212 protein-coding genes and 3 pseudogenes (2 of these 215 running past the window's edge) are annotated in these 225,377 nt (G+C 72.6%); 101 read left to right on the top strand and 114 right to left on the bottom strand.

Annotated features, from left to right (window positions below; genetic code table 11):
• The 8 genes from ABH931_RS05760 to manA form a co-directional block, all read left to right on the top strand.
• Window positions 1-613 carry the 3' portion of an SDR family NAD(P)-dependent oxidoreductase gene (locus ABH931_RS05760; protein WP_370110520.1) on the top strand. The gene continues 176 nt to the left of window position 1, outside the view, so 613 of the gene's 789 nt are visible here — the last part of the coding sequence; its start codon lies off the left edge, out of view; its stop codon occupies window positions 611-613.
• A gap of 134 nt (window positions 614-747) precedes the next feature.
• On the top strand, window positions 748-1,755 hold the full coding sequence (locus ABH931_RS05755; RefSeq protein WP_370110518.1) for an aldo/keto reductase: 1,008 nt from the start codon (window positions 748-750) through the stop codon (window positions 1,753-1,755).
• Complete coding sequence (locus tag ABH931_RS05750) at window positions 1,755-2,495, top strand: (Fe-S)-binding protein (protein ID WP_370110517.1); 741 nt, start codon at window positions 1,755-1,757, stop codon at window positions 2,493-2,495. Before ABH931_RS05755 ends, ABH931_RS05750 begins: the two co-directional genes overlap by 1 nt.
• Window positions 2,492-3,967: a lactate utilization protein B gene (locus tag ABH931_RS05745; RefSeq protein WP_370110515.1), complete on the top strand. Its 1,476-nt coding sequence runs from the start codon at window positions 2,492-2,494 to the stop codon at window positions 3,965-3,967. The genes ABH931_RS05750 and ABH931_RS05745 overlap by 4 nt, the downstream gene beginning before the upstream one ends.
• Window positions 3,967-4,623: a lactate utilization protein C gene (locus ABH931_RS05740; RefSeq protein WP_370110513.1), complete on the top strand. Its 657-nt coding sequence runs from the start codon at window positions 3,967-3,969 to the stop codon at window positions 4,621-4,623. Before ABH931_RS05745 ends, ABH931_RS05740 begins: the two co-directional genes overlap by 1 nt.
• Complete coding sequence (locus ABH931_RS05735; RefSeq protein WP_370110512.1) at window positions 4,620-4,931, top strand: L-rhamnose mutarotase; 312 nt, start codon at window positions 4,620-4,622, stop codon at window positions 4,929-4,931. Before ABH931_RS05740 ends, ABH931_RS05735 begins: the two co-directional genes overlap by 4 nt.
• A complete protein-coding gene (locus ABH931_RS05730) occupies window positions 4,928-5,803 on the top strand; it encodes an amidohydrolase (protein WP_370110510.1) in 876 nt (291 codons plus the stop codon). The genes ABH931_RS05735 and ABH931_RS05730 overlap by 4 nt, the downstream gene beginning before the upstream one ends.
• Window positions 5,791-7,047, top strand: coding sequence for a mannose-6-phosphate isomerase, class I (gene manA / locus ABH931_RS05725; RefSeq protein ID WP_370110509.1), 1,257 nt, complete (start codon window positions 5,791-5,793; stop codon window positions 7,045-7,047). Before ABH931_RS05730 ends, manA begins: the two co-directional genes overlap by 13 nt.
• Here manA and ABH931_RS05720 read toward each other — a convergent pair.
• From ABH931_RS05720 to ABH931_RS05690, 7 genes and pseudogenes are all read right to left on the bottom strand, one after another.
• A pseudogene (locus ABH931_RS05720) lies at window positions 7,036-7,332 on the bottom strand (response regulator transcription factor); the annotation flags it as partial. The gene manA and the pseudogene ABH931_RS05720 sit on opposite strands and share 12 nt — an antisense overlap.
• A gap of 311 nt (window positions 7,333-7,643) precedes the next feature.
• Window positions 7,644-8,324 carry a response regulator gene (locus tag ABH931_RS05715; RefSeq protein ID WP_370110507.1) on the bottom strand — a complete coding sequence of 227 codons (681 nt, stop codon included), beginning with the start codon at window positions 8,322-8,324 and terminating at the stop codon, window positions 7,644-7,646.
• Window positions 8,321-9,643 (bottom strand): sensor histidine kinase, encoded by a 1,323-nt coding sequence (locus ABH931_RS05710; protein WP_370110505.1) that lies wholly within the window; start codon window positions 9,641-9,643, stop codon window positions 8,321-8,323. Before ABH931_RS05710 ends, ABH931_RS05715 begins: the two co-directional genes overlap by 4 nt.
• A gap of 110 nt (window positions 9,644-9,753) precedes the next feature.
• Window positions 9,754-10,581, bottom strand: a complete 828-nt coding sequence (locus ABH931_RS05705) for an ABC transporter permease (protein WP_370110503.1) — start codon at window positions 10,579-10,581, stop codon at window positions 9,754-9,756.
• Window positions 10,578-11,513, bottom strand: a complete 936-nt coding sequence (locus tag ABH931_RS05700; RefSeq protein ID WP_370110501.1) for an ABC transporter ATP-binding protein — start codon at window positions 11,511-11,513, stop codon at window positions 10,578-10,580. The genes ABH931_RS05705 and ABH931_RS05700 overlap by 4 nt, the downstream gene beginning before the upstream one ends.
• Window positions 11,514-11,759: 246 nt before the next feature.
• Entirely contained in the window at window positions 11,760-12,869 is a 1,110-nt protein-coding gene (locus ABH931_RS05695; RefSeq protein WP_370110499.1) for an MFS transporter, read from the bottom strand.
• Window positions 12,866-13,192 (bottom strand): hypothetical protein, encoded by a 327-nt coding sequence (locus tag ABH931_RS05690; protein ID WP_370110498.1) that lies wholly within the window; start codon window positions 13,190-13,192, stop codon window positions 12,866-12,868. The genes ABH931_RS05695 and ABH931_RS05690 overlap by 4 nt, the downstream gene beginning before the upstream one ends.
• A gap of 72 nt (window positions 13,193-13,264) precedes the next feature.
• Here ABH931_RS05690 and ABH931_RS05685 point away from each other — a divergent pair, with 72 nt between their 5' ends.
• Complete coding sequence (locus tag ABH931_RS05685; protein WP_370110496.1) at window positions 13,265-16,045, top strand: carbohydrate-binding protein; 2,781 nt, start codon at window positions 13,265-13,267, stop codon at window positions 16,043-16,045.
• Between the two features lie 64 nt (window positions 16,046-16,109).
• On the opposite strand, the gene ABH931_RS05680 is transcribed toward ABH931_RS05685, so the two are convergent.
• Window positions 16,110-16,829, bottom strand: a complete 720-nt coding sequence (locus ABH931_RS05680; RefSeq protein WP_370110494.1) for a TetR family transcriptional regulator — start codon at window positions 16,827-16,829, stop codon at window positions 16,110-16,112.
• 79 nt (window positions 16,830-16,908) lie between these two features.
• On the opposite strand from ABH931_RS05680, the gene ABH931_RS05675 reads away from it, so the two are divergent.
• A complete protein-coding gene (locus ABH931_RS05675) occupies window positions 16,909-17,373 on the top strand; it encodes an SRPBCC domain-containing protein (protein WP_370110492.1) in 465 nt (154 codons plus the stop codon).
• Here ABH931_RS05675 and ABH931_RS05670 read toward each other — a convergent pair.
• Window positions 17,362-18,351 (bottom strand): helix-turn-helix domain-containing protein, encoded by a 990-nt coding sequence (locus tag ABH931_RS05670; protein WP_370110490.1) that lies wholly within the window; start codon window positions 18,349-18,351, stop codon window positions 17,362-17,364. The genes ABH931_RS05675 and ABH931_RS05670 overlap by 12 nt on opposite strands.
• A gap of 177 nt (window positions 18,352-18,528) precedes the next feature.
• Between ABH931_RS05670 and ABH931_RS05665 the strand changes: the two genes are divergently transcribed.
• From ABH931_RS05665 to ABH931_RS05650, 4 genes are all read left to right on the top strand, one after another.
• Window positions 18,529-19,314 carry an SDR family NAD(P)-dependent oxidoreductase gene (locus ABH931_RS05665; RefSeq protein ID WP_370110488.1) on the top strand — a complete coding sequence of 262 codons (786 nt, stop codon included), beginning with the start codon at window positions 18,529-18,531 and terminating at the stop codon, window positions 19,312-19,314.
• A gap of 134 nt (window positions 19,315-19,448) precedes the next feature.
• On the top strand, window positions 19,449-19,907 hold the full coding sequence (locus ABH931_RS05660) for a cupin domain-containing protein (RefSeq protein ID WP_370110486.1): 459 nt from the start codon (window positions 19,449-19,451) through the stop codon (window positions 19,905-19,907).
• A gap of 101 nt (window positions 19,908-20,008) precedes the next feature.
• Window positions 20,009-20,851: an alpha/beta fold hydrolase gene (locus tag ABH931_RS05655; protein ID WP_370110484.1), complete on the top strand. Its 843-nt coding sequence runs from the start codon at window positions 20,009-20,011 to the stop codon at window positions 20,849-20,851.
• Between the two features lie 62 nt (window positions 20,852-20,913).
• The gene (locus ABH931_RS05650; RefSeq protein WP_370110482.1) at window positions 20,914-22,401 is read left to right on the top strand and encodes an MFS transporter; all 1,488 of its coding nucleotides are present in this window, start codon (window positions 20,914-20,916) and stop codon (window positions 22,399-22,401) included.
• A gap of 7 nt (window positions 22,402-22,408) precedes the next feature.
• Here ABH931_RS05650 and ABH931_RS05645 read toward each other — a convergent pair whose 3' ends face one another.
• Complete coding sequence (locus ABH931_RS05645; protein WP_370110480.1) at window positions 22,409-23,062, bottom strand: TetR/AcrR family transcriptional regulator; 654 nt, start codon at window positions 23,060-23,062, stop codon at window positions 22,409-22,411.
• A 106-nt stretch (window positions 23,063-23,168) separates the two neighbouring features.
• On the bottom strand, window positions 23,169-23,582 hold the full coding sequence (locus ABH931_RS05640) for an NADPH-dependent FMN reductase (protein WP_370110478.1): 414 nt from the start codon (window positions 23,580-23,582) through the stop codon (window positions 23,169-23,171).
• Here ABH931_RS05640 and ABH931_RS05635 point away from each other — a divergent pair.
• Window positions 23,581-23,796, top strand: coding sequence for a hypothetical protein (locus ABH931_RS05635; RefSeq protein ID WP_370110476.1), 216 nt, complete (start codon window positions 23,581-23,583; stop codon window positions 23,794-23,796). The two genes, ABH931_RS05640 and ABH931_RS05635, sit on opposite strands and share 2 nt — an antisense overlap.
• 77 nt (window positions 23,797-23,873) lie before the next feature.
• On the opposite strand, the gene ABH931_RS05630 is transcribed toward ABH931_RS05635, so the two are convergent.
• The 4 genes from ABH931_RS05630 to ABH931_RS05615 form a co-directional block, all read right to left on the bottom strand.
• Window positions 23,874-24,071 (bottom strand): helix-turn-helix domain-containing protein, encoded by a 198-nt coding sequence (locus ABH931_RS05630; protein WP_370110475.1) that lies wholly within the window; start codon window positions 24,069-24,071, stop codon window positions 23,874-23,876.
• Complete coding sequence (locus tag ABH931_RS05625; RefSeq protein WP_370110473.1) at window positions 24,068-24,643, bottom strand: Uma2 family endonuclease; 576 nt, start codon at window positions 24,641-24,643, stop codon at window positions 24,068-24,070. The genes ABH931_RS05630 and ABH931_RS05625 overlap by 4 nt, the downstream gene beginning before the upstream one ends.
• A gap of 182 nt (window positions 24,644-24,825) precedes the next feature.
• The gene (locus tag ABH931_RS05620) at window positions 24,826-25,896 is read right to left on the bottom strand and encodes an MBL fold metallo-hydrolase (RefSeq protein ID WP_370110472.1); all 1,071 of its coding nucleotides are present in this window, start codon (window positions 25,894-25,896) and stop codon (window positions 24,826-24,828) included.
• A gap of 366 nt (window positions 25,897-26,262) precedes the next feature.
• Window positions 26,263-27,126: a helix-turn-helix domain-containing protein gene (locus tag ABH931_RS05615; protein ID WP_370110470.1), complete on the bottom strand. Its 864-nt coding sequence runs from the start codon at window positions 27,124-27,126 to the stop codon at window positions 26,263-26,265.
• Window positions 27,127-27,328: 202 nt separating this feature from the next.
• Between ABH931_RS05615 and ABH931_RS05610 the strand changes: the two genes are divergently transcribed.
• Window positions 27,329-27,682, top strand: coding sequence for a nuclear transport factor 2 family protein (locus ABH931_RS05610; RefSeq protein ID WP_370110469.1), 354 nt, complete (start codon window positions 27,329-27,331; stop codon window positions 27,680-27,682).
• Between the two features lie 11 nt (window positions 27,683-27,693).
• Here the strand turns inward: ABH931_RS05610 and ABH931_RS05605 are convergent, their stop codons facing one another.
• Together ABH931_RS05605 and ABH931_RS05600 are read right to left on the bottom strand one after the other, a co-directional pair.
• Window positions 27,694-27,918, bottom strand: a complete 225-nt coding sequence (locus tag ABH931_RS05605) for a hypothetical protein (RefSeq protein WP_370110467.1) — start codon at window positions 27,916-27,918, stop codon at window positions 27,694-27,696.
• Between the two features lie 177 nt (window positions 27,919-28,095).
• Window positions 28,096-30,795, bottom strand: coding sequence for a LuxR C-terminal-related transcriptional regulator (locus ABH931_RS05600; RefSeq protein ID WP_370110465.1), 2,700 nt, complete (start codon window positions 30,793-30,795; stop codon window positions 28,096-28,098).
• Window positions 30,796-31,007: 212 nt separating this feature from the next.
• On the opposite strand from ABH931_RS05600, the gene ABH931_RS05595 reads away from it, so the two are divergent.
• The 3 genes from ABH931_RS05595 to ABH931_RS05585 are packed head-to-tail and all read left to right on the top strand — an operon-like array spanning window position 31,008 to window position 33,211.
• Window positions 31,008-31,688 carry an SDR family NAD(P)-dependent oxidoreductase gene (locus tag ABH931_RS05595; RefSeq protein WP_370110463.1) on the top strand — a complete coding sequence of 227 codons (681 nt, stop codon included), beginning with the start codon at window positions 31,008-31,010 and terminating at the stop codon, window positions 31,686-31,688.
• Window positions 31,689-31,717: 29 nt separating this feature from the next.
• Window positions 31,718-32,614, top strand: a complete 897-nt coding sequence (locus tag ABH931_RS05590; protein WP_370110461.1) for an oxidoreductase — start codon at window positions 31,718-31,720, stop codon at window positions 32,612-32,614.
• A gap of 45 nt (window positions 32,615-32,659) precedes the next feature.
• The gene (locus ABH931_RS05585; RefSeq protein WP_370110459.1) at window positions 32,660-33,211 is read left to right on the top strand and encodes a YceI family protein; all 552 of its coding nucleotides are present in this window, start codon (window positions 32,660-32,662) and stop codon (window positions 33,209-33,211) included.
• A 39-nt stretch (window positions 33,212-33,250) separates the two neighbouring features.
• Here ABH931_RS05585 and ABH931_RS05580 read toward each other — a convergent pair whose 3' ends face one another.
• Window positions 33,251-33,847, bottom strand: coding sequence for a TetR/AcrR family transcriptional regulator (locus tag ABH931_RS05580; RefSeq protein WP_370110457.1), 597 nt, complete (start codon window positions 33,845-33,847; stop codon window positions 33,251-33,253).
• Here ABH931_RS05580 and ABH931_RS05575 point away from each other — a divergent pair.
• Complete coding sequence (locus ABH931_RS05575) at window positions 33,758-34,621, top strand: SDR family NAD(P)-dependent oxidoreductase (RefSeq protein ID WP_370110583.1); 864 nt, start codon at window positions 33,758-33,760, stop codon at window positions 34,619-34,621. The two genes, ABH931_RS05580 and ABH931_RS05575, sit on opposite strands and share 90 nt — an antisense overlap.
• Before the next feature lie 371 nt (window positions 34,622-34,992).
• Here the strand turns inward: ABH931_RS05575 and ABH931_RS05570 are convergent, their stop codons facing one another.
• The gene (locus ABH931_RS05570) at window positions 34,993-35,625 is read right to left on the bottom strand and encodes a TetR/AcrR family transcriptional regulator (RefSeq protein ID WP_370110456.1); all 633 of its coding nucleotides are present in this window, start codon (window positions 35,623-35,625) and stop codon (window positions 34,993-34,995) included.
• A gap of 302 nt (window positions 35,626-35,927) precedes the next feature.
• On the opposite strand from ABH931_RS05570, the gene ABH931_RS05565 reads away from it, so the two are divergent.
• Entirely contained in the window at window positions 35,928-36,587 is a 660-nt protein-coding gene (locus ABH931_RS05565) for a nuclear transport factor 2 family protein (protein WP_370110454.1), read from the top strand.
• Between the two features lie 254 nt (window positions 36,588-36,841).
• On the top strand, window positions 36,842-37,465 hold the full coding sequence (locus tag ABH931_RS05560; RefSeq protein WP_370110452.1) for a peroxiredoxin-like family protein: 624 nt from the start codon (window positions 36,842-36,844) through the stop codon (window positions 37,463-37,465).
• 111 nt (window positions 37,466-37,576) lie between these two features.
• Here ABH931_RS05560 and ABH931_RS05555 read toward each other — a convergent pair whose 3' ends face one another.
• Together ABH931_RS05555 and ABH931_RS05550 are read right to left on the bottom strand one after the other, a co-directional pair.
• A complete protein-coding gene (locus tag ABH931_RS05555) occupies window positions 37,577-37,960 on the bottom strand; it encodes a limonene-1,2-epoxide hydrolase family protein (RefSeq protein WP_370110450.1) in 384 nt (127 codons plus the stop codon).
• Window positions 37,961-38,006: 46 nt separating this feature from the next.
• A complete protein-coding gene (locus tag ABH931_RS05550; protein WP_370110448.1) occupies window positions 38,007-38,486 on the bottom strand; it encodes a hypothetical protein in 480 nt (159 codons plus the stop codon).
• 87 nt (window positions 38,487-38,573) lie between these two features.
• On the opposite strand from ABH931_RS05550, the gene ABH931_RS05545 reads away from it, so the two are divergent.
• The gene (locus tag ABH931_RS05545) at window positions 38,574-39,107 is read left to right on the top strand and encodes a MarR family winged helix-turn-helix transcriptional regulator (RefSeq protein WP_370110446.1); all 534 of its coding nucleotides are present in this window, start codon (window positions 38,574-38,576) and stop codon (window positions 39,105-39,107) included.
• A gap of 433 nt (window positions 39,108-39,540) precedes the next feature.
• Entirely contained in the window at window positions 39,541-39,726 is a 186-nt protein-coding gene (locus tag ABH931_RS05540; RefSeq protein WP_370110444.1) for a hypothetical protein, read from the top strand.
• Between the two features lie 232 nt (window positions 39,727-39,958).
• On the opposite strand, the gene ABH931_RS05535 is transcribed toward ABH931_RS05540, so the two are convergent.
• Window positions 39,959-40,720 carry an SDR family NAD(P)-dependent oxidoreductase gene (locus ABH931_RS05535; protein WP_370110442.1) on the bottom strand — a complete coding sequence of 254 codons (762 nt, stop codon included), beginning with the start codon at window positions 40,718-40,720 and terminating at the stop codon, window positions 39,959-39,961.
• A gap of 131 nt (window positions 40,721-40,851) precedes the next feature.
• Between ABH931_RS05535 and ABH931_RS05530 the strand changes: the two genes are divergently transcribed.
• Window positions 40,852-41,457, top strand: coding sequence for a TetR/AcrR family transcriptional regulator (locus ABH931_RS05530; RefSeq protein WP_370110441.1), 606 nt, complete (start codon window positions 40,852-40,854; stop codon window positions 41,455-41,457).
• Window positions 41,458-41,982: 525 nt separating this feature from the next.
• On the opposite strand, the gene ABH931_RS05525 is transcribed toward ABH931_RS05530, so the two are convergent.
• Entirely contained in the window at window positions 41,983-42,408 is a 426-nt protein-coding gene (locus ABH931_RS05525) for a MarR family winged helix-turn-helix transcriptional regulator (RefSeq protein WP_370110439.1), read from the bottom strand.
• Window positions 42,409-42,481: 73 nt separating this feature from the next.
• Between ABH931_RS05525 and ABH931_RS05520 the strand changes: the two genes are divergently transcribed.
• Complete coding sequence (locus ABH931_RS05520) at window positions 42,482-43,918, top strand: FUSC family protein (protein ID WP_370110437.1); 1,437 nt, start codon at window positions 42,482-42,484, stop codon at window positions 43,916-43,918.
• A 96-nt stretch (window positions 43,919-44,014) separates the two neighbouring features.
• Here ABH931_RS05520 and ABH931_RS05515 read toward each other — a convergent pair whose 3' ends face one another.
• The 10 genes from ABH931_RS05515 to ABH931_RS05470 all read right to left on the bottom strand — a co-directional run bounded on the left by ABH931_RS05515 (window position 44,015) and on the right by ABH931_RS05470 (window position 58,005).
• Window positions 44,015-44,545, bottom strand: a complete 531-nt coding sequence (locus tag ABH931_RS05515) for a hypothetical protein (protein WP_370110435.1) — start codon at window positions 44,543-44,545, stop codon at window positions 44,015-44,017.
• A gap of 499 nt (window positions 44,546-45,044) precedes the next feature.
• Window positions 45,045-46,061: a TIGR03842 family LLM class F420-dependent oxidoreductase gene (locus ABH931_RS05510; protein ID WP_370110433.1), complete on the bottom strand. Its 1,017-nt coding sequence runs from the start codon at window positions 46,059-46,061 to the stop codon at window positions 45,045-45,047.
• Window positions 46,062-46,075: 14 nt separating this feature from the next.
• A complete protein-coding gene (gene hydA / locus ABH931_RS05505) occupies window positions 46,076-47,482 on the bottom strand; it encodes a dihydropyrimidinase (protein ID WP_370110431.1) in 1,407 nt (468 codons plus the stop codon).
• Window positions 47,479-48,801: an aspartate aminotransferase family protein gene (locus ABH931_RS05500; RefSeq protein WP_370110429.1), complete on the bottom strand. Its 1,323-nt coding sequence runs from the start codon at window positions 48,799-48,801 to the stop codon at window positions 47,479-47,481. The genes hydA and ABH931_RS05500 overlap by 4 nt, the downstream gene beginning before the upstream one ends.
• A gap of 6 nt (window positions 48,802-48,807) precedes the next feature.
• Window positions 48,808-49,650, bottom strand: coding sequence for a nitrilase-related carbon-nitrogen hydrolase (locus ABH931_RS05495; RefSeq protein ID WP_370110581.1), 843 nt, complete (start codon window positions 49,648-49,650; stop codon window positions 48,808-48,810).
• Window positions 49,651-49,929: 279 nt separating this feature from the next.
• On the bottom strand, window positions 49,930-51,201 hold the full coding sequence (locus ABH931_RS05490) for a phenylacetate--CoA ligase family protein (protein WP_370110427.1): 1,272 nt from the start codon (window positions 51,199-51,201) through the stop codon (window positions 49,930-49,932).
• A gap of 112 nt (window positions 51,202-51,313) precedes the next feature.
• A complete protein-coding gene (locus ABH931_RS05485) occupies window positions 51,314-53,872 on the bottom strand; it encodes an acyl-CoA reductase (protein WP_370110425.1) in 2,559 nt (852 codons plus the stop codon).
• A complete protein-coding gene (locus ABH931_RS05480; RefSeq protein ID WP_370110423.1) occupies window positions 53,869-55,041 on the bottom strand; it encodes an acyl-protein synthase in 1,173 nt (390 codons plus the stop codon). Before ABH931_RS05480 ends, ABH931_RS05485 begins: the two co-directional genes overlap by 4 nt.
• Window positions 55,038-56,183 (bottom strand): GNAT family N-acetyltransferase, encoded by a 1,146-nt coding sequence (locus tag ABH931_RS05475; protein WP_370110422.1) that lies wholly within the window; start codon window positions 56,181-56,183, stop codon window positions 55,038-55,040. Before ABH931_RS05475 ends, ABH931_RS05480 begins: the two co-directional genes overlap by 4 nt.
• A gap of 427 nt (window positions 56,184-56,610) precedes the next feature.
• On the bottom strand, window positions 56,611-58,005 hold the full coding sequence (locus ABH931_RS05470) for an NADP-dependent succinic semialdehyde dehydrogenase (protein WP_370110419.1): 1,395 nt from the start codon (window positions 58,003-58,005) through the stop codon (window positions 56,611-56,613).
• Between the two features lie 169 nt (window positions 58,006-58,174).
• On the opposite strand from ABH931_RS05470, the gene ABH931_RS05465 reads away from it, so the two are divergent.
• Window positions 58,175-59,407, top strand: coding sequence for a MalY/PatB family protein (locus tag ABH931_RS05465; RefSeq protein WP_370110417.1), 1,233 nt, complete (start codon window positions 58,175-58,177; stop codon window positions 59,405-59,407).
• 69 nt (window positions 59,408-59,476) lie between these two features.
• On the opposite strand, the gene ABH931_RS05460 is transcribed toward ABH931_RS05465, so the two are convergent.
• Window positions 59,477-60,643 carry a metallophosphoesterase gene (locus ABH931_RS05460; protein WP_370110415.1) on the bottom strand — a complete coding sequence of 389 codons (1,167 nt, stop codon included), beginning with the start codon at window positions 60,641-60,643 and terminating at the stop codon, window positions 59,477-59,479.
• A 480-nt stretch (window positions 60,644-61,123) separates the two neighbouring features.
• Between ABH931_RS05460 and ABH931_RS05455 the strand changes: the two genes are divergently transcribed.
• The 3 genes from ABH931_RS05455 (at window position 61,124) to ABH931_RS05445 (ending at window position 63,534) form a co-directional block, all read left to right on the top strand.
• The gene (locus tag ABH931_RS05455; RefSeq protein ID WP_370110413.1) at window positions 61,124-61,471 is read left to right on the top strand and encodes a hypothetical protein; all 348 of its coding nucleotides are present in this window, start codon (window positions 61,124-61,126) and stop codon (window positions 61,469-61,471) included.
• A 161-nt stretch (window positions 61,472-61,632) separates the two neighbouring features.
• Window positions 61,633-62,133: a VOC family protein gene (locus ABH931_RS05450; RefSeq protein ID WP_370110412.1), complete on the top strand. Its 501-nt coding sequence runs from the start codon at window positions 61,633-61,635 to the stop codon at window positions 62,131-62,133.
• A 153-nt stretch (window positions 62,134-62,286) separates the two neighbouring features.
• A complete protein-coding gene (locus tag ABH931_RS05445; protein WP_370110410.1) occupies window positions 62,287-63,534 on the top strand; it encodes an SGNH/GDSL hydrolase family protein in 1,248 nt (415 codons plus the stop codon).
• A gap of 204 nt (window positions 63,535-63,738) precedes the next feature.
• Here the strand turns inward: ABH931_RS05445 and ABH931_RS05440 are convergent, their stop codons facing one another.
• Window positions 63,739-64,320, bottom strand: a complete 582-nt coding sequence (locus tag ABH931_RS05440; protein ID WP_370110408.1) for a hypothetical protein — start codon at window positions 64,318-64,320, stop codon at window positions 63,739-63,741.
• A gap of 208 nt (window positions 64,321-64,528) precedes the next feature.
• Between ABH931_RS05440 and ABH931_RS05435 the strand changes: the two genes are divergently transcribed.
• Window positions 64,529-65,518: a serine hydrolase gene (locus ABH931_RS05435; protein WP_370110406.1), complete on the top strand. Its 990-nt coding sequence runs from the start codon at window positions 64,529-64,531 to the stop codon at window positions 65,516-65,518.
• Here the strand turns inward: ABH931_RS05435 and ABH931_RS05430 are convergent.
• The 4 genes from ABH931_RS05430 to ABH931_RS05415 all read right to left on the bottom strand — a co-directional run bounded on the left by ABH931_RS05430 (window position 65,515) and on the right by ABH931_RS05415 (window position 68,548).
• The gene (locus tag ABH931_RS05430; RefSeq protein ID WP_370110404.1) at window positions 65,515-66,498 is read right to left on the bottom strand and encodes a serine hydrolase; all 984 of its coding nucleotides are present in this window, start codon (window positions 66,496-66,498) and stop codon (window positions 65,515-65,517) included. The genes ABH931_RS05435 and ABH931_RS05430 overlap by 4 nt on opposite strands.
• The gene (locus tag ABH931_RS05425; protein ID WP_370110402.1) at window positions 66,495-67,178 is read right to left on the bottom strand and encodes a class F sortase; all 684 of its coding nucleotides are present in this window, start codon (window positions 67,176-67,178) and stop codon (window positions 66,495-66,497) included. The genes ABH931_RS05430 and ABH931_RS05425 overlap by 4 nt, the downstream gene beginning before the upstream one ends.
• On the bottom strand, window positions 67,171-67,425 hold the full coding sequence (locus ABH931_RS05420; RefSeq protein WP_370110400.1) for a hypothetical protein: 255 nt from the start codon (window positions 67,423-67,425) through the stop codon (window positions 67,171-67,173). The genes ABH931_RS05425 and ABH931_RS05420 overlap by 8 nt, the downstream gene beginning before the upstream one ends.
• Before the next feature lie 187 nt (window positions 67,426-67,612).
• Complete coding sequence (locus ABH931_RS05415) at window positions 67,613-68,548, bottom strand: carbohydrate kinase (RefSeq protein ID WP_370110399.1); 936 nt, start codon at window positions 68,546-68,548, stop codon at window positions 67,613-67,615.
• A gap of 115 nt (window positions 68,549-68,663) precedes the next feature.
• On the opposite strand from ABH931_RS05415, the gene ABH931_RS05410 reads away from it, so the two are divergent.
• From ABH931_RS05410 to ABH931_RS05390, 5 genes are all read left to right on the top strand, one after another.
• Window positions 68,664-69,035 (top strand): hypothetical protein, encoded by a 372-nt coding sequence (locus ABH931_RS05410; protein WP_370110397.1) that lies wholly within the window; start codon window positions 68,664-68,666, stop codon window positions 69,033-69,035.
• A complete protein-coding gene (locus tag ABH931_RS05405; RefSeq protein WP_370110396.1) occupies window positions 69,035-69,403 on the top strand; it encodes an ArsR/SmtB family transcription factor in 369 nt (122 codons plus the stop codon). Before ABH931_RS05410 ends, ABH931_RS05405 begins: the two co-directional genes overlap by 1 nt.
• Window positions 69,404-69,498: 95 nt before the next feature.
• Window positions 69,499-70,419, top strand: coding sequence for a phosphotransferase (locus ABH931_RS05400; protein ID WP_370110394.1), 921 nt, complete (start codon window positions 69,499-69,501; stop codon window positions 70,417-70,419).
• Window positions 70,420-70,429: 10 nt separating this feature from the next.
• On the top strand, window positions 70,430-70,828 hold the full coding sequence (locus tag ABH931_RS05395) for a PPOX class F420-dependent oxidoreductase (protein WP_370110392.1): 399 nt from the start codon (window positions 70,430-70,432) through the stop codon (window positions 70,826-70,828).
• 321 nt (window positions 70,829-71,149) lie between these two features.
• Entirely contained in the window at window positions 71,150-71,332 is a 183-nt protein-coding gene (locus ABH931_RS05390; RefSeq protein WP_370110390.1) for a hypothetical protein, read from the top strand.
• A gap of 2 nt (window positions 71,333-71,334) precedes the next feature.
• Here the strand turns inward: ABH931_RS05390 and ABH931_RS05385 are convergent, their stop codons facing one another.
• From ABH931_RS05385 to ABH931_RS05360, 6 genes are all read right to left on the bottom strand, one after another.
• On the bottom strand, window positions 71,335-71,742 hold the full coding sequence (locus ABH931_RS05385) for an STAS domain-containing protein (protein WP_370110389.1): 408 nt from the start codon (window positions 71,740-71,742) through the stop codon (window positions 71,335-71,337).
• A 19-nt stretch (window positions 71,743-71,761) separates the two neighbouring features.
• Entirely contained in the window at window positions 71,762-72,490 is a 729-nt protein-coding gene (locus tag ABH931_RS05380; protein WP_370110388.1) for a class F sortase, read from the bottom strand.
• Window positions 72,487-73,110: a hypothetical protein gene (locus tag ABH931_RS05375; protein ID WP_370110387.1), complete on the bottom strand. Its 624-nt coding sequence runs from the start codon at window positions 73,108-73,110 to the stop codon at window positions 72,487-72,489. The genes ABH931_RS05380 and ABH931_RS05375 overlap by 4 nt, the downstream gene beginning before the upstream one ends.
• Window positions 73,111-73,254: 144 nt before the next feature.
• A complete protein-coding gene (locus ABH931_RS05370) occupies window positions 73,255-73,911 on the bottom strand; it encodes a response regulator (RefSeq protein ID WP_370110385.1) in 657 nt (218 codons plus the stop codon).
• 5 nt (window positions 73,912-73,916) lie between these two features.
• Window positions 73,917-75,209 (bottom strand): sensor histidine kinase, encoded by a 1,293-nt coding sequence (locus ABH931_RS05365; protein ID WP_370110384.1) that lies wholly within the window; start codon window positions 75,207-75,209, stop codon window positions 73,917-73,919.
• 215 nt (window positions 75,210-75,424) lie between these two features.
• Entirely contained in the window at window positions 75,425-76,360 is a 936-nt protein-coding gene (locus tag ABH931_RS05360) for an NADP-dependent oxidoreductase (RefSeq protein ID WP_370110383.1), read from the bottom strand.
• A gap of 125 nt (window positions 76,361-76,485) precedes the next feature.
• On the opposite strand from ABH931_RS05360, the gene ABH931_RS05355 reads away from it, so the two are divergent.
• The 3 genes from ABH931_RS05355 to ABH931_RS05345 all read left to right on the top strand — a co-directional run bounded on the left by ABH931_RS05355 (window position 76,486) and on the right by ABH931_RS05345 (window position 81,304).
• Entirely contained in the window at window positions 76,486-77,097 is a 612-nt protein-coding gene (locus ABH931_RS05355; RefSeq protein WP_370110381.1) for a TetR/AcrR family transcriptional regulator, read from the top strand.
• A gap of 62 nt (window positions 77,098-77,159) precedes the next feature.
• Window positions 77,160-78,077, top strand: coding sequence for a hypothetical protein (locus ABH931_RS05350; RefSeq protein ID WP_370110379.1), 918 nt, complete (start codon window positions 77,160-77,162; stop codon window positions 78,075-78,077).
• 245 nt (window positions 78,078-78,322) lie between these two features.
• On the top strand, window positions 78,323-81,304 hold the full coding sequence (locus tag ABH931_RS05345) for a glycoside hydrolase family 48 protein (protein ID WP_370110377.1): 2,982 nt from the start codon (window positions 78,323-78,325) through the stop codon (window positions 81,302-81,304).
• Window positions 81,305-81,350: 46 nt separating this feature from the next.
• Here the strand turns inward: ABH931_RS05345 and ABH931_RS05340 are convergent, their stop codons facing one another.
• The gene (locus ABH931_RS05340; RefSeq protein ID WP_370110375.1) at window positions 81,351-82,337 is read right to left on the bottom strand and encodes a LacI family DNA-binding transcriptional regulator; all 987 of its coding nucleotides are present in this window, start codon (window positions 82,335-82,337) and stop codon (window positions 81,351-81,353) included.
• 220 nt (window positions 82,338-82,557) lie between these two features.
• Between ABH931_RS05340 and ABH931_RS05335 the strand changes: the two genes are divergently transcribed.
• Complete coding sequence (locus tag ABH931_RS05335; RefSeq protein WP_370110373.1) at window positions 82,558-83,238, top strand: lysophospholipid acyltransferase family protein; 681 nt, start codon at window positions 82,558-82,560, stop codon at window positions 83,236-83,238.
• Window positions 83,239-83,303: 65 nt separating this feature from the next.
• On the opposite strand, the gene ABH931_RS05330 is transcribed toward ABH931_RS05335, so the two are convergent.
• Window positions 83,304-85,316, bottom strand: coding sequence for a glycoside hydrolase family 6 protein (locus ABH931_RS05330; RefSeq protein ID WP_370110371.1), 2,013 nt, complete (start codon window positions 85,314-85,316; stop codon window positions 83,304-83,306).
• A 260-nt stretch (window positions 85,317-85,576) separates the two neighbouring features.
• Here ABH931_RS05330 and ABH931_RS05325 point away from each other — a divergent pair, with 260 nt between their 5' ends.
• Complete coding sequence (locus ABH931_RS05325) at window positions 85,577-87,124, top strand: cellulase family glycosylhydrolase (protein WP_370110369.1); 1,548 nt, start codon at window positions 85,577-85,579, stop codon at window positions 87,122-87,124.
• Window positions 87,125-87,138: 14 nt separating this feature from the next.
• Here ABH931_RS05325 and ABH931_RS05320 read toward each other — a convergent pair whose 3' ends face one another.
• Together ABH931_RS05320 and murG are read right to left on the bottom strand one after the other, a co-directional pair.
• The gene (locus ABH931_RS05320) at window positions 87,139-88,164 is read right to left on the bottom strand and encodes a GDP-mannose 4,6-dehydratase (RefSeq protein ID WP_370110367.1); all 1,026 of its coding nucleotides are present in this window, start codon (window positions 88,162-88,164) and stop codon (window positions 87,139-87,141) included.
• The gene (gene murG / locus ABH931_RS05315) at window positions 88,161-89,336 is read right to left on the bottom strand and encodes an undecaprenyldiphospho-muramoylpentapeptide beta-N-acetylglucosaminyltransferase (protein ID WP_370110366.1); all 1,176 of its coding nucleotides are present in this window, start codon (window positions 89,334-89,336) and stop codon (window positions 88,161-88,163) included. The genes ABH931_RS05320 and murG overlap by 4 nt, the downstream gene beginning before the upstream one ends.
• A gap of 97 nt (window positions 89,337-89,433) precedes the next feature.
• Between murG and ABH931_RS05310 the strand changes: the two genes are divergently transcribed.
• Both ABH931_RS05310 and ABH931_RS05305 read left to right on the top strand, forming a co-directional pair.
• The gene (locus ABH931_RS05310) at window positions 89,434-90,111 is read left to right on the top strand and encodes a response regulator transcription factor (RefSeq protein WP_370110364.1); all 678 of its coding nucleotides are present in this window, start codon (window positions 89,434-89,436) and stop codon (window positions 90,109-90,111) included.
• Window positions 90,112-90,251: 140 nt separating this feature from the next.
• The gene (locus ABH931_RS05305; protein WP_370110579.1) at window positions 90,252-91,670 is read left to right on the top strand and encodes a sensor histidine kinase; all 1,419 of its coding nucleotides are present in this window, start codon (window positions 90,252-90,254) and stop codon (window positions 91,668-91,670) included.
• Here ABH931_RS05305 and ABH931_RS05300 read toward each other — a convergent pair.
• Both ABH931_RS05300 and ABH931_RS05295 read right to left on the bottom strand, forming a co-directional pair.
• Complete coding sequence (locus ABH931_RS05300) at window positions 91,637-92,407, bottom strand: formate/nitrite transporter family protein (protein WP_370110363.1); 771 nt, start codon at window positions 92,405-92,407, stop codon at window positions 91,637-91,639. The two genes, ABH931_RS05305 and ABH931_RS05300, sit on opposite strands and share 34 nt — an antisense overlap.
• A gap of 85 nt (window positions 92,408-92,492) precedes the next feature.
• The gene (locus ABH931_RS05295; RefSeq protein ID WP_370110362.1) at window positions 92,493-93,419 is read right to left on the bottom strand and encodes a Dyp-type peroxidase; all 927 of its coding nucleotides are present in this window, start codon (window positions 93,417-93,419) and stop codon (window positions 92,493-92,495) included.
• 59 nt (window positions 93,420-93,478) lie between these two features.
• Between ABH931_RS05295 and ABH931_RS05290 the strand changes: the two genes are divergently transcribed.
• A complete protein-coding gene (locus ABH931_RS05290) occupies window positions 93,479-93,691 on the top strand; it encodes a hypothetical protein (RefSeq protein WP_370110360.1) in 213 nt (70 codons plus the stop codon).
• A gap of 21 nt (window positions 93,692-93,712) precedes the next feature.
• On the opposite strand, the gene ABH931_RS05285 is transcribed toward ABH931_RS05290, so the two are convergent.
• The gene (locus tag ABH931_RS05285) at window positions 93,713-93,910 is read right to left on the bottom strand and encodes a DUF1918 domain-containing protein (RefSeq protein WP_370110358.1); all 198 of its coding nucleotides are present in this window, start codon (window positions 93,908-93,910) and stop codon (window positions 93,713-93,715) included.
• 100 nt (window positions 93,911-94,010) lie between these two features.
• On the opposite strand from ABH931_RS05285, the gene ABH931_RS05280 reads away from it, so the two are divergent.
• The 4 genes from ABH931_RS05280 to ABH931_RS05265 all read left to right on the top strand — a co-directional run bounded on the left by ABH931_RS05280 (window position 94,011) and on the right by ABH931_RS05265 (window position 98,026).
• Window positions 94,011-94,280, top strand: a complete 270-nt coding sequence (locus ABH931_RS05280) for a hypothetical protein (RefSeq protein WP_370110356.1) — start codon at window positions 94,011-94,013, stop codon at window positions 94,278-94,280.
• A 172-nt stretch (window positions 94,281-94,452) separates the two neighbouring features.
• Window positions 94,453-94,920: a hypothetical protein gene (locus ABH931_RS05275; protein ID WP_370110354.1), complete on the top strand. Its 468-nt coding sequence runs from the start codon at window positions 94,453-94,455 to the stop codon at window positions 94,918-94,920.
• A 152-nt stretch (window positions 94,921-95,072) separates the two neighbouring features.
• Complete coding sequence (locus ABH931_RS05270; protein ID WP_370110352.1) at window positions 95,073-95,744, top strand: hypothetical protein; 672 nt, start codon at window positions 95,073-95,075, stop codon at window positions 95,742-95,744.
• 656 nt (window positions 95,745-96,400) lie between these two features.
• Entirely contained in the window at window positions 96,401-98,026 is a 1,626-nt protein-coding gene (locus ABH931_RS05265) for a helix-turn-helix domain-containing protein (protein ID WP_370110350.1), read from the top strand.
• A gap of 7 nt (window positions 98,027-98,033) precedes the next feature.
• Here the strand turns inward: ABH931_RS05265 and katG are convergent, their stop codons facing one another.
• A complete protein-coding gene (gene katG / locus ABH931_RS05260) occupies window positions 98,034-100,262 on the bottom strand; it encodes a catalase/peroxidase HPI (protein WP_370110348.1) in 2,229 nt (742 codons plus the stop codon).
• 209 nt (window positions 100,263-100,471) lie between these two features.
• Between katG and ABH931_RS05255 the strand changes: the two genes are divergently transcribed.
• The 3 genes from ABH931_RS05255 (at window position 100,472) to ABH931_RS05245 (ending at window position 102,904) form a co-directional block, all read left to right on the top strand.
• Window positions 100,472-101,566, top strand: coding sequence for an alcohol dehydrogenase catalytic domain-containing protein (locus tag ABH931_RS05255; RefSeq protein ID WP_370110346.1), 1,095 nt, complete (start codon window positions 100,472-100,474; stop codon window positions 101,564-101,566).
• A gap of 62 nt (window positions 101,567-101,628) precedes the next feature.
• On the top strand, window positions 101,629-102,264 hold the full coding sequence (locus ABH931_RS05250; RefSeq protein ID WP_370110344.1) for a VOC family protein: 636 nt from the start codon (window positions 101,629-101,631) through the stop codon (window positions 102,262-102,264).
• Between the two features lie 64 nt (window positions 102,265-102,328).
• Window positions 102,329-102,904, top strand: coding sequence for an NADPH-dependent FMN reductase (locus tag ABH931_RS05245; protein WP_370110342.1), 576 nt, complete (start codon window positions 102,329-102,331; stop codon window positions 102,902-102,904).
• Here the strand turns inward: ABH931_RS05245 and ABH931_RS05240 are convergent.
• Entirely contained in the window at window positions 102,873-103,286 is a 414-nt protein-coding gene (locus tag ABH931_RS05240) for a hypothetical protein (RefSeq protein WP_370110340.1), read from the bottom strand. The two genes, ABH931_RS05245 and ABH931_RS05240, sit on opposite strands and share 32 nt — an antisense overlap.
• A gap of 189 nt (window positions 103,287-103,475) precedes the next feature.
• Between ABH931_RS05240 and ABH931_RS05235 the strand changes: the two genes are divergently transcribed.
• Together ABH931_RS05235 and ABH931_RS05230 are read left to right on the top strand one after the other, a co-directional pair.
• The gene (locus ABH931_RS05235; RefSeq protein WP_370110339.1) at window positions 103,476-104,531 is read left to right on the top strand and encodes a phosphatidylinositol-specific phospholipase C domain-containing protein; all 1,056 of its coding nucleotides are present in this window, start codon (window positions 103,476-103,478) and stop codon (window positions 104,529-104,531) included.
• Between the two features lie 105 nt (window positions 104,532-104,636).
• Window positions 104,637-105,110 carry a carboxymuconolactone decarboxylase family protein gene (locus tag ABH931_RS05230; RefSeq protein ID WP_370110337.1) on the top strand — a complete coding sequence of 158 codons (474 nt, stop codon included), beginning with the start codon at window positions 104,637-104,639 and terminating at the stop codon, window positions 105,108-105,110.
• Between the two features lie 54 nt (window positions 105,111-105,164).
• Here ABH931_RS05230 and ABH931_RS05225 read toward each other — a convergent pair whose 3' ends face one another.
• The 3 genes from ABH931_RS05225 to ABH931_RS05215 are packed head-to-tail and all read right to left on the bottom strand — an operon-like array spanning window position 105,165 to window position 108,026.
• Window positions 105,165-106,163, bottom strand: a complete 999-nt coding sequence (locus tag ABH931_RS05225; RefSeq protein ID WP_370110335.1) for an ABC transporter substrate-binding protein — start codon at window positions 106,161-106,163, stop codon at window positions 105,165-105,167.
• 40 nt (window positions 106,164-106,203) lie between these two features.
• Window positions 106,204-107,232: an ABC transporter permease gene (locus ABH931_RS05220; RefSeq protein WP_370110333.1), complete on the bottom strand. Its 1,029-nt coding sequence runs from the start codon at window positions 107,230-107,232 to the stop codon at window positions 106,204-106,206.
• Window positions 107,229-108,026, bottom strand: a complete 798-nt coding sequence (locus tag ABH931_RS05215; protein WP_370110331.1) for an ATP-binding cassette domain-containing protein — start codon at window positions 108,024-108,026, stop codon at window positions 107,229-107,231. The genes ABH931_RS05220 and ABH931_RS05215 overlap by 4 nt, the downstream gene beginning before the upstream one ends.
• A gap of 177 nt (window positions 108,027-108,203) precedes the next feature.
• On the opposite strand from ABH931_RS05215, the gene ABH931_RS05210 reads away from it, so the two are divergent.
• Window positions 108,204-109,244, top strand: a complete 1,041-nt coding sequence (locus ABH931_RS05210) for a LacI family DNA-binding transcriptional regulator (protein ID WP_370110330.1) — start codon at window positions 108,204-108,206, stop codon at window positions 109,242-109,244.
• Here ABH931_RS05210 and ABH931_RS05205 read toward each other — a convergent pair.
• On the bottom strand, window positions 109,234-109,860 hold the full coding sequence (locus ABH931_RS05205; protein ID WP_370110328.1) for an RraA family protein: 627 nt from the start codon (window positions 109,858-109,860) through the stop codon (window positions 109,234-109,236). The genes ABH931_RS05210 and ABH931_RS05205 overlap by 11 nt on opposite strands.
• A 41-nt stretch (window positions 109,861-109,901) precedes the next feature.
• On the opposite strand from ABH931_RS05205, the gene ABH931_RS05200 reads away from it, so the two are divergent.
• The 3 genes from ABH931_RS05200 (at window position 109,902) to ABH931_RS05190 (ending at window position 112,486) form a co-directional block, all read left to right on the top strand.
• Window positions 109,902-110,771, top strand: coding sequence for a dioxygenase (locus ABH931_RS05200; RefSeq protein ID WP_370110326.1), 870 nt, complete (start codon window positions 109,902-109,904; stop codon window positions 110,769-110,771).
• Complete coding sequence (locus ABH931_RS05195) at window positions 110,768-111,835, top strand: maleylacetate reductase (protein WP_370110324.1); 1,068 nt, start codon at window positions 110,768-110,770, stop codon at window positions 111,833-111,835. The genes ABH931_RS05200 and ABH931_RS05195 overlap by 4 nt, the downstream gene beginning before the upstream one ends.
• Before the next feature lie 69 nt (window positions 111,836-111,904).
• Window positions 111,905-112,486, top strand: a complete 582-nt coding sequence (locus ABH931_RS05190; protein ID WP_370110322.1) for a GNAT family N-acetyltransferase — start codon at window positions 111,905-111,907, stop codon at window positions 112,484-112,486.
• A 49-nt stretch (window positions 112,487-112,535) separates the two neighbouring features.
• On the opposite strand, the gene ABH931_RS05185 is transcribed toward ABH931_RS05190, so the two are convergent.
• Window positions 112,536-113,024 (bottom strand): hypothetical protein, encoded by a 489-nt coding sequence (locus tag ABH931_RS05185; RefSeq protein WP_370110320.1) that lies wholly within the window; start codon window positions 113,022-113,024, stop codon window positions 112,536-112,538.
• Window positions 113,025-113,237: 213 nt separating this feature from the next.
• Between ABH931_RS05185 and ABH931_RS05180 the strand changes: the two genes are divergently transcribed.
• Together ABH931_RS05180 and ABH931_RS05175 are read left to right on the top strand one after the other, a co-directional pair.
• Window positions 113,238-113,501 (top strand): DUF2630 family protein, encoded by a 264-nt coding sequence (locus ABH931_RS05180; protein ID WP_370110319.1) that lies wholly within the window; start codon window positions 113,238-113,240, stop codon window positions 113,499-113,501.
• A 27-nt stretch (window positions 113,502-113,528) separates the two neighbouring features.
• Window positions 113,529-114,236, top strand: a complete 708-nt coding sequence (locus ABH931_RS05175; RefSeq protein WP_370110317.1) for an SDR family NAD(P)-dependent oxidoreductase — start codon at window positions 113,529-113,531, stop codon at window positions 114,234-114,236.
• Window positions 114,237-114,245: 9 nt separating this feature from the next.
• On the opposite strand, the gene ABH931_RS05170 is transcribed toward ABH931_RS05175, so the two are convergent.
• A complete protein-coding gene (locus ABH931_RS05170) occupies window positions 114,246-117,179 on the bottom strand; it encodes an aminotransferase (protein ID WP_370110315.1) in 2,934 nt (977 codons plus the stop codon).
• 275 nt (window positions 117,180-117,454) lie between these two features.
• Between ABH931_RS05170 and ABH931_RS05165 the strand changes: the two genes are divergently transcribed.
• Window positions 117,455-118,657 (top strand): NADH:flavin oxidoreductase, encoded by a 1,203-nt coding sequence (locus tag ABH931_RS05165; RefSeq protein WP_370110313.1) that lies wholly within the window; start codon window positions 117,455-117,457, stop codon window positions 118,655-118,657.
• On the opposite strand, the gene ABH931_RS05160 is transcribed toward ABH931_RS05165, so the two are convergent.
• Window positions 118,637-120,061, bottom strand: coding sequence for an amidase (locus ABH931_RS05160; RefSeq protein WP_370110311.1), 1,425 nt, complete (start codon window positions 120,059-120,061; stop codon window positions 118,637-118,639). The two genes, ABH931_RS05165 and ABH931_RS05160, sit on opposite strands and share 21 nt — an antisense overlap.
• Before the next feature lie 429 nt (window positions 120,062-120,490).
• Here ABH931_RS05160 and ABH931_RS05155 point away from each other — a divergent pair, with 429 nt between their 5' ends.
• Entirely contained in the window at window positions 120,491-121,363 is an 873-nt protein-coding gene (locus tag ABH931_RS05155; RefSeq protein ID WP_370110309.1) for a Gfo/Idh/MocA family protein, read from the top strand.
• A 244-nt stretch (window positions 121,364-121,607) separates the two neighbouring features.
• Here ABH931_RS05155 and ABH931_RS05150 read toward each other — a convergent pair whose 3' ends face one another.
• Both ABH931_RS05150 and ABH931_RS05145 read right to left on the bottom strand, forming a co-directional pair.
• Complete coding sequence (locus tag ABH931_RS05150; protein ID WP_370110307.1) at window positions 121,608-122,420, bottom strand: amidase domain-containing protein; 813 nt, start codon at window positions 122,418-122,420, stop codon at window positions 121,608-121,610.
• 859 nt (window positions 122,421-123,279) lie between these two features.
• Complete coding sequence (locus tag ABH931_RS05145) at window positions 123,280-124,824, bottom strand: glutamate synthase subunit beta (protein ID WP_370110305.1); 1,545 nt, start codon at window positions 124,822-124,824, stop codon at window positions 123,280-123,282.
• A 225-nt stretch (window positions 124,825-125,049) separates the two neighbouring features.
• Here ABH931_RS05145 and ABH931_RS05140 point away from each other — a divergent pair, with 225 nt between their 5' ends.
• The 3 genes from ABH931_RS05140 (at window position 125,050) to ABH931_RS05130 (ending at window position 129,797) form a co-directional block, all read left to right on the top strand.
• Window positions 125,050-127,389, top strand: coding sequence for a family 20 glycosylhydrolase (locus ABH931_RS05140; RefSeq protein WP_370110303.1), 2,340 nt, complete (start codon window positions 125,050-125,052; stop codon window positions 127,387-127,389).
• Between the two features lie 198 nt (window positions 127,390-127,587).
• Window positions 127,588-128,034, top strand: coding sequence for a MarR family winged helix-turn-helix transcriptional regulator (locus ABH931_RS05135; RefSeq protein WP_370110301.1), 447 nt, complete (start codon window positions 127,588-127,590; stop codon window positions 128,032-128,034).
• On the top strand, window positions 128,031-129,797 hold the full coding sequence (locus ABH931_RS05130; protein WP_370110299.1) for an MFS transporter: 1,767 nt from the start codon (window positions 128,031-128,033) through the stop codon (window positions 129,795-129,797). The genes ABH931_RS05135 and ABH931_RS05130 overlap by 4 nt, the downstream gene beginning before the upstream one ends.
• On the opposite strand, the gene ABH931_RS05125 is transcribed toward ABH931_RS05130, so the two are convergent.
• The 7 genes and pseudogenes from ABH931_RS05125 to ABH931_RS05095 all read right to left on the bottom strand — a co-directional run bounded on the left by ABH931_RS05125 (window position 129,761) and on the right by ABH931_RS05095 (window position 137,626).
• Window positions 129,761-130,339: a dihydrofolate reductase family protein gene (locus tag ABH931_RS05125; protein ID WP_370110298.1), complete on the bottom strand. Its 579-nt coding sequence runs from the start codon at window positions 130,337-130,339 to the stop codon at window positions 129,761-129,763. The genes ABH931_RS05130 and ABH931_RS05125 overlap by 37 nt on opposite strands.
• Window positions 130,340-130,455: 116 nt before the next feature.
• Window positions 130,456-132,762, bottom strand: coding sequence for a M9 family metallopeptidase (locus tag ABH931_RS05120; RefSeq protein ID WP_370110297.1), 2,307 nt, complete (start codon window positions 132,760-132,762; stop codon window positions 130,456-130,458).
• 145 nt (window positions 132,763-132,907) lie between these two features.
• Entirely contained in the window at window positions 132,908-133,849 is a 942-nt protein-coding gene (locus tag ABH931_RS05115; RefSeq protein WP_370110296.1) for a LysR substrate-binding domain-containing protein, read from the bottom strand.
• A gap of 142 nt (window positions 133,850-133,991) precedes the next feature.
• Window positions 133,992-134,837, bottom strand: a complete 846-nt coding sequence (locus ABH931_RS05110; RefSeq protein ID WP_370110295.1) for an SAM-dependent methyltransferase — start codon at window positions 134,835-134,837, stop codon at window positions 133,992-133,994.
• Window positions 134,807-134,986 (bottom strand): annotated as a pseudogene (locus ABH931_RS05105) (hypothetical protein); the annotation flags it as partial. The pseudogene ABH931_RS05105 and the gene ABH931_RS05110, both read right to left, overlap by 31 nt.
• Before the next feature lie 34 nt (window positions 134,987-135,020).
• A complete protein-coding gene (locus ABH931_RS05100) occupies window positions 135,021-135,473 on the bottom strand; it encodes a DUF3592 domain-containing protein (protein ID WP_370110294.1) in 453 nt (150 codons plus the stop codon).
• A gap of 104 nt (window positions 135,474-135,577) precedes the next feature.
• Entirely contained in the window at window positions 135,578-137,626 is a 2,049-nt protein-coding gene (locus ABH931_RS05095) for an alpha/beta hydrolase (RefSeq protein ID WP_370110293.1), read from the bottom strand.
• A gap of 256 nt (window positions 137,627-137,882) precedes the next feature.
• On the opposite strand from ABH931_RS05095, the gene ABH931_RS05090 reads away from it, so the two are divergent.
• The gene (locus ABH931_RS05090) at window positions 137,883-140,171 is read left to right on the top strand and encodes a glycoside hydrolase family 3 N-terminal domain-containing protein (protein WP_370110291.1); all 2,289 of its coding nucleotides are present in this window, start codon (window positions 137,883-137,885) and stop codon (window positions 140,169-140,171) included.
• 70 nt (window positions 140,172-140,241) lie between these two features.
• Here the strand turns inward: ABH931_RS05090 and ABH931_RS05085 are convergent, their stop codons facing one another.
• Window positions 140,242-140,808, bottom strand: coding sequence for a TetR/AcrR family transcriptional regulator (locus tag ABH931_RS05085; RefSeq protein ID WP_370110290.1), 567 nt, complete (start codon window positions 140,806-140,808; stop codon window positions 140,242-140,244).
• A gap of 52 nt (window positions 140,809-140,860) precedes the next feature.
• On the opposite strand from ABH931_RS05085, the gene ABH931_RS05080 reads away from it, so the two are divergent.
• The 3 genes from ABH931_RS05080 (at window position 140,861) to ABH931_RS05070 (ending at window position 142,816) form a co-directional block, all read left to right on the top strand.
• Entirely contained in the window at window positions 140,861-141,139 is a 279-nt protein-coding gene (locus ABH931_RS05080) for a DUF6296 family protein (RefSeq protein WP_370110288.1), read from the top strand.
• 40 nt (window positions 141,140-141,179) lie between these two features.
• Complete coding sequence (locus ABH931_RS05075) at window positions 141,180-141,785, top strand: DUF6000 family protein (RefSeq protein WP_370110287.1); 606 nt, start codon at window positions 141,180-141,182, stop codon at window positions 141,783-141,785.
• A 287-nt stretch (window positions 141,786-142,072) separates the two neighbouring features.
• A complete protein-coding gene (locus ABH931_RS05070) occupies window positions 142,073-142,816 on the top strand; it encodes a methyltransferase domain-containing protein (RefSeq protein WP_370110285.1) in 744 nt (247 codons plus the stop codon).
• Here the strand turns inward: ABH931_RS05070 and ABH931_RS05065 are convergent.
• Together ABH931_RS05065 and ABH931_RS05060 are read right to left on the bottom strand one after the other, a co-directional pair.
• Window positions 142,785-143,600, bottom strand: coding sequence for an alpha/beta fold hydrolase (locus ABH931_RS05065; RefSeq protein ID WP_370110283.1), 816 nt, complete (start codon window positions 143,598-143,600; stop codon window positions 142,785-142,787). The two genes, ABH931_RS05070 and ABH931_RS05065, sit on opposite strands and share 32 nt — an antisense overlap.
• Window positions 143,597-144,250 (bottom strand): dihydrofolate reductase family protein, encoded by a 654-nt coding sequence (locus ABH931_RS05060; RefSeq protein ID WP_370110282.1) that lies wholly within the window; start codon window positions 144,248-144,250, stop codon window positions 143,597-143,599. The genes ABH931_RS05065 and ABH931_RS05060 overlap by 4 nt, the downstream gene beginning before the upstream one ends.
• 153 nt (window positions 144,251-144,403) lie before the next feature.
• Here ABH931_RS05060 and ABH931_RS05055 point away from each other — a divergent pair, with 153 nt between their 5' ends.
• Window positions 144,404-144,802: a tautomerase family protein gene (locus ABH931_RS05055; RefSeq protein ID WP_370110280.1), complete on the top strand. Its 399-nt coding sequence runs from the start codon at window positions 144,404-144,406 to the stop codon at window positions 144,800-144,802.
• On the opposite strand, the gene ABH931_RS05050 is transcribed toward ABH931_RS05055, so the two are convergent.
• The 5 genes from ABH931_RS05050 to kdpF all read right to left on the bottom strand — a co-directional run bounded on the left by ABH931_RS05050 (window position 144,784) and on the right by kdpF (window position 150,092).
• Window positions 144,784-145,470: a response regulator gene (locus tag ABH931_RS05050; RefSeq protein WP_370110279.1), complete on the bottom strand. Its 687-nt coding sequence runs from the start codon at window positions 145,468-145,470 to the stop codon at window positions 144,784-144,786. The two genes, ABH931_RS05055 and ABH931_RS05050, sit on opposite strands and share 19 nt — an antisense overlap.
• Before the next feature lie 91 nt (window positions 145,471-145,561).
• Window positions 145,562-146,191 (bottom strand): potassium-transporting ATPase subunit KdpC, encoded by a 630-nt coding sequence (kdpC, locus tag ABH931_RS05045; protein WP_370110277.1) that lies wholly within the window; start codon window positions 146,189-146,191, stop codon window positions 145,562-145,564.
• A gap of 21 nt (window positions 146,192-146,212) precedes the next feature.
• Entirely contained in the window at window positions 146,213-148,339 is a 2,127-nt protein-coding gene (gene kdpB, locus ABH931_RS05040; RefSeq protein ID WP_370110275.1) for a potassium-transporting ATPase subunit KdpB, read from the bottom strand.
• Window positions 148,339-150,003 (bottom strand): potassium-transporting ATPase subunit KdpA, encoded by a 1,665-nt coding sequence (gene kdpA / locus ABH931_RS05035; RefSeq protein WP_370110273.1) that lies wholly within the window; start codon window positions 150,001-150,003, stop codon window positions 148,339-148,341. The genes kdpB and kdpA overlap by 1 nt, the downstream gene beginning before the upstream one ends.
• Entirely contained in the window at window positions 150,003-150,092 is a 90-nt protein-coding gene (gene kdpF, locus ABH931_RS05030) for a K(+)-transporting ATPase subunit F (RefSeq protein WP_042364094.1), read from the bottom strand. Before kdpF ends, kdpA begins: the two co-directional genes overlap by 1 nt.
• Before the next feature lie 407 nt (window positions 150,093-150,499).
• Here kdpF and ABH931_RS05025 point away from each other — a divergent pair, with 407 nt between their 5' ends.
• Genes ABH931_RS05025 through ABH931_RS05015 form a run of 3 tightly spaced genes read left to right on the top strand, consistent with a single transcriptional unit; the run spans window position 150,500 to window position 151,692 of the window.
• Window positions 150,500-150,841 carry a hypothetical protein gene (locus ABH931_RS05025; RefSeq protein WP_370110271.1) on the top strand — a complete coding sequence of 114 codons (342 nt, stop codon included), beginning with the start codon at window positions 150,500-150,502 and terminating at the stop codon, window positions 150,839-150,841.
• Window positions 150,842-150,900: 59 nt separating this feature from the next.
• Complete coding sequence (locus ABH931_RS05020; RefSeq protein WP_370110269.1) at window positions 150,901-151,152, top strand: hypothetical protein; 252 nt, start codon at window positions 150,901-150,903, stop codon at window positions 151,150-151,152.
• Window positions 151,153-151,185: 33 nt separating this feature from the next.
• Window positions 151,186-151,692, top strand: a complete 507-nt coding sequence (locus ABH931_RS05015; RefSeq protein ID WP_370110267.1) for a GNAT family N-acetyltransferase — start codon at window positions 151,186-151,188, stop codon at window positions 151,690-151,692.
• Here ABH931_RS05015 and ABH931_RS05010 read toward each other — a convergent pair.
• The 3 genes and pseudogenes from ABH931_RS05010 to ABH931_RS05000 all read right to left on the bottom strand — a co-directional run.
• Window positions 151,689-151,969, bottom strand: a pseudogene (locus ABH931_RS05010) (EamA family transporter); the annotation flags it as partial. The gene ABH931_RS05015 and the pseudogene ABH931_RS05010 overlap by 4 nt on opposite strands.
• Before the next feature lie 147 nt (window positions 151,970-152,116).
• Window positions 152,117-152,647: a GNAT family N-acetyltransferase gene (locus ABH931_RS05005; protein WP_370110266.1), complete on the bottom strand. Its 531-nt coding sequence runs from the start codon at window positions 152,645-152,647 to the stop codon at window positions 152,117-152,119.
• A 22-nt stretch (window positions 152,648-152,669) separates the two neighbouring features.
• Entirely contained in the window at window positions 152,670-153,374 is a 705-nt protein-coding gene (locus tag ABH931_RS05000) for a Clp protease N-terminal domain-containing protein (protein WP_370110265.1), read from the bottom strand.
• Window positions 153,375-153,585: 211 nt separating this feature from the next.
• On the opposite strand from ABH931_RS05000, the gene ABH931_RS04995 reads away from it, so the two are divergent.
• From ABH931_RS04995 to ABH931_RS04980, 4 genes are all read left to right on the top strand, one after another.
• Window positions 153,586-156,345 (top strand): PKD domain-containing protein, encoded by a 2,760-nt coding sequence (locus tag ABH931_RS04995; protein WP_370110262.1) that lies wholly within the window; start codon window positions 153,586-153,588, stop codon window positions 156,343-156,345.
• A 90-nt stretch (window positions 156,346-156,435) separates the two neighbouring features.
• Window positions 156,436-157,416, top strand: coding sequence for an ABC transporter ATP-binding protein (locus tag ABH931_RS04990; protein ID WP_370110260.1), 981 nt, complete (start codon window positions 156,436-156,438; stop codon window positions 157,414-157,416).
• Window positions 157,413-158,768, top strand: a complete 1,356-nt coding sequence (locus tag ABH931_RS04985; protein WP_370110258.1) for an ABC transporter permease — start codon at window positions 157,413-157,415, stop codon at window positions 158,766-158,768. Before ABH931_RS04990 ends, ABH931_RS04985 begins: the two co-directional genes overlap by 4 nt.
• 133 nt (window positions 158,769-158,901) lie before the next feature.
• On the top strand, window positions 158,902-160,965 hold the full coding sequence (locus ABH931_RS04980; RefSeq protein WP_370110256.1) for a carboxyl transferase domain-containing protein: 2,064 nt from the start codon (window positions 158,902-158,904) through the stop codon (window positions 160,963-160,965).
• Window positions 160,966-160,979: 14 nt separating this feature from the next.
• Here ABH931_RS04980 and ABH931_RS04975 read toward each other — a convergent pair whose 3' ends face one another.
• Entirely contained in the window at window positions 160,980-161,612 is a 633-nt protein-coding gene (locus tag ABH931_RS04975) for a LysE family transporter (RefSeq protein ID WP_370110254.1), read from the bottom strand.
• Window positions 161,613-162,002: 390 nt separating this feature from the next.
• On the opposite strand from ABH931_RS04975, the gene ABH931_RS04970 reads away from it, so the two are divergent.
• The 3 genes from ABH931_RS04970 to acs all read left to right on the top strand — a co-directional run bounded on the left by ABH931_RS04970 (window position 162,003) and on the right by acs (window position 165,274).
• Window positions 162,003-162,533: a histidine phosphatase family protein gene (locus tag ABH931_RS04970; RefSeq protein ID WP_370110253.1), complete on the top strand. Its 531-nt coding sequence runs from the start codon at window positions 162,003-162,005 to the stop codon at window positions 162,531-162,533.
• A gap of 81 nt (window positions 162,534-162,614) precedes the next feature.
• Entirely contained in the window at window positions 162,615-163,247 is a 633-nt protein-coding gene (locus tag ABH931_RS04965) for an acetate uptake transporter (protein ID WP_370110251.1), read from the top strand.
• 23 nt (window positions 163,248-163,270) lie between these two features.
• Window positions 163,271-165,274 carry an acetate--CoA ligase gene (gene acs / locus ABH931_RS04960; protein WP_370110250.1) on the top strand — a complete coding sequence of 668 codons (2,004 nt, stop codon included), beginning with the start codon at window positions 163,271-163,273 and terminating at the stop codon, window positions 165,272-165,274.
• Between the two features lie 10 nt (window positions 165,275-165,284).
• Here acs and ABH931_RS04955 read toward each other — a convergent pair whose 3' ends face one another.
• Entirely contained in the window at window positions 165,285-166,829 is a 1,545-nt protein-coding gene (locus ABH931_RS04955; RefSeq protein ID WP_370110249.1) for an FAD-dependent monooxygenase, read from the bottom strand.
• Between the two features lie 88 nt (window positions 166,830-166,917).
• Between ABH931_RS04955 and ABH931_RS04950 the strand changes: the two genes are divergently transcribed.
• The 3 genes from ABH931_RS04950 (at window position 166,918) to ABH931_RS04940 (ending at window position 168,724) form a co-directional block, all read left to right on the top strand.
• Window positions 166,918-167,559, top strand: a complete 642-nt coding sequence (locus ABH931_RS04950) for a TetR/AcrR family transcriptional regulator (RefSeq protein WP_370110248.1) — start codon at window positions 166,918-166,920, stop codon at window positions 167,557-167,559.
• A 173-nt stretch (window positions 167,560-167,732) separates the two neighbouring features.
• Entirely contained in the window at window positions 167,733-168,113 is a 381-nt protein-coding gene (locus ABH931_RS04945) for a hypothetical protein (protein ID WP_370110247.1), read from the top strand.
• 134 nt (window positions 168,114-168,247) lie between these two features.
• The gene (locus ABH931_RS04940; RefSeq protein ID WP_370110245.1) at window positions 168,248-168,724 is read left to right on the top strand and encodes a hypothetical protein; all 477 of its coding nucleotides are present in this window, start codon (window positions 168,248-168,250) and stop codon (window positions 168,722-168,724) included.
• Window positions 168,725-168,731: 7 nt separating this feature from the next.
• Here ABH931_RS04940 and ABH931_RS04935 read toward each other — a convergent pair whose 3' ends face one another.
• From ABH931_RS04935 to ABH931_RS04910, 6 genes are all read right to left on the bottom strand, one after another.
• A complete protein-coding gene (locus tag ABH931_RS04935) occupies window positions 168,732-169,208 on the bottom strand; it encodes a (2Fe-2S)-binding protein (protein ID WP_370110244.1) in 477 nt (158 codons plus the stop codon).
• Window positions 169,209-169,219: 11 nt separating this feature from the next.
• A complete protein-coding gene (locus ABH931_RS04930) occupies window positions 169,220-171,526 on the bottom strand; it encodes a molybdopterin cofactor-binding domain-containing protein (protein ID WP_370110242.1) in 2,307 nt (768 codons plus the stop codon).
• 83 nt (window positions 171,527-171,609) lie between these two features.
• Window positions 171,610-172,254 carry an HAD family hydrolase gene (locus ABH931_RS04925; RefSeq protein WP_370110240.1) on the bottom strand — a complete coding sequence of 215 codons (645 nt, stop codon included), beginning with the start codon at window positions 172,252-172,254 and terminating at the stop codon, window positions 171,610-171,612.
• Window positions 172,251-173,474 (bottom strand): acyl-CoA dehydrogenase family protein, encoded by a 1,224-nt coding sequence (locus ABH931_RS04920; RefSeq protein WP_370110239.1) that lies wholly within the window; start codon window positions 173,472-173,474, stop codon window positions 172,251-172,253. The genes ABH931_RS04925 and ABH931_RS04920 overlap by 4 nt, the downstream gene beginning before the upstream one ends.
• An 11-nt stretch (window positions 173,475-173,485) precedes the next feature.
• Window positions 173,486-174,133: a TetR/AcrR family transcriptional regulator gene (locus ABH931_RS04915; RefSeq protein ID WP_370110237.1), complete on the bottom strand. Its 648-nt coding sequence runs from the start codon at window positions 174,131-174,133 to the stop codon at window positions 173,486-173,488.
• Window positions 174,130-175,065 carry an alpha/beta fold hydrolase gene (locus tag ABH931_RS04910; protein WP_370110236.1) on the bottom strand — a complete coding sequence of 312 codons (936 nt, stop codon included), beginning with the start codon at window positions 175,063-175,065 and terminating at the stop codon, window positions 174,130-174,132. The genes ABH931_RS04915 and ABH931_RS04910 overlap by 4 nt, the downstream gene beginning before the upstream one ends.
• Window positions 175,066-175,174: 109 nt before the next feature.
• Here ABH931_RS04910 and ABH931_RS04905 point away from each other — a divergent pair, with 109 nt between their 5' ends.
• Window positions 175,175-175,825 carry a tetratricopeptide repeat protein gene (locus ABH931_RS04905; protein ID WP_370110234.1) on the top strand — a complete coding sequence of 217 codons (651 nt, stop codon included), beginning with the start codon at window positions 175,175-175,177 and terminating at the stop codon, window positions 175,823-175,825.
• Between the two features lie 159 nt (window positions 175,826-175,984).
• On the opposite strand, the gene ABH931_RS04900 is transcribed toward ABH931_RS04905, so the two are convergent.
• Together ABH931_RS04900 and ABH931_RS04895 are read right to left on the bottom strand one after the other, a co-directional pair.
• Window positions 175,985-177,205, bottom strand: coding sequence for a cytochrome P450 (locus tag ABH931_RS04900; protein ID WP_370110232.1), 1,221 nt, complete (start codon window positions 177,203-177,205; stop codon window positions 175,985-175,987).
• Entirely contained in the window at window positions 177,195-177,929 is a 735-nt protein-coding gene (locus ABH931_RS04895) for a tRNA-dependent cyclodipeptide synthase (protein WP_370110230.1), read from the bottom strand. The genes ABH931_RS04900 and ABH931_RS04895 overlap by 11 nt, the downstream gene beginning before the upstream one ends.
• Before the next feature lie 164 nt (window positions 177,930-178,093).
• Here ABH931_RS04895 and ABH931_RS04890 point away from each other — a divergent pair, with 164 nt between their 5' ends.
• Together ABH931_RS04890 and ABH931_RS04885 are read left to right on the top strand one after the other, a co-directional pair.
• Window positions 178,094-178,849 (top strand): GntR family transcriptional regulator, encoded by a 756-nt coding sequence (locus ABH931_RS04890; protein ID WP_370110228.1) that lies wholly within the window; start codon window positions 178,094-178,096, stop codon window positions 178,847-178,849.
• A 206-nt stretch (window positions 178,850-179,055) separates the two neighbouring features.
• Window positions 179,056-179,589 carry a hypothetical protein gene (locus ABH931_RS04885; RefSeq protein ID WP_370110227.1) on the top strand — a complete coding sequence of 178 codons (534 nt, stop codon included), beginning with the start codon at window positions 179,056-179,058 and terminating at the stop codon, window positions 179,587-179,589.
• Here the strand turns inward: ABH931_RS04885 and ABH931_RS04880 are convergent.
• Genes ABH931_RS04880 through ABH931_RS04870 form a run of 3 tightly spaced genes read right to left on the bottom strand, consistent with a single transcriptional unit; the run spans window position 179,571 to window position 181,573 of the window.
• Entirely contained in the window at window positions 179,571-179,930 is a 360-nt protein-coding gene (locus tag ABH931_RS04880; RefSeq protein WP_370110224.1) for a VOC family protein, read from the bottom strand. The genes ABH931_RS04885 and ABH931_RS04880 overlap by 19 nt on opposite strands.
• A 9-nt stretch (window positions 179,931-179,939) precedes the next feature.
• Window positions 179,940-180,503, bottom strand: coding sequence for a phosphonate degradation HD-domain oxygenase (locus ABH931_RS04875; protein WP_370110222.1), 564 nt, complete (start codon window positions 180,501-180,503; stop codon window positions 179,940-179,942).
• Window positions 180,497-181,573 (bottom strand): TauD/TfdA family dioxygenase, encoded by a 1,077-nt coding sequence (locus ABH931_RS04870; protein WP_370110220.1) that lies wholly within the window; start codon window positions 181,571-181,573, stop codon window positions 180,497-180,499. Before ABH931_RS04870 ends, ABH931_RS04875 begins: the two co-directional genes overlap by 7 nt.
• 296 nt (window positions 181,574-181,869) lie before the next feature.
• Between ABH931_RS04870 and helR the strand changes: the two genes are divergently transcribed.
• A complete protein-coding gene (gene helR, locus ABH931_RS04865; protein ID WP_370110218.1) occupies window positions 181,870-184,041 on the top strand; it encodes an RNA polymerase recycling motor ATPase HelR in 2,172 nt (723 codons plus the stop codon).
• Window positions 184,042-184,079: 38 nt separating this feature from the next.
• Window positions 184,080-184,487, top strand: coding sequence for a VOC family protein (locus ABH931_RS04860; RefSeq protein ID WP_370110216.1), 408 nt, complete (start codon window positions 184,080-184,082; stop codon window positions 184,485-184,487).
• 149 nt (window positions 184,488-184,636) lie between these two features.
• Here the strand turns inward: ABH931_RS04860 and ABH931_RS04855 are convergent, their stop codons facing one another.
• Window positions 184,637-185,098: a VOC family protein gene (locus ABH931_RS04855; protein WP_370110215.1), complete on the bottom strand. Its 462-nt coding sequence runs from the start codon at window positions 185,096-185,098 to the stop codon at window positions 184,637-184,639.
• Window positions 185,099-185,157: 59 nt separating this feature from the next.
• Between ABH931_RS04855 and ABH931_RS04850 the strand changes: the two genes are divergently transcribed.
• Entirely contained in the window at window positions 185,158-185,604 is a 447-nt protein-coding gene (locus ABH931_RS04850; RefSeq protein ID WP_370110213.1) for a MarR family winged helix-turn-helix transcriptional regulator, read from the top strand.
• Between the two features lie 100 nt (window positions 185,605-185,704).
• Here the strand turns inward: ABH931_RS04850 and ABH931_RS04845 are convergent, their stop codons facing one another.
• Window positions 185,705-188,638: a tetratricopeptide repeat protein gene (locus tag ABH931_RS04845; RefSeq protein WP_370110212.1), complete on the bottom strand. Its 2,934-nt coding sequence runs from the start codon at window positions 188,636-188,638 to the stop codon at window positions 185,705-185,707.
• Between the two features lie 48 nt (window positions 188,639-188,686).
• On the bottom strand, window positions 188,687-188,902 hold the full coding sequence (locus ABH931_RS04840; protein WP_370110210.1) for a hypothetical protein: 216 nt from the start codon (window positions 188,900-188,902) through the stop codon (window positions 188,687-188,689).
• Window positions 188,903-189,362: 460 nt separating this feature from the next.
• On the opposite strand from ABH931_RS04840, the gene ABH931_RS04835 reads away from it, so the two are divergent.
• Entirely contained in the window at window positions 189,363-190,133 is a 771-nt protein-coding gene (locus ABH931_RS04835; protein ID WP_370110208.1) for a thioesterase II family protein, read from the top strand.
• Between the two features lie 21 nt (window positions 190,134-190,154).
• Here the strand turns inward: ABH931_RS04835 and ABH931_RS04830 are convergent, their stop codons facing one another.
• Window positions 190,155-190,562 carry a hypothetical protein gene (locus ABH931_RS04830; protein ID WP_370110206.1) on the bottom strand — a complete coding sequence of 136 codons (408 nt, stop codon included), beginning with the start codon at window positions 190,560-190,562 and terminating at the stop codon, window positions 190,155-190,157.
• A gap of 114 nt (window positions 190,563-190,676) precedes the next feature.
• On the opposite strand from ABH931_RS04830, the gene ABH931_RS04825 reads away from it, so the two are divergent.
• Window positions 190,677-191,615, top strand: coding sequence for a CehA/McbA family metallohydrolase (locus ABH931_RS04825; protein ID WP_370110204.1), 939 nt, complete (start codon window positions 190,677-190,679; stop codon window positions 191,613-191,615).
• A gap of 84 nt (window positions 191,616-191,699) precedes the next feature.
• On the opposite strand, the gene ABH931_RS04820 is transcribed toward ABH931_RS04825, so the two are convergent.
• The 3 genes from ABH931_RS04820 to ABH931_RS04810 are packed head-to-tail and all read right to left on the bottom strand — an operon-like array spanning window position 191,700 to window position 195,313.
• Entirely contained in the window at window positions 191,700-193,271 is a 1,572-nt protein-coding gene (locus tag ABH931_RS04820) for a PTS transporter subunit EIIC (RefSeq protein WP_370110202.1), read from the bottom strand.
• Between the two features lie 47 nt (window positions 193,272-193,318).
• Window positions 193,319-194,269, bottom strand: a complete 951-nt coding sequence (murQ, locus tag ABH931_RS04815) for an N-acetylmuramic acid 6-phosphate etherase (RefSeq protein WP_370110201.1) — start codon at window positions 194,267-194,269, stop codon at window positions 193,319-193,321.
• Between the two features lie 6 nt (window positions 194,270-194,275).
• Window positions 194,276-195,313, bottom strand: a complete 1,038-nt coding sequence (locus ABH931_RS04810; RefSeq protein ID WP_370110199.1) for a MurR/RpiR family transcriptional regulator — start codon at window positions 195,311-195,313, stop codon at window positions 194,276-194,278.
• Window positions 195,314-195,516: 203 nt separating this feature from the next.
• On the opposite strand from ABH931_RS04810, the gene ABH931_RS04805 reads away from it, so the two are divergent.
• Window positions 195,517-197,253, top strand: coding sequence for an ABC transporter permease (locus ABH931_RS04805; RefSeq protein ID WP_370110197.1), 1,737 nt, complete (start codon window positions 195,517-195,519; stop codon window positions 197,251-197,253).
• Window positions 197,254-197,297: 44 nt separating this feature from the next.
• Window positions 197,298-198,638, top strand: a complete 1,341-nt coding sequence (locus ABH931_RS04800; RefSeq protein ID WP_370110195.1) for a nitrate/sulfonate/bicarbonate ABC transporter ATP-binding protein — start codon at window positions 197,298-197,300, stop codon at window positions 198,636-198,638.
• A 45-nt stretch (window positions 198,639-198,683) separates the two neighbouring features.
• Here ABH931_RS04800 and ABH931_RS04795 read toward each other — a convergent pair whose 3' ends face one another.
• The 3 genes from ABH931_RS04795 to ABH931_RS04785 all read right to left on the bottom strand — a co-directional run bounded on the left by ABH931_RS04795 (window position 198,684) and on the right by ABH931_RS04785 (window position 201,307).
• Complete coding sequence (locus ABH931_RS04795; RefSeq protein ID WP_370110193.1) at window positions 198,684-199,358, bottom strand: MBL fold metallo-hydrolase; 675 nt, start codon at window positions 199,356-199,358, stop codon at window positions 198,684-198,686.
• A 146-nt stretch (window positions 199,359-199,504) separates the two neighbouring features.
• Entirely contained in the window at window positions 199,505-200,278 is a 774-nt protein-coding gene (locus ABH931_RS04790) for a VOC family protein (protein WP_370110191.1), read from the bottom strand.
• 342 nt (window positions 200,279-200,620) lie between these two features.
• Window positions 200,621-201,307: a TetR/AcrR family transcriptional regulator gene (locus ABH931_RS04785; RefSeq protein ID WP_370110190.1), complete on the bottom strand. Its 687-nt coding sequence runs from the start codon at window positions 201,305-201,307 to the stop codon at window positions 200,621-200,623.
• A gap of 174 nt (window positions 201,308-201,481) precedes the next feature.
• Here ABH931_RS04785 and ABH931_RS04780 point away from each other — a divergent pair, with 174 nt between their 5' ends.
• On the top strand, window positions 201,482-202,963 hold the full coding sequence (locus ABH931_RS04780; RefSeq protein ID WP_370110188.1) for a cytosine permease: 1,482 nt from the start codon (window positions 201,482-201,484) through the stop codon (window positions 202,961-202,963).
• Entirely contained in the window at window positions 202,947-204,659 is a 1,713-nt protein-coding gene (locus tag ABH931_RS04775; protein ID WP_370110186.1) for an amidohydrolase, read from the top strand. The genes ABH931_RS04780 and ABH931_RS04775 overlap by 17 nt, the downstream gene beginning before the upstream one ends.
• A 34-nt stretch (window positions 204,660-204,693) precedes the next feature.
• Here ABH931_RS04775 and ABH931_RS04770 read toward each other — a convergent pair whose 3' ends face one another.
• Entirely contained in the window at window positions 204,694-205,137 is a 444-nt protein-coding gene (locus ABH931_RS04770; RefSeq protein WP_370110185.1) for an SRPBCC family protein, read from the bottom strand.
• Window positions 205,138-205,180: 43 nt separating this feature from the next.
• Window positions 205,181-206,101: a MerR family transcriptional regulator gene (locus tag ABH931_RS04765; protein WP_370110183.1), complete on the bottom strand. Its 921-nt coding sequence runs from the start codon at window positions 206,099-206,101 to the stop codon at window positions 205,181-205,183.
• A gap of 97 nt (window positions 206,102-206,198) precedes the next feature.
• Here ABH931_RS04765 and ABH931_RS04760 point away from each other — a divergent pair, with 97 nt between their 5' ends.
• The 6 genes from ABH931_RS04760 (at window position 206,199) to ABH931_RS04735 (ending at window position 211,545) form a co-directional block, all read left to right on the top strand.
• Window positions 206,199-206,750: an NIPSNAP family protein gene (locus tag ABH931_RS04760; RefSeq protein WP_370110181.1), complete on the top strand. Its 552-nt coding sequence runs from the start codon at window positions 206,199-206,201 to the stop codon at window positions 206,748-206,750.
• A gap of 170 nt (window positions 206,751-206,920) precedes the next feature.
• Window positions 206,921-208,462, top strand: coding sequence for an alpha/beta hydrolase (locus tag ABH931_RS04755; protein ID WP_370110179.1), 1,542 nt, complete (start codon window positions 206,921-206,923; stop codon window positions 208,460-208,462).
• Window positions 208,463-208,565: 103 nt separating this feature from the next.
• Window positions 208,566-208,949 carry a hypothetical protein gene (locus tag ABH931_RS04750; RefSeq protein WP_370110177.1) on the top strand — a complete coding sequence of 128 codons (384 nt, stop codon included), beginning with the start codon at window positions 208,566-208,568 and terminating at the stop codon, window positions 208,947-208,949.
• A gap of 150 nt (window positions 208,950-209,099) precedes the next feature.
• Window positions 209,100-210,044: a ribonuclease BN gene (locus ABH931_RS04745; RefSeq protein WP_370110175.1), complete on the top strand. Its 945-nt coding sequence runs from the start codon at window positions 209,100-209,102 to the stop codon at window positions 210,042-210,044.
• A 94-nt stretch (window positions 210,045-210,138) separates the two neighbouring features.
• A complete protein-coding gene (locus ABH931_RS04740) occupies window positions 210,139-210,546 on the top strand; it encodes an SHOCT domain-containing protein (RefSeq protein ID WP_370110173.1) in 408 nt (135 codons plus the stop codon).
• A gap of 81 nt (window positions 210,547-210,627) precedes the next feature.
• Window positions 210,628-211,545 (top strand): cation diffusion facilitator family transporter, encoded by a 918-nt coding sequence (locus ABH931_RS04735; RefSeq protein ID WP_370110172.1) that lies wholly within the window; start codon window positions 210,628-210,630, stop codon window positions 211,543-211,545.
• Window positions 211,546-211,744: 199 nt separating this feature from the next.
• On the opposite strand, the gene ABH931_RS04730 is transcribed toward ABH931_RS04735, so the two are convergent.
• Window positions 211,745-212,728, bottom strand: coding sequence for a LuxR C-terminal-related transcriptional regulator (locus ABH931_RS04730; RefSeq protein WP_370110171.1), 984 nt, complete (start codon window positions 212,726-212,728; stop codon window positions 211,745-211,747).
• A gap of 360 nt (window positions 212,729-213,088) precedes the next feature.
• Between ABH931_RS04730 and ABH931_RS04725 the strand changes: the two genes are divergently transcribed.
• Window positions 213,089-217,111, top strand: coding sequence for a hypothetical protein (locus ABH931_RS04725; RefSeq protein WP_370110170.1), 4,023 nt, complete (start codon window positions 213,089-213,091; stop codon window positions 217,109-217,111).
• Window positions 217,112-217,201: 90 nt separating this feature from the next.
• On the opposite strand, the gene ABH931_RS04720 is transcribed toward ABH931_RS04725, so the two are convergent.
• The 7 genes from ABH931_RS04720 to ABH931_RS04690 form a co-directional block, all read right to left on the bottom strand.
• Window positions 217,202-217,804, bottom strand: coding sequence for a hypothetical protein (locus ABH931_RS04720; RefSeq protein ID WP_370110169.1), 603 nt, complete (start codon window positions 217,802-217,804; stop codon window positions 217,202-217,204).
• Window positions 217,805-217,857: 53 nt separating this feature from the next.
• Entirely contained in the window at window positions 217,858-218,412 is a 555-nt protein-coding gene (locus ABH931_RS04715) for a phosphatase PAP2 family protein (protein ID WP_370110168.1), read from the bottom strand.
• Window positions 218,409-220,019 carry a diacylglycerol kinase family protein gene (locus ABH931_RS04710; RefSeq protein WP_370110166.1) on the bottom strand — a complete coding sequence of 537 codons (1,611 nt, stop codon included), beginning with the start codon at window positions 220,017-220,019 and terminating at the stop codon, window positions 218,409-218,411. The genes ABH931_RS04715 and ABH931_RS04710 overlap by 4 nt, the downstream gene beginning before the upstream one ends.
• Window positions 220,020-220,029: 10 nt before the next feature.
• Window positions 220,030-220,701: a GAP family protein gene (locus ABH931_RS04705; protein WP_370110165.1), complete on the bottom strand. Its 672-nt coding sequence runs from the start codon at window positions 220,699-220,701 to the stop codon at window positions 220,030-220,032.
• 505 nt (window positions 220,702-221,206) lie between these two features.
• Window positions 221,207-223,015 (bottom strand): SulP family inorganic anion transporter, encoded by a 1,809-nt coding sequence (locus ABH931_RS04700; protein WP_370110164.1) that lies wholly within the window; start codon window positions 223,013-223,015, stop codon window positions 221,207-221,209.
• A gap of 69 nt (window positions 223,016-223,084) precedes the next feature.
• Window positions 223,085-224,467, bottom strand: coding sequence for a DUF2252 domain-containing protein (locus ABH931_RS04695; RefSeq protein WP_370110163.1), 1,383 nt, complete (start codon window positions 224,465-224,467; stop codon window positions 223,085-223,087).
• Window positions 224,468-224,703: 236 nt separating this feature from the next.
• Window positions 224,704-225,377, bottom strand: partial view of a hypothetical protein gene (locus tag ABH931_RS04690; protein WP_370110161.1) — the 3' portion only. The gene runs 640 nt beyond the window's last position; only the last 674 of its 1,314 coding nucleotides appear in the window; its start codon lies beyond the right edge, outside the window — the gene reads right to left on this strand; its stop codon occupies window positions 224,704-224,706.

Here is a 225,377-nt window from a genome sequence, read left to right as displayed (position 1 = left end):
CGGCTTCACCGCGGACGTGAGCGACGACGTCTCCGTCCGTGCGGCTGTCGACGCGGCCGTGGACGCGCTCGGCGGCCTGGACATCCTGGTCAACAACGCCGGCATCGGCGCGGCGGGCACGGTCGAGGACAACGACGACGCGCAGTGGCACCGGGTGCTCGACGTCAACGTGCTCGGCATCGTCCGCACCACCCGCGCCGCCCTCCCCCACCTGCGCGCCTCCGGGCGCGCGGCGATCGTCAACACCTGCTCGATCGCGGCGACCGCCGGGCTGCCGCAGCGGGCGCTCTACTCGGCCAGCAAGGGCGCGGTCCTCTCGCTGACCCTGGCCATGGCCGCCGACCACATCGGTGAGGGCATCCGGGTGAACTGCGTCAACCCCGGCACCGTCGACACCCCGTGGGTGGGCCGCCTTCTCGGCGCAGCCGCCGACCCGGCGGCCGAGCGTGCCGCGCTGCAAGCCCGGCAGCCCCACGGGAGACTTGTCTCGGCGGATGAGGTGGCTGCCGCGGTCGCCTACCTGGCCAGCCCACTGGCCGGTTCCACGACCGGCACCGCCCTGGCCGTCGACGGCGGCATGGCCGGCCTGCGGCTGCGCCCCGGTGCGCGGTAACTGCGGTAACTGCGGTAACCCTCCGGCCGGACAAGCCGGCCCGTCAGGCCGGAACCCCGGCCGGACCGCAGTCGATGTGAGGGTGCCACGCGGTACCGTCCGACCGACCGTCAGCTTCGAAAGGCAACCCGATCATGCGCACCACCCCACTCGGGCGCAGCGCCACCCGCGTCACCGAACTCTCCCTCGGTGCGGCCCCGCTGGGCAACCTGTTCACCGCGCTGAGCGACGAGCAGGCCCGCGGCACCGTCGACGCGGCCTGGGACTGCGGCGTCCGCTCCTTCGACACCGCCCCGCACTACGGGCTCGGCCTGTCCGAGCGCCGCCTCGGCTCGGCCCTGCGCGAGCGCCCGCGCGACCAGTACGTCGTCTCGACCAAGGTCGGTCGCCTGCTGCGCCCGACGGCGCAGCCGCCCGTCGACGACCTCGCCCAGGGCTTCGCCGTCCGGTCGGACGTCGAGCGGGTGTGGGACTTCAGCGCCGACGGAGTTCGCCGCAGCATCGAGGACAGCCTGACCCGGCTCGGCCTCGACCGGATCGACATCGTGTACCTGCACGATCCCGACGACCACGAGGAGCAGGCGTTCGGGTCCGCCTATCCGGAACTGGAACGCCTGCGCGCCGAGGGTCTGGTCGGCGCGATCGGCGCGGGGATGAACCAGACCCGCATGCTGGACCGCTTCGTCCGGGAGACCGACGTCGACGTCGTGCTGCTGGCGGGCCGCTACTCCCTGCTCGATCAGACCGCCTTGGACCGGTTGCTCCCGGACGCCGTCCGGCGCGGTGTCTCGGTGCTCGTGGGCGGCGTCTTCAACTCCGGCCTCCTCGCTGATCCGAAGCCCGGCGCCACCTTCGACTACGCGCCTGCCTCGCCGGAGTTGCTGAACCGCGCGCTGCGTCTGAAGGCCCTCTGCCGGGAGTTCGACGTGCCGCTGCGCGCCGCGGCGCTCCAGTTCCCGCTGGGCCACCCGGCTGTCGACGGCATCCTGGTCGGCGCGCGCAGCGCGGCGGAGGTGCGCGACGCGGCAGCGATGGCCTCGGTGGAGATCCCGGCGCAGCTGTGGGGTGCGCTGCGGGTCGAGGAACTGCTGCCGGTGGATGCTCCGCTGCCGGCCGGCGCAGGGAAGCGGAGAATGAGCTGATGCGTATTGCCCTGTTCGTCACATGCTTCAACGACACGATGTTCCCGGAGACCGGGAAGGCCGTCGTCACGGTGCTGGAGCGGCTCGGGCACTCGGTCGAGTTCCCGCTCGCGCAGACCTGCTGCGGCCAGATGCACTTCAACACCGGCTACCGGCCCGAGGCCGTGCCGCTGGTGCGCGGGTTCGCGCAGGCGTTCGCCGGCTACGACGCGGTGGTGACGCCCTCGGCGTCCTGCGCGGGCATGGTCCGCGAGTACCACGGCGTGCTCGCGCGGCAGTCCGGCGACCCGGGCCTGGAGCGGCAGGTGGCCGAAGTGGCGCCGCGCGTGTACGAGTTCGCCGAGTTCCTCGTCGACGTCCTCGGCGTCACCGACGTCGGCGCCTTCTTCCCGCACCGCGTCACCTACCACCCGACCTGCCACTCGCTGCGCGGGCTGCGGCTGGGCGACAAGCCGTTCGCGCTGCTGCGCGCGGTCCGCGGCATCGACCTGGTCGAACTGCCGGGCGCCGACTCCTGTTGCGGCTTCGGCGGCACCTTCGCCCTGAAGAATGCGGAGACCTCGACCGCGATGCTCGGCGACAAGATGCGCAGCGTCGTCACCACCGGCGCCGACGTGCTGTGCGCGGCCGACAACTCCTGCCTGATGCACATCGGCGGCGGGCTCTCCCGCTTGCGGACCGGCATCGGGACCCTTCACCTGGCCGAAATCCTCGCCTCGACGGAAGGAGCGACCCGTTGAGCCCCGACAACGTGGTCTGGCTCGGCAGCCCCGGTTTTCCCGAGGCCGCACGGACCGCTCTCGGCGACGCCCAACTGCGCCGCAACCTGCGCAAGGCCACCACGACGATCCGCGACAAACGCCTCGCGGTGACGGGTGAGTTGGACGACTGGGAGGCCTTGCGCGAGGCCGGCGCCGCGATCAAGCGCCGCACGCTGCGCCATCTGGACCGGCACCTGCTGCAGTTGGAGGAGTCGGTCACCAAGGCCGGGGGCGTCGTGCACTGGGCCGCCGACGCGGCGGAGGCCAACCGGATCGTCACCGAACTCGTCCGCGCCACCGGCGCGGCGGAGGTCGTGAAGGTCAAGTCGATGGCCACGCAGGAGATCGGCCTCAACGAAGCCCTGGAGGAGGCCGGGATCCGTGCCTACGAGACCGACCTGGCCGAGCTGATCGTCCAGCTCGGCGACGACCGTCCCTCCCACATCCTGGTGCCCGCGATCCACCGCAACCGCGCCGAGATCCGCGAGATCTTCCTGCGGAGCATGGCCGCATGGGGGCGCCCGGCCCCCGACGATCTGACCGACGACCCGCGCGCGTTGGCCGAGGCGGCCCGGCTGCATCTGCGCGAGAAGTTCCTGCGCGCCAAGGTCGCCGTCTCCGGCGCCAACTTCGCGATCGCGGAGACCGGGACGATCGGCGTGGTCGAATCCGAGGGCAACGGGCGCATGTGCCTGACCCTGCCCGAGACTCTGATCACCGTCATGGGCATCGAGAAGGTGCTGCCGCAGTGGGAGGACCTGGAGGTCTTCCTGCAACTGCTGCCGCGCTCCTCCACCGGTGAGCGGATGAACCCCTACACCTCCACCTGGCGCGGCGTCACGCCCGGCGACGGCCCGCAGACGTTCCACCTGGTCCTGCTCGACAACGGCCGCACCGCCACGCTGGCCGACACCGTCGGACGGCAGGCACTCGGCTGCATCCGCTGCTCCGCCTGCCTGAACGTCTGCCCCGTCTACGAACGCACCGGCGGCCACGCCTACGGCTCCGTCTACCCGGGCCCCATCGGCGCGATCCTCACCCCCCAGCTCGTCGGCGTCGACGGCGACACGAAAAGCAGTGCGGCGACGCTCCCGTTCGCGTCCACGCTCTGCGGCGCGTGCTACGACGCCTGCCCTGTGAAGATCAACATCCCGGAGGTGCTCACCCACCTGCGGGCGCGGGTGGTCGAAGCCGAGCGCGCCGAGCGCCGCATCCCGAGCGCGGAGGCCCTCGCCATGAAGGCCGCCACCGCCGTCCTCGCCTCGCCCGGCCGCCTCCGCGCCGCCCAGAAGGCCGCCGCCCTGGGCGGACGCGTGCTCGCCCGCAGGGGCGTCATCGGCCCACTGCCCGGCCCCCTGCACGCATGGACCGACGCCCGCGACACGCCCGCGCCGCCCCAGGAGTCCTTCCGCGCCTGGTGGCAGCGGACCCACCCGTCAGGAGACCAGTGATGACGGCCCGTGACACCGTCCTCGGGCGCATCCGCGCCGCCCTCGCCGACGTGCCGGCCGAGGAGACCCCGCAGGACCTGCCCGCGCCCCGCGACTACCGCCGCAGCCACGCAGACGACGCCGACAGCGCCGCTGTGGTCGCGCTCTTCGCCGAGCGCGTCGCCGACTACCGCGCCCACGTCACCGAGACCGGCCCCGACGAGGCGGCCCGGGAGGCGATCGCCGCACGGCTGACCGCGCGCGGCGTCACCTCCCTCGTCGTCCCGGACGGCTTCCCCGACCAGCTGCTGCCCGACGGCCCGTGGACGGTGCTGCGCGAACCGCTCGGCATCCCAGCGCTGGAGGCGGCCGACGCCGTCCTCACCACCGCGGCCGTCGGGATCGCGGTCACCGGCACCGTCGTCCTCGACGCAGGCCCCGGCCAGGGCCGACGCGTGCTCACCCTGCTGCCGGACTACCACCTCTGCGTGGTGCGGTCCGAGCAGGTCGCGGGCGACGTGCCGGACGCCCTCGCCGCCCTCGACCCGGCCCGGCCGCTGACGTTCGTCTCCGGGCCGTCCGCGACGAGCGACATCGAACTCGACCGCGTCGAGGGCGTGCACGGGCCCCGCACCCTCGACGTCCTGATCGTCCACCCTTCCGAGGAGCAGCGATGAGAGTCGCCCTGCACACCCGCGTGCGCGCGGACCAGGTCGCCGCCTACGAGCAGGCTCACCAGGAGGTCCCCGAGGAGCTCGTCGCCGCCATCCGCGCCGCCGGGGCGACCGAGTGGACCATCTGGCGCAGCGGCACCGAGCTCTTCCACGTCCTGGAGGTCGACGACTACGCGAGGCTGATCGCCGCGCTGGGCGAACTGCCCGTCAACGTCGCCTGGCAGAGCCGGATGGCAAAGCTTCTCGACGTCGCCCACGACTACTCGGCCGGCGGCGCCGACGCCCCGCTCCCCGTGGTGTGGCAGCTGTGACCGCCACGGCCCCGCGCGTCATCGACGCGCACCACCACGTCTGGGACCTCACGGTCCGCGACCAGGACTGGATCACCGGGCCCGCGCTGGCCCCCCTACGGCGCACCTTCGACCTGGACGAACTGCGCCCGCAGGCGAAGGCCGCCGGGGTCGACGCCACGATCCTCGTCCAGACGGTCTGCCTGCCCGGCGAGACACCGGAGTTCCTGGCTCTCGCGGCCGACGATCCGCTGGTGGCGGGCGTCGTCGGCTGGACCGACCTCACGGCCCCCGACGTCGCCGACGCCCTCGCCTCGCTCCAGGCAGGCCCGGGCGGACGGCACCTCGTCGGCATCCGCCACCAGGTGCAGAGCGAGCCCGACCCCGAATGGCTGCTCCGCCCGGACGTACAACGTGGACTGCGAGCCGTCAGCGCGGCGGGCCTCGCCTACGACCTGGTCATCACGGCCGACCAGCTGCCCGTCGCCACCGCGGCGGCGATCTCCCTGCCGGGTACCGGGTTCGTCCTCGACCACCTCGGCAAGCCACCCGTCGCGGCGGGCGCACTCGCCCCATGGGCCGGACACCTGCGGGCCTTCGCGGCGCTCCCGAACACGGTGGCGAAGGTGTCCGGGCTGCTGACGGAGGCGGACTGGCGGCACTGGCAGCCGGCGGACCTGCGCCCGTTCGTCGACACCGCGCTGGACGCGTTCGGCCCGGGCCGACTGCTGTTCGGCTCGGACTGGCCCGTCTCCACCCTCTCGACCGACTACTCCCGCGTGGTCGCCACCACACGGGACCTGCTCCTCCAGCTCACCCCCGACGAGCTGCGGGACGTGCTCGGTGGCAACGCCGAACGTGTCTATCGCTTGGCGGATCCATGGATCGCCTGATGACCACCATCCGCCCCTACGCCTGGGGGTCGCGCACGGCGATTCCGGCGATGCTCGGTGTCGAGCCGAGCGGTGAGCCGCAGGCGGAGCTGTGGATGGGGGCGCACCCCGGAGCCCCGTCAGGTGTGGACCGTGGCGCGGGCGTCCGTTCCCTCGACCACGTGATCGCGGCCGACCCGACGGGTGAGCTGGGTGCGCGGACGGTCGCGCGTTTCGGGCCGGCGCTGCCGTTCCTGTTCAAGGTGCTGGCGGCACAGGAGCCCCTTTCGATCCAGGTGCACCCGGACCTGGTCCAGGCACGCGCCGGGTTCGCCGCCGAGGAGGCGGCCGGGGTGCCGTTGGACGCCCGCGAGCGCAACTACAAGGACGCGAACCACAAGCCCGAGATGCTGTGCGCGCTGGAGGAGTTCACCGGGGTGTGCGGCTTCCGCTCCCCCGAGGCGACAGCGCGGCTGCTGGAGCGGCTCGGGGTGCCGACCCTGCGTCCACTCGTCGACGTCCTGCGGGCCCGGCCGGAGCAGACGGCGCTGCGCCAGGCCATGACCTGGGCACTCACCCGTGACAACGGCATCGTGGTGAAGCTGGTCGCTGCCACCCGTGGCGCCCTTCTGCGCCTGGCCGACGTGAGCCCGACCGCACCGGAGGCGGCCATGCTGAGGGACTACGCAGCTCTGGCCGACCACCACCCCGCCGACCCGGGCCTGCTGTCGGCACTCCTGCTCAACCACGTGGCTCTCGTCCCCGGCGACGCCCTCTTCCTGGGCCCGGGAGTGCCCCACGCGTACTTCCGCGGCCTGGGCGTGGAACTGATGGCCAACTCGGACAACGTGCTGCGAGCCGGGCTGACGCCCAAGCACATCGATGTTCCCGAGCTGCTGCGGGTGGTCGATTTCCGGGCGAGCGATCCGGTCGTCATTCGGCCGCAGCCAGCGGTGGAAGACACCGGCGAGGAGCTCTACCCGGTATCGATCGACGAGTTCCGGCTCTCCCGCTACCGGCTCGGTCCCGAGAACGTCATATCGCTGCCGACCGACACCCCGCAGATCCTGCTCTGCACCCAGGGGCGCGCCTTGCTGACGGACGCGTCCGGCGCGTGCCTGACGCTGACATCCGGTCAGTCCTGCTTCGTCGCCGCCGACGGTACCGTCGTTCACGCGACGAGCCTCGACGGCTCTGGAATGCTCTTCCGGGCGACGGTCAACCTGCCGACCCGTACGGCCCGTCCCCGGTCGTCATCGCGGTGAGCCCCTGCCATCCCACGTCACGGACCCAGCCTCCGGGCCGGCGCTGTGACTGGGCTGGACCAGTCCCTTCTCGTAGGCGATCACGACCAGCTGGGCCCGGTCGTGGGCATGGAGCTTCGCCATGGCCCGCTTCGTGTGGGTCTTGACGGTGTGTGGGCTGACCTGGAGGTCGTCGGCGATGTCGTCGTTGGACAGGCCCGTGGCCACCAGACGGACGATCTGGCGCTCCCGCTCGGCACTGACGCGGAAGCCGCCCTCGGCACGCGGGCCGGCGTCCAGCGTGCCGCCGACGATCTGCATGCGCTCCCGCATGCCGCGCAGGCCGTGGCCGCGCTCGTCGCCGGGAGGTGCGTGCTGGGCCACGAGGCGCGGGCCTTCGTTCTCGACGGTGATCCGCAGCCGTCGGGGCTCGTAGGCGAGGCGGACGCTGGTCACCCTGCCCAAGTCCGCGATGAGCGGTCTCGGCGTCGGCCGGACCGCCCGGGGCAGCGGCGGAGCCGGCAGTCCGCTGGGCGGCATGTTCGGCGGTGGCGCCTCGGCACAGGCGATGGTGTGGGGCTCATTCAAGGCCGAGTCACTCAAGAAGGCCGAGTCACTCATGACTGGGCGGGCCCGGGCCGGTCGGGCCGGACCAGACCCGCCTCGTAGGCGATGATCACCGCGTGGACCCGGTCGCGGGCGCCGATCTTGCCCATGATCCGGCTGACGTGCGTCTTGATCGTCGACTCCGACAGCGTCAGCCGCTCGGCGATCTCGCCGTTGGTCAGTCCTTGTGCCACAGCCTCCAGCACCTCGTGCTCGCGCCCGGTCAGCACCTCCAGACGCGGGTCCGCGCCCGCCTCCGCGCCGGGCGGGGGCTGCTGGACGAATCCGTCCAGCAGCCGCCGGGTCAGCGCGGGAGCGGCCACCGCGTCCCCGGCCGCCACGGCGCGGATGCCGGCCAGGAGCTCCTGCGGCCGGGCGTCCTTGAGCAGGAACCCGCTCGCTCCGGCCCGCAGCGCGTTGTAGGCGTAGGCGTCGCCGTCGAAGGTCGTCAGCACCAGCACCCGGGAGCGGCCTCCCGAGGCGACGATGCGGCGGGTGGCCTCGATGCCGTCCATCCCGGGCATCCGGATGTCCATCAGGACCACGTCGGGGTGGAGTTCGGCGGTCTGCCGGACGGCTTCGGAGCCGCTGGAGGCCTCCCCGACGACGCTGGTGTCGGGGTTGTTCTCCAGCAGCATCCTGAAGCCGAACCGCTGCAGCGGCTGGTCGTCGACGATGAGCACGGTGGTCACGGCTGCTCTTCCTCCCTGGTGTGCGGTGCGGACAGGGGCACGACGGCGTGGACGAGCCATCCCCCGTCACCGGTCGGTCCGGCGGACGCGGTCCCACCGGCCAGGGCGGCGCGCTCGTGGATGCCCACCAGGCCCTGCCCATCGTGTTCGGCGACGGGGACCGCGGGGGCGGCGTCGGGTCGACCGGTGTCCCGGACCCGGACGTCCACCTGGCCCTCGGCGGCACGCAGCGCGACCTGGACGGTGGTGGCCGGGCCGGCGTGTTTCAGACTGTTCGTCAGGGCTTCCTGGACGATGCGGTAGAGCGCGAGCTGCACCCCGGGGGCGAGGGAGGCGAGGTCGCCGGAGGTGCGCAGGGAGATCTGCGGTCCGGCCGCCCCGATGCCCTCCAGCAGCGTGTTCAGGTCGGACAGGCCGGGCTGGGGCGTCAGTTCGAGGTCCGCGGCGGCGGCACCGTCGGGGGTCTGGTTCAGGGCGCCGAGAGTGCGGCGCAGCTCGCTCAGGGCCTGTCGTCCCGTGCTCGCGATCACCGGGAGGACCTCGGCGCCGCGCGCGGGGTCGTTCGAGGCCGCGAAGGCCGCCCCGTCGGCGAGACCGATCATCACCGCGAGGTTGTGGCCGATGATGTCGTGCATCTCGCGCGAGACCCGGGAGCGTTCGGCCAGCGTCGCCAGCTGCACCCGCTGCTCGCGTTCCACCTCCAGTCGGGCGGCCCGGTCGGCCAGCGCGTTCAGCTGCGCCTGCCGCACCCGCACCACCAGGCCCAGGGCGGACGCGGCGACGGCGGTCGCGTAGAGGAAGAACAGACTGTAGAGGGCGTGCTCCCGGAAAGGATCGACACGGAAGGCGGGGACGAGCAGGGCGAGGGCCAGCGCCGGGACGGACCAGGCGAGCAGCCGCAACCGCTCATAGCGGGCGACCGAGTAGATCACGATCAGCACGGCCACGACGCTGCGCTGCGGCGCGTTCACCCACCACTGCACGGTGCTCGCCAACAGGACCACCAGCAGGACCGGCAGCGGCGCCCGGCGCCGCCACACCAGCGGCAGCGCCTGCCCCAGCACGGTCAGCACGAGCAGTGCGGTCGAGGCGGCGGCAGAGTTGTGACCGCCGCGCGCCTCACTGGGAGCGGCCACGCTCGACAGTCCGGCCGCCAGGGTGAGCAGGGTGAGCACGACGTCGAGGGCCAGCGGATGGCCGACGGCGCTCGCGCGCAGCCGTCGGGCCGCGTGCACGAACCGCCGCGCGAGCGGACTGTTCCACAGCTCCTCGAACTCGGGCGGGAACAGCTGCTCGGGCGGGGTACTGCCTTGCCTCACGATCGTGGTCCCTGCTCTTCGGGGCTGGGCCGCTCAGCTGCGCAAACGTCCCCACGGCCACTGTAGGGCGGCCGTGGGGAGCAGGCGTCAAAGGAGCGGCGCCGGCCGGTTCACGTGTCGGCGCGCTTGAGGCGCCAGGCGGCGCCGGCCAGGGCCAGGGCGACCCAGCCGGCGAAGACCGCGAGTCCGGCGCCGGGGCTGAGGGTGTTGCTCGCCTGGTGCAGGGCGAAGATCGAACCGCCCGCGTTGCCGGGGAGGTAGGGGCTGATGTCGTTGCCGAGGCCGGAGGGCAGCAGGCCGGTCAGCACGGGCAGCAACATCAGCGTCGCCACCAGCAGTCCGATGCCGCCCGCGATCGAGCGCACCAGGGTGCCGAGCGCCACGGCGAAGACGCCGACCAGCCCGAGGTAGAGCCCGGCGCCCAGCAGGCTGCGCAGGACACCGCCGGAGGAGAGGCTCAGCGAGATCGCGTCACCGCTCAGGAAGTGCGCGCCGCCCAGGAAGGCGGCGAACGCGCCGACCGTGGCGACGGCCGTCGCGACGAGCCCGAAGGCGGCGACCTTGGACCACAGCACCGGCAGTCGGCTCGGGACAGCGGCGAGCGTGGACCGGATCATGCCGGTCGAGTACTCGCCGGCCGCGATCAGCACGCCCAGCACGCCGATGGCCAGCTGCGCGAAGTCGATGCCGCTCAGCGCGAGCCCGACCGCGTCCTTGGCGCCGGCGCCGGGTCCGCGCACGGCGGCGCCGCTCGGGGAGTAGTTGGAGGCGGCGAGGACACCAGCCAGGAGCAGCAGCCCCAACGCGACGCCCAGGGTGATCCAGGTGGAGCGCAGGGACCACATCTTGGCCCACTCCGCCCTCAGGGCCCGGGGGCCGGTCACCTTGCACTTCAGGCGGTCGAAGGCGGTCGCGGGTCGCACGGTCAGAGTGCTCATGCGGCGCTCCTCAGCAGGTCGGTCGTGGTGGTTCCGTGGTACTCGACCGAGTCCTCGGTCATGGTCATGAAGGCCTCCTCCAGGGAGACAGGCTGCGAGGCGAGTTCGTAGACCGGCACCCCGTAGGCGAAGGCCGTCGCGCCGATCTCACGTGCCGTCAGGCCGGAGACGACGAGCTCCTCGGAACCCGGGGTGCCGAAGATCTCCACGCCGGGCCCGGCCAGCAGGTCGCGCAGCCGGGACGCCTCGTCCGTGGCCACCCTGACCCGGTCGCCCCCGGCATCGCGGACGAACTGCTCGACCGTCGTGTCGGCGAGCAGCCTGCCCCGGCCCACGACGATCAGGTTGGTCGCCGTCTGCGCCATCTCGCTCATCAGGTGCGAGGAGATGAAGACGGTGCGGCCCTCGGCAGCGAGTCCGGTGAGCAGCTTGCGCACCCACAGGACGCCCTCGGGGTCGAGCCCGTTGACGGGCTCGTCCAGCATGATCGTCTGGGGGTCGCCCAGCAGCGCGGCGGCGATGCCGAGGCGCTGGCCCATGCCGAGCGAGAACGCGCCCGCGCGCTTCTTGGCGACCTTGGTCAGGCCGGTGATCTCGATGACCTCGTCCACCCGGCGGCGCGGGATGCCGTGGGTCAGGGCGAGGGCGTTGAGGTGGTTGAAGGCGGAGCGGCCCGGGTGGATGGACCGGGCCTCCAGCAGCGCGCCCACCTCCAGCAGCGGCGCGGCGTGCTCGGCGTAGTGCGTGCCGTTGACGGTCACGCTGCCACTGGTGGGCGCGTCGAGCCCGAGGATCATGCGCATCGTGGTGGACTTCCCGGCGCCGTTGGGACCGAGGAAGCCGGTGACCACGCCCGGCTTGACGGTGAAGTCGAGGCCGTCGACGGCGGTCTTGTCGCCGTAGCGCTTCACCAGCTGGTGGATTTCGATCATGGGATGCGTCCTCGGGTTCCGGAGCGAGCACGGCGTCGGAGGGTCCCGAGCGTGCTGCCAACGGTGCGTCCGTCGGCGATGAATCCACCGTAGGTTCGCCGCGCCGCTGGGCCCCGGTACCGCCGAGGGAACTCCCGCTCCGGGGCGGTACCGGGGTGCCGTACCCGTTCATCCCCAGGTCAGCGTCCCGTTCAGCGCCAGATCAGGGCCGGGGCAGGGCCGAGTCAGGGCCGGGACCTCGTCCGGTCAGCTGACGGCCGAGGCGGTCCGGCGGCGGCCCAGGGTCAGCCCCGGCAGTGCCACCATGAACGCGACGGCGCAGAGACCGGCAGCCCCGAGCAGGCCGTCGCGTGCGGCGGCGGCGTAGTCCTGGTGCGCGGAGACGAGCCCGCCGAAGTAGAGGGAGGCGGCCAGGGCCGTGCCCAGCGAGGTGCCGAGCTTCATCCCGGTCTGGTAGACGCCTGCGGCCGTGCTGCCGTCGTGGCGGGGCACCGGGTGCAGGGCGAGCGTCTGGTTGGCGGCGATGACGCAGCCCGCGCCGCAGCCGACCACGAGCAGGGGCAGGGACAGGCGCAGCACCATGTTGTTGCCGGGGGTGGCTCCGCCGACCGCCAGCGCCGCGATCAGCAGTCCGGCGGCGGTGAGCGCGGTGCCGCCGATCACCAGGGCCCGGCCGGCCCGGTGCACGACGCGGCCGCTGAGGATGCCGCACACCGCCGAGCCCAGGGTGAACATCACCATGGTCTGGGACGCCTTGAGCGCGGTGTCGTGCATGCCCTGCTGGAGGAACTGCATCAGAGGCACGAAGATGCCGGTGAACCCGCCGTAGATGGCACCCGCAACGGCGGTGCCGACCCAGAACGTGCGCGCCCGGAACAGGACGGGGTCGATCAGCGGTTGCCGGGCGCGGCGGGCCGCGGCGCGTTCCCACAACACGAAGAGGACCAGCAGCAGGTGGCCCGTCCAGGCGAGCCACCAGGTGCGGCCTCCCCAGCTCCCGCCTTGCAGCAGCGGCAGTTCCACGCCGATGACGGCCAGCGTGAGCAGCAGGATGCCCACCAGGTCGAGGCCGCCGACGCGTTCGCGCGGTCCGCTCTCCGGGAGGACACGCGCGGCGACCCACAGCACCGCCAGGTCCAGCGGGAGGAAGAGGTAGAAGATCCAGCGCCAGCCGTCGGTGGTGCCGAAGCCCTGGATGATGACGCCCCCAGGATCGGGCCGATGGCGGTGGAGAGGCTGACGGTCGCTCCGTAGAGGCCGAAGACGCGGCCGCGTTCGCGGGGCGGGTACATCTGCTGGAGCAGGCCCAGGACCTGAGGGGCGATCATCCCGGCCGAGACTCCTCGCAGGGTTCACGCCACCAGCAGCCAGGTGGCGTCGGGCGCGACCCCGGCCAGCACGCCGGTGAGGGTGAACAGCGCCATCCCGATGAGCAGGATCTTCTTGCGGCCGTAGTCGTCGCCCAGGCGTCCACTGGGGATCAGCGCGAGGCCGAAGTCAGCGCGTAGCCGGCGATCGACCAGGTCGCCTGCGCGGACGACAGGGGCAGGTGGAGCTCCATCGACGGGAGCGCCACGGTCATGACGGTCTGAGCCGACGCCGATGCGGCCACCTTTGCCCGTCGCAGAATTTTGCGGGTAAATCCCTTCTTTGCAGATTTGTGTTCTGTTATTGCTCACAGTCGTTCGCCACGCTACGTTGCTCTCGGCTTGCGACTCCCCCACCTGTGCATGCCAAAGAAGGGGTTCCCGATGAGACGCACCTCCCGTCCCGCTCCCCACCGCCGGCTCGGCGCAGCCGTAGCGGCGTTACTCGCCGCCTCCGCTCTCGCGGCGTTCCACGCCGCGCCGACGGCCACGGCAGCCACCGCCGCCGGCGTCGGCGCGACGCTGCCGTTCACGAGCTTCGAGGGCGAGGCCGGCGCCCTGGGCGGCGGCGCCACCGCGGTGTCGCTCACCTCGGCGCCGACCAGCCAGTACTCCAGCGCTGCCGTGGAGGCCTCCGGCCACGCGTACGCGCAGCTCACCGGCACCGGCCAGAGCGTGCAGTGGACGAACACCACCGGCGCGCCGATCAGCGCGATCAACCTCCGCGAGAGCATCCCGGACTCCGCCACGGGCGGCGGCACCACGGCGACACTCGACCTCTACGTCGACGGCGTCTTCCGACAGGCGCTCAATCTCAACTCGAAGCAGAGCTGGTTCTACGAGAACAGCAGCAACTACAACGGCAGCGACCAGAACCCGGCCGACGGCAACCCGCGCGAGTTCTTCGACGAGTCGCACACGTTCATCAGCGGCGCGCCGATCGCCCCTGGCAGCACCCTGATGCTCAAGAAGGACGCGGCGAACACGGCCGCGTTCTACTACATCGACGTCCTCGACGCGGAGAACCCACCACCGCCCATCGCCCAGCCTGCGAACTCGATCTCCATCACCGACTGCGGCGCCGTCGCTGACAACACCCCCACCAACGGCTCCGCCGACAGCGCGGCGGTGGACAGCACCGCGGCCATCCAGAACTGCATCAACCAGGCCCAGAGCCAGGGCAGGACCCTCTGGATTCCGGCAGGCACCTTCTACCTCAAGGGCACCCAGGGCCTGACCGCCCAGGGCATCACGATCGCGGGCGCCGGAATCTGGTACAGCACCATCTACCGCGACATCCCGCTGCCCAACTCCACACCCTTGGCCGCCCTGTTCGACCTGACCTCGGACACGGTCCAGGACTTCCACCTCGACTCCGACGCCACCAGCCGCGAGACGGTCGACGGCGGTGGCGGCGCGATGGACACCAGCGGCACCAACTGGGTCGCCAACGACATCTGGAGCCAGCACACCGAGTCCGGCTTCTGGGCCTCCGGCACCGGCGGCACGGTCGAGAACTGCCGGCTCACCGCCGTCTGGGCCGACGGCATCAACCTCAACAACGTGTCGCTGGGCAACTCCGTCGGCAACAACCTGACCGCGACCAACAACTTCGTCCGCGGCACCGGCGATGACGGCATGGCCATCAACTCGGTGAACTACAACACCGATTCGAGCGGAAACAAGACCTACTACACGCCGATGTCGCACATCACGATGACGCACAACACCGTCATCGCGCCCTGGGGCGGCAAGGGCATCGGCATCTACGGCGGCAGCAACCAGGACGTCGAGGACAACTACATCGCCGACACCGCCCGCTACATCGGCCTGGGCGCAGGCCGCTTCGGCGTCAACGGCAGCGACCTGCTCACCGCGACCGTCAACGGCAACACCATCGTCCGCTCCGGCGGCAACGGCTACAGCCAGGGCCAGCCGGCCCTACAGATCGGCAACGGTGGCGACGGCCAGAACGTCGGCGTGGTCGACCACGTCACCGCCACCAACAACACCGTCCTCGACGCCCTCTACGACGGCATCGGCTTCTCCACCTCCACCAACACGCTGCTGCAGAACAACACCGTCACCTCACCGTGGCGCAACGGCATCGTGATCGCCCCGCCGTTCTACCCCGCGCCCACCGGCTCCGCGTCCATCACCGGCAACACCGTCACCGGCCTCGGCTCGGGGATGTCGCCCTACCTGAACAACTCCAGCGGCTTCACCGCCACCACCAGCGGCAACAGCTGGCAGGGCACGGTGACCCCGGAGGGCCCCTACGGCGGCACACCGGCCGCCGTCCCCGGCACCGTCCAGGCGGAGAACTACGACAGCGGCGGCCAGGGCGTCGCCTACAACGTCTCCTCCGTCAACGGCACCGGCAACAGCTACCGCACCGACGGCGTCGACCTGGAGACCACCACGGACACCGGCGGCGGCTACGACCTCGGCTGGACGTCCGGTGGCCAGTGGTTCCGCTACACCGTCAACGTCGCCACGGCCGGGAGCTACACCGTCAGCCTGCGCCTGGCCGCGCCCAACGCGGTGACCGACGCCCTGCACCTGTCCGACGCGTCGGGCACCAACCTCACCGGCAACGTCAACGTCCCCGCCACCGGCGGCTGGCAGAACTGGACCACGGTCACCGCCCAGGTCACCCTGCCCGCCGGCCAGCAGGTGCTGACCCTGAACGAGGACAACGGCGGCTGGAACGCCAACAGTCTGCAGTTCGCCGCCACGTCGGGCACCGGCAGCACCAACCTCGCGGCCGGCAAGCCGACCGCCGAGTCCTCGCACACCGACGTCTACCCCTCCTCGAACGTGACCGACGGCAACCAGAGTTCGTACTGGGAGAGCACCAACAACGTCTTCCCGCAGTGGGTCCAGGTGGATCTGGGCTCCGCCCAGTCGGCCGCCCGGGTCGTGCTGCAACTGCCCGCCTCCTGGGGCGCGCGCGACGAGACGCTCTCCCTGCTCGGCTCCACGGACGGCAGCAACTTCACCACCGTGGTGCCGTCGGCCACGTACACGTTCACCCCGTCCGCGAACAACACCGTCACGATCACGTTCCCGGCGACCGCCCAGCGCTACTGGCGGGTCAACATCACCGCCAACACCGGCTGGCCCGCGGGCCAGATCTCCGAGTTGCAGGTCTGGAACCAGTAGCTCCCCGCAACCGCCCGCACGGCGCGCCGGACCCTGTCCGGGGCGTCGTACGGGCACGCCGGGGTCAGTCCGCAGGACCCGCAGGCTGCCACGTGCGGCTCCCCAGCCCCGCGTCGACCAGTCGGGCCGCGCGTGTGACGTGGGCGGTGACGGCCTCGTGCAGTTGCCCGGGCGTCCGGGTCGCGTCGAGATACCTGCCCAGGGCCTGGAACTGGACGGGCCACAGGCCGAGCAGCGCCGTGGCCGCGATCTGCGGCTCGGGGTCGTGAGGGTCCGCGCCCGTGCGCCGGGCCAGGATCTCGGCGACGACGGCGGTGAGCTGCTCGGCCCGGTCGCGCTGGTAGGAGCGCAGCGAGGCGGTGGAGCGGATCAGCCCGCCGAAGCGCCGGAAGTCCGCGACGGCCCGGTCCCGGTCGTCCTGCGCGGCCAGCCATGCGGTCACGGCCGTCAACTGCTCCGCGAGAATCCTGAGCGCCGCCTCGACCGGGGTGAGAGCGGAGTCGGCAAGCGTGGCCCGAAGGGAGTCCTCGACGGCCTCGTTCAGGTCGAGGAGAAGCGACTCCTTGGTGGGAAAGTAGTTGAAGACCGTCTTCTCCGAGACTCCGCAGGCTTCCGCGATCTCGGTGACGCGCACGGCGTCGAAGCCCCGCTCCAGGAACATCTCGGTCGCGGTGTCGGACAGCTGGCGTCGCATCAGTCTCTTCTTGCGCTCGCGCAGCCCCTCATCCGTCGGCTCCTCGCCACGGAGGCGCAGCCCCGTCCAGTCCACTGTGCGCTCACCCATGGGGCCAGCATAGTCCCGTCGCTGAAAATCTAGTGCTACTGTATTTTTTCAGCGACAGTAACAACCAAGGAGACCTGCCATGAGCGCCATACACCTCGTGACGGATTACCCCCACCCACCGGAGTTGGTCTGGCGTGCCGTGACGGACCCGGCGCTGATCCCGCGCTGGACGGCGACGGGCGCGGGAGGGCGGCCCGAGGGGTTCGTCCCCGTCGTCGGCACACGGTTCAGGTTCACGGCCAAGCCGAAGCCGGGCTGGAGCGGCATCGTGGACTGCGAGGTCCTGGAGGTCGCGGCCCCCTGGCTGCTGCGCTACTCGTGGGCCGACCCCGCCGGCGGCGGGGTCACCCAGGTCCGGTACGGCATCGCGCCGCACTCCGGCGGGACCCGCTTCACCTACGACCACACCGGTTTCACCGGCCCCAGCGGCTACGTCCTGGCCAGACTCCTCGGCCGCGTCCGCCGCACGATGCTCACCGTCGGCCTCCCGGCCGTGCTCGACGACATCGACCCCGACAGCGCGTCCCGCACCTCAGCTGTCTGACTCCATGGCCGAGCGGGCGTACTCGGTGGGCGTGCGGCCGTAGTGCTTCTTGAAGGCCCGGATGAAGTGGCTGCTGTCCGCGAACTGCCAGTGGGCGGCAAGCTCCGCGACACTCAGCCGGCCGGAGGGCGCGGCAAGGGCGAGCCGAGCCTCCTCCAGTCGCCTGCGGCGGATGTAGCCGGAGGCGGACTCACCTGCCATAGCGAAGGCGCGCTGGAGGTTGCGGACGGAGACGTTGAGTTCGCGGGCCAGCATCGCTCCCGAGAGCTCAGGATCAGCGAGGTGACGGTCCGCCAGGTTGCGCGCGGCCTGCGCGAGCACGGGAGCGAGCTCCGGTTCCGCGTCGTCGACCCGGCGCCTGGCCACCGCCTTGGCCAGCTCGATCAGCGTGCTGTGGGCGGCCTGCACGCCCGCCGGTCCGAGGTCGGCGACGGTCGCGTAGATCATGTCCGAGTGAGCCGCCAGCAACCGCACCTCGGCGGACTCGGCGGGGCCGCTGACGCACTGCCGCTCCCCCAGCAGCGGCTTGAGCATCGCCGCGGGTAGGACGACGACCTTCGCCCGCGTGTCAGGCGCCGTCTCGAAGTGCAGCGGCCGTCCGATGTGGCGGATGAGGAACTGCCCGGCCGACACCGTCTGTTCGCCGCGGGCCAGCGGCGCGCCCAGCGTCCACGAGCCACGCTGCACGACGTAGAGACGTACCTGGTCCTCGACCCCGTCGAGCGGCCCCTCGGTCCGGATGGCCGACGCGCCGTGCAGGTCGGTGATGGCCACGTCCCCCACCTTGGTGGCACGGCTTCTGACGCGGAAGTCGAGCATGGTCGCCGGGCTGAAGCTGGGCAGCGGGAAGCCCTCGCCGATCTCGTCCTCCCAGCCACTGCGGAAGGCGTCGAACCCCGGCGACGAGCCGTTCGCGCGGGCCTGCGCCTCGGCGGCGGCACCGCGTGAACCGGCGGTCTCTGCCGTCACGTTGTTCATCGACGGTCACCCCCCTTTCCGTGCCGACGCCACCATGCGCCCTCCCGCGCCCTCTGGCGCGGATGTTCTGCCGGGATGGCGCCGTGGTCCAAGCCTGCGCGGGGCTGATTTTCCTAGGGTTCAAAGGCAGGGACAAGCCCTCACTTCGGTCCGCCGCACGCGCAGGAGGAGAACCCCATGAGCCCGCAGAATTCCGCCCCCGTCGCCGTCATCACCGGCGCCGGCACCGGCATCGGCGCCGCGACCGCGCACCGGTTCGCCGCCGACGGGTACACCGTCGTCCTCGTCGGCCGCACGAAGGCAACGCTGGAGCAGGCCGCCGACGACGGCCCCGCGGGCGCGCCGATGCACCCCCTGCTCGCGGACGTGTCCGACCCGGCCGCCGTGACCTCGGGCATGGACGAGGTCGCCGAGCGCTTCGGGCGGCTGGACGTGCTGGTCAACAACGCGGGGGTGGCGATCCCGGGCACCGTCGACCGGCTCGGCCTGGACGACTACCGGACCATGGTGAGCACCAACATCGACGGCGTCTTCTTCGCCTCCCGTGCCGCCCTGCCGCACCTGCGGGCGTCGCGCGGATGCATCGTCAACGTCGGCTCCGTGGCCGGGCTGCGCGGCGAGTGGGGCCAGGCCGCCTACAACATGACCAAGGGCGCACTGGTCAACCTGACCAACTCGATGGCCCTGGACCACGGCGACCGGATCCGCGTCAACGCCGTCCACCCCGGCGTGACGCTCAGCAGCCGGTTCCTGCGCGAGGCGCTTGCCGAGGGAGCCCCGTTGCGTCGGCGCCTCGTGGAGCGCGTGCCCATGGGCCGACCGGGCGAGCCCGGCGACGTGGCCGCCGTCATCGCCTTCCTCGCCGGACCCGACGCCGGATACGTCAACGGCGTCCACATCCCCGTGGACGGCGGCCTGACCGCCTCGAACGGCCAGGCCGACCTCTACCGCACGAGCGACTGAGCGCGGCAACCGGCCCGACTCTGGCAACCATGCTCTCATTGTGAGAGTTGACTTGCATGAAGCGCAGGCGAGTCGTACATTCATTCATGAGAGCAAACCCTCATGACAAAAGCAGTCTCTCCCTGGAGGTTCAGATGGCAGACGTATCGGTGGTCGGCCCCGAGGCCGGTGAGGCGATCCGGCTCGGCCCGACCGTGATGCGGATCCTGGAGGACGGCAGTACGACCGGTCACCGCCTGGGCATCGGCGAGATCACCCTCGGCCCACACACGGACGGCCCGCCGCAGCACCGCCACGCCCGGCACGACGAGGGCTTCTACGTGGTCTCGGGGGCGGCCCGGTTCACCGTCGGCGAGACGGTGTACGACGCCCCGGCCGGAACGCTGGTCATGATCCCGCCCGGCGCCCCGCACACCTTCGCCAACCCGACCGACGGGACCACGGTCCTGCTCAACACCTTCACGCCCGACCTGTACGTGAACTACTTCCGCGATCTGCGCGACATGATCGCCGGCGGCCGACCGCTCACGCCCGAAGCCACGATCGAGGCGATGAGCCACTACGCCACCGAACCGGCCACCGACTTCGCCTGAGCAGCACCGCGCCTCGCGCGCTCGCGGCCACCCTCCGGCTACGGCCACTGCTCGGCTGCGGCACCAGGAACCATCAACTCCACACCGAGGGAACCAACATCATGACGTCCTCCACCATCTCCGGCCCCAGCACTCGCGTCCGCACCCTCGACCTTCCGGGCGGCCTCGCCGTCACCGTCCAGGAGTTCGGCGAGAACACCGAGCGCACCGGCGTGCTCGTGCTGCACGGCGGCGCCGGGCCCCGCTCCGTGGCGGGCTTCGCCGCCGGCCTGGCCCAGCACGCCTACGTGGTCGTGCCCACCCACCCCGGCTTCGACGGCACGCCCCGCCCGGAGTCCACCGACACCGTCGCCGACCTGGCCACCGCCTACCTCGACCTGCTCGACGCGCTCGACCTGCGCGGCGTCATGGTGGCCGGAAACTCCGTCGGCGGCTGGATCGCCGCGGAGATGGCGCTGCGCGACAACGCCTCCCGGATCTCCTGCCTCACTCTGCTCGCCTCCACCGGCATCGCCCCCGAGTCCCCGGTGCAGATCGCCGACCCCGCCGTCCTCGGCCCGGCCAAGACCGCAGAACTGGCCTTCCACAATCCGCAGTTCCGCCCGAATCCGGCCGCGCTCGGCCCGGAGCAGCTGGCCGTGATGGCGGCGAACCAGCGCACCCTGGCCGTCTACGCGGGCGACCCGTTCTGCTACGACCCGAAGCTGCGCGGACGCCTGCACCGGGTCACGGTGCCGGTCCTGGTGATCGCCGGAGAGCAGGACGGCATCGCTCCGCTGGAGTACGAGCGCTCCCTGGCCGCGTCCTTCCCCCGCGCCGCCTTCCACGCCGTGCCGGAGGCCGGGCACTTCCCGCACATCGAGCAGCCCGCGGCGGTCTTCGCGGCGATCGGCGACTTCGTCGACACCCAGGTCAAGCCCGGGAGCGAGCCCGACGCCGAGTAGTCCTGTGGCGTGCGCGCCGCGAGCCGTACCCCTCACCCCACTTCTGCGCAAGGAGGACGGAGATGACGACGCTCAACCCCCCTGCCGAGAGCAGCGACCGACGTGCGGGGCTGGTGCTGGCGGTGTGCTGCCTCAGTCTGCTGATCACCGCCCTGGACACCACCGCCGTGAACGTGGCCCTGCCGGCCGTCGGCCGCGATCTGCGCGCCTCGGTCAGCGGCCTGCAGTGGACCGTCGACGGCTACACGCTGGCGATCGCCGCCTTCATGATGCTCGCCGGATCCACCGCCGACCGAATCGGGCGGCGCCGGGTGTTCCAGGCCGGGCTGGCGCTGTTCGCGGCAGGCTCGCTGGCCTGCTCCCTGGCCCCGTCCTTGGGGTGGCTGATCGGGTTCCGGGTCGTCCAGGGCCTGGGCGCCAGCATGCTCAACCCGGTCGCCCTGTCGATCATCACGCACGCCTTCCCCGATCCACGTCGGCGTGCACGGGCGATCGGCCTGTGGGGCACGACGGTGGGCCTGTCCCTGGCCGCCGGTCCCGTGGTCGGCGGCCTTCTGGTCGCCTCGGACGGCTGGCGATCGATCTTCTGGATCAACATCCCGATAGGCGTGGCGGGCCTGGTCCTCGCCGCCGTGTTCGTGCCCGAGTCCAGGGCGGCCACGATCCGGCGTCCGGACCCGGTCGGGCAGGTGCTCGTCGTGGTGATCCTGGGCACGCTGATGTCCGCGATCATCGAGGGCTCGCGCCAGGGCTACGGAAGCGCCCCCATCGTCGGCCTGCTCGTCCTGTGCGCGGCTGCGCTCGCAGCCCTGCCCCACTACGAACGGCGCCGCGAGCAGCCGCTGGTCGACCCGGTGTTCTTCCGCTCCGTCCCGTTCACCGGGGCGTTCGTCGTCGCCGTCACGGCCTTCTTCGTGCTCTCCGGATTCCTGTTCCTCAACACCCTCTACCTCCAGGAGGTGCGCGGCTACAGCGCGCTGCACGCGGGCCTGCTGACGGTACCCATAGCTGCCGGCATCGCGCTCGCCTCACCACTGTCCGGCCGCCTGACGGCCGCGCGGGGCGCGCGCCCGCCGCTGGTCGCCGCCGGCCTGCTGATCGCCGCTGCGGCACTGACGCTGACCACGCTCTCCCCTACCTCGCCCTGGGCGGTCCTGCTCACCGCCTACGTGCTGCTCGGCACCGGGTTCGGCCTGGTCAACACCCCGATCACCAGCACCGCGGTGGCCGGGATGCCGCGCGCCCAGGCCGGGGTGTCCGCCGCGATCACCACCACCGGCCGTCAGGTCGGCAACAACCTCGGCGTCGCCGTCCTCGGCTCGATCGTCGCCGCCCGCTCCGGGGCTGCGAGCCGTGCCGACTTCACCGCCGCGAGCCATCCGGGCTGGTGGCTCCTCGCCGCGGGCGGCCTGCTGATCACCGTCATCGGCCTCGCGGCCACCACCCGCCGCGCCACAGCCACAGCGGCGCGGGTCTCCGCACACTTCCCCGACACCCCTGCGGCCGAGGCGGCAGCTGATGCCGGCGTGCCGGACGCCGCACCGGCGTGACGTGCGGTCAGCGGCGGGCGCTCCGACGGGCGCCCGAGGGCGCAGCACCGGCCACAGCAGACCGCGTGAGGGTGGTCGCGGTGTGCACGACGCTGGCGATAGCGTCCTCGGGGTCCAGCCGCGCCAGGTCGGTGAGGGCGAACAGCGCCTCGGCGCTGACCACGACCGCGAGATCATTCTTGAGCTGCGTCACCGCGGCCGGATCGGTGGCCTCGAGCGTGTTCTCGAGCGGGGCGAGAGCGTGGTCGATCAGTCCGAACCGCATCGCGGGGCGGGCTCCGGCCGTCTCGGGACGGGTGATCGTGCCCGCGATCATCGCCCTGGTAGCCCCTTGGTAGGTCAGCACCGTGCGCAGCAGGTGCTCGGTCGCCACTGCGACGCGCTCCACCGCGTCATCGGAGTCCGCGACCGATGCGAGCGCCTCGGCCGGGGTGGGCATCTGCCCGGCCAGAGCCTCCTGGAGCAGACTCACCAGATCGGGGAAGTAGCGGTATGCCGTCGCCTCGGACACCAGAGCGGCGCTCGCGACCTCCAGCATCGTCACCTCTCCACCCGTGCGCATCAGCTCGACGGCTGCCGCAACAATCGCCCGGTGCGTGCGCAACTTCTGGTTCACGCGGCCGGTGGTGGGCCGGGTTGTCGTCGGTTCGTCCGAGTGCATGGCCCAAGAGTAGCAAGTTCACCCCGATAACGAGAGCGTCCTCGCATCATGGGCCAACCATCGGATTGACCTGCCGACCGAGTACGCCGCCGGCCTCCCCGGCAGCTCAGCGGCGCAGGGTCTTCATCGCCCTGGACCAGGATTCGAGCTCGTCGAAGAGCCTGGTGGCCGCCTCGTCGTGATGCGCGCCGGGCTTGAAGAGGGAGAGGTTCTCGAAGTCGGTGAACAGCGAGAACGCCAGCTGCTGATGGACATGCGCGAGCTGGACCGCGCTCGCGATGCTGCGCAGGTGCTCGGCAGCCCGGATGCCGCCGACGGTGCCGTAGGAGACGAAGGCGGCGGCCTTGTCGTTCCACTCCGCGTAGGCGAAGTCGATGGCGTTCTTCAGTGCGCCGGGGATGGAGTGGTTGTACTCCGGGGTCACGAAGACATACCCGTCGAACTCGTCGACCTTGGCCGCCCATGCCTTGGTGTGGTCGTGCTGGTACTGGCCCATGGACGGCGGCAGGGGCTCGTCCATGGCGGGCAGGGGCCAGTCGGCCAAGTCGACCAGCTCGTACTCGGCGGCGGTGCGGGCCCCAGCACGGTCGACCGTCCTGACCGACGGCAGCCCGCGCACCGGCGTCTACTACGACGAGACCGGCAAGCCGATGCGCGGCTCCGCCCAGGTCCACGACCTCGCGTTCCAGGACCGCGTCGTCCGCGAGACTCGCGCGCTGCTCGCCACCGTGTGAGCGCCCCACCGGGACAGCCCGTGCCCGTCGACCGTGCCGGAGGTGAGCGCCGCCCACCCGTCCTGGACCGTCACCGGTCAGCGCGACTCGATGGTGAGCGTCAGCTCCGAGTGCATAGCCTCCGCGAGGCGGGCCACCATGTCCATGGTCGGGTTCAGGCGTCCGGACTCGATCCGGGACACCACGGACTGCGCTGTTCCGGCCGCCTCGGCAAGCTGCGACTGGGACCAGTTGAGCTCCTCACGACGCCTGCGGATCAGCGGGCCGACGTTCACGGCCCGCCCGCGTCGTCGTACCGGGGCAGGTCCGAGGTGTCGATGCGGAGCTCACCGATGGGGATCGTGTCACCAAAGGTGTAGGTCACCTGGTTGTCGTAGACCCGCCGCCCGTCCTTGGTGACGATCTGCCAGAGGTGACGGGCGGTGCCGTTACGGGGGTCGACGATGAGGTAGTCGGGGATGCCCATGGCCGCGTAGTCGGCGACCTTCTTCACGTAGTCGTTGTCCGGATTGGACCGCGAGACGATCTCCACAGCCAGCGAGATCTCCCTGGGGTCGAGCGGGTTCGTGGTGTTCATCGCCTCCTCGGCGACGACCACGATGTCGGGGATCCGGAGCTTGCCCAGGTGCTCGTCGTCGGTGTCGGTGTTCTCGAACGCCGCCAGCGGAGCCGGCAACTGGGCGTCGAGCTGACGGACGATCCGCTTGGCTGCCAAGCCGTGCTGCGGCACCGGGCTCATCATCATGACGATCTCGCCGTCACTGATCTCCCCGAAGCGTCCCGTCTCCGCAGCGAGGTGGTCGCGCAGGTCACGCAGGTGCCGATAGATCTGCTCCGTCGTCTCCACACCCCTACCCTACATGACCTATACGTCATAACCAGATGGGTCGCCGCCCCCACAGACGTCAGGGGGCGGCCCTGCTCCCAGTCCGACGGCCTGGTCCTGCGCGAGGTCCACCCGATGGGCCTCGGCGGTGCCGGGCGTGCCGGGCGAGTGGCCCTGCGCACCCGACGAGCGGAACGCGTGGATCAGGGGTGAACCTGCGAGCCGATACCGAGGTCGAGCCGGACGGCCTCCAGGAGTACGAAGGCGGTGCTCTCGGTGTAGACGTCGGCCGCGGCCAGGACGCCGGTGTACTTCCTCACCACCGGGTCGGCGGCGTACTTGACCTGCGCGGCCTGGTAGTTCTTCACCGCCGCCCAGGTGTTGTCGCCGTACTTGGCGAAGAAGGGCGTCGGGTCGACCGCTGTCAGCGAGGCCTTCGCTCCCACGATGAGGTCCTCGACGTACTGCTGATAGGTGGTCATGTCCGCGCGCGTGCCCAGGCGTCCCATGTGCCCGCCGATGTACGTGGACCACGGATAGGCCATGGCCTTGGCCGGGGCGGCTATGGAGCCCTGGACGTCCTCGTTGAGGTTGAAGCTGTCGAAGGGCACCCAGCCGGGCAGGTTGATGTCGACCAGCATCAGCGTGTCGTGGTCGGGGAAGTGGATGTAGATGTTGTCCGGCGTGTGGTTGGTGCCCAGGTGGGCCAGTTCCACGCGCTCACCCCCTACGTGCAGGGTCATCCGCTCGTCGAACGTGTGGTTCGGGAGGGGCCGGGCCGGGTCGTTGTCACGCAGCAGCAGCGCGCGGTTCTGGGTGTGACCGATGCGGACGACGTCCTTGCCGAACAGGAACGACCCGCCCAGGTGGTCCGCGTGGTGGTGGGAGTAGACGATGTGCGTGACCTTGTTGGGCATGCCCGCAGGACCTGCTACGGCGTCGATGGCGCGCTGCAGGTTGTGGCCGATGGTCGGCGGTGCGTCGAAGAGCACCACGCCCTCCCGGGTGAGCAGGAACGCGGCCTGGTAGGTGCCGTCGGTGACCCAGTGCAGGTTGTCCTTGATGCGGCCCACGTAGTAGCCGTCGGCATTGAGCGCCGGGCCGAGGGAGCCGGCCGGGATCGGCGCGTAGTCGGGCAGGTCGGCGGTCGCGGCGGAGGCGGTGCCGGTCGTGAAGGCCGTGCCCGCCAGGGCACCGAGCGCGGGGACGGCGGCCACGGCCGCGCCACGGGTCAGGAACGTGCGGCGGTTGCTCGGTGAGTCCAGCAAGGACATGGTCGCACACTGCCTTTCAGGTGATTGGTCGGCCCCCAACACGCGCTGCTCATAGGCGAGTTCGATCTGCCCTTCGGCACGATCGAGCCTTGGCCCGGAGGGCGGACTGGTGACGACTGCCTTGGACACAGCGTGGCCACACGCCTGGTGAGTGTGCATCACCAGGTTCAGGTGATGACCGGACCAACGCCGAAGGCGTCGCGTCGCGTCCACCGGATCGATCCCCGACTCCGTCGACCTGGGTACGCCACCGACCGCGCCCCGCTCACCACGGTCCCGACCTGATCGGTCGACAGCACCAGGCTCCCCACGAACGCCTGCACGCACCACTGCTGTTCCCGGAGCCGCTTGCGCAGGAACGGGCGGCTACCGCGTCGCAGGCGGTGACGGTGGGGTCGGTGATGCGGTCGACGCCGAGGGACCGGTCCGGATCAATGCCGTCAGGGCGGCCGCGTCGGGGGTGGCCGGCTCGGCCGTGCCGACGAGGAGGTACTGGCCGGGGGCGTCCTGTACCTCGAAGGTCTGGTAGGTGAGGGTCAGCCGGCCCGCCTGCGGATGGTTGAAGGTCTTGGTCCTGCCGCCCAGGCGGGCGACGTCCTGAAGCCGCCACAGTTCCGCGAACTCCTCGCTCTCGGCAAGCAGGCCGTCGACCAGGGCGGCTGTTCGCGGATCGTGAGGCTGGTGGCCTTGGGCCAGCCGCAGCGCGGCGACGGTGTCGCGGGCCACGGAGGACCAGTCCGCGAAGAGATGCCGGGCCGCAGGGTCGCGGAACAGGGAACGGGCCATGCCGCGCCGGTCCGCCAGCGGGGAGAGCAGGGCGTCGGCGAGGGCGTTCGAGGCGAGAACGTCCAGGCGGCGGTTGATCACGTAGGCCACGGCGGCGGGGAAGGCGTCCATCAGCCGCAGCAGTTCCGGTGCGACGTGCTCCTCGACCGCGCAGGGCGCTTCGGGCCTCGGTACGAGTCCGGCCAGGCGGTAGGCGTGCCAGCAGGCGTCAGCATCCAGGTGCAGGGCACGGGCGAGGGCGTCGACCACCTGGCCGGACGGATGCCGTTCGCGGCCCTGCTCCAGACGGGCGTAGTAGTCGGCGCTCACTCCGGCCAGAACGGCGACCTCCTCGCGCCGCAGCCCGCTGACCCGGCGGCCTTGAGTGCGGGGAAAGCCCACGTCAGCGGGGCTGAGGCGGGAGCGACGCGCCAGTAGGAACTGCCCCAGTTCGTTACCGCTCATAAGCGGATCGTACGCCGCGCGTTCCTGGGAGCGGGGCACCCAGGAAGCTCCGTCCTGCCCCCTGCACGCGATCAATCCCATGCTGGACGCGGGACCGATCCGGCCGGCGCTCGGTCCTTCGTCGCTGTCCGACTCACGGCCCAGGGATGAAAGGCATGGCGAGCATGACGGAACCCCACGTCACGGAGAGGGAGCACCGGTGGTGACCGAAGAGCAGGTACGTGCCTGGGTCGAGGGCTATGTGCGGGCCTGGGCGAGCAACAGCACGAAGGACATCACCGCGCTGTTCACCCCGCAGGCCGAGTACCACGAACACCCCTACGAGACCGACTGGGTCGGCCGTGAGGCGATCGTCGAGGGCTGGATCGGCCGCGCGGCCTGGCAGGAGGGCGGCTGGCACTTCGACTGGTCCGTTCTCACGATCAACGGGGACACCGCAGCGATCAAGGGCACAGGTCGCTACAAGGAACTGGGCACCTTCGCCAACCTCTGGACGGTGACCTTCGCCAAGAACGGCAGGTGCACCGTCTTCCGGATGTGGAACAACCAGGTCTGATCCCGGAGCGGTCAGTCGGACATGTCTGCCCGGCAGGACCGGCTGACCTCGACGAGTTCGATCCCGAGCATCTCCAGCTGCGAGAGCACCCCGTAGAGCCCCGAGCGGTCCAGGTATCCGACCAGCACGGTCTGCGCGGCCTGGTGCTCCGCCGCCAGCGCGGGGAACGCGGACAGGGCGGTGGCGCCGAGGTGGCCGGCGACGCGGATCATGTAGAGGGCGGGTTCTGCGCTCATGGGCTCATGCTCAGGTCCCCGCTGGTGATTCGGCATCGCCCGGATCTGGTGAGCGTGGGCTCCGGGCTCCGGGCTGCGGGCTCCGGGCTGCGGGCTCCGGGCTGCGGGCTGCGGGCTCCGGGCTCCGGGCTGCGGGCTGCGGGCTGCGGGCTGCGGGCTCCGGTGAGCGTCGGCGGGCTACCGCCCGGCGACCCCGGCCAGCAGGTGCAGTTCCCTCGCGCGCTGCACTGCCGAGGAGCGGTCGGCGGCCCGGAGCTTGGCGTAGATGTTGCGCACGTGGGTGTTGACGGTGTTGACCGAGATCGACAGCTCGCCCGCGATCTCCGGGCGGGAGAGGTTCGTCGGCAGGTAGCGCAGGACCCGCAGCTCCGTGGGACTGAGCTCCTGCCCCGCGGTCAGCCCCGACGTGGCGGCGGTCAGGGAGACTCCCTGGACGACGTCGAGGATGTCGGTCAGCAGTGCGGCGTGGGAGGACCGACCGCGCGGCATCGTGGCCATCAGGTCGCGCGCGCCGGTTGTCACGAAGGGCAGGATCAGCCGCTCCGGCTCGGCGAGGGCGAGGGCGCGTTCCACGGCCTGCTCGGCCCGGCGCTGGTCCCCCAGCGCGCGGTGGGCCAGCGCGGTCAGCAGCTGCGCCTCGACTTCGGTGCCGACGAAGCCGGTCGGCGCGCCTGCGGAGACGACGGTGGCCGCCGCCGCGAGTGCCCCAGCCGGATCGCCCTCCGCCAGGCAGATCACGGCCCGCGCGTTGTTCGCCTCTCCGGAGTCGGCCTGCGAGCCGGAGAGCGACTCGACAGCGCTGCGGGCGTCGGCGACGGCTCCGAGGCGGGCCCGGGTCGCGAGCAGCCAACCGGTCACGTTCCCCGACAGGGCGTGCGGGTGGGTGAGCCGGTCCTGCAGGTCGTGCGCTTTTGCGAACTCCTCGGCGGCTTCGGACTCCTGGCCACGCCCGGCATGGAGCATGCCCGTCACCAGATGGAGCAGCGTCCCGATCCCGGGTCCGCTGTCGGTCCGCAGAACGGCCTCCGCGCGGCTCAGCGTGCGCTCGGCATCGTCGAACTCGCCCCGCCAGACCATCGAGCAGGCGAGGGTGACCAGCGCCGGGGCGACGATCGGGGCCGCGCCCCAGCCGTGGGCGTCCGCCAGGGCGATCGCCTGCTCGCAGATGGTGCGGGAGGCCCCGAAGCGGCTCAGCTTCGTGGCGAATCCGAGCTGGGCCAGGCAGGCCACCTCCAGGTAGGGGCGGCCGATCTTCCGGGCCAGGTCGGCACCCTCCTGGAGATGGCGCTCGCCGTCGGAGACGCCGAGGGCCCAGGCCTCGACGGTGCCCAGGTTCAGCAGGGCCAGGACCCGGAGCTCGCTGCTCAGCACGATCTCCTCGTCGGACCCGCCGGTGTCGGAGTCCAGCAGCTCGGCGTAGTGCAGGGCGCCCGCGAGGTCCCCGCGGCGCCTAGCCAGCACGAGGTTGAGGGCGTTGAGCGCGGCACCGAGCCGACGCCGGCGGTCCTCGGGTTCGGCGGCGATGCAGGCGTCGGTCACCGTCAGGTGCGCGGCGGCGTCATCCAGGCGGCCGTGCAGCAGGTCGACCATCGTGCGGACGATGCTCAGCTCGGGGAAGTCCGCCCCGCTGCGCTTGGGGAAGGCCTCCAGCAGCGCCTGCATGGTCTCTTCCTGGCCGTCGAGCATCATGCCGAACGATCGGACGCCGAGCATCGTCGCGGCCTCCGCCCAGGCGCCGGCGGCCTGCAGGTGCCGGACCGCCTCGACGGCCTGCCCGTGTCCGGCCAGCCAGTCGGCGGCCTCGCGGTGCAGACCCGGCACCTCGTCCGACCGGGTCCGGCGCAGCTCCAGCCGCAGCAGGTCGGCGAAGAGGTGGTGGTAGCGGAACCAGGTGCGCTCCGCGTCGAGGGAGACCACGAAGGCGTTCGCGTCCTCCAGGTCGAGCAGGATGCGCTCGGAGCCTGGGCGGCCGGTGAGCCGGTCGGCCAGTTCGCCGTTGACGCGTTGCAGGACGGAGGTCCGCAGCAGCAGGTCCTGGACCTCCTGCGGCTGCCGTTCCAGCATCTCGGCGACCAGGTACTCGGCGACGGTGCGGTTGCTGCCGGTGAAATCGGCGACGAAGCGCTCGGGGTCGGGGTGGCCGGTCAGCGAGATCACGGCGAGCCGCAGCCCTGCGGCCCAGCCCTCGGTGCGCTCGTGCAGACGGTCGACGGCGGCGTCCGACAGCGTGACGCCCGCGGAGTCGAGCAACGCGCGAGTCTCGTCCGTGCTGAACTGCAGGTCCGCCGCGCGCAGCTCGGCCAGCTCGCCGGCCAGGCGCAGCCGGTGCAGGCGCAGCGGGAGGTCCCGGCGGGTGGCGAGGACGGCGTGGACGCCGTCGGGGAGGCTGGTGAGCAGCCGGGTCAGCTCGGCGAAGGTGTCGGGTGAGGCCAGCTCGTGGAGGTCGTCGATCACGAGGCAGACGCGACCGGCCGGCCCGGCCCGCCCGGTCACCCGGGCCAGCTCGTCCAACTCGTCCAGCTCGGCCAGCTCGACGAGGACGCGGTCCACCGCCGCCGCGTCGCTGAAGTTCGGTGACGCCGTCAGCGGCTCCGCTTTGCCGGCGGCGTCCCCGGACAGGCCGCGCACGGCGTTCAGCAGCGCCAGCCAGAAGATCTGGGCGTCCTGCCGGTCGCGCTGCACCTGGACGAAGGCCAGCCGCTCCGATCCGCCCAGCCGGTCGGCCCAGGCCCGCAGGAGCGTGGACTTCCCGCTGCCCGCCGGTGCGGTGACGATCGCGACCTTCCCGGTCGCGGCCCGGTCCAGGGCAGCGACAAGATCATCACGGCCGATGAGCCGCAGCGATCCAGGGCCCCCTTCCGCGCTCCGGCGAGGCATGTGCGCTGGCGTTCCCGTTGTGGCCGACACCGTCCACTCGTTACCAGGCGGACCGGTCGGCTGTCAACGCGGACGGAAATCACCAGGTTCCGGTGATGATCACTCACCATCCGAGGCGCGAGCCTTGCCGCATGGACCGGGCGACGTCGAGGCGGGCGACGCCCGCCAAGGCTCGGCGATCCCGACGACGTAGGACGCGAGGGAGCAACAAGATGAGTGACCGAGTAGCAGTCGTGGCCGGCGCGGGCGGCCCCGTCGGACGCGCGGTGGCCGTGAGGCTCGCGGGGGCCGGATTCACCGTCGTGGGAGTCGACCGCAACGAGGACGGGCTACGGGAACTACCCGACGGCATCCGCCAACTACCCGGCGACGCCACCGACCCGACCGTCCCCAAGGCGCTGCTGGAGCGGATCGTCGCCGAGGTCGGGGTGCCCGACGTGCTGGTGAACACCATCGGCACGTTCGCCATGGGCGACGCGCTCGCCGCGACCCCCGACGAGCTGCGGCTGATGACCGACGTGAACGCGGGCACCGCGCTGTGGCTGACCCAGGCCGTCGTCCCGCACATGCGGCAGCGCGGTTCCGGCGCCATCGTGCACGTCTCCGCGCGCCAGGCCACCGAACCGGTCGAAGGGGTGGTCGCCTACAGCCTCAGTAAGGCGGCACTGACCCAGCTGGTCCGGGTCCTGGACGTGGAACTGCGCCCGCAGGGGATCCGCGTCAACGCGGTCGCACCGGAGCTGATCGACACCCCGAGGAACCGGCAGTTCCTCCCGGCCGACCTGCTCGACCACGCGGTCACCCCCGACGCCCTGGCCGAGGTGATCGCGTTCCTGGTCAGCGACGCCGCCGCGCCGGTCAGTGGCGCGGTCCTGCCGATCCACGGCTCCTGAAAGCCCGCTCGCGAACCCCTGGAGACACGATGCCGGACCGCGCCGTGACCGTCGACTCCGCCGGAGCCTTCGCCCTCGGCACCCACCGGGTGCGCCGGGTCGGCTACGGCGCGATGCAGCTGGCCGGGGACAACGTCTTCGGCCCGCCGCGCGACCGCGACGAAGCGCTGCGAGTGCTGCGCGCCGCCGTCGACGCGGGCGTCAACCACATCGACACGGCGCAGTACTACGGCCCGGACGTGGTGAACGAGCTGATCCGCGAAGCCCTGTACCCCTACCCGGCCGACCTGGCCGTGGTGAGCAAGGTCGCCGCCCGCCGCGACGCCGCCGGGGCCGTGCTCCCGTTCGACGAACCCGACCAGTTGCTCCAGGGCATCGAGGACAACCTGCGCACCCTGGGCATCGACCGCCTGGCGGCCGTCAACCTGCGCGTGATCGACCAGCACTCGACCGGCCCGCGGTTCGACGCCCAGCTGGCCGCTCTGGTCCGGGCCCGCGAGGCCGGACTGATCGACGGGATCGGCCTCAGCAACATCTCCCTGGCGCAGCTCCTGCGCGCCCTGGAACAGACCGAGATCGTCTGCGTCCAGAACCTGTTCAACCTGGCCGACCAGGGCTCGGCGGATGTCCTCGACGCCTGCGCACGGCGCGGCATCGCCTTCGTTCCGTTCTGTCCCCTCGGGTTCCCGCGAGGCGTCCAGAACCGGATCCTCACCCACCCGACGTTCGCGGCCGTGGGCGTGCGACTGGGCGCCACACCGGCGCAGCTCGCCCTTGCCTGGCTGCTCGACCTCGCCCCGAACATCCTGCTCATCCCCGGCACGCGCACCCGCGCCCACCTGGCCGAGAACCTCGCCACCGCCACCGTCGCACTCGACGACGAGGCCCGCGCCGACCTGGCCAGGGCCTTCGCGTCCCCGCAATGACCCACCCGACACGAATGACCCACCCGACACGCACGGAGTTCAGCCATGACGACCACAAGCAGCCAGCTGACCGGCACCTACGTGCTCGACCCGGCGCACACCCAGATCGGCTTCGTGGCCCGGCACGCGATGGTCACCAAGGTCCGCGGCGCCTTCAAGGAGTTCACCGGAACCATCCACGTGGACGGCGACGACCCGAGCAGGTCGTCCGCGACCATCACCATCAAGGCGGCCAGCATCGACACCCGGAACGAACAGCGCGACAACCACCTGCGCTCCAACGACTTCCTGGACGTGCCGAACCACCCCGACATCACCTTCACCACGACCGCGGTCGCACAGACCGACGCGACCCACGTCGCACTGACCGGCGACCTGACCATCAAGGGCACCTCCCGCTCCCTGACCATCCCGTTCGCCTACCAGGGCGCCGCCACCGACCCGATGGGCAACGCCCGGATCGGCTTCGAGGGCTCGGTCCAGATCAACCGCAAGGACTGGGGCGTCAACTGGAACGCGACGCTGGAGACCGGCGGTGTCCTGGTCAGCGACAGGATCACCCTGGAGTTCGAGATCTCCGCCGTCAGACAACCCTGACCGACACGGTCAAGGCTTCAGGACGATCCGGCCACGCCGTCACCCGGGGTCGACGGTGTCAACTGCTGCGTGATGACGCAGGCCGTCCATCAGGAGGTCGAGGAGGCGTGCCATCCGCGCGTGGTGCTCGGGGGTCGTGGCGGCCAGGGACAGGCCGCTCAGGCTGAACAGCACGTCGGTCGGGTCGGCGTCCGAGCGGATCAGGCCCGCCGCGGTCCCGGCGTGCAGGAGTTCGGTGATCGCCGCGGTCAGCATCGCCCGGCCGTGGGAGAAGGGGTCGCCCCCGGAGGCGATGAGCGCGCGCAGCGCGTCGGACATCCCGCGCTTGGTCGTCATGTAGCGGACGAAGCCGTCCATCCAGGCGCGCAACGCGGCGTCAGGTTCCCTGGAACCCAGAAGTTGCGCGGCCGAGTCGCAGGGCTGGGCAAGTTCGCCGCGGTAGGCCGCCTCCACGAGTTCCTCGCGGGTGGCGAAGTGCCGGTAGAGGGTGCCGATGCCCACACCGGCCTCCTTGGCGATCGCCTCCAGGGTCACGTCCGGCCCGTCCTGGGCGAACGCCCTCGCGGCCACCTCGATAAGTCGGTCCCGGTTGCGGCGCGCGTCGGCGCGCAGCGGCCGGGGGTCGGCGGCAGTCACAGCGATTCCTCCTTCTGGCACCGTGGGCAGGTCTCACCGACGCCCGCTCGGCGAGAGGCGTGCGCGCCTGATTGCAAACGGAGGATCCTCCGCTCCGTCTCCGCGTTCGTCGCCGACTGGGACGGACCGCTGGACATCCTGGTCAACAACGCCGGGGTGATGGCCTCGCCCGAGCTGCGCACGGCGGAAGGCTGGGAGCTCCAGTTCGCCACCAACCACCTCGGGCACTTCGCGCTGGCCACCGGCCTGCACGCGGCCCTGGCCCGGGACGGCGGCGCGCGCGTTGTGGCCGTCAGCTCCAGCGCCCACCACCGGTCCCCGGTCGTGTTCGAGGACATCCACTTCCGCGAGCGCCGCTACGAGCCCTGGTCCGCCTACGGCCAGTCCAAGACCGCCAACGTGCTCTTCGCGGTCGAGGCGACCCGACGCTGGGCGGCGGACGGCATCACCGTCAACGCCCTGATGCCCGGAGGGATCCGCACCAACCTCCAGCGCCACGTCTCCGAGGCGGAACTCGCCCGCCTGCGCGCCCAGGCCGCCGGGGGCACGGACCTCAGCTGGAAGACCACCGAACAGGGCGCGGCCACCTCGGTCCTCCTCGCCGCCTCACCCCTCCTGGAGGGCGTCGGCGGCCGCTACTTCGAGGACTGCAACGAGGCCGTCCGCGGCGAACTCGGCGCCCGCACCGGCGTCGCGGACTACGCCCTCGACCCCGAGGCCGCCGCCCTGCTCTGGCAGGTCTCGCGCGACACACTGGCGGGCGCCGGCGGCTGAGCGGCCGCGGGGCCGAGAGCACCGGAGGGGCCTGCCGACGTGGGCGGCCGTCGAGGGCGCCCTCGCCGAACAGGTCCTCGCGCACTCGCCCGAGGCCGTCGGTTCAACGACAGTGAAGGCCACCGGGAGCAGTCCTGTAGCGACACGTTCCCCCAAGCGGGGTGCAGACGGGGCGGGCGCCGAGCACCTCATGCAGATCCTGGACCCCGCAACGGAACAGTGGCAGGAAGCCGCCCGCGACCGCACCTCCCTCTTCGACAACGCGTTGGTGCACGTCGCCCCCCGGGACCTGTCGCCGCGCTCAGCGACAGCCGCCCCCAGGCCCCTCGACCCGCGAGGCGTCGGCGTTTCGCTCGGCAGCGCCGGCCCGGTCAGCGGCCCCCTGGGGAACCGCTGAAAGCCCCGGCCACCACCGGGACGACCCACCGCTCGGCCGGCCCGGTCGGCGCGGCGGCCAGTTCGGCGCCCACGGGCGCCAGGGCGAGCCAGTTCAGCATCCCGGCAGCGCAGCGGATGCGGAACTCCAGCTCCTGTTCGCTGACTCCTGGAAGGTGCACCGAGAGCCTGCGCACCATGTCCCGGCGGGACTGCTGGAACTTCGCAGCCAGCCGTTCCCAGCCCTGTGGTGGATCGATCCCGACCCGCGCCACCGTCCGCATGACCGCCAGATCGCGCCCACCGACGGTCAGGGCGCGCACCATCGGCCTGGCGAACGCCGCGGCCAACTCCTCGATGCCCGAGGTGTCGTCCAGTGAGGCGACGGCGTTGATCTGGGCGTCCAGATACTGCTCCAGTGCCTGCTCGATCGCCGTCTCGCACAGCGTCTTCAGCGACCCGAAGTGATAGCTCACCGCGGAGACGTTGGCACCGGCGCGGTCGGTGATCTCACGGAGGGTCACGCCCTCCTGGCCGCGCTGGGCGAGCAACTCCACGGCTGCGGCCAGCAGGCCGTCCCGGGTCCGCTGCCCGGCCTCGCGGCGTTGATCAGTACGCTCTGCCACCATGAGGATTATTCAAACGGGCGATTGACTTTCCTGTCAAGGCACCGCCTCCCGCGCAAAGGCGGCCACCCCGCGGCAGGGCAACCCCCGCCTCCGACCGCCCCTGCATGACAGCCAGTCAGTCGATGCGCCCAGCTTCACCGTTGGGACCAAGCTCCCCAGCATTTAAATCAATCACTTGCTTGACGAGCCAGCGCCGTCGCTCCTACAGTTCAAGCAAGCGTTTGAATTGAACGCGCCGCACGTGACACGCCACCTGCCTGATGGGTCATCAGATCCTCATAGGCCGACCGAAGGAGCACGTCATGAAGTCGCTCAACTGGAAGACGGCCGTCACCACCGCCGCGGTCGCGGGCCTGAGCGGTCTCGCGATCGCCGCCGCGCCGTCGCAGGCCGCGACCCCCACCTCCGCCGGCACGCGAGCCCACACCGTCAGCGCCGCGCAGACCTCCCCCGCCCTGAGCCCCGCCCAGCTGGCGGCGCTGCCGCTCACGAACCGCCACCTGACCCGGCACGAGATAGCCAACCTCGCCGTCGTACTGAACGCCTACCACGACGCGGAGGGCCACAGCCTGGACGTCAACGCGTTCGTCAACAGCTTCACCACCGACGGTGTCTTCAACGACATGGTCGCCGGCCAGAGCTACCGGGGTCAGGCTCTCGGCGATGTCCTCACGAACATGGCCGCGATCTTCCCGGACGTCCACCGCGAGTTGAAGAGCATCACCGTCAACGGCGACGTCATCAGCCTCGAACTCGCCATCCAGGGCACCTTCGAGGGGCCGCTGCCGACCCCCGCCGGCACCCTCAGGCCCAACGGCGCGAAGGTCGACGTACCGACCGCCGACTTCTGGTACCTCCAGGACGGCAAGGTCAAGAAGTTCGACTGCTTCGTCGGCTACACAGACATGTACGCGCAGATGGGCGTGAACCTCGACTGGGCCGGGGCGGTCGCCAAGGGCTGAGTCGGACCGCGCGGGACGGACGGACCCGGGTGAACCGAATGGTCCCCCGGGTCCATCGCGGCGGTGAAGTGTCTCCCCTGGGTCCATGGATCGCGCCGCGAACCTTTTCCCAGGCCTCGTGGGTGCTCTCCAGCAGGCCGTGGTCGTCGCGGTCCATCGGGCCGGCGTTGACGTAGAGCACGTCGATCCCGCCGAACTCCGCATGGATGCGCTCGAACGCCAGTCGCGTCTCTGCCTCGATCCGCAGGTCCGCCATGCACCAGCAGTCAGCCGGGCAGCTGCCCGCCGAGGTCCTGGCCGCATTCCAGGACGAGCAGCAGCAACTGGACGCAGCCGGGATCCCCGCGGGCGTCGCCACCGTCGGGTCCGTGATGCCCGACGGCGACCTGCTCGACGCCCACGGCGAACCCACCACCCTCACCGCCGCCCGGAACGGCCGACCGGCCGTGGTCGTGTTCTACCGCGGCGCCTGGTGCCCCTACTGCAACATCGCCCTGCGCGCCTACCAGGAGCAGTTGCAGCCCGCCCTCGCCACCCGCGGCGTCGCACTGGTCGCGATCAGCCCGCAGACCCCCGACGGCTCCCTGACCATGCAGCAGACCAAGGAGCTCACCTTCACGGTGCTGTCGGACGCCGGCAACCAGATCGCGCGCCGGCTGGGCATCCTCACCGCCCCGACCGAGCCCGTCCGGCAGGCCCAGGCCGCCCTGGGGCTCGACCTCACCACCGTCAACGCCGACCACACCCCGGCCCTGCCGATGCCCGCCGTCGCCCTGGTCGACACCGCCGGCGTCCTGCGCTGGATCGACGTCCACCCCAACTACGCCACCCGCACCGAACCCGCCGCCGTCCTGGCCGCGCTCACCACCCTCGACTGACGGGCGCCCGCACCACGCCCACGACCGAGACAGTGCTGCCGGGCGCCAACCCCCGGCTCCGGGTGTTCCATCGCAGTGTCCGCGATGGAACACCCGGGCTGAGGTCCAGCCTTATCCCATCCGGGTGGTGAACTGGTTCATGTCGAAATAGTCGCGCCAGGCGTCGATCTTGCCATCAGTGACCTCGAAGGTCCCCATGACCGGCAGCTCGAACGATCTGCCACTGACTTTGAAGACGTCCACCCGCTCGGTCATGACGACCCGTCCGTTGGCCGCGATGTTGATGACACGGAACTCGATGTGCTCAATGCCCGGCGGGCCAGGGCGGATGAACGAGCTGATGGTGTCGGCGATGGCCTCCCGGCCGGCGATCGGCGCCAGCGGGATGTTGTGGTAGATGGCGTCGTCGGCGAAGAACGCTGCCAGCTCGGCGGCCCCGGTGTTGTCCGACCACGCCGCGCAGAACCTGCGCACTACCTCGATCGGGCTCTCCATCTGGCTTCTCCCTCGGTTGATCCGGACAGTGCCCTGCGATGGGCCGCTAAGCGGTGAGGACGAGTTCTTCGTGCACGGCGCCTGCTTCGAGGGGGGCGTGCGCCTGCGCGGCGTCTCGCATCGGCAGCAGCCGCTGGGCACGCAGGCGGAGTTGACCGGAAGCGAGGAGCGGCATGGTCCGCTCGACCGCGTCAGGGGCGCGGTCCGGGGTGGGGGCGGAGAGGGCGACACCGAAGTCCGCCGCGTGCTCGTCCGCGCGGGTGATCACCCGGGCGGGGCCGCCCGCGAGTTCGACAGCGTCCCGCAGGCCGCCCCTGCCTCCGGCCTCGAAGCCGAGAGCGGCGGGGTCGGGCAGCGGGAAGACCTCTCGCAGGTCGCCGCGCCGGATCTTCAGGCCGGTCGGGCCGACCCCGGCCGCGTGTACGCGCAGCCTGATCTGACCGGGCCCGGGTGCGGGCAGGGCGACTTCCGACCATACGAGCGTCTCGGGCGATCCGTATCCGGTGAGCACTGCTGCGCACGGCATGGGGACCTCCTGCTCCTGGCGATCCGCGCGGGATGATGTGGGAGCGGTACGCCTCGACGCTGGTGCTACACAGAAAGCATAGGTGACATGTCACGCAATGCCAACGGCGGCGCGCCCGTGCCCGAGGGCGGGTGGCTCGACGGCGAACAGCAACGGGCCTGGCTGGCGTACATCCGGGTTCAGCTGCGGCTGACCTACGAGATGAATCGCGAACTGCAGTCCGACAGCGATCTGTCCCTGCCGGACTACGACGTCCTGACGGCCCTGAGCGTCGCCGACGGGGGCCTGATGCCGATCAGGGTGCTGGCCGCGCAGATCGGCTGGGAGCGCAGCCGGGCCTCGCACCACGTGCGGCGGATGGCCAACCGGGATCTGGTGAGCTGCAGCCTGTCCGCGACCGACCGGCGCGTGACCGAGGTCAGGCTGACCCAACACGGCCGGAAGGTACTCGAGGCCGCCGCTGTGGGACACGTGGAACTCGTGCGTCGCCTGTTCTTCGACGGCTTGCCGCGCGAGCTTGTCGGGCCGCTCAGCCAGGCGCTGGAGAGCGTCTACGCGAACATACTCGCGCAGGGCACACTGCCGCCGCCGGTGGACTGGCGCCCGCCCGGGGGCGAGTGAGTGACCGGTGGCGGGCGCTCGGCTTGGCCGAGGAACGACCCGACAGGTCGGGGCAAAGGACGACGGCGAGGCTGCCGACCCCGCCGCCTCACGCCACGGGGAACCTGACCCGGTGGGCCAATTCGCCGCCCCCGCAGGTGGCCGACCAGAGCGGCGGGGCGGGGTGCCGGGGCGGGGCACTGGGGCGTTGGTCCGAATCGGCGGACCCGGTCGCAGCGCAGGGTGCGGCGCGCCGTCCGGGCTCGCCCGGCCACCTAGCATCGGCTGGAAGCTAGGGCCGGATCCGGCCGGGTGGTTGGTTCCGACGTCCTGGAGCGCACATGACCTCACGGCTCGGCTTGTCGGCCCGCATCGACGCACGCCCCGAAGAAGCCGGCAGGATCGAGCGGATGCTCACCGAGGCGGTGGATCTGGCCCGCCGGAAGGGGGGACGGTGACCTGGTTCGCCTTCCGGCTCGGTCCGGCCTCGTTCGGCATCTTCGACACCTTCGCCGACGAGCAGGGCCGCACCGACCATCTGAACGGGCGCATCGCCGCAGCCCTGGGCGACTCGGTCGCCCTCCTCGCCACCGCGCCGACCATCGACCAGATCGACATCCTGGCCGCCACTCCGCTGTAGCCAGGCAACGCAGGCACACTGGCAGCCTCAGGCGATAACCGAGGCGCCGCCGACTGACGGTAGATCAGCCGGTGGAGTGACCGCGGGTAGGGCCGGAGCAACGTGGGAGGGTCGAGGTGAAGGTCGTTCTCTTTGGCGCGTCGGGCATGGTCGGACAGGGAGTGCTCCGTGGCCGAGGGGTCCGTCAGCACTCCGCGAGGAGGCCGTCGCAGCCGTCCGGCGCGCCCGGTGTTCAGACCTGCTCGGTGGGGCGTACGAGCAGTTCGTTGACGGCCACGTGCCGGGGGCGGGTGACGATGTAGCCGATGGCGTCGGAGACGTCCTGGCTCTGGAGTCGCTCGATGTCGCCCAGAGAGCTGGCGATGTACTGCTGAACGAGGTCGGGGTTGTGCGCGCGCAGTTCGGTGTCGACGCTGCCGGGCTCGACGACGGAGACGCGGACGTGCTGACGCGCCAGCTCCTGGCGCAGCGATTCGGTGAAGGCGCCGACACCGAACTTGGTGGCGCAGTACACGGCGGACATGGCGAAGGCGCTTCGGCCGGCGACGGAGCCGATGTTGACGATGTCCGCGACCTGTCGAGGGTCCTGGGAAGCCGACTTGAGCAGGTGGGGAACGGCCGCGTGGGTGGTGTACATCAGGCCCATGAGGTTGATGTCGACCATGCGGCGCCAGTCGTCGAGGTCGGCGTCGGGGGCGGGCCCGAGCAGCATCAGCCCCGCGTTGTTGACCAGGATGTCCAGGCGGCCCAGGCCCCCGACGGTCCGGGCGACCGCGTCCGCGGCGGCCTGGGCGTCGGTGATGTCGGCGGGAACGACCAGGGCCTGTCCGCCGGCGTTCGTGATGTCCGAGGCGAGGTCGGTGAGACGGTCCCGACGCCTGCCGACGAGCGCCACGGAGGCGCCCTCGCGGGCGAGCTCCACAGCGGTGGCGTGGCCGATACCGCTGGAAGCCCCGGTGATCAGGGCCACGGTTCCCTCAAGACGACGAGTCATGGTTCAAGCCTTTCGATTTCGTTGGACGGCCCGTCTGTCGGGGCCGAACGGGCAGGGCGGACGGCGCTCGGGGTAGGGGCCGTCCGGGGGGTGGAGGCCGTTCTCGGACGGGCCGAGGGCACAATGTGGAAGTGAGCATCGCCAGGCAGACCACCAACGCCACCAGCCACGAGACCACCGCCGACAGGGAGCTCCCGCCTCGCGAGCGCCTGGTGCGGGCGGCGTCGCGGTTGTTCTATTACGAGGGCGTCCGGGCGATCGGCGTGGAGCGGCTGATCGCCGAGGCAGGGGTGACGAAGGCGACCTTCTACCGGCACTTCGCCTCCAAGGACGACCTGGTGGTGGCCTACCTGATGACCAAGGACGCGTTCTACCGGTCGGTGGCCGAACCGCTGGTCGCGGGGCACCCGCCCGCGGAAGCGATCGACCTGATCTTCGGGGCGATCGCCGAGCACGCCCGGGAGCGGGGGTTTCGCGGATCGCCGTTCATGAACGCCGCCGCCGAGTACCCGGACGCCGCCCATCCGGTGCGTCGGCTGGTCGCCTCCCACCGGGACTGGCTCCGTGCGCTCTTCCTGGACCTGCTCACGCGGCTCGGACACGCCGACGCGGAGTCGGCCGCCGGCGCGCTGCTGATGCTCTATGACGGGGCGATGGTCGCGGGCTACCTGGACGACTCGACGGCTGCCCGTACGACCCTGCCGGACGCCGTACGGCTGATCCGCGCACACGGCTGATCCACTGACATCCGCCCGGCACGATGCCCTCCTGCGGGACCCCGGCCCTGCGGGCGCGCCCGGGATGTCGGACATGTACTGCTCCGTTCCATGAATCCCGAAGGGACCCTGCGACGTGACCGGGTGAAAGGCCCGGTCCGTTCGCGCCTGGGCCTGGTCGGACACTTCGCCGTGCCGTGTTCCAGGCATCGCCAGGATCCGCCGTCGGAGGTCCGGCCGCATCCGCCACGGGCGCAGGCGGCTTGGGCTCACACAGCGAGTGGACCGCGCAAAAGCAGGGCCGGCCGAGTGAGAGAAAGACCGGTCGTTCTACTAAGTAGACGATAAACCTTCCGGCGCCGTTGGACCAACCCCGCCCGCCGCCGGCCCGCCCCAACGGGTCTCGCCCGCGCCGACGGACCGCTGCCCATGCCGGCCGCCACGTTCGCCTTGCCCGGCTCCGGCCCCGGCCCCGGCCCCGGCCCCGGAGCGAACGAACCGCCGAGGCGGCCGTGCCAACGCCGACCTTCAGCCGCCCGGACCGGCTCACGTGTTGGCGTCGGCCAGGCGGATCATCAGTTGTGAGGCGAGGACCAGGAGCTGCTGCTCGGTTTCGGTGAGTTCGGCGAGGGCCGCGCCGAGCCAGGCGGCACGCTGCGCGAAGTCCCCGGCGAGCACACGCGTGCCGTGGTCGGTGATCGACAGGATGGAGGCCCGCCGGTCTGTCTCCGAGCGCTCCCGGGTGAGCAGACCGTCCGCCTCCAGTTCGGCGAAGGTGCGGGTCAAGGCCTGCAGCTGCTGGTGTTCGGCTGCGGCGACGGCGCTCGGAGTAGAGGGCCCGTTGCGGTGCAGGTGGCCGAGCACGATGGTCTTGTTGGCCGTCAGCGCACCGGCCGGGCGTTCATGGCGCAGCCGCGTGCCGAGTCGGAGCATGCCCTGCAGCAGCGCGTGGGCGCGGTCGTCGGTCTCCATGGGGCAGATAGTAAGCTTGGCATTACTATTATGCGAGCGACCACCCAGGGAAACACATCATCATGGGGTTCATATGGTACGCAATGTCTACCAAGCCGCGTTGATGCTGGCGGCCGTCCTGCTGTCCTTCGCCACGGCGACGGTCGTCGCCGGTCTTGCCGGACTGCCCGCACCCGTGCTGGCCGTGCCCGGTGTGGTGTTCGCGTTCATGCTGTCCCGGCGGCCCGGAGGCGAGCCGTGGCCCGAGAAGGCAGGAGCGGCCCTGCTCTTCACCGCGGCTGCAGCGGCCGGCGCGTGGGCCGGTGGCGAACTGGCACGGCACCTGGTCGTCGGCGGGGCCGCGTTCGTCGCGCTGATGGGCACCTCGATCTGGGTCCGACGCTTCGGTCCGGTCGCGACGCGGCTGGGGGCGATGGCGCCGCTGGCGCTGATCGCCTGCCTGATGGCCTCATCCGGCGGGCCCGGCGGCGGGTCCCCGTGGTGGACGGCGCTGGTCGGGCTGAGCGCGTTCTGCTGGGTGCGGGCGGTGCGCCGGATCGGCGCACGCCTCACCGGCCTGCCCGGCCCGGCGCCGCGCCCCGCATCACGCCCCGCTGCGCGCCCCGCTGCGTCCACGCCGCGAAAGGCCCGCGCGGGCATGCTCCCGAGCTCACGGACTGCGCTGCAGATGGTCATCGCACTGACCGGCGCAATGGCCGCCGGACATCTGCTGTTCGGAGATCACTGGCAGTGGTGTGTCCTCAGCGCCATGGTGGTGAACCTCGGCACGGTGGGGCGCGGCGACCTGGCCCTCAAGGGCGCCGAGCGCGGCCTGGGCGCGATGGCGGGCACCCTGACGGCGGCCGCCCTCGCCGCAGTGACGGAGCCGCACGGGGCCGTCTGCGTCGCGCTGATCTTCCTGGTCCTGGCGCTCGCATCGGCGCTCCGCCCCTACAGCTACGCGCTCCACGCCGCCGGGATCACCACAGCCCTGTCCCTCCTGTACGCCTACTTCGGAGAATCCCCGCAGCAGTTGCTGCTCGTGCGCGTGCAGGCGCTGGCCCTCGGCGCGGCCGTCGCCGTCGCCGTGGGCTGGTTCCTGCTGCCGCTGCGGACCGGGGACGCGCTGCGCGCCCGCATGGCCGCGGCGCTCGCCGCCCTGAGCGCACTGCTCGAAGCCCGACAGGGCGGGACGGACACCACGCGCCCGCTCGCACACTTCGACGCCGCCCTCGACGCCGTGGCGGCCGGCAGCCGCCCACACCGCATCCACCGAGCCGGGCTCCGGCTCGTGGGCGCGCGCCGCGACGGCCGGCCGACCGCCGCCGAGGTCCTGCTGGAGCTCCGCGCCCCCGTCCGCGCTCTCACCCTGCGTCTCCCCGAGCCGGACGAGGCCCTCGCCGCCGCGACCCTCGGCAAGGTCCGGCGCGCCCTCGCCGACCGACCAGCGGCCCGGGGGCGCAGCCCGCGCCCCGACGTCGACGCGGCGCTGCGGGACCTGCTGGCGGCGATCCCCGCCCCGCGAAACTGACCGCCCGTCCCATCAGCCCCCGCCCGGCCGCTCGAGGCCGGCAGTAGCAGGGCGAAGACCTGGAGCAAGGGGCCGAGGAGCGGCATGCGTCGGGCTTCAGCCCCGCTCGACGGTCGGCGACCTGTTGTTCCAGAGGTCGCCACCGCTGAAGGGGTTGCCGGCCAGCCGGCCGTGGAAGGTGCGCACCAGGAATTCGACGATGCCGAAGTCGTACCGGGTCCAGTTCGGGCCGGACCGGGGTAGGTCCCGGCGGATGACGACCGGCCATGTGTCCGGATCGCCGACCGGACTCCAGAAGACGACGTCGTCGTTCTGGTTGAAGCCCCACATGAGCAGACCACCAGGCTTCAGATACGCGGGCTCGAGGCCCTTGTTCTCCTCGGGGAACTCGGACAGCTCTGCAGAGATCGGAAAAACACCGGAGCGCGTCCCGATCTCAGAGGCCGCAAGCGGGGGGAAGATGCTCAGGTACCGCGAGATCTCCATCGGCCCGTAGGTCTCGGCCAGCCACATGTAGTCGGCGGGAAGTGCGCTGCCATAACCCCGCACGATCTCTTCCCGGCTCGGTAGCGGCCACTTCTCGGCCGACGGCTCGAGCAGCTGCAGCAGTTCTGCCTTCGACGACACAGGCACCGTCCCCCTACCGGATATCCACCACCTGCGGATGCCAGATCAGAACCACGCCCGCACCAGCCGGGCCCCAGGAGAGACAGAGACGACCGTGATCCGGGTGGAGCGGACTCGGAAGTCCTCCTTATCGGCGCCTGGCACGACGTGGAGCGCGGGCCCTTCGGGCCGACCCGATGTAGCTCGATCCCAAGTGGATCGGCCAGAAGATCGTCCCCTGGACGGACCGTACATGCATCCACATGCTGCCCGACTCGCACGAGCGGGCCATGCGGGCAATCGACGGACGCCTCTTCAAGCTGCGTCCGATCTCCCACGCAACTTAGGCGCAACACGGGCCTTTTCGACGCCCTCTCAAGGCAGGAAAGGCGTCCGTCGATCACCTGGCATCAGGCCGCTGACCTGTGATTACGGCAGGTTGCGCGCCATGACGATGCGCTGGACGTGCTTGGCGCCCTCGTATATCTGGGTGATCTACGAGGGCACGGCCCTGGATGGGTCAGCCTCTGAGGGTGGGGATGATGTGCTCGCCGTAGGCGTCGATGGTGGACTCGACGGCGTCGTGCATGGCGTAGATCGCGAACTGGTCCACGCCGAGGCTGCGCAGGTGTTCCAGCTTCTCCTGGTGCTGCTGCGGGGTGCCGATCAGGCAGAAGCGGTCGACGATCTCGTCCGGGACGAAGGCCGTGTCCGGGTTCCCGGCGCGGCCGTGGTGGGAGTAGTCGTAGCCTTGGCGCTCCTTGATGTAGTCCGTGAGCGCGTCCGGCACGAGCCCGCTGTGTTCGCCATAGCGGGAGACGAGGTCGGCGACGTGGTTGCCGACCATGCCGCCGAACCAGCGGCACTGCTCCCGCGCGTGCGCGAGCTGTTCGTCCGAGCCGTCCGTGACGTAGGCCGGTGCGGCGACGCAGACGGTGACCGACGCCGGGTCGCGGCCCGCCTCCTCCGCCGCGCGGCGGACGGCCTTGACCATCCACTCCGTCAGGAACGGGTCGGCCAGCTGGAGGATGAAGCCGTCGGCCTGACGGCCGGTCAGCTCCAGGGCCTTCGGCCCGTACGCGCCCATCCAGATCGGCAGCTTCGGCTCACCGCTGATCCACGGGATCTGCATGACCGTGCCGTCGACCTCCGCCTCCCGCCCCTCCGCCAGCTCCTTGATGACGTGCATCGCGTGCGAGAGCCGGTCCAGCGTGGCTGGCTTGCGCCCGGCGACCCGCTGGGCGGAGTCACCGCGGCCGATGCCGCAGACGGTGCGGTTGCCGAACATGTCGTTCAGCGTCGCGAACAGGGAGGCGGTGACCTCCCAGGTGCGGGTGACGGGGTTGGTGACCATCGGGCCGACCGTCAACCGCTCGGTGGCCGCCAGGATCTGGCTGTAGATCACGAACGGCTCCTGCCACAGCACGCAGGAGTCGAACGTCCAGCCGTGGGTGAACCCGGCCCGTTCGGCGCGGATCATCCGCTCCACCAGCAACTTCGCCGGCGGATCGGTCTGGAGGACGAGGCCGATATCCATCACACACGCGCCTTTCAGATCAGGTACGAACTGGTCGCCCGCGGCACGAACGTGCCGTGACCGGCATGGCCGAGGTACTGGCCACGGTCGACGACCACGGCACCGCGCGAGAGCACCGTCCGCGCCCGGCCGGTCACCTGGCGGCCCTCGTAGGCGGAGTAGTCGACGTTCATGTGGTGCGTCTGCGCCGACATCGTGTACCGGTCGTGCGGGTCGTAGACCACGATGTCCGCGTCCGCACCGGGGGCGATCGTCCCCTTGCGCGGGTACAGGCCGAACATCCGTGCCGGGGTCGCGCAGGCCAGCTCGATCCAGCGGCGACGCGAGATGTGCCCGTCCAGGTGGGCCTGGTGCAGCAGGTCCATCCGGTTCTCCACGCCCGGCAGGCCGTTGGGAATCTTCGAGAAGTCCCCGCGCCCCAGCTCCTTCTGCCCCACGAAACAGAACGGGCAGTGGTCGGTCGAGACCACCGACAGGTCGTTGGTCCTCAGCCCCCGCCACAGCGCCGCCTGGTGCTCCTTCGGCCGCAACGGCGTCGAGCACACGTACTTCGCGCCCTCGAAGTCCGGCTCCGCCAGGTTGTCGGTGGACAGGAACAGGTACTGCGGACAGGTCTCCCCGAACACGTTCAGCCCGAGGTCGCGCGCCTGCGCGATCTCCGCCACCGCCTGCTCGGCGGACACGTGCACCACGTACAGTGGCGCGCCCGCCACCCGCGCGAGCTGGATCGCCCGGTGCGTCGCCTCCGCCTCCAGCAGCTCACGCCGCACCTCCCCGTGGTACCGCGGATCGGTGTGCCCGGCCGCCAGCGCCTGCTCGACCAGCACGTCGATCGCGATGCCGTTCTCCGCGTGCATCATGATCAGCCCGCCGTTGGCGGCCGAACGCTGCATCGCCCGCAGGATGCGGCCGTCGTCGCTGTAGAACACGCCCGGGTAGGCCATGAACAGCTTGAAGCTGGTCACGCCCTCCTCGACGAGGAGGTCCATCTCCTTGAGCGAGTCCTCGGTGACATCCGACATGATCATGTGGAACGCGTAGTCGATCGCGCAGTTGCCCTGCGCCTTCTCGTGCCACGCGTCCAGGCCGTCGCGGAGGCTGTGGCCGACGCTCTGCACGGCGAAGTCCACGATCGTGGTGGTGCCGCCGAAGGCGGCGGCACGGGTGCCGGTCTCGAACGTGTCGGAGGCGAAGGTGCCGCCGAACGGCAGCTCCATGTGCGTGTGCGCGTCGACGCCGCCGGGGATGACGTAGCAGTCGGTGGCGTCGATCACGTGGTCGGCCTGCCAGGCCGAAGCGGCCTCGCTGCCGGACGCGGCGAGCGCGACCACGCGCTCGCCCTCGATCAGCACGTCGGCGTGCAGCTCGTCGGCGGCGGTGACCACCAGGCCACCGCGGATGACGGTGCGTCCGTGGGTCACAGCGCCTCCTCGGTCGAGAAGAGTTCCTTCTGCGTCCGGTCCAGGGCCTGGACCAGCAGCTCGGCGCCCTGCTCAGCCTCGTCGCGGGTCAGCGACAGCGGCGGCGCGATGCGCAGCGTGTTGCCGAGCGGGCCGCCCTTGCCGATGAGCAGGCCGAGGTCACGGGCGTGTTCGAGGGCCAGCGCGGCGGCCGCTGCGCTCGGCTCCCCCGCCTGGTCGACGAGCTCGACGCCGAGCATCAGCCCGCGGCCGCGCACCTCGCGGACGACGGGCAGGTGGCGGGCCCCCGTCTCGACCCGCTCGCGCAGCACCGCGCCGACGCGACGGGCGTTGCCCTGGAGGTCGTGCTCCAGCAGGTGCCGCAGGTTGGCCAGGGCCCCGGCCGTGGTGACGGGACTGCCGCCGAAGGTGGAGATGGAGTTGGCGCCCAGGCAGTCCATCAGCTCGGCGCGGGCGACGACGCCGCCGACGGACAGGCCGTTGCCCAGCCCCTTGGCGAAGGTGAGCGCGTCGGGCGGGCCGGCCTCGGCGTGGGCCTGCCAGCCCCAGAAGTGGTCACCGGTGCGGCCCCAGCCGGTCTGCACTTCGTCGCTGATCCACAGGATGCCGTGGCGGTCCAGCACCCGCTTGAACGCGGCGAAGAGCCCGTCCGGCCCGTGGGTGAAGCCGCCGACCCCCTGGATCGGCTCGGCGATGAGCGCGGCGACGGGACCGCCGACCTGGGACAGCATGTCCTCCAGGTCGGCCGTGCAGGCCTCGACGAACGCCTCGTCGCCCAGATGCGCGAACGGACCCCGGGTGCGGACGGACCCGTGGACGTAGAGGGTCTGCAACGGCGAGAGGCTGGTGGGCGACCACGAGCTGTTGCCGGTGATGCCGATGGTGGAGAAGGAACGCCCGTGGTAACTGTTGCGCATCGCCAGCACCTGGTTGGAGCGGCGGTAGCTGGTCGCCAGCAGCAGGGCGGCGTCGTTGGCCTCGGTGCCGGAGGTGGTGAAGAAGACCTTGGCGTCCGGGATGCCGGACAGCTCGGCGAGCTGCTCGGCGAGCTCGACCATCGGGGTGGAGAGGTAGAGCGTCGAGGTGTGCAGGATGCGCCCGGCCTGGTCGGCGACGGCCCGGGTGACCTCGGGCAGGGCGTGGGCGGTCATGGTGGTGAGGATGCCGCCGAAGAAGTCCAGGTAGCGGCGGCCGTCGGAGCCGTGCACGTGCCGGCCCTCGCCGTGGGTGAGCTCCAGCGGCTCGCGGTAGTAGAGCGCGAGCCAGGAGGGGGTGACCGCGCGGTGCCGGTCGACCAGTCGCTTCGCGTCGTCGGTCATCTGCGCTCAGGCCTCCGTCAGCGGGCCGTAGGCGTCGGGACGCCGGTCCCGGTAGAACGCCCACTGGTTGCGGACCTGCTCGATCAGCCCGAGGTCGAGGTCCCGGACGACCAGCTCCTCCTCCTTGTCGGAGGCCGGCTCCCCGACGAACTGGCCGCGCGGGTCCACGAAGTAGCTGGTGCCGTAGAAGTCGTTGTCGCCGTACTCCTCGACCCCGACGCGGTTGATCGCGGCGACGAAGTACTCGTTGGCGACGGCGGCGGCGGGCTGCTCCAGCTGCCACAGGTACGCGGAGAGGCCGCGGCTGGTGGCGGAGGGGTTGTAGACGATCTCGGCCCCGGCGAGCCCGAGCGCGCGCCAGCCCTCGGGGAAGTGGCGGTCGTAGCAGATGTAGACCCCGACGCGGCCGACGGCGGTGTCGAAGACGGGCCAGCCGAGGTTGCCGGGGCGGAAGTAGTACTTCTCCCAGAACCCCTTGACCTGGGGGATGTGGTGCTTGCGGTACTTGCCGAGGTAGCTGCCGTCGGCGTCGATCACCGCGGCGGTGTTGTAGTAGAAGCCGGACTGCTCGACCTCGTAGACGGGCACCACCATGACCATGCCCAGCTCGCGCGCGAGCTCGCGCATCCGCGTCACCGTGGGCCCGTCCGGCACGGGCTCGGCCCAGCGGTAGTGCTCGGGTTCCTGCACCTGGCAGAAGTAGGGGGCGTTGAAGACCTCCTGAAACCCGATCACCTGCGCGCCCTGCGCCGCTGCCTCCCGCGCGTACCTCTCGTGCAGCTCGACCATGGACTCGGTGTCTCCGGTCCACCTCGTCTGCACCAGCGCCGCGCGCACGACGCGCGGCACTCCCTGCATCGACCCCTGCGAGCCTTGCGAGCCCGGTGAACTGCTGACGGATTCCGACATGTGCGGTGCCTCGCCTTCAGCGTGGTTCTACGTGCGTAGAAGCATGGTCGTTCCCGACCTTGATGGCAATATGTCGGGCATATCACAGCCCCCGCGTGTCCTTCCCAGCTCAGGCGCGTGTCGCACCCTCCGTGGTCGGCAAAAGGTCAGCGCCGGTCGCGCAGGAGCCCCACGGGCGGGCCTGACCGCCCGCAGCGCAGGCAGGCACGGTCTCGGTGGTCAGCCCATGCGCTCGTCGAGGAGACGGACGAGCTTGCCCGTGCGCGGGTTGACCGTCAGGTCCGCGGCGGTGACCCACTCCACCGCGAGTGGGTGGATGAGGCCGCGGCGGACGTGGTCGTCGAACATCGGGCGGGTCTCGCCCAGACGTCCGGCGATGGCGTGGGCCAGTGCGTCGCGGCCGCCTTCGCCGGGCGCGCTGTCGGCCAGACGCAGCACCAGCTCGTCGAGCTCGTCACGGTGGCGCAGCACGATCTGGAGGTCCGCGACCCGGTGGGCCGGGTCGGCCGCGGTGACGACGGCGCGCAGGTCCTCCAGGTAGACGGTGACCGGGCCGACGCGGGCGCCCTCCTCCGAGCGGCCGAGGAGCCGGAACCGGCGCCGGGGGAAGTCCGTCCACTCGGCCAGGTCGCCGACCGGGTAGCGGATGACCGGCATCAGCCTGCGGGCGAGGTCCGTGGCCACCACGCGGCCGGGACGGCCGGGTTCCTCGATCGGCTCGCCGGTGACCGGGTCCAGCAGCTCGACGACCTTGTCCGCCGTGAAGACCTGGTGGATCCGCGCGTCGGCCTCGCCTGCCACCGGCCCGGCCAGGACGCCCGCGTCGACGCTGGCGTAGCCGATGGAGCGGACCTGGGCCGCGGGGAAGGCCCGTGCCAGCAGGGCGAGCTGGTCGCCGTAGAAGGCCTCGCCGCTGAACAGGACCAGCCGCACGTCCGGCAGCGTGCCCGGCCCGGCGACGACCTCGCGGGCCAGCCGGCACAGCGAGGTGGGCGGGGCGGCCAGCACCGTCGCGGAGAAGTCGCGCAGCGTGGTGATGGTGGTGTCGAGCGGCGCGGCGCCGCCGATCGGCAGCTGGACGGTGGGGATCGGCGCTTCCTGGAGCAGGTTGAGCGTGAAGACGAAGCTCGAGTACAGCTCCCCGGCGTAGAAGAGGTTGGCCACCCGGTCGCCCGGGAGCAGCCCGGCGGCGGGCAGGCCCTCGCCGAAGCGGTGGCACATCGCGCGCCACTCGTCGCGGGTGTAGCGCGAGACGCGGGGCGCGCCGGTGGTCCCGCCGGTCTTGAAGACGATCCCGTCGTCGTGCGGGCTGGTCAGGACGCTGCTGGTGGTGGCGCCGTGGGCCTGCCAGAAGGCGGCGTGGTCGACCAGGGGCAGCGCGGTCAGGTCGCCGGTCGCGGCGGGCAGGCCGGCGTAGAGGTCACGGTAGAAGGGCGAGTGCTGCCGCACGAAGGCGATCAGTTCCGCCGTGGTGGTCTGCTGCTGGTTCATCGGGTCCGGGTCTCGTCCGTGTCGTCTCGTGGGAGGGTCGGCGCCGGGTCGGACGCCATGGAGGCCGTCCGACCCGGGCAGCGGGCAGCGGCCAGCGGGCAGCTGGTACCGGTCAGCGGTTGCGGATCCGGCGGTCGACCACGGCCGGCAGCTTGCCGCTGGCAGCGGTGCGCTCGAAGGCGTCCGACGGCAGGTGCTCCACGTGGAGGTCCACCAGCCGGTCCCGGACGACCGCGGCCGCGAGCTCCGGGTAGCCGTCAAGGAAGGCCTGCGCGGTCACCTCGGCGCTCGACGCCTCCGCGGCCCCCGCTTCCGTTGCCCCCGCCTCCGTTGCCCCTGCCTGCGCCTCGAGGCGCACCGTCAGCGACTCGCTGGTGGCGTCCTCGTCCAGGACGATCTGCAGGGCGCCCCGGTGGCCCAGGGTCTCCTCAGCCACGGCGAGGAACCGGCGGACGTTGAGGAAGTGGCTGCCGCTGCGGAAGATGTCCCCGAACCGGCCGAGCAGCTCGAAGCGGGGCGTGCGCCGGCCGCACGGGCACTCGCCCGGCGTCCAGCGCCCGAGATCGCCGATCTCGTAGCGGTCCAGGCGCTGCCCGCGCCGAGTGTGGGCGGTGAACACCAGGCGGCCGGTCTCGCTCACGGCGGCGGGGCGGTCCTCGTCCAGCGCCAGGATCTCCAGCGTGTGCAGGCCGCTGAACAGGTGGTGCACCCGGTCCGGGGCGTCGGGGCACTGGTAGCCCAGCGGACCCGCGTCGACGCTGCCGTAGGCGGCCGAGCGGATCACCTCGACCCCGAACTCGGTGCGCAGCCAGTCCCGCTGAGCCTGCGGGAAGTGCTCGCCGCCGAAGAACACCTTGCGCACGCCCCGGTAGGCGCGCAGTTCGGCCGCACCGGCGGCGAAGACGCGCAGCAGGTAGTTGGGCATGCCGAACAGCGTGTCGACCCCGTGCTCGACGATCGAGCGGGCGACCAGTGCGTGGTCCTCCTGCGCGGCCATCGGGTACTGGACCGCCTGCAGCGTCTCCAGCACGGAGAAGAAGCTGGAGAAGCCGCCGTAGAGCAGGCCGCCGAAGAAGAGGTTCATCGCACGGTCGGTGCGCACGTCGAAGCCCGCCGCGAGCAGGCCCTCGGCGCCGGAGCGCATGTGCTCGTGGTAGTCGTCCCAGGTGAACGCGGACAGCTTGGGCGCGCCGGCGCTGCCGCCGCTGCGGAAGAAGACCTCCGCCCGGCTCAGGTCGTCCTGGAGCAGCTCGAAGTCGTTCTTGGACACCACCTCGGCCTTCGGGGGCGCCAGTTCCCGGGCCGCGACCAGGTCGTCCAGGCACGCGTCGCCGCTGAACCGCGCGTCCAACTGGACGTCCACACGGCGGCTGTAGCGCTGGAGCGCGTAGACGCCGTCGTGCGGCTCGCCGTCGTAGCTGTCCAGCATCCGGCCCGGCACGGTGACGCGCTGCGCGCCCGCGGCGAGCACGGCCTGCGCCAGCTGCGCGGTGTCGGCACGGGAGGCACCGAGGCCGACCGTCTGGAGGTAGCGGCGCATCGGGCGCAGCACCTCCACGATGCGGGTGCGCGGGAGCGGCTTGACCCACACCGTGCGGTGCAGCGGCGAGGCGCGCAGCGCGATGCGGGTGTCGGCCAGCACCCGCCAGGTGCCGTCCGCGGCCTCGTGCACCCGGGTCAGGCCCAGGTGCTCCTCCAGCCTGGCGACCAGCACGGTGTTGCTGATCTCGGCGCGCTCCAGCAGCTCCGGCGGGGCCGGGGAGAGCGCGGCCACGGTCTGGTCCAGGACGCGGGCGAAACGCTCCGCGAAGGCGAAGACCTGCTCGTTGTCGTCGGTGTCGAGGTAGACGACCTGCGGGCTGGAGCAGGCCTGCTGGTCCAGCCGGCAGATGTCGTCGGCGATGCCGCGCAGCGCCTCGGGCGAGGCCCAGGCGTCCTGCGTGAGATAGCCGAAGGACAGCTTGGGCCCCCAGTCGATCAGACGGCAGCCCGGCGGCACCAGCGCCGCCACCCCGGCGATGGCCTCCTCGCCACCCCAGGCGGCGACCGCGTCGGCCTGCTCGCACAGGCGGCGCAGCCACTCGGTGCGGCTGGAGGGGAAGTTGAGCACGATCGTGCGCGCGGCCAGCAGGCCGCTGGGGTCCAGCTCCGCGAGCTCCGCCAGCAGCATCTGGGTGAACCGCGAACCGCCGCTGGTCTTGACCGCGTTGACGTTGCCCGCCAGCAGGCCCTCGACCACGCTGAGCGCACCCGCCGCCGGGGCGCTCCCCGGGGCGACGTGGACCAGCAGACCGACGGGCAGCCAGCCCTCGAATATCTCGCGGCGGAAGTCGAAGCGGGCCAGCCGGCCCGGGTCGATCCCGCCGAGCTCACGCATGAGCTTGGTCTCCAGCGGCTCCCGGCCCAGCGCCTCGGCGACGTCGCGCAGGGTGCGGGCCGCCTCGTGCGCCGGAACGCCCGAGGCCTGCAACTCGGCTGCCAGGCGCAGCGACTGGGAGCTCTGCGGGTCGGCCAGGGCGGCGGAGAGGAGGTCGCAGGCCGCCAGCACGACCAGCGGGCCGAGCTGCTGCCCGAGCGCCGCGCGCACGTCCTCGCCGAGTGCGTCGAGACGCTTCTCGACCTCGGCGTCGTCCACCCAGGCGCCCTGCCAGTAGTGCTGATCGATCGTCATGACGTTCCCTTGAGCAGTTCGGCGGCGGCGACGGCACAGCTGCGGTTCCGGCTGACCCCGGCCCGCCCGTGCACGGCGAACCAGGGCGTGGGCAGCCCGCAGCCGCACTCCTCCGGGGAGTGCTGCGAGACCAGGTCGCCCATGAGCACCGACTGCGCCGGCACCGAGGTGATGTACGGGGAGACGAACTGGGCGTAGCCGCGCTCCCCGTAGGGCAGCGGCTCCAGCGTGCCCACGTCGCGCACCAGCATGCGCGACCAGGTCGGCACGTGCAGCCGGTGGTTGGCGCACTCCATGTACAGCACCGAGTGCTCGACCGCGCCGTAGCCGTCGCGGATCCGCTCGTCCGGGATGCCCAGCTGGTCGTGGATGCGCCGGTACAGCTCCGGTTTGGCGACCTGCTTGTCGGCGTGGCCCTTCCACCCGCCGCCGAAGACGACCAGCGAGCGCGGGTCCAACCGCACCGGCGGCAGGCCCAGGTCACGCATCCGGTCCAGGGTGAAGGACAGGAAGGCGGGGAAGCCCAGGATCCGCACCGGGGCGCCCTCCTCGGCGTAGCGCAGCAGGGCCCGCGCGCAGCCGAAGGGGTCGAACTCGTGCCCGGCGCCGGTGTGCTTGAGCGCGTACTCGACGGACCGCACCGGCGCGAAGTGGCACAGGTACTCGTCGGTGAACGAGGTGCCGAGGTTGAGGCCGGGCCGCGGCTGGTAGTTGGAGAGCAGGTAGTTGACCGGCTCCTCCTCGCCCAGCCAGCCGTAGGAGTCGAAGACCCGCGCGACCATCCGCTGTCCGTTGCGCAGCGTCCAGTGGTCGAAGAACATCTGCGACTTCTGCCCGGTCGTGCCGGAGGAGGTGACGTGCAGCGCGACGTCCTGCTCCGGCACGGAGACGATCTCGTGAGCCTTGAAGAAGTTGGCGTGCACGTAAGGGAGTCGGTGCAGCTCGTCGATGCCGTCGAGCGGCGCACCGGCGGTGGGGCCGGACTCGAGGAGGCGCGCGAAGAACGGCGACCTGGCCGCGTGCCAGGCGTTGGACTCGTTCATCGCCCGGACGAACAGCTCGTCCAGTTCGGCGCCGACCATGTAGGGCTCGGCGATGTCGCACAACTGCTGGACGTGCGCGAGCGCGGCCGGGTCCGGGACCGCGACCGGTTCGAGGTACTGGCTCAATGGAATATCCCGTGCGTGTTGAGGTACTGCTGCTTCCACAGCTCGATGTACTGCTCGGTGAAGGGGCGGAACGCGGCGTCGATGGCCAGGCCGCGGAAGTCGAGAGGTTTCATGGTGCGTGCCATCACCACGTAGTCGCGGTAGCCGTCGCCCTCCAGGCGCATCGCCGGATAGGCGGCGGCCGGCAGGAACCCGTTGCCGAGCAGCAGGTTCAGGTCCGCGTAGCGGTCCAGCGGCAGCAGCATCTCGACGTGCAGCGCGCCGTGGTCGGACAGGGTGCTGATCACCGCGTCGAGGTCGCCGCCGCGCTCCGAGAGCCCCGGAGCCGTGGCGACCAGCGCGCAGTAGCCGTCGCCCCGGTTCAGCTGGGCGTAGACCTCGAAGCCGCCGTCCTCGGCCGTGAGCAGCACGTTCGGTGCATGAAAGGGGTAGAACCGGTCCCCGGGCTCGGGGACCGCCTCGGTGAACCGGCGCCGGACGAACGCGGGCGCGTCCACGAGCTCGAACGCGGACGCGGCGCCCGCTCGGACAGGGTCGGGAGAAGTCCGCCCGTCCACCGTGGGGCGTGGCGCGTCGGGCAGCCCGACGGTCTCGTGCACCGCGTCGACCAGGCCGGCCAGGCCGGCCGGCACCCGCGGGACGGGAAGGCGCTGTTCGAGCACACCGGGGCGGTGACGGGCGAGGAGGACCATCGTCTCGTGGCGGTCGGACTTGCGCAGGTTCGGGAACACGCCGAGGGCGCGGAACCCGCTCTGCAGACAGATGCGTTGCGGCGCGGTGGAGTTGGTGCGTGCCGTCGCGTAGACGGAGTCCACCGGCTGCTCGCCCAGGATCTGGTCGCTGAGCTCCCGCACCGCCTGCCGGGCGATGCCGCCACCGCGGGCGTCGGGGTGCACTGCCAGTCCCTGCAGTTTCCCCAGCCGCTCCGAAGGAGAGACGGTGCCGAGAATCGAGGCGACCAGCGGCCCCTGCGGGCCGGTCCGGGCCACCAGCCAGGTGGTGGTGGGGGATTCGATCTCCCGCGCCATCACCTCACGGTCGGTGCCGAGAGGCAGGGTGTACGAGCTGCCGTACACCGCCCGATAGAGCGTCAGCAGCTCGTCGATGTCGTCCGTGCGGGCAGCACGGAATTGCGCAGCCAATCTACCTCCCCAAAGTCCCCCCGGGCCCCGGGGGTCGCCCGGGGCCGGATTTCGCCCTCGCCATCGGAAACGGTCCCTGGATGAGGTGTCCGCGTGTGGTGGATCCCGCACGAAGCAGGCCATGCCGCAACCCGCCTGGCGTGTTGACCAGCGGGGCGGCAAACCGAATGGAGGAGCCGGATCCGCGCTGCGGGGCGGCCCGACAAGATCACTCTAACCCGCCGGAAGGGTCGGTAACGACACGTCAAGTGTCTTTTCCCGAACGGATGCCACGAATGGGACGAGGATCACATCGACGGCGAACCACCGGGAATGCGCAGATGACGGACGGCCGAATCCACGATGTACACCGCACACGATGGAGACGGCCGCGGCTGCGCCCGCCGCCTGCTGCTCGGCCCGGTCGACGACCCTTCAAGGGCCACTTCTAGACGGCTCCGTGCCACACCGTCGTGATGTTGCAGAACTCCCGGATTCCGTGCCCCGAAAGCTCCCTGCCGTACCCCGAGCGCTTCACGCCTCCGAAGGGGAAAGCCGGGTGGGAGGCCGTCATTCCGTTGAAGAAGACTCCGCCGGCCCCCATGTCCCGTGCGAAGCGCCGCTGTTCCTCCTCGTCGCGGGTCCAGACATTCGAACTCAGACCGAAGGGCGAGTCGTTGGCGACATCCAGGGCCTCGTCCAGGTCCCGCACCCGGTACAGGGTGGCCACCGGGCCGAACGCCTCCTCGTGGTGGATGCGCATCTGCGGGGTCACCCCGGCCAGCACCGTGGGCTCGTAGTACCAGCCGCGGGACAGCGCCGCAGGGCGCTTGCCCCCGCACAGGGCCACCGCCCCGTTCCCGAGCGCGTCGTCGACGAGTTCCTCCAGGTCGGCGCGGCCCTGCTCGGTGGCGAGGGGGCCGACGTCGGTGGACTCGTTCATGGGGTCGCCCACCGTGAGCGCGGCCATCAGCTCGGTGAAGCGTCCCGCGAAGGCGTCGTAGACGTCCGTGTGCACGATGAAGCGCTTGGCGGCGATGCAGGACTGCCCGTTGTTCTGCACGCGGGCCGTGACGGCTGTGCGGGCGGCGCGCTCCAGGTCGGCCGACGGCATCACCACGTACGGGTCGCTGCCACCGAGTTCCAGGACCGTCTTCTTGATCTCGTCGCCGGCGATCGCGGCGACCGAACGGCCGGCGGGCTCGCTTCCCGTCAGGGTCGCGGCCGCCACCCTGCGGTCGCGCAGCACGGCCTCGACGGCGCCGGAACCGATGAGCAGGGTCTGGAAGCATCCTTCGGGGTAGCCGGCCCGGCGGAAGAGGTCCTCCAGGTAGAGGGCGGTCTGCGGGACGTTGGAGGCGTGCTTGAGCAGGCCGGTGTTGCCGGCCATCAGAGCGGGTGCCGCGAATCGGATCACCTGCCACAGCGGAAAGTTCCAGGGCATGACGGCCAGGACGACGCCCAGCGGCCGGTAGACGGCTCGCGCCTGCTCGGCGCCGGAGTCCTTCACATCCGCCGGCAGGGGGTGCTCGTCCGCCAGCAGGGCCTCGGCGCGGTCCGCGTACCAGCGCATGGCCTTGGCGCATTTGGCGGCCTCCGCTCGTGCGGCGGCGAGCGGCTTGCCCATCTCGGTGGTCATCGTGCGGGCGATGTCGTCGCGGTCCTGGTCCAGCAGGTCCGCGGCGCGGTGGAGCAGCCGGGACCGTTCGGCGAAGTCAGTGACGCGGTGGCGGCGGAAGGCGGCGTGGGCGGCGGCCAGACGCCGTTCGAGCTCCTCCGGTCCCAGCGGGTCGAAGGTCTTGAGTGTCTCGCCGGTTGCGGGGTCGACCGTTGCAATGGGCATGGGCGGGTCCTTCCTCATGCTGCCTCGTACGCGTCACACCTTCCCTCGGGATGATGCCGGTTCCGCAGCCGTTCCCGCATCACCACCGCCCGAACGGGCGAGTCGAGCGTCACGTCACCGGGCGCGTGGCCGCTTCCGGTCGGCCCCTCGGTGGAGTGTGATGGACGGTATGGACAGTGAAGGTCTCACGACAGCGGACGCCGGCCGGAACGACCCCCTGGTCCGGTTGAGCCTCGACCGGCTGCGGCGGCGCACCAGCATGAAATGGCGCGCCTACCCCGCTGACGTGCTCCCGCTGTGGGTCGCGGAGATGGACGTCCCGCTCGCCCCCGCCGTCGTGGCGGCCCTGCACGAGGCGATCGAGCTGGGCGACACGGGCTACCCCCACGGGCGTGCCTACGCCGAGGCTCTCGCGGACTTCGCGCACGACCGCTGGCACTGGGACGGTCTGCGGGTCGAGAACACCGCGATCGTGCCCGACGTGATGCTGGGCGTGGTCGAACTGCTGCGACTGGTCACGGACCCGGGTGACGCCGTCGTGGTGGGCTCCCCGGTCTACCCGCCCTTCTACGCCTTCGTGAGCCACGACGGCAGGCAGGTCGTCGAAGCTCCGCTGGGCGCGAACCTGCGCATCGACCTGGACGCCCTCGAGGAGGCGTTCGTCCGGGCACGCGACGGCGGCCGCCGGGGCGCGGCGTTCCTGATGAGCAACCCGCACAACCCCACCGGAGTCGTGCACACCCGCGAGGAACTGGGGGCTGTGGCGGAACTCGCCCGCAGACACGGGGTGCGGGTCGTCTCGGACGAGATCCACGGGCCCCTGGTGCTGCCGGGGGCCGCCTTCACCCCCTTCCTCAGCGTTGCCGGCGCGGAGAACGGCCTGGCCGTGACCTCCGCGTCCAAGGCGTGGAACCTCGCCGGGCTCAAGGCCGCGGTCGCCTACGCCGGCCCGGAGGCCGCGGCCGACCTGCGGCGCATGCCCGAGGAGGTCAGCCACGGCCCCAGTCACCTCGGCGTCATCGCCCACACCGCGGCGCTGCGCTCCGGCCGCGACTGGCTCGACGAGCTGCTGACCGGACTCGACGCCAACCGGCGTCTGCTGGGCCACCTGGTCGCGCAGCACCTTCCCGGCGTCACGTACCACCGGCCCGAGGCGACCTACCTGGCCTGGCTCGACTGCACCGCGCTCGACCTGCACGACGACCAGGCCGACGGCCCCGGCGTGGTCAGCGACCTGGCCGGTCCCGCGAAGTTCTTCCATGACAAGGCCCGGGTCGCGCTCAGCTCCGGGCACGTCTTCGGCACCGGCGGAGCGGGTCGCGTGCGCCTCAACTTCGCGACCTCCCCGGCGGTACTGCGCGAGGCGGTGGAACGCATGGGACGAGCGATCGCCGACCTGTGACACCACGGTCACGCCACGGCCGGCTGCGCGGACCCGCCGGGGTCCGCGCAGCCGGGCCGGGCCGGGGTCTCACTTGCAGGTGCCGCTACCGGTGTCGCTGTACTGCAGCGCGGACGAGTCGAAGCCCGGGCCTGCCAGGACGGGCTGGTAGTCCCAGCTGTAGCTGTGGGACTTGAGGGTGAGCTTCATGACGCCGAAGGCGCCGGCCTGGGCGGTGACCACGTTGGGGTTGGCCCAGTTGCCGGGGGTGCCGGCCAGGGAGTCCAGGGCCTCGCCGCCGGAGCCGATGATGAACTCCGGGATGCCGTGCTTCGGGTCGGACTGGCCGGTCGGGTCCATCGGGCGCAGCCGCGCGTACGCGTGCTCGTGGCCGTTGAGGATCAGCGTGGCGCGGTGCTGGTAGAGGAGCTGCCACCAGGCGTCGGCCGCCGCGCCCTCGACGCCGCCGGCGCCGGGCGCGGACGCGGGCACCGTGGCGGTCGAGGCCGTGGTCGCGGTGAAGGTCGGCTGGTGCCAGTAAGCGATGGTGCACGGACGCGAGTTGATGTCCAGGTCGTGGGCGAGCCACTGGGTCTCCTGGCCGAGGAGGCCGTTGTCGGTGGTGGAGCAGTCGTGCTTGAACGCGTCGGAGTCGCACTCGGCGTTGAGGGAGACGATGTGCCAGTTACCGAGGTTGTAGGAGTACCAGCCCTGGTTGCTGTCGGTGTCGTCGCCGGCCTGGCCCTGGCTGGTGGGGGTGCCTGCCTGGTTGTGGCCGTTGAAGTAGCTGAAGTAGCCGTTGCCGTTCTGCCCGGCCTCGTTGTCGCCCTTCTTGGCGTACGCGTAGTACTCGTGGTTGCCCGGCGCCGGGCGCTCCAGCATCTTCAGGCCGCCCCACGCCTGGTCGAAGGACTGCTCGAAGTCGGTCAGCTTGCCGACCTGGTACTGCTCGTCGCCGAGCAGGGCCACGGCGTCGGGGTGCATGTCGGTGGCCTGCTGCGCGGTCGCGAACTCGGCGCTCATGCCGCCCAGGGTGGGGCTGCCGCACTTGAGCGCCGTCGGGGTGCCGGCGTTCTCGTCGTCGTCGGGCTCGCAGGCGATGTCGCCGACGGCGGCCAGTGTGTAGACCTTGGAGCTGTGCTGAGCATAGGGCCAGTCGTTGTCGTTGCCTCTGTTCGACTCGGCGACGGCGGTTCCGGCGACGGCGAGAACGGCCAGGCTGACGGCCAGAGCGGAGATCTTGGTGGCGCGGCGCATGTGCGATGTCCTTCCACGAATTGTGTGGTCAGCGCACGTTAGGCAATCCACCCAGTAGCTGTTGCAAACGGCACCCAACGAAAGGATGAACTCCCTTCGCCGCGTCCAGGGCAGACGGCTGAATTGTCCAATCCGCCACAGCAGCCCCTCTGTTGGCCCGCGAAACGGAGCGTCGGGCTCCGCGCGCACCCGCGACCGGTCCCCCAGCACACCGCCGGCCACAGGGCCACCGGACCACTCGTTCGGGCTCCTCCCGCGAGCGGACGGCGCCGAAGAGGTATTCGATGGAAGGTGGCCCGTACGTCCTGGCGATGGGAGCCGGCCATGGCCCACACTTCTCTCCCCACTCCGCACTCGGCCCGGCCGCCGGCCTCGCGGTCGGCCACTGGCCCGGGTGCGGCCCCGCAAGGTCAGCGGCTGTCCGTCTCCGCCGTCTGCGCCCGGGCAGCTCTCGCGGGTGGCTTCGCGATCCTTGCCGCGGTGGCCATCACGATGGTGTTGCGTGGCATGACCAACCTGATGGCCTTCGAGAGCTCCACGACGCTCGACGACGGCGTCGCGAACCTCGGGGCCCTGTGCGCCGGTATCTTCACGGCGACACTGCTGGCGTCGCTCGTGCTGTACGCCCTGCAGATGCGGACGTCCCGGGCCTTCGAGGCGTTCCTGGTGATCCTCGGCCTGTCCTACGTCGCCTATCTGCTGGTCACCGTGCTGGGCGGGCTGAGCGGCTCGCAGCGGGCCGGCAACCTCGTGGCCACGCTCCTGTTCGCCGGTGTCATCGCCGTGCTCGCGGGCTGGGCGACGAACACCCTGCCCAAACCCGACTGACCGGCCCCTGCCTCCAGCTCCGGGCGCCGGCGTTCGCTCGCGAACGCCGGTGCCCTTCCTGCGCGCGGCACGGATCCCTACCCGCCATTTGTTCAAATTCGAAGCAATGGTTATGGTCGAACCAGTTCCGTTCAGGGTCGAACCTCGCTAGGAGACCACCCATGCCCGTACGCCGCCTCAACCACGCGGTCCTCTACATCCGCGACGTCGCGACCTCGGTCGCGTTCTACACGGAGGTGCTCGGCTTCAAGGTCGACGTCGAGATCCCCGGTCGGGCCGCCTTCCTCAGCGCGCAGGAGACGCAGAACGACCACGACCTCGGCCTGTTCGCCCTCGGCGCCGGCGCGCCGGGTCCGCAGCAGGGCCGGGTCGGCCTGTACCACCTGGCCTGGGAGGTCGGCACGCTGGGCGAGCTCGCCGAGGTCGGCCGGGCGCTGAGCGAGCGCGGGGCGCTGGTCGGCGCCACCGACCACCACGTCTCCAAGTCCTTCTACGCCAAGGACCCGGACGGCAACGAGTTCGAGGTGATGTGGCGGGTGCCTCGCGAGGACTGGCCGGCGGCCGACGACGAGACGAAGATGCGGGCCCTCGACCTCGAGGCCGACATCGCCCGCTGGGGCACCGACCTGGCCACCGGTGCCGCCGCCGGCTCCGCCACCTGAGGACCGCCAGAAGAAGCGCAACGAGCCCGAAAGGTATGAGATCGGCATCAGTTGATCAAATACGGCACGTCGGGCCCGGCCGGAGGGCATCCTGAGGCCGCCTCGAACCCCGCACCGCCGGTGCGGGCAGGTCAGGCCGGCTGGGGGGAATCCATGCACGGAAGGCGATGGCGGGTCTGGGTCGTGGCGCTGGTGGCCATGGCCTGCGCGTTGCTCGGGCCGACGGGCGCGAGCTTCGCCGCGACGGGGACACCGTCGGTCAACGGACCGGCGGGCGCCCGGGCGGGCGGTTCGGCCGGCAGTCCGGCGCCGTCGGCGCACTGCGACCTGGCGGACACACTCGTCACGGACTGCAGCAGCCACAACCCGCAGATCACCATGAGCATCTACAACTTCGGCGACACGTCGGACTGCGTGTTCAAGATCCACATGAACTGGGGGGACGGCGGCAAGGGGCAGGACTTCACCAAGAAGGGAGGGCCCGACGGCATCGAGTTCCTGGCCGACCACGCCTACGCCGACCGCGGGGTCTACCACCTGGTGCTGACCGGCAGCGTCGTGTCCGGACCATGCGGCTCCGGCAGCGCCGACTACACCTTCCGGCTGCTGTCGATCACCGGCAAGCAGCACCTGGCCGCGCTCGGCGACTCCTACTCCTCGGGTGAGGGCGCCGGGACCTACGACCACACCACCCCCGCGGACTGCCACCGCTCCGCGGAGGCCTGGCCGCGGCTGCTCCTGAGGCTCAGCCCCAAGACACTGGTCTCGCAGCAGCTCCTCGCCTGCTCCGGCGCCACCTCGGCGGCGCTGGCCGGCAAGGTCCACGGGCAGCCGGACCAACTGACGGCGCTGAAGGCCCTCCGGCCCCGGCCGGACCTGGTCACCTTGTCGATGGGCGGCAACGACGTCGGGTTCTCGGCGGTGCTGGCGGACTGCTTCCTGATCTACCTCCACGGCCACGGTGACTGCGACACCGACGGGGTCCTGGCCAAGGCCGCGACCAAGATCAAGGCCGAGCGGTCGGTCCTCGCCGCGGACTACGCCGCGGTGCGGCGGGCCGACCCCGACGCCACCATCCTCGTCGTCGGCTACCCGCGCCTGTTCCCCGCCACGCAGCAGCAGGTCGATCCCGGCTGCCACTGGCTGACCAACGACAAGCGGACCGGTCTCAACGCCCTCGCCGTCCAGCTCGACGGCGTGATCCGCGCGGCCGCCGCCCAGGCCGGCGTGAACTACGTCGACGTCAGCAGCGCCCTGGCCGGCCACGAGGCGTGCGCGGCGCACGACTCCTGGGTGGTGCCGATCCATCTCAGCACCAGCCAGGAGATGGGCCACCCGACCGCCTCCGGCCAGTCCGCGATCGCCCGACTGGTCAACGCCTACATCGACCAGCACGTCTGATCGACGGCCGGCGACGCCGGGAGCCGCACCCCGACGGTCGGGTGCGGCTCCGGTGTCCGGCCGCGGTGACGGGATGGGGTCAGGGGTGGAGGGCGTCGGCGACCCGGGCGTGCGAATCACCCGCACCCTCGGGCGGGCTCCCACCCCACAGTTCCCGCACCGGTTCTGTCGGGTGCGGGCCGGGGCAGGGAGTTCGACTGAGACTCAGCCGGACTCGGCGTCCCGTTCCACGGGGAGGCGTTCGGCCAGGACCGTGACCACCTTGAGGAGTTCGGCGAGCAGCTCCCGATCGGTCAGTGCGACCTCGCCGCCGTCGGGGTGCGGCGGCGTGGTGGTCGCCGCGTGGTGCTCGGCGAGAAGCCTGAGGGTGCCGGCGATCCGGTCGGGCAACTCCCGTTCCGAGGGCGCCCGCAGGAAGCTCCAGGCCTTGACCACGCGTTCGCGCGTGGACGGGAGGACCGCGAACACCGCCAGCAGCACCACGTTCGCGGCGGCGACCGCCGCAACGCCCAGGCTGCAGACGTCCACCCAGCCGGCGGTCGGTGTGAAGAAGGGGTGCTCCGTCCCCAGCGCCCACAGCAGGAGCAGTGGCGCCGCCACCGCGCCCAGGTCGACCGCGCTGAGCACGAAGACGATCAGTTTGGTCCGCGCGCCCGTCGGCAGGTCTCCGCCCAGTACCAGCCCCAGCCCGGCGAAACCGATCGTGAAGCACACGGCGAGCGTGCCGGCCAGGGTGCTGAGGAACAGCGACGGGTCGGCCGAAGGGCCGACGGCGACAAGTGACATGAACTCCCCCTCCGTCGCGTCCAGCCTGCCAGGCCCCACGGACAACGGGAACCACGCGTGCCCTGTCACGGGCGTGCCCTGTCAGGAACGGTGACCTGTCAGGGGCGTGCCCCGTCAGGAACGGTGACCCGTCAGGGGCGTGCCCCGTCAGGGGATGGCCAGCCGGTTTCCAGGCCCGTCTCATCCGGGCCGCCTACCGTCGCACCCCATGCTGCAGACCGGCGCCCGGCGCGCGTTCCTCGTCCTGGTGGGCCTGTTGGCCACCGTCACCGTCGGTGTCCTCGTCACGCGCTCGGCCTTCGCCCACGGTCCGGCGAGGACGGCGTCGGCCGGGGTCTCACCCGGCCGGACCAGTCCACCGTCCTCCCCGCCGTCCTCCCCGGTGACAGTGCCTGCGACGGCCTCCCCCAGCCTCTCCCCCACGCGCGCCTCCGTGCCGACCCCCAGCCCGACACCCTCGAGGACGGACACCGACGTGGCGCAGAACCTCGACTCCGCGCTCGCCGCCGCGGCCGGCCACGCAGCCGTGTCCGTCGCCGACCTGGGCACCGGGGCCACGCTCAGCCGGGGCGACACCGGCCACCTGTTCGTCACGGCCAGCATCGTCAAGGCGGACATCCTGGCCGCGCTCCTGCTGCGGTGTCAGGACGAGGGCTCCGTCCTGACCGCCGACCAGCGCGAGCTCGCGACCCTCATGATCGAGCAGAGCGACAACGACGCCGCAACCAGCCTGCTGGAGGAGCTGGGCGGGGCCGGCGCCCTGGACGCCGCGAACGCCCGGCTGGGACTGCACCGCACCACCGCCGGGACCGGCGGCTACTGGGGCCTGACCACGACCACCTCCGCCGACCAACTCGCCCTGCTCCGGCAGATCTTCGGCAGCGGCGCCAGCAGCAGGCTGAGCACGGCCTCAAGAAACTACGTGCGTTCCCTGATGGGCGACGTCGAGGCGGACCAGGACTGGGGCGTCAGCGCAGCCGCGGGCGCGGGCGACGACTACGCCCTGAAGAACGGCTGGTTGCCCCGGAGCGCCACCGGCCTGTGGGTGGTCAACAGCATCGGCGAGGTCGACCGCGACGGCCACACCTACCTCGTCGCCGTACTCTCGGACGGCAACCCGAGCATGGCCGACGGGATCTCGCTGGTGGAGAGCGTCGCCGAGGCCGCCGTCCAGGAGCTGGCGGGTGGCGCCGGCTAACCTGCCGGCCGGCCCACCGATGGGACCAGGGCGAAGGCCGCAGCGCGCGCCACCCTCTCGACGAGGGCGATGCCGGAGTCCTCCGTCGGCTGACGGTCGGTCAGGACGGCGACGAGCAGGATGTGCCCCGATCGGCCGACCCGGCCGATGCTGTTGACGCTCCAGGTTCCGTCGGGGCGGGGCAGCCAGCCGTTCTTGAGGGCGGTGGGCGAGTCCAGGCCGGCCGCACTGACCCCCCAGGCCTGGTCGGACTCCACCTGCCCCATGAGCTCCTGGAGCAGCGCGCGGGAGGACCGGTTCAGCGCGGAACGGTCGGTGAAGACAGCCTGGAGCAGCCGCAGTTGATCGGCGGCCGTGGTGCGGGTCAGGCCCCAGCAGGGGTCGGGCACGCTCGTGTCGGTAAGTCCGAGACGGCGGTTGGCGAGGGACAGTCCCCAGGACGAACCCGCCTGCCGGAACAGGGAGTTCGCGGCGGCGTTGTCGCTCTGCTCGATCATCGAGGTGGCGAGCCCGCGCTGGGCGGAGCTGAGGGTGCTGCGGCCTTCGTCCTGCCGTTGCAGGAGCAGGGCCGCCAGGATGTCGACCTTGGCGATGCTGGCCGTGACGAAGTGGTGGGCGGTGTCCCCGCGTTGCAGCGTGGCTCCGTCGGTGAGGTCCAGCACCGCGACGGCGGCGTGTCCCGAGGAGGCGGCGAGGTCGCGGGTGAGGTCGCTGCTGAGCGAGTCCGCCGAGGAGGAGGACCGGTGCCGCGGGACCGGTTTCGACGTCGCCTTCGGTCTCGCGACCGCGGACCGCGCAGGCCCCGCCGCGGTCGCGCCCGTGCGCGCCGGTGGTCTCCAGGATCGGGCCGCCGTGTCGTCGGCGAGACGCGTGGGCGCCGGGGGCCGCCCTGCGGCCAGCAGGGCCCGCAGCGGCGGCACGGCCAGCAGGCCGCACACCAGCACGACCAGGCAGATCACCAGACGGGCCGGCCGCTTCATGGCGCCGTCGTCAGGTGGGCGTAGACGACGACGTTGCTGGAGTACTCCTGGGTGGCGCGGTCGAAGACCCCGCCGCAGGTGATCACACGCAGTTCCGGGCGGCCGGTGTTCGCGTAGACCTCGTCCTCGTCGAAGTCGTCACGGGGGATGACCTGGATGTCGTCGACCGTGAAGGTGGCGGTGGTGCGGTCGGTGCGCTGCACCTGGACCGTGTCGCCCTTGCGGACGGAGGTGAGGGGGTAGAAGACGGCGGGCCCGGTGTGGGTGTCGACGTGGCCGACGACCACGGCGGTGCCTTCCTGCCCGGGGGTGACCGAACCGGAGAACCATCCGGCGGTGTTCGGCACGGAGTAGGGCGGCGTCGCGACCGTTCCGTCGTCGGCCCGGCCGACGCTCATGAGCGGCGCGTTCACGCCCAGCCGGGAGATCACGATGCGGACCGGCACGGAGGCTGCCATGGCGGGCGCGGGCGCGCCGGGGGAGGCCGATGCGGTGGCCGCCGGGGTTCCGGACGGGAGGCTCGGCCCGTGGGCCGCGTCGGCCGCGGCCACGCCGGCCGCCGGGCGGGGGTGGTCGGTTCCACAGCCCGCGAGGGCCTGGCTGAGCAGAGCAACGGCGAGCAGCAGACCGGTGGCGGCCGCACGACGGCGGCCGCCACCGCAGGTGAGCTGGTCAGGCACCGAGGTGCGCGGTCCGACCGGCGACAGCGTCCGCCATACCGCCACCGCCCGCGTCGACACCGTGGTGACGACGGCACCAGCGGTCGTCACGGTCACGGTCACGGTCGCAGCGCGGGTGGTGGTGGTGACGGTGGTGCGTCTGCACCGTCGCCGTGCTGCGCGGGGCGGCGGCGAACGACGGGCTGACCACGCCGAGCACGGATACGCCGGCGATCAGGCCGATGACGGTGGTGCGTACGAGCTTCACGGTCGAGAACCTCCTGTGGACGAGGAACGAGCTACGAAGCGGCGCGGAAGCCCCGCTTCGACTGATGCTGCGTCAGGAGTTCCCCGCATCGAACGGTCTGCGATCGCGTCGGGCCACAAGTCCACACGCTCGGGCTACTCGGACGCCCCGTGACCCCGGCTGTCCGGGCGACGGCCTGGCGACCGGGCTACCCCAGCGCGGCCCGCAGTCCCGCCGCGTCCGGCGGGTTGGCGCCGGCGCGCGAGACGGTGAGCGCGGCGGCGGTCGTGGCCTGGCGCAGCAGCTCGGAGAGGGCGTCCGGGCCCAGCGCCGCCAGGGCGGTGCGGTCCGGAGCCAGCGTGCGCAGCGCGTGCAGGCCGGCCGCCATGAAGGAGTCGCCGGCGCCGACGGTGTCCACCACCACCGCCCGGCCCGCCGGGGAGGTGACGGTGTGGGAGGCCGTGAACGCCGCCGCACCGGAGGCACCCCGGGTGACCAGGACCAGCGACGGACCGGAACCGAGCCAGCGGGAGACGATCGCCGCCTCCGGCTCGTCCGGGTACAACCAGGCCAGGTCCTCGTCGCTGGCCTTGACCACGTCCGAGACGGCCACGCACCGCTCGACCCGAGGCAGCGCGGCCGCGTGCCCGCCCATCAACGCCGGTCGCACGTTCGGATCGTAGCTGACGGTCACCCCGCCGCCCGCCTGCGGTCCGGCCTCCGCGCGCAGGTGCTCGACCAGGGCGAGCACCGCGTCCGCGCCCGGCTGGGCGACGGCGGCGACCGAGCCGAGATGGACGTGGCGGGGGTCGCCCACGGGCGGGAGAGGCCGTCGCAGGGTCCAGGCGATGTCGAAGGCGTAGGACGCCTTCCCGTCGCCGTCGAGGGAGACCACCGCGGTGGGCGTGCGGACGTCCCGCTGCCCGTCGTCCAGCAGGCGCACACCCGCCGCGAGCAGATGGGCCCGGATGAGCGCGCCCATCGGGTCGTCGCCGAGCTGGGTCAGCAGCGCGGTGTCGTGGCCGAGCCGGGCGAGCCCGTAGGCGACGTTGGCGGGGCTGCCGCCCGGGTGCGGCACATCGGGCCGCCCGGGCGTGCGGACGATGTCGGCGACGCTCTCGCCGACGACGAGGAAGTGGGTCACGGCGTCTCGCTCCGGTCGTGGTGAGCCAGGGATCATACACAGACGCAGGTGAGCAGTTGCGCTTTTCCTCAATTCGTCAGCGCGTCAGTTTCAGCGCTCACTACGGTCCCTGGCCATGGCGAACACCGATATTGCACTGAAGGAAGCGATGTTGATCGAGGGTGCCCTCGGGGTGGCCCTGGTCGACTACAACAGCGGCCTGGCGCTCGGCAGCGCGGGCGGCGGCCGCGAGCTGGACCTCGGCGCGGCCGCCGCCGGCAACACCGACGTGGTGCGGGCCAAGCTGCGGACGATGGAGATGCTCGGTCTGGAGGGCGCGATCGAGGACATCCTGATCACCCTGACCGGCCAGTACCACATCATCCGTCCGCTCACCGGCCGCTCCGGGCAGGGGCTCTTCCTGTACCTCGCGCTGGACCGCCAGCGGGCCAACCTGGCCATGGCACGGCGCAAGCTCCACCTGATCGAGCAGGACCTCGAGGTCTGATGGCCGCCGCGCCGCTCTACCAGGTCAAGGCCGAGTTCTTCCGGCTGCTGGGCCATCCGGCCCGGATCCGGGTGCTGGAGCTGCTCCAGCACGGACCGCGTCCCGTCCGCGACCTCCTCGCCGACCTGCAGATCGAACCGTCCACGCTCTCCCAGCACCTTGCGGTGCTGCGGCGATCGGGGATCGTCGTCTCCTACCGCGACGGTGCCAACGTCTGCTACGAGCTCGCGGGCACCGACGTGGCGGACCTCCTCGCGGCGGCCCGACGGATCCTCACGGTGATGCTCGCCGACCGCGACCGCCTGCTCGACCAGCTGCGCGAAGCCGACGAGACCGCCTCCGCCGAGGGTCTCGCGGGCACCGCCTGAAGCCCGAAGCCTTGGGCCCGAAGCGCGGCGACGGTGGCCGGGTGGTGGCCCGACCTCGGGACGGACGGGCCACCACCCGGCTACCGTTGCCCCGCATGACCCACTCCACGATCGAGATCACGGCCGAGCTGGTGCGCGACCTGCTGCGCGAGCAGCACCCCGATCTGGCCGACCGGCCGGTGCGGTTGGGCGCGCTCGGGTGGGACAACCAGGTGTGGCGGCTGGGCGAGGACCTCGCGGTCAGGCTGCCCTGGGCGACGGACGCCGCCGACGCGCTGCTGCTCAAGGAGCACGCCTGGCTGCCCGTGCTGGCCCCGGCACTGCCGCTGCCGGTCCCCGTGCCGCAGCGGCTCGGCGCACCGGGCGCGCTCTTCCCGCGGCCGTGGCTGGTCACCACCTGGGTGCGGGGCGAGCCCGCCGACCGCTCCCCCGTCACCCGGGGCGCGGACGCGGCGCGGGCCCTGGCCGCCTTCCTGACCGCCCTGCACCGGCCGGCTCCGGCGGACGCCCCGGCCAGCCACGACCGCGGCGGGCCACTGGCCGACCACGCCGAGGGTTTCGCCCACCAGTTGGACGACGCCACCGAGCTCGGGCTGATCCCCGACCCGGACGCCGTGCGCGCGATCTGGGAGGACGCGGCGGCGGCGCCCGTGTGGACGGGCCCCGACCTCTGGATCCACGGCGACCTGCACCCCGCGAACGTCCTCACCGCCGACGGCACCCTGTGCGGGGTGATCGACTTCGGCGCGCTCTTCGCCGGTGATCCGGCCTGCGACCTGGCCGCCGCCTGGCTGCTGCTCCCGGACGGCGCCGCCGAACCCTTCTTCCGGGCCTACTCGCCCTCCCCCGACCCGGCGACCCTGCGCCGCGCCCGCGGCTGGGCGGTGGCGAAGGCCCTCGCCTGCCTGCGGGTCGGCGAGGCCGGCCGCCGGGGCCTGCCCGGCGGCAAGGCCACCTGGGGCCCGCCCGGCGACGCCGCCCTGCGCCGCCTGCTCGCCACGGCGGGCGCGCGGTAGGGTCGGCCGCGTGACCGCACTGGACCCCCGCACGCTCGACGCGCTGACGCGCGCCCGCTACGTCAGCCTGACCACCTACCGCAAGGACGGCTCCCCGGTGGCGACGCCGGTCTGGCACGTCGTCGACGGCGGACGCCTCTACGTGTGGACCGAGGCGGACTCCTGGAAGGTCAAGCGACTGCGTCGCAACCCCAGGGCCAAGGTGGTGGTCTGCGACGTGCGCGGCCGGATCGCGCCGGGCGCCGCCGAGGCGGAGGGCACCGGGCGCCTGCTGGACGACGAGGGCCGTGAGATGGTCCGGCGGCTCCTGGGCCGCAAGTACCTGCTGGCCCGGATCGGCGACGTGTGGGCCTCCCTGACGGGTCGTCGCCACCGCAAGCCCATCGTGGCCGTCGAGATCAGCTTCTGACGCGTCGAGAGCGGCACGGAACGGCGGGGGACGGCGGGGGACGGCGATGGTGGGCGGGGACTTCGGGGTCGCGGGAGCGGCAAGGCCGCGGGGCCGCGCTCCTCGGGCCGGTGCACCGCCCGCGCCCGCGCGAGGGAGCGCCACACCGGGCCCTATCTGCGCTGGGACGGATCGGAGTTGACCGTTCACGACACGCGCGGACGCAGCCGCGCGGTCCGGCTCGCCGACGAGGCCGACCCGGACGGCGTCGCCGAACTCGTCTGACTTGCCCCCTCCCGGCACCTGCTGTTCCTGGACCGGGAGGGCTACCGGACCGGTCCCGTGCTGACCGGCCTGCGGGCCCAGCCCGGCACCATCGGTCAGCTCGCCGCGGCGGCGGGGCTGGCCTTCCACGCCTATCAGTTGAGCTACGGCGCCGAGAGCCGGGCGGAGCGGTACGCACGGCTCTTCCCGCGACGCCTCGGTGTGGTGCGCGCGGTGCGCAGGCGGCTCGGACGGCGGTGACCTCACGCCCCGCGCGGCGCGGCCGGGTGGAGCGGGAAGGTCCGCTGCAAGCCGCAGACGACGAGGATGCGGGAGAGCGTGCGCGGCGGCGCCGCGAGGTAGACGGCCGCACCGTCGGCCTCGGCCAGGCGTCGGCCGCGCAACAGCGCCGTCAGACCCGCCGCGTCGCAGAAGGTGAGCCCGTCCAGGTCCAGCACCAGGCCCGTCCCCGCGCGCCCCGGCCTTCGGGCCAGGACGCGTCCCACGGCGACCAGGAGCGCCGGTCCGGCGGCGACGTCGAGCTCGCCGGAGAGGTGCAGCACGGGGCAGCAGGCGCGGCGGCGCAGCGAACGACGGCACAGCCGCGCCTGGAAGGCGAGGCCGCGCGAGGCACGGCCGACGCAGGGGACGAGCGGACGGTGGGGGCGCATGACGGGATCTCCCGGGTGGTCAGCCTCCGTGGCCGGTGGCGCTGGTGGCGGGGGTGTCGGCGGCACTGCCGGAGCCGGCGGTGCTCGCGGTGCTGCCGGTCAGGACGGCCGTGACGACGAGGTTGTCCGGGTAGGTGCGGGTGGCCGGGTCCGGGCTCCCGGCGCAGGTGACCAGGCGCAGCACGGGCTGCGGGTCCGGGCCGTAGACCAACTGGTCGGGGAAGGCGGACTTGGCGTAGGTGTGCGTGTCGGTGACGGTGAAGTCGGCGGTGGTGCCGTCCGCCCTGGTGACCTCGATCCGGTCACCTGGGGCGAGCTTTCCCAGCCGGAGGAAGACGCCGTCGCCGTACTGGCCGACGGTGACGTGGCCGAGGATGACGGCGGAGCCGCGCTCCCCCGGGGTGACCGAGCCGTCGTACCACCCGGCCGGGGCGTTCGCTGCGATCGGCGGTACCTGCACGGTCCGGTCCGCCGCGAGCCCCAGCCGCAGCAGCGAGGTGTCCACTCCGATCGCGGGGATCTCCAGCCGCTCCGGCGCCGAGGCCGACAGCGGCGCCGTGGCGGCCGGAGTGCCGCTCGGGGCGGCGCTCGCTGAGGCGGTGGTGCCGGGTGCGGGAGCCCCGGCAGCCGGGTGGTCGGTGGTGAGCGCCGAGGAACAGCCGACTGCCGCCGCGAGGACGGCCGCCGACAGGGCGAGGACGAGCGTGCGCGTGCGCCCTCGCGCCTGCCGGCGCCTGGAGCCGCTCACTGGCCGGAGTTGTGCTGGTGACGGGCCTTCCAGATGGCGAAGACCGTGCCACCGGCGAGTGCGCCGCCGATCACGACCGGCCACAGGGCGCCGTTGTCGCCTCCGGCCGCGGCACCGGTGTCGGGCGCCCCGGCGGGGACCGTACCGGAGCTCCCGGAGGTGGACGGGGTGGACGGGTGCGTGGGCGTGGTGGGAGTGGACGGGTGGGCCGGGGTGACCGGCGTGGTCGGGGTCGAGGCCGGCGAGACGGTGAAGGAGCCGGTGAAGGACTCGGTCTTGCCGTTCTTGCCGGTGCAGGTGACCGTGACGCCGTGCGCTCCGGACGGGATGTCGGGCAGCACCGTGGCGGTGCCGGTGAACGCCTGCGGGTCGTTCTTGCCGATGGTCGCGTGGCCACCGGCGAAGAACGGCGAGGAGATGCCGTCCACCTTGACCGCGTCGACGGGGCAGGTCCCGCTCAGGTTGACGTCGCTGCCGCCGTGAATGGGGGCCGCGGCGTCCTTGGCGGAGGTGACGCTGATGACGCCGCCGGAGGTGGTGGCGGCCGTGGCGGGGCCGGTGGTGAGGGCCAGGGTGCCGAGGGTGAGTGCTGCGCCGGTGATCAGAAGGGTCGTCTTCATGTCATTACCTGCTTCGCTGACTCCCGGACCGCTGTGGTGTCGGTCCGTGCGGGCCGTTCGGCCCGCACCACCAAGGTCCTTCGGCCCGGGCGCGCGCAGGGTCATCCGATCGGTGGATCGGGAGGATGAACTGGTCTGGACCGGCTACTCCAGCAGGCCGCGCCGCAGGGCTTCCGCGACGGCCGCGGCGCGGTCGGAGACGCCGAGCTTGGCGTACAGGTGCTGGACGTGGGTCTTGACCGTGCTGGGCGAGAGGAACAGCTCGGCGGCCGCGTCGGGGACGCTCTTGCCGGCGGCGAACAGCTCCAGCACCTGGCGTTCGCGCTCGGACAGCACCGGCTGGTCGGACTCGTGGCGCAGCCGGATCTCCGCGGCGAGCCCGGTGGCCAGCCCGGCCGGCAGGACGGTCGCGCCGGAGGCGGCCTGCGTCACCGCTCCCACGATCTCGTCGCGCGAGGAGTCCTTGAGCAGATACCCGGCGGCGCCCTCCTGGACCGCCTTGAAGACCAGCGCGCTCTCCTCGAAGGCGGTCAGCACCAGGACCCGGGTCGGCAACTGGTCGCGGACCACGGCGTGGACGACGGCGATGCCGTCGAGACCGGGCATCTGGTAGTCGACCAGGGCCACATCGGGCCGGTGCTCCCGGATCGCCGCCAGGGCCTCGCGGCCGCTCTCGGCCTCGGCGACCACGTCGATCCGCCCGCTCTGCACCAGCGCCCTGCGCACCCCCTCCCGGTACAGCGGATGGTCGTCGGCCACCACCACACTGATCTTCGCGTTCTCCAGGACGGTGCGTCCCATCGCGCTCACGCTCCCGTTCCCCGCGTGACGGCGCCCGCGCCGTCCAGCGGAAGGGTGATCCGTGCGGCGGTCCCCCGGGGGGCGTTGGCCGTGAGCACCATGGTGCCGCCCGCCTCCTCGACGCGCACACGCTGCGCGGCCAGGCCGATGTGCCCGTCCGCGAGACGGCCGCCGACGGCTCGCGGCCCCGGAGGCAGGCCCACCCCGTCGTCCGTGACCTCCAGCACGGCGACCGGCCCGGCGAGCGCCAGCAGCACCTCGACGTGGGTGGCCCGCGCATGCCGCACCACGTTGGCGAGCAGCTCGCGCCCGCACTGGTAGAGCACCCGGTCGGCGTCGCGGCCCACCGTGGTGGCGTCGCTGGTGAACCGCACCTCGAAGCCGCCGCGCCGGGCCGAACGCAGGGCCAGCTCCTCCAGCGCCCGGGCCACCCCGGCCCGCTCCAGCACGGCGGGGTGCAGTTCGGTGACGGAGGAGCGCAGCTGCCGTGCCGCCTCCCGCAGGGCCCCTTCCGCGCGACCGAGCGCCTCGCCGAGCCCGCCGCCGTGCGTCGGCGCGTCACGCGCCTCGTCCAGGTCCAGCCGGGCGGCCAGTACGTTCTGCAGCGGGCCGTCGTGCAGGGCCTCGGCCAGATCCCGCCGCTCGCGGTCGCCGGCGGCGACGGTCCGCGCCAGCAGCTGGGAGCGCTGCCCGGCCAGCTCGACGATCATGCGCACGCGGGACTGCTGGATCAGCGACAGCACGACACCCGCCACGCTGATCATCGCGATGAAGAGCGCGTGACCGACGGTGAACTGCAGGTCGGGGTTGGCGTGCTGGTGTCCGATGTCCGAGGCGATCGCGTACGTCAGCGTCGCGCCCGCGCCGGAGACGGCCGTGATCCACGGCCGCAGCTGGCAGGCGGCCAGCAGGGGGACGAACACGAACGCGTCCTCGCTGAACGGCGAGGACCAGTTCGGGTCGGTGAAGTCGCCGGACACCGACAGGATCACGGTCAGCAGCGGCAGGTCCACCAGAGGGACGGCCAGCGCCAGGAGCCGCAGGTCCGGACCGCGCCAGGAGGTGACGATCATCGCCGCGCTCCACGCGGCGTAGAGGAGCATCAGGCCCAGCGTGGCGCCCGGGTGCTCACGCGGTGTGATCAGCAGGAACACGGCGAGCGCGACCACGACGACGGAGGCGCGCAGTGCCGCCTGGACGCGGACCCCCCGCTGCTGGTGGGCCCGCAGGATCTCCTCGACGGCGTTCTTGTCCGTCGCGTCGGGGAGTCCAGGGGCCCAGATCCGCATCGCTCTCATGACCGCAGCTCCGTGGCGCGCCACGCGGGCCCGGACGCTCCCGGGGCGCCGCAGCGCGCGGCTCGCCTCCCCTCAGTCTGCACCGGCCGCGCCCGCTCGGCGCTGCCGCCGAGCCCCAGGCCGAGCCCCACGGCCGGGACCCAGGCCGGCCCCGGGCGGGCCAGGCCGGTCCTCAGGCCGGGACTCAGGTCGGCCCGGGCGGGCCAGGCCGGGAATCAGGCCGGGATGGTGATCACGGTCTTGCCGCGGGCGCCGCCGCGCTCGACCTTCTGCAGGGCCTCGACGGTCGCGTCGAGCGGGTAGGTCGTCTCTAGCAGCGGTCGCAGTTCGCCGGTGGCGACCAGGTCGGCCAGTCGGGCGAGCTGCTCGCCGTGCGGGCGCATCATGAACGAGCGCGCCTCGACGTTCCACTCGGCCTGCTTGGCCTCGGCGTCGGCGATCGGGACGATCGACACCAGCGTGCCGCCGGGCTTCAGCACCCGGAAGGAGCGGTCCTGGGTCGGGCCACCGACGGTGTCGAAGACGACGTCGATGTCGGCGAGGACCTCCTCGAACGGCTCGGCGCGGTAGTCGAGGACCCGGTCGGCCCCGAGCTCGCGCACGAGCTCGACGCCGTCGGCGCTCGCGGTCGCGACGACCTCGGCGCCCAGGTGCTTGGCCAGCTGGACGGCGACGGAGCCGACCCCGCCGGCGCCGCCGTGCACCAGCACCCGGGTGCCCGGCCCGACCTTCGCCTGCTCGGTGAGCGCCTGCCAGGCGGTGAGGCCGACCAGCGGCAGCGAGGCGGCCTCGGCGAAGGTCAGCGCCTCGGGCTTGGCCGCGACCAGCGACCGGTCCACCGCGACGTACTCGGCGAAGGCCCCGCCGACGCGCGGGTCGACCCGGGCGAAGACCTCGTCGCCCACGGCGAGGTCGGTCACCTCCGCGCCCAGCGCGGCCACGACGCCCGCCACCTCGCTGCCGATGACGACCGGCCGCTCCAGCTCCCCGGCGCGCAGGAACCCCTTGACGATCAGGTGATCCACCGGGTTGACGCCGGCCGCCCGTGCCTCGATCAGCACGTCGCGCGGCCCGACGGCCGGAGTGGGCGCCTCGGTGACCGTCACGACGTCGCCGACCTGGCCGTACTGGTGGATGACCGCTGCCTTCATGGGGAACTCCTGGATGATCATGTCAGCCCCGTAGTTCAGGACCGCTCGTTCCATAACCTACGCGTTCTGGAACGAGCGGTCAAATAAATGCCGCTTTTCCCCGCCCCATTCGCTACGGTGGACGCATGGCCCGACCACGTACCTTCGACGAGGACGCGATCCTCGACCGCGCGATGCTGCTCTTCTGGCGCAAGGGCTACGAGGCGACGGCCATGAGCGACCTGGTCGAGGAGCTGGGCCTGGGGCGCGGCTCGATCTACGCGGCGTTCGGCGACAAGCACCAGCTCTTCGTCCGCGCGCTGGCCCGCTACCTGGACCACCAGAACACCCTGCTCGACACGGCCCTCGACAGCGAGGGTCCGGCGCTGCCGCAGCTGCGCGCCGTCCTGGACCGCCTGCTGGCGGCGGACGCCGCCTGCGGCAACGCGGGCTGCTTCAGCGTCAACAGCATCGCCGAGCTGCTCCCCCACGACGAGGACGTCGCCCGGCTCGCCCGGGGCAGCCTCGCGATCGCCGAGGACGCCTTCACCCGGCAGCTCTCCCGTGCCGCCGACGACGGCGAGCTCGCCCCGGGCCTGACCCCCGAGGCGGGCTCCCGGCTGCTGCTCACCCTGGTCCAGGGCCTGCAGATCATGCGCAAGGTCTATCCGGACCCGGCGCAGGCCACGGCGGCCCTGGACGCCACCTTCGCACTCCTCTCCGGCCGCTCCACCGCCATGGCCCCGATGGCGCGCTGAGGCGTGACCGCCAGATGACCGCCGCGTGGCCGATCGGCGCGGGCGGGCGTTGAATCGAGCGTGTGCTGCGATCCCTGACCTTCTGGCTGCGCCCGGCGTTCGCGCTCCGTGTGGTGGGCCGGTTCCAGCGGATCGTGGGGTTCGACCGGGCCATGGCGCTGGCGTCCACGGCGCTGACCGCTCTGATCGCGCTGACGATCCTGTGCGCGCCGCTGCTCAACGTCGTCGGACACGAGGACGCGGCGAGCCGGATCATCGCCCGCTACTCGCTGACCGGCGGCGGGGCCGAGGCGGTGCGGCAGATCTTCACCGCCTCGGAGCAGACCGGCACCAGCGTCCTGGGCGCGCTGTTCCTGCTCATCTCCATCCTCAGCTTCACCCGTGCCGAGCAGCGGTTCTTCGAACAGACCTGGGAACTGAAACCGCTGAGCGTGCGCAACACCCCCAACGCGCTGCTCTCCGTCGCCGCCCTGGCCGCCTATCTGGCCATGGCCGGCTGGCTGCGCGCGGCGACCGGCGGCTGGCTCGGATTCGGGCTGGCCTCCGCCCTGCTGACCACACCGCTCAGCGCCGGGTTCCTGATGCTCACCGGCTGGCTGCTGAGCGGCCGCCGCCTCGCCTGGCCGAAGCTGCTGCCGTTCGCCCTGGCGGCGGGGGTCCTGGAGGCCGCCTACTCGGTCGGCGCGACCGCCTACCTGCCGCACTACTTCAGCGTCTCCGCCTCCCGCTACGGGCCCGTCGGCGCGGTCTTCGCGATGATCTCGACACTGTTCGTGATCATGCTGGTCCTGGTCGCCTGCGGTGCGCTGGGACGTGAGATCGGCGTCGAACTGGACCGCATCCGCCGCGGTGAGCGCCCTCCGGACGGCGAGGTCCGCCGGGAGTGGGACAGCCTCCGCGCCGACCTGCGCCAGCGCTGGGAGACGGCCCGGCGGCGGATTCACAACGGCCACGACGGCGAGGGTCCTCCCCCACCCTGACCCCACTCTGACCCCGTCCCGCCCCGGTCCCGACCCCGTCCCGACCGCCGCCGGGCGCGTCGCTCCGAGGGGGCGGGCGTGGAATGTACACGGCCACCGGCCCGGCCCTTCCGGCATCCGCGCAGGTCCGCGGTGCACCGGTGGCGGCCGGAGCCGCGCGCTCCGGGCGCGGCCTGACAGTACGCGCACAGCGAGCTCACAATCACCGCGTCAACGCTCCCCCACCCGAATCCGGGAGGTCGCGCATGAGACGCGGTCATCTGCGTGCCAGGCTGCTGGCGCTGCTCTCCTCGGCGGGCGCGCTCGCGCTCGTCGCCACCGGCGGCGGGGCACTCGCCATGCCCACCGAGGCGGCCGCCGCCACGGTGTCGTGCAGTGTCACCTACGCCGACACCAACGACTGGGGCACCGGCTTCACCGCCGGAGTCACCATCAAGGACACCGGCACCACCGCGATCGGCAACTGGGTGCTGACCTACGCCTACGCGGGCAACCAGACGCTCTCCAGCGGCTGGAACGGCACCTGGACCCAGTCCGGCAAGAACGTCACCGTCACCGCGCCCGGCTGGGCCGCGTCGATCGCGGCGGGCGCGAGCTACACGACGAACGCCAACTTCAACTACTCCGGGGCCAACACCGCGCCGACGGTGTTCGCGGTCAACGGCACGGTCTGCGGCGGCGCGGACCAGCCGCCGACCGTGAGCGTCACCTCGCCGACGCCCGGGCAGGTCTTCCAGCCGGGCGCGACGGTGCCGCTGGCCGCGACCGCGGCCGACCCGGACGGCACCGTCAGCAAGGTCGACTACTACGCGAGCTCCGGCACCGGCTCCCAGACGCTCGTCGCCACGGCCACGGCCGCGCCCTGGACGGCAAGTTGGGCGAACGTCGCGGCGGGCACGTACTCGATCACGGCCGTGGCGACGGACAACGCGGGCCTGACCACCACCTCGGGACCGGTGGCGATCAACGTGACCGGCCCGAGCATCCTGGTCAACCCGAACACGCTCACCGTGCAGCAGGGCTCGACCGGAACCTTCGGCGTGACGCTCTCCTCCGCGCCGACCGCGAACGTGACGGTCGCGGTGGCGCAGTCGGGCACGGACACGGACCTGGGCGCGTCCCCCGCGACGCTGACGTTCACGCCGTCGAACTGGAACACGGCGCAGAACGTCACCGTCACCGCGGGAACCTCGGCGTCCCAGGTCGGCGGCACGGCGACGTTCACCGCCACCGCGACGGGCTACGGCGCCGCCTCGGTCACCGCGACCGAGTCGGCCAAGGTCTCCGGGTACGACCAGTACTTCCTGGACCTCTACTCGAAGATCAAGAACCCGAACAACGGCTACTTCAGCCCGCTCGGCATCCCGTACCACTCGGTCGAGACGCTGATCGTGGAGGCGCCGGACTACGGCCACGAGACGACCTCGGAGACCTACAGCTACTGGCTGTGGCTGGAGGCCGACTACGGGCGGGTGACCGGTGACTGGTCGGGCTTCAACAACGCCTGGACCAACCTCGAGACGTACATGATCCCGAGCCACGCCCAGCAGCCGGGCCAGTCCACCTACAACCCGGCCAAGCCCGCCACCTACGGGCCGGAGCTGCCCCAGCCCGACCAGTACCCGGTCAAGCTCAACTCCTCCGTCCCGGTGGGCACCGACCCGCTCGCCGCCGAGCTCACGTCCACCTACGGCACCTCGGACATGTACTCGCCGGCCTGGATCATGGACACCGACAACAAGTACGGCTTCGGGACGTGCGAGGACGGCACCAGCAAACCGAGCCTGATCAACTCCTACCAGCGCGGCCCGGAGGAGTCGGTCTGGGAGACGATCCCGCAGCCCGACTGCGACGTCTTCACCTACGGCAGCACCGGCTCGGGCTTCCTCAGCCTGTTCAACGACGGCGGCGGCTCCTACGCCAAGCAGTACAAGTTCACCGATGCCCCGGACGCCGACGCGCGCCTGGTGCAGGCGGCGTACTGGGCCGACACCTACGCCAAGGCGCAGGGCAAGTCCTCGGTCATCAGCGGGACGCTGGCCAAGGCGTCCAAGCTCGGCGACTACCTGCGCTACGCGCTGTACGACAAGTACTTCAAGCAGGCGGGCAACTGCAACGGCTCGATGACCTGCCCAGCCGGCACCTCCAAGGCCAACGAGCAACTCGGTTTGCTGACCTGGTACTTCGCCTGGGGCGGCGCGGCGGACGGCTCCTGGTCCTGGCGCATCTCCGGCTCCACGGCGCACCAGGGCTACCAGAACCCGCTGGCCGCCTGGGCCCTGGCCAACGACCCGGACCTCACCCCCAAGTCCCCGACGGCCGCCGCCGACTGGTCCTCCAGCCTGACCAAGCAGTTGCAGTTCTTCCGGTGGCTGCAGTCCAGCGAGGGCGCGATCGCGGGCGGCGCGACCAACAGCTGGGGCGGCAACTACGGCGACGTCTCGGCCCCACCGGCCGGTGACCCGACCTTCTACGGCCTCTACTACGACTGGGAGCCGGAGTACCACGACCCGGCGAGCAACTCCTGGTTCGGCTTCCAGACCTGGGCCATGGAGCGGGTGGCGGAGTACTACTACGCCACCGGCGACGTCAACGCCAAGGTCGTGCTGGACAAGTGGGTCAAGTGGGCGATGTCCGTCTCGACGGCCGACCCCACCACGGGCACGCTGACCACCCCGGGCACGCTCACCTGGACCGGCGCGCCGGACACCTGGAACGCGTCCAGCCCCGGCGCCAACGCCTCGCTCCACGTCACCGCGAGCGGCAGCGCCACGGACCTGGGCGTGGCCGGCTCGCTGGCCAAGACCCTGACCTACTACGCGGCCAAGTCCGGGGACACCACCTCCCGGGACTTCGCCCAGCACATCCTGGACATCGTCCACAGCAAATACTCCGACACCCTCGGCTACTCCGCGCCGGAGACCCGCACCGACTACAGCCGCTTCACCCAGGCCTACAGCTCCACCACCCACCAGGGCCTCTACGTCCCACCGGGCTGGACCGGCACCTACCCGGACGGGACGGTGCTGAGCTCGACGAACACCAACACCTTCCTGTCCATCCGGCAGTGGTACAAGAACGACCCCCAGTGGTCGAAGGTGCAGACCTACCTGAACGGCGGGGCGGCACCGGTCTTCAACTACCACCGCTTCTGGGCCGAGGCGGACATCGCGACCGCCTTCGACTCCTTCGCCCAGCTCTTCCCCACCATCACCCCGGGAGGCTGACCCACAGTCGCCGGTCTGCCCCGCCGCGGGCAGGCCGGCGCACCTCTCAGCCCGACTGACGGACCACCAGTTGGGTTCCGAGCACCACGCGGCCCGGGACCGCGCCGCCCACCAGTTCGGTGACGGCGCGGGCGCCCATCTCCTCGACGGGCTGGCGGACGGTGGTGAGCAGGGGGGACGTGCGGCGGGCCAGGGCGTCGTCACCGAAGCCGACGAGGGCGACGTCGTCGGGGACGTGGACGCCGAGGCGGGTCAGGGCGCGGAGCGCGCCGGCGGCCATGGGGTCGGAGGCGGCGAAGACGGCGTCGAGGCCCGGGCTGTGGTCGAGCAGGCGCATCATGGCGTGGTCCCCGGAGGCGACCGTGAAGTCCCCGTGGGCGACGATCTCGCGGGCGGTGCCCGCCAGCCGGACCGCCCGGCGGTAGCCGGTGAGGCGGTCGACGCCCACGGACATGTCGGCCGGGCCGGCGATGGTGGCGATGCGGCGGCGGCCGTGCGACTGGAGATGGCGGACCGCCTCCGCCGCGCCGCCGACGTTGTCGGCGTCGACGAAGGGCACGTCCGCGCCGCCCGGCGGGCGTCCCATGGAGACCACGGGCACGTCGGCCGCCCGCAGCAGGCGCGGCAGCGCGTCGTCGCCGCGCAGGCCGACCAGGATCACCCCGTCGACGTGGCCGCCGCGCAGGAAGCGCAGCAGGGAGGGCCGGGATGTGTAGCGCAGCGCGGTCAGCACCAGCAGTTCGCGCTCGTGCGGCACCAGCGCCCGCTCGACGGCGACCAGCAGACGGCTGTAGAAGAGGTCGGACTGGTAGTGGAGCATGTCCTCGCAGACCACGACGGCGACCGCGCCGGTGTCACGCGACCCCGCGCGCGGGGCGCGGTGGCGGACGTACCCGAGCTCGGCGACCGCCCGCTCCACCGCGGCCCGTGCCTCCCGGCTCACCCGGGTCGACCGGCTGAGCGCCCGGGAGGCGGTGGCGGTGGACACGCCCGCGTGCAGGGCCACCTCGGCGAGCGTCGGCTTGACGGTCACGGCCCTGTCTCCTCTGCTTGGAGGACAAACGGAATTGGGAGCGCTCCCGATATGGAGCCAGGAACCCAAAAGACCGTCAAGCCCCCCAACAACGTTCGACTCTTGAAGGTGCGTCAGAACATCGCGTGGCTGGCGCGGACGGTCTGCCCGCCGAACCGGGAAGCCTCCTTGAGTACGCCGACTCAGGCGCGCCGCCCCCTGCGGCGGCGATACTCGCCCCATGCTCAGTGCCTTCGCCCGCCGTGTCGTGCCCCTGCTGGGGCAGTTCCGCGTCTCTCCCGGACAACTGCCCAAGGGGCCCTGCATCGTGGCGGCCAACCACAGCTCGCTGATCGACCCCGGCGTGGTGCTGGCCGCGCTCCGGCGGCTGGGTGAGCCGCGACCCGTGGTCCTGGCGGCGGCCGGGCTCTGGCGGATCCCCGCGCTGGGGCGGATCCTCCGCGCGGAGGGCCACATCCCGGTGCGTCGCGGCACGGCGCAGGCCGCCGCCGCCCTCGACGCGGCCGAGCGCGAGCTGCGACAGGGACGGGTCGTGGTGATCTACCCGGAGGGGCGCGTGCCCCGCCGCCCCGACTCGGGTGACGACGCGCCGCAGGAGTTCCGCACCGGGCTGGCCCGGTTGGCGCTCGCCACCGGCGCGCCCGTGGTGCCGCTGGGCCAGGCCGGCTCGCGGCGGATCACGTCGGGGAGCACCCTCAAGCAGGTGGCCGGGGTGGTGACCGCACCGCTGCGGCGTCCCCACATCCAGGTCACCCTCGGTGCGCCCGTCCGGCTCACGGGTTCGGTGACCGAGGCGACGGCCCAGGCCCACACCGCCGTCACCGAGGCCTGGCACACGGCCATGGGCGAGCTCGCCGCCCGGCAGCAGCGCGCCGGCCACTCCCGCCGCACCGCGGCCTAGCCGGCGCGGCACCGGGACCCGCCACGAAGGTGGCGGGTCCCGGTGCCTCACACCGCGTCAGCCGGTCAGGAGGCCGTGCAGGTGAGCGTCGGCACGGCGTTGGTGCCGCTGTAGGTGGCACCGAAGCCGAAGCTGGTGTTGCCGCCGACCGCGATCGCGCCGTTGTAGGACATGTTGGTGGCCGTCACGCTCGCACCGCTCTGGGTGTCGGTGGCGTTCCACGTGTTGGAGACCGCCTGGTTGCCGCCGAAGGTCCAGGTGACATTCCACCCGGTGGTGGCGGCGGTCCCGGTGTTGGTGACGGTGACGTTGGCGTTGAAGCCGCTGCCCCAGTCGCTGCTGATCGTGTAGGCGGCGGTGCAGCCGTGGCTCCCGCCCCCGCCCCCGCCGCCGCTGGAGGCGGAGGTGGTCGCGGTGACGGCGGTGGATGCCGCCGAGACGTTGCCCGCCGCGTCCTGGGCGGTCACGGTGTAGGAGTAGCTCGTCGAGGCCGTCAGGCCGGTGTCGGTGTAGGTGGTGCCGCTGGTCACCGTCGCGACCTTGGTGGCGCCCCGGTAGACGTTGTAGGCGGTGACGCCGACGTTGTCGGTGGAGGCGGTCCAGGACAGCGAGACGCTGCTCGCGGTCGTGCCGGTGACGGTGAGGCCGGTCGGGACGCTCGGCGGGGTGGTGTCGCCGCCGCCACCGCCGCTGGAGGCGCCCAGGCTCGGGTAGGCGTTGGTCACCAGCTGCTGGAACTGCGCGGTGAACCACTGACCGGCGGGGACGTCGTAGCCGGGGATGGCGTCGGTCGGGTAGGTGCCGCCGTTGCCGTCGGTCTGCGTGCCGTTCGGGTCGCAGTGCGGGTCGCCGTGGGAGTGCGTGGCCGTCGGGTAGTCGCCGTCCGACTCGCCCGGCGGCTTGACCCAGATGAACGCGATGATCGGGTCGCTGCTGCCGTAGGGCTGGGCCTGCGGCCGCGCGCCGATCCCGGCGCCGTTGACGTTGCACCAGTCGCCGCGGAACGGCCGCTGGTCCACCTTGTTGGCGGCGACATAGGCGTCGACGGTGGTCGGCGTGGAGTTGAGCGCGGTGGGCCGGGAGGAGCCACCCCAGCCGTTGCGCGAAGTGTCGACGATCATGCCGACGCTGCTCGGGAAGCCCTGGGTCACCAGCGCGGCGTGCATGTCCTCGTCGTAGTGGTGCTCGTCGAACTCCGGGTTGTACTGGTAGAACTTGGCCGAGTCGAGCGGGTTGCCGCCCACCTGGAGCGTGGAGTTGGGCAGGAACGGCTCGTCCAGCGGAGTGGTGTTCGCGGTGTCGCTGACGAAGCCGTCGATGCTCGCGAAGCCGGCCGTCGTCGCCTTGGCGACCTTGGCGAACTCCTGCGCGGCCGGGGTCATGTTGCTGGACCAGCCGAGCCAGCCCGAGTGGCCGATGTCGAGGTAGTCGTAGACGTTCGTGATCGCGTGGAGCTTGTTGAGCGCGTACTCGACGCCGGTCTCGTAGTAGGGCGTGGCCGTCTGACAGGCGGCCTTGCTCTGGTTGGTGACGGCGTTCGGCAGCGAGTCCGGCTCGATGACGGCCGCGATGCGGATGTTGGCGTACTTGCTGTTGCCGAGGATCGCGGTGATCGGGTCGATGTACTGCGACTCGTACTCGGTGAGCCCGGCGGCCGTCGCCGGGATCTCGCCGTTGGAGGCGAGCGCCGCGCAGTCGCGGCCCGGCAGGTCGTAGATGACGACCTCGAAGAGGTTGTCCCCGGCGGCCACGGCGTCGTCGAGCTGGGCCTGGAGGCCGAGATGGGTGCTGTCGCCCGCGATGGCGCCGATGTGGTCCATCCAGATCGCGGTCTGGTAGCCGGCGACCTTGTTCTCGGCGGTCCCGAGGGTGCCGCCGTCGGCGGTGGCCTGGGTGCTGACCTCCTTGACGTAGTCGGGGTTGAGGTAGGGGGTGGCCCCGACGAAGGGGTTGGCGAGGTGGGTCGCGGCCGCGTGGGCGGCCGGAGCCGTCGCGAGCGGCACGACGAGCCAGGCCATGCCGAGCGTCGCGGCCACGGCCGCGATCCGGCGGCGTCTGCGCAGGGGTGGATGCGCCACGGTGAGTACCTTTCGATGGTGGGAGCGGTCCCAGATCCAGGGGGCGGGCGTCGGAGGTCAACGCGTTCAGCAGGTGGGAGCGCTCCCAATCTTGGCAGCCACTGACTGTCCGTCAAGAGTCTTGTCCGCGTTCAGGAAACTTCCACGCGGAGTGTCGCACCGGGTCTGTCATGGCGCCGTCCGCTCCGCTACCGTGACGCCCGGGGCAGCAGGGAGCACTCCTTCTCCGGAACCACCCACCGTCAAGGAGCGTGCCTTCCATGCGCCCTCGCGCCCGACTGGCGGCCGTCGCCGCCGTCCTCGGCGGGTTCACCGCCGCCGCCCTCCCGCTGACCGCGACCGCGGCCACCACCGCCTCGTCGCCGGCCGCCGCCTGCGGTGTGAGCTACGCCGTCAGCAACGACTGGGGCACCGGCTTCACCGCCGCGATCACCGTCACCGACACCGGGACAGCCCCGCTCACCTCGTGGACCCTCGGCTACTCCTACTCCGGCAACCAGACCCTCCAGTCCGGCTGGAACGGCACCTGGAGCCAGTCCGGCCAGGCGGTCACGGTGACCGCGCCCAGCTGGGCCACCACGATCGCGTCCGGCGCCTCGTACACGACGGACGCCAACTTCGGTTACTCCGGCACCAACGCGGCACCGACTGCCTTCACCCTCAACGGCATCGCCTGCGGCAGCGGCAGCGGCTCGCCGTCGCCCAGTCCCAGCTCAAGCCCCAGTGCCAGCGCCAGCGCCAGCGCCAGCCCGACCCCCAGTCCGACCGCCAGCCCCAGCGCGACCGGCACGCCCGGTCCCGCACCGGCCCTGCACGTGTCCGGCAACCACCTCGTCGACGCGGCCGGCAAGGTCGTCACCCTGCACGGCGTCGACCGCTCCGGCGCCGAGTTCGCCTGCGTGCAGAACACCGGCATCTTCGACGGCCCCGTCGACCAGGCCTCGGTGACCGCGATGACCTCCTGGAGGATCAACGCGGTCCGGGTGCCGCTCAACGAGGACTGCTGGCTCGGCACCAACGGCGTCAACGCCGCCTACGCGGGCACCAACTACATCGCGGCCATCAAGGCGTACGTGGCGCTGCTGGAGCAGAACGGGCTCGACGTCGTCCTCGACCTGCACTGGACCGACGGCGTCTACACCGGCAACTCCTCCGGCTGCTCCGGCGCCACCGCGGTGTGCCAGAAGCCGATGCCGGACGCCGCCGGGGCGGTGCCGTTCTGGACCTCGGTGGCGCAGACCTTCAAGGGCGACAACGCCGTCGTCTTCGACCTGTTCAACGAGCCCTACCCGGAGCGGGCGACGGGCAGCGAGACCAGCGGCTGGAACTGCTGGCTCAACGGCGGCACCTGCCCCGGCATCGGCTACCAGGTGGCCGGGATGCAGTCCATGGACAACGCCGTCCGCAGCACCGGCGCCACCAACGTGGTGATGGCGGGCGGGCTGGCCTACGCCAACGACCTGAGCCAATGGCTGTCCTACGAGCCCCTGGACCCGACCGGGAACATCGTCGCGTCCTGGCACTCGTACAACTTCAACTCCTGCAGCTCCAGCTCCTGCTGGAGCGCCCAGCTCTCCCCCGTCCTGGCCAGGGTGCCGCTGGTCACCGGCGAGCTGGGCGAGAACGACTGCGCCCACGGCTACCTGGACACCCTGCTGCCCTGGCTGGACAGCGCCGGTGCCTCGTACCTGGCGTGGACCTGGAACACCTGGTCCTGCGGCAGCGGCCCGGCGCTGATCAGCTCCTACGACGGCACGCCGACCGGATTCGGCGCCGGCTACAAGGCACATCTCGCGTCACTGGGATAGGACATGACGCCGCCTCAGACTGCGTAGCGGCGCGGGGCGAAGAGGTACGGGTGCTCGGCGACCCACGCCGAGGTCGCGGCCAGGCCCTCCGCCAGCGACACCCGGGGCTGCCAGCCGGACCAGCGCCGGGCCCGGGAGTTGTCGGAGAGCAGCCGGTGCACCTCGCTGCCCGCCGGGCGCAGCCGGGCCGGATCGACGGTGATCTCGACGTCGGTCCGGCCCGAAGCCTCGATCAGCGAGCGGGCCAGGTCGCCGATGGAGATCTCCTGGCCGGTGCCGAGGTTGACGACCTCGCCGACGGCGCGGTCGCAGTCGGCGAGCGCCAGGAACCCGGCGGCAGTGTCGGTGACGTAGGTGAAGTCGCGCGTCGGCGAGAGCGAGCCCATCCGCAGTTCCCGTGCGCCCGAGTGCAGTTGGGCCAGGATCGCGGGGATCACCGCGCGGGCCGACTGGCGCGGGCCGTAGGTGTTGAACGGGCGGACCACCGTCACCGGCAGTTCGAAGGCGTGGTGGAAGCTGAGGGCCATCATGTCTGCGGCGATCTTCGATGCCGAGTACGGCGACTGCGGCTGCAACGGGTGGTCCTCCCCGATCGGCGCGGTGCGCGCGGTGCCGTAGACCTCGCTGGTCGAGGTGTGCAGCAGCCGCCGCACGCCGTGCCGTCGGCACGCCTCCAGCACGTGCTCGGTGCCGACGACGTTGGTCTGCACGTAGGCACCGGGCGAGTCGTAGCTGTACGGGATGCCGATCAGGGCGGCGAGGTGGAAGACGGTGTCGCAGCCCGCGACGGCGTCGTGGACGCGGCCCGCGTCGCAGACGTCGCCGGCGAGCATCTGGACGCGGTCGTCGTCGAGGTGGGCGGCCAGGTGGCCGCGCTCGGCGTAGGGCTTGTAGTGGACGAAGGCGCGCACGCTCGCGCCGCGCGCGACGAGCAGGTCGACCAGCATGGAGCCGATGAAGCCCTCCGCGCCGGTGACGAGGACCGTGCGGCCGGTCCAGTCGGCCTCGACGGTGGTCTGGTGCTGCGGGGTGCGGTTCATGCGGCGGGCTCCATGAGGTGCGGAGGATTTGGAAGGTTCGGAGTGCGGCCGGCCAGGCCGAGGACCAGCGCGGCGAGCAGGTCGGCGGCCTGGGCGTGGGTACCGGGATCGGCGGCGCCGCTCATGGCGGCCAGGCGGGCGGGGTCGGCGAGCAACGGGTCGAGCAGTGCGGCGAGCGTCTCGACCGTGGTCGCGCCGTCGCGCAGGATGTGCGCGGCGCCCGCGTCCGCGAGCACCTCGGCGTTGTGGAACTGGTGGTCGCCCGGGGCGTGCGGGTAGGGAACGAGGATCGCCGGGATGCCGGTGGTGGCCAGCTCGGCGACGGTCGCGGAGCCCGCGCGGCAGACCACCACGTCGGCGGCGGCGTAGGCGAGGTCCATCCGGTCCAGGTAGGGCACCGCCCGCGCGACGGCCGCGCCGCCGTCGAGCTCCAGCGTGCGGATGGCGTGCTCCAACTGCTGCGGCCCGGTCTTGACCAGCAGCCGGACGTCCGGGCGGTACTGCCAACGTCGTGCCAGGCCGAGGGCGGCCTCGGTGAGCCGCTGGGCGCCGAGGCTGCCGCCGTTGACCAGAACGAGCCGGGCCCCGTCGGGGACGCCGAGCTCCCGCCGGGCCTGGTCGCGCAGGGCGCCGCGGTCCAACCGTGCCAGCGGCCCGGCCAGCGGCATGCCCACGGTGACGGCCGTCTGCCGGCTCGCGCCGGGCAGGTGCGGGCGGCTGCGCTCGAAGGCGAGCGCGATGTGCCGCGTCAGCCGCGCGGCGAAGACGTTGGCCCGCCCGGGGACGGCATTGGACTCGTGGACCAGGCTGGGCAGCCCGGCCAGTCTCGCCGCCAGCACGGCGGGCGCGGAGGCGTAGCCGCCCATGCCGACGACGACCTGGGCGCCCTGACGCTCGATCACCCGGCGTGCCTGACGGGCCGAGCGCAGTAGGTCCGCGGGGAGCAGGTAGCGGCGGGCGCCGAGCGAGGGGTCGAAGGGGATCATGTCGACGGTGTGCAGGCGGTAGCCGGCCTGCGGGACCAGGCGCGTCTCCAGTCCGCGTTCGGTCCCCACGAAGGAGACCACGGCCGCGGGGTCGGCCCTTCTGAGGGCCTCCGCCAGCGCGAGCCCGGGGTAGATGTGTCCGCCGGTTCCTCCGGCGCCGATGACCACCGATACGGGAGTGTGCATGTCCTCCACCGTGGTGACCTGGACTAAGAGTGTTCTAAGAGATCGGCCTCCGCACCGATCTACAGTGGGCACGCAGGCACGGTGGAAGGAGCGGCGGGTGACCCGGATCCTGGTGGTGGACGACGACCGCGAGGTGCGCGACGCGGTGGCGGACGGCCTCGCCGTCGAGGGCTACGAGGTGCTCACCGCCGTCGACGGTCACGACGCGCTCACCACGATCGCGTCGGCGGAACCCGACGCGGTCGTGCTGGACGTGATGATGCCCGTCCTGGACGGCCTCGCGGTCTGCCGCCGCTTGCGGGCGCTGGGCGACCGCACACCGGTCCTCGTGCTGACCGCGCGGGACAGCGTCAGCGACCGGGTCGACGGCCTGGACGCCGGCGCCGACGACTACCTGGTCAAACCGTTCGCCCTGGACGAGTTGACGGCCCGGGTGCGCGCGCTGCTGCGGCGCACCGTACCCGTCGGGCCCGACGAGCAACTGCACTACGCCGACCTGGTCCTGGACCCGCAGGCGCGCACCGGCCGACGCGGCGTCCGGCCGCTGGAGTTCAGCCGCACCGAGGCAGCCCTGCTGGAGCTGCTGCTGCGTCACCCCGAACAGACCCTCACCCGCGAGACCCTGCTGGACCGCGTCTGGGGGCGGGACTTCGGGCCCGACTCCAACTCGCTGGCCGTCTACGTCGGTTACCTGCGCCGCAAGCTGGAGGCCGAGGGCGAGCCGCGCCTGGTGCAGACGGTCCACGGCGTCGGCTACCGCCTGGCCGCTCAGTGAGCGGCGGCGGCCCGGGGAACCGGGGCGGGCGTCGCCGCCGCCGAACCGCGGCGCCGCCGCGCACGCCGGAGGCGGGGGCCGGCCCGACGCCCGGCGCAAGCGTGGCGGCGCGCCTGCCCTCGCTGACGCTGCGCGGGCGGATGGCGCTGGCGGCCGCGCTCGCGGTCGCGGCCGTCGCCGTGGGGCTCAGCTGGGCGGCCTTCGCGCTGATCCGTTACGAGCTCACCCACCAGCTGGACCTCGACCTCACCCAGGCCGCCACCGTCGCCGTCCAGCAGCACGGCGACGCCCCGCCGAGTGTCCTGGCCGGACAGTGCCAGTACCTGGCCGCGCCCGCCTGCGCGCAGGTCGTCCCGGCCGACCCGGCCCGCGACCCGCACGCGCCGGACGACGGCTACCTCCTGCCGGTGGGCCCGCCGGTGCGCGAGGTCGCGGCCGGGACGCGCGCGCCGTACTACACGGTGACGACAGTCGGCGGGCAGCCCGCCCGGATGCTCGTGACCCGGTTCCGCTCCGGCACCGCGCTGCAGGTGGCGCTGCGCTCCGACGGGGTGCAGCGGGCCGTCGCGCAGTCGGCGGCGCTGATGGCGGCGCTCGGCGCCGCGGGAGTGCTGCTGGCGGCGCTGCTGGGCTGGTGGGTCTCGCGGACCGGGCTGCGTCCGGTCACCCGGTTGACCGCCACGGTGGAGCGGATCACCGCGACCCGCGACCCCCGTCACCGGATCACCTCTCACGCCGCCCCCGGGCGGCGCCCCGACGAGATCACCCGCCTCGGCGACAGCTTCAACACCATGCTCGACGCGCTGGAGCAGTCCGTGGCCGCCCAGCGCCATCTGGTCGCCGACGCCTCCCACGAGCTGCGCACCCCGCTGACGGCGCTGCGCACCAACGCCGAGCTGCTGGCCCGCGCCGACCGGCTGACCGAAGCCCAGCGCGAGCGCGCGGCGGGCGCGCTGGGCCGGCAGCTGCGGGAGCTGACCGGCATGGTCAACGACCTGGTGGAGCTCGCCCGCGACGAGGAGCCGCAGGCGCTGGTGGAGCGGTTCCGGCTGCTGCCCCTGGTCGAGCACGCCGTCACCGCGGCGCGGGGGCACTGGCCCGGGCAGGAGTTCACCCTGACCACGGCCCCGGGCACGGGGGACGCCCTGGTCGAGGGCATCCCGGCCCGGCTGTCACGGCTGCTGGCGAACCTGCTCGACAACGCCGCCAAGTTCGGTGCGGTCGGCGGGGAAGGCGGGCCCGTGGAGGTCGAGGTCGGTTACGGCCCGTCGGGCGAGGCGTTGGAGCTCTCCGTCCGCGACCACGGTCCGGGGATCGCCGACGAGGACCTGCCGCACCTGTTCGACCGCTTCTACCGCGCGGGCACGGCCCGCTCACTGCCGGGTTCCGGTCTCGGCCTGGCGATGGCCCGTCAGATCGCGCGGGCCCACGGCGCCGACCTCGTCGCGGAGTCCGTCCCCACCACCGAGGGCGGCGGCGCCCGCCTCCGTCTGACGGGCCTCGTCGGCCACGCCCCGGAGGGCGATCAGCCGGGGCGACGGCGGCCGACGATCCAGTAGGCGAGGCCGACGAGCAGGCCGCCGCCGACGATGTTGCCGGGGACGACGAAGGCGAGGTTGCGCAGCAGACCGGTCGCCGTGGCCGAGCCGTCGAAGATGCCGAGGGCGTAGACGGCCATGTTCGCGACGCAGTGTTCGAAGCCGATGGCGACGAAGACGAGCACGGGGAGCCAGAGCACCACGGTCTTGGCACCGTCCCCCGTGGCCCGGCCGAACATCCACACCGCCAGGCAGACCAGGAAGTTGCACAGCACTCCGCGCCAGAACAGCTCGCCGCCGGTCAGGGCCTCCTTGCCGTGGACCATCTCGGCCAGCATCCGGTGGGCCTCGGGCGCGGCGATCACGCCGGAGGCGTGCACCATCGCGGCGAAGACGAAGGCGCCCACGAGGTTGCCGGTCAGCGAGCACCCCCAGCTGGCGGCCAGGTCCCGCCAGCCGGTGCGGCCGGTCAGCGCGCCGACGAGCATCACCATGACGTTGCTGGTGAACAGCTGCGCCCCGGCGAACATCACCACCGTCAGGGCGAGCGGGAAGACCGCGCCCTCGACCAGGCGGGCCCACTGGGAGTGGCCCTCCACAAGCGGCGAGACGGCCACGACCAGCAGCACCTCGCCGATCCCGATGAACGCGCCGGCCAGCAGCGAGGAGACCAGCATCCGCGCGGGAGCCCGCAGCTCCCGCGCCTTGTGTTCTGCCGCGTCCGCCGTGGCGTCCAGGTTCTCCGCAACACTGATCACCCATCCGACGCTACGGCGCGCGGCGCGCCCGCGAACCCGGCGATCGCCCTGTCCCGGCGGGACTTCCGTCCTTCGCCCGCGTCGCTCAGCTCCCGACGGCGTCGAGGAAGTCCGCGCTCGGGACGAAGAACAGGCCGCCGGTCACGGCGGTCGAGAAGTCGAGGATGCGGTCGGTGGTGCCGGGCGGGTTGCCGAGGAACATGTGGCGCAGCATCTGCTCGGTGACCGAGGGGGTGCGGGCGTAGCCGATGAAGAGCGTCCCGTACGAGGCGGTGCCGACCGCGCCGAAGGGCATGTTCGACCGCAGGATCTGCCGCTGCTTCCCGTCCTCTCCCACGATCGTGTTGAGCGCGACGTGCGAGTCGGCGGGCTTGTCCTCGTCGGGGAACTCCACGTTGGCGAGCTTGCTGCGACCGATCGCGCGTTCCTGGTCCTCGGTGGTCAGCTTGGCCCAGCCCTCCATGTCGTGCAGGTACTTCTGGACGACGACGTAGCTGCCGCCGCGGAACGGCGGGTCCTCGTCGGTGAGGTGGACCGCCGCCGTGGCCGCCGCGCCCTGCGGGTTCTCGCTGCCGTCGACGAAGCCCAGCAGGTCGCGCTCGTCGAAGTAGCTGAAGCCGTGCACCTCGTCCACGACGGTGAACGCGTCGCCGAGGCGGTCGGTGACCAGCCGGGCCGTCTCGAAGCAGAGGTCCGCGCGCTGGGCACGGATGTGGAGGAGCAGGTCGCCGGGCGTCGCCGGGGCGCGGTGCACGGGGCCGTCCAGGGCCGGAAAGGGGTGCAGCTCGCTCGGGCGCGGTCCGTCGGGGAAGAGCCGGCCCCAGGCGTCGGAGCCGATTCCCGCAACACAGACGAGGCCGCCGCCGGGCACCCGGAAGCCCACCGACCGGACGATGCCCGCGAGGTCCGGCAGCAGGTCGCGCACGGTCTGCTCGCCGCCGTCGGCGATGGTGCCGACGAGAATCACGGCGGCGCGCGAGGACGGCGCGACGATGCTCTGCGGGGTCGCCATGGCGCTCCTAGACTGGTGTGGCTCGAGTTCGTCTTCGCCCCGGAAGGGAGGCGGTCGGGATGCGACCTGCCAAGGGCAGCCGGCCGATGGGACAGGGCTCCGAAGGGTCGGCGGCTGCGGGGGCGCCGCCGTACCGGGTGACGCTGCCGGACGGACGCGAGGCGGACGTGGGGCCGGGCGCCTCGGTGCGGATCAGGCCGGACGCGCGTCCGTCCGCGAGGTCGGCCCATCCGCGGGTGGTGACCATCCACCCGGACGCCTCGTATCTCTGATGTGCACGGCTGCTCTGCGGGTCACCGCTTCTCGGCGCCGGCGTGCTCCAGCTCGCAGTCGGAGCCGGGGTAGACCTCGGCCTGGTGGCCGTCGTCGAACTCCACCACGTAGGGCGGGTCTCCGTCCGGGCCGATGACCTTGAGAACCCGTCCGTAGCGGTCGGGCGTTCCCACGTGGTGTCCGAGGAACCGCAAGCGATCTCCTGTGTTCGCCTTCATGTTCTCCAGCTCAGCACCACCCTCCGGCACCGGCAACCGGGGCAGGGCGACTCCCCCGGCTCGTGTCGCGCGCCCCGCGCGGGCGCGCGATGGTGGAGACGTGGGCATCATCGTGCTGATCGAACCGCAGGCGGGCCACAAGCCCGACCTGGACGGCAAGACCTGGGTGATCGCCGGCCTGCGCGCGGTCCACGCGGCCCCGAGCGACCCCGACACTCCGGACGACCCCGCCGACCGGACCTTCTGCGGCCAGGACACGGCACCGCTGGAGCGACACAGCTACCACCCGGACTCCCCCGGCGCGCACTGGTACCCGGCGAACCTGACCCCGTGGGTCTGCGTCGGCTGCGACACCGCGCTGCGCGGCTGAACGTCGTACAGCTGAACGGTGCGCGGCCGAACGGTGCGGGCTGAACGTTGCGGGCTGAACGGGGGAAAGCGGCGCGGACACCGCCGCGCATGACGTACAGCGGGCACCTTGTCGTTTTTCCTGAAGATACGCGCCGGCGTCGGGCCTGGCCGCGTTGGATCAGGAGGACGGCGTGCGCCACGTTCTGACGTCGAAGAAGCCCTGGATCGTGGTCGCGCTCTCCGCGGCCGTGCTCGCCGCCGCGACCTCGTCCGTCTCGGCCGCCCCCACCCCCAGGTGGAAGCCGCCCAAGGCGCTCCACCTCGACTTCTCCGGCGATCCGCAGGCCTTCGGCGGCGTCGGCACCGTCACCACCGGCAAGCCGGCCACCCAGGTGGGCATGGTCTACGACCTGTGCAACAAGGACTCGATCTCGCTGCGCACCGACCTGATCTTCTGCTCCGGCATCATCCGCCTGGTCGGCGGCGACAAGGGCACCATCGCCTTCGAGGCCGCCGCTCCCCGGCCCGGACTGGCCGCCCGCTACCCGATCCACTTCGACGGAGCCGTCACCGGCGGCACGGGACGCTTCAAGAACCTCGCGGGCCAGGTCGACTTCACCCAGACCGGACCTGCGGCCTACGACGTGTCGTTCTCCTGACACCGGGGAAACCGGTTGTGCCCGGCCCGCCGCGGCTGCCAGGATCCGCGTCATGACCAAGCGAATCGAGTCCACCCCCGCCCGGTGAGCGTGTCGGACGAGCGCAAGGCGCTCGACCCCGGGCCGGTTCCGGCGGTGGGGTCGAGACCCGGGTGCTGGTCGACGGCCTGCCGGTGATCGCGGGCGCGTTCGAACTGGGCGCCGCTTACGGCCCGGAGGCACTGCTCGACGGCGGTGTGCTGCGGGCCGACCCCGAACCGCGCGAGGTGCGCCTGGCCGAGGCGTGGTGCACGGAGGGCTGCTGCGGCGCGTTGTACGTGACGGTGGTCCGCGAGGACGACACCGTCGTGTGGCGGGACTGGCGCCGGCCCCCGGCTCGGCGCGACCAGCCGCCGAGGCCGGAGCTGCCCACCTACCGCTTCGACGCCGCTGCCTACGACGCTGCCCTCGCCCGCGCCGCCGCGCGACGCACCTGGGAGTGGCCGGCGATGGCGGCGGCCCGCCTGCTGCGCGAGCGGTTCGCGGAGCAGCCGGACCTGCTGGAGCGCTGGGAGTGCGCGCCGGGGTGGATCGCCCGGCACTTCGACGACCGGGAACGGCTGGACGTCACCTTCTGGTACCCGCGCCGCTCGTCGGAGCAGGGCGCCGACGAGCCACGCCTTCAGTTCCTCTGGGCCCTTCCGGTCCCCAGCGACGCCTCACCGCGCGACGTCGTCGACGCGGCGGTGGCCCGGCTCGCCGCGGGCCCGCCGACCGGCTGGGCCCGCGTGACGGGCGGCAGCCGCGCGGCCGCCGAGACGCTCGGGTTCGACTGGCCCTCGTAACGCTGCCCAGGCAAACGGCTCGAACCGGTGGCGCCGGGGTGGTCGCCCGCCTCCCGGGCCGCCCGCGGCCCGGGAGGGTCGGGTCCGGAGCGGGAGGGTCGGATCCGGCGGGTGACCTCGCGCGGGTCGCGGCGCAGGTCCTGGCGTGGCGCTCGGCCGCGCGGCGTCACACGCGCGAGCCGAGGCGACCCAGGATGTGCGCGGGCCCGCGGTTCCAGGCTGCCGGCGTCGCGCCGGAACGCGGCCGGGTCGACCGGTACCGGGTTGGGGGCGAAGAGGTTGACGCCGAAGGGCACCCCCTCGGCCCGCACGGTCGCCATCGGCGCGGCCAGCACGGGGAGGGTGACGCCGAGGGTGGCCAGCGGAGAGGCGGACTGGCTTCGCGGACGACGGCGTGATCACATCCTCTGCCGCCCTTGGTGAATCCTCCAGTTCGGACCGGAAGTCTCCGTACGCACGGCCACTCGCGCGCCCGCGTCGACGGTTGTTTCAATCCCTCCAGGCGGGCCGTGGACCGGCAAGAGGGGACGGATGGGGCTGTCCACGCAGCAGACAGGCCTGGCGGGGCTTTGAGCTCGCATCTACGATGCTTTGGCGCACTTCCTCCTTGCTACCGCGAGAACGGGAACCGGCGCGGAACACAAGGAGCACGGAACGTGATCGTCGGGGATCTGCTGCGTTTGGAGGACCTGCGGATCGAGGTCGCCTGGGCCACACCGGAACTGCTGGACCGGGAGGTCACCGGCGTCACCTCGACCGATCTGCAGGACCCCGCCCGCTACCTGCGACAGGGCGAACTCGTGCTGACCGGTCTGGTCTGGTGGCGCCCCGACGACCTGGCCACCGACCCGGTGGCCGCCGCGCAGGCCGCGGGACGGTTCGCCACCGCACTGCGCAGCGCCGAGGCCGCCGCGCTGCTGGCCGGCGAGGGCACCCACGGCACGGTCCCGGCCGAGCTCGCCGAGGCGTGCCGGCAGCACGGCATCCCGCTGCTCACCGTCCCGGCCGGGACCAGCTTCCGGGCCGTCACCGACCGCGTCTACCTGCGTCTCTGGGGCGACCTGCAACACCAGGCCGAGGGCACGGCCGCCCTCCCGGCGGCGGTCCGCCGCGACCTGCTCGCGCTGCTGCACGCCGACGCCGAACCCTCGGCGATCCTCGCCCGCGCCGTCACCGACCTCGGCCTGCCGCACTGCACCCTGCACACCACCGCGGGCCGCCTGCTCGGCAGCTCCGCGGCACCGGCGCTGCCACGCCAGGCGACGCAGGCGCAGCGCGCCGACGCGTCCGCGCCACCCGCACGCAGCGCGCGCTGGGGGCTCGCCGTGGGCGAGCCCGGCGGGACGCCCTTCGACGGGTGGCTGCTGCGGCCGCACGCCGAGCCCGCGCCCGCCGCCGCGGCCGTGCTGCGCGGGCTGGCTGAGTTGCTCGCCCCGCTCGCCGCCCGCGAGCGTTCCACGGCGACGGCGCAGCGGCAGGGCGGCACCCGCATCGTCGACCTCCTGCGCGCCCCGACGCGCGGCGGCGCGGGCGGTGGCGGGGGCCCGGGCCATCCCGGCGAGGCCGATGCGGGCCACGAGCTCGCCGAGGCGCTGCGCGGATGCGGGCTGCCGGAGGGCGCACCGCTGACCCCCGTCGTGGCCCGAGGCGAGGCCGGGCCTGCGGCCTGGGCCGCCGCCGCGCTCGCGGAGGCGCTCCAGGAGACGGGCGCACCGTTCGTCGTCGCGCCGGCGCCGAGCGCCGCGGAGGGTGGCACGGCGACCGGTTTGTGCGCGGCGCCGGAGGCCGCCGTGGCGGCGGCGCTGCGGCAGGCCTGGCCGCGGCTGCGGGCCGCGCTCGCCACCGCGCGGGCCGAGGCGGACCTGACCGCCGCCACCGGTCCGTGCGTCGCCCCCGCGCTCGCCCCGCTGCGCGCGGCGCTGGCCCAGGCCGACTGGACGCTCGCGTCGCAGGCCCGTGGTGGCGTCTGCGGGAGCGAGGGGCTCGGCTCGCTGGCCGCGCTGCTGCGCGGGGTCCCGGCCGAGGTGCGGGACGCCTACCGGGAACGGCTGCTCGGGCCGCTGCTCGCGCACGACCGCGTCAACGCGGTCTCGCTGCTGCACACCCTCGCGGTCTTCCTGGAGCTCGACGGCTCCTGGTCCCGGGCGGCCAGGACCCTCCATGTCCACGTGAACACGGTGCACTACCGGGTGCGCCGGATCGAGGAGTTGACCGGGCGGAACCTCGCCCGGCTGGAGGACCGCGCCGACCTGCGCGCGGCCCTCCTGTGTGCCTCGGGGTGAGCGACGCTCAGGCGACGTCGTAGCGGTCGAGGTCCATGACCTTGGCCCAGGCGGCGACGAAGTCGCGGACGAACTTCTCCTTGGCGTCGTCGGCCGCGTAGACCTCGGCGACGGCGCGCAGCTCGGAGTTGGAGCCGAAGACCAGGTCGACGCGGCTGCCGGTCCACTTGACCCGGCCGCTCGCGTCGCGGCCCTCGAAGCTTCCGGCGTCGGAGGCGGTCGGGGTCCAGGTGGTGCCCAGGTCGAGCAGGTTGACGAAGAAGTCGTTGCTCAGCGTCCCGACCCTGTCGGTCAGGACGCCCAGCGCGGAGTCCTGGTGGTTGGCGCCCAGCACGCGCAGGCCGCCGACCAGCACGGTCAGCTCCGGCGCGGAGAGCGTCAGCAGGTTGGCCTTGTCCAGCAGCAGGTACTCCGCCGCCACCGTGTTGCCCTTGCCGAGGTAGTTGCGGAACCCGTCCGCGCTCGGCTCCAGCGCGGCGAAGGACTCGACGTCCGTCAGCTCCTGCGTCGCGTCGCCGCGACCCGCGGTGAACGGCACCTCGACGGTGATTCCGCCGGCCGCGGCGGCCTGCTCGACGCCGACGCCGCCCGCCAGCACGATGACGTCCGCGAGCGAGACCTGCTTGCCGCCCGTAACGCTCGTGTTGAACGCCTGCTGGACGCCCTCGAGCGCGCGCACCGCGACCGCCAGCTTGGCCGGCTCGTTGACCTCCCACCCGCTCTGCGGCTCCAGCCGCAGGCGGGCGCCGTTGGCGCCGCCGCGCTTGTCGCTGCCGCGGAACGAGGCGGCCGAGGCCCAGGCGGTGGAGACCAGCTGCGAGACGGTCAGGCCCGTCTCGGCGATGGCGGCCTTGAGCTTGGTGACGTCGGAGGCGTCGATCTGCGAGCGGCTGCCGGCCGGGATCGGGTCCTGCCACAGCAGCTGCTCGGCGGGCACCTCGGTGCCGAGGTAGCGGGCGATGGGGCCCATGTCGCGGTGGGTCAGCTTGAACCAGGCACGGGCGAACGCGTCCGCGAAGGCGGCCGGGTCGGCCAGGAAACGGCGCGAGATCTGCTCGTACACCGGGTCGAGGCGCAGCGACAGGTCCGTGGTGAGCATCGTCGGCGCGACGCGCTTGCCCGGGTCGAACGCGTCCGGCACGGTGCCGGCGCCCGCGCCGTCCTTGGGCCGCCACTGGTGCGCGCCCGCCGGGCTCTTGAACAGCTCCCACTCGTAGCCGAAGAGGATCTCGAAGAAGCTGTTGTCCCAGCTGGTGGGGGTGTTGGTCCAGATGCCCTCCAGCCCGGAGGTGATGGCGTCCTTGCCGACGCCGGTGCCGAAGCCGGACTTCCAGCCCAGGCCCTGCTGCTCGATCGGCGCGTCCTCCGGGTCCGGACCCACGTGGTCGGCGGGGCCCGCGCCGTGGGTCTTGCCGAAGGTGTGGCCGCCCGCGATCAGCGCGACGGTCTCCTCGTCGTTCATCGCCATCCGGTAGAACGTCTCGCGGATGTCGCGGGCGGCGGCGATCGGGTCCGGGTTGCCGTTGGGGCCCTCGGGGTTGACGTAGATGAGGCCCATCTGCACGGCGCCGAGCGGGTTCTCCAGCTGGCGGTCGCCGGTGTAGCGCTCGTCGCCGAGCCAGGTGGTCTCCGGGCCCCAGTACACGTCCTCGTCCGGCTCCCAGGCGTCCACCCGGCCGCCGCCGAAGCCGAAGGTGGTGAAGCCCATGTCCTCCAGGGCGACATTGCCCGTCAGGATGATCAGGTCGGCCCAGGACAGCGCCTTGCCGTACTTCTTCTTCACCGGCCACAGCAGACGACGGGCCTTGTCCAGGCTGGCGTTGTCCGGCCAGGAGTTGAGCGGCGCGAAGCGCTGCTGCCCGGTGCCGCCACCACCGCGCCCGTCCCGGATGCGGTAGGTACCGGCGCTGTGCCAGGCCATACGGATCATGAACGGGCCGTAGTTCCCGAAGTCGGCGGGCCACCACGGCTGCGAGGTGGTCAGCACCGCGCCGATGTCGCGCTTGACGGCGTCCAGGTCCAGCGCGGAGAAGGCGGCCGCGTAGTCGAAGTCCTCACCCAGCGGGTTCGCCACGGCCGGGTTCTTCGCCAGGATCTTCAGGTTCAGCTGGTTCGGCCACCACAGCTGGTTGCCGCTGCCTTCCTGCGTCGGATACGGCGCTCGCCCGTGGACCACGGGGCAACCCCCGGCTCCCTGGGCGCTCGCGTCGAGATTGGCGTCGATGTTCTCGGACATGGCAATCCTTCCGTGCTGGTCGAGCAACTCCGCAGTCGGGCTGGCGGAAGAAGGGAGGACGCCAGGGCGCGCCGAGAAGGCGACAGGCCCGCACCCTCCGCTCTTGCACTGTACCCACGAGCGGGTCCGAAAGCCGGGGACACGACGATCAGTTCGGCACCTGCGGATAGGTTGGCCGCAACCGGGGTCGAGGGTGAGGGAGGTCGAGGGTGCGGGCAGTGGTGATGGACCGGATCGGAGAGCCGGTCGCGGTGCGGGAGGTGCCCGACCCGGTGGCACCGGCGGGCGGTGTCGTGGTGCGCGTGCACGCGACGGGACTGTGCCGCAGCGACTGGCACGCGTGGGCCGGGCACGAGGAGATCGCACTGCCGCACGTGCCCGGCCACGAGCTGGCCGGGGTGGTCGCGGCGGTCGGCGCGGGCGTTGCGCGGTGGGCCGTCGGTGACCGGGTGACGGTGCCGTTCGTCTGCGGCTGCGGACGCTGCGAGGAGTGCCGCGGCGGCAACGCGCAGGTCTGTCCCGATCAGCAGCAGCCCGGGTTCACCCACTGGGGTTCCTTCGCCGAGCTCGTCGCCTTGCACGCGGCGGACACCAATCTGGTGGCCGTGCCCGAGGGCGTCTCCTTCGAGGCCGCCGCGAGCCTCGGCTGCCGGTTCGCGACGGCCTACCGGGCGCTGACCCGGCGAGCCGGGGTCGTGTCCGGCGAATGGGTGACGGTGGTCGGGGCGGGCGGGGTCGGCCTGAGTGCGGTGATGATCGCGAAGGCGCTCGGCGCCCGCGTGGTCGTCGTGGACCGCCATCAACGCGCGCTGGACGCCGCGCTCGCCCTCGGCGCGGACCACGTCCTGCTCGCGGACGGCACGGACGGCACGGACGGTGCGGGCGGCACGGACGGCACGGACGGCACGGACGGCGCCGACGTCCCCACCCGCGTCGCCGCGCTGACCGGTGGCGGCGCGCACGTCGCGCTGGACGCGGTCGGCAGCGAGCAGACGTGCGCGGACGCGCTGCTGAGCCTGCGGCGGCGAGGTCGGCACGTCCAGGTGGGTCTGCTGCCGCCCGTGGCCGGGCACCCGCGCGTGCCGATGGCCCGCGTCATCGCCTGGGAGCTGGACCTGCTGGGCAGCCACGGCATGGCGGCCGCCGACTACCCGGCGATGCTCGCCCTGATCGAGCGCGGGGTGCTGCGCCCGCAGCGCCTGATCGAGCGAGTGGTGGGCCTGACGGAGGCGGCGGCGCTGCTGCCGGGCGTCGCGGACGCCTCACCTGCCGGAATGACGATGGTCGACCCGCGCCTCGGCTGAAGATCCAGCGCTGCCAGCGTGGCGGGCGAGCGGGACGCGAGCCGTCGGGTGATGATGGCGCGGTGCGACTTGATCACGTTTCCTACGCGGTGGACCGCGGCAGCTTCGTCTCGACCGTCCAGCGGATCGGCTCGGCCCTCGGGGCCGGGTTCGTGGACGGGGGCGTGCACCCGCGCTTCGGGACCAGGAACTTCATCCTGCCGCTGGCGGGCGGGACCTACGTCGAGGTGGTGACGACCCTCGACCACCCGGCCGCCGACCGGGCGCCCTTCGGGCAGGCGGTGGCCCGCCGCGCCGAGGAGGGCGGCGGGTGGCTCGGCTGGGTGGTCTCCGTCGAGGACATCACGCCGGTCGAGGCCCGGCTGGGCCGCACCTCCGCCGACGGCCACCGGGTCCGCCCGGACGGCTTCGACCTGCGCTGGAAGCAGATCGGCCTGCTGGAGCTGATGGAGGACCCGCAGCTGCCGTACTTCCTGCAGTGGCTGGTGCCGGCCGAGGAGCGGCCCAGCGCCGACCCGCGCACGGGCAGCCGCATCCAGGGCGTCTCGATCGCGGGCGACGCGGCGGCGATCGCCGAGTTCCTCGGCGAACCGGCCGACCACCCCCTGGACCAGATCGACGTCACCTGGGTCGACGAGGAGGAGCCCGGCCTGGTCGCGGTGGAGTTCGCGACGCCGAACGGCCCCGTCACGATCTAGCGCCGTTAACGCGAGCGGCCCATACCGGTCGCCGCGCGGCGGGACGCGCCTTAGCTTGCCCGGTATGAGCACTTACAAGGTCGGCTACTTCATCGGCAGCCTGTCCCAGAAGTCCATCAACCGCGTCCTGTCCAAGGCCCTGATCCGCGTCGCGCCGCCCGAGTTGGCGTTCCAGGAGATCCCCATCAAGGACCTCCCGCTCTACAACCACGACTTCGACGCGGACTACCCGCCGGAGGGTCTGGCACTCAAGGAGGCGATCGCCGCCGTCGACGCGATCCTCTTCGTCACCCCGGAGTACAACCGCTCCATCCCGGGGGCGTTGAAGAACGCCATCGACTGGGCGAGCCGTCCGTGGGGCACCAACTCCTTCACCCACAAGCCCTCGGCGGTCATCGGCACCTCACCGGGCAAGATCGGCACGGCGGTTGCCCAGCAGAGCCTGCGCTCGGTGCTGAGCTTCTGCAACTCCCCGCAGATGAACGCCCCGGAGGGCTACATCCAGTTCACCCCGGGCCTGTTCGACGAGGACGGCGAGGTCACCGACCCGACCACGCAGCAGTTCCTGGCCGACTTCATGAGCGATTTCAAGCAGTTCGTCGAGCGGGTCACCTCGGTGCTTCCGCCTCGCTGGCCGTAGCCGGCCCCGCGGCGCGCAGGCGCATGAACCGGGCGCCGATGACGAACCCGTCCATGAAGCCGGTCCCGGCCAGTTCCACGCGCTCGTTCCACTGCTCCAACGGCAGCTCCGGCTCGGTGTTGTTCTGCACGATGTACTGGGCGCGGTCCCTGGCGAGGGCCTGCAGGGTCACCCCGTTGCAGACGCCGGCGAACCGGAGCATGCCGTCGACGTAGTCGTCGGGGTCGGACGACTCCAGGCGCTCCCAGAAGCCCTCCATCGTGGCCACCGCGTCGCCGAGCGCGACGTAGTCCGCGAGCAGCGCCTGCCGGAGCTCCGGCGAGGCGTGCGGATTGCGTTCCTCGATGAACGCCCGCACCGTCTCGATGTCCTGCTCCCGCATCGGACTCCCCCTTCCGTGCCGTCCGGACACCCTCCGGACCACCGGACATTGTGCAGCAGAGAGCGCTCTTTGACGACGCGTCATCCATTGTCCACCCGACCGGGCTAGCATCGCGCCGCGTGCATGCCAATCGCTGCACGCGGCCGACGCGTGCCGCGCGCGGCCCCCTTCGCGCCTCCCGGAGGACCGATGCCCGTCCCGCGTCGTCTCGTCTCCTGCCTGCTGACCGCCGCCGCCTGCCTCGCCCCGCTCGCGCTGTCCGGCGGCTCCGCCGCCGCCTCGACGCACGACAACGGCGCGCTCTCGCTCGCCGCGGGCACCTCGGTCGGGCTGCACAACACCTACAACGACACCGCCGCCTTCCCCTACCTCGCCCAGGCGCTGGACACCGGCGCCTCGCTGATCGAACTCGACACCTGGGTCGACCCGATCACCCACGAGTGGAAGGTCAGCCACGCCAACCCGCTCGGCAACAGCAACAACTGCGTCGACGCGAGCAGCGCCGCCGACCTCTACAAGGGCGGTGCCAACAAGGACCTCGGCAGTTGCCTGGACGACATCCGGATCTGGCTGGCCGCGCACCCCGGACACGCACCGATCATGATCAAGCTGGAGATGAAGGCGGGCTTCGACGCGAACGCCGACCTCGGCCCGACGCAGCTCGACGCTCTCGTCCAGGCCCACCTCGGCAGCGACGTCTACCGCCCGGCCGACCTGATGGCCGGCTACCCGACCCTCGACGCCGCCGCCCGCGCGAACGCCTGGCCCACCCGGGCCGCGCTCGCGGACAAGGTGATCCTGGAGGCGATCCCCGGCACGTTCGAGATGGACAACCCGTTCGACCACCTCTGGACGGACACCGAGTACGCCCAGCACCTCTCCGCCCTCCAGGCGTCCGGGCACCTGGGCGACGCCCAGATCTTCCCCTCCGTCCTCGGCGCCTCCTCCGGCGACCCGCGCACCCGCTACCCCGACGCGAGCCTGCGCCCGTGGTTCGTCGTCTTCGACGGCGACGCGAACGCCTTCGTCGACGGCGGCATCGACACCTCCTGGTACGACACCAACCACTACCTGCTGGTGATGACCGACGCCCAGAACGTCACCCCGGCCCTCTCCGACACCACCCCCACCGCCGCCGACGCCAGCGCCCGCGTGGCCCAGCTGGCGGCCGCGCACGCCTCCTTCGTCTCCTGCGACTGGACGGGCCTGCCGTCGGTGCTCTCCGAGCAGCTGTCGCGCGGATAGGACGGTCCCCAGATCCCCGGAACTTTTTCGCCGTGGCTGTCACACTCACGCGCCGCCGTTTGTCATACCAGTGAAAGCCATCGAGAAACGGCCAAGGAGATCGACATGGAAGCCCGCCTGAACCTGTTCGCCAGCAGCATCGGCGCCTCCTTCTTCAAGTACATCAACTCCGCCGGCAAGGTGGTCCACGACTCCGGTGTCCCGCACGCCACGCAGGAGCTGGTGAAGATCCGGGCGAGCCAGATCAACGGCTGCGGCTTCTGCACCGACATGCACACCAAGGACGCCACGGCCGCCGGGGAGACCTCCGTGCGGCTGAACCTGGTGGCCGCCTGGCGCGAGGCCACCGTCTTCACCGAGGCCGAGCGGGCGGCACTGGAGCTGGCCGAGGAGGGGACCAGGATCGCCGACGCCGCGGGCGGCGTCAGCGACGAGGTGTGGGAGGCCGCGGCCAAGCACTACGACGAGGAGCAGCTGGCGGCGCTGATCGGCCTGATCGCCGTGATCAACGCCTACAACCGGATCAACGTGATCAACCGCCAGCCGGCGGGCGACTACGTGCCGGGCATGTTCGGCTGATCCACGGGCACGGCCACCGGGCCCCGGCTCCCCTGGAGTCGGGGCCCGGCCTGTTCAGCAGGAGGCCTTGTAGACGTACTTGGCGATCTGCGGATCGCCCAGGTTGTCCTTGGTGATGGCCACCATCGTGGTCCCGATCGACGCCTGCACCGGCTTGCCCTCGAACGCGGCGGCGAGCTGGTCGACCGCCTCGGTGCCGATCGCGGCCGGGTCCTGGGCGACCAGGACCTGCAGGGTCCCGTTCCTGAGGGCGGTGATCTCGTCCGGTTCGGCGTCGAAGGCGGCCACCTTGACCTGGCCCTGCTTGCCCGCCTGTTGCAGGCCGGTGGCCACGCCCTGGCCGGTGTTGGTGTTCCCGGCGAAGACCCCGCCGAGGTCGGGGTGGGCGGCCAGGGTGGACTGGATCTGGGAGGCGGCGGTCGCGGGCAGGTCGTTGTCGTAGAGGGTCGGCAGCACCTTGATGTTCGGGTACTTGCCCATCTCCTCGGTGAAGCCCTTGATGCGGGCGTCGGTGGTGGAGATGCCCGGCTTGACGCTGATGACGATGACCGAGCCCTTCTGGCCCATCTGCTGGGCCAGCGCGTCGGCGGCCACCTGCCCGCCCTTCTCGTTGTCGGAGGAGATCCGGGTGATCCCGACGGAGGGGTCGGTCACGGAGGTGTCCACCAGAGCGATCTTCGTTCCGCCGGACTGGATCTGCCGCAGCGACGGTGTCAGGGCCTCGGTGTCGACCGGGGAGATCATCAGGCCGTCCGGGTGCGCGGCACCGACCGAGTCGATCAGCGGGCGCTGGACGGAGACGTCCCACTGGGCCGATCCGTCGGCGGTGAAGTCCAGGCCCTTGGCCTTGGCCTCCGCCTGGGCCGCGCAGGTCATGGTGATGTAGAAGGGGTCGGACTTCACGCCGGTGATCAGTTCGATCCTCTTGTGGCTGACGGCACCGGCCGGTTGCCCGGCGCCGGAACCGGAGGAACCGGAGGAACCGCAGGCGGCGGTGGTGGTCAGGGCGAGGGCGGCGCCGGCGACCGCCAGCAGCGCGCGTCGTGTCGACATGGGTGGATGTCCCTTCTCCGCGTCGTGGGATGGTCCGGTCTCAGGTGCGTTCGCGCGTGCGGCGGCGCATCTGGTCGAGGTACACGGCGGCGACCAGGACCACGCCGACCGCCACGTCCTGCCAGTACTGCTGGACGCCGATGACGATCAGTCCGGTGGTCAGCACCGCCGGGATGAAGACACCGATCACGGTGCCCAGGACGGAACCGCGGCCGCCGAAGAGGCTGGTGCCGCCCAGCACCACGGCGGTGATGACCTTGAGGTTGTCCGTGGAGTGACCGGCGATCGACGTGGTGCCGTAGGAGGCGAGCCACATGACCGCGCCGAGCCCGGCGAGCAGGCCCATCAGCGCGTAGACCTTGACCAGGTGACGCCCCACCCGGATGCCCGCGCGCCGGCTCGCGGCCGGGTTGGAGCCGATGGCGAAGGTGTGGGTGCCGAAGCGGGTGGTGCCGAGCACCAGACCGAAGAGGAGCGTGACCGCCGCGGCGAGGATGACCAGCCAGGGGATGCCGAGCAGCTTGCCGTAGCCGAGGCTGTTCTGCAGGTGCGCGGCCGCGGTGTCGGCGGGATCCTGGCCGCCGGTGGCGAGTTCGGCGATGCCGAGGGCGGCGCCGAGCCCGCCGAGCGTGACGATGAGCGGCGGCACCTTGCCCGTCGCGACGACGGCGCCCTGCAGGGCACCCCAGGCCGCCCCGACCGCCAGGGCGATCAGCACGCAGACGGCGACGCTCCCCCACCCGGCCTGGGCCCCGCCGTGGTGCAGGGTGTACTCGCCCGAGGCGACGGCGGCGAGGACGAGCACGGAGCCGATGGACAGGTCGATGCCGGCGGTGATGACGACGAAGGTCATGCCGACGCCGAGGACGAGGTAGATGGCGGCGTTGACGGCGATCTGGGTGAGGTCGTAGGCGGTGAAGAACCTGCCGGGGGCGGCGAGGGAGAAGTAGACGACGAGGGCGGCGAGGATCAGGAACGTCCACAGCTCACTGATCCCGGCCACCCGCCGCAGCAGCGGCACCCACGCGGGGGTGGCGGGAGGCTCGGCGGGTGGGGCCGACGTCGTCATCGGGTCTCCTCCTCGCGGGTGGCGGGCTCTGGCGGGGCCGGGGCGCGGTCCAGGGAACCGGTCATCGCGCCGACCAGGTCCTCGATGGTGGTGTCGGCCGCCCGCAGGGAGGCGACGCGGCGGCCGAGGCGGAGGACCTCGACGCGGTGGGCCACGGACAGCACCTCGGGCATGTTGTGGCTGATCAGCACGACGGCGATGCCGCGTTCGGCGACCCGGCGCACGGTGTCCAGCACTCGCGCCCGCTGGACCACGCCGAGCGCGGCCGTCGGCTCGTCGAGGAAGACGACCCGGTGTGCGAAGGCCACGGCCCGCGCCACGGCGACGGACTGGCGCTGGCCGCCGGAGAGCGTCGCGACCGGCGCCGCCGGGTCCTTGAGCGTGACGCCCAGATCGGCGAAGGCCCGCACCGCCTCCCGGAGCATCGCGGGCCGGTCGAGCACGCCGAGGCGGCCCAGCAGACCTCCGCGCAGCAGCTCCCGGCCGAGGTGGAGATTGGCCGGAGCGTCCAGATCCTGTGCCAGGGACAGGTCCTGGTACACCGTCTCCACTCCGTGCCGCTGGGCGTCCTGCGGCCCGGCGAAGCGGACGGGTGCCCCGTCGAGCAGGATCTCGCCCGCGTCCGGGGCGAGCACGCCCGACAAGATGTTGACGAGCGTGGACTTGCCCGCGCCGTTGTCACCGACCAGGGCGACGACCTCGCCCGCGTACGCCGCGAAGTCGGCCCCCTGTAGCGCCTGCACCTGCCCGAACCGCTTGACCAGGCCGCGTGCTTCCAGCAACGGTTCCGCCACGGCACACCTCCTCCGGGTGACAACGTTGTCGCCGTTGCTCGATTGGACCCGCTGGCTGACGATGCGTCAATCCTTCTGACAGGATGAATCACCACTCCTGCACGTGGGCAACGTTGTCTATGCTGAGCCGCAGTCGGGCGTTCCCGCGCGCTCCCCCGGAAGGGTCGGTGGCCACAGATGCCAGCCAGCACGGAACGTCCCGGCCTTCCGGTCCGGCCCACCATGAAGGACGTGGCCGCGGCGGCGGGTGTGGGGCTCAAGACGGTCTCCCGCGTTGTCAACGGGGAGCCCGGCGTCAGCGAGGCCACCGCGTTGCGGGTCCGGTCGGTGATCGAGGCGCTGGGTTTCCGGCGCAACGACGGCGCCCGGCTTCTGCGCCAGGGCGCCCGGACGGGCAGCGTGGGGCTGCTCCTGGAGGACGTGGCCGATCCGTTCTACTCCCAGCTCAGCCGCGCGGTGGAGGAGGTGGTCCGCGCCCACGGCTCGCTGCTGCTGACCGGTTCCTCCGCCGAGGACCCCGCGCGGGAGCGCGAACTCGCTCTCGGCTTCTGCGCGCGGCGCGTCGACGGCCTCGTCGTGGTACCGACCTCGGCCGACCACGCCTACCTGGCACCGGAGCTGGCCGCCGGGACGGCCATGGTCAGCCTGGACCGGCCGATGCCGGGCCTGGAGGTGGACACCGTCCTCGCCGACAACCGGGCCGGAGCCGCCGCCGGCACCGCGCACCTGCTGCGGCAGGGCCACCGGCGGATCGGCTACCTCGGCGACGCCCCGGACATCTTCACCGCCGCCGAGCGCCTGGCCGGCTACCGGGAGGCGATGGCGGACGCCGGACGCGCCGTCGAGGAGTCCTGGATCGCCATGGGCCGCCCCGACCCGCTCGGGCTGCGCTTCGCCCTGACCCGGATGCTCGGCGGCACGGCCCCGGTCACCGCGCTGCTGTGCGGCAACAACCGCACCACGGTCGCGGTCCTGCGCGAGCTCGCCAGGCGCCCGGAGCGCCCGGCACTGGTCGGCTTCGACGACTTCGAGCTCGCCGACCTGCTGGCCGTCCCGGTGACGGTGGTGGCGCAGGACCCGGCCCTGATGGGCCGCACCGCCGCCGAGCTCCTCTTCCGCCGCCTGCACGGCGAGACCGCCGCCGCGCAGCGGGTCGTCGTCCGCACCCGCCTGCTCCCCCGCGGCTCCGGCGAGCTCCCGCCGCCCGCTACTGCGTGAACCCCGCCGACAGCAGCGCGGCGTCGACGCGGGCCCGGTGCTCGACCTGCCAGGCGTCCAGGGACTGCGCGGCCTCCTTGGCCAGCTTGGCACGGGCGGCGGCCAGCACCTCCCCGGCGCGGGCGTGGGGGGTGACGACGACGCCCTCCTCGTCGGCCACGACGAGGTCGCCCGGGTGCACGGTGACGCCACCGCACACCACCGGCTCCCCCAGCGGCCGCGCCGCCTTCTTGCCGCCCGGAACGGGCACCACGCCGCGCGCCAGCACCGGGAACCCCATCGCGCGGATCTCCGCGAGGTCGCGGATCACCCCGTCGAGCACGAACCCGGCGATGCCGCGCCGCTGCGCGACCGCGCAGACGTTGCCGCCCGCGAGCGCGAAGCGCACGTCGCCGCCCGCGTCCACGACGATGACGGAGCCCGGCTCGGCGCGGTGGATCGCGGCGTGCAGCATCAGGTTGTCGCCCGGCGGGCAGCTGACCGTGAACGCCGGACCCGCCAGGCGGGTCATCGGTGCGTACAACGGGCGGATTCCGAGGTCCATGACCTGGCCCACGCCGACGACGTCCGCCAGGGTGGTGGGTGAGAGCTCGGCGAATTCCTCGATCGTGTGCATCCGCACAACCTAACAACGGTCACGGGCGGGAGGAGCGGAACGTGGACCAGGACGGGCAGGACCTCACCGCGCGGGTGGTCGCGAGCTTCGGCGTCGCACCGGAGCCCCGGACCCGGGAGGTGCTGGAGGCCGTCACCCGGCACCTGCACGCGCTCGTGCGGGAGCTGCGGCCGACCCAGCGGGAGTGGGCGCAGGCGGTCGACTTCCTCACCGCCGTCGGGCACATGTGTGACGACACGCGACAGGAGTTCGTGATGCTCTCCGACGTACTCGGAGTCTCCTCGCTGGTGGAGGTGGTGAACGGCGATCCGGAGAGCACCGAGGGCACCGTGCTCGGCCCGTTCCACCAGACCGGGTCGCCGCCACGCGCCCTCGGCGAGTCCATCGACCTCGTCGGCACCGGCACGCCGTGTGTGGTCACCGGCCGGGTCACGGACAGCACCGGCGCCCCGGTGCCGGGAGCCTCGGTCGACGTGTGGCAGTGCGACGACCACGGCTTCTACGACGTCCAGCAGCCGGGCGTGCAGCCGCAGGGCAACGGGCGCGGCCTGTTCACCGCCGACGCCCAGGGCGCGTTCCGGTTCCGGACGGTCGTGCCGAGCCACTACCCGATCCCGACGGACGGACCGGTCGGGCGACTGCTGACGGCCGCGCACCGGCACCCCTACCGTCCCGCGCACGTCCACCTCATGGTGGCGGCGCCGGGCTTCCGCACCCTGACCACGCACCTGTTCGTCGCGGGCAGCCCGTACCTGGACGGCGACGCGGTGTTCGCGGTGCGGCCGGGCCTGGTGGTCGACTTCGCCGAGGTCAGCGACGCGGCGCAGGCCGCCGTCCACGGCGTGGACACTCCGTTCCGGCACGCGGACGTCACCGTGCGGCTGGCCGGCCCGAAGGAGGCAACCCGATGACACCTTCCGTGGCACCGTCCGTCCACGAGGCGCTGCCGTCACGTGTCGTCTTCGGCGCGGGCGCACTGGCCGAGCTGCCCGCCGAGACGGCGCGGCTGCGCCTGCGGCGGGTGCTGGTGCTGAGCACCCCCGGCCGGGGCGCGCTGGCCGAGCAGGCCGCCGCGCTGCTCGGCGGGTCCGCCGCCGGGATCTTCGACGGTGCCCGGATGCACGTGCCCGTCGCCACCGTGACGGCCGCCGCCGAGGCCGCCCGCGCGGCGGCGGCCAACGGCTGCGTCGCGATCGGCGGCGGCTCGACCGTGGGCCTGGCCAAGGCGCTGTCACTGCGCCACGGCCTGCCGAGCGTCGCCGTTCCGACGACCTACGCCGGCTCGGAGCTCACCCCGATCTGGGGTCTGACCGAGAACGCCCGCAAGCAGACCGGCCGCGACCGCGCGGTGCTGCCGCGGACGGTGCTGTACGACCCGGAGCTGACGCTGGATCTGCCCGTCCCGGTGTCGGTGACCAGCGGTCTCAACGCCCTCGCCCACGCCGTCGAGGCGCTGTACGCGCCGGACGGCTCGCCGGTCGTCGCCGCGATGGCGGAGGCGGGCGCCCGCGACCTCGCCGCCGCGCTGCCCGCGCTGACGCGCGACCCGAAGGACCTCGCCACGCGCGCCCTGGCCCTCCAGGGCGCCTGGCTGTGCGGCGCGTGCCTGGGCACGACGACGATGGGCCTGCACCACAAGCTCTGCCACGTCCTGGGCGGCCTGCTGGACCTGCCGCACGCGGAGACCCACGCCGTGCTGCTGCCGTACGTCGCCGCCGTCAACCTCCCCGCCGCGCCCGCCGCCCGCGCCACGCTCTCCCGCGCCCTCGGCACGGACGACCCGGCCGCCGCGCTGCGCGCGCTGGCGCATTCGCTGGGGGCACCTACCTCGCTGCGTCAGCTGGGCGTCCGCGCGGAGGATCTGCCGAGGGTGGCCGAGGAGGTGCTGTCCGCGCCGTACGCGAACCCGCGGCCGGTGGGCCGTGAGGAGTTGGAGGTACTGCTCCGGCATGCCTGGGCAGGCGAGCAACCCTGAGAGCCCGCACATTTGTTCGCCTGACAAATCCGTTCGCCCGTACGGGGCCGGCTGCCTACCCTGACGGCCATGACCCTCGCCTACGCGATCAGACCCGAGCAGGTCCAGGACCATCCGGCGGTCCGCCGGGTGCAGGCGCTCGCCTTCGATGATCCGGACCACGTCCCCGATCTGGTCGAGGCGCTTCGGGGCGGAGCGGGAGGGATCGAGCCCGTCTCGCTCGTCGCCACCAGCCGTGACGAGGTTGTCGGGCACGTCATGCTCAGCGGCTGCCGTCTGGACTCCCAGCCCCGGCTGGTCGACGTCCTCAGCCTGTCGCCCCTCGGTGTCCACCCGGACCACCAGCGCCACGGAGTCGGCACCCAACTGGTCAGGGCAGCCCTGGAAGCAGCTGACGACCGCGGCGTACCGCTGGTCTTTCTGGAGGGTTCGCCGTCCTACTACGGGACGCTCGGTTTCGAGCGGGCCAGCGCGTGCGGATTCCGCTCACCTTCGCTGCGTATCCCGGATCCGGCGTTCCAGGTCGCGAGGCTGTCCTCGTACGAACCCTGGATGACCGGCACGTTCGTCTACTCCGAGGCGTTCTGGGCGAACGACTGCGTAGGGCTGCGCGACCCCGGGCTCTTCGCCCGGGTCGCCGCTCAGGACTGAGCCCTCACCGCGGACGCAGGGACACCGTGCGCCCGCGGTGGGTGCGACCTCAGGGCTGCGGCACGTACCGGACGGCGAGGGTCGCGGGCCGCGCGGTGGGGCTGCCCGGGGCCGGGGTGAACACGACCGTGCCGGTGCCCGCGCAGGGGAGGACCAGGGTGGTGGGGATCGCGGCCCTGACGGCGTAGAAGCCGAGGGTGACCGGCGTGGTGGTCGACGCCGCGCCGAAGCCCACCTCGATGTGGGTGGCGGCGCTGCCGGTGTAGCCGACGTCGGCGGTGCCGGCAGCGGGGGCGGGAAGGACGTCGACGGTCTGGCCGGAGAGGGGGTGGCCGGTCTCGCCCGGCGTCAGCGGGCCGAAGCAGGCCATCTGGATGGCCCCGTCGGTACCGGTGCCGTTGACCTGGCCGGTGAAGAACTGGTTCGGGCCGATCGGCGCGGGGTCGACGACCCCGTCGGCGTGGGCCGCTGGTGCGGCGACGAGGGCGAGGCCGGCCGCGATGCCGAGCGCGGACAGGGTGCGTAACCGAACTGCCATGACGTCCTCCCGAAGGCGCGGAGCGTGGGCGTCCGGGCCGGGCGCCCGACGGCCATGGTGGGGGTCGTGACCGGAACAGGGCAATGCCCGTGCGTTGAACAGTCCGCGACCGCGGCGCCACGCCGTCGTCGGGGGCCACTCGCCCTGCGGATCGGCCGCAGGCGCGGGAGACTGGGCTCTGTTGCAGCCGTCTTCCCCCGGAGGGTGATCCGCATGAGCCAGCAGAGCCCCGGCACCGACGACTCGATCCTCGCCCGGATCCACGAGCTCGTCAGCGAGGAGCGGGATCTGCGCGACCAGCTGTCGGCCCAGCGCATCGACGCCGACACCGAGCGCGACCGCCTCTCCGCGCTGGAGGCGCAACTGGACCAGTGCTGGGACCTGCTGCGCCAGCGCCGCGCCCGGATCGACGCGGGCCAGGACCCGGACGAGGCCCGGGTGCGGCCCGCCTCGGAGGTCGAGAACTACCTGTCCTAGCGCCTGCCCTCGGGCACGATGGTGCGTATGACGACGACACTGATCACCGGTGCCAACAAGGGCCTGGGCTTCGAGACGGCGCGGCGGCTCCTGGAACTGGGCCACACGGTCTACGTCGGCAGCCGGGACGCGGGGCGCGGCCAGGAGGCCGCAGAGCGGCTGGGCGCGCGCTTCGTGCAGCTGGACGTGACCGACGACGCCTCGGTGGAGGCCGCGGCCAAGAGCGTCGCGGCGGACGGCGGCCTGGACGTGCTGGTCAACAACGCCGGGATCGAGGTCTACGGGCCGGACGGCGGCATCGTCGGCGCGGCCGGGCTGACCGGCGAGGTGATGCACGCGGTGCTGGAGACCAACGTGGTCGGGCTGGTGCGGGTCACCCACGCGTTCCTGCCGTTGCTGGAGCGGTCGGCCGCTCCGGTCGTGGTGAACGTCAGCAGCGGGCTGGCCTCGGTCGCGTCGGTGGCCGACCCGACGCACCGGGTGCACGGCTATCCCGGCGTCGCCTACCCGGCGTCCAAGGCGGCGGTGAACATGGTGACGGTGCAGTTCGCCAAGGCGTTCCCCGCGATGCGGATCAACGCGGTCGAGCCGGGCCACACGGCCACCGATCTCAACCAGCACGCGGGCCGGCAGACGGTGGAGCAGGGCGCGGAGGTCATCGTGCGGATGGCCTCGGTCGGGCCCGGAGGCCCGACCGGCGGCTACTTCGACGCGAACGGCCCGCTCACCTGGTGAGGGGTTGCGTCAGAACCCCAGTTCCCCGAGGGCGCGGTCGAGCGTCGCGGTGAAGAAGTCGACCGCGTCGGCGTCGATGCACAGCGGCGGCTTGATCTTCAGGACGTTGAGGTGGTCGCCGGTCGGCTGGACGACGACGCCGAGGTCGAGCATGCGGTCGCACAGCTCCGCCGTCTCCTCGGTGGCGGGCTCCAACGTGGCGCGGTCGCGGACGAGTTCCAGACCGAGGTAGAGGCCGGAGCCGTGGACGGCGCCGACGAGCGGGTGGCGCTCGCCGAGCGCCGCCAGCCCGGCCTTGAGCCGGGCGCCGACGCGGACCGCGTTGCCCTGGAGGTCCTCGTCGCGCAGCACGTCGAGGACGGTGCTGCCGACCACCGAGGAGACGGGGCTGCCGCCGGTGGAGGAGAAGAAGTAGCCCTGGTCGCGGTAGCGTTCGGCGACCTCGCGGGAGGTGATGACCGCGCCGAGCGGGTGTCCGTTGCCCATGGCCTTGGCCACACAGACGATGTCGGGGACGACGCCCTGCTGCTCGAAGCCCCAGAACCAGTGGCCGAGCCGCCCGTAGCCGACCTGGACCTCGTCGGCGATCGCCAGCCCGCCGTGGCGGCGTACGGCGGCGTAGACCTGCTCCAGGTAGCCGTCGGGCAGGGCGACGCCGCCCGCGTTGCCGTACCAGGTCTCGCCGAGGAAGGCGCCCGGCGCCCGGCCGGAGGCGGCGAGTTCGTCGATGGCGCGGACCGCCTCGGGCGCGTAGCGGGCGGCCTCGGCGCCACGGTGGTGGCCTCGGTAGGAGTTGGGCGAGTCCACGGTGTGGACCCAGCTCGGGCGGGTCTCCAGGGCGTTGGGGTTGTCCTGGAGCGAGGTGGAGACGGCGTCGGAGGCGTAGGTCCAGCCGTGGTAGGCCTCACGCAGCGCCACCACGTCGTCCTGGCCGGTCGCGCCGATCGCCAGGCGGATCCCGAGATCCACGGCCTCGGAGCCGGAGTTGACCAGGAACACAGTGTCCAGGGGATCCGGCAGCAGCGCGGCGAGGCGCTCGGTGAACTCCACGACCGCGCCGTAGTGGAAGCGGGAGTTGGTGTTCAGGCGGCGCAACTGCCGTGTGACGGCCCGCTCGACGGCGGGGTGGGCGTGGCCGATCGCACTGACGTTGTTGACGATGTCGAGGTAGGCGCGGCCCTGGTCGGAGACCAGGTGGTGCCGCCAGCCGCGCTCGATGCGCGGGGGCGCGTCGTAGTAGTGGCCCTGCACGGAGGCGAAGGACGCGGCGCGGCGGGCCAGCAGGGCCGCGTCGCCGGTCGCGCGTCGGGTCGCGGCAGGCAGGCCGAGGAGCGGGGCGGGGTCGGCGGTCAGCGCGAGCCACCCGTCCGCGTACTCGGGCCGCACCAGCGCGGGCACGTCCGGCGCGTCCGCGCGGTGCAGGGCGACGTGCGCGCGGGCACCGGCGGGCAGCGCGAACAGCCGTTCCCCCGCGCGGACCTGGCCACCAATCGTGACCTCCGGCCGGGCGGCGTCCACTTCCAGACGGAGCGTCAGCTCACCGAGTGCGAGGTCGATGCCGCCCGGCTCAGCGCGCAGCACTGTCGCGTCCGCGGGGGCCTGGAGCACGGCGTCGCGGCCGAAGCGCAGTTCCGTGCCGGTGGCGACGGTGGCCGGGGAGCTGGCGGCGAGCATCCGTGAACGGCTGAGCCGGGCCTGGGCGTAGGGGGCGACGACCAGGGCCGCGCCGTCGCCGAGCAGGTCGCCGGCGAGCCGGTCCTCCAGTCCGGGCTCCAGCCAGGCGCCGTGGTCCATGGCGTCGGCATCGACGGTGAGGTCGAGCAGGGCGATGTCCGCGGGCTTGAGGTCCGCGACGAGCGGGGCGGCCGGGATCGGCGCCGGGTGGGCAACGGCCAGGCCGAGGTGGTCGAGCAGCAGCCCGGTCATGACCTGCGTCGGCACGCTCACGGCCTGCTCGAAGATCCGCCACTCGCGCTCCAGCGCGGCACGCACGTAGGCGTTCTGCTCGCCGTCGATCGCGGCCTGCTGGCGTCCGCTGGCGACGAGCGTGGCGGCGCGCAGCACGACCAGCGGCCACAGCGCGCTCGCCTCGGCGGAGCTGAGCGGCCGCTCGGCGTGGAAGGCGGCGACGGCGGGCAGCACGTCGTGCGGCTCCGTGCCGTCGTGGTGCAGGAGGGAGGAGAGCGGGATCGCCAGCTCTCCGACTGCCCAACTGGTGGCCAGGTCACCGAAGTCGATGATGCCGTCCGGCAGCGGGATCCGCTCGCCACCGGCCGCGACGACGTTGTCGTCCGTGAGGTCCATGTGGACGGCCTGGAGCGGCAGCTCGGCCCGCACGGCGTCCAGTCGCCGCGACGCGTCCGCGGCGGCCTCGGTGACGGCGGCGCGCTGGGCGGGGTCGGCGACGTGCGGCAGCAGCAGCGCGAGCACGCGCTCGGCGTGGCGGGGGTCCCACTGCAGCACACGGTCGAGGCCGGGGTGGGCGAACTCCCGCAGGGTGGTGCTGACCTGTCCGGCGATCCGTCCCATCGCGGCGACGGCACGCGGCGGCAGATGGCGCGGGCCGGTGAGCGTGCCGCCGGGCAGATGCCGCAGCAGCCGCGCCACGACCGGCCCGCTCGCACTCCCGACGACGGCGGCCCGCCGCGTGCCGTCCTCGTGCCGCAGCACGCTGGCGACCCGCAGCCCGGGGTGGGCTGCGGCGATCCGGTCCGCGGCCTCGTCCTGCGCCTCGACCTCGGCGGCGCCGAACGCCGGGTTCGCGATCTTCAGCACGGCGAGGATCTCGTGGCCCTCCCCACGCACCAGGAAGTTCGCGTCCTGCTGACTGCCGAGCCCCTCGACCCACCCGTCCATCCCGAGCCCGGCAGCGATCCGCCGCGCCTCGTCATCACTGATCTGCGGCGCGGGCAGTGCCTCGTGGGAGAAGAAGTCGACCGTCATGCGGACCACCCTACAGCTCGTTCACGCGCAAGGCGAGGTCAAGACGATCGAATCGATTGCCATCGCAACTGATTCGATCGGCTACCCGCGGGCGAGGATCACCTCCGGCACATGGAAGGGCTCGCCGCACTCGGCCCCGGGCCGGCGGCGGCCTGCTCCAGCAGATCGGGGATGGGTCGCCGGGCCGTAGGCATGGTGAAGCTTGCTCCAGTCCGTCATGCTGCGATCCAACCAGGTGGCCGACGGGCCCTCGTCGCAAGGACGGGAGAGAAGCCGTGTCTGTTCCCTACGTCTTCGAGCCGGCGCGGCTCGGTCCGGTGGCCCTGCGGAACCGGATCATCAAGGCCGCCACCTTCGAGGGGGTGACCCGGGACGCGCTGGTGTCGGACGAGCTGATCGCGTTCCACCGCCGGCATGCTGCCGGCGGCGTGGCGATGACGACCGTCGCCTACTGCGCCGTCGCGCCCGAGGGGCGGACGGAGCGGCGGCAGATCTGGATGCGGCCCGAGGCGGTCCCCGGGCTCCGGCGGCTCACGGAGGCGGTGCACGCGGAGGGCGCGGCGGTGTCCGCGCAGATCGGGCACGCCGGGCCGGTCGCGGACGGGCGGTCGAACCGGCTGCCGGCGCTCGCGGCGTCGGGGTCGTTCAGCCCGCAGTCGCGGGCGCGCGTGCGGGCGGCGACGCGGGAGGACATCGCGCGGATCACCCGCGCCCACGCGGACGCGGCGCTGCTGGCGGCCGAGTCGGGCTTCGACGCGGTCGAGGTGCACCTCGGGCACAACTACTTCGCCAGTTCCTTCCTCAGCCCCCGGCTGAACCGGCGCCGCGACGAGTACGGCGGCGCGCTCCCCGCCCGCGCCCGCGTCGCCCGCGAGGTCTGCCGGGCGGTGCGTGACGCCGTCGGGGACCGGATCGCCATCCTCGCCAAGCTGAACATGGACGACGGCGTGCCGGGCGGCCTCTGGCTGGACGAGAGCGTGCAGGTCGCGCGGTGGATCGAGGCGGACGGCAGCGTCGACGCGCTGGAGCTGACCGCGGGGAGCTCCCTGCTCAACCCCATGTACCTGTTCCGCGGCGAGGCGCCCCTGCGCGAGTTCGCCGCCGCGATGCCGCAGCCGCTGCGGCTCGGTGTGCGCCTGGCCGGCGGCCGGTTCCTGCGCGCCTACCCGTACCAGGAGGCGTTCCTGCTGGACAGCGCGCTCCAGTTCCGCGCGGCGCTGAAGCTTCCGCTGGTGCTGCTCGGCGGCGTCACGAGGCGCGCGACGATGGACCGGGCGATGACCGAGGGCTTCGAGTTCGTCGCGATGGCCCGGGCACTGCTGCGCGAACCGGACCTGCCCAACCGGCTGCGCGAACGCCCGGAGACGCCGTCGCTGTGCGTGCACTGCAACAAGTGCATGCCGACGATCTACACCGGCACGCGCTGCGTGCTGGCCTCCCCGCCCGCGGAGCAGTCGTCACAGGGCCGGAGGCCGTAGCAGGTCCCAGCGGCGGTCCGCCTCCAGTTGGGCGGCGAGCGAGATCAGGCGCGCCTCGGACGCGTACGGCCCGAGCAGCTGGCAGCCGATCGGCAGCCCGCCCGTGGTGAAGCCGGCCGGGACGTTGACGCCGGGCCAGCCCACGACGTTCCACGGCCACGCGTACGGGCAGGTGGTGATCATGGCACGGTCCATCGCACCCGGGCCGAGGTCGTCGGTGGAGCCCACGCGCGGGGGCGGTGCGGCCGTGGTGGGGGTGAGCAGCACGTCGACGGTGTCGAAGACGGCGCCGATCCGGCGCTGCAACGGCGCCTCCGCCGCGCGGGCGAGGCGCAGCAGCGGGCCGTCGAGCAGCGCGCCGCGCCGGATGTTCACGCGCGTACGCGGGTCGAGCAGCGCCGGGTCCGGCACCCGCCGCGCCCAGGCGCGGACGCCCGCGAGGGCGCGCGGCAGCTGCGCCGGGCCGACGAGGCCGTACCGGGGTTCGACCTCCACCACCTCGTGGCCCAGCCGGGCCAGGCTCTCGGCCAGGGCGAGCGTGGCCGCGCGGATCTCCGGGTCGAGGCGCAGCGGGTGGATGGCGAAGGCGGTGCCGAAGGAGAGGCCGATCCGCAGGCGGCCCGGGTCGCGCCCGGCGGCCGGCAGGAACGTCACCGGGTCGGGCCGGTGCAGGTCCCCCGGCGCGCTGCCGGACGCGACGTCGAGCAGTAGGGCCGCGTCGGCGACGGTGCGGGCCAGCGGCCCGAACACGGTCAGGCCGTGGAACGGCTCGGGTTCCGGCCAGGCGGAGATGCGGCCGCGCTGCGGCTTGATGCCGACGAGGTTCGTCCACGCGGCCGGGATGCGTACCGAGCCCGCCCCGTCGGAACCGACCGCCGCGGGCACCACCCCCGCCGCGACCGCGGCGGCGGCACCGCCGGAGGAGCCACCGGGGGTGCGGTCGAGGTCCCACGGGTTGCGGGTGACGCCGAAGCCCCGGCCCTCGGTGAAGGCCCACTGGCCGATCTCGGGGGTGTTGGACTTCCCGACGATCACCGCGCCGGCGGCGCGCAGGCGCCGCACGACCTCCCCGTCCTCCCGCGCGACCGGGAACACTCCGGCGCAGCCGAACGCGGTCGGCTCGCCCGCGACCTCGGTGTCGTCCTTGACCGCCACCGGCACACCCAGCAACGGCAGCCGCTCCCCCGCCGCGAGCCGCCGGTCCGCCTGCTCCGCCTCCGCCGACGCGGCCTCGGCGCGGACCCTGCGGAAGGCGTTGAGCGTCGGCTGCGTCTCCTCGATCCGCGCGAGCGAGTGCGCGACGGCGGCGCGGGAGGTGAGGTGACCGTCCCTCAGCAGGGCGGCGAGATCGGCCAGTCCGTACGAGGCGCGGTCCGCGTTCGCGTGCGCGTGCGCGTGAGTCATGGTGGACGGTCGCCTTCCGGCACGAGGGGTGATTACTACCGAACAGTAACGGGACGGGCGGCGGAGCGTCAGGAACACGGCAGAACCGGCGCCGCGACACGGGCCACGACCGCGGCACGGGGCACGGGGCACGGGGCCACAACCGCGGCGCGGGGCACGGGGCACGGGGCACGGGGGCCACGACCGCGGCACGGGGGCACGGGGGGGCACGGGGGCACGGGGGGGCACGGGGCGCGGGCAGCACAGCCGCAGGCGGGGCCCGGACGAGAGGAGCCCGGACGAGACCGGAACGCACCGCGCGGGGCCTGGCGGCGGGACGGCGCGTGGGGGGAGCGGGCTGTCGGGCCGGGGACTTCCGGGGCGGGGACTTCGGGGCCGGGGACTTCCGGGGCGGGGACTTCCGGCCGGGGCCGGGTTAGGCTCGGGCGCATGAGTGATCGTCTGGCGGTGGGACTGGTCGGGGCCGGGCCGTGGGCCGGGATGGCGCATGCGCCCGCGTTGGCTGGCGGTGAGGCGACGCAGCTCGCCGGAGTGTGGGCGCGCCGGCCCGAGGCAGCCGCGGAGGTGGCGGCGCCGCACGGCGCGCCCGTGTTCACGCGGCTGGAAGAGCTGTTCGACGCCTGCGAGGCGGTCGCATTCTGCGTCCCGCCGGACGTCCAGGCCGAGTTGGCGCTGCGTGCCGTCCGCGCCGGAAAGGCGGTCCTGCTGGAGAAGCCGCTCGCGCTGGACCTGGACGCCGCACGGCGCCTCGCCGACGCCGTCGCCGAGGCGGGCGTCGTCTCGCAGATGGTGCTGACCGCCCGCTACGCCGCGTCCACGCGGGACTTCCTGGCGCGCGTCCCCGCGCTCGAACCGCTGGGCGGGACGGCGTCGTTCGCGGGCGCGCTGCGCGAGAGCCCGTTCGCGACGCCCTGGCGACTGGAGCGCGGCGCGCTGCTGGACCTCGGCCCGCACCTGGTGGACCTGCTCGACGCCGCGCTCGGCCGCGTCGTCGGGGTCCGGGCGCAGGGCGACCCGCTCGGCTGGGTGGCGCTGACGCTGGAGCACGAGAGCGGCGCGCTCAGCCAGGCCGCGATGACGGCGTTCGCGGGCGGCACCCTGCCGCTCCCCCGGGTCGAGGTGTTCGGCGCGCGCGGTCACGCCCGGCTCACCTGGCCGGATCAGCTGGAGGAGCCGTTCGCCGCCCTGACGGCGGAGTTCGCACAGGCGGTGCGGGGCGGCGCGGGCCACCCGCTGGACGCCGCGCACGGGCTGCGCCTGCAGGAGATCGTGGCCGACGCGGAGGCCCAACTCCGGAGGTGACTGCCGTGGGCGGGGCCCGGGGGCCGGCCCCCCCGCCCCCCCCCCCCCCCCGGCCCCCCCCCGCCCCCCCCCCGGGGGGGGCCCCGGGGGGGGGGGGGCGGGGCCCGCGGGGGGGGGGGGGGGGGCCGCGGGGGGGGGGGGGGGGGGGGGGGGGGGGGGGGGGGGGGGGGGCCCCCCCGCCCCCCCCCCCCGGGGGGGGGGGGGGGGGGGGGGCGCCCCCCCGCCCCCCCCCCACGACGACGGATCAGACCTGCGGACCCGCCGGGTCACCCATCAGGCGCGGCGCCAGGTGCGGGGCGGTGTTCCCCGGGCCCGACGGCGTGGGCGTGGGCTGCCACGGGCCGTGCAGCAGCTCCTGCTCCAGCGTCCAGGTCCACACCTCGGCCAGCGCGTTCGGCACCAGCTGGACCAGGTGCGAGGGCGCGAAGTAGTGGTAGCCGTAGTCGATGCGGGCGTGGTTGTGCCCGTCGACGAGCGGCTCGCTGGTGGGCGTCTGGGCGGTGACGACGAGCCCGGTGTGGCTCTTGGTGCCGTCCGGGCCCGCGTAGGTGACCACGACGTCGCCCGGCTGCGCGAGCTCCGGGTGGTCGCCGAGGTCGACACCGATGCCGCTGTCGTGGAGGTAGTCGGCGAGGTTGTGGTACTGCGGCAGGTCCGAGATCAGCAGCAGGTCGTAGACCTCGCCGTTGGGGGCGTGGTACGTGAAGTAGTCGTTCTGCGGGGCGTCGGGCGACAGACCCGGTATCAGGCCGGCCGCGGCCAGCGAGCGGGCGACGAACTCGGCGCACTGGTAGTTCGGCTGGTCGGCACCGAAGGCAACGGGCGTGCTGTCGTTCCACGCGGTCCAGTTCCAGTGCGCGTCGGCGTAACGCACCTCGGCGTCACGCATCAGCGTGTCGACCGGGGACGGGTCCTGCGCGGCGGAGTGGACCTTGGACGCCTTCGGCGCCTTCGCCGTGGCGGCGAACGCGGGAGCGGCCAGAACGGGCGCGGCGCCGAGCGCGAGCGCGGCGACGAACGCGGTCACGCCGAGGCGGCGTCCGATGGTGTGGCTCATGGGTTTCCCTCGCGGGTGGTGACGTCCCGCGCGGCGGGGAGACGGCCGCGCGCGGGCGGACGCCTGGTCGATCACGTTCCCCCCATGAGCATGACTACCTCACGGGGCCCAGGCGTTGCGTCGGGACACGCGTCCGGAGGTGTGGGTTGGGTAAGTAGACGGATCATCAGATTCCGCGCCGGGGCCGGAGCCACGCGGGGCGCACAGCGGCGCGGGTGGCACGAGGGGCGGGGACCCGGGTGGCGCGGGCCCCAGACGAGCCCGAGCGAGGGCGCGCCGCACGGGCGCCCAACGGCCCGCCAGCGGCTCGGGGCCCACGGCGGCGCGGGTAGCACCGTGGCGTGGGCACAGACGAGCCCGAGCGAGGGCGCGCCGCACGGGCGCCCAACGGCCCGCCAGCGGCTCGGGGCCCACGGCGGCGCGGGTGGCATCGTAGCGTGGGCACAGACGAGCCCGAGCGAGGGCGCGCGGCACCGGCGGCCAACGGCCCGCCAGCGGCTCGGGCGACGCGGGGAATGCAAAAGGCCGGGTGGTATGGGCCGCAGACGAGCCCGAGCGGGGGCGCGGGGAACTCGGGGGCAGGTGGCATGGGCCGCAGACGAGCCCGAGCGGGGGCGCGGGGAACTCGGGGGCAGGTGGTATGGGCCGCAGACGAGCCCGAGCGGGGGCGCGCCGCACGGGCGGCCAACGGCCCGGTCGAGCAGTGCGAGCCCCGGCCTCGCCGGCAGCGCGAGCACGCTCAGGCAGCAAGGGCAGCAGGGGAGGCAGCCGAGCAGCGCCGGCGCGACGGCAAGCCGCGCAGCCAAGCAGCGCGAGCGCCGGCGGACCCGCCCGGGCGCGGGCACCGGCCCGCTGGGGCTCAGAGTGCCATCGGGCGGTCCGTCGGGGCCACCGGGAGCGGGAGGGTGGTGGTGCCGTCGGGGTTGAGGTAGGCGTCGACGCAGGCGGCCGCTGCGCGGCCTTCGGCGATCGCCCAGACGACCAGGGACTGGCCCCGCCCCGCGTCGCCCGCGACGAAGACGCCGGGGCGGCCGCCCGCGTAGTGGGCGTCGCGGGCGAAGGCGCCGGTCGGGGTGGTGCGGAGGGCGAACGGCGCGGTGAGGCCACCGGGTTCGGGTCCCGTGAAGCCGAGGGCGAGCAGGACCAGGTCGACCGGGATCACCCGCTCCGTGCCGGGCAGCGCACGGCGCGTGCCGGCCTCCGCGTCGGCCAGGCGCAGCGCGGTCACCCGGCCCTGCGCGTCGCCGTCGAAGCTGACCGTCGCGGCGGAGTAGACGCGCACGTCGCGCAGCGCGTCCTCGCCGGGAAGGCCCGTGCGGTCACCGGCCTGCACCGCACCGTCGCGGACCAGTTGGCCGCCCTCCTGGTGGGCGGGGCTGACCCGGTGCACCCGCGCGTGGACGGGCCAGGGCTCGTTCGCGGCACGCTCGACGCCGGGCTGCGGCTTGATGTCGAGCTGCACGACGGACGCAGCGCCCTGCCGCAGCGCGGTGCCGAGGCAGTCGGCGCCGGTGTCGCCGCCACCGATGATCACCACGTGCCGGCCCGCAGCGCTGATCGGCGGGTGCGCGTAGTCGCCCTCCTGCACCCGGTTGGCCTGCGTGAGGTAGGTCATCGCCTGGTGTACGCCCGCCAGCTCCCGCCCGGTGACGGGGAGTTCGCGCGCGGCGGTGGCGCCGACGGCAATCACGACGGCGTCGTGGCGGGTCAGCAGGGCTCCCGCGCCCGCCGCGCCGCCGATGTCCGCTCCCGTGCGGAACCGCGTTCCCTCGGCGACGAGTTGGGCCAGGCGGCGGTCGAGCAGCGCCTTGTCCATCTTGAACGCGGGGATGCCGTAGCGCAGCAACCCGCCGGGCCGGTCGTCGCGCTCGTAGACCACGACGGTGTGGCCCGCGCGCGTCAGCTGCTGGGCGCAGGCGAGCCCGGCCGGGCCGGAGCCGACCACGGCGACGCTGCGCCCGCTGTGCCGCTCCGGCGGCCTCGGGCACTCCCACGCCTCCTCCCACGCACGGACAGCGACCGCCGCCTCGATCGCCTTGATCGTCACGGGCGCATCGTCGATGCCGAGCACGCACCCGCTCTCGCAGGGCGCGGGGCACAGGAATCCGGTGAACTCGGGGAAGTTGTTGGTCGCGTGCAGCCGCTCGGCGGCGTCGCGCCAGTCGTCCCTGGCCACCAGGGCGTTCCACTCCGGGATGAGGTTCCCCAGCGGGCAGGCGCTGTGGCAGAAGGGGATGCCGCAGTCCATGCAGCGGCTCGCCTGGTCCGCGACGATCGGCAGCAGCCGCCGGGTCGCGTGCACCTCGCCCCAGTCCCCGACCCGCTCCGCGACCGGCCGCAGTGGCCAGTCCTGGCGCGGGGTGCGCAGGAAGTCCCAGTTGTCGAGGGCCCTGTTGTCGGCCATGAGGAGCTCCGTTCACCGGCGCGCGGTTGCTCCCTCCCAGCTCAACGGTAGGACCGGGGCTCCCGGGTCGGCAAAGCGGCGAGCACTCGCTCTTGTCATGACGACGCCACTGCTCAATACTGCGCAATGCAGCGCGAACGAGGTCTAGACCGCGCATATTCGCTCAGCATCTCACCGTCTCACCGTCATGCACCACCTCCCCTCCACAGTCCGGGCAGGCAGGCCATGCGCATACTCAAGCTCCTCGGCACGGCGGCACTCGCCGCGGCCCTCGGTTTCGGCGTCGCCCCGGCGCCCGAGGCCGCGGCCACCACCAAGGCGGCCACGACCACCCCGCAGACGGTCCCGGCCCTCCAGCAGTGGACGGCCGGGACCGGCTCGTTCAGCTGGGGCGCCGCCTCGCGGGTGGTCGTGGATCCGGCCTACGCGTCGCAGCTCACCGCGGACGCCACCACCTTCGCGACCGACCTGTCGGCCCTGGAGGGCCGCACCGTCGCCGTCGCCCAGGGGGCTCCCTCGGCCGGGGACGTCGAACTCACCCTCGGCGCTGCCTCGTTGCCCGCCGAGGGCTACCAGATGACCGTCGGGTCGAGCGTGGTGATCTCCGGCTCGACGACGACCGGCGAGTTCTGGGGCACCCGGACCGTACTCCAACTCCTGCACCAGGGGCCGACGATCGCGGCGGGCACCGCGCGCGACTGGCCGGTCAAGCAGGAGCGCGGCCTGATGATCGACACCGGGCGGAACTTCTTCCCCACCGCCTGGGTCGAGAACGAGATCCGCGACATGTCCTACCTGAAGCTGAACTACCTGCACCTGCACCTGTCCGACACCTTCGGCTTCCGGCTGGAGAGCAGCACGCACCCCGAGATCACCTCGCCGCAGCACTACTCCAAGCAGGACATCGCGAACATCATCGCGCTCGCCGCGCAGTACCACGTGATGGTCGTGCCGGAGATCGACATGCCGGGCCACATGGACGCGATCCTGAGCGGCGAGCTCTCCATCGGCAAGGACTACCGGCTCAAGGACAGTTCGGGGAACGTCAGCAGCAGCTACATCGACCTGACCATCCCCGGAGCGCGCCAGCTGATCAGTGACCTGATCAAGGAGTACGAGCCGCTGTTCACCAACTCGCCCTACTGGCACCTCGGCGCGGACGAGTACGTCACCAACTACAGCGCCTACCCGCAGCTGCTCAGCTACGCCCAGCAGAACTACGGCGCCAAAGCCACCGCCAAGGACACCTTCTACGGCTTCGTCAACTGGGCCGACTCGCTGGTGCGGGCCGGCGGCAAGACGATGCGGATGTGGAACGACGGCATCGACGCCGGGGACGGGACGCTCACCCCGAACCCCGACATCGTCGTCGAGTACTGGTACAACTACGGCGAAACCCCGCAGCAGCTGATCGACGCCGGGCACACGGTCGCCAACGAGTCCTGGACGCCCACGTACTACGTCTACGGGGGCGCGAAGCCCGACACGACGTGGATGTACGAGTCGTGGAACCCCGACCTGTTCCAGGGCTCGAACACGATCAACGACGCGAGCAGGAACCTGGGATCGCTGATCCACGTCTGGTGCGACACCCCGACGGCGGAGACCGTCGACCAGACCGCCGCGAACCTGAAGTACCCGCTGCGGGATCTGGCGCAGATGGTCTGGGGCTCACCGAAGCTCGTCCCCACCTACGCCGCGTTCGCCCCGATCATGGACGCGATCGGGCGCAACCCGCTCTGGGTCGGCCCGACGATCGCGGGCGACCTGGCCCAGGGCAGGCCGACCACCGCGTCCAGCGTGGAGACGGCGGACTTCCCGGCCGCGAACGCCACCGACGGCGACACGACCACCCGCTGGTCGAGCCAGTACACCGACCCGACCTGGCTCCAGGTCGACCTCGGCTCGGTGCGGACCGTGAACCGCGTGGTGCTGGCGTGGGAGGCAGCGTACGGCAAGAACTACCTGATCCAGATGTCGAACGACGGCACCACCTGGACGACGGTGTCCACGCGGACCAACGGCACCGGCGGCACCGAGACGCTGGCGGGCTTCACCGGCACCGGCCGCTACATCCGGATGTACGGCACCGCCCGCGGCACCCAGTACGGCTACTCCCTCTACGAGTTCGAGGTCTTCGACGACGCCACCCCGAGCCTGAACGGCACGCACACGCTCACCACCTCCGGCCAGGCCCTGGACGACCCGGCGAGCTCCACCTCGACGGGCACGCAGCTGATCACCTGGGCCCTGCACGGCGGCGCCAACCAGCAGTGGACCTTCACCGAGCAGGCCGACGGCTCCTACCAGCTGACCAACGGCGCCTCCGGCCTCTGCCTCGACGACAGCGGCGGCTCGGCGGCCGCGGGCAACCCGGTCATCCAGTGGACCTGCACGGGCAACGCCAACCAGCACTGGCAGGTCGCGCCGCTGAGCGGCGGCGGCTACACGCTCACCAACGTCGCGAGCTCCCTGTTGCTGACCACCGCGTCGACGGCGAACAACGCCCCCGTCACGCAACAGCCCGACACCGCCTCCCCACTGCAGCACTGGACCGTCACCTGACCTGAAACCACCGTCAGGGAGACCGGTTGACCCGATGACGCGGTGCCGCTGCACTGTCCTGCGGCACCGCGTCATCGATGCTCCGCTTCCCCGGCCCCCGAGCGGCCGCGCATTCCTCGACTCCCTGCCCGAAGCCCCGAATCCCAGCATGCGGCCGGGGGTAGTTACATCAGATTGATTAATCTATTGTAAGTATTCATGGAAGCCACTCCCCCCTCCGACCACGCACACGAGCTGGCCGTGTCCCTGCGGCTGGCCGTGGGCCGGATCGCCCGGACCCTGCGGCAGGCCCACGCCGTCGGCGACCAGACGCTGTCCGAGGTCTCGGTCATCTCCCGGCTCGACCGGGACGGCCCGATGTCGCCCACCGTGCTGGCCGGGCTGGAGCGGGTGCGCCCGCAGGCAATGGCCACCACGCTGGCCGGGCTGGAGGCGCGTGGACTGGTCGGGCGCCGGCCGGACGCGACCGACGGCCGGCGCCAGCTGATCTCGCTCACCGAGCAGGGGCTGCACTTCCTGACCGACCGCCGCTCGGCCTCCCTGGACCGGCTCACGGCGGCGGTGGGCGCATCCCTGGACGCGGACGAGCAGCGGCGGCTGCTGGAGACCATGCCCCTTCTCGAGCGCATCGCGGAGCAGCTGTGATACCCGGCCAGGCCCTCGGCGCGGCAGGAGCGACCGCCGCGCGCAGCGACCGCTACAAGTGGGTCGCGCTGTCCAACACCACGCTCGGCGTGCTGATCGCGACGGTGGACGCCTCCATCGTGATCATCTCGCTGCCCGCGATCTTCCGCGGCATCGGTCTCGACCCGCTCTCCCCCGGCAACATCGGCTACCTGCTGTGGATGATGCTCGGCTACACCCTGGTGACCGCCGTCCTGGTGGTCGCGCTGGGACGCCTCGGCGACATGTTCGGCCGGGTGCGGATGTACAACATCGGCTTCATGATCTTCTCGGTCGCCTCGCTCGCGCTCTCCCTCGATCCCCTGCACGCCGGGGCCGGGGCGCTGTGGCTGATCGGGTTCCGGATCGTCCAGGCCGTCGGCGGCTCGATGCTGACCGCCAACTCCGCCGCGATCCTCACCGACGCCTTCCCCACGCGGCAGCGCGGCATGGCGCTCGGGATCAACCAGATCACCGCGCTGGCCGGGATGTTCCTCGGGCTGCTGGCGGGTGGCGTGCTCGCCGCGATCGACTGGCGCGCGGTGTTCTGGGTGAGCGTCCCGATCGGCGTCGTCGGCACCTTCTGGTCCTACCGCAGCCTGCGCGAGGTCGGCACGCGTCGGCCGGGCCGGATCGACTGGATCGGCAACCTCACCTTCACCGCCGGTGCCGCCTGCCTGCTCGCCGCCGTCACCTACGGTATCCAGCCCTACGGCGGCCACTCGACGGGCTGGACCAACCCGTGGGTCATCGCCGGACTGACCGGCGGCGTGGCGCTGCTCGCCGCGTTCTGCCTCGCCGAGACCCGGGTCGCCGATCCGATGTTCGAGCTGGGGCTGTTCCGCATCCGCGCGTTCGCGGCGGGGAACATCGCCGCGCTGCTCATCGCGATCGCGCGCGGCGGCATGCAGTTCATGCTGATCGTCTGGCTCCAGGGCATCTGGCTGCCGCTGCACGGCTACAGCTTCGAGTCGACGCCGCTGTGGGCGGGCATTTTCATGCTGCCGCTGACCGTCGGCTTCCTGGTGGGCGGCCCGGCCTCCGGCTGGCTGTCCGACCGCCACGGCCCCCGGCTCTTCGCGACCACCGGCCTGGTGCTCGTCGCCGTCTCGTTCCTCGGGCTCGTCGCGCTGCCGGTGGACTTCTCCTACCCGGCGTTCGCGGCGCTGCTGTTCGTCAGCGGGCTCGGACAGGGAATGTTCTCCGCGCCCAACACCTCCTCCATCATGGGCAGCGTCCCGCCGGGGCGACGCGGGGTGGCCTCCGGCATGCGGTCCACCTTCCAGAACTCCGGCTCGGCGCTCTCCATCGGCCTGTTCTTCTCGCTGATGGTCGTCGGCCTGTCCGGCACGCTCCCGCACACCCTCAGCAGCGGTCTACAGGCACAGGGCGTCCCGGCGGGGACCGCGGCGCACATCGCCTCGCTGCCGCCGGTCAGCACGCTGTTCGCGACCTTCCTCGGCAGCAACCCGATCGGCCACCTGCTCGGCCCGAGCGGCGTCCTGCACACGCTCCCCGCGCACGCCGCCGCCACGCTGACCGGCAACCGCTTCTTCCCCGAGCTGGTCTCCGGTCCGTTCCACCACGGCCTGGTCACGGTCTTCGGCGCGGCCGCGGCGATGTCCGTCGTCGCGGCGCTCGCCTCGCTGCTGCGTGGCAGTTCCGCGGGCTCACCGACCCCTGACCCGGCTCTCGGCTCGGAGCCGGGTCAGGCTTCCCCCCGGTCGCGGGAGGGCACCCGGTAGTGGAGGTGGACGACGCCGCTGCGGAAGCGGCGTTCGGCCAGCAGTTCCAGGTGGACGCGGTAGCCCTCGGGCAGGACGGGCTTGCCGCCGCCGAGCACGATCGGCTTCAGGAAGAGGTGGCACTCGTCCACCAGCCCGGCCTCCAGCGCGGCGGCGGCGATCCCAGCGCCCCCGACGGTGAGGTCGGCCTTGGCCGACTCCTTGAGCGCCCGGATCACCGCCGGGTCGAACTCCCGCTCGATCCGGGTGCGCTCGGTCGTCGCCTCCGTCAGCGTGCGGGAGTGGACGATCTTCTCGGCCGACCGCCAGATCGTCGCGAAGTCCTGGGTGAGCCCCGGTTGGTCATCGTCAGCGAAGACCTCCTCCCAGGGCGCCATCGTCTCGTACATCCGGCGGCCGTAGAGGTAGGTGCCGATCGGGCGTTCGAGGTCGTTGATGAAGGCGTGGACCTCGTCGTCCGGCGCCGCCCAGTCGATCCTGCCCTCCGCGTCCTCGACGTACCCGTCGAGGGACGCGATCGCGGAGTAGACCAGCCTGGCCATGCGACCTCCACCGTCTGCGCGGACACTTCCCTGACTGCGATCCTGCGGCACCACCTGTTCTACCTCAGGCGGCCCCGCCGATCCGCGCACCGCGCGGATCGGCGGGGCCGTGCGGGTCAGTACTGCGTCGTCACGGTGACGCCGCTGAAGTCGGTGTTCGCGTAGAGGCTGACGTACCGGTAGCCGGCCGTCGTGTTGGTGACGGTCAGGTTCTGCGCGGTGCCGGCGTTCGTGGACGAGGCCGTGTAGGCGCTGGGTGTGGCCCAGCCGTTCGGGTTGTAGTAGAGCGAGGCGCTGCCGGTGCCGCCGGTCGAGGAGACCGTCAGCGTCGTGGTGCCCGCGGGCAGCCAGAGGTAGAAGTAGTCGAGGTTGCCGGCCGTCTCGGCCTGGCCGGTGCGCGAGCAGTTCTGGCCCAGGACCCGGGTGTCGGCGCCGGGGCAGGCAGGCAGGGTGACCGGCTGGGCGCAGGCGCCCGCGGCACAGGCCGTCAGCCAGGAGTCGAAGTCGGCGTCGTAGCGGGTGCCCACGCCGTTGTAGACCGCGTAGCCGCCCGCGTAGTCACCGGTGCGGAAGTGGCCGAGCATGCTGTAGACGTCCTGGGGGTGCTTCTCCAGCATGTAGCGGACGGCAAGGTAGCCCCACGGGTAGGTGCGGGTGGTGTCGCTGTTGGCGTAGGTGCTCTGGAAGAGCGTGCTCAGCGCGTAGGTGTGCTTGGCCGCCTCGGACACCGCCTCGTCGTCGGTGATGCCGCGGTAGGTGTAGGAGTCGTACTCCGCGACACCCTCGATCCACCAGATGTCGGGGACGGTGGTCTGCTGGGTGAAGTCGCCCTTCATGTCGTAGCGGGCGTCCAGCACGTGGGTGTACTCGTGGTTGAGGTTCCAGATGCCGGCCACGAAGCCGTCGTCGGGGCTCTTGATGTACATGATCGACATCGGCTGGTTGTTCGGGTCGGTCGGGTCACCGGTGAGCGTGATGCCGCCGTTGTTCGTGTCGACGCCGTAGATCGCGCCCGCGTAGGTCGCGTAGTCGTCGCGGCTGGCGAAGACCACCAGCTTGACCGAGTTCTCGTACTGGCCGGGTATCGGGCCGTTGTCCTTGACCACGTTGTGGAAGAAGGCGTCCTCGTTCAGCACGCTGGTGCACGCCGCGGCCAGTTGGGCGTCGGTCAGCGACTGGGCCACGATGGTGTGGGTGGCGTCGCAGGCGTGGGTGATCGGCAGGGCGGCGGCGGTGAGCTGGGCCACCAGGTTGCAGGTGCCGTAGTAGCCGCAGTTCGCCGCGTCGTTGGCGTTCTCCTGCGAGGCCACGGCCACCCACAGCGGCGCGGTCGGGCCGGTGATCGCCGACGCGGCCAGCAGGCCCTTGACCTCCGGACGCACCTGCGCCTGAAGGGCCGTCAGGCCGACGAAGTGAGCCAGGTCGGTGCCGGAGTTGGCCTCCAGGTAGGAATCGTCGCCGCCGAGCAGGCCGGTGTGGCTGAGCGCGAAGGAGTCGAGGGTGGTGAGGACGCTCGGGTCGGCGGTCACCGCGCTGACGAAGTTCGTGTCCCAGAAGCCGCGCCACAGCGGGGTCATGACGTCGTTGACGGCCGGGGTCATGGTGTTGGTGGCGTCGTAGCTCGTCGCGTCGAAGGCGCCGAGGATCTTCTTGTAGGTGTTCAGGTAGTGCGCCTGGTCGTTGGCGCTGTCGGTGAGGATCACCACGTCGCCCAGGACGTCGCCGTTGCCGGCGCTGACGTCGGCGGAGTGCGGGTCGGCGAAGAAGGCGTCCATGCCGCTCTGCACGGCGGCGGTCAGCGAGGCGTCGTAGTTGCCGACCGCGGCCGCGTTGTTGAACTGCACGTAGTAGCCCGCCCGCAGGAAGAGCACGAGCTGCCACACGCCGGTCGAGTCGTCACCGGGGTAGGCGGCGGACGCGCCCGTGAACGCGTTGGCGACGCTGAGCATCTGCGGCTCGGCGAACACGCTGCCCGCGTCGGTGCCGGTGACGGTGAACAGGCTGTTGACGCAGTCGGTGGAGCTGGCCTCGACGAAGGCGACCAGGGCCGCTCCGCTGCGGCTGCCGAAGTCGGCCGGGGTACACGAGGCCGTCGCCGTCGCTCTCGACGAACGTCCCGTCAGCTGCCGGTGCACGCCGGCGTGGGAGGCGGTCAGCGGCTTGGGCGGGGACTGCGGACGCAGCTGGGCCACGCTGCCGCGCCCCTGCCGGCTCGCGGGCGTGTCGGAGCCGCCGGTGTTGCGGCCGAGCGGCCCGGGCCCGGCACGGTGCGACGTGGTGGTCGCCACGCCGCCGTGGGCCGGGTGCGGCGCCGCCTGGGTGGCGCCGGCCGCCGCGGCGGCCGGGGCGAGGAAGCCCGCCATGGCGACAGCGGCGGCCAGGCCGCTCGCCAGGACTGCGGGCAGGGTGGAGCGGTAGCGCATCCCTACTCCATTCATCGACGGATGGTCAGATGCGCCTCGGGGACCGAGCTGAGGCGTGACAGGGACACTTCCAGCCCCACTCCGGCCGGACAATACCGTGTGACATATCACTTTGCCTTGTGTGCCATAACACGCCCCCTGACGTTCACGTCGCCGACGCCCACGCCTGGAAATGCGGAGCCCGGGACAGAAGTTCGTGGTGGGTGGCCGTCGCCGCGCCGAACAGGGTCTCCGCGAGCTGCTCGCCCACCCGGTCCGGACACCACGCCAGCACGTAGCGGCACCACAGTGGCGTCCCGGCCAGCGGCTTGACCAGGACGTCCGCGATCGGCCGGAGCGTCGCCTGGACCAGGGAGACGCCGAGCCCGTCGGCGATCATCGACTGGAGCTGGTGCCGGTCACCGATGAACTCGTGCACTGCGTGCGGCTGGAACCCGGCCGCCGCACAGGCGTCGTGGAACACCCCGGGCCAGCCCGCGCCGTCGTCCGGCGTCACGAACCAGGCGTCCTCGGCGAGGTCCGCGAGCTCCACCTCCGACTGGTAGCGCAGCCGGTGCCGGGCCGGCAGCGCGACGAAGACCGGCTCGGTGACGATGCCGCGGTGCGTGACCGCGTCCGAGTGACACAGCGGCAGGCCCGGGTAGTCGGCCGCGATGGCCGCGTCGACCTCGCCGCGCTCCAGCAGGTCCACGATGGCGGAGGAGGCGTACACGCTGCTCACCGAGAGGGCGACGTCGGGCATCCGGCCCCGGGCCCTGGCCACCATGCCGGGCAGGATCGAGGAGTTGGTCGCGGCCAGGCGCAGGGTGCGCCGCGCCTCCCCGGGCGGGCCCTGCGGCCGGCTCCCGATGGCCGCGACCCGCGCCAGCACCTCCCGGGCCTGGACCAGGACCTCCGCGCCGTACTGGGTGGGCGCAACCCCGGAGGCCCGGCGCTCGAACAGCGCCTCGCCGAGGAAGCGTTCGATCCGCCGCAGCTGGGTGCTCATCGCGGGCTGCGACTGCCCGAGCGCGGCCGCCGCCCGGCCCACGCTGCCCGCGTCGGCTATCGCGCACAGCACCCGCAAGTGCCGCAGCTCCAGTTCCATCGCCGTTCCCTTCCCGTGCCTCCGGCAGAACCCTCCGCAGAGGAGACCGTAGAAAGGGCGACAGGTCACGGAAACCCGTCCACCGGCGGGCATCGGCCACCGTCCGGCGGGCCGGCGGGCTGACGGGCTGACGGGCCGGCGGCTACGGCTTGCGGGCCAGGCCCGCGTAGGCCATCACCTCGTGGTCGGGCAGCGTGGGGCCGTCCGCCGGGTCCGGGTGCCAGTGGGTGATCAGGGCGACGCCGGGCTGCTCCAGCTCCAGGCCCGCGAAGAACGCCTCCACCCGGGCGCGGGTGCGCAGGTGGTTCTCGATGCCCGCCTCCCGGTAGCGACGCGAGGCGATGGCCGCGCGCTCCGGCGCGGTGTCCGCCGTGCCGGCCGTCAGGGCGAGGAAGCTGCCCGGCGGCAGCGCCGCGACCAGCTCCCGGACCAGCGGCAGCGCGGCCTCGTCGGAGAGGAAGTGGACCAGGTTGATCAGCGTCAGCGCCACCGGCTGCGCCAGGTCCAGGGTCTCGCACAGGGCCGCGTCCGCGAGGATCTTGCCCGGCTCGCGCAGGTCGCCGTCGATGTAGGCGGTGCGGCCCTCGGGAGCGCCGGTGAGCAGCGCGCGGGCGTGGGTCAGCACGATCGGGTCGTTGTCGACGTAGACGATCCGGCAGGCCGGGTCGACGGCCTGCGCCACCTCGTGCAGGTTGGGCGCCGTCGGGATCCCGGTGCCGATGTCGAGGAACTGCCGCATCCCGTGCACGGAGGCGAGCCGACGGACCATCCGGTGCATGACGGCGCGCGCGGCCTGCGCGGAGTCGCGCGAGGCGGGCCAGTCGGCGATGATCTTCTCGCCCGCGACGCGGTCGGCGGGGAAGTTGGTCTTGCCGCCCAGCATGTAGTCGTACACGCGGGCGGAGTGCGCGATGTCGGTCCGCAGGTCCACCCGCGCGACCTCCGCGTCCTGCGCCTTCATCCAGTCCTCGGCCTCGGGACGCTCCACCGCTCCACCTCCGTACTCGATCCTCGGCTGTCGGCCCTCGGCAGCCGTCGGATGCCACCCAACCACACCTGACCGTGACGCGTCAGCCCCCAAAACGGCGATGACGGCCGGTCAGTGGGTCGGTCAGTGGGTCGGTCAGTGGGTCGGTCAGTGGGTCGGTCAGTGGGTCGGTCAGTGGGTCGGTCAGTGGTGCACCAGCAGGTGCAGTCCGACGAGCAGGCCGACCACCCCGGCCAGGGCGGAGAACGTGCAGAAGACCAGGACCAGCACGACGTCGAAGGTGCCCTTGCCCTCCTCGGCGACGACCGCCCACTGGGGCCGGTCCGGCAGGTAGCGCAGCGCTATGGGTTCGCCCAGCACGCGCGGGCGGCCGGTGCCGTCCTCGACACGGAACTCGCGTCCGTCGTGGGCGTAGAACCAGACCACGGTGCGGGTGACCGCCTCCCGGCCCTGGTCTCCGGGTTCGTGGTCGACCTCCAGAACGCGGCCCTCGGCCGCGAACCCGGCCGCCAGCGCCCGCACCCGCCAGACCCACCGCTTGACCAGGCGCACGGCCACGACCGCCGAGGCCACCGTCACGCCCATGCCGAGCGCGCCGACGACCACACCGGGCTCGTGCGTCATCCAGCCGGCCATGCCACCCCCCTGTGTCCCACCCCTCCTTTGCTGCCCGTGTGACGCCTGTTCACGCCCCGCGGTTCCGCGGATCCCGACGGCTCATGGCGTGACGGCGTTCGGCGTCACGGCTGCGCCATCGTGCCCTGGAGGGACGCGCCGGTCACGGTGCCAGTGAGGGTGACCGTGGGTGTCGGCGCGGCGGTGTTCCAGGTGGCGGTCACCGTGACGTCCGGTCCCGCGTCGCGGTGGACCGTGAGCCGCGCGGTGACGCTGCCGTCGGCCTGGTCCCACCGTGCCGTTCCGTCGGTGCTCGCGTCGGCGACCCACCGCGTACCCGAGAAGGCGAAGCTGACGGTGTCCGTGCCCGAGGCGGACCAACTCCCGCCGCGCAGACCGGAGTCGTGCCCGGCAGCGAGGTAGCCGTAGCGGGTGAGGGCGTCGTCGACGGTGGCGACGCCCGTCGCGGCCGCCCGCAGCGCGGCAGCATCCGCCTGGTTGCCCGCCCCGGCCGTGGCCGCGGTGACCCCGTCCAGCGTCGCGGGGTAGTCGGCGAGGGTGTCGATCGGGGTGGTGCGCGCGGTGCAGGAGGTGTCCAGAGAGCCGAGCGCGGCCGGATCGGCGGTGAACTGCCGGTACAGGCTCTGCCCGCATGCCTCCTGGCCGGGCCGGGCGGGGTCCGCCATGGCCGTGATGTGGGTCAGGTTCGGCACCGTGACGAACCGGGCCGAGGGCCCCAGCTGCCCGGCCACCCGCGCGCCTCCGGCGGCCGGTGTCAGCGAGTCCAGGTCGCCGCCGAGCACGAGCACCGGCACCGTCGCGGGCACCAGCGGCGGCGTCGCCGTGATCGGCGGGTCGCTGTGGACCGGCGCGGGCCAGTCGAGACAGCCGGTGAAGGTGTTGGTGTAGGCGTTCACGCCGGTCCACTCGGCGGCGGTGAACGGCGCGAAGGCGCCTGCCGGTTGGGCCGCGACAGCCTGCTGGAGCTGTCGCGCCCGCTGGGCGGTGGTCGCGCCCATGGAGAACAGCTGCGGGTAGTCGGTGCAGGCGACGGCGAAGTACAGACCGTCGGAGTAGGTGGGCGGGGCCGGCGTGGTGTTGTCGTAGGCGAGCGACTGCGCGGCCAGACGCAGCAACGGCGCCGTGTCGCCGCGGTCGAGCGCGGCGTCGGCGGCCGCGGGCAGGGCCTGGTAGACGGCCGGGTCGAAGCCGGCGTCGGCAACAAGGTCCAGCAGCGTGGCGGTGGTGACCGTCTCGGTGACGGCGTGTCCCTTCAGGTTCGTGGTGGTGCCGGTGACGGGCGCCGTGCGCAGCTGCGCGGCGAGCTGGGAGATCGCCGTCCAGGGGTCGCGCGGGGCGCCCGCCGCGCAGGCGGCGGAGCGTTGGCAGGCGAGACCGAACGCGGCGCGGGCGGTGGTGAGGCTGGACGCGTACCAGGGGTCGAGGCCGAGCACCTCGAAGGAGGCGTCCAGCGTGACGGAGTTCAGCGTCCCCGGGTAGCGGGAGGCGTAGGTCTGGGCGAACCAGGTGCCGTAGGAGTCGCCGTACAGGTCGACCTTCGGTAGCGCGAGGCGTTGCAGCACGTCGGCCAGGTCGCGGGCGGCGTTGGCGGTGCCGAAGAGGTACGCGGCGTGGATCCAGCTGCCGTCGGCGTGCTTCCAGGTGTGGTCGAGCTGGTCGCCGCAGGCGGCGACGGCCCGGCGGAAGGCGTCGGTGTCGGTCGAGCCCTGGCTGTGCTGCAGCGCCGCGCAGCTGACGGGCTGCGAACGGCCAGTGCCGCGCAGGTCGAAGACGAGCAGGTTCCGGGCGGCGCGGAGCGGGCCGAGCAGGGCGAGGTAGGCGGCGCGGGAGGCGGTGGAGCCATAGCCGGGGCCGCCGTCGACGGCGACCACAGTGCCCTGGGCGGCGGCGCTCGCCGGGTACCACTCGAAGCCCACGTCGAGGGTGGGGCTTGCCGGATCGGTGCGGTCGAGCGGCTCCGCGACCGTGCCGCACCAGCCCCTCGGCGCGGTCTCGCACGCCGCCAGGGTGACCGAACCGACCTGTAGCGTCGCCGCCGAGGCGCGGGCGGGAACAGGGCCGGGTGCGGACGCGGGCGCGGCAGGCAGGACGAGCGCCGCCGCGATCAGGGCCGTGACCGCGCCGGCCGTGACCGTCACTGTGACGGGCCGCATGACCGCCTCCCGGGGATCGAACCGTGTGCGGACTTTTCCCTGGGTGGGGTTTCCCCGGCCCGGCGGCCCCGGAACCCGGCGCCCTTGGTTCAAGAACTAACGGCTGAAACCGGGCAACCGTCGAGAACACGCCAAGTAGAGCGCTCTCTGTTCAAGAGATTGACGCGGCCACGCCACGGCGGTTGACTCGCCTTCCAGTTCGTGTCGTGACGCCCGTCCATCCCTTCACGTCCCATCACACGGATTGGAAGAGCCTGTGCGCCCAGCACGTCGTCACCTCGCAACGATCACCGGACTCGCCCTGCTCGGCGGGGTCCTCACCGGCGTCGCCGCCGCGCCCGCCCCCGCCGCCGACCGCACGCCCCGCTACCTCGACGCCCACGCCCCGATCCCGGACCGCGTCGCCGACCTGCTGCACCGGATGACGCTGCGCGAGAAGATCGGCCAGATGGACCAGGAGGCCCTGGTCACCGTCCAGGGCACCTGCAACTGGAGCGGCGGCGCCCTCAACGACGCCTGCCTGCACAGTGTCCTGGTCGACAACGCGGCCGGCTCGATCCTCTCCGGCGGCGGCATGCCACCCGCCGTCAACACGGCCAAAGACTGGGCCGACCTGACCAACGCCCTCCAGCGCTACGCGATCACGAACTCACGCCTGCACATCCCGATCCTCTACGGCATCGACGCCGTGCACGGGCACAACAACGTGCTGGGCGCGACCATGTTCCCGCAGCAGATCGGCATGGGAGCCACCTGGGACCCGGCGCTGGAGACCGGCGTCGAGCAGTCCACGCAGCGCGCCGTGGCCGCCACCGGCATCAACTGGGCCTTCGGGCCGGTCACCGAGATCGCCAGGGACCAGCGCTGGGGCCGGTACTACGAGACCTTCTCCGAGGACCCACTGCTGACCGGCACCATGGCCGCCTCCGCCGTCACCGGTTTGCAGGACGCCTCCAGCGGCACCCGCATCGCCGCCACGGTCAAGCACTTCGCCGGGTACTCGCAGCCGCTGAACGGCCACGACCGGGTGCCCGCCGACTTCTCCGCGCGCTACCTGCAGGACACGATCCTGCCGGCCTACAAGCAGGCGATCGGCGCGGGCGCGCTGAGCGTGATGGCCGACTCCGGCGCGGTCGACGGCGTTCCGGTGACCGCCTCGCACTACCTGCTCACCACCGTGCTGCGCGACCAGTTCCACTTCGACGGCGTCGTGGTGAGCGACTGGAGCGACGTCCGCAACCTGCAGACGGCTTACCACATCGCCGCCGACTACCCAGAGGCGATCGCCAAGGCGGTCAACGCCGGGGTGGACATGGCGATGGAGCCCACCAACGCCACGGACTTCACCGACTCGACGCTCGCCGCCGTCCAGCGCGGTCTGCTCTCCGAGCAGCGGATCGACCAAGCCGTCTCCCGGATCCTCACCATGAAGTTCCGCCTGGGCCTGTTCGAGCACCCGTACGTCGACGCCTCGAAGGCGGACGGGGTCGTCGACGGCGCGGACCTGCCGCTGGCCCGGCAGGCCGCCACCGAGTCCTCGGTGCTGCTGCGCAACCAGGGCGGAGTGCTGCCGTTCGGCTCCTCGGTGAAGAAGATCGTGGTCACCGGGCCGAACGCGGACGACATCGACAACCAGATGGGTGGGTGGACCATCGGCTGGCAGGGCGTCCCCAGCGGCACGGACGTCGGCGGCACGACGGTGCTGGCGGGTCTGCGCGAGGGCGCTCCGGCCGGGACCTCGATCGACTACCAGGCCGACGCGAACGCGGCGGTCAGCGACCTCAAGGGCGCGGACGCGGCGGTGGTCGTGGTCGGCAACACGCCGGGCGCGGAGGGGCCGAACGACCAGCCGGACCCGTCGCTCGCGGCAGACCAGCAGGCCGAGGTCGCGGCCCTGCAGGCGACCGGCAAGCCGGTCGTGGTGGTCGTCGTCGCGGACCGGCCGCTGGTGCTGGGCAGTGCGGCGCAGACCGCGGGTCTGCTGATGGCCTGGCTGCCGGGGACGGAGGGCGGACACGCCGTCGCCGACATCCTCTACGGCAAGGCGAACCCGAGCGGCCGCCTCCCTGTCTCCTGGCCCAAGGCGATCGGCAACGAGCCCGAGTTCTACACCCAGCTCCCCGGCACCAACGGGGGCACGGACTCCGGCTACAGCCCTCTGTTCGCCTTCGGCGCGGGCCTCTCCTACACCTCCTGGCAGATCGGCTCGCCGACGCCGGACCGCACCAGCACCGGCGCACACGGAGCGATCTCCGTGAGCGTGCCGGTCGCGAACACCGGCTCGGTGGCCGGGGACGAGGTCGTGCCGCTGTACGTGTCGCAGCCGGTCAGCCAGGTGCTGACACCGGCCAAGTGGCTGGTCGGCTTCACCCGCGTCCATCTGGACGCGGGCGCGCGGACGACGGTCACGATCCAGGTGCCGCTGTCACTGCTCGCCCACACCGAGGGCGACGTGAACGGTGACGGCGGGCAGGTGGTCGAGCCCGGCTCGTACACGCTGCTGGCGGGAGACGCGACGAGCGGGACATCGTTCACCGTGAACTGACCGCCCACGGTCGCCCCCGCGCGACGGATGCCGGCGGGCCCTGACCGGGCTCGCCGGCCTCGGCCGCGTGTCAGCCCGCGCGGGTCACGGCTCGCAGCTCGTCGAGGCCTGCGCGCATCAGCAGACCGAGGTCGCGCTCCTCGTCGTCGGCGATCCACTGCTGGAAGGCAACGTGGAAGACGGTGATGCCGGACTGTGCCGCGAGGCTCGCGGCCGGTTCGGCGACGCCGCGCTCCCGGAGGGTGTCGGCGAGGGCCGCGGCGAGCGTGGCGAGTTTGATCAACTCGCGTTCGCGCAGTTCGGGGTTGGCGGCGATCACGGTCGCGCGGCGTGGGGCGTGGGCGTGCCGTTCCCGGAACACCTCTCCCACCGCGTCCAGCCCCGCCCCGACGGCCTCCAGCGGCGTGGCCCCGGCGGGTGCGGCGGTGGCCGCGTCGACCATGCGCTGCCGGAGCAGTTCGGAGCCGCCGAAAAGCACCTCGCGCTTGTCGGCGAAGTGCCGGAAGAAGGTCCGCTCGGTCAGCCCGGCCCGCGCGGCGATCTCGGCGACGGTGGTCCGCTCGAAGCCGTGCTCGACGTAGAGCTCCAGTGCCGCCTGCTCCAGCCTGCCGCGCCCGTTCGGCTCCCATCGACCCATGCGTCCGATCATAGGAGAGGCCACCGTCGTTCTCGTGCCGCAGACTGGAACCATGCCCGGTGAGGAGGCGATCATGACCGGCACCGACGACACCACCTACGACCTGGTCTTCTCCCTTCCCGACGGCGGCGAGGACACCGTGGTCGTCCGCCCGGTCGGCACCACCGGCCCGGGCGGGCACCCCGTCTACACCGACGACAGCGGCATCGTCCGCGCCGAGATCAGCGACCGCGGCGAGGCCCGCATGCTCGCCACGGGCGGCCACCAGGCTCCCGGCCGTCCCCTCGTCTGCCGCCGGCACACCCCTCCGGACCGGGAAGCAGCCGGGTAACCACGTGCGTGGTGGGCGGGCCATGGCCCAGGATGTGGCCATGCGACAGCCTCGCCCCGCCGTCCCGGCCACCCCCGACATCATCGAGCGCTATGTGACGACGGGCGCCTCGGAGGGCGTCGGCCGGTACCTGCGGCTCCTGCACGGCAACTTCGCCGGGGAGGACAGGAGCGAACGCACGCCGTTTCTCCAGGCGCTGCGCGCCGACGCACGGGACATCTCCGATGACCACCTCGAACGACTGCTGAACACCGGGTGGCGGCCGGCCCTGACGGCGTCGTGGCTGATCGGCGTCGACCGCCGCGCGTACTTCCGTGACGTCCTCGGCGACCTGCTCATACGGAGCGAGACCTGTTTCGCCGGCCAAGGCTACTGCTTCGCCCTCGCCCGCTTCGGCACCGACGAGGACGCCGCGTACCTCACCGCCTACCTGGACCACTGGCTGCGACAGCCCGACTGCCAGTACGACCAGCACTGGGCGATCAGCGCGCTGCTCCACATCGACGGCCGCACGGGCGGCGACCACGCCGCCCGGTTCCTCGCCCCGGGCGGGCTCTGGCACGAGTGGAACCAGGCGCGGTACCCGTCGCCACCGACGAGCCGGTTCATGGACGAGCTGTACGCCTACGCCGGCAAGGGCCTGTGAGGCGGGCGTCAAGGGTCGGCCTGCCCGCGTACCAGGGGCGTCAGGACGGCGGGACGTGGACCGTGAGGAGGGGCTCGGCGCAGCACTACGTGCTGGGCCCACGCGGGCACACCTGACGGCCGAACGAGTCGAGCGCCGGGTCCGCCGGGGCCGGGGCCGGGACCAGGGCCGTCTGACGTTGCGCCACCGCCCGCTCGGTCGCGCCGATGTGGACGCCTCGGCAGGCCGCCGCGCGGACCTGACACGATGTGGGCCCGCAGCGCCCCGAGGAAGATCGGACCGAGTCCATGGCATCAGGCACGTACGACGTCGAAGCCGCGGCGCGGTACCGCGCCGCGCGGGAGATCCCGCTCGAGGGGCTGACGGCCTGGCGGGAGGCCGTCGCGGAGGAGGCCGGACTGCGGGCCGGTCAGACCGTGCTCGATGTCGGCGCCGGGACGGGCGCCTTCGCGGCCGCGTTCCACGCGTGGTTCGGTGCGCGGGTGCTCGCCGTCGAGCCGGCGGCGGCGATGCGCGGGCTGATCCCCGCTGTTCCGGGTCAGGTGGAGGCGCTGGAGGGCCGGGCCGAAGCACTGCCCGTGGCCGACGCGAGCGCGGACGCCGCCTGGCTGGGCTCGGTGATCCACCACATCGGCGATCTGGAGGCCGCCGCGCGGGAGCTGCGCCGGGCGCTGAGGCCGGGCGCGCCCGTCCTGATCCGGAACACGTTTCCCGGGCGCTGCGCGGACGACCTGAGGGTCCGTTTCTTTCCGGAGACCGCGCACGGCATCGACGGCTACCCGAGCGTCGAGGCCGTGACGACGGCGTTCGCCGCGGCCGGCTTCCGCCGGACAGCCCTGCGGTCGCTGCCGCAGCAGTCGGCCCCCACGCTGGCCGAGTTCGCCGCCCGGATCGACCGCGAGGCGGACTCCAAGCTGCGGGCCCTGTCCGACGACGCCTACGCCCGCGGCCTCGCCCGCCTGCGCGCCGCCGCGGCCGAAGGGCCGGCGCAGCCGGCGGTCAGCTGGATGGACCTGCTGGTGCTGCGCTGAAGAAGGTGACGAGCAGTGGGGCCAGAGCCTGCGGGCGCTGGAGGATGCCGTGGTCCTCGCCGGGCAGGACGTGGAGTTCCGCACCCGGGACCGTCGAGGCGACCGCGCGGGTGGCGGCGGAGAGCCACGGGGAGGTGCCGTCGCCGAAGGCGGCGAGCGTCGGCACGCGGACGCCGGCGATGCGCTCCGGCGGCAGGACCCGCCACGGCTCACTGAGTAGCAGGTCGTAGGGCAGGCTCGGGGCCTTGTCGACGAGGAACGGCCAGCCGTCGCCCTTGCGCAGGCCGGCCACCGCCTCCTCGGGGAGGCCGATGACCTCCCCGAGGAAGAGCTCCGTCGCCGCCTCGCGCTCACCGGCCACGACCAGGGCGCGGAGCCGGTCGTAGACGTCCGCCGCGGGGCGGGGCAGCGCCGGGTCCGCGCAGAAGGACGGCTCGTAGACGGCGAGCCGGTCGACGGGCAGGCCGGCGGCCGCGGCGTCGAGCGCGAGCGTAGCGCCGGAGGAGTGCCCGAAGACGGCGGCCCGGCCGCCCACGTGGGCGAGCACCGCCGCCAGATCGTCCAGTTCGGCCGCGATCCGGTAGTCCTCGGCGCGGTCGCCGCTGGAGCCGCGCCGACGGCGGTCGTAGCTGACCACGGTGAAGTGCGGGGCGAGCTCCGCGCCGAGCGCGGCGACGGTGGAGCGGTCGTTGAACGCGCCGCCGATCAGCACCACGGGAGCGCCGTGGCCGAAGGTGTCGACGGCCAGGGCGGTGCCGTCACGCGAGGTGACGTGCGCGGTCATGACTGCTTCGGACGGGTGAACGTCAGATGGGTGACCCCGCTGGGCGTCGTCACCGACTCGACGTCGAACCGTTCGTCGAGACCCTCCAACCCCTCCCAGAGACTGACGCCCCGGCCCAGCACGATGGGGACGACGACCACGTGGAGGTGGTCGACGAGATCCTCCACGAGGAACTCCCGCACCGTCGTCGGCCCGCCGCCGATGCGGACGTCCAGCCCGCCGGCCGCCTCCCGCGCCAGCTCCAGGGCCTCCCTCGGGGAGGCGTCGACGAAGTGGAAGGTGGTGCCGCCCTCCATCGTCACCGAGGGCCGCAGATGGTGCGTCAGCACGAAGACGGGCGTGTGGAACGGGGGGTTCTCGCCCCACCAGCCCCGCCACTCCTCGTCCTCCCACGGCCCCTGCTGCGGGCCGAACTTGCCCCGCCCCATGATCTCCGCGCCGATCCCCTCGCCCCACCGCCCGGCGAAGGCCTCGTCGACCCCGGCGCTGCCGTCCGGTGCGCCCTGCATGGCGCGGAACGTGCTGGTGCCGAAGAACCACTGGTGCAGCCTCGACCCGGCGTGCCCGAACGGCGCGTCGAAGGTCAGCCCCTCGCCGGTGGCGTACCCGTCGAGCGAGACGCTGAAGTTGTGAACCCGGACCTTGGACACGGCACGTCCTCCCTAGCCTTGGCGTGGAACGAGCCTAGACCGCGGGTCCGACAAACGGCCGTCCCGACCCGCCTGACACACCGAAGGGTGTTCGACGAACATCAAACAGTGTTATGTTCGCAATTCATCGAACACTCTGTTTCGGAGGCGACCGTGCCGCTCGTCCGTATCGACGCCCGCTCCGACAAGTCCCCCGAGACGCTCCGGGCCATCTCCGGCGGCGTCCACCGTGCGCTGGTGGACGCCATCGGCATCCCGGAGGACGACCGCTTCCAGATCCTCACCACCCACCCGGCCCACGAACTCGTCTTCGACGGGCACTACCTCGGCGTGGAGCGCCGCGACGTGGTCTTCGTCCAGATCACACTCGTCCGGGGACGGGACGACGCGAAGAAGCAGGACCTCTACCGCCGCGTCGTCGCGAATCTCGAGTCCGACGCGGGCATCCGTCCGCAGGACGTGGTGGTGACGCTCACCGAGAACGAGCGCGTCGACTGGTCCGTCGGCGACGGCGTGGCCCAGCTGGTGACGGATCAGGGTTCGAAGCGGTAGCCCATCCCCGGCTCCGTCAGCAGGTGCCGCGGGTGCGCCGTGTCCCGTTCCAGCTTCCGGCGCAGGCCCGCGAAGTAGACGCGAAGGTAGTTGGTCTTCCGTTCGTTCCCCGGCCCCCAGACCTGCTGCAGGATCTGTCGGCCCGTCACCAGCCGGCCAGGATTGGCCAGCAGGACGGACAGGATGCGCCACTCGGTCGGGGTGAGCCGCACGGCCGGGCCCCCGCCCGAGGCGCGGCGGACGACCGCGCCGGCGACGTCCACGGTGAAGTCGCCGATGACGGCGGTCGGCCCGGGCTGCTCCGCCCGGGTGGGGCGGCGCAGGGCCGCACGCAGCCGGGCCAGCAGCTCGTTCATGGCGAACGGCTTGGTGACGTAGTCGTCCGCGCCGGCGTCGAGCGCCTCGACCTTCTCGGCGAGCTCCGCGCGCCCGGACAGGACGATGACCGGGACCTGGCTCCAGGCGCGGAGCGCGTGGAGCACCTGGAGGCCGTCGATCTGCGGCAGGCCGAGGTCCAGGATGATCGCGTCCGGAGGGTTCTGCGTCGCCTCCAGCAGCGCGCGTCTGCCGTCCGCGGCCGTCGCCACGGCGTAGTGGCGGGCCTGGAGGTTGATCTGCAGGGCCTTCAGCATCTGCGGTTCGTCGTCGACGATCAGGATTCGGGTCACGGGAGCGCCGTTTCGTTGCTGGAGTCTCTGGAGTCCGAGGTCCGGCCGCGCGGAGCGGGGAGGCGCCGCGCGGCCGGACGGAACCGGGAGTTCAGCTGAGCTTGGTCAGGGCGATGTTGAGCTCCAGGACGTTCACGCGGGGCTCGCCGAGGAAGCCGAGGGTGCGGTCCTGGGTGTACTGCTTGACGAGCGCCTGGACCTTGTCGACGGACAGGCCGCGGGCCTGGGCGACGCGCTTGACCTGGATGGCGGCGTAGGCCGGGCTGATGTCCGGGTCCAGGCCGGAGCCGGACGAGGTGATCGCGTCGGCCGGCACCTGGCTCTCCGGGACGTTGTTGAACTTGGCGATGTCGGACTTCAGCTGGGTGTAGTTGCTCACCAGCACCTGGGAGTTGGTGCCCAGGTTGGTGCCCGCCGAAGCCGTGGGGTCGTAGCCGAGGCTGCCGGCCGCCGAGGGGCGGGACTGGAAGAACTTCGGGTCGGGCGTCTGGGACTTGCCGTCCTTCGACACGATGGTGAAGTTCTGCCCGATCAGCGAGGAGCCGACGACGTTGCCGTGGGCGTCCTTGACCAGCGAGCCGTTGGCCTGCTGGGAGAAGGCCACCTGCGAGATGCCGGTGATCGCGAAGGGGTAGGCGATCCCGCAGATGATCGTGAAGAGCAGCAGGAGGCGCAGACCGGTGAGGTGGTTCCGAACCGGGGTCGGAAGGGGCTTAGCCATTGTGTGTCACACCACTTCTGGTCAGTGCAGGCCGGGGATGAACTGGACGATCAGGTCGATCGCCTTGATGCCGACGAACGGCAGGATCAGTCCGCCGATGCCGTAGAGGCCGAGGTTGCGGCGCAGCAGCGACTGCGCGGAGGAGGGCTTGTAGCGGACGCCGCGCAGGGCGAGCGGGATCAGGCCGATGATGATCAGGGCGTTGAAGATGATCGCCGAGGTGATCGCGGACTTCGGCGAGTGCAGCCCCATGATGTTGAGGTGCCCGAGGCCCGGGTACACGCTCGCGAACATCGCGGGGATGATCGCGAAGTACTTGGCCACGTCGTTGGCGATCGAGAAGGTCGTCAGCGCGCCTCGGGTGATGAGGAGTTGCTTGCCGATCTCGACGATCTCGATGAGCTTGGTGGGGTTGGAGTCCAGGTCCACCATGTTCCCGGCCTCCTTGGCGGCCGAGGTGCCGGTGTTCATGGCCACACCGACGTCCGCCTGCGCGAGCGCGGGGGCGTCGTTGGTGCCGTCGCCGGTCATGGCGACCAGGCGGCCGCCCTCCTGCTCCTTCTTGATCAGCGCCATCTTGTCCTCGGGAGTGGCCTCCGCGAGGTAGTCGTCGACGCCGGCCTCCTCGGCGATCGCGGCGGCCGTGAGCGGGTTGTCACCCGTGATCATGACCGTCTTGATGCCCATGGCGCGCATCTCCGCGAAGCGCTCCTTGATGCCCGGCTTGACCACGTCCTTCAGGTAGATGACACCCAGGACGCGGGCGGGCGCGGAGCCCTTCTTCTCCGCGACGACGAGCGGGGTGCCGCCGAGGTTGGAGATCCGCTCGACCGCGACATCCAGCTCGTTGTCGGTCGAGCCGCCGTTCTCCTTGACCCAGTTGGCCACGGCCGCGGCCGCGCCCTTGCGGGTCTGGTCGCCGTCGACGTCGACGCCGGACATGCGGGTCTGGGCGGTGAACTCGATCCAGGTGGCGTGCGCGAGCTCGCCCTGGGCCCGCTCGCGCAGGCCGTACTTGTCCTTGGCCAGCACCACGATGGAGCGGCCCTCGGGGGTCTCGTCCGCGAGGGAGGAGAGCTGGGCGGCGTTGGCCAGGTCGGCCTCGCCGACGCCGCTGACCGGGACGAACTCGGCGGCCTGGCGGTTGCCGAAGGTGATGGTGCCGGTCTTGTCGAGCAGCAGGGTGGAGACGTCGCCCGCGGCCTCGACGGCGCGGCCGGACATCGCCAGCACGTTGCGCTGGACCAGGCGGTCCATCCCGGCGATACCGATCGCCGAGAGCAGGGCGCCGATGGTGGTCGGGATCAGCGCCACCAGAAGCGAGACCAGCACGATGATCGTCTGCTCGGCGCCCGCGTACTTCGCCATCGGCTGGAGCGTGACGACCGCGAGCAGGAACACGATCGTGAGCGAGGCGAGCAGGATGTTGAGCGCGATCTCGTTCGGCGTCTTCTGCCGGGCCGCGCCCTCGACGAGCGCGATCATGCGGTCGATGAAGGTCTTGCCCGGCTCGGACGTGATCTTCACGACGACACGGTCCGAGAGGACCTTCGTGCCACCGGTCACCGCGCTGCGGTCACCGCCGGACTCGCGGATCACCGGCGCGGACTCACCCGTGATCGCCGACTCGTCGACCGAGGCCACGCCCTCGACGACGTCACCGTCGCCCGGGATGACCTGCCCGGCCTCGACGACCACGAAGTCGCCAAGCCGCAACTGCGTCGCGGAGACCTCCTCCTCACGCACGCCGGTCGCGCCGGGCGTCCAGTCGCCGACGACGCGGCGCGCGGTGGTGTCGGTACGGGTCTTGCGCAGCGTGTCGGCCTGCGCCTTGCCGCGGCCCTCCGCGACGGCCTCGGCGAGGTTGGCGAAGACGACGGTGAGCCAGAGCCAGACGGTGATCACCCAGGCGAACACCGACGGCTTCTCGATCGCCGAGATCGTGGTCAGCACCGAGCCGACCTCGACCACGAACATGACCGGGTTCTTGAACATCACCCGCGGGTCGAGCTTCTTGCACGCGTCCGGGAAGGACTTGAGCAGCTGCTTCGGGTCGAGCAGGCCGCCACCGATACGACGCTCCTCCGGGAGCTCGATCTGCGGGGTCTCCGGCGTGTTCGCCGGAGCGTTGAGCGTGGGAGTGGACATCAGTGGAGGCCCTCCGCGAGCGGACCCAGCGCGAGCGCCGGGAAGTAGGTGAGCCCGACGACGATCAGGACGACGCCGGAGAGCATGCCGACGAAGAGCGGGCTGTGGGTCTTGAGGGTGCCGGTGGACTCCGGCGTGTGCTGCTGCTTGGCCAGCGAACCGGCCAGCGCGAGCACGAACACCATCGGCAGGAACCGGCCGAAGGCCATGGCGAGGCCGAGGGCCTCCTGCCAGTGGTTGCTGGTCACCGTGATGCCCGCGAACGCCGAACCGTTGTTGTTGGCCGCCGAGGTGAACGCGTAGAGCACCTCGGAGAAGCCGTGCGGGCCGGTGTTCAGCATGCCGCCGCCGTGACCGGCGCTCAGCGACATCGCCAGGCCCGTGCCGCACAGCACGATCGCCGGGGTGGTCAGGATGTACAGGGAGGCGAACTTCATCTCCCGCGCACCGAGCTTCTTGCCCAGGTACTCCGGCGTGCGGCCGACCATCAGACCCGCGACGAACACGGTGACGATCGCCAGCACCAGGATGCCGTACAGGCCCGAACCGGTACCGCCGGGGGCGATCTCACCGAACATCATGTTCAGGATCGTCACGCCACCGCCGAGCGGGGTGTAGGAGTCGTGCATCGAGTTGACCGCACCGGTGGACGTCAGCGTCGTCGAGGCGGCGAACAGGGAGGAGGCGGGGATGCCGAAGCGGACCTCCTTGCCCTCCATCGCCGCGCCCGCGATCTTCGCCGCCACACCCGAGTGCTGGTGCTCGAAGAAGGTGATCAGCGCCGCGGAGGCCGTCCAGTACAGGCCCATGACCGAGACGATCGCGTAGCCCTGCTTCTGCGACTTGACCATGGTGCCGAACGTGCGGCACAGCGCGAACGAGATCACCAGCAGCAGGTAGATCTCCAGCAGGTTGGTGAAGGCGTTCGGGTTCTCGAACGGGTGGGCCGAGTTGGCGTTGTAGAAGCCACCGCCGTTGGTGCCCAGCTCCTTGATGACCTCCTGCGAGGCCACCGGACCGCCCGGGATCGACTGCGTCGCACCCGAGAGGGTGTTGATGACGTGCGCGGCGTGCATGTTCTCGACCACGCCGCCCGCGACCAGCACGATCGCGAAGACGACCGAGATCGGCAGCAGCACGCGCAGCACCAGACGGGTCAGGTCGACCCAGAAGTTGCCGAGCGTGTCGGACTTGTGCCGGATGAACCCGCGGATCAGCGCGGTCACCACCGCGATGCCGACGGCCGCGGACAGGAAGTTCTGCACCGCCAGGCCCGCCATCTGCACCAGGTGGCCCATCGTCGCCTCACCCGAGTACGACTGCCAGTTGGTGTTGGTGACGAACGAGACCGCGGTGTTCCACGCCATCGCCGGCGAGACCGCCGGGAAGCCCAGCGACAGCCACAGGTGCTCCTGAAGCCGCTGGAAGCCGTAGAGGAAGACCACGGATATGAACGAGAAGGCCAGCACCGAGCGCAGGTATGCGGACCAGGTCTGCTCCGCGTCGCCGTCGACGCCGATCAGCCGGTAGATACCGCGCTCGACACGCGAGTGCTTGCGCGTCGAGAGCACGTAGGCCATGTAGTCGCCCAGCGGGCGGTAGGACAGGGCCAGCAGGGCCACGAGGGCAAACGCCTGCAAGAAGCCCGCGAGTGTTGCGTTCACTAGAACTTCTCCGGACGGATCAGAGCCGCGACGAGGTAGGCGACCAGGGCGACGGACACGATCAGCCCGACGATGTTGTCAGCGCTCACAGCCGCTCCACCCCCTTGACGATCAGAGCGAGGACGACGAACACCACGACCGTCACCCCCACGAAAAACAGGTCCTGCATGGGAACCGCACCCCAGTCGAACGAGAGTTCTGATCCGCCGGACGAATCCGGTGGGCGCCGCCAGGTGGCGGCCTGTGACAGGAAACCCCACGTGAGCGGGGTGTAAGTGCTTCCTTGACGGCCTCCTTGCGGGCCGATCCGGAACCTTTGCGCCGTCTTAGCGCCAACCCCTCCGGGAGGGACAAAAGGGACGGTCGTGGCGGGGTGCGCCGTGGAATCAGAGGCGCGTCAAGGTCGGTGCCCTTCGCATCAAGGGGGCGTCAACGCCTCTTTCGCGCGCGGCGCGGGTGGCGCTGCACTGGAGGGGAGACCGAGAGAAGGTACGCGATGACCGAGAGGTTCGAGACGCCCCGGGTGATCGTCGGTGTGCGCGACGAGGTCGGCGACATGGCGCTGCTGCGCCGGGCCGCCGCGGAGGCGCGGCGGCGACACGCCGTGCTGGTGCCGGTTCTGCGGTGGTCGCCGGACGCCGACGAGGTCATCGACGAGCTGGTGACCGACACCTTCGGCCCCGAGGAGACCGTCCGGGTACGGCCCCTCGTCGTCCGGGCGGCGAACCTCGACGCGGCCGTGGCGGGTGTCGCCACGCGGCCGACGGACGTGGTCCTCACCAGCGCCCCGGCCCACCACTCCCGGTGGCACCATCACCGCACGGCCCTGGCGGGCTGAGGCGGCACCCACCGACTCCCCCATCCCCCATCCCCTCTGCCGAACGGAAACCCCTCTCCATGGGTCTGCTCGAACTCGCCGCTCTGCCGGTGCTCGTCGCTCTGACACTGCTCGCCGTCGGCGCGCTCGTGGCCGTCGTCCCGGCCCGCGCGCTGCGCGCCCTCGGCGACGGCTTCGGCTTCGACGGCGCGGCCGCCGCGAGCAGGGCCTCCGGCCGGGTCCCGGCACGGGTGGCCGGTGTGCTGCTCGCCGGATACGGCCTCTTCCTGATGGCCAACACGGTCGGCCTGTTCCGCGCGTTCAAATTCTGAGCGCGCGCACCGACACGCGCGTAGGGTCGCACGGTGCCCGAACTGACGCCGTTGCACCCCGACCACGCCCGTGCGGTCCTCGCCTTCGAACGCGAGAACCGCGCGTGGTTCGCCCGCTCCGTCTCCGATCGCGGCGACGCGTTCTTCGACCGGTTCGACGAGCAGTTCCGCGCCTCGCTGGCCGAACAGGACTCGGGCGCATGCGCGTTCTACGTGCTCGCCGAGGCGGACGGCGACGACGTCCTGGGGCGTTTCAACCTCTACGGCCTCCACGACGGCACCGCCGACCTCGGCTACCGCATGGCCGAGCACGCCTGCGGCCGGGGCCTGGCCACCGCGGCCGTCGGCGAGCTCTGCCGTCTGGCGGCCACCCGCCACGGCCTGCGCACCCTGCGCGCGGCCACCTCCCTCACCAACCTCGCCTCCCAACGCGTGCTGGCCAAGTGCGACTTCACCCCCACCGGCCCCGCCGACCCGTCGGCCCTCGGCGGCAAGCCGGGTACCTGGTTCCGCCGGGACGTGACCCGGCAGCCCGGCTAAGGGGTCGTGCTCGGTCGCGACTCGGAGAGCGCGAGGCCCGTGATGGCCACGAGCATCAGCGCCGTGCCGACGACCGTGGCCCCGGTGAGACGCTCGCCGAGGAACAGCACGGCGAGCGCGGCCGCACTGACCGGCTCGATGAGCATCACCACCGACGCGGTGGCGGCCCGAACCGCGCCCGCTCCGGAGAAGTAGAGCGGGTAGGCGAGCGCCTCGTGACGACGACAACGTAGAGCATCAGCAACACGACGCGGCCCAGGTGAGCGGTGTGCGGCAGGTGGTCGTGCGCGCTCAGCGAGTCGGACAGGGCCTTCTCTCGCGTCCGGTGCTCATGGTGACGCGCGACGGAGCGAACACCCCGCGGGGTTCCCTTCCCCTTGAGGAGTACCGCCACGGCCAGTTCCACGCCTGACCTGCCGCACCGTCAGAGATCGCCCGGGAGGAGGGAGTACATGTACATGTCCCGGCGCTCCGTGCCGACCTGTTGCCAGCTGCGGAGGAGTCCCTCGCGGGTGAAGCCGGCGCGTTCGGCGGTGTGCCAGGACGGCGCGTTCCAGGGTTCGACGTAGAGTTCGAGGCGCGGGATGCGCAGGTCGGTGAGGGCCCAGCGGGCGACCGCCGACAGGGCCGCTCCGGCGGCGCGTTGGCCTCGGGCGGACTTGACCAGCCAGTAGCCGAGCGAGGCCCGCCCGTCGGCGACGCTCCGCAGCCAGAGGCCGATGTTGCCGATCGGCGTGCCGTTCCTCGAGACGACGACGAACGGGTAGCCGGTCCCGGTGACGGCGCGGTCCCACTGGCGCTCGACGAAGGCCACGCCCTCCGCCTCGGAGTACTGGGCCGGCACCGTGGTGATCAAGGGGATGTGCTCGTCCTGGGAGGCCTCGCGCACCAGCGGGAGGTCGGCAAGGGTCCAGGGCCGCAGGGTGATCCCCTCGGGTGCGGTGAGATCAGGCACGATCAGCGACGGCATGCTGCCGTCACCGCGATTCGGGCGCGGCGGAGCGGCGGGCGATCTCGGTGGTGACCGACTCGCGCAGGTCGTCCGGGGTGAAGCCGAGGTCGCGCAGGATCGACGCGGCCGGGCTCGGGTCGACGTGGAGGAGGGCCAGCAGCATGTGTTCCGTGCCGACCCAGTCGTGGCCGAGGTCGGCCGCCGCGGCGCGGGCCTGGTCGATGGCCTGCTTGCTCTCCGGGCGGAACGCGATGTGGCCGCGCAGCGCCTTCTCCCCGGCGGGCGGCAGCGCCGCCTCCACCGCGTCCCGGACGCGCTGCTCACTGCCCGCCCGCGCCACCAGCAGCTCGTAGGCCAGGCCACGCGGCTCGCCGAGCAGGCCGAGCAGCAGGTGCTCGGTCCCGATGGAGTCGTGCCGGTGCGACCGCGCGGCCTCCTGGGCGAGCACGATGCCGTGCCGGTTCAGGTCGGTGAAGCGCTCGAATGCGGCAGGGGTGTGCCGCTGTTGGGCGGCCTGCTTGGACACGCCGATGGCGTCGCCGATCTCGCTCCAGGAGGCGCCGGCCCGGCGGGCCTTGCCGACGTAGTGGTCGACGAGCTGGTCGCCGAGGTCGGCGAGGGTCTGGGCGCGAAGCCGGGCGGCGCTGATGCGGGCGAGTTCGTCGGCGGCGGGGAGTTCCTCGTCGAGGCGGGCGATCAGGTCGGCCAGGCTGATGTCGAGTGGGCTCATGCGTCAAGACTAAGTTGACGACCCTGAATCGTCAACCTGTTCTTGACGCGATTCCCCCGAGTCCGAGGGGAACACCGAACGAACGTTGTGTGCACGGATGCAAAGGATCAAACCCGCCCACTTGTCGTGACCTTGACCTGTCGTCACAATCCCGTAGTGGCTGCACGCATCGCGCGTAGACAATCCCCACCCCCACTACGGGAGAGTGTCGATGAACAGATCCAGAAGATTATGGGTGACCGGCCTGGCCTCGATCGCCGTACTGGTCGGAGGACTGGAAACCGCAGCTCACGGCATCGGTGTCAGTGACTCCGCCCACCCCGCGACGGGTGTCGGCTCGTGCAAGCTGAGGGGCTACAACCCCACGACGAGCCCGACGAACGCCAAGAACCTGCCCGTCGGCCAACGGCCGATGACCTACAAGCCGGACGACTTCGACTGCACCGGTGCGAAGTTCGCTGCTCCCGGCGTCGAGTTCGCGAAGTTCCCGCAGCCCAGGAACTTCAAGATCACCAACAAGAGCGTCGTGAAGACCGTCGCCGGCCACCAGGCGGTCGTCGGGGAGCCGACCGCCGCGGTGAACCCGACCGCGCCGTACTTCCCGCCGTTCCAGCACTTCGTGATCATCTACCGCGAGAACCACACCTTCGACGACTACCTCGGTGACTGCGCCACCACGATCGCCGCCGGCTGCAACGGCGTGGTGGAGAGCACCAACCACATCAGCTCCGTGCCGGACCTGCACACGCTGGCCAAGACCTACTCGCTGTCCGACTCGTACAGCACCGGCGTCCAGCCGCCCTCCGGCCCCAACCACTGGTTCCTGTTCTCGGGGCAGTCCTCGTCCAGCAGCCAGCAGCAGTCCTACCCCTCGAACGGGACCGAGTTCGACCGCTTCCTCCAGAGCGACTCCGGTCCCACGGACGAGGGCACCAACGCCTGTACGCCGCCGTCGGGCAGCAGCAGCGGCACCAGCCCGTACACGTTCATCATGAACGGCGACATCTACTGGATGCTCAACAGCGGTAGCGGGTACTGGAAGAACCCGGGCGACGGCAAGGTCGAGGTCCTGCCGCCCAACCGTCCGGGCACGACCATCCCCGAGGAACTGCACACCAACGAGTACACCTGCTCCAACCAGAGCATCCCCGACAGCACGGTCTCCAGCGACTACCTCAACTTCGTCAGCCAGTACGGGATGCCGGCGTACAACTACGTCGAGCTGTTCAACGACCACCCGGGCACCTACCAGGACATCCCCGGGAACGACACGGCGACGAACAACATCGTCAGCTCGATCATGAGCAACCCGACGTACAAGAGCAACACGCTGATCATCGTCACCGAGGACGACACCCAGAACGGCAGCAACGGCTCGGACCACGTCAGCAACACCTACCGCGTGCCGCTGCTGGTCATCGGGAACCCGGCGTACGTCAAGCAGCACTACGTCTCGCACGTCGCCTACACCACCGCCAACGTGCTGGCGGCGATGGAGCGCACGATGGAGAACGTGCACTCCGGGGTCATCAGCCCGACCAACAGCCTGGGTGCGTCCACGTTCCCGATGACGACCGCGGACCAGGCCGCGCTCGGCGACCCGCTGGAGGACTTCTGGGTCCAGGGCTCGACCCCCCTGTCCGCGAGCGCCACCGGGTCCCCGACCACCGGCAATGCGCCGCTGACGGAGAACTTCACCGGCTCGGCCACCGGCGGCACGGCCCCGTACACCTACAGCTGGAACTTCGGTGACGGCTCCGCCACCAGCTCGACCCAGAACCCGAGCCACACCTACGCCGGCGCGGGCACCTACACCGCGACGCTGACGGTCACCGACAGCGCCTCCCCGGCCAATACCGCGACGTCGCAGGTGACGACGACGGTCAACGCCGTCGGCAACCCGTTGGCGGCCACCGCCTCGGCGACGCCGACCTCCGGGCAGGTGCCTCTGAGCGTCGCCTTCACCGGTACCGGCACCGGCGGTACCCCCGGGTACAGCTACAGCTGGAACTTCGGTGACGGCTCCGCCACCAGCACCGCCCAGAACCCCAGCCACACCTACAGCACCCCGGGCACCTACACCGCGACGCTGACCGTGACCGACAGCGCCTCGCCCGCCAACTCCGCGTCCTCGACGGTGAGCATCACCGCCGATCCGATCGCGGCGACGACCCCCGGCCCGCCCACCGGGCTGACGGGTACCGCCGGAACCGGGCAGGTCTCGCTGAGCTGGACCCCGCCGGCCAGCAGCGGCGGTGAGACGATCACCTCGTACAAGGTCTACCGCGGCACCTCCAGCGGCAACGAGGCGCTGCTGACCAGCGGCGGTTGCAGCGGGCTCGGCGCGGTGACCTCGTGCGTCGACACCGGACTGACGGCTGGTCAGACGTACTACTACAAGGTCAGCGCGGTGAACGCGATCGGTGAGGGCGGCCAGAGCAACGAGGCGTCCGCCACGCCCACCGGCAGCAGCTGCACGGCCGGGCAACTGCTGGGCAACCCGGGCTTCGAGAACGGTGCCTCCAACACCGCTCCGTGGACCGTGACCTCGACGCACAGCCCGGTCGAGGTGATCAACAGCAGCAGCACCGAACCGCCGCACAGCGGCACCTACGACGCCTGGCTCGACGGTTGGGGCAAGACCACGACCGACACGCTGTCCCAGACCGTCACCCTGCCCAGCAACTGCAGCACCTACAACCTGAGCTTCTGGCTGCACATCAACACGGCCGAGACCTCGACGACCACGGCCTACGACACCCTGAAGGTGCAGGTGCTGAACAGCTCCGGCACCGTCCTGGGCACCCTGGCCACCTACTCCAACCTCAACCACAACACCGGCTACGCGCAGCACACCTTCAGCCTCGGCGCGTACGCCGGGCAGCAAGTGACGCTGAAGTTCACCGGCGCCGAGGACTCCCTCTACCAGACGTCGTTCGTCCTCGACGACACCGCGATCAACGTGAGTTGACGCACGACACACCCCGCCGCACGCCCCCGTCCCGCCATGGGACGGGGGCCCGGCGCTCCCCAGCCGAGGAAGGTACGGAGGAAGGTACGGATGGACACGACCATCGCCGTGCGAGGCCACGGCATCACCAAGGTCTTCGGTGATGTCGTCGCACTCGACCACGTCGACCTGAATGTGGCGCAGGGTCAGATCCACGGCCTGGTCGGCCCCAACGGCGCGGGCAAGACCACGCTGCTGGGCCTGATGCTGGGCCTGGCCACCGCCGACGAGGGAGAGCTGGAGATCCTCGGCACCCCGGTCGGACGCGGGCTTCCCGCGCCGGAAGGGGTCTCCGGTTTCGTCGACGGCCCCGGCCTCTACCCCACCCTGACCGCCCGCCAGAACCTGGCGACCCTCCTCACGTTGCTGCCCGACGACGCCCCCGCCGGGAACGTCGACGAGGCACTCGACCAGGTGGGACTCACCGCGGCCGCCGACCAGAAGGTCCGCGGCTTCTCCCTGGGCATGCGCCAGCGCCTCGGCCTGGCCGCGGCGCTGCTGACCAAGCCGCGACTGCTGGTGCTCGACGAGCCCTCCAACGGCCTGGACCCGGTGGGCAAGAAGCACGTGCACGGGGTCCTGCGCCGACTGGCCGCCGAGGGCACCACGGTCATCCTGTCCAGTCACCGGATGGACGACCTGGAGGCTCTCTGTTCCGAGGTCACGATCCTGTCCAGCGGGCGCATGGTCTTCTCCGGGCCGGTCAAGAAGCTCTCCGACGACGACCGGGCACTCGACTACCGGCTGCGCGTCACCGAACCGTCCGCCGTGCGCGCCCTCGCGCTCGAGACACCCGGCGTCACCCTGGTCGAGGCCTCCGACGCCGCGGGACACCCGGACTCCGACGTCATCGTCGTCCGCACGCGGGTGACGGCACTGGACCAGCTCGTCGGGCGGATCGTCCGGGCGGACCTGGCGGTCCGCGAACTGGCGCCCGTGGTCTCGCCGCTGGAGGCGGCCTTCCTCGCCCTGACCGAGCAGCAGCCCCTCACCGAGCAGCAAGCCCTCACCGAGCAGGAGCCCGGCCGATGACCGTGACCGCGACCACCACCGCCGGAACCCGCAAGGCCGCCCCACGCCGCGCTGTCGGCGACGTGGTCCGGTTCGAGCTGGTCAAGCAGTTCTCCTCCTGGCGGGTGCGGCTGCTGCTCCTGGTCTGCTGGCTCGGTCCCGGCCTGCTGGTCTTCGGGATCGACCAGCAGAACACCCTGCCCTCGGACACCCTGTTCGGCCGGTGGATGCACGCCACCGGCTGGGCCGGCTCCCTGGTGGTGCTCGGGTTCGCCGGCACCTGGGCGCTGCCGCTGGTCACCTCGGTCGTCGCCGGTGACGTGTTCGCCTCCGAGGACCGGCTCGGCACCTGGCGCCACCTGCTCGTCACGGTCCGCTCGCACCGGCGGATCTTCGCGGCCAAGGCGATCGCCAGCGTCGCGGTGATCGGTCTGCTGGTGGCCGGGCTGGTCGTCTCCGGCATCGCAGGTGGGCTGCTCGCGGAGGGGAACCAGCCGCTGGTCGGCCTCGGCGGCCAGCTGCTCTCCGGCGGCGACGCGGGGAACAGGGTGCTGCTGGCGTGGCTCTGTGTACTGGCGCCGACGCTCGCCCTGGCGGCCATCGGGCTGCTCGGCTCCGTCGCCCTGGGCCGCTCCCCCATGGGCCTGCTGCTGCCCATGCTGGCCGCCCTCGGGATGCAGGTGGCGCAGATGCTGCCGCTCCCGGTCGCGCTGCGCCTGGCGTTGCCCGGCTACGCCTACATCTCCTGGAACGGTCTGTTCGCCGCGCCCCAGCAACTCGGCCCGCTGCTGATCGGCGTCGGGGTGAGCCTGGTGTGGGCGGTCGTCGCGACGGCGCTGGCCTACTGGCTGTTCGTGCGCCGGGACTTCACCAACCTCAACAACGACGGCGCCGGTCGCCGGGTGCTGACTATGGGCATCCTCCCGCTGGCGGGCCTGCTGGCCGTGACGACCGGGATCGTCGCCCTCGCGACCGGATCGGGCGACTCCGGCATCACCCAGGACAAGGTCCAGCGGTCGGTGGCGGCGGTGTTCGCCCAGCTCTACCCGTTCCAGCAGGAGCAGATCCATCAACCGGCGCCGACCGCTGCCCAGTTGCACACCTCAGCGGTGTGCAGCAAGAGCGAGGGGCTCGGCCCCCAGACCGGACCGGGCAACGACTGGCGCTGCACGGTCTCCTGGGTCGTCCCCGGCACCAACGTGAGCACCCAGGCCGTCTACCAGCTCAACGTCACCGCGAACGGCCGGTACGCCGCGGACGGGGACGGTCCGGTGCAGGTGAACGGCTACTTCCTGATCATCAACTCCGGCAAGGCGTCGCCGAACCCGCTGTGGCAGTTCGACGGCAACGTCGACCTTCTCCCCGGCCACTGAGTTGCGGGAGTGACGCGCGCCACCACCGGAATCCAGCGGAACACCACCCGCACCCGCATACGCTCCCCACAGACGACGTCTCGGGCCGGGCTCCCTCCCCCGGCCCGACCGCCACGACGCTGGGGAGCACGAAGTGACGACCGGTCGGCCCGCGACCCCCGCCCCGCACCCCGAGGTGCCCTCCGCGCTGCGGTTCGCGCACCGGCTCGTGGACGCCGGCAGCTGGACCGGCTGGGACACACCCCCGCGCGGCAATCCCGCCGAGGGCCGCTACGCCGACGAACTGGCCCGCGCGCGGGAGCGCAGCGGCGGCGCGGACGAGTCGGTCCGGACCGGCGAGGGCCGCGTCGGCCGCCACCGGATCGCGCTGCTGATCGGCGAGTTCGGCTTCCTGGCGGGCTCGGTCGGGGTGGCGGCGGCGGACCGCCTGCTGCGCGCCGTCCGCAGGGCGACGGCGGAACGCCTCCCGCTGCTCGCCTGCCCCGCGACGGGCGGCACCCGGATGCAGGAGGGGACGCCCGCGTTCGTGGGCATGGTCCCGATCGTCGCCGCGCTCGCCGCGCACAAGGCCGCGGGCCTGCCGTACCTGGTCCACCTTCGCCACCCGGTCACCGGCGGCGTCCTCGCCTCCTGGGGCTCCCTCGGCCAGCTCACCACGGCGGAACCGGGCGCGCTGATCGGCTTCCTCGGCCCACGCGTCTACGAGGCCCTGTACGGCCAGGAGTTCCCGCCGGGCATCCAGCAGGCGGAACACCTGGCCACCCACGGCACGGTCGACGCCGTCCTCGACCCGGAAGCCCTCCGCGCCTGGGTGGCCGACACCCTCCACATCCTCTCCCCGAGCACCCCCCAGCCACCCACTCGGACGGCTGGAACCACGGACGTCATCCCCCCGGCGGCGGACGCGACGGCGCCGGGCACCCAGACGGCTGGGGCCCCGACGAGTACCACGCCGACGGCGGACGCGCGGGATACGGACGCGACGGCGCCGAACATGCACCCGACCGGCGGCCCGGCAGGCGCCTCCTCGACGGCAGGCGCGCCCGGCGCGGCAGAGGCCGCACAGGGCGCGGACACCGGCGGCCCGGCAGGCGCCGCAGGCGCCACGTCGGCGGCGGGCGTGATGGCGGCGGGCACCCATACGGCTGGGGCCCCGGCGAGTGCCACCCCGACGGCGGACGCGCGGGATACGGACGCGAAGACGCCGAACATGCACCCGACCGGCGACCCGGCAGGCGCCTCCTCGACGGCAGGCGCGCCCGGCGCGGCAGAGGCCGCACAGGGCGCGGACACCGACGGCCCGGCAAGCGCCGCAGGCGCCACGGCGGCGGCGGGCGTGACGGCGGCGGACGCTCATGGGGCCCCCGCGGGCGGCGCAGGCGGCGCTCTCGGTGCCGGGGGCGGGGACCGCGCGGTGGGCGCCGGGGATGTATGGGAGTCGGTGCAGGTGACGCGGGTGTCCGGGCGGCCCGGGGTGGTGGAGGTGTTGGGGACCGCCGAGAAGGTGGTCCGGTTGATCGGGACGCAGGCCGGGGAGCGGGACGAGGCGATGGCGGTCGCGCTCGCGCGGTTCGGTGGTGTCGGGTGTGTGGTCGTCGGGCACGACCGGGCCGCCGCCGCGCGGCAGGGGCGGCAGGTCGGCCCCGGGGGTCTCCGCGCCGCCCGGCGCGGCATGCGGCTGGCCGCCGAGCTGGGCCTGCCGCTGCTGACGGTCATCGACACCGCCGGGGCCTGGCTCAGCCAGGAGGCGGAGGAGGGCGCGCTGGCGGGCGAGATCGCCCGCTGCCTGCAGGAACTGACGACGGTGCCCGTTCCGACCCTGAGCGTGCTGCTCGGCCAGGGCACCGGCGGCGCCGCGCTCGCCCTGCTCCCGGCGGACCGCGTACTGGCCGCCGAGCACGCCTGGCTGACGCCGCTGCCGCCCGAGGGAGCCTCGGTGATCCTGCACCGCACCACCGCCCGCGCGGCGGAACTGGCCCGCGCCCAGCGCATCGGCGCGCCCGACCTGCTGCGCGACGGCACCGTGGACCGGATCGTCCCCGAGCCGGACTCCGCCGCGGGGTTCGTCGACGCGATCGGCGCCGCGATCCGCGGCGAGCTCGCCGCGCTCGCGCCGGTGGCCGGTGTCCACCCGGCCCGACTCGCCCAGCGACGCGGGCAGCGCGGCTCCGCGTTCGCCCGGCGGGAGCAAGGCTGACGGGTGCGCTCGGGTCACCCCGGCAGCAGGCGGACCGCCAGGGCGAGGATGACGGCGCTTGACACCAGCGAGGTCCACAGCCGCCCGCGGGGACCGGTCAGCGTCCGGCCGAGCAAGGCGCCGCCCCCGGCGAGCAGCAGCTGCCAGCTCGCTGACGCCGCGAAGGCGGCGACGACGAAGAGCGCCTTGGCCGAACCGTCGGGCAGGGTTCCACTGCCGCCCTGTCCGGCCAGGACGAGAGCGGCGAAGTAGACCACCGTCGCCGGGTTCAGCAGGGTGATGCCGAGGAAGCCGAGGTAGGCGCGGAGCGGACCGGTCGGCGCGGTCGTGTCCCGCCGGGCGAGGTCATGGTTGCGGTGGCGGCGTACGGCGACGACCGCGCCCCGGCAGGCGAGGACGACGAGGACGGCCACCGAGGCCCAGCGCAGCGGGGTCGCCGCGGGGCGCAGGGCGGACGCGAGCGCTGTGCCGCCGACGACGGCGACCAGCGCGTACACCCCGTCGGCGCTCGCCACGCCCAGCGCGGCGGCGGCCCCGACCCGCCACCCCGTCCGCGCGGTCAGTGCGACCAGCAGCGCTCCGACGGCGCCCACCGGCATCGCGATCCCGTATCCGGCCAGCGCCCCGGCCACCAGCGCCGCGCTCATGCGCGCGGCGCGTGCGCGAGCCTCCCCGCACCCGCGGCCTGCTGCTGACCCGCGACCGCCCCGGCGGAGAGGGTCGGCGAGAACAGGGAGCGGCAGATTCGGGTCATACCCTGGATCCTCCAGCCCGCTGCCGCACCACGGCAACGCCTTTTCCGCGCCAGGCGCACGGACGCGAGGCGATCTCCGACCCGCACCCCGGCCTGGCGCACGAAGCGGGAGGGGCCGACTGCGGGCCGCGGCGCAGTGCGCGATCCGCGCGGCGGCCGGCGACGGGCAACGGGCAACGGGCAACGGGCAACGGGCAACGACCGGCGGCCGGGGGTCGCCCGGGGGTCGCCCGGGGGCGCGGTCCGCCTTGCGTCGGCCGGTGGGCGGCTTCAGGGTGGTGCTGTGTCCCACCAGCTGATCGTGCTGCGCCACGCCAAGTCCGCGTGGCCCGAAGGTGTGCCCGACCTCGAGCGGCCGCTCGCCGAGCGGGGGAGGCGCGACGCGCCGCGGATGGGCGGCTGGCTGCGCGACGCCGGGCTGCGGCCGGAGCTGGTGCTCTGCTCGCCCGCGCGGCGAACGCGGGAGACCTGGGCGCTGGCAGCCGCGGCGCTCCCGCCGGGCGAGGGAACCCCGACCCCGATCGTGGCGATCGAGCCCCGCCTGTACGCGGCGGACGTCGAGGAGCTGCTGGAGGTGCTGCGCGAGGTGCCGGCCGAGGTCACGACGGTGCTGGTCGTCGCGCACTTCCCCGGGGTGCAGGGCCTGGTGCTGGAGCTGGTCGGGCACCACGACGGCCCGGACCTGGACCGCCTGGGTGAGAAGTTCCCCACCGCTGGGCTCGCCGTCGTCAAGGTCACCTCCGGCTGGGCGGCGCTGCGCCGGGACGCGGGTACGCTCACGGCCTTCGTCGTTCCTCGGGAGCTTTCGGAATGAACCAGAAGCTATCGGGCATAAAGACGACGTAAAATTGGAATGCGCCAGGTCCTGATCGAGCCCCTCGAAAGGATCACGACCATGAGCACCGAAACACCCACGCCGTCGAGCAGTCCGCTGACGGCGGCGCCTCCTGCCCCTTACGCCGATCCGGCCCCGCTCGGGCTGGCCGGCTTCGCGCTGACCACCCTCGTGCTCTCCTTCGTCAACGCGAACATCATCAAGGAGGGCGGAGCGATCCTCGTCGTCCTCGGCCTGGCCTCCTTCTACGGCGGGCTCGCCCAGTTCATCGCCGGCGTCCTCGAGTGGCGGCGCGGCAACACCTTCGGCCTGATGGCCTTCTGCTCGTACGGCGCCTTCTGGCTGTCCTACTGGTGGATCATCACCCACGTCTCCGCGGCGACCGGGGACGTACACCAGGCCGTCGGGCTCTACCTGATCGGGTGGACCATCATCACCGCCTACCTGACCCTTGCGGCGATGCGCACCAACCTCGCCGTGCTCGCGGTCCTCGCGCTGCTGACGATCACCTTCCTGCTGCTCGCCATCGGCTCGTTCCAGAACGGCACCCCGTCCCCGGACGCGATGACCAAGGTGGGCGGGTGGTTCGGCATCGTCACGGCCGCGGCCGCCTTCTACGCCTCGGCCGCCGTCGTGGTCAACGCCCAGCACAAGCGCACCGTGCTGCCGCTGCCCACGCTGCCCGGCAGCTGACGGCAGGAGGGAGCAACCGGACCATGACTGCGGAAGCGGGAGCACCGGACCCGAAACGGACCGGCGCCCAGGAGACGCTCTCCAACCTGCTGCACGAAGGACGTCGCTTCGCCCCGCCCGCCGCACTCGCCGAGCACGCCAACCTCCGCGCGGACGCCTATGCGGCGGCCCGCGCGGACCGGCTCGGCTTCTGGGCGGAGCAGGCCCGGCACCTGCACTGGGACCGGGAGTGGGACGAGGTGCTGGACTGGAGCGGCGCGCCGTTCGCCCGCTGGTTCACCGGCGGGCGGCTCAACGTCGCCTACAACTGCGTGGACCGGCACGTCGAGGCGGGCCACGGCGACCAGGTCGCCCTGTACTTCGAGGGTGAGCCGGGTGACCGGCGCGCGGTCACCTACGCCGAGCTGCAACGTGAGGTGTGCCGCGCGGCGAACGCGCTCACCGAGCTGGGCGTGGTGGCCGGGGACCGGGTCGCGATCTACCTGCCGATGATCCCGGAGGCGGTCGTCGCGATGCTGGCGTGCGCGCGGATCGGCGCGCCGCACTCGGTGGTCTTCGCCGCCTTCTCCCCCGGCGCGCTGCGCTCGCGCATCGACGACGCCCGGGCCAAGGTGCTGATCACCGCGGACGGCTACCACCGTCGCGGCACGATCGTGTCGCTGAAGCCGAACGCCGACGAGGCCGTAGCGGCCGACGGCGGGGCGCAGAGCATCGAACACGTGCTCGTGGTGCGCCGCAGCGGGCAGGAGGTGCCCTGGACCGAGGGCCGGGACGTGTGGTGGCACGAGCTGACGCAGCGCCAGCCGGACACCCACCGGGCCGAGTCCTTCGACTCCGAGCACCCGCTGTTCATCCTCTACACCTCCGGCACGACGGGGAGGCCCAAGGGCATCCTGCACACCACCGGCGGCTACCTGACGCAGGTCAGCTACACCCACCGGGCCGTGTTCGACCTCAAGCCCGACACGGACGTGTTCTGGTGCACGGCCGACGTCGGCTGGGTGACCGGCCACTCCTACATCGTCTACGGTCCGCTGGCCAACCGGGCCACCGAGGTGCTCTACGAGGGCACCCCGGACACCCCGGACCAGGGCCGCTTCTGGGCCAACGTGGACCGCTACGGCGTCAGCCTCCTCTACACCGCGCCGACGGCGATCCGGACCTTCATGAAGTGGGGCACCGAGATCCCCGCCCGCTACGACCTGTCCTCGCTACGGCTGCTGGGCAGCGTCGGCGAGCCGATCAACCCCGAGGCGTGGATCTGGTACCGGGAGAACATCGGCCGTGACCGGTGCCCGATCGTGGACACCTGGTGGCAGACCGAGACCGGCGCCATGATGATCAGCCCGCTGCCGGGCGTCACCTCGACCAAGCCCGGCTCGGCCATGACGCCGCTGCCCGGCATCTCGGCCGAGGTGGTCGACGCGGACGGCCGCCCCGTCCCGAACGGCGCGGGCGGGCTGCTGGTGCTGGACCAGCCGTGGCCCTCGATGCTGCGCGGCGTCTGGGGCGACGAGGAGCGCTACCGGCAGACCTACTGGGCGCGCTTCGCCGACCAGGGTTACTACTTCGCGGGCGACGGCGCGAAGAAGGACGAGGACGGTGACATCTGGCTGCTGGGCCGGGTGGACGACATCATGCTCGTCTCCGGGCACAACATCTCGACCACCGAGGTGGAGTCCGCGCTGGTCTCCCACCCGGCGGTCGCCGAGGCGGCCGTGGTGGGCGCGGCCGATCCGACGACGGGTCAGCGGATCGTGGCCTTCGTCATCCTGCGCGGCGGCAACGTGGAGGACGCGGACCTCGGCGAGACGCTCAAGGCGCACGTCGCCAAGGAGATCGGCCCGATCGCGAAGCCGCGTCAGATCCAGGTGGTGCCGGAGCTCCCGAAGACGCGCTCGGGCAAGATCATGCGCCGCCTGCTGCGCGACGTGGCCGAGGACCGGGCACTCGGCGACACCACGACGCTGACGGACGCCTCGGTGATGGAGCTGATCGCCGCCAAGCTGCCGCACGCGACGGAGTGAGCCGGACCGCTCAGACCGGGACGGCGAGGTGGGCCGCCACGGCGGCGAGCAGTTCCTCGCCGTCCACGGCGCCGACGTCCGTCACGTCGGTCGCCCAGCAGACGTAACCGTCCGGGCGGACGAGCAGGGCCGTCGCGCCGAGTTCACCGGGGCGGGCGGTCGCGCGGACCAGGTCGACGCGCTCCGGGAGACGGAGGCCGTCCGGGACGGCGGCGGCCAGGTCCAGCAGGACGGCGTGCCCGCGCGTGAGCAGCGCCGCGACGCTGGTCCCTCCCGCGTCGGTGCGCAGGCCGGCGTCCGGCACGCGCTGCCCGAGCAGTGGGTGGTCGCCCGGCACCGGGTAGCGCAGCGACAGTCCGGACAGCAGACCGGCGAGGTGGCGGTTGGCGTCGGGCAGGCGCAGCAGGTCGGTGACGATGTCGCGGAGCGCCATCAGGTCCTCGCCCGGCTGCGGGTCCGCGAGCAGCCGCTGTGCCGAGGTGTGGTGCAGGACCTGCGCGGCGACGGGGTGCCGCTCGGCGTGGTAGCTGTCCAGCAGCCCGTGCGGGGCCCGGCCCTGGACGGTGGCGGCGAGTTTCCAGCCAAGGTTGACCGCGTCCTGGAGGCCGAGGTTGAGGCCCTGGCCGCCGAGCGGCGGGTGGATGTGCGCGGCGTCACCCGCGAGGAGCACCCGGCCGGCGCGGTACTGCTCCAGCTGGCGGGTGGCGTCCGTGAACCGGGAGGCGTTCAGGACGGCACCGAGGGTCGTCCCCGGGCCGTAGACGGCCTGGAGCCCGGCGCTGATCTCCTCCTCGGTGACCGGGGTGTCCCGCTCGCGCCCGGATTCGTCGGACCGGGATTCGTCGGACCGGGATTCGTCGGACCGCGCGGCGTGCCCGAAGGTGAACCGGTACCGGTCGTCGCCGAGCGGCGCGAGCATGGCCCAGTAGCCGCCGCCCTGTCGCAGCAGCGTGCTCATGTGGCCGAGCTGCCGGGGCACCAGCTCCGAGGCGGCGGAGAGGCGGACGTCGGCGAGGACCGCGTCGTGGGTTCCGTCCCGGCCGGGGAACGGCAGCCCGAGAAGCTGGCGCACCGTGCTGTGCCCGCCGTCGCACGCCACCAGGTAGCGGGCCCGGACGGGCGGCCCGTCCTGTGCTGTCACCGTCACCGTCACCCCGGCCTCGTCCGGCGCGACCGCCGTGACGCAGGCGCCGCGGAGCACCCGGGCGCCGAGCGCGACGGCGCGCTCCTCCAGCACCTCCTCGATCTCGAACTGGGCGACCGCCAGCGGGAACGGGTGCCGGGTGTTCCAGGGGGTGCAGTCCAAAGGCACCGGCAGGCCCCCGAAATGCCCGCCGACGGGCTCGCGTGGAGTGGCCCTGCGGAGCATCGGCTCCAGCAGTCCGCGGGCTTCCAGCAGCTCGGCGCTGCGGGGCTGGATTCCGCCGCCCTTGACCTGCTCGACCCGGTGCGCCAGCCGCTCCAGCACGACGACCTGGACACCGGCCAGGGCCAGTTCGTAGGCCAGCATCAAGCCGGTCGGCCCGGCACCCACGACGACGACCTCGGTCTCCACGGCAGCTCCTTCGATTGACTCGCCTCGGTATAAATCTACACCAAGTGCAGAATTATCCCGAGGCACGTCCGCTGCTACCGTTTCCCGCATGGACGACAAGCCGGGGCTGCGGGAGCGCAAGAAGCTGCGGACCCGCGCGGCCATCTCCGACGCGGCGATCGCGCTCTTCCTCGAACACGGCTTCAACCAGGTCTCGGTGGCCCAGGTGGCCGAGGCGGCCGAGGTCTCCAAGCGCACGCTCTTCGCCTACTTCCCCACCAAGGAAGAGCTCGTGGTGCACCGGCTGGCCGACCACGAGGCCGAGTCGGCCCGCGTCGTGCGCACCCGCCCGCCCGGCACGTCACCCCTGTCCGCGCTGCGCGGTCACTTTCTCGCCGGACTGCAGGAACGCGACCCGATCACGGGACTCAACGACCACCCGATGGTGCTGCGGCTCACCCGGATGATCGACGACGCCCCCACGTTGCTGGCCCGGATGGACCGCTTCAAGGCCGGCGCCGAACGGGCCCTCGCCGACGCCCTGCGCGAGACCGCCGACCTGCCCGAGCTCACCGCCCGGCTCGCCGCCGTCCAGATCGTCTCGGTCCAGTGGACGCTCTCGCGGGAGAACGCGGCCCGCCTCGCGGGCGGCGAGAGCGCGGACGCCCGCCACCCGGGCGCGGTGGCCGACGCCGAGCAGGGCTTCGCCCTGCTGGAGCACGGGCTGGGCTCACTCGCCCCCCGACGCTGACACGGCAGCGCCCAACGGGCGGGTCGGCAGGCGGGTCCGGCAGGCTGCCGCAGGTGGGCTCCGCCGATCGGGTCGAGCTGCCCGGCCGCCGCGCGTCGCAGTCGGGAGGGCGGGGCTGTGCGGCCGAGACTCGGCCGCACAGCCCGCTCCCGAGCATCTTGGAGGATCTTCCGATGAAGCGACTCTTTCCCGCCCGCACCGTGCTGCTGACCGGCGCGGCACTGGCCGTGGCCGTCGGGGTCGCCCCGCAGGCCGCCGCCGCAGCCGGCCCGGACGCCGACGCGGGGCACTGGCAGACGCTGTCGTGCGAGCGGGGCCAGGCCGCGTTCTGGGAGCCGCTGGACCGCACGCCCGGGATCTTCCTGCAGTGCGACCGCCCGGACGACGCCGCGAGCGCCGTCACCACCAGCATGATGAGCACCCGCTTCGAGCGCGAGAACGCCATCGCGGCGCAGCTCCAGCAGGACCACGACCTGACGCTCAGCGCCGAGGTGCCCTGCCGCGTCGGCGATCTCGCCTCCGTCGGCGGACAGTTCGGGCAGTGCGTGCGCTGAGCTCCGCCATCACGTCGCTCGTTCGGAGCAGTGACGACGTGTCCGCGCCAAGTGCGGGCGGGTGCGGGCCCACCCTGGTGGGGAGACGGCCGGTCCCACGGCCGGGAGAGCACGGAGGTGGCGGTATGAGGGTGATGGGCGGACGTGGATGGCGGGCGGTACTCGCCGTGGCGCTCGGTGTGGGCGGTGCGCTCGTCCCGGCGACGGCGGCCTCCGCCGCGCCGAAGCCGAAGCTGGTGCTGGCGGCCTCGCCGCTGGTGGCGGTGCGCACCGGAGGCCGCTCGGTGGTGCACGAGGAGCTGTGGAACCTCGGCAAGGCGCCGGAGAGCGCCCCGGTGCTGCTGGGTGTGCACCTGCCGCCGGGGGTGTTCGTGACGAACCTCCCGGCCGAGTGCACTCCCCTGCCGTTCGGGCACACGGCCTTCTGCCACTTCCCGGCCGGACTGCGGCCCGGCCACGCGGACCGCGTGGACATCCCGATCGCCGTCGCGCACGGCCTGCCGCCCGCCCTGCTCTCCGGTCAGGCGGTCGGCGGAACCGGCACGGGCAGCACCGTCACCAAGGACGCCTGGGGCAGCCCGGACAAGTTCCTGCTGGCCGTGCTGCCGTGAGGCCCGCTCAGAACTGGTTCTGGGCCGAGAGGATCGCCTCCCTGATCCGGTGGTAGGTGCCGCAGCGGCAGATGTTGCGGATCTGGTCGAAGTCCGCGTCGCCGAGCTGTTGCCCGGCGGCGCGGGCCTGGAGGACCTTGGCCACGGCGGCCATGATCTGGCCCGGCTGGCAGTAGCCGCACTGCGGCACGTCCATGTCCAGCCAGGCCTGCTGCATCGGGTGCAGGTCCTTGCCGACCGTCGCGGGCAGGCCCTCGATGGTGGTCACCTGGTCCGTGGCCTGGACGTCACCGACCGGCGTGCAGCACGGGTTGAAGGCCTTGCCGTTGAGGTGGCTGGTGCAGGCCTGGCAGACACCGAGCCCGCAGCCGTACTTGGGGCCGGTCACGCCCAGGATGTCCCGCAGGACCCAGAGCAGTCGCACGTCGTCCTCGACGTCGACGGTGACCTGCTGCCCGTTGAGGACAAAGGTGTGCTGAGGCAAGACGTCGGCTCCTAGAAGGTGCGGCTGAGGCCGTCGGTGGGCGACTGCGGGATCGGCGGGACGGTCGGCAGCGGCGTGAACGCGAGCGGCTGGTCGTGGTTGATCGGGAACGTCGTCGGCATGGTGCCGGTGGCGCGCCCGTAGGCGCAGGCGACCGCCGCCATCGCCCCGGCCACCGCCAGCTCCCCCGCGCCGCCGGGGGTTCCGGTGGTCGGCGGCATCACGTGGATGTCGAGCTCGGGCGGGGTGTTCCACTGGCGGGTGTAGAAGTAGTTGTCCCAGCTGCCCTCCTGGAAGTGGCCGCCGGCCAGATGCAGGCTGGAGGTCAGCGTGAGGGCGATGCCGTCCATGATCCCGCCCATCATCTGGGCCTGAAGGCCCTTGGGGTTGACGGCCAGGCCCACGTCGACCGCACAGACGACCTTGGTGACCCGGGGGCCCGTCACCGCGTCCGGGATCTGCCGGTTGACGGTGGCGGGCGTGCAGTCGATCTCGGCGAGCACCGCGACGAAGCCGTGGTACTCGGGGTGGATCGCGATGCCCTGCGCGGTCCCGGGCGCCATCGTCCGCCCCCAGTTCCCCGCCTGGGCCACCTGGTCGAGGACGGCCACGGCCCGCGGGTCCTTCAGGAACTGGCGCCGGAAGTGGTACGGGTCCTGGCTCATCGCGGCGGCCAGCCGGTCGACGATCAGCTCCTGCGCGCAGCGGACGTTGGGCGAGTAGATGTTGCGCATGCTGCCGGTGTGGAAGCCGTTGTCGACCTCGGTCAGCAACTGGGTGGTGACGCCGAAGTTGTAGGGGGTCTGCTGGGTCAGCGAGAAGATCGTCTCGGAGAAGGTCAGGCCGCCGACGGGCAGCTTCGCGACCGAGGACGTGATGATCTCGCCGAGGCCGTGACCGAACTCGGTGGCCACCGAGGTGTGCCGCTGGTCCAGGGTGAGCACCTGGCCGAGCGTGTAGGTGGCCCGCACCCGGGAGATGGACATGGGGTGGGCCCGGCCGTGCCGGAAGTCGTCGGTGCGGTGCCACATCAGCCGCACCGGCTTGCCCATCACCTGCGAGACCTCCGCCGCCTCCAGCGCGGCGTCCTGGAACAGCTTGCGGCCGAACGAGCCGCCACCCTGGGTGACGTGGACGGTCACCGCGCTCACCGGCAGGCCGAGCTTGGCGGCGATCTCCTCCTGTGCGGTGATCGGCGCCTTGACGGAGGCCCAGATCGTCGCACTGCCCGGCTGCACGTCCGCGACCGCGCAGTTGGTCTCCAGCGCGCTGTTGCTGGCGAAGTGGAAGGTGAAGCGCGCGTCGACGGCCGAGGTCAGCAGTGGCAGCGGCGGGGTGACCAACGGGTTCTCGGCGGCCCGCAGTTCGGCGAGCACGCTCGCGTCGGTCGCCGCGTCCTCGCTGCCCGGCCCCCAGGTGACCTGCAACGCGCGGACCGCGTCGATGCACTGCCCGAAAGTGCGGCCGCGCACGGCCACGCCGGTGGAGACGACCGCGACGTCGGTGATCCCCGGCATGGCCTGCACGGCGGCCTGGTTCTGCACGGAGACGACGGTGCCGTTGATCGTCGGCGGCCGGCAGATCATCGCCGGCATGGCGCCCGCCACCTGCACGTCCATCGCGAACTGCTTGCGGCCGGTCACGGCGTCCAGCGCGTCGATCCGGTTCTGCGGCGTGCCGATGACGGTGAAGGCCGAGGCGGCCTTGAGCGTGACGGAGATCTGGAGGTTGGTCAGGCTCGCCGCCTTGACGGCCAGGTCGGCGTAGGCGAGGGAGCGCCCGTCCGGCGCGGTGATCACGCCCTGAAGGGCGGAGAGCGCGGACAGCGCCACCCCGAGCTCGTCCGCGGCGGCCTCCAGCAGCCGCTGCTTCGCGGTGGCCGCGGCGACGCGGACGGGGGTGTAGGTGGAGATGGTGGTGTTGGAGCCGCCGGTCAGCTGGTTGAAGAGCAACTCCGGTCGCGCGTCGGCGAGGGAGACCTGCACCTTGGACAGCGGAAGGTCCAGCTCCTCCGCGATGATCATCGCGGTGCTGGTGGTGATGCCCTGGCCGACCTCCGCGCGCGGGAGCGCGAAGGTCGCGGTGCCGTCGGGGTTGACGGTGATGGTGATCAGGCTCGACGTGGCGAGGGCGGCGTCGGTGAGCATGTCGTTCAGGTCGTACAGGTCCGCGGGCTCCGGCACCCCCGGCACGGCGGCCACGGCGGGCGCCGCGCCCTCACCCAGCTGCGCCGCCACGGTGAGAGTGGACGCCGCGAGCACATAACCGAGGAAGCGGCGCCGCGAGACACCTGTGGGCTGCTCTGTTTCGGTACTCATCCCTGCCCGTCCGTGTGACCCGACCCGCCATGGCAACTCGCCAGTAGGGATCTTGTCGGGTCCACGTCCGCAACGCTAGAGGTTCAACCAAAAGCCTGCGGAAACAGCAGCTCCAGGCTATGGATGGTGGACGCGCTCTCGACGTGGTGCAGGCCCCGGATGCCCAGCCGGGCCGCCCCGTTGAGGTTCTGCTCCAGGTCGTCGATCATGAGGCAGTCCTCCGGCGCGACACCGAGCCGTTCGCACGCGATCGCGTAGATCCGGCGTCCGGGTTTGCGCTCACCGACCTCGCTGGAGATCACCGCGACGTCGCAGAGCGACGGCAGGTCCACGTCGCGGTAGAGGTCGTCGCCCAGCGCGTTGGAGACCAGCGCCACCGGCACGCCCGCCGCGTGCAGGCGACCCACCGCCGCGACCATCGCCGCGTCGGGACGGATGCCCGCACTGAGCCCCGCCAGCAGGCCCTCCGCCGGGACGTCCGCGCCGCACGAGCGCAGCGCGTCCGCGAGGGCGGACTCGAAGCCGGCCTGCGGCAGGGCGCCGCGCTCGTGGGCGACCAGGGCCCGGGAGACCGTCTCGTCCTCCCGCAGCAGCCGCTCCACGGCGAGGCGGTCGCCCGTCACCCGCTCGGAGAAGGCCCGGAAGGAGGCGAAGATGTCGGTGGTGAGCACCCCGCCGAAGTCCGTGAGCACGGCCTTCGGCGGGACCTCGGTGGACTGCGCGGTCACGAGTGGGTGGCGGAACGGTACTTGGCGAGCTCCTGCTTGGCGATGGCCGCCTTGTGGACCTCGTCGGGGCCGTCGGCCAGCCGCAGCGTGCGCAGGTGGGCGTACATGCTGGCGAGCGGGAAGTCGTCGGTGACGCCAGCCGCACCGAAGACCTGGATCGCCCGGTCGACGATCTTCAGGGCGACGTTGGGCGCGGCCACCTTGATCGCGGCGATCTCGGTGCGCGCGGCCTTGTTGCCGACCGTGTCCATCATCCACGCCGCCTTGAGGGTCAGCAGCCGGATCTGCTCGATGTCGATCCGGGCCTCGGCGATCCAGTCCTGGATGTTGCCGCGGGCCGCGATCGGCTGCCCGAAGGTGGTACGCGACAGGGCACGGCGGCACATCAGCTCCAGCGCGCGCTCGGCCAGGCCGATGGCACGCATGCAGTGGTGGATCCGGCCTGGGCCGAGGCGCGCCTGGCTGATGGCGAAGCCCTCCCCCTCGCCCTTGAGCACGTCGGCGACGGGGACCCGGACGTCCTCGAAGGTGATCTCCGCGTGCCCCTCGCGGTCCATGTAGCCGAAGACGGGCAGGCCGCGCACGACGGTGACGCCGGGTGCGTCGATCGGGACGACCATCATCGACTGCTGGCGGTGGCGCTCCGCGGTCGGGTCGGTCTTACCCATGACGATCATGACGGTGCAGTTGCGGTGCAGCGCGTTGGAAGCGAACCACTTGCGGCCGTTGAGGACGTAGTGGTCGCCGTCCCGCTCCATCCGCATCTCGATGTTGGTGGCGTCCGAGCTGGCGACGGCGGGCTCGGTCATCGCGAAGGCGGAGCGGATGGTGCCGTCGAGCAGCGGCCGCAGGTACTTCTCGTGGTGCTCCGGCGTGCCGAAGAGGGTGAACACCTCCATGTTGCCGGTGTCGGGCGCGGCGCAGTTGCAGGCCTCGGGGGCGAGGTGGGGGCTGCGGCCCATGATCTCGGCGAGCGGCGCGTACTCGAGGTTGGTCAGGCCCGCGCCCCAGGCCGGGTCCGGGTGGAAGAGGTTCCACAGGCCGCGGCGGCGGGCCTCGGCCTTGAGCTCCTCCATCACCGGCGGCTGGAAGTTGGGGTCGCCCGAGGCACGCATCTGCTCCTCGTAGACGGCCTCGGCGGGGTAGACGTGGGTGTCCATGAAGTCCAGCAGTTCGGCCTGGTACTTCTGGGCGCGCTCGGACGTCTCGAACAGGGACACAGGATGCTCCTTCAGCTCGACGGCGGCGTGTGGCCGCCCGGTTCACGCAGTTGCAGGCCGTTGGCCCAGATCTGGTTGAGGGTCGTCACCAACCGCTCGAAGGGGATGCGCTGCTCCAGCACGTAGACCACGTAGGCCATGCGGCTGACCATGTTGGACAGTGCGAGCGCGGTGACCAGCGGGTCGAGCGAGGGGTCGGCCTCGCCGCGCTCCTGGAGCTGCCGGATCAGCCCGGCGTTGCGCTGGGCGAACGCGTTGCCCCGGTCCAGGCGCACCGCGCGGAAGGCCGGGTCGACCTGCGCCACCTGCTCGAACAGGCCCATCAGGCGGGCGTTCTCGCGGTAGGCGCGCAGGTACTCGCGGTTGGAGGCGTCGATCATCGCGCGGGTGTCGGTGATCCCGGTGCGCTCGCGCAGGTGAGGGTGGAGCATCTCCTCCCGCACCTGGGCGGCGACGGCGGCGAAGATCTCCTCCTTGCCCTCGAAGTAGGTGTAGAAGGAGCCGGAGGCCACCCCGGCGGCCTTGGAGATGTCGACGATCCGCGCGTCCAGATAGCCGTCGCGCTCGAAGACCTCGCGGGCCCCGGCGACGAGAGCGGCGCGGGTCCGCTCACCGCGGGCGCTGCGAGGCGCGCCTGCGGCGGAGTCGGGGGCGCTCACAGGGACCCCAGGAAGTCGAGCAGCGCGGCGTTGACCTCGGCGGGCCGCTCCTGCTGGATCCAGTGCCCGGCGCCGTCGAGCACCAGCTGCCCGCGCAGGTCGGTGAGGACGCGCCGCAGCCCGTCGGTCGGGCTGAACATGCCCACCGGGTCGCGCGAGCCGATGGCGAAGAAGGAGGGCTGGTCGACGGTGCCGCCGTCCAGGGGCTCCATCAGCTCCCAGTTGCGGTCGATGTTGCGGTAGTAGTTCAGGCCCCCGGTGAAGCCGGTCTCGTCGAAGGCGCGGAGGTAGACGGAGAGTTCGCCCTCGGCCAGCCAGCCCGGGCGGGGCGCGGCCGGTTCGTCGCGGGCCGCCCAGGCGGGGCCGGGCGCCTCGCGGGCGAGCAGGGTGCGGCGCAGGTCGGCGCGGAGCGCCGCGTCGGGCTGAGCGGGGTGCTGGAACCAGCAGATGTAGAAGTCCTCGCCAAGGCGCCTGCGCAGGATCGACACCGGGGCGACGGGCGAACGCGGCGCGGGCGGCACGCTCAGCCCGGCGACGGCGCGCACCCGCTGCGGGTGGAGCAGCGCCAGGTGCCAGACCAGGGCGGCGCCCCAGTCGTGGCCGACGAAGACGGCGTCGTCGAGGCCGAGCGCGCCGAGCAGCCCGACCAGGTCGGCGCAGAGAGTGGCGACGTCGTAGGCGGCGGGATCCTCGGGGCGCGAGCTGCCGCCGTAGCCGCGCAGATCGGGGACGATCACGCGGTGACCGGCGTCGGCGAGGGCGGCGACCTGGTGGCGCCAGGAGAACGCCAGCTCGGGAAACCCGTGGCAGAGGACGATTGGCGTCCCCTCCGCCTCGCCCGCCTCGTGGACGCGGAGCTCGATGCCGTTGGTGGCGACCTGGCGCGGGACGAGCTTCTCCCACGCGGCGAGGGCGCTGCTGTCGGTGGCCATGACGACGAAGCTAGTCGAACTTGACGTCGGATTCAATAACTGGCCCCACTGGGAACCGGTCGCGGCCGTTCCGGCCCCGTTGCCCCGCCCGGCTCGATACGCTCGCCGCATGACCTTCGACACCCGGCTCGACCAGGCCGAACACGACTACGAGCGGGCGGTCTTCGGTGGTGACCCCGGCGGCCTGGCGGGCGCCGAGCGGGGCCTCGACGCGGTGGAGGCCGACCTGGCGCTGGCCCGGGGCCGACTGGTCCATGCCCGCTTCGTCGAGGAGCGCGTCGAGGACACCCGGGAGCTGCCGCTGTTCGAGCGGGCGGCGGAGCTGTACCGGGAGCTGGGCGACGTGCGCGGCGAGGGCGAGGCACTGTTCTGGGTCGGCACGGTCCACCACATCGTCCGCGGCGACGCCGAGGCGGCGCGGCCGCACTACGAGGCCGCGCTGCGGCTCGCCACCCGGGCCGACGACCGCGTGACCGTCTCCTACGTCCTGCGCCACCTCGGCTTCGCCGCCCACATGGCCGGGCGGCTGGACGAGGCTCGGCAGCTCCTGGAGGAGTCGACCCGACTGCGCAGGGAGGCGGGCTTCGGGGCGGGTGTCGCCGCCAACCTCGTCGGGCTCGCCTACCTCGCCGCCCAGCAGGACCGGCTCGACGACGCTGCCGGGCTGCTCCGGGAGGCGACGGACCTGGCAGCGGACGGCGCCGCCCACGGCGTCACCCGGCAGGCCGAGAGGGCGCGCAAGGAGCTGGGCCTCGAGTGAGACCGCGCCCGCAGCTCCGGATGCTGCGGGCGCGGTTCAGGTGGTGCGGGGTTCAGGTGGTGCGGGGTTCAGGTGGTGCGGGGTTCAGGTGGTGCGGGGTTCAGGTGGTGCGGGGTTCAGGTGGTGCGGGGTTCAGCTACGGCCACCGGCCGCAGGTGGCTACCACAGCACCGGCAGGCGCTCCGGCAGACGCTTCATGTAGCCCGTGCGCCAGACCAGTTGCTCGATCGGCACGGCCAGCTCCAGCTCCGGCATCCGCTCCAGCAGCGTGGTGATGGCGATCTCGGCGTGCCGGCGCCCCAGTGCCGTCGCCGGGCAGTAGTGCTGCCCGCCGCCGAAGGAGAGGTGCGCGGCGCTGTTGGACCGGGCCAGGTCGATCACGTCCGGGTTCGGGAAGACCTCCGGGTCGCTGTTGGCGCCCTCGACCAGGACCAGCACCAGCTCGCCGGCCTTCACCAGCACGTCGCCCAACTGAACGTCCTCCAGGGCGAGTCGGGGCAGGCCGTCGCCGATGGAGAGGTTGACGCGCAGCAGCTCCTCGACCGCGGCCGGGGCCAGCTCCGGCTCCGCCCGCAGCCGCGCCCGCAGCTCCGGGTGCTGCAGCAGCGTCACGAAGGCCATGGTGAGGAACCCGGCCGTGGAGACGACGCCCGCGCCGAAGAAGGTGACGCCGACGGTCGCCAGCATCTCGTCCGTGAGGTGCGCGTAGTCCGGGTCCGACCGCAGCGCGGCCAGCTCCGCCATCAACCCGGTGGTGACCGGGTCGTCCAGACGCTCCGTCATATAGGAGATGTCGCGGTCCCAGTTGAGCTTGGCACCGGAGATCGGGCAGGCGGAGTTCATGAACGCGATGTCCAGGCTGGCCGCGAGCCTCGGCGCGTCCTCGAACGGGATGCCGAGGATGCGGCAGTGCAGCGCCTCCGAGTACGGGTTGGCGAGACCGTGCCGCAGGTCCGCGGGCGCACCGGCGGCCACCAGGCCGTCGACGAAGGCCGCCGCCTGCTCGCGCATCCACGCGTCCAGGCCCGGCGCCTTGGGGTTGATCGCCTTCAGCACCGCCTTGCGCAGTCCCGCGCCGGTGATGTTGCCCATGTTGTTGACGACCTCGGGCGGGATCGTCAGCGCGTACTGGCGCGGCACGCCCGGCGCGGAGGTGTCCTTGAGGCTGAAGCGCCGGTCCTCCAGCACCTGCTTGCACAGCGCGTGGGAGGAGACCAGCCAGGCCGGGTCGCCGGCGATGGTGCGCACCCGCTTGACCGGCTCGGCGCGCAACTCCTCGATCTCGTCGGGGAGTCGGTCACCGCGCCAGGAGAACGGGAAAGCGGGCAGCTCGCCCACCTCGATCGGCGACGTCTCGCTCGGCATCGTGTCAAGCGGCATTGCGGTGACCCCCTTCGGCGGCCGGCGTGACGATCGCGTGGCCCTGGTTGCGTGAGGCGCGCAGGCCGGAGCCGCGCGAGTAGAGCAGCTCCGCCAGCGGCAGCAGCTGGTGGTAGCAGTTGAGCGAGGACGGGACCCCGAGGATGGCCGGGCTGTCCAGGAAGAGCGGCGCCTCGGCGCAGATGTAGCGCAGGCACACCTCCCGCTGCCGGGCGGTCGCGGTGCGCCCCTCCCCCAGCACCTTGTCGTCCAGGTAGGCGCCGACGAGCTGGTCGATGACGGCGCGGAACTCGGCGTCGGTGTCCAGCCGTTGCCAGAGTTCGTCGTGCAGCAGCCGGTAGGCCGGGTTCTCCTGGAACTCCGACATGGCGTGGGACCTGATCCGGCCGGTGCCGTCGTCGGTCTCCTCGACGGCGGTGCGCACCTTGGCGCGCACCCCGCGAAGGTTCTTGATCGCCTTGCGGCGGGCGTCGTCCTCGCTGTAGCCGAGGGCCTCGTACATCTCGGCGACGAACAGGTCGGTGTGGACGAGGTCGACCTGGCGGAAGTTCTGCAAGCCCCAACGGGCCAGGTCGAACAGGCGCGCCTGGGAGAAGTAGCTGTTGCCGGGCGAGACCCCGATGACCGCGTGGTCGCCCTCCGCCTGGATCAGGGCGCAATGGGCCGTGAAAGGCCTGACTTGGAATAAGGTCTCGGTCGCTGCGTGCAAGATCTGCATCTGCATCTGCAAGAGAGGGAGTGTCCTTCACGTCGCGAGTCCCGATGGAGCCTCGTGCTCCTGGTGTGGCGACGACACGCGCAGTCAAACTTCCCACACGCTCCGTTGTCAACGTCCGTCCCGGGACGTGAGATCGGCACGATGGCGGTGGGGCGTGGGAGGATCGGGCCGTGGCGAACTCGCAGAGAACAGCGCGGTACCGGGAGCTTGCGGCCGCACTACGCGCCGAGGTGCGCAGCGGCGTCTACAGCGAGGGTGGCCGGCTGCCCAGCGAGGAGGCGCTGGCCGTCGCGCACGACGTCTCGCGCGGCACGGTGCGGCAGGCGCTGGCGCTGCTGCGCGCCGAGGGCGTCGTCACCTCCCGGCGCGGCACCCGGCGGGTGGTGCTGGAGCAGCCGCGCGTGCAGAGCTTCGCGGCGCTGTCGAGCTTCACGCGCTGGGCGCGCTCGCTCGGGGAGGAGCCCGGCGGCGCCGTGGTCGCCTCGCAGTGGCGGGCTGCGGACGCGGTCGAGGCGGAGCGCCTGCGGCTCGCCGCGGGGGCGCGGGTGCTGTGGGTGCTGCGGCTGCGCACGCTGGGCGGTGAGCCGGTGATGGTGGAACGGACGGTGTACCCGGAGCCGGTCGGCGAGCTGGTGGCGTCGCTGCCGCCCGACGCGGTCTCGGTGACGGAGGGCCTGGAGGCCCACGGCGTCGTCCTGGCGGACGCCGACCACACCCTCGACCTCACCCTGGCCGACGCCGAGGACGCCCGCCTCCTGGACTGCCCCCTGGCTGCCCCCCTGCTCCGCGAACGCCGCCGCACCAGCGACCCGACGGGCCTCCCGGTGGAGTGGTCCGAGGACCGCTACCGCGCGGGCACGGTGGCCTTCACCGTCCACAACTCCCTCGCCACCACGGCCCTGGCCCGCACCCGAGGCGACGCGTAATCCGCGGGACGGGCGGCAGCGGGGCAGAGCACGAAGCGGGGCGAGGCGCCGCGCAGAGCACGCGACCGGCCACGCCCGAGCGGAGCCCGGCGCAGAGCGCCAGTCCCCGGCAGCGTGGGCGGATCCGGCCCCGATGGGCCGGGTCCGGGCGCGGGTCCGGTAGGCTCCGGGGCCCGCGAGATGCGCGGATGCACGGGGGGTGCGGATTGAACACGAAGGAACGAGTAGCGGCCGCTGCGGCCGCCGGGCTGCTGCTGGCGCTGACGGCCGGCTGCACCGGAACACAGGCGCCCACGGCGCGGCCCAGCGGGACGGTGGCGGCAGGGCACAGCGGGCCGGCCGTCGCGCCGACACCGTCCGCGTCGGGGGCTCTGTCCGTCTCCTCGGCGGACCTGCAGCTGCTGGACGACTACACGACCACCTACGAGCGGGTCGGCGACCAGTCGGGCTCGGAGCAGTTCGCGGAGATCCCCCGCGTCGCCCCGGGCACGGTGGGCGTGTCCGCGCGCTGCTCCGGGACCGGCACCATCTCCGTGGTGGTCTCCGGCGTGGTCAGTTTCGACGTCCGCTGTGGCGACCCCGCCGGGGACAACGTCGACTTCGCCTCCTCGGACCCGCGCACCGACGTCCGGGCGCAGGTCGTCAGCCACACCACCGGCCGCTGGGCGTTCGGCCTCGGCTGGCGGCCCGGTACCGGCCAGCCGCCCCAGGACCAGTCGACTCAGCCGACCGTCCGCTGAGCCGCGGGCACCGCACCGAAGCCGAGCTCGTTGCCGTCCGGGTCGCGGTAGACGACCTTCCGCGCACCGTTCGGGTAGTCCTCGCGGAGCGCCGGCTCCACGCCGCGCTCCGCGATCGCGGCGACACGCGCGTCCAGATCGCCGACGAGGACCGTCTGGACGGCGTGGCCCGCGTGCGCGGGGTTCCGCCGCACGTACAGGTAGCGGTGCGCGGCCAGCTCCCAGACCGCCTCGACCTCGTTCGGCCGGAACGCCGGCCCGTCGCCCAGCACCGCCGTGTACCAGGCCGTCGCCGCGGCGAGGTCGCCGACGTACACGCCCGCGAACAGGTCGACCGTCACACCTCCACGCTAAGGCGTTCCCGCCAGCTCCGCGAGCATCGGCCGGTAGTGGCCGAAGTCCGGCACGGCGACGGTCGTGTCCTTCGCGTCGTCGTCCCAGCGGCGCAGCCGGACCGCGTCGGCCCCGTACGGCTCGGCGGCGAAGCGGTCCGCCTCGGCCGGGGTCATCGGGCCGCCCTGGAGGGAGAGCGTGTGGACCGAGGCCGGGGACAGGCGGGCGAAGTACGCGGGCTCGGTTGCGCACAGGTAGCGCTTGGCCGCGACGTGGAGCCGGACTGGCTCGGTGACGGCGGGGCCGAACCAGGGCGCGAGCCAGTCGGCGCCCTGGTGGCTGTGCCGGTTGTCGCGCTCGCCCGCCATCAGCTCGCGGCCGTGGACGGCGCCGCGGAAGTGGCCGACGTCGTGCAGGAGCGCGGCGGCGACCAGCGCGGGCGGCGCCCCGTCGGCCTGCGCGAGGGCCGCGGCCTGGAGCATGTGCTGGGCCTGGGTGACGTCCTCGCCGAGGTAGTCGTCGGCCCCCTCCCCCGCGAAGAGGTCGGCGATGGCGTCCACGATCTGTTGCGGCGTCAGCACGGCTGTGCCTCCTTGCGCTTCAGCACGTCGATGGTGCCGAACAGGTGGTCCAGGTCCGCGTAGCAGCCCTGGAGGTGACGGGCGCCGCCGCGGGCGAACGCGGTGCGGGCGTGGAGCAGGCGGGTGTTGTCGAAGACCAGGCAGTCGCCGGGGCCGAGCCGGAAGTCCAGTTGGCGCTCCGGCGCCAGCAGCAGCCGGGCGAAGGCCCGGTAGGCGGCGTAGAACGCCTCGGTCTTCTCGGCGGGCAGGCGCAGGGTACCGAGCGAGCGGTTGTTGAACCGCACCTCGCGGACGCGGCCCGCCGGGTCGGCGGCGATGAGCGGGCGGTGGGCGCTGAGCTCGGTGGTGTCGTCGCGGAAGGCGAACGGCACGGACGTACCGGTCAGGGCCGCGAACGCCGCGGGCTCCTGCGCGCGCAACGCGGCCGCCGCGGCGAAGCCGTCGACGAGGCCCGAATCGCCGCCCTCCGCCTCGTTGACGAGGCAGTGCAGGAGCTGCAGGGTCGGCACCGGGTCCCGGTAGGGGTTGTCGGTGTGCGGGGTGATCGCGACGTTGGTGAAGGCGAGGTTGTTGGGCCGCTCCTCGACGCGGACCTCGAACTGCGGGCCGTAGTTGGTCTCGCGGACGTAGCCGAAACTGAGCGCGACCTGCTGCGCCTGGCCGTCCCGGAGCGGGACGTCGCGCAGCAGGCAGAAGCCGAGGCGGGCGACGGCCTGGAGCATGCGCAGCCGCTCGGCGTCGTCGTCGAGGTAGGCGGCCCAAGTCGTCTCGGGCAGGCCGTCCGCGAACCGGGCCGCGGTCCCCCACAGCTCCTTGCCGTCCTCGGTTCGCGGGTCCGGCTCCGCCGCGCGCTGGAGCCACTCGGCCGTGTAGCGGGAGACGTGGCCGTCGTTCGCCCAGACGACCTCCCAGCCCTCCTCGTCGCCGTCGACCGGACGCACGTTCGCGACGCCGAGGTCGTCGGGGAGGTCGGTGATCTGGAAGAGCTTCTGGTCCGTCAGCGGATCACGGCAGTCGGGGCAGGAGCAGTTGTCCCGCAGCCAGATGGCGGGGACGTCGGCAGGCAGCATGGGCCCTCGTTTCGGGTCGGCCAAAGTTGTATAGCCAACTTTGGCCCGCGGGCCTCGCCCTTCGCAAGCAACGCCCGGATGAACGCAGGACCAACCCCCGGCGGCACAGGCCGGCAGTGGAGCGTGAACAGGTGGAGTCCCACACCCGGTGGATTCACGGGGTGGGCTTGCTCGGTCGGGAGGAGAAGACACTCCCCGCCACTTACAACCTATAGCGCATGGGGGGCCTTGCGGCAAGGCCCCCTTCGGGGCGCACAATCGTCGGCCTAGGTCGTATACCTGCCGAAACAGGAGCTATGAACCCTCTTGCCACCAGTGCGTTCGATCTGTCCGACCGGCTCGCGGCCAAGGCCGATCCGGCCCTGATCGGGCGCGACGAGCGCCACTTCGCCGCCGTCGCACGGCGCCTCGCGGAGGCGATCGCGGAGCTGGACGCGCAGTTGGACGAGGCGCGGAAGGCACCGGGCGGGGTGGGGCGGGCCGCCATGGACCGGGACGCCGAGGTGCACCGGATCAGCGGCCGGCTGCGGGCGCTGCGCCGGTTCGGGCTGGACCTGTGCCTCGGGCACGTCGTCGCCGCGGGGGACGCCGAACCCGTCTACATCGGGCGCCTGGGCCTCACCGACGCGGACGGCAGCCGGCTGCTCGTCGACTGGCGCTCGCCCGCCGCCGAACCCTTCTTCGCCGCCACCCACGGCCACCCGATGGGCCTGGCCAGCCGCCGCCGCTACCGGTGGACCCGCGGGCGGATCAGCGACTACTGGGACGAGGTGTTCACCGCCGACGGCCTGGAGGGCCGGGCCGCGCTGGACGACCAGTCGGCCTTCATCGCGAGTCTGGGCGGCAACCGCTCCGAGCGGATGCGGGACGTGCTGGCCACCATCCAGGCCGACCAGGACACGATCATCCGCGCCGGCTCGCGCGGTGCGCTCGTCGTGGACGGCGGCCCCGGCACGGGCAAGACCGTCGTCGCGCTGCACCGCTCCGCGTACCTGCTCTACTCCGACCCGCGCCTCGGCCACCGACGCGGCGGCGTCCTGTTCGTGGGCCCCCACCAGCCCTACCTCGCCTACGTCGCCGACGTCCTGCCGAGCCTGGGCGAGGAGGGCGTGCGCACGTGCACGGTGCGCGACCTGGTCGCCGAGGGCGCTGCGGCGTCGGAGGAGCGGGACCCGGAGGTGGCGCGCCTCAAGGCCACGGCGGACATGGTCAAGGCGATCGAGCAGGCCGTGTCGATCTACGAGGAGCCGCCCACCGAGAGCCTGGTGGTCACCACCGACTGGGCGGACATCCACCTGACCGCCGACGACTGGGCTGACGCCTTCGCCGCCCCTGATCCGGGCACCCCTCACAACGAGGCGCGCGAGCAGATCTGGGAGGAGCTGGCGGCGATCCTGATGGACCGGCTCGACCTGGAGGACGGCGGCGTCTCCCCCGAGTCGTTCCTCCGCTCGCTGCGGCGCGACGAGGAGCTGGTCACCACCCTGAACCGGGCCTGGCCGCTGCTGGAGGCCACCGACCTGGTCGGCGACCTGTGGTCGGTGCCCGCGTACCTGCGCCTGTGCGCGCCCTGGCTCGGCCGCGACGAGGTCCGCGCGCTCCAGCGGGAGGACGCGCACGCCTGGACCGTCGCCGACCTGCCGCTGCTGGACGCGGGCCGCCGCCGCCTCGGCGACCCGGAGTCGGCCCGGCGCAAGCTCCGTCACGACGCCGCACTGGCCGCGCAGCGGGAGCGGATGGCGAGCGTCATCGACGACATGCTGCACGCCGACGACGACGGCGAGGGCGCGGTGACGATGCTGCGCCACGCGGACCTGCGCGAACACCTGGTCGACGAGAGCGCCCTCGCGACCGCCGAGCCCGACCTGCCGGCCGGTCCGTTCGCCCACATCGTCGTGGACGAGGCGCAGGAACTGACCGACGCGGAGTGGCAGATGCTGCTCCAGCGCTGCCCCTCGCGCAGCTTCACGATCGTCGGTGACCGCGCCCAGGCGCGGCACGGCTTCACCGAGTCCTGGCGCGAGCGGCTGGAGCGGGTCGGGCTGGACCAGGTGGAGCTCGCCTCCCTCAGCGTCAACTACCGCACGCCGGAGGAGGTCATGGCGCAGGCCGCACCGGTGATCCGCGCCGTCCTGCCGGACGCCAACGTGCCGACCTCGATCCGCAGCAGCGGCGTCCCGGTCACCCACGGCCCGGTCGCCGAGCTGACGGCGATCCTCGACACCTGGCTGGCCGAGCACGACGAGGGCATCGCCTGCGTCGTCGGGGCGCCGGGCTTCGAGAGCACGGCCCGGGTCCGCTCGCTGACGCCGGAGCTGACGAAGGGCCTGGAGTTCGACCTGGTCGTGCTGGTGGACCCGGAGTCCTTCGGCGAGGGGATCGAGGGGGCGGTGGACCGCTACGTCGCGATGACACGCGCGACACAGCGACTGGTGATCCTCACTTCCGCCGCCGGGCAGGCAGGATGACAAGCTGAACGCATCCGCACCGCAGGCGAGGGGGACGCATGTCCGACGAACAGGCCACCACCGTCCGTGAGCTGAGGCTCGTGGTCACCGCCGCCGACTACGAGGAGGCGCTGCGCTTCTACCGCGACGTCCTCGGCCTGCCCGAGCGCGCGGCGTTCGCCTCCCCGGACGGTCGGGTGACCATCCTGGAGGCGGGCCGCGCCACGCTGGAGATCGCCGACCCCGGCCACGCGGCCTTCATCGACGAGGTCGAGGTCGGCCGCCGGGTGGCCGGGCAGATCCGGGTCGCCTTCCAGGTGGACGACTCCCCCGCCATGACCGCCCGCCTCGCCGCGGCGGGCGCGGAGGTCCTGGCCGAACCGACCCCCACCCCGTGGAACTCCCTCAACTCCCGCCTGGAGGCCCCGGGCGCGCTGCAACTGACGCTCTTCACCGAGCTGGGCTGACGCTCGGTCGGCCCACTACCGGTGCAGGCGGAGATCCCAGGGGGCGTCGACCGTGGAGGACGGACGCCCGTTCCTGGTCCTGCGACCTCAGCCAGTGGAAGAAGCAGCCGCCTTCCATCGGACAGCCGCTCGGGCAGGGCAATCCATCGTCACGCCGTTCCGGTACCGAGGGAGGCACTCGGCGACGGTTCGCCGGGCCCGGCCTCGTACGACTGGAGCTCGACGAGGTGCCCCTCGGGGTCGCGCAGGTGCGCGGTGCGGAGGCCGGGGCCCCAGGCGGGGCGGTCCGTGGCCTCGGTGACGAGGGTGCCGCCGTGGCGCAGGCACAGGGCCAGGGCCGCGTCGACGTCGTCGACGCGGCAGACGAACATGGCGCGGTCCTGCGCGGCCGGGGCTGCGGTCGGCAGCTCGGCGGTGCCGATCGTCGCGGCCAGCGCGGCGCGGTCGAAGAGGACGAGGATCGCCTGGTCGTCGACGTCCCAGTTGGCGTAGGGGCCGGCCGCCGTGCCCTTCATCAGCCGGGCGCCGAACAGTTTCGGGAGCACGGCGTCGTAGAACCCGAAGCTGTCGGCGAAGCGGTCCACCAGCAGGCGAGGGTGCAGAGCGTCCATGGGAGGCACTCCAATTGATGGGTTTTCACCTATGATTGGTCGGCGCCTATAGTCCTACCATGGACGCGCCCACCACGCACCCGCCGACCCTGACCGCACTGACGACCTACCTGCTCTCCCGCACCGGCAAGGTCGCCCGGCAGCGTCTCGCCGAACGGCTGGCCGCGCGGGACGTGCGGCTGTGGCACATGGCCGTCCTCGCCGCGCTCGCCGACTTCGGGCCGCACGCCCAGCGCGACCTCGCGCTGCGGCTCTCCCTCGACCGAAGCGACGTCACCAAGCTGGTCGAGGAGTTGGGCGCACTCGGCCAGGTCGCGCGGACACGCGACCCGGCCGACCGGCGGCGGGTCACCGTCGCCATGACGGAGGCTGGCCGCGCCGCGCTCGCCGAGCTCAACGCGGAGGCGGAGGCGGTCCAGGACGAGATCCTGGCGCCGCTGGGGACCGACGAACGGGAGCAGCTGGCCGCGCTGCTCGGGCGGGTGTTCGCGCACCTCGACGCCTGACCACCGGTTCGCAGCGAAGAAACTCCGCCCGGCCCCGAGCCCGCTGACGCCACCTGATCGGCAGCCGAACCCTCGCGCCGGTCACGGCGCGGGGGTCGGCTCATGCCGAGGCGGAGGACCAGGTGGCGAGCAGGGCCCTGGCGGCGGCGGCCTCCGGGGCGCCGAGGCGGTCGTAGAGGGTGGCGGCCTGTTCCAACTCCCGTAGGGCCCGCGGATGGTCGCCTGTCGCCTCGGCGCAGCGGGCGGAGCCCTCCAAGGCGTAGGCCTCCTCCATGGGGCTGCGGCACTCTCGGGCCAGCAGGAGCGCCTCCTGGTAGTAGGCGTCCGCCGCGGCCGGTCCCTCCGCGTCGACGGCCAGGGCGCCCATCCGCGTGAGCACGACCGCCTCACCCGGACGGTTGCCGATCGCCCGGTAGATCTCCCGCGACTGCGCGAACAGACGCGCCGACGTCACCAACTCGCCGGTCAGGTGCAGCGTGTGGCCCTCCTCCCGCAGGGTGGCCGCCTCCCCCTGGCGGCTACCGATCGCCTTGTAGATGACCCGCGCCTGCTGGAACAGCGCGACCGCCGCCGGGTAGTCGCCGCGACGGTTCCGCGAACGGCCCAGGTTCCAGAGCGCGTTCGCCTCGCCCTGGCGGTTGCCCAGGTCGCGGAACATGACCAGTGCCTGCTCGTACCGCTCCACCGCGGCCGCGAAGCTCCCGGTCTCGTGCAGCAGATGGCCCAGATCGTGCAGGGTGCTGGCCTCGCCCAGCCGGTTGCCGACCGACCGGTGCGCGTCCAGCGCCCGGGTCAGCAGGTCGAGGCCGGCGTCGGGGTCACCGTTGGAGTAGCGGGCTCGGCCCAGATCACGCAGGGCCGCCGCCTCGCCGTGGCGGTCGTCGGACTCCTGGTACATCGCGACCGCGCGCTCCTGCAGTGCCGCCGCCTCGGGGTAGTCGCCCGTCAGCAGCCGGACCCGGCCCAGGTCGTTCAGGACGCCCGCCTCGCCGTGCCGGTCGGCGATCTCCTGGAAGCCCGTGAGGCTGCGTTCGAGCAGCTCGGCGGAGACGACGTAGTTGCCGGTCACGTACTCGGAGCGGCCCAGGTCCCAGCGGGCCTCGGCCTGCCCGCGCCGGTCCCCGAGCTCGGTGAGCAGGCCGAGCGCCCGCCGGTGCGCCTCGATGGACGCGGGGTACTCGCCCAGGGCGTGCCGGACCCGGCCCAGGTCGCCCAGCGCGGCAGCCTCTCCGCGCGCGTCACCCTGCTCGCGCGCGGCCGAAGCCGCTGCCGCGTGCAGGTCGGCCGCCTCGGCCCAGGCGCCGTCCAGCTGGAGGAACGGCGCCAGGGCCGAGGTCAGCGCGACGGTCCGGTCGGGCCTGGCGGGCTCGCGCCCGGGCGCGGACACGGGCGCGGGCGCGAACACGGGCGCGGGCGCGTCGTCGCCGGGTGCGGCCAACAACGCGACCAGGTTGTCGCGTTCGGTCCGGAGCCACCGCAGCGCGGCCGCCCGGTCGGGCAGCGGGACCACGACACCCGGCACCGCGCTCGCGTCGGCGTCCACGTCGGTGACCGCGCGGGCGAAGAGGGCTGATCGCGGCAGCCGGAGGTTCGCCTGCCGCATCGTGTACTGGTAGTGGTCGAGCAGGCGCTCCAGCGCCGCCTCGTCCTCGTGCGTCCGGCCCGCGTCCCGCCGCAGCCGGCGGGCGTGCAGGCGGACCAGGTCGTGGAAGTGGTAGCGCTGGGCCACGCGTTGGGACAGCAGGTGGTGGTCGAGCAGTGACTCCAGCAACCGCTCCGCGCCGCGCAGGTCCGTGCCGAGCAGGTTGGCCACCGAGGCTGCGTCGAAGTCGGGGCCGGGGATCAGTGCCAGCAGCCGGAACAGCCGCTGCTCCGGTTCCGGGAGGGCGCCGTAGGAGGTGTCGAAGACGCTGGCGACCGTGCGGTCCTCGTCCTCGAGCCGGTCCAGCCGGTGACGCTCGTCCCGCAGCTCCTCGACGAGATCGGCGACCGAGAGCACGGGACGGTGCCGCAGCCGCGCCGCCGAGATGCGCAGCGCCAAGGGCAGGTGCCCGCAGAGCGCGACCAGTTCACGCAGCGCGTCGGGGTCCTCGGCGTCGGCCGCGCGGCCCGGCCCGGTCGCCTCGCGCAGCAGCGCGAGGGCTTCGTCGTCGGAGAGCGTGTCGAGCGCGAGGCTGTGCGCGTCGTCCAGTCCGGTCAGCCGCCTGCGGCTGGTGACCAGGACCAGGCAGCCGGGGCCGCCCGGCAGCAGCGGGCGGACCTGCGCGGTGCTGGTGGCGTTGTCCAGCAGGACGAGGACCCGCCGACCCGCCAGCCGGTCACGGTAGAGGGCCGCACGGGCGGCGAGCTCCTGCGGGATCTGCTCGGGGGCGGTGCCCAGCGAGCGCAGCAGCTGGCCGAGCGCCTCGACGGGGAGCAGCGGCGTGGTCCCTGGCGTGTGGCCCTGGAGGTCGACGAAGAGCTGGCCGTCGGGGAAGTCCGGCCGCAGGCGGTGCGCGACATGGACCGTCAGGGCGGACTTGCCGATCCCGCCCATCCCGTCGACGGCGGAGATCATCACGGTCCGCGCGGAGTCGGCGCCCCGATCCGGGCTGCCGAGCGCGAGCAACTGCGTGACCTCCGCGGTCCGGCCGGTGAACAGCCGGGTGTCGGGGGGCAGCTGGCACACGGCGCGGTCCTGCTGCGGGTCGCGCGGCTGGGTCTGCCACGACGGCGCCTGCGCCTGCCGGGCGCCGTCGGACGGGCGCTCGGCGTCGCCGGACGGGCGCGCCGCGGCGGCGAGCAGCCGGGCGCGGCCGGCCTCGTCGAGGTCCAGGGCCCCGGCCAGGCGGCTCACGGACGAAAGTCTGGGGCGGCGGTGGCCGGCTTCCAGGACGTTGATCGTGTGGGCGGACACGCCGGAGCGCTCTGCCAGTTCCTCCTGCGTGAATCCGGACCTGAGCCGGGCCTCGCGCAACAGGCCGCCGAATTCCGCCACCGACCTCGTCCCCCCGTGGGCGGCCCGGTGCGCGGCGGGCTGATCCGGTCGCGCCATGATCACGGGCCGAGGGGCGCCATGCTAACCCGGATCGGTGAACACGCGTCAACCGCTCCGAACGGTGGACGTCTCCTCCGGCCAGTGGTACTCGACCCCGCTCGGGCCCTCGGCGCCACGGCGGTAGACGGACCCAATGCCCGGCCGGAGCCGGATCACGCCGGGCAGCTGCTCGTGCGGGCGGCAGGGATACCGCATCGCCGCACCGTCGTCGGGGCCGCCGAGGAAGACGATCGGCGGCAGGTGACCCGGTACGGGTCCCATGGCGGCCATCCCCGAGATCAAGGCCCGTCCACCCCCCTCTTCCCTTCCTCCCTCTGACGCGTCACACGACGCGTCACCTGACGCGGAACCGCGCCGTCCGACCGTCGGGCGGACCGGGGCGCGCGGGCGGTCAGCCGCGTGCGCCCCGGCCTGCGTCACGGTCGCGGCCGTGCCCACCCCCGTTCACGTCGGCACGGCCACTCGTCGGGCCCGCAGGGCCGCCGCTCGTACGAACTCCCGACGCTCCGATCCTCGGGTGTCACGTCTGCCACGACCATGACGTACGCCTGACGTTTGCCTGGCGCTTCGCCGATGCCCTTCACCGGTGCCCTTCACCGATGCGCTTCACCGGTGCCCCTCACCGGTGAGGTGCGCCGCACTGCCGCCGACGCCGGACGGTCGCGTTGCGGCATGATCTCTGTGGTTCCCTGCCCGCCACGACCCGAGGACGCAGCAACCGATGTCCACCCCGTACGGAACCGCTCACAACGCGAACCCCTGGCTGACCACGCTCACCCCGCGCCCGGCGGCCCGGCTGCGGCTGGTCTGCTTCCCGCCGTCGGGCGCCGGCACCAACTTCTACCGGCCGTGGGCGGCCCGACTGCCGCAGGACGTCGAGTTGCTCGCCGTCCGCCTGCCGGGACGGGAGGACCGCTACCGGGAGGCGCTGATCGAGGACTACCCCACCGCCGTCGCACGGCTGCACACCGCGCTGCGCCCGGTCTTCGACCAGCCGTACGCGCTGTTCGGCCACAGCATGGGCGCGCTGCTGGCCTACGGCGTCGCCCTGGCCTCCGCCCGCCTCGGCGCTCCGGCGCCCGTCCGGCTGCTGCTCAGCGGCGCCGGCGGTCCCGGCACCGAGCCGCCGAAGGCGGGGCGCGGCACCTGGAGCGACGAGGAGATCGTCGCCGACCTGCGGGAGATGGGCGGCACACCGGAGGCGGTGCTCGACCACCGGGAGCTGCTCGACCTGATCCTGCCGGTGCTGCGCGCGGACTACACCCTGTGCGACGCCTTCTACGCGGACCCGCCCACCAGCCCGCTCCTGGACTGCCCGCTCACCGTCCTCGGCGGCGCCAAGGACCACTACACGCCGCAGGACCTGGCCCGCTGGACCCGGGTCAGCACGGGTCCGGCGACCCACCACACCTACCCCGGTGGGCACTTCTTCGTGGTCGGCGAGTCGGCGGACGCCGTGCTGGCGACGCTGACGACGGAGCTGGCCGGCTGACGGGCCGCCGGGGCGGGCCCGTCAGCCGGTGGACGGACGGGGTGCGTGGTTGATGACGAGACCGGTCAGCTGGTTCGCCTGCACCACGGTGGCCGGATCGCCGTTCACCGTCATCGTGACGGTCGTCCCGGCCGTCTCGCGGAGCGCGGCCAGTTCACGCAGCAGCACCTCGACGACCGCCCGGTCGGCCAGCAGCGCCTGTTGGAACCGCTCGGTCAACTCCTGTGCCACCCGGAGCCCCACCTCCTTGTCGCCGCTCTCCCCGGCCGCGACGAGCTCGGCCCGGATCGGCTCGATCTCCCCCTCCGCACCGGGGCGCCGCAGGACCCGGCCCGCCAGCTCCTTGGCCCTACCCCACAGATCCCCGGCCGCCGCCTTCACCACCGTCGTGGCGGCCAGTGACGCGAGCGTCACCAACTCCTCGTCCACCGCTCCCCCTTCGTGTCCCTGTCAGCACCACCGTAGCGAAGGGCGCGGAACCTGCGCCCCCGATCCGCACGTTCCCTGTCCGACGGGTGCGGACGCGGCGAGGGGTGGGGCACGATGGGCGGGGCCGGCTGGTACCGGGGCGACTGCCACGTCCACTCGGTTTACTCCGACGGCGAGCTGACGCCTGACCAACTCACGGCCGAGGCGCTCGCCGCCGGGCTCGACTTCCTCGCCACGACGGAGCACAACACCGCTGCCGCGCACGGCGAATGGAGCGCTGCTCGGGCGGCGGGCCTGCTCGTCGTCACGGGCGAGGAGGTGACCACGCGCACCGGGCACTGGCTCGCCCTCGGCATCGAGGCGGGTGAGGTGGTCGACTGGGACTACGGCGTGCGGGACGGCGCGCTCGCGCGTCACGTGGCCGCCGTCCGCCGGGGCGGCGGGCTCTGCGTCGCCGCGCACCCCCACGCGCCTTATCCCTCCGGGGACTTCATGTTCCCCCTGGAATGCCTCGACGTGGTCGAGGTGTGGAACGGGCGATGGAGCTCCGACCTGCCCTGGAACGCCGACAACGAGGCGGCCCTCGCCGAGTGGGGCCGACGGATCGCCGGCGACCTCCTGGCCACCGGCCGTTGGCAGCCCGCCATGGGCAACAGCGACGCACACCTGCCCGGCCAGCTCGGAACGCCGCAGACGGTCGTCCACGCCGCGTCGCCGACCACCCCCGCCCTCCTCGACGGGCTGCGCGCCGGGCGCAGTTGGATCGCGGAGTCGGCGGCGGTCCAGCTGGACTTCACGGCGGAGGCGGCGGGCCGCACGGCGGGCGTCGGCGAGACGCTCGACACCGGCGGCTCCCCCGTCACGGTGCGCGTCAGGGTCTCCGGCGTCGAGGACGGCAGCGTCCGGTTCCACACGGAGCGGGGCAAGGTCCATCGCGCGGGCCTCGAGGCGCGGTGGACCACCTCCGCCCGCGAATCGCTCTTCGTCCGCGTCGAGGTCCGGCACCCCGACGGTGGGATGGCGGCGCTGACCAACCCGATCGTGCTGCGCTGAGCGCCGCCCGGCAGGCGTGGGCGGCGCTCGGTGCTGGGTGCTGGGCGCTCGGTGCTGGGTGCTGGATGGTCGACCGGTGGCCGGTCAGGCGGCGGAGGGGATCCGCTCGCTGTCCTGGGCCTCCTCGGTGCGCTCGACGGCGGTCAGCCTCGGGGCGGGTGCCTCGGCGGTCTCCGGCTCGTCCGTGTTCAGCTCGGCGAGCATCGACCTGGTGAAGCCGAAGAAGTACGTCGCCAGGAAGCCGACCAGGTAGCCGACCAGCAGCCCACCCGCGTAGACGAGGATGGTCGCGCCGAGGTTCTGGTCGCCCTTGAGCAGCGGGAAGAGCGCCCAGCCCGAGGGGCCGATCGCGGTGGACCCCACCGCCGTGCCCAGCATGTTGAACAGGCCGACGAACGCGCCGCCCGCCGCGCCGCCGATGCAGGCCGTGACGAACGGGCGGCCCAGCGGCAGGGAGACGCCGTAGATCAGCGGCTCGCCGACGCCCAGGAACCCGGCCGGGAGCGCGGACTTGATGGTGGCGCGCAGCGTCGCGTTCCGGCGCGCCCGCAGGTAGACCGCGATCGCGCAGCCGACCTGGCCGGCGCCCGCCATGGCGAGGATGGGCAGCAGCACGGTGTAGCCCTGCTGCTCGATCAGCGTGGTGTGGATCGGGATCAGCGCCTGGTGCAGGCCCAGCATGACGAGCGGCAGGAACAGCCCGCCGAGGATCAGGCCCGCGAAGGCGCCGCCGTGCGCCAGCAGCCAGGTGGCGCCGGTGCCGATCCCGGTGGAGACCTCACCGGCGAGGAACATCAGGCCGAAGAGCGTGACCAGACCGGTGACCAGCAGCGTGATCGTGGGTGTGACCAGGACGTCCAGCGCCTCGGGCACGAACCTGCGGCACTGCTTCTCGATCCACACCGCCAGTGCGGCCGCCGCGAGCGCGCCGAGGACGCCGCCCTGCCCCGGCGCGAGCTTCTCGCCGAAGACGGAGACGTTCGCGACGCCGGCGTAGACGATCACGGCCGCCGCCGCGCCGCCGAGGATCGGTGTGCCGCCGAACTCCTTGGCGGTGTTGTAGCCGACGAAGACGGCGATCAGCGACATGAACCCGGAGGCGATCGAGGCCAGCGCCGGGCTGATCGCGGGAAGCCAGTGCAGGTTGACGAGCAGTCCGTTGATGCCCGCGATGATGCCCGCTCCGATCAGGGCCGGGATCAGGGGGACGAAGATGTTCGCGATCCGGCGCAGCAGCAGCTTGACCGGGGTGGCGTTCCGCTCCTTCTGCGCGGCGCGCAGGGCCGCGCCCTGGGTGGCCAGCTCGTCCGCGGTGAGCGTGTGGTGCTGCTCATCCGCAGTCCCGCCCGTCCCGCCCGTCCCGCCCGTCCCGCCCGTCCTGCCCGTCCTGCCCGTCCCGTCCTCGGCGACCAGCCGCTCGAACTCCGGCGTCACCCGCGCCACCGTGCCGGGACCGAGCACGATCTGGTACGTGTCGTCCTCGACGACGCCCATGACGGCCGGGACGGCCTTGAGCGCGGTGTCGTCGACGAGCGACCGGTCGCGCAGACCCAGCCGGAGGCGGGTCATGCAGTGGGCGACGGAGGTGACGTTGTCGGCTCCTCCGACGAGCGGGAGGATCGCGGCGGCGGTGGCGCGGTTCTTGTCGTCAGACATGGTGCTGGCCTTCTGCGAAGGGGTTCCGGACGGGGGAGTGAGGCGCGCTACGCGGCGTCGAGCAGCGCGTCGCGGAGCCGGCCGTGGTGCTCGGCGAGCAGGCGGGCGGCGGTGGGGGCGTCGACCTGGCCGAGGACGACCAGGATCGCGTTCTTGACCTCGCCGCCGGTCGCGGCGAGGGCGTCCTCGATGACCGCGCCCTCGGCGCCGGTGGCGAGGGCGACGATGCGGCGGCAACGGGCGCGCAGCTTCTCGTTGCTGGCGCGGACGTCGACCATCAGGTTCCCGTAGGTCTTGCCCAGGCGGATCATGGTGATCGTCGAGATCATGTTGAGCACGAGCTTCTGCGCGGTCCCGGCCTTCAGCCGGGTCGAACCGGTGAGCAGTTCGGGGCCGACGACGACCTCGATCCCGTGCTCGGCGGCGGCCGCGAGCGCGGAGCCCGCGTTGCAGGAGAGCCCGACGGTCAGCGCGCCGCGCGCACGGGCGAGGTCGACAGCGGCGACGGCGTAGGGCGTACGGCCGGAGGCGCTGATGCCGACGACGGTGTCGTTCCCGGTCAGACCCAGCGCGTCCAGGTCGGCGGCGGCCAGCTCGCGGCTGTCCTCGGCTCCCTCGACGGCGGTGACCATCGCCGAGGCACCACCCGCGATCAGGCCGACCACCTGGCCTGGCGCGGAGTTGAAGGTCGGCGGGCACTCGCTGGCGTCCAGCACGCCCATCCGTCCGGCCGTTCCGGCTCCCGCGTAGATCAGTCGCCCACCCCGCGCCATCCGCGCGGCCACCCCGTCGATCGCGGCGGCGATCGCGGGCAACTGCGCGGCGACGGCCTCGGGGACGCTGCGGTCCTCGGCGTTCATCAGCTCGGCGATGCGCAGCGTGTCGAGCCGGTCGATCTCCCCGAGCTCGGGCCGGTGCGCCCCGGTGGCCAACTGCTCCAGCTGACGCTGCAGCTCGGCGTAGGGGGCGGCGGGGGCAGGGCTTGCGGTGCTGCTCACGGTGGGTCAGCTCCTCTTCGTCGAGGGGGTGGGGGTGGGGATCTCGGTACCGGGCCGCGCGGCGGCCGCCCGCGCGGCGGCTACCGGCACGACAGCGCCCGCTGCGCTCGAGCTCGGCGCGGCGGAGCCGGACGTGCCGGAGCCCGGCGTGGAGGTGCGGGCGCCGGGGGCGCTGCGGCGGGGGACGAGGGCCCGGTAGGTGGCCGCGAGGGCGGGCTGCGCGCTGGTGTAGCGGCGCTGGACGACGCCGATGCACAGGCAGTCGACGACGAGCAGCTGCGAGCTGCGCGAGGCCATCGCGGCGGGGCGCAGCTCCATCTCGCGGCCGGCGCTGCTCAGCAGCAGCCGGTCGGCGAGCCGGGCCGCACGCGAGCCGGGGCGGCTGGTGAGGACGACCGTCGTCGCACCGGCCTCGCGGGCGCGGCGCAGCGGTTCCAGGACCTCGCGGGTCTCACCGCTGTTGGTGACGGCGACGGCCACATCACCGGGCCGCAGGTGCACGGCCGCGGTCATCGCCAGGTGCGGGTCGGCCGCGGCGCCGGCCACCAGGCCGATCCGCAGCAGCTTCTGCATCAGGTCCTGCCCGACCAGCCCGGAGGCGCCGACCCCGAAGATCTCGACCCGCCGGGCCTCCGCGACCGAGTCGACAGCGGCGGCCAGCGCCTGCGGCGAGAGCTGCGCGGCCGTGTCGGCGAGCGACTGCCGCTCCTCGTGCGCCAGCTTGGCGATCACGTCGGCGATCGGGTCGTCGACGGCGATGTCGCCGGTCAGGGCGGGCGCGGACGCGGCCCTGCGGGCCGCGAGCCCGGCCAGGGCGAGTCGCAGCGCGCGGTAGCCGGGGTACCCGAGCAGGCGGGCGGTCCGCACGACGGTGGCCTCGCTGGTCCCGGCCCGCGCGGCGAGCGCGCCGACGGTCAGCCCGGCGCAGTCGGCGGGGTCACCGACGACCAGCGCGACCACGGCGGCCATAGCCTCCGTCAGCTGCGGCTCGACGGCCCGCGCCCGCGCCTCCAGCGCCTCCGGCGCGGGGGGCACGGAGGGCACGGAGGGCACGGAGGCTGCGGCAGTTTGCGGCGCTTTCGGGCTCATGCCTTGAAAGTTACTTTCAGCCCGGCCGGGCCCGCATGAGGCGAAGGTCCCGCGCAGCAGGTACGCCTTCCGGTTGGCCCGCGTCGTGTCGCCGCGGGACAGAGGCCACCCCCGTGGTGTCCTGTTGCCCGGACGCAGGTCGACGAGGAGGCGGACGGGTGTCGCGGTGGGACGGTTTCCCCACGCGGGGGGTCTGGCGACGGCCCGCGCTGCGGTGGGTGGACGTCGTGGTGGTCGCGGCGCTGGTCGCGCTGCTGTACGGGCTGCTGCGGCTGGCGCCGAGCCTGAACGCGCCGTTCCTGCCGGAGACCGCGCCGCAGGCGGTGTCCACGGACCCGGCGAACCTGCCGATGTACGCCGTGCGCTCGCTGCTGCGCATGTTCGTGGCGCTGATCGCCTCCGTCGCCTTCACCTTCGTCTACGCGACCGCCGCCGCCCGGCTGCGGCGCGCCGAGAAGGTCCTGCTGCCGATCCTGGACATCCTCCAGTCAGTGCCGGTGCTCGGCTTCCTCTCCGTCACGGTGACGGCCTTCATCAACCTCTTTCCCGGTTCCGAGCTCGGCCTCGAGTGCGCGTCGATCTTCGCTATCTTCACCGCGATGGCCTGGAACATGACCTTCGCCTTCTACTACGCGCTCATGTCCCAGCCGCGCGAGCTCGACGAGGCCGCCCGCATCATGCGGCTGACGAAGTGGCAGCGGTTCTGGCGCCTCGACGTGCCCAGCGGCATGATCCCGCTGGTCTGGAACGGCATGATGAGCTTCGGCGGCGCCTGGTTCTTCCTGGCGGCGTCGGAGTCCATCAGCGTCCTGAACCACACCTACGCCCTGCCCGGCATCGGCTCCTACGCCGCGGCCGCCATCGCCGACGGCAACCTGGGCCAGGTGGGGATCGCCATCGGCGTGATGGTCGTCATGGTGATCGGCGTCAACGTGCTGTTCTGGCGGCCGATGACCGCCTGGTCCGAGAGGTTCCGGGTCGAGGAGTCCGAGGCGGCCGAGCGGCCGCGCAGCCTCGTGCTGGACTTCCTGCGCCGCTCCCAGGTGCCCCATCTGGTCAGCAGGCCGCTGCGGCCCGTCGGCAGGGCGCTGGACCGGATCACCCGGCCGTTCGGGACCGCCGAGCACCCGCTCACCCGACCGGCGGTGCGGGAGCGCACCGGGGACGTGTTCTTCGCAGGCGCGGTCACGGTGCTGGTGGCCCTCGGGCTGTGGCGGGCCCTCGACTACGTGAACGCGACCGTCGGTCTCGGCGAGTTCTGGCACGCGCTCTGGCTCGGTGCGGTCACCTTCGGGCGCGTGGTGGTCCTGCTGGCCGTGGCGACGGTGGTCTGGGTGCCGATCGGGGTCTGGATCGGGATGAACCCCAAGGTCATCCGGTTCGCCCAGCCCGTGGTCCAGGTGCTGGCGAGCTTCCCGGCGAACTTCCTCTTCCCCTTCGCCACCGCCGCGTTCGTCACGCTCGGCATCTCGCTCAACGTGGGCGCGATCCTGCTGATGGCGCTCGGCGCGCAGTGGTACATCCTGTTCAACGTCATCGCGGGCGCCCAGGCCGTCCCGTCTGACCTGCGCGAGGCGATGACCAGCTTCGGTGTGGGCGGCCGGCTGAAGTGGCGCGCGTTCATCCTCCCCGCGATCTTCCCGTCCTACGTCACCGGCGGCATCACCGCGGCCGGGGGCGCCTGGAACGCCTCCATCGTCGCCGAGGTCGTCAGCTACGGCGACCACCACCTGACGGCCACCGGCCTCGGCGCCTACATCACCCATGCGACGGCGACGGGCGACTTCCCCGAGATCCTGGTCGGCATCAGCGTGATGAGCCTGTACGTCGTGGCCGTCAACCGCCTGTTCTGGCGCCGCCTCTACCGCCTCGCCGAGACTCGCTACGCCCTGTGATCGCCCTGTGATCCCCTCCTCCCCGCCTGCTTGGAGCGCACCAGATGACGTCCACCGCCTCCCGCCGGGGCTCCGCGATCGTGGCCGCCGATGGCGTGACGAAGACGTTCACCACCCCGGACGGGCGCGCGCTGCCGGTCCTGGACGACATCAGCCTCACCCTGCACGAGGGCGAGATCGTCGCCCTGCTCGGCAAGTCCGGCTCCGGCAAGTCGACGCTGCTGCGCTGCCTGGCCGGGTTGATCTCGCCGTCGGCCGGGACCGTCTCCTACCGGGGCGAGCTGCTCAACGGCGCCAACCCGGGCGTGGCGATGGTCTTCCAGTCCTTCGCGCTGCTGCCCTGGCTGACGGTGCAGCAGAACGTCGAACTCAGCCTCCAGGCACGCGGGGTGGAGGAGGCGCCGCGCGCGGAGCGGGCGCTGCGGGCGATCGACCTGATCGGGCTCGACGGGTTCGAGGGCGCGTATCCCAAGGAGCTCTCCGGCGGCATGCGGCAGCGGGTCGGCTTCGCGCGCGGCATCGTCGTCGAGCCGGACGCGCTCTTCATGGACGAACCGTTCTCCGCGCTGGACGTGCTGACGGCGGAGAACCTGCGCGGCGAACTGGTGGGCCTGTGGGAGGGGCACGAGGCGCCGGTCAAGTCGATCCTCATCGTCACCCACAACATCGAGGAGGCCGTGCTGCTGGCCGACCGCATCCTCGTCCTCTCCTCCAACCCCGGCCGGATCATGGCCGAGCTGACGGTCGACCTGCCCCGTCCCCGCAACCGCCAGGACGCCCGGTTCGAGGCGATCGTCGACACCGTCTACGGCCACCTCACCGGCCGCGAGGAACCGTCGGCCTCGGCGGAGACCGGCCCCGCCGGCCGCGAAACCCGGGCGGCGACGCCGATCAACACCCCGTTGCCGGACGTCAGCGTCGGCGGCCTGGCCGGTCTGCTGGAGGTTCTGGTCGGCCTGGGCGGCCAGGAGGGCCTGGCCGAGCTGGCCGACGAGCTCAACTTCGAGATCGACGACCTGCTGCCGCTGGTCGACGCGGGCGTCCTGCTGGGCCTCGCCCGCACCCGCGCCGCCCAGTTGGAGATCACCGAGGACGGCCGCGAGTTCAGCGCCGCGGACATCCTGACCAGCAAGCAGCTCTTCGCCCACCACGCGGCCGCCCACGCCCCGCTGATCCGCGCGATCGTGCAGACCCTCGCCACCACGCCGAACCACACCGTGCGCGAGGCGCTCTTCCTCGACCTGCTGCGCCGCGGCTTCTCCGCCGAGCAGGCCCGCAACCAGTTGGAGACGGCCATCGACTGGGGCCGCTACGGGGAGCTGTTCGACTACGACCACGACGATGCCGAGTTCACCCTGGAACCGGGCGCCGAGCGCTACCTCTGAGTCACCGGGTCGCGCAGAGCTCGCGCCGGCAAGGCGGGGCCGGCTTCACCGCACGGTTGCCGCGGCCGCCTGCCGCAGCGCGGCCGACGCGCCACGGGTGACCGGTTCGCCGTGCCCGAAGACCGCCGTCTCGACCTCCAGCCCGGCAAGCCGATGCAGCGAGTCGACGGCCCGGACGCGGTCGGTGTTGAAGACGCCCATCATGGTCCGGCCCACGTTGGCCACCGCGTCCCCGGTGAACAGCACCTTCGGCCCGGGCAGATGGAGCGCGATCGACCCGTCCGTGTGCCCGGGCACGGCGACCACCACGGCCCCGCCGCCGAACTCCAGCAGATCGCCGTCCTCCACCTCCCGGTCCACCCGGCAGGGCGGAGCCGCCGGCAGAGGCGGGAGCGCCGCCCTGATCGCCACCTCGAACTCCTCCAGCACGGGCGGCGCCCCGGCCGTCCGCCCCTGGATCACCGGCGCCTCCAGCCGATGGGCCACCACCTGCGCGCCATGCCGGTCGGCGAGTTCGGCGGCGGATCCCGTATGGTCCTCGTGCCAGTGGGTCAGCACGATCCGCCGCAGCTCACCGTCCAGTGCTTCTTCGATCTGTGCGGCGCAGTCCGCCGTGCCGGTGTCGATCAGCGTCACCTCCGAGCCGTCCCGCCACAGATAGGCCGAACCGACCGGGAAACGGAGCATACGCAGTCCTGGCAGTACCTCGATCACGTCCATGCCCCCAGCCTGCGTGGCCGGGCCAGCCGCCGCACGTGTGTTCACTGACGGCTCAGCCGACGCTCCCCGGGCGACTGTTCGTCCGGGGAGTGCTTCGGGTGCCACGCTTCAGGCCGCACGCTTCCGGCAGGAGGCAGCGGCCGTGGTCAGCTCGCGCGCGGGGCGAAGACGCCGAAGGTGGCGCCCTGCGGGTCGCGGACGACGGCGATCCTCGGCCCGTTCTCCATCTCCACGTCCACCGGCCCGTGCAGGACCTCGCCACCCAGCGACCCCGCCTTGGCGGCGGTCGCGTCCACGTCGGCGACCAGGAAGAACGGGTTCCAGTGCGAGGGGACCTCGGGCGGGAACTGGTCGCCCATGGCCATCACGCCGCCGAACATGGTGTCCGCGAGGCCGACCATCGGGTAGTCGTCGTCCGGCCAGACCCGCCAGCCGAGGGCGTCCTTGTAGAAGGCGACAGCGGCGGCCACGTCGCGGGTCGACAGGTCGATCCAGCCCAGGGAGTTGGGCACCTCGGCCACGCCGAAGCCGCTGAACTTCCCGGTCTGCCACAGCGCGAAGGGCGCCCCGGTCGGGTCGCTGAGCAGGGCCCAGCGACCCAGGTCGGCGACGTCCATCGGCTCCATCCACACCTGCGCGCCGGCGCCCTTGGCCTTCTCGGTGGCCGCCTCGATGGCGACGCCGGGGGTGGCGAAGGAGAGCAGCCACATCACCGGCTGCTGGGGGTTCATCAGCGGGGCCACGGCGGCCGCGGGCCTGCCGTCCAGCTGGAAGGTCGTGTAGCCGCCGAAGTCGGGATTGGGGTCGGTCTCGGCGGTCCAGCCGAAGAGCTCGCTGTAGAAGGACTTGGCCGCGTCCATGTCGCGGACGCTCAGCTGCGCCCAGCACGGGGCGCCGGGGAGGTTTCCGATGACCTGCAAGGCAGTTCCTCTCCACGTCGGTGGGAAGAGAGTCGGGGTCCCCATCCAATCCCGCGCCCGCCCCTGCCGCCACTCGACACTCCACGCGCATGCGAGGGATCTCAGCAGTCCGCCAGGCTCCCGGGTGCGGCGTAGCACAGGACCGTGACGTGCTGGTGCGGCTGCCACTGCTGCTCCACGGCCGCCAGGCGTCGAGCAGCGCGGACGGCGACAGCCGCGCGGTGGGCTGCTCGGGCCAGTTGCGCGGGTAGCCGTCGTGGAGGTGCACCTGGCGCAGCAGCACGGCCAGCGCGTCGAGTTCGTCCGTGGCCCGGGGCCGCAGGACCGGGAACCGGGCCTGCGTCACGAGACGGCGGCCTGCGCGCGGATCGCGGTGATGAGCAGGTCGACCATGAGCGGGAAGTTGCCCGGCGAGTCCAGCGGGGGGATGTGGTCGATGGTGGCGGCGAGGTTCGGGTACTCGGCCGCCGGGAGGTGGCGGTAGTCGACCTCCCAGGAGAGCAGGTCCGCCTGGCGCGTCTGCGGGGCGAGGGCGTGGAGGGCGGCCTCCATGCTGGAGTAGGCGAGCACCGCGTCCGCGAAGACGCGGTAGCAGCGAGCGGCCTCCGGCTCGGCCAGGCCCGCCCTGCGCATGCAGCCGAGGATGTGCTCGACCACGGCGAACTCGTGCGGACGGCGGGCGGTGCGCGCCGCGACGATCTGGCCGACCTGGGCGTGGCCGACGAACGCGTCGTGGATGCGTGTGGCAACGGCGCGCAGGTCCGCGGCCCAGTCGTCGGTGACCGGCAGTCCGTCCGCGGTGACCTCCGCGTGCAGGGCGTCGACCAGGGCCAGCATCAGCTCGTCCTTGTCGCGGAAGTGCCGGTAGATCGCGGTGGGGTGCGCCTCCAGCTCGCGGCCCAGCGCCGGGAAGGTGAGGGCGTCGATCCCGTCGCGGTCGGCGATGCGCAGCGCGGCCGCCACGATGACCTGCTGGTTCAAACTGCCGCGCGGCCGTCGTGGCTTGCGCTGCGGCGTCGTGGCGGCCATCGGGTCGGCTCCTCTCGTTCGGGCTCTGGGTTGCTCCGGCGTGCTCTCGTGTGCACGAGATCGTAACGGCCGACCGATCTCGACTCCCATAGTAGATGCCATTGACTAGGAGAGTGACTATCCCCACACTGGTGCCTCCGGAAGCTGCTCCTCCGCTCCTGCCAGGAGGCTCCTTTGACCGTCCCCTCCGCCAGAGTGACCGTCGACCCGGCCGGCGGGCCCACACCGCCGGCCGACGGACCGACCGCGTCCATCGAGGTCCACTCGATCGACTGGATCCCCGCCGAGGAACGCCACGGCCGCCCCGCCCACCTCGGCGCGATCTGGTTCGTCGGCAACATCAACCTCACCGCCATGGCCACCGGCGTCACCGCGCTCAGCATCGGTGCCGGCCTGATGTGGACGCTGATCGCCACCGTCCTCGGCTCGCTCTTCGGCACCTTCTTCATGGCCTTCCACTCGGCCCAGGGCCCCCAGCTCGGACTGCCACAACTCGTGCAGTCCAGGCCGCAGTTCGGCTATGTCGGCGCGGCCCTCACGGTCTGGGTCTTCGCGCTGGTCAACTACCTCGCGTACAACACCTCGGACGCGATCCTGTCCGGCGACGCGCTGCACACGCTCTTCGGCCTCGGCGAGGGCTACGGCTACTTCGTCGCCGCCTCGGTGGCCGCGCTGCTCGCGCTCTTCGGCTACCACTGGATCCACCGCGTCAGCCGCTGGCTGACCTGGCCGCTCGTCGCCGTCATGGTCGTGCTCAGCGTCGCCGCGCTCACCAGCAAGGGCCTGCCGCACGGCGCCTTCACCCTCGGCGGGTTCCACGCCGGAGCGTTCATGACGGTCTTCGTCATCGTCGCGGGCTTCCAGCTCGGCTGGGCTCCCTACGTCTCGGACTACTCCCGCTACCTGCCCGCCTCGGTGGGCGTCCGCACCACGTTCTGGTGGACCTACCTGCCGAGCGGCCTCTCCGCGGTCTGGGTCTTCGTGCTGGGCGCCGTCGCCGCCGCGGCCTATCCGACGCTGACGCCCGTGGGCGCGTTCAAGCACGTCGCCGACGACCTGGCCGGCGGGCTCGGCTGGGTGGTCGTCGCCGCGCTGCTGGTCGGGCTGCTCTCGGTGATGGCCATCAACCAGTACGGCGGGATGATGTCGATGATCTCGATCCGCGACAGCTTCTCCCCCGTCAAGCCGACCATCCGCATCCGCGCGCTCTGCATCGGCCTGATGTTCGTCCTGGTCTGGGGCATCGCCCAGTTCGTCGGCGTGGACCGGTTCAACACCTTCTACGGCAACGTACTGATCTTCCTCAGCTACCTCTTCACGCCGTGGACCGCGATCAACCTGGTCGACTACTTCTTCGTCCGGCGCGGCCTGTACTCGATCCGCGAGATCTTCAACCCGCAGGGGATGTACGGACGCTGGGGCTGGCGCGGCAACCTCGCCTACCTGGTCGGGATCGTGGTGATGGTCCCGTTCATGGTGACCACCCCCTTCACCGGCTCCGCCGCCGCCGCGCTCGGCGGCGGCGACTACTCGATGTTCGTCGGGCTGCCCGTGGCCGGCGTCGTCTACCTGCTGTTCTGCCGCTCGCTCGATCTGGACGCCGAGCGGCGCGTCGTCGAAGAGGAAGGTGTGCTCGACCTTGCGCACTCCCGTTGAGCTCCCCGTCAACCCCGTCTCCGCCCACATCGGCCCCGCCGACCTGGTGGTCACCGGCGCCCGGGTGCGCCTGGGCGCCGGGAGGTTCGCCGAGGCCGTGGCCGTCCGCGACGGCCGGATCGCCGCCGTCGGCGACACAGCCGACGTCCTGGAGCTGGCCGGCCCCCGCACCGAGCGCGTCCACGCCGACGGCGGGCTCGTCCTCCCCGGCTTCCAGGACGCCCACATCCACGCGCCCTTCGCCGGACGGAACCTGCTCCGGATCTGGCTCAACGACCTCGAAGGCCGCCAGGCCTACCTCGACGCGATCGCCTCCTACGCGGCGGCGCACCCCGAGGAGCCGTGGATCGTCGGCGGCGGCTGGGCGATGGAGTACTTCCCCGGCGGCGCACCCCGCAAGGAGGACCTGGACGCGATCGTGCCCGACCGCCCGGTGTTCCTCTTCAACCGCGACGTGCACGGCGCCTGGGTCAACTCCCGCGCGCTGGAGCTGGCCGGGATCGACCGCCACACCCCCGACCCCGCCGACGGCAGGATCGAGCGCGACCCGGCCACCGGCGAACCCACCGGCACCCTGCACGAGGGCGCGGCCTACTCCTTCAACGACCACCACGTCCCGCTGCCGGGCCGCTCCGAGTGGGAGGCGGCGATCCTGGCCGCGCAGACCCACCTGCACGCGCTCGGCGTCACCGGCTGGCAGGACGCCTGGGTCACTCCCGGCACGCAGGCCGCCTACCAGGCGCTCGCCGAGGACGGGCGGCTGACCGCCCGCGTCGTCGGCGCGCTGTGGTGGGACCGGCACCGCGGGCTGGAGCAGGTCGCCGACCTGCTGACCCGCCGCGAGCAGGGCCTGGCCGTCACCTCGCCCCGCGCCGGGTTGGGCGCGGGGTTCCTGCCGACCACCGTCAAGATCATGACGGACGGCATCCTGGAGAACCACACCGGCGCTCTGCTGGAGCCCTACTGCGACGGCTGCGGCGGCCACAGCACCAACTCCGGCCTCACCTACGTGGAGCCCGAGCTGCTCCGGGCGGCCGTGACGGACCTGGACCGGCACGGCTTCCAGGTGCACCAGCACGCCATCGGCGACCGCGCGGTCCGCATCGCCCTCGACGCCGTCGCGGCCGCCCGCCGCGTCAACGGACCCGGTGGCGACCACCGGCACCACATCGCGCACGTGCAACTGATCCACCCCGTCGACCTGCCCCGCTTCGCGGAGCTCGGGGTGGTCGCGAACCTGCAGGCGTACTGGGCCAAGAGCGAGCCGCAGATGGACGAGCTCACCGTGCCGTTCCTCGGCGAGGAGCGGGCGCGCCTGCAGTACCCGTTCGCGGGCCTGCTGCGCGCCGGTGCGCGGCTCGCCATGGGCAGCGACTGGGCGGTGACAACCGCGAACCCGCTGGAGCAGCTGGAGGTCGCGGTCACCCGCACCGACCCGGCCGACCGGGCGATCGCGCCGTTCCTGCCCCGGGAGCGCCTGCCGCTCGACGCGGCGGTGGACGCCTTCACGGCGGGCTCCGCGCACGTCAACCACGACGGGCAGGCAGGCGCGGTGGAGGTCGGCCGCCGGGCGGACCTGGTCCTGCTGGACCGTGACCTGTTCGCCCCCGGCTTCGCGTCCGGCGGGGTGGTCCCGGTCGCGGACGCGCGGGTGCTGCTCACCGTCGCCTCCGGCGAGGTGGTGCACCGGGCCTGAGCCCGGCAGCCGGCCCAGCCCGGGAGCCCGCAGGTCAGCCCTGGTCCGCTTCGAGCACCTGCTTGAGGCGGGCCAGGTCCTTGGCGTTGGCGCGCCGCATCGACGCGGCCATCACCGGCGCGGCGACCTTCCCGAAACCGGACGGCTCGCCGTGGTTGCGCAGCGTCATCCGGGTGCGGTTCGCGTCGAGTTCCTCCCAGGTGTACGTGGTCTCCATCGGGAACGGGCCCTGCTCGGTGCGCATGACCATGCGCTCAGGGCCGTACTCGACCACCCGGTAGGTGTAGGCGAGGGTCCGGCCGAGGAATCGCGCCACGAAGTCCAGTTGCGAACCGGCGCGCAACGGCGGCTCGGTGCGCCACCGTACGGAGGCGATGTTCTCGTACCACTCGGGGGCGTTGTCCGGATCTCCCGCGTACGCCGCCACCTGGTCCCTCGGCCGGGCGATCACGGTCTCGGTCTGCACGTCGACGGCCACGGCCTGCTCCTCGCTCGTCCCCGACACACTCCATGGTGGCCGATCAAGCCCCGCGCGGCACGCCCTCCGCCCACTCCAGTTGCGCGCCCAGCGCGGAGCTCAGCCACGCGTGGGCCGCGCCCAGCGTCGGCTCCGAGGTCAGCTCGCCCGCCCAGCGCCAGTAGCACCGCATCACCGGGTGCTCGCCGCCCACGAGCGCGCGGCCGAGCTCGCGCCGGAAGCCGGGTGTGTCGCGGCGGTCCTGCGAACGGGCGTGGGCGGCGACGAAGCAGTCCAACGCCTCGCCGTCGCTCGGCGCACGGCCCGCGCGCAGGGCGGGCGCGCTCAGCTCGAACGCCTCGCGCAGGCCGTCGTAGAGAACGTCCGGGCGGAGCGGGTCGGGCCGGTGCTCGGCCAGGCAGGCGGCGTTCACCGGCGCGGTCAGCACGTGCAGCCGTGCGAAGGCCAGCACGTGACCGGGCGTCGGCGTGTCCGGGAGCGCCGGCACCGCCGCGTCCACCACCGCCGTCCGCAGCCGGGTGGAGAGCCGGCCGGGGAGCATGCCGCGCCAGTACCGCGCCAACATGTCGGTACTCGGAGGCGTGCCCAGCACACCGACCAGGCGCAGCAGCTCCGTCCGCTGCGCCGGCTCCGCCTCGTGCAGCAGCCGCAGCGCCGCCTCCCGCCACCGCAGCGCCGCCATCTCGGCGCCGAGCACATCCAGCTGCCGTGCGACGGTCTCCCGCAGCTCCTCGGCGTCGCCGTCGACCACCCGCGCGACCTGCGGCAGCGGGACGTCGAGCCCGCGCAGTGAGCGGATCTGCCGCAACCGTTCCACCGCCTCGGGAGCGTAGCGGCGGTGTCCGCCACTGCTGCGGTCCGCCTCCGGCAGCAGCCCCTGGTCGGTGTAGAACCGAACGGCCTTGACACTCACCCCGGCCTGCTCGGCCAGCTCGCCGATGCTCAACAGATCCTGCGACTGCAAGACTTCGTCCTCCCGTCCGGCGCAACGCCCTCTTCGAGCCTAACGGGCACCATCCCCTGACAGGAGGTGTCAGGGAAGTGCCCCTAGCGTGCCGGGCATGAAGATCGTCGAACTCCGGCAGTACACCCTCCACCCCGGCGCCCGGGACACCCTGATCGAGCTGTTCGAGCGCGAGTTCGTGACCGGACAGGAGGCCGTCGGCATCAGCGTCGGCGGCCGCTTCCGCGACCTGGACGACCCGGACCGCTTCGTGTGGATGCGCGCGTTCTCCGACATGGCGCAACGACGGCGCGCGCTGGAGGCCTTCTACACCGGCCCCGTCTGGCGGCGGAACCGCGACGAGGCCAACGCCACCATGCTCGACAGCGACAACGTCCTGCTGTTGCGCGGCCCGGGCTTCACCCCGCAGCCCGGCACCCCCGAGGTGCTCGCGACCATCTGCCACCCGTCCGACCCGACCGCCTTCGACGCGTACGCCGCGCGGTACCTGCTCCCGGCCCAGGCCCTCCACCGCACCGAACATGCCGAAAACGACTACCCGCAGCTGCCCGTCCGCACCGGCGAGGACGTCCGGGTCTGGTTCGGCCCGGCCGAGCCGGCACCGTGGCCGGCCCAGTCACTGCGGCTGGCTCCAGTCACGCCTCACTGACCGTCGGCTCGCACGAAGGCCGGCAGCAGCGCCGCGGTCCCTCGCGGATCCTCCGGCATGGGCGAGTGGCCGAGTCCGGGAAGCGTCTCGACTCTCACCCCCGCGCGGTCCCGACCATCTGTCCCGTCGGGGCTTGAATCTCCCCTTGGGGGAGTTCCTACCGTGCGGGTATGCGAAACGATCACGAGATCACGACGGCGTTCATCCTGGCCTCCGGGCCCTTCACCGGTGGGTTGTTGTGGGAGCGGGTGGGTGAGCGGTTGCGGGAGGCCGGGGCCGAGGTGGGGGTGGCCGAGCTGACGCGGGGCGGGGGCGAGGGCGGTCGGGAGGGCGAGGACGGGAAGGAGGCGGATCTGGAGACGCACATCGCCGAGGTCGTGCGGACCGTCGACGCGGTGGAGGCGCCGCGGGTGGTGCTGGTGGGCCACGACTACGCGATCCACCCCGTGCTCGGGGCGGCGCAGCAGCGAGTGGGGCGGGTGGCGCGGATCGTGTATCTGGATGCCGGGCTGCCGCAGGACGGGGACCTGCCGCTGGCGCTGGTGCCCGACCCGGAGGTGCACGCGTTGCTGGCCGAGCGGCCCGGCGCGGACGTGCCGGTGCCGGAGCCGGGCCAGTGGGAGCGGTGGGGCGACACGACCGGGCTGACCCGGGCGGACCGGGAGCGGCTCACCGCGCTGGGCGCGCCGCAGCCCGGACGGACGCTGACGCAGCCGCTGCGACTGAACGGCGCGCTGGCGGGGGTGCCGACCAGCGGGGTGCTGTGCACCGCCGCCGGGATGACGATCGACGCGGTACAGGGGATGGTCTCCTCGGGCATGCCGCAGTTCCAGGGTCTCGCCCACCCGCAGGTGGGCTTCTTCGAGCTGGCCACCGGCCACTGGCCGATGCTGTCCTGCCCCGACGAGCTCGCCGAGGTGCTGCTCCGGGCCGCCGCCGGGGAGGGACGCCGGCTGGCCCCCTCCAGCGCCCAGCCGTTCCAGGCGCGGCCGTTCGTGTTGGACGCGGCCGAGGCACCGCCCGCCCGCACCGAGCGCGTCGGCCGGGTCGACCTGCACCTGCCCTCCTCGGTGGGAGAGGAGACGGGAGGACGGCCCGCCGTCCTGTTCGTGCACGGCGGCCCCCTGCCGCGCGACGCGGCGTTCGCGCCGCGCGAGTGGCCGCTCTACGTCGGATACGCGCGCCTCGCGGCGGCGCAGGGCCTGGTCGGCGCGCTGGTGGAGCACCGGCTCCACGCGATGACGGACTACCCCACCGCCGCGTCCGACGTCGCGGAGGCCGTGGAGCTGTTGCGCGCGGACGCGCGCGTGGACCCGGAACGGATCGCCCTCTGGTACTTCTCCGGCGGCGGCCTGCTGCTGGCGCAGGCCCTGGCCGAGCCCGCGCCCTGGCTGCGGTGCGTGGCCGCGACCTACCCCGTCCTCGCTCCCCTGCCGGGCTGGACCGGTGTCGATCCGCGCTTCCGCCCCGCGACGGCGCTGGCGCAGGCAGGCGGCCTGCCGGTCGTGCTGACCCGCGCGGGTCTGGAGTCGCCGGAGATCTCCGCGACCGTCGACGCCTTCGTCGCGGCCGCCCGGGGGTGTGGTGCGGCCCTGGAGCTCGTCGACGTGCCGGGCGGCCGCCACGGCTTCGACGCCGGGGAGCCGACCGAAGAGGTCCGGACAGCCGTCCGGGAGGCGATGCTGGCCGTACTGAAGCATCTGGAGGCCTGAGCCGGCCGATTCTCATCGGGTCTTCATGAGCGGGCGGCGGACAGCGGGTATCAGGCAGGTACCAGGTAGCCACGCAGTTCGCAGGTGAGGGCAGGCGAGGACCATGGGACCTTACGGACCTCTTCGCATCCACGGGGGCGGGAACCACCCCTGGTTCTGGGTCTTCTCCGGGATCACCATGGTGCTCTTCTGGGTGTTCCTCCTTCTGGCGATCATCCTGATCGTCCGCGCCATCACCGGCCGCTCCCGCTGGGCCGCACGCTCGGGCGCCGCCACGCACTCCGCCCCGGCGGCGCCTCCGCCGAGCCCGCCAGGGAGCAGTGGAACAGCCCCGACCTCTGCGGAGCAGATCCTCGCCGAGCGCCTTGCCCGTGGCGACATCGACGTCGACGACTACCACCGCCGTCTCGCAGCGCTGACCGGCGGGACCACCCTCGGCCAAGGGGCCGTCCCGCCACCGCCGGCCACTCCGCCCGATGTCCCGTGATCCGCTGACACCCGTTCAGAGGGCCGGGCACCCCGTCCGTGTTCCCCACCTGACGTCGGATCACCCGAACGGCTCAACAGCGGGTGATCTCCCTGCTCCGCACCACACACGATGGCAGTGCCGTGGTTCCGGAGCAGGAGGGTGGGGTGCGTGTCGGCTTCCGAGAGGCTGCGCCGGGCGCGCAGCAGGTCCGAGGAGCTGAGGACCGCCGCGCTGACGCGGTTCGAGCGCATGCGGGAGCGCTGGCCGGTGATCGGGGCGCTGCTGGTGCGCATGCTGAACGTCGGCCTGATGGACGCGGCGACGCGCCTGGCCGCCCAGCTCTTCCTCACCACGATTCCGCTCTTCTTCGCCCTCGGGGCGTTCGCGCCGGACAGCATCCGGACGCGGATGATGTCCTCGCTGCGCACGACGTTCGGGCTGACCGGCGCGAGCGCGGGGCAGGTGCAGTCGGTCGTCCAGGCGAACAACGCCGACCACGGGCTCCAGCAGACCGTCGGCATCGTCGGCGTGCTGATGGCCCTGATCTCCGCGACCAGTTGCAGCCGCGTCCTGGCACGCGTGTGCGCCGACGCGTGGGCGCTGGGCAAGGCGCCGAGCAGGCCCGCCGCCTGGCGCTGGCTGGTGTGGATCGTCTGCCTGATCGGGTTCCTCCTGCTCCAGGGTCTGCTGCGCGAAGGGTTCGGGACGGGGCTCTGGCTCGGCGTGCCGATGACCTTCCTGGCCAGCGTGGGGCTGTGGTGGTGGACCCAGCACCTACTGCTGGTGCGGCGGCTCGCCTGGCTCCCGCTGCTGCCGGGGGCGGTGCTGTGCGCCGTGGCGACGAGTGCGCTGGGCCTGTCCGCGCGGATCTACATGCCGAACGCGCTCAACCGGACGCTTCAGGAGTACGGCTCGCTCGGCCTGGTGCTGACCGGGCTCTCCTGGTTGATCGTGGTCGCCGCGGCCGTCGTCTTCGGCATCACCCTCGGCGCGGTCCTGGCCCAGCACCCGCCGCTGCAACAGTGGCTGCACACGCCCGTACCGGCCCCCAAGAGCGGCAGCACGAGCGGCAGCACGAGCGACGGCAAGGGCGACGCTGCCCCGAACGAGTGAGCCCCCTCGCCATGCGATGCATGATATGTCCTGATATGTCTGTTTCTCAGCGCGGCACGGCGAGGAGCGCCGACCGCCCCGGAGGAGGCACCTCATGTCCAACTATCCGTTGCTCAATCTCTTCTGGACGATGCTGGAGTTCTTCCTCTGGATCCTCTGGTTCTTCCTGCTCTTCAAGATCCTCACAGACATCTTCCGCAACCACGACATGGGCGGCTGGACCAAGGCCCTGTGGATCATCTTCGTGATCCTGCTGCCGTTCCTCGGCGTGCTGGTCTACGTCATCGTCAACGGCCGGGGTATGAGCCAGCGCGACCTCAAGCAGGCCCAGCAGGCCGACGACGCCTTCAAGCAGTACGTCCGTGACGCGGCCGGCACCGGCGGGGCGGGCGCTGCGGGCGGCGGCCACGTCGACGAGCTGGCCAAGCTGGCCGACCTGCGCAGCAGCGGCGCGCTGACCGACGAGGAGTACCAGAAGGCCAAGGACAAGCTGCTGGCATAGGCCGCACGGCCGGACAGCAGGACAGCAGGACAGCAGGACAGCAGAACGCGGCCGGCGGCACGGCGACGGGAGGGGAACCGCGTGGCCAACGAGGAGAGCGTCGGCACGGTACTGGTCGCCGGAGCCGCCAACCTGGGCATCGCCGTCGCCAAGGCGGTGGCCGGGGTGGTCAGCGGCTCCAGCGCGATGCTCTCCGAGGCGGCGCACTCCTTCGCCGACACCGTCACCGAGGCGCTGCTCTTCACCGCGCTGCGGCGTGGCGACCGCGCGGCCGACGCCCGGCATCCGCTGGGCTACGGCCGCGCGGTCTACGTGTGGGCCCTGCTGGCCTCGGTGGCCACCTTCGTCGGCGGCGCGGTCTTCTCCGTCACCGACGGCATCCGCACCCTGGTCCACGGCGAGCAGCCGGGAGATCCGGTGGTCTCCTACGTGGTGCTCGCCTTCTCCTTCGTCCTGGAGGGGGGCTCACTGCTGCGCGGTCTGCGGCAGACGCGCGCCGAGGCGGCGCGCTACCACGCCCCGCTGCTGCGTTACCTGCGCCGCACGCCCGACACCACCGTCAAGGCGGTCGTCTTCGAGGACGCGGCGGCGCTGGTCGGCCTGCTGCTCGCGGCCGGCGGCCTGCTCGGGGTCCAGCTGACCGGCTCGGGCGTGTGGGACGGGATCGCCTCGCTGGCGATCGGCGTGCTGCTGGCGGCGGTCGCCTTCGAGCTCGGACGCAGCAACACCTCGATGCTGATCGGCCAGTCCCTGCCGGAGCGGATGCGGCAGCAGCTGATCCGCGAGCTGGAGGAGCTGCCGGACGTGGAGTCGGTGGTGGACCTGGCGGCGGTGATGCAGGGCCCGCAGGAGGTCCTGGTCGCCGCGAAGGTCGACTTCCGCGACGCGGCCACGGCCGCGCAGATCGAGACCCTGTGCGAGGAGGCCGAGCGGCAGCTCAAGGCCCGCCACGCACAGATCGCGCGGGTCTACCTCGATCCCACGCCCGGCCCGACCTGATCCGAACCGACCCGGCCTGATCCGACCCGGCCCGGGCCAACCTGACCCGGCCCGGCCCAACCTGATCTGACCCGGCCCGGCCCGACCCGACCCGACCCGGGCCCGACCCGACCCGGGCCCGACAGCACCCGAACGCACCCGCCAGAAGCCGACAGAACCCGACCCGATCCGGGCCCGCGCCCGACGGCGGGACGCCGGATCAGAGCCAGCCGCGCCGGATCGCCTGGGCGCCCGCCTGGAAGCGGCTGGTCGCTCCGAGCCGGGCGAGCAGGTCCGTCACCCGGCGGCGCAGGGTCCGCTCGCTGATGCCCAGCTGGCGGGCGATCGCCTCGTCCTTCAGGCCCGCGTGCAGCAGATGCAGCAACGTGTGCTCGGCCTCCGTCAGGTCCGGGTGGGTGTCCGGCAGCGCGTCACCGCCCTCGGCGGAGAACACCGGGGTGGCCTGGAGCCAGCTCATCTCGAACAGCTCCACCAGCGCGTCGCACAGCCGCGACCGGTGCACGATCGCGGCGAGGCTGCGGGTTCCCTCGCTGCTCGCGCTCAGCGGGATCACCGCGTTGCTCGCGTCCACGACCACCAACTTCAGCGGAACCCGGGGCAGCACCCGTGACCGCTCCCCCGCGAGCACCAGCTCGCGCAGCAGCTCGGCCCGCTCCGGGATGGCCAGGACCTCGCTGGCGTACACGGCCCGCACCCGCACCCCACGCGCCAGCAGTTGGCGTTCGTCGCGCGCGGCGGTCGCGTCGGGCGTGACGTACGGGGGGACGTCGAAGGCCAGCACCTCCTGCTTCGCCCCGGCCAGCAGCTCCGTCACCCGGGCGGCGATGGCGGCAGGCCCCTCGACGATCTCGGCCAGGCGCAGCGGGTCGCTGCGCAGCATCCGCTCGTGGTACTCGGCGGCGTAGTCCTCCACGGCGGCGGCGGTTCGCTCCAGGGCGAGCCGCTTGGCGTGGATGAGCGTGCCGAGCCCGGTCCGGGGATCGGCCGCGTGGTACCGCCCGGGCCGCCCGGCCTCGACGAAGGCCAGCTCCGACGCGACCAGCGTGTCCAGGGCACGGCGCAGTCTCGGCTCCCCGGTTCCGCCGAGCAGCGCGGCGAGCTCCGCCAGCGTCGCGGGCGAGTGCGCCACGAGGCGCCGGTAGGCCTCCTCGGTGTACTCGTCCAGGCCGACGGACTCCAGCATGACGCCCCCTTCCGGGACGGGAGGATCTCGGGGCGCGATCCTAGCCGGGGCCTCGGGGGCGGCTTGGACAGGGTCGGGATCCAGTGGCCGAGTCCGGCGAATGGCCGGTAGCGGACAGGTGCGGAGTCTCCCCTGGGCGTGGTGATCGCTGGGAGAGTGCAACCACCCTCGCGGCGAACAGCCGCCGGTGGAGCTTTCCCCCGAGCCGACCGAACAGGATGTGACGGGTTGTCCCAGAAATTCCGACGTGGCCTCAGGGCCGGTGCCGTGGGCGCCGTGCTCGCCGTGGCCGCAGGGCTGTTGAGCGGCCCAGCCGTCGCGGCGCAGAGCGGCGCACAGGCAGGAGCGCACGGCGCACCCGTGCGGTTGAACGCCGCGGCGCTGGCCCGGCTGAACGCGCGGTACCAGAACCGCATCGACGGCACCGCGGCCCAGGTCGCCGCCGAGGAAGGGACCGCGGCCGCCGCCCCCACCGCCACCGCGCCACGGACCACGAGCGCCGCCCACGGCACCCCGCACGCGTCGACGACCGCCACCACCGCGCCGGGCCTGAAGCAGACCGGTGCGTGGGAGACCGCGCGCGGCTTCGCGGAGACCACGACCCTGCCCGGTACGGGCGACTGGATCGACGTCTTCTCCGGTGGCACCGTCGGCCGCTACGACGCCCACGGCAACGCCGTGTGGAACCGTCCGGCGACCTCCCTGATCAAGGACTGGCAGGTCACCGCGACCAACTGGTACCAGCCCTACCCCTTCACGCCGAACCTCTACGTCGGCTACAACCCCTACGAGATGTCCACCACGGGCCAGCACCCGTACGTGACGGGTGACTTCACCGGTGACGGCGTGGACGACGTGGCCGTCGCCTACACGGTCGGCGACTCCCCCGCCCGCCCGTTCACCTCGCCGGGTTCGAAGCTGAACTACGGCACCTTCCTCACCGTCCTCGACGGCCGCACCGGCCGGACGGTGTGGAGCAAGCTCGTGCCGGGCTACGTGGGCACCATGCTCGTCCAGCACGGCAAGCTGATCGTGGCCGAGACGACCGGACCGCAGTGGAGCGTCGACCCCGTCACCGAACAGGGCGACAGCCGCTCCGCCCTCACCGCCTACAGCTTCTCCCCCACCTCGGGCGGCAAGCTCCACGCGACCGCCGACTGGAGCTACTCCACCCACGCGCCGTGGGCGCTCTGGGGCGACCTGATATCCCTCGGCGGCGACCGGATCGCCGCGTCCTGGTCGGACACGCCGCTCGGGCTCGGTAGCCCGCGTCCGGCCGACGGGAACGTCGTCGTGCTCGACGCCCGCGACGGCGCCGTCACCGCGCACGCCAAGACCCCGGGCTACCCGCGCATGCTGGCCCAGGACCCTACCGGCGACCGGGTGCTGACCGTCGAGCAGAACGACCCCTTCGACGCCGTGCGGTGGGACCTGACCGCGATCGACGCCCGCTCGGGCGCGCGGACCGTGCTCGCCTCCCGCACCGGAACCGTCCCCGAGGCGTTCCAGGTGCTTCCCCACCACCGCTACGCCGTCGCCGAGCTCGGCATCAACGCGGACCTGAGCGACGGCCAGAGCACCATCTCGGTCTGGGACGCGAAGGGCACCACCCTCTGGTCCGCCACGACCGCGTCCACGGTCGGCGGCGCGAACGCGCCGACGATGGCGTTGACCGAGAACGGCGGCGAGCTCGTCGCCTCCGTCTCCGACCCGGCGGCGGACACGGCGACGCTGCCGAACGGGCCCGAGCACGTCCAGGTCCTGGGCTTCGACCCGAACTCCGGCCGCATCGACTGGCGCCGCGAGGGCGCCCTGGCCGGTGACACGCTCACGCCTTACCGCGGCGGGCTGCTGACCGTCGGCTACGACGACACCGCCTACCTGCTCGACCCCGACACCGGCCGCACCCCGGACGTGATGCCGCTGGCCGGAGACCCGTTCGCCGCCGCGACCGTCGACGTCAACGGCGACGGCGTGCCGGACCTGGTCGTCGGCGGCCAGAGCCGCGGCGTGTGGGCCCTGGACGGACGCACCCTCAAGAAGGCGACTCCCAAGGTGCTCTGGCACGCGGCCGTCGACGGCTCCGTGCACGCCGTGCGGACCCTCGGCCGTGACGTGATCGTCGCGACCGACGACGGCTTCGCGGTGCTCGACGCCCGCACCGGCGCGGTACGGCACACCGTTCGGACGGGCGGCTACGTCGCCTCCCTGACGGTCGCCCACGACGCGCACGGCCGGCCCGAGATCGTCGTGCCCGGCGCGAGCCTGACCGCCTGGTCGCCCGAGGGCAGGCGACTGTGGAGGTACCAGCCGGCCGGAACCGCCGGAAAGAGCCTGGTCTTCTCCTCGGTCACCCAGGACGCCGCCGGACACCTGCTGCTGGAGTACGGCGGCACCCAGGGCCCGGGCATCACCGCCGCCGTCAGCGACCCCGCGCCGACCGCCGTCAGCCTCAACGCCGCGACCGGCACGCAGCGGTGGAGCGAGACCCCGAACGACCCGGGCGCGGCGACCGTCGCGCCGACCGACCCGGCGCTCGCCGACCCGAACATCCCCGGCGCGAAGGGCCACGGCGTCGCCTTCGCCTTCACCGGCCTGATGAGCAGCAACGCGCACCTGGTGCAGATCCTCGACGACCGCACCGGCGCCGTGGTCTCGGGCAACGAGTCCCCCGGCGCGTACACCTTCCTCGGCTTCGCCGCCTCCGAGGCGGACGGGCTGGTGGAGATGCACAGCGGCGACGACACGGTCTACCCGCCCAACGGTGCCGCATCCTACGACGTGTCGACGTTCCTGGACTTCCACTCCGGGGTGTTCGCTCGCTCCGCGAGCGGCGCGTCCGCCTTCGTCGGCGCCTACACCAGCCTCTTCTCCTACGACACGCCGTTCACCCAGACCGGCGACTTCGTCCGCGAGAGCGCCACGGACTTCGCGCTCGGCGCGAGCCAGGTGCAGGCGGCGCGGCTCGGCGACGGTCCGGCCACGGACCTGCTGGGCCTGTCGATCGACTGGCGGGCACTGGACATCTCGCTCCAGGCGATCGGCTCGGGCACCTTCGAGCCCGACTCGTTCCCGCACGGCCTGACCAGCTACCAGCTCTGCGACGGCTGCCCCTCCAAGATCCCCACCCCGCCCGGCAGCAGCGCCTCGGCCGTTCCGGCGCAACCGTCGGCCACCACGGGTGGTGCCAGCCGAACCGGCGCGACCCGCACCAGCGCGGCCGCGCTCACCGCGCCGACGCTGCCCGTCGGCACCGTGCAGAACCCGATCGTGCTCCAGTCCAGCAGCACCACGGCCCACGTCCAGGCGCACGGCGCGGCCGACACCGCGGAGACCACCCGCGGTTACACGCCGCAGCAGATCCAGGCACGGCTGGGTCTGAAGGGTGACGGCACCGGCCAGACGGTCGCCATCGTCGACGCCTACGACTACCCGACGGCCGAAGCGGACCTGAACCACTTCGCCGCGCACTTCAACCTGCCGCAGACCTGTGACAGCGTCGCCGCGGGGACGGACTGCTTCACCTTCCAGCGCGTCTACGCCGACGGCACCCAGCCGGAGGGCAACACGGGCTGGAACGAGGAGGCCGCGCTCGACGTCGAGTGGGCGCACTCGGTCGCCCCACACGCCAGGATCGTCCTGGTCGAGGCCGCCGACCCGTCGATGGCCGGGCTCTCCCGCGGCGACGACGCGGCGGCCGCGCTGCACCCGGCGGTCGTCAGCAACAGCTGGGGCTCGAAGGAGTTCTCCGAGGAGTCCTTCTACGACGGCCACTGCAAGCTCGCCGTCTCCGTCTGCGTGCAGTCGACCGGCGACGACGGCTACCCGTCCGGCTACTCGGCCACCAACCCGTACGCGCTGGCCATCGGCGGCACCAGCCTCCAGCTGGACGCCAACGGAGCGACGCTGGGCGAGACCGCGTGGAGCAGCACCGGCGGCGGCCTCAGCTACTTCGAGCCGCGCCCGGCCTACCAGGACGGCGTCCAGTCGTCCCCGCTGCGCGCCACGCCCGACGTCAGCTTCGTCGCCGACCCGCGCACCGGTGTGCCGGTCTACCTCACCATCGCGGTCGGCAGCACCAGCCGCTCGCTCTGGCTGGAGGTCGGCGGCACCAGCCTCTCGGCGCCGATCTGGGGCGCGATCATCGCCTCCGCGGACCAGCTGCGCGCGGCGGCGGGCAAGGCCCCGCTGGCCTCGGCCGGCCCGGCGGGCGACACCGCCCACGCGGCCGTCTACGGTCTGGGATCCGCGTACCTGAGCGACATCACCTCGGGCTCCAACGGCCTGTGCGGCACCGAGTGCACGGCCGGTCCCGGCTACGACACCGTCACCGGGCTCGGCTCCCCGACGGCCGGAGTCGACGCCGGCCTGGCGGCGCGGTAGTCGCGGCCCAGCGGCGGCACCAGCACCGCTCACCGGGGCGCGCGGTTCGGCAGGAGACTGCCGGGCCGCGCGCCCCGGCGTCGGTCGGGCTCAGTCCGGGCAGGGGCCGTCGGCGATGCTGCCCGGATCGGACGCCGTGGCCGGGACGGTGACGCAGACGCTCTGCTTGCTCTCCACGTCGGTCACCTGGATCCGGCCGGTGGTGGCGTAGGAGTCGGTGAGCTCCGTGGAGTAGACGCTGGTGCCGACGATCGTCCGCAGCGACGGGCCCGTGGCCGCGTCCCTGGGGTCCGCCGCGCAGGGCGGCGGGGTCATGTAACTGCCCGGCCCTCCGCCGAACCCGGGCACGTAGATGGGGGGCTCCGGCGAGGACGTGGCGCATTCCTGGGCGGCGGAGACCGACTGGTCGATGACCTGCTGCCCGGCCGCGTGCAGCCCGTCGGTCCGGCTCTGCACGCTCCAGACGCGGATCAGCAGCAGGCCGACCCCGCACGCGGCCGCCGTCGCCCCCAGCCCCGCCACCCAGCTGCCGCCGAAGGAGCCCTCTGCCTCCTTGCTCCGCCGCTGTTCGAACATCATCGCGGCACCGGCGAGCAGCACGACTCCGCCGGCAGCGATCAGCATGATGCCGGTCCCGATCGACGGCGGCGGCGTGTACGGCGCGTTGTGCGACGGTATGTACTGGTCCAGCACGACGGATCCCCCTTGGTAGGGGCGCCAGCATAGGGCCGCCTCCGTGGCGCGCCTTACTGACGTGCGGCCAGCTTCCGCCCGGCCGCCAGGACCGCCATGCCGCAGGTGCTGCCGAGCAGGGCGCCCGCCACCACGTCGCCGGGGTAGTGCACCCCCGTGTGGACGCGTGAGTACCCCACCGCGCAGGCCAGCAGCCCCAGCGGCGCCGCCGTGACCGGCAGCACCGCGCCCACCGCCGTGGCCAGGGCGAAGGCCGAGGCGGTGTGGCCGGAGGGGAAGGAGGCGGAGGTGGGCATGGGCACGTGGCGGCCCACGCGTACCTGCGCCGCCTCCCGGTCGGGGCGGGGACGGCGCACGAGCTCCTTGCCCAGCAGGTTTGCGCTGAAGGACGCCACGCCGACCGCGGCGGCGCCGAGCAGTCCCGCGCGGCGGCAGCGTCCCGGGACGAGGGCCAGGGCGGCCGCGATCGACAGGTTGATCTTCGAATGGTTGGCGGCGCGGGAGAGCCGGCGCAGCCCGGCGTCCAGCGCCGGGGTGTCCGTCGCCGCGACGGCGGCGTAGAGCGCGCCGTCGAGGGCGGCGAGGTCGTGCAGGACGGTGTCGTTCACGGACGGTTCTCCCACAGGTGTTCCTCCGGCGGGGTGTTCGTCCGCCGGTCGTCCTCCGCCGGGGCGCCTCCCGGCCTGCCGCCGGGCCGACTGCCCGCCTGGGCCGACGTCCAGGGGCGGTCCTTCCACCGGCCGTTCGCCCAGGCGCCGTCCTCCCAGGCGCGGTTCGCCGGCGGGCTGCCCTGCGAGGCCGCGCTCCCCGACGGGCCGCTCTCCGAAGACCCGCGATCCGAGGACCCGCGATCCGGAGACCCGCTCCCGGACGGCGGGAAGGCGAGGCGGATGACGTTGCGCCAGTCCAGGCGGCGGCTGCGGTCCTGCTGGGCCGGGTCGGCCCCGGGACGGTCGCGCGGGACGCGGACACGCAGGGCGTGAACGGCCAGTGAGCACTCGACCGGGGTGGGCAGCATCAGCGCCTCGCCGTCCACGGCGACCGGGATCTCGGCGACGTCCGCGTGCACCGTGACCTGACGCGCCGACAGTACCGTGAGGCCCGTGGCCCGTGCGCCGCGCAGCGCCAACTCGGCGGCCTGGGCGGGGTTGTCGACGCGGACGCCCAGCACCCCCAGGACACCCCGGTCCAGCCGCGGACGGCGGCCGAGGCTGACCGGGTCCGGCGCGGCATAGGGGTTGTTGCTGACCAGCAGCGCCTGCGGCGCTTCCAGGCGGTGGCTGCCCGCCTGCGCGGTCAGGCGAGGGCCGTCGGTGCCGAGCAGCAGCTCGGGCAGAGCGTCGAGCGCGGTGGCGGTCTTGGCGTCGCGGTACTGCGGGCTCTGCACGATCTGCGCGTAGGCCCCGAACGAGACGGTGTTGACGAAGGGCCGGTCCCCGACGCGGCCGAGGTCCACGGTGAGCTCCACGCCGTCACGCAGCGCGTCCAGACACGTGGCGGGGTTGGTGCGGTCCAGGCCGAGGTCCATGGCGAAGTGATTGCGGGTCCCGGCGGAGATGACCAGGAACGGCACGTCGTGCTCGGCGGCGACCGCCGCGACCAGCGCCTGCGTGCCGTCGCCGCCCGCGACGCCGAGCAGGTCGGCGCCCTCGGCGACGGCCCGGCGGGCGAGCTGGGCCACGTCCTGCTGGACGGAGGTGTCCAGGACCACCACCTCGGCGCCCAGCTCCTGGGCACGCCGCACGAGTTGGAAGCGCTCGACCTTGCCGCCGCCGGACCTGGGATTCATGATCAGCACGGGGCGGCGCGGCGCCGGGGTCTCCCGCAGCGGCATGGGCTTGGGCGGCCGCGCGGCGCGCAGCGCGGCACGGGCGAAGGCGAGCCCGACGATCCACAGGCCGAGCGCGATCAGCACCAGCAGCGCCACGTTCGAGGTGACGGCCAGCACGAGCACCCCGACCGGCGCGGCGACGGCGCCCACGGCGCCCACGATCCGGGGCGGACCGTGGTGGGTGAGCGCCCACCAGCCGCCGACGGCGGTCACCACCAGACCGAGCAGCCCGCAGAACAGCACCAGCAGCCCGTGCAGCCCGGTGACCGCCAGCGCGACGACCGCGCCGACCGCGCACAGCAGCGCGACCTGCGCCAGCTCGCGCGGCCGGTGATCCGTTCCGTGCACCCCGCCCGTCAACTTCTCCCCCTCACGCTCACGCACCCGGCCGGGCTCATCCGCTGAGCCCGGTCAGTGCGTCGCCGACGTACTTCGCGCCGAGCACCAACAGCAACACGATCATGATGGCGCTGTTGTGGGCTCCCATCCAGGTCTTCCATCCGGCCAGGATGCCCTCGGCCCGATCGCCGCCGAAGAGGAAGACGGCCAGGGGCAGGGTCACGCACAAGGACGCGATCACCACCATCAGCACGACGCCGAGTGTCTTGCCCTCACTGCTCGCACCACTCGACGCGATGGAGACGGCGCCGCCGACCAGCAGCACCAGGTTCTTCGGATTGGCGACGACCAGCGCGACCGCGAGACCGGCGGCCTTGCCCGGCGTGAAGCCGTCGATGGTGCGCATCCACCCGGGCACCTGGGCCTCCTGGCCCTCGCGGGGTCGGCCCCGCCACTGCTGTGCCGCAAGCAGCAGGAAGAGTACGCCGAGTGCCAGCTTGAGCCAGTCCGTCCAGCGGGCCGGCTCCCCGCCGGTCCGCATCCCGCCGCCGAAGGCCACGATCAGCGAGGTCACCAGGGCCAGGGCCGCCACCCAGCCGAGCGCGAAGGCGCTGCCGTTCCCGCGGCCGCGCGGCGTCGCGAGCATCAGCACGACCGCGATGAGCGGCACGGGGCTGATCGCGATGCCGACGGCCGAGGCCAGCATCTGACCCACGGCGTTGCCCATCCCTCACCTCCGACCTGCCCGGCGCCACCTCCGCGCAAGCTGCGCGGACCGCGCCGAGCGTGCCCAACCGCCTGATCCGGTCCGGTCACCGTAACCGGCACGACTGTTGACGGCGCGCTGGACCCCACCCCGGCGTGGTGGCCGGGCCGGCACTCACCCGAACGGCGGAGTGCGCTCGCCGGTCTGCTGCGCCCGGGTGAGCCGGGCCGCCCGGAACCGGTGGCGGGGGCGACGGCTGGGCGACCGGCGCGGTGGTGTTCCCGGCGCCGATCCTGATCTCCCAGTTCCTGTGGCTGCCGTACGCGCCCTGGTGATCCGTCGTCGTGATGGCGATCGATGTCTTCGTGCCGCAGGCTCTGACCAGCAACCGCCGCGGCAGCGGCAACTGTCAGTGGACCGTGCCGGACTTCTACCCGATCGGGTCCGCGACGCCCACCGGGACCTGGAGCAGGGCAACCGGGTCGGCAAGCTCGTGCTGCGCACCCGGCAGCCGGCCTGAGCCCGGTCAGCGGGGAGGCTCCGCTTCGCGCCCGGCGGCGGTGCCGCTCCCGCCCTCGGACGTCAGGTAGGCGTCGACCGCCGTCGCCACCGTCGGAAAGATGTGCTCCTCGCCCAGCTCACGTGCGAGACCCGAACGCCGCAGCACCACACGCAGCGGGTGCTTGGCGCGCGCCAGGCCCAGGACGATACCGCGCTCGGCGAGTTCGCCCCGCAGGTCGCGCAGCATCTCCACCGCCGTGGAGTCGATGTAGGTGACCGCCTCCACGTTGGCCACCAGCCAGCGCACCGGGCCTTCCTCCGGGCGCGCGTCCGCCGCGGCGACGACCTCGCGGACCCGGTCCCGGAACCAGAGGGCGTTGGGGAAGTACAGCGGCGCGTCGAAGCGGTAGACCACCAGGCCGGGCTCGGTCTGGGCGTCCTCGTGAACGGCGATGTCGTGGTAGCCGTCCACGTCCGGCTGCCGCCCGAGGACGGCGTCGTGCGGGCGCACGGTGCGGTAGACGAAGATCCCGATGGAGAGCACGACCGCGATCGCCAGCCCGCCGAGGGTGCCGAAGGCGAGCACGGCGAGCATCGTGGCGAGCGCCAGCCCCGCCTCGGAGTCGTGCACCCGGCGCAGGCGCACCACTCCCTGGGCGCTGATCATCCCGACCGCCGAGAGGATCAGCACCACGCCGAGCGCCGCCTTCGGCAGGGGCCCGAGCACGGGCGTCGCGAACGCCGCGACCAGCAACGCGATCACGGCCACGGAGATCCCGACGAACTGCGAGCGCCCGCCGGAGGCGTCGTTCACGGCGGTGCGCGAGCCGCTGGAGGAGACGGGCATGCCCTGCGTGAAGGCCGACACCAGGTTGGCGGCGCCGATACCGGTCAGCTCCCGTCCGGGCACGATCTCGTAGTCGTTGCGCGCGGCGTAGTTGCGGGTGATCGCGATCGCGTCCCCGAAGGAGACCAGCGCCATGCCGGCCGCGGGCAGCATCAGCTGGAAGAAGTCCGACAGCCGCACGTGCGGCACCGAGGGCACCGGCAGTCCGCGGTGCACGTCGCCGACGGTCGCCACGCCATGGTCGGAGAGGGAGAACCCGGCCGACACGGCGATCGCCACGACCACGACGACGAGCGAGACCGGCGCGCGTGGCCAGAGCTTCTTCACCGCGATCCCGAGGAGCAGCAGGCCCGCGGAGAGCGCGGTGGTGGCGAGGCTGGTTCTGCCCAGCCGCATGATCAGGTGTTCCGCGGTGTCGAAGAAGTGGTTGCCCGGCACCTTGATACCGAGCAGCTTGCCCGCCTGACCGGCGATGATCTGGAGCCCGACACCGTTGAAGTAGCCGGCCAGCACCGGCTTGGAGAGGAAGTCGGCCATGAAGCCGAGGCGCAACAGCGCGCCCAGCAGCAGCCAGATCCCGAGCAGCAGGGCCAGTGTCGTGGCGAGCTCGGTGTAGTGCCCGACGGACCCGGCCGCGAGGGGCGCGAGGGTCGTGGCCGTCAGCGCCGCGGTGGCCCCGTCCGGCCCGACGATCAGCTGCCGCGACGAGCCGAACAGCGCGTAGGCGAGCAGTGGCAGCGTCGTCGCGTAGAGCCCTGCCGTGGCGGGGAGCCCGGCGAGGTCCGCCATGCCGAGCGAGCTCGGCAGCGCGACGGCCGCCACGGACAGTCCGACCAGGAGGTCACGTCGCCGGGTGCCCTTCTCGGTCGCCCGCAGCTCGGCCGCGCCGGGCAGCCGCTGTTGCCACGACATCGCCCGCACCCCGCGCCACGCACGCTCGACGGCGTGCCGGACGGGACGGTCGGGGGGCTCGTCCTGGTCGGGCATGCGGTTCCTCTTCGGACGATGGTGCTCCACCTGGTGCGACGGGCGGCCGGAGCGCGTCGGGCGAACCGCTCAGACGTCGGTGACGGCCTCCAACCGCCCCTGGGCGATCGCCTCCAGCAGGGCCTTGTGGTCGCGGTGCGTCTGGTCGCCGTAGCCGACGGCCCAGTCGGCCACCGCACGGTCGAAGGTGTCGCCGCGGCCGAGGTACTCGGCGATCTCGGCGCGCGGGCCGGAGCGGGCGTGGGCCCGGGCCAGGGTGCGCCCGCAGATCTCGGCGTAGCGCCGGAGCATCTTCGCGTCGAGCCGCTCGATCTCCACCGACCCCTTCATGTCGCGCAGTTGGCGGCAGTAGAAGAAGCGTCCGGCGGGACCGGTGGCCCAACCCAGAAAGATGTCGCTCGCCGCCTGCATGAGCCGCTGCCCGGCGACGACCCGCTCGCCCTGGTGCCGGTGGCGGCTCGGCGCCAGGTGCACGGCGAGCACCGACTGCTCGGCCTCCTTGATCTGCAGCATCAAAGGGTCACCGACGGTGGTCCCGGCGAGCAGCGCGATGAAGCAGCGGGTGCCGACGCTGCCGACGCCGACGACCTTCATCGCCGCGTCGACGAGACGGAACCGCTCCAGCAGCACCCGCCGGTCCTCCTGCATGCTGTGCAGGAAGTCCTCGAAGGTCTCCTGCACCAGGCCGAGGTCGCGGATACCGATCGGCTGGAGCAGCGGCGGGTCGTGACGGATCCGGGGCTCCCCGTCGGGGCCCGGTTCGGTGAGCTTCTCCAGGGCCTGCAGGTTGGTGCGGCTGCGGGCCTTGGTCAGCGTCTCCGCGGCTTCGGCGCGGTTGCGCCGGCGGACCTCGCCGACCAACTCCTCGGTGTCCAGCCGCTCGTACCAGACGTCCAGCTCGGTCCAGTCGGCCAGCTCGCGCATGTGCTCGCGGTAGGCGCGCGCGGAGGCCTGCGCCGCGTGACGCGCGGCGTTCTCGGAGTCCCCGTTCTGCCGGGCCGCGACGGCGACGGAGGCGGCGAGCCGCTTGACGTCCCACTCGAACGGTCCGGGCAGGGTCTCGTCGAAGTCGTTGAGGTCGAACAGCAGCGCGCGCTCCGGCGAGGCGTAGAAGCCGAAGTTGGACAGGTGCGCGTCCCCGCACAGTTGCACGGTGATGCCGGTGTTCGGCGTCGACGCCAGATCCGCCGCCATGATCGCGGGCCCGCCGCGCAGGAAGGCGAACTCGGTGGCCGCCATGCGCCCGTACCGGATCGGCACCAACTCGGGCACCCGGGAGGCGGCCTGGGCCTCCAGCACGGCGATCGGGTCGACCCGGTCCTTGGGCGCCCGCCACGGCCCCTGCGAGGATCGCGGCACCTCCCTGCGCGCCGCGCGCCCGAGCGCGACCTCGGCGGCCCCCACGGCTCGCGCGCCCGCCTCCGGCCCGGCCCCGACCACGGTGGTCCTCACGCCGGCGCCGGCGCTCGACGCGGGGCTGCTCTTCCGGCTCGGCTTTGCGTGCGCGGCCGACCCGCCCCTGGCTCCGGCTTGGGCCCCAGACCTGGCGCCGGCCTTGGTGCCCGCACCCGCCTTGCCACCCGCCTTGCCACCCGCCTTGCCGCCGGCCTTACCGCCGGACCCCGACGTGGGGCCCGCCTTGGCCCCGCCCTTCGATCCCGACGCGCGCCTCGAAGCCGTCGCCGCCATCACACACCCTCCAGAGCATCGGTCCTCGCCGACGGTGGCGCCTCCTCGTCCAGGAAACGCACCACGGCCAGGACGAACAGCACGATCACCACGAGCCAGAAGACGACCCACCCGGTCGGGTAGGACCACAGCGCCAGGGTCAGGCCACCGGCCGCCAGCACGATCCAGCTGATCCACCGGCGGTAGCGGTGGACGAACGGCCCGACCGGCCCGAGCCTGAGACCCGTCTTCTCCAGCGCGCCACGGGTCGCGTCGATCCCGGCGGTGAAGACACCGCCGACCCGCGCCGCCCTGCGGCCGTGGCCGGTGAACCAGAAGCCGAGACCGACCGCGATGCCGAGCACCGCGACCGAGCGGACGGCGGTGCGCAGGAAAAGCACCAGCTGGTCGTAGATCGCCTTGGCCGCGTCCTGGTTCACGTCGGCGGGCAGCTTGTCCAGATAGATCACCCGGAAGACGCTCAGCCCGATACCCAGCACCAGCGCCCCCGCCGCGATCCCGAACGCCGCGGCCACCGCCGCGCGCCGCCACCGCCGGGCCAGCCAGACCCCCGCGACGGCCAGCACCACGCCGATGACGGGCAGCCAGTTGCCGACGATCTGCAACAGCCGGAAGCCGGTCTTGGCCTTGCCGATGTTCTGGGCGTTCAGGACGGTGAAGTTGGTGTGGATCT

It is taken from the genome of Streptacidiphilus sp. MAP12-33 (assembly GCF_041261265.1).
Classification (GTDB): Bacteria; Actinomycetota; Actinomycetes; order Streptomycetales; family Streptomycetaceae; genus Streptacidiphilus.
The sequence above is the reverse complement of the archived record's forward strand: the minus strand, read 5'-3'. Positions and strand labels throughout refer to the sequence as shown.

Coding starts and splice junctions, on each gene's coding strand:
- ABH931_RS04850 (WP_370110213.1), top strand. CDS start 185,158: ATGGACGCGCCCACCACGCACCCGCCGACCCTGACCGCACTGACGACC.
- ABH931_RS05145 (WP_370110305.1), bottom strand. CDS start 124,824: ATGGCCGACAACAGGGCCCTCGACAACTGGGACTTCCTGCGCACCCCG.
- ABH931_RS04840 (WP_370110210.1), bottom strand. CDS start 188,902: ATGGGACCCGTACCGGGTCACCTGCCGCCGATCGTCTTCCTCGGCGGC.
- ABH931_RS05535 (WP_370110442.1), bottom strand. CDS start 40,720: ATGACTCGTCGTCTTGAGGGAACCGTGGCCCTGATCACCGGGGCTTCC.
- ABH931_RS05655 (WP_370110484.1), top strand. CDS start 20,009: ATGACGTCCTCCACCATCTCCGGCCCCAGCACTCGCGTCCGCACCCTC.
- ABH931_RS05550 (WP_370110448.1), bottom strand. CDS start 38,486: ATGCCGTGCGCAGCAGTGCTCACCGGATACGGATCGCCCGAGACGCTC.
- ABH931_RS05615 (WP_370110470.1), bottom strand. CDS start 27,126: ATGAGCGGTAACGAACTGGGGCAGTTCCTACTGGCGCGTCGCTCCCGC.
- ABH931_RS05440 (WP_370110408.1), bottom strand. CDS start 64,320: ATGTCACTTGTCGCCGTCGGCCCTTCGGCCGACCCGTCGCTGTTCCTC.
- ABH931_RS04950 (WP_370110248.1), top strand. CDS start 166,918: ATGGACGACAAGCCGGGGCTGCGGGAGCGCAAGAAGCTGCGGACCCGC.
- ABH931_RS05750 (WP_370110517.1), top strand. CDS start 1,755: ATGCGTATTGCCCTGTTCGTCACATGCTTCAACGACACGATGTTCCCG.
- ABH931_RS05510 (WP_370110433.1), bottom strand. CDS start 46,061: ATGGATATCGGCCTCGTCCTCCAGACCGATCCGCCGGCGAAGTTGCTG.
- ABH931_RS05205 (WP_370110328.1), bottom strand. CDS start 109,860: ATGCACACGATCGAGGAATTCGCCGAGCTCTCACCCACCACCCTGGCG.
- ABH931_RS05555 (WP_370110450.1), bottom strand. CDS start 37,960: ATGGAGAGCCCGATCGAGGTAGTGCGCAGGTTCTGCGCGGCGTGGTCG.
- ABH931_RS05465 (WP_370110417.1), top strand. CDS start 58,175: ATGGACAGTGAAGGTCTCACGACAGCGGACGCCGGCCGGAACGACCCC.
- ABH931_RS05435 (WP_370110406.1), top strand. CDS start 64,529: ATGCTGCAGACCGGCGCCCGGCGCGCGTTCCTCGTCCTGGTGGGCCTG.
- ABH931_RS04940 (WP_370110245.1), top strand. CDS start 168,248: ATGGGCGGACGTGGATGGCGGGCGGTACTCGCCGTGGCGCTCGGTGTG.
- ABH931_RS05670 (WP_370110490.1), bottom strand. CDS start 18,351: ATGAACAACGTGACGGCAGAGACCGCCGGTTCACGCGGTGCCGCCGCC.
- ABH931_RS05190 (WP_370110322.1), top strand. CDS start 111,905: ATGACCCTCGCCTACGCGATCAGACCCGAGCAGGTCCAGGACCATCCG.
- ABH931_RS05335 (WP_370110373.1), top strand. CDS start 82,558: ATGCTCAGTGCCTTCGCCCGCCGTGTCGTGCCCCTGCTGGGGCAGTTC.
- ABH931_RS05485 (WP_370110425.1), bottom strand. CDS start 53,872: ATGACGATCGATCAGCACTACTGGCAGGGCGCCTGGGTGGACGACGCC.
- ABH931_RS05360 (WP_370110383.1), bottom strand. CDS start 76,360: ATGAAGGCAGCGGTCATCCACCAGTACGGCCAGGTCGGCGACGTCGTG.
- ABH931_RS04820 (WP_370110202.1), bottom strand. CDS start 193,271: ATGTCTGACGACAAGAACCGCGCCACCGCCGCCGCGATCCTCCCGCTC.
- murG (WP_370110366.1), bottom strand. CDS start 89,336: ATGCACACTCCCGTATCGGTGGTCATCGGCGCCGGAGGAACCGGCGGA.
- ABH931_RS05000 (WP_370110265.1), bottom strand. CDS start 153,374: ATGAGCCCACTCGACATCAGCCTGGCCGACCTGATCGCCCGCCTCGAC.
- ABH931_RS04855 (WP_370110215.1), bottom strand. CDS start 185,098: ATGGACGCTCTGCACCCTCGCCTGCTGGTGGACCGCTTCGCCGACAGC.
- ABH931_RS04930 (WP_370110242.1), bottom strand. CDS start 171,526: ATGAGTACCGAAACAGAGCAGCCCACAGGTGTCTCGCGGCGCCGCTTC.
- ABH931_RS04945 (WP_370110247.1), top strand. CDS start 167,733: ATGAAGCGACTCTTTCCCGCCCGCACCGTGCTGCTGACCGGCGCGGCA.
- ABH931_RS05445 (WP_370110410.1), top strand. CDS start 62,287: ATGCACGGAAGGCGATGGCGGGTCTGGGTCGTGGCGCTGGTGGCCATG.
- ABH931_RS05460 (WP_370110415.1), bottom strand. CDS start 60,643: ATGCGCCGCGCCACCAAGATCTCCGCTCTGGCCGTCAGCCTGGCCGTT.
- ABH931_RS05075 (WP_370110287.1), top strand. CDS start 141,180: ATGCGACAGCCTCGCCCCGCCGTCCCGGCCACCCCCGACATCATCGAG.
- ABH931_RS05095 (WP_370110293.1), bottom strand. CDS start 137,626: ATGCGGCCCGTCACAGTGACGGTCACGGCCGGCGCGGTCACGGCCCTG.
- ABH931_RS04755 (WP_370110179.1), top strand. CDS start 206,921: ATGCGAAACGATCACGAGATCACGACGGCGTTCATCCTGGCCTCCGGG.
- ABH931_RS05595 (WP_370110463.1), top strand. CDS start 31,008: ATGAGTGACCGAGTAGCAGTCGTGGCCGGCGCGGGCGGCCCCGTCGGA.
- ABH931_RS05160 (WP_370110311.1), bottom strand. CDS start 120,061: ATGACTCACGCGCACGCGCACGCGAACGCGGACCGCGCCTCGTACGGA.
- ABH931_RS05195 (WP_370110324.1), top strand. CDS start 110,768: ATGACACCTTCCGTGGCACCGTCCGTCCACGAGGCGCTGCCGTCACGT.
- ABH931_RS05645 (WP_370110480.1), bottom strand. CDS start 23,062: ATGCACTCGGACGAACCGACGACAACCCGGCCCACCACCGGCCGCGTG.
- ABH931_RS04835 (WP_370110208.1), top strand. CDS start 189,363: ATGTCCACCCCGTACGGAACCGCTCACAACGCGAACCCCTGGCTGACC.
- ABH931_RS05150 (WP_370110307.1), bottom strand. CDS start 122,420: ATGAGCCACACCATCGGACGCCGCCTCGGCGTGACCGCGTTCGTCGCC.
- ABH931_RS05065 (WP_370110283.1), bottom strand. CDS start 143,600: ATGACCGCGCACGTCACCTCGCGTGACGGCACCGCCCTGGCCGTCGAC.
- ABH931_RS04705 (WP_370110165.1), bottom strand. CDS start 220,701: ATGGGCAACGCCGTGGGTCAGATGCTGGCCTCGGCCGTCGGCATCGCG.
- ABH931_RS05370 (WP_370110385.1), bottom strand. CDS start 73,911: ATGGGACGCACCGTCCTGGAGAACGCGAAGATCAGTGTGGTGGTGGCC.
- katG (WP_370110348.1), bottom strand. CDS start 100,262: ATGTCCGAGAACATCGACGCCAATCTCGACGCGAGCGCCCAGGGAGCC.
- ABH931_RS05450 (WP_370110412.1), top strand. CDS start 61,633: ATGCCCGTACGCCGCCTCAACCACGCGGTCCTCTACATCCGCGACGTC.
- ABH931_RS05070 (WP_370110285.1), top strand. CDS start 142,073: ATGGCATCAGGCACGTACGACGTCGAAGCCGCGGCGCGGTACCGCGCC.
- ABH931_RS05125 (WP_370110298.1), bottom strand. CDS start 130,339: ATGGCCAGGCTGGTCTACTCCGCGATCGCGTCCCTCGACGGGTACGTC.
- ABH931_RS04910 (WP_370110236.1), bottom strand. CDS start 175,065: ATGGCCACCGACAGCAGCGCCCTCGCCGCGTGGGAGAAGCTCGTCCCG.
- ABH931_RS05400 (WP_370110394.1), top strand. CDS start 69,499: ATGACCCACTCCACGATCGAGATCACGGCCGAGCTGGTGCGCGACCTG.
- ABH931_RS05570 (WP_370110456.1), bottom strand. CDS start 35,625: ATGGTGGCAGAGCGTACTGATCAACGCCGCGAGGCCGGGCAGCGGACC.
- ABH931_RS05245 (WP_370110342.1), top strand. CDS start 102,329: ATGAGCACTTACAAGGTCGGCTACTTCATCGGCAGCCTGTCCCAGAAG.
- ABH931_RS05600 (WP_370110465.1), bottom strand. CDS start 30,795: ATGCCTCGCCGGAGCGCGGAAGGGGGCCCTGGATCGCTGCGGCTCATC.
- kdpB (WP_370110275.1), bottom strand. CDS start 148,339: ATGTCCACTCCCACGCTCAACGCTCCGGCGAACACGCCGGAGACCCCG.
- ABH931_RS05470 (WP_370110419.1), bottom strand. CDS start 58,005: ATGCCCATTGCAACGGTCGACCCCGCAACCGGCGAGACACTCAAGACC.
- ABH931_RS05135 (WP_370110301.1), top strand. CDS start 127,588: ATGGAAGCCACTCCCCCCTCCGACCACGCACACGAGCTGGCCGTGTCC.
- ABH931_RS05500 (WP_370110429.1), bottom strand. CDS start 48,801: ATGACCGACGACGCGAAGCGACTGGTCGACCGGCACCGCGCGGTCACC.
- ABH931_RS05230 (WP_370110337.1), top strand. CDS start 104,637: ATGGAAGCCCGCCTGAACCTGTTCGCCAGCAGCATCGGCGCCTCCTTC.
- ABH931_RS05620 (WP_370110472.1), bottom strand. CDS start 25,896: ATGTCCTTGCTGGACTCACCGAGCAACCGCCGCACGTTCCTGACCCGT.
- ABH931_RS05170 (WP_370110315.1), bottom strand. CDS start 117,179: ATGACGGTCGACTTCTTCTCCCACGAGGCACTGCCCGCGCCGCAGATC.
- ABH931_RS05590 (WP_370110461.1), top strand. CDS start 31,718: ATGCCGGACCGCGCCGTGACCGTCGACTCCGCCGGAGCCTTCGCCCTC.
- ABH931_RS05520 (WP_370110437.1), top strand. CDS start 42,482: ATGGTACGCAATGTCTACCAAGCCGCGTTGATGCTGGCGGCCGTCCTG.
- ABH931_RS05080 (WP_370110288.1), top strand. CDS start 140,861: ATGCCCGGTGAGGAGGCGATCATGACCGGCACCGACGACACCACCTAC.
- ABH931_RS05375 (WP_370110387.1), bottom strand. CDS start 73,110: ATGAAGACGACCCTTCTGATCACCGGCGCAGCACTCACCCTCGGCACC.
- manA (WP_370110509.1), top strand. CDS start 5,791: ATGGATCGCCTGATGACCACCATCCGCCCCTACGCCTGGGGGTCGCGC.
- ABH931_RS05560 (WP_370110452.1), top strand. CDS start 36,842: ATGCACCAGCAGTCAGCCGGGCAGCTGCCCGCCGAGGTCCTGGCCGCA.
- ABH931_RS04985 (WP_370110258.1), top strand. CDS start 157,413: ATGACCGTGACCGCGACCACCACCGCCGGAACCCGCAAGGCCGCCCCA.
- ABH931_RS04825 (WP_370110204.1), top strand. CDS start 190,677: ATGGGCGGGGCCGGCTGGTACCGGGGCGACTGCCACGTCCACTCGGTT.
- ABH931_RS05735 (WP_370110512.1), top strand. CDS start 4,620: ATGAGAGTCGCCCTGCACACCCGCGTGCGCGCGGACCAGGTCGCCGCC.
- ABH931_RS04800 (WP_370110195.1), top strand. CDS start 197,298: ATGACGTCCACCGCCTCCCGCCGGGGCTCCGCGATCGTGGCCGCCGAT.
- ABH931_RS05115 (WP_370110296.1), bottom strand. CDS start 133,849: ATGGAACTGGAGCTGCGGCACTTGCGGGTGCTGTGCGCGATAGCCGAC.
- ABH931_RS05175 (WP_370110317.1), top strand. CDS start 113,529: ATGACGACGACACTGATCACCGGTGCCAACAAGGGCCTGGGCTTCGAG.
- ABH931_RS05240 (WP_370110340.1), bottom strand. CDS start 103,286: ATGCGGGAGCAGGACATCGAGACGGTGCGGGCGTTCATCGAGGAACGC.
- kdpC (WP_370110277.1), bottom strand. CDS start 146,191: ATGGCTAAGCCCCTTCCGACCCCGGTTCGGAACCACCTCACCGGTCTG.
- ABH931_RS05325 (WP_370110369.1), top strand. CDS start 85,577: ATGCGCCCTCGCGCCCGACTGGCGGCCGTCGCCGCCGTCCTCGGCGGG.
- ABH931_RS05675 (WP_370110492.1), top strand. CDS start 16,909: ATGAGCGCCATACACCTCGTGACGGATTACCCCCACCCACCGGAGTTG.
- ABH931_RS05305 (WP_370110579.1), top strand. CDS start 90,252: ATGGCGCTGGCGGCCGCGCTCGCGGTCGCGGCCGTCGCCGTGGGGCTC.
- ABH931_RS05665 (WP_370110488.1), top strand. CDS start 18,529: ATGAGCCCGCAGAATTCCGCCCCCGTCGCCGTCATCACCGGCGCCGGC.
- ABH931_RS05320 (WP_370110367.1), bottom strand. CDS start 88,164: ATGAACCGCACCCCGCAGCACCAGACCACCGTCGAGGCCGACTGGACC.
- ABH931_RS05685 (WP_370110496.1), top strand. CDS start 13,265: ATGAGACGCACCTCCCGTCCCGCTCCCCACCGCCGGCTCGGCGCAGCC.
- helR (WP_370110218.1), top strand. CDS start 181,870: ATGAACCCTCTTGCCACCAGTGCGTTCGATCTGTCCGACCGGCTCGCG.
- ABH931_RS04900 (WP_370110232.1), bottom strand. CDS start 177,205: ATGCCGCTTGACACGATGCCGAGCGAGACGTCGCCGATCGAGGTGGGC.
- ABH931_RS05365 (WP_370110384.1), bottom strand. CDS start 75,209: ATGAGAGCGATGCGGATCTGGGCCCCTGGACTCCCCGACGCGACGGAC.
- ABH931_RS04905 (WP_370110234.1), top strand. CDS start 175,175: ATGACCTTCGACACCCGGCTCGACCAGGCCGAACACGACTACGAGCGG.
- ABH931_RS05295 (WP_370110362.1), bottom strand. CDS start 93,419: ATGGCGACCCCGCAGAGCATCGTCGCGCCGTCCTCGCGCGCCGCCGTG.
- ABH931_RS04760 (WP_370110181.1), top strand. CDS start 206,199: ATGAAGATCGTCGAACTCCGGCAGTACACCCTCCACCCCGGCGCCCGG.
- ABH931_RS05120 (WP_370110297.1), bottom strand. CDS start 132,762: ATGCGCTACCGCTCCACCCTGCCCGCAGTCCTGGCGAGCGGCCTGGCC.
- ABH931_RS05635 (WP_370110476.1), top strand. CDS start 23,581: ATGGCGGGCAGGGGCCAGTCGGCCAAGTCGACCAGCTCGTACTCGGCG.
- ABH931_RS05180 (WP_370110319.1), top strand. CDS start 113,238: ATGAGCCAGCAGAGCCCCGGCACCGACGACTCGATCCTCGCCCGGATC.
- ABH931_RS04895 (WP_370110230.1), bottom strand. CDS start 177,929: ATGCAGATGCAGATCTTGCACGCAGCGACCGAGACCTTATTCCAAGTC.
- ABH931_RS04870 (WP_370110220.1), bottom strand. CDS start 181,573: ATGCTGCCTGCCGACGTCCCCGCCATCTGGCTGCGGGACAACTGCTCC.
- ABH931_RS05020 (WP_370110269.1), top strand. CDS start 150,901: ATGGGTCTGCTCGAACTCGCCGCTCTGCCGGTGCTCGTCGCTCTGACA.
- ABH931_RS04990 (WP_370110260.1), top strand. CDS start 156,436: ATGGACACGACCATCGCCGTGCGAGGCCACGGCATCACCAAGGTCTTC.
- ABH931_RS05385 (WP_370110389.1), bottom strand. CDS start 71,742: ATGCGCCCCCACCGTCCGCTCGTCCCCTGCGTCGGCCGTGCCTCGCGC.
- ABH931_RS05140 (WP_370110303.1), top strand. CDS start 125,050: ATGCGCATACTCAAGCTCCTCGGCACGGCGGCACTCGCCGCGGCCCTC.
- ABH931_RS04860 (WP_370110216.1), top strand. CDS start 184,080: ATGTCCGACGAACAGGCCACCACCGTCCGTGAGCTGAGGCTCGTGGTC.
- ABH931_RS05345 (WP_370110377.1), top strand. CDS start 78,323: ATGAGACGCGGTCATCTGCGTGCCAGGCTGCTGGCGCTGCTCTCCTCG.
- ABH931_RS05490 (WP_370110427.1), bottom strand. CDS start 51,201: ATGAACCAGCAGCAGACCACCACGGCGGAACTGATCGCCTTCGTGCGG.
- ABH931_RS05740 (WP_370110513.1), top strand. CDS start 3,967: ATGACGGCCCGTGACACCGTCCTCGGGCGCATCCGCGCCGCCCTCGCC.
- ABH931_RS04845 (WP_370110212.1), bottom strand. CDS start 188,638: ATGGCGCGACCGGATCAGCCCGCCGCGCACCGGGCCGCCCACGGGGGG.
- ABH931_RS05225 (WP_370110335.1), bottom strand. CDS start 106,163: ATGTCGACACGACGCGCGCTGCTGGCGGTCGCCGGCGCCGCCCTCGCC.
- ABH931_RS04965 (WP_370110251.1), top strand. CDS start 162,615: ATGAGCACCGAAACACCCACGCCGTCGAGCAGTCCGCTGACGGCGGCG.
- ABH931_RS05285 (WP_370110358.1), bottom strand. CDS start 93,910: ATGAAGGCGAACACAGGAGATCGCTTGCGGTTCCTCGGACACCACGTG.
- ABH931_RS04700 (WP_370110164.1), bottom strand. CDS start 223,015: ATGCCCGACCAGGACGAGCCCCCCGACCGTCCCGTCCGGCACGCCGTC.
- ABH931_RS05640 (WP_370110478.1), bottom strand. CDS start 23,582: ATGGACGAGCCCCTGCCGCCGTCCATGGGCCAGTACCAGCACGACCAC.
- ABH931_RS04730 (WP_370110171.1), bottom strand. CDS start 212,728: ATGCTGGAGTCCGTCGGCCTGGACGAGTACACCGAGGAGGCCTACCGG.
- ABH931_RS04995 (WP_370110262.1), top strand. CDS start 153,586: ATGAACAGATCCAGAAGATTATGGGTGACCGGCCTGGCCTCGATCGCC.
- ABH931_RS05025 (WP_370110271.1), top strand. CDS start 150,500: ATGACCGAGAGGTTCGAGACGCCCCGGGTGATCGTCGGTGTGCGCGAC.
- ABH931_RS04975 (WP_370110254.1), bottom strand. CDS start 161,612: ATGAGCGCGGCGCTGGTGGCCGGGGCGCTGGCCGGATACGGGATCGCG.
- ABH931_RS05085 (WP_370110290.1), bottom strand. CDS start 140,808: ATGGGTCGATGGGAGCCGAACGGGCGCGGCAGGCTGGAGCAGGCGGCA.
- acs (WP_370110250.1), top strand. CDS start 163,271: ATGACTGCGGAAGCGGGAGCACCGGACCCGAAACGGACCGGCGCCCAG.
- ABH931_RS05405 (WP_370110396.1), top strand. CDS start 69,035: ATGGCCGCCGCGCCGCTCTACCAGGTCAAGGCCGAGTTCTTCCGGCTG.
- ABH931_RS05605 (WP_370110467.1), bottom strand. CDS start 27,918: ATGAGCGCAGAACCCGCCCTCTACATGATCCGCGTCGCCGGCCACCTC.
- ABH931_RS05650 (WP_370110482.1), top strand. CDS start 20,914: ATGACGACGCTCAACCCCCCTGCCGAGAGCAGCGACCGACGTGCGGGG.
- ABH931_RS05525 (WP_370110439.1), bottom strand. CDS start 42,408: ATGGAGACCGACGACCGCGCCCACGCGCTGCTGCAGGGCATGCTCCGA.
- ABH931_RS05355 (WP_370110381.1), top strand. CDS start 76,486: ATGGCCCGACCACGTACCTTCGACGAGGACGCGATCCTCGACCGCGCG.
- ABH931_RS05210 (WP_370110330.1), top strand. CDS start 108,204: ATGCCAGCCAGCACGGAACGTCCCGGCCTTCCGGTCCGGCCCACCATG.
- ABH931_RS05410 (WP_370110397.1), top strand. CDS start 68,664: ATGGCGAACACCGATATTGCACTGAAGGAAGCGATGTTGATCGAGGGT.
- ABH931_RS04795 (WP_370110193.1), bottom strand. CDS start 199,358: ATGGACGTGATCGAGGTACTGCCAGGACTGCGTATGCTCCGTTTCCCG.
- ABH931_RS05220 (WP_370110333.1), bottom strand. CDS start 107,232: ATGACGACGTCGGCCCCACCCGCCGAGCCTCCCGCCACCCCCGCGTGG.
- ABH931_RS05700 (WP_370110501.1), bottom strand. CDS start 11,513: ATGATCGAAATCCACCAGCTGGTGAAGCGCTACGGCGACAAGACCGCC.
- ABH931_RS04750 (WP_370110177.1), top strand. CDS start 208,566: ATGGGACCTTACGGACCTCTTCGCATCCACGGGGGCGGGAACCACCCC.
- ABH931_RS05185 (WP_370110320.1), bottom strand. CDS start 113,024: ATGGCAGTTCGGTTACGCACCCTGTCCGCGCTCGGCATCGCGGCCGGC.
- ABH931_RS05545 (WP_370110446.1), top strand. CDS start 38,574: ATGTCACGCAATGCCAACGGCGGCGCGCCCGTGCCCGAGGGCGGGTGG.
- ABH931_RS05565 (WP_370110454.1), top strand. CDS start 35,928: ATGAAGTCGCTCAACTGGAAGACGGCCGTCACCACCGCCGCGGTCGCG.
- ABH931_RS05290 (WP_370110360.1), top strand. CDS start 93,479: ATGCGACCTGCCAAGGGCAGCCGGCCGATGGGACAGGGCTCCGAAGGG.
- ABH931_RS04785 (WP_370110190.1), bottom strand. CDS start 201,307: ATGGCCGCCACGACGCCGCAGCGCAAGCCACGACGGCCGCGCGGCAGT.
- ABH931_RS05680 (WP_370110494.1), bottom strand. CDS start 16,829: ATGGGTGAGCGCACAGTGGACTGGACGGGGCTGCGCCTCCGTGGCGAG.
- ABH931_RS05705 (WP_370110503.1), bottom strand. CDS start 10,581: ATGAGCACTCTGACCGTGCGACCCGCGACCGCCTTCGACCGCCTGAAG.
- ABH931_RS05585 (WP_370110459.1), top strand. CDS start 32,660: ATGACGACCACAAGCAGCCAGCTGACCGGCACCTACGTGCTCGACCCG.
- ABH931_RS05660 (WP_370110486.1), top strand. CDS start 19,449: ATGGCAGACGTATCGGTGGTCGGCCCCGAGGCCGGTGAGGCGATCCGG.
- ABH931_RS05430 (WP_370110404.1), bottom strand. CDS start 66,498: ATGAAGCGGCCGGCCCGTCTGGTGATCTGCCTGGTCGTGCTGGTGTGC.
- ABH931_RS04740 (WP_370110173.1), top strand. CDS start 210,139: ATGTCCAACTATCCGTTGCTCAATCTCTTCTGGACGATGCTGGAGTTC.
- ABH931_RS05755 (WP_370110518.1), top strand. CDS start 748: ATGCGCACCACCCCACTCGGGCGCAGCGCCACCCGCGTCACCGAACTC.
- ABH931_RS05235 (WP_370110339.1), top strand. CDS start 103,476: ATGCCCGTCCCGCGTCGTCTCGTCTCCTGCCTGCTGACCGCCGCCGCC.
- ABH931_RS05155 (WP_370110309.1), top strand. CDS start 120,491: ATGAGTGATCGTCTGGCGGTGGGACTGGTCGGGGCCGGGCCGTGGGCC.
- ABH931_RS05100 (WP_370110294.1), bottom strand. CDS start 135,473: ATGGCCGGCTGGATGACGCACGAGCCCGGTGTGGTCGTCGGCGCGCTC.